209 protein-coding genes, 1 tRNA gene and 4 pseudogenes (2 of these 214 only partly in view) are annotated in these 230,686 nt (G+C 68.1%); 88 read left to right on the top strand and 126 right to left on the bottom strand.

All coding sequences use genetic code 11. The features are described from left to right. The 3 genes in view from FHU38_RS14305 to FHU38_RS14315 are tightly spaced (each overlapping or abutting the next) and all read right to left on the bottom strand, a layout consistent with a single transcriptional unit that may run on beyond the window. On the bottom strand, window positions 1-99 hold the 5' portion of the coding sequence (locus FHU38_RS14305) for an amidohydrolase family protein (RefSeq protein WP_167171440.1). It extends 972 nt beyond the left edge of the window; 99 of the gene's 1,071 nt are visible here — the first part of the coding sequence; the start codon lies at window positions 97-99; its stop codon lies beyond the left edge, outside the window. Then, window positions 96-1,211 (bottom strand): amidohydrolase family protein, encoded by a 1,116-nt coding sequence (locus FHU38_RS14310; protein WP_167171443.1) that lies wholly within the window; start codon window positions 1,209-1,211, stop codon window positions 96-98. Before FHU38_RS14310 ends, FHU38_RS14305 begins: the two co-directional genes overlap by 4 nt. After that, a complete protein-coding gene (locus FHU38_RS14315; protein ID WP_167171447.1) occupies window positions 1,208-1,699 on the bottom strand; it encodes a Rieske (2Fe-2S) protein in 492 nt (163 codons plus the stop codon). The genes FHU38_RS14310 and FHU38_RS14315 overlap by 4 nt, the downstream gene beginning before the upstream one ends. A 451-nt stretch (window positions 1,700-2,150) precedes the next feature. On the opposite strand from FHU38_RS14315, the gene FHU38_RS14320 reads away from it, so the two are divergent. The 8 genes from FHU38_RS14320 (at window position 2,151) to FHU38_RS14355 (ending at window position 10,676) form a co-directional block, all read left to right on the top strand. Next, complete coding sequence (locus FHU38_RS14320; RefSeq protein ID WP_167171450.1) at window positions 2,151-3,224, top strand: ABC transporter substrate-binding protein; 1,074 nt, start codon at window positions 2,151-2,153, stop codon at window positions 3,222-3,224. A gap of 14 nt (window positions 3,225-3,238) precedes the next feature. Further along, entirely contained in the window at window positions 3,239-4,090 is an 852-nt protein-coding gene (locus tag FHU38_RS14325) for an ABC transporter ATP-binding protein (protein ID WP_167171024.1), read from the top strand. After that, window positions 4,087-4,881 carry an ABC transporter permease gene (locus FHU38_RS14330; protein ID WP_167171027.1) on the top strand — a complete coding sequence of 265 codons (795 nt, stop codon included), beginning with the start codon at window positions 4,087-4,089 and terminating at the stop codon, window positions 4,879-4,881. The genes FHU38_RS14325 and FHU38_RS14330 overlap by 4 nt, the downstream gene beginning before the upstream one ends. A gap of 90 nt (window positions 4,882-4,971) precedes the next feature. After that, complete coding sequence (locus FHU38_RS14335) at window positions 4,972-6,558, top strand: ABC transporter substrate-binding protein (RefSeq protein ID WP_208415674.1); 1,587 nt, start codon at window positions 4,972-4,974, stop codon at window positions 6,556-6,558. Window positions 6,559-6,690: 132 nt separating this feature from the next. Further along, window positions 6,691-7,752 carry an ABC transporter ATP-binding protein gene (locus tag FHU38_RS14340; RefSeq protein ID WP_167171455.1) on the top strand — a complete coding sequence of 354 codons (1,062 nt, stop codon included), beginning with the start codon at window positions 6,691-6,693 and terminating at the stop codon, window positions 7,750-7,752. Next, window positions 7,742-8,782 (top strand): ABC transporter ATP-binding protein, encoded by a 1,041-nt coding sequence (locus FHU38_RS14345; protein ID WP_167171457.1) that lies wholly within the window; start codon window positions 7,742-7,744, stop codon window positions 8,780-8,782. Before FHU38_RS14340 ends, FHU38_RS14345 begins: the two co-directional genes overlap by 11 nt. Beyond that, the gene (locus FHU38_RS14350) at window positions 8,779-9,741 is read left to right on the top strand and encodes an ABC transporter permease (RefSeq protein ID WP_167171460.1); all 963 of its coding nucleotides are present in this window, start codon (window positions 8,779-8,781) and stop codon (window positions 9,739-9,741) included. Before FHU38_RS14345 ends, FHU38_RS14350 begins: the two co-directional genes overlap by 4 nt. Further along, complete coding sequence (locus FHU38_RS14355) at window positions 9,738-10,676, top strand: ABC transporter permease (protein WP_167171462.1); 939 nt, start codon at window positions 9,738-9,740, stop codon at window positions 10,674-10,676. Before FHU38_RS14350 ends, FHU38_RS14355 begins: the two co-directional genes overlap by 4 nt. Window positions 10,677-10,739: 63 nt before the next feature. On the opposite strand, the gene FHU38_RS14360 is transcribed toward FHU38_RS14355, so the two are convergent. From FHU38_RS14360 to FHU38_RS14395, 8 genes are all read right to left on the bottom strand, one after another. Next, the gene (locus FHU38_RS14360; RefSeq protein WP_167171465.1) at window positions 10,740-11,351 is read right to left on the bottom strand and encodes a GNAT family N-acetyltransferase; all 612 of its coding nucleotides are present in this window, start codon (window positions 11,349-11,351) and stop codon (window positions 10,740-10,742) included. A 60-nt stretch (window positions 11,352-11,411) separates the two neighbouring features. After that, on the bottom strand, window positions 11,412-11,681 hold the full coding sequence (locus FHU38_RS14365) for a GlsB/YeaQ/YmgE family stress response membrane protein (protein WP_167171468.1): 270 nt from the start codon (window positions 11,679-11,681) through the stop codon (window positions 11,412-11,414). 90 nt (window positions 11,682-11,771) lie between these two features. After that, a complete protein-coding gene (locus FHU38_RS14370) occupies window positions 11,772-12,713 on the bottom strand; it encodes an alpha/beta hydrolase (protein ID WP_167171469.1) in 942 nt (313 codons plus the stop codon). A gap of 126 nt (window positions 12,714-12,839) precedes the next feature. Further along, window positions 12,840-13,832, bottom strand: a complete 993-nt coding sequence (locus tag FHU38_RS14375; RefSeq protein ID WP_167171471.1) for a sporulation protein — start codon at window positions 13,830-13,832, stop codon at window positions 12,840-12,842. Window positions 13,833-14,095: 263 nt separating this feature from the next. Next, window positions 14,096-15,874, bottom strand: coding sequence for a sigma-54-dependent Fis family transcriptional regulator (locus FHU38_RS14380; protein ID WP_167171474.1), 1,779 nt, complete (start codon window positions 15,872-15,874; stop codon window positions 14,096-14,098). Between the two features lie 26 nt (window positions 15,875-15,900). Further along, window positions 15,901-16,989: an LLM class flavin-dependent oxidoreductase gene (locus FHU38_RS14385; RefSeq protein WP_167171476.1), complete on the bottom strand. Its 1,089-nt coding sequence runs from the start codon at window positions 16,987-16,989 to the stop codon at window positions 15,901-15,903. A 14-nt stretch (window positions 16,990-17,003) separates the two neighbouring features. Further along, the gene (locus FHU38_RS14390; protein ID WP_167171479.1) at window positions 17,004-18,707 is read right to left on the bottom strand and encodes a CocE/NonD family hydrolase; all 1,704 of its coding nucleotides are present in this window, start codon (window positions 18,705-18,707) and stop codon (window positions 17,004-17,006) included. A gap of 236 nt (window positions 18,708-18,943) precedes the next feature. Further along, window positions 18,944-19,588 (bottom strand): class I SAM-dependent methyltransferase, encoded by a 645-nt coding sequence (locus FHU38_RS14395; protein ID WP_208415675.1) that lies wholly within the window; start codon window positions 19,586-19,588, stop codon window positions 18,944-18,946. 230 nt (window positions 19,589-19,818) lie between these two features. Between FHU38_RS14395 and FHU38_RS14400 the strand changes: the two genes are divergently transcribed. The 3 genes from FHU38_RS14400 to pepN (FHU38_RS14410) all read left to right on the top strand — a co-directional run bounded on the left by FHU38_RS14400 (window position 19,819) and on the right by pepN (FHU38_RS14410) (window position 24,866). After that, on the top strand, window positions 19,819-21,246 hold the full coding sequence (locus FHU38_RS14400; protein ID WP_167171482.1) for a DNA-binding protein: 1,428 nt from the start codon (window positions 19,819-19,821) through the stop codon (window positions 21,244-21,246). Window positions 21,247-21,365: 119 nt separating this feature from the next. After that, a complete protein-coding gene (gene pqqB / locus FHU38_RS14405; RefSeq protein WP_167171484.1) occupies window positions 21,366-22,259 on the top strand; it encodes a pyrroloquinoline quinone biosynthesis protein PqqB in 894 nt (297 codons plus the stop codon). A gap of 54 nt (window positions 22,260-22,313) precedes the next feature. After that, complete coding sequence (pepN, locus tag FHU38_RS14410; protein ID WP_167171486.1) at window positions 22,314-24,866, top strand: aminopeptidase N; 2,553 nt, start codon at window positions 22,314-22,316, stop codon at window positions 24,864-24,866. A 606-nt stretch (window positions 24,867-25,472) separates the two neighbouring features. Here the strand turns inward: pepN (FHU38_RS14410) and FHU38_RS14415 are convergent. The 9 genes from FHU38_RS14415 to FHU38_RS14455 all read right to left on the bottom strand — a co-directional run bounded on the left by FHU38_RS14415 (window position 25,473) and on the right by FHU38_RS14455 (window position 34,867). Beyond that, complete coding sequence (locus FHU38_RS14415) at window positions 25,473-25,883, bottom strand: hypothetical protein (RefSeq protein ID WP_167171489.1); 411 nt, start codon at window positions 25,881-25,883, stop codon at window positions 25,473-25,475. A 46-nt stretch (window positions 25,884-25,929) separates the two neighbouring features. Continuing rightward, window positions 25,930-27,375, bottom strand: coding sequence for a serine/threonine-protein kinase (locus tag FHU38_RS14420; protein WP_167171492.1), 1,446 nt, complete (start codon window positions 27,373-27,375; stop codon window positions 25,930-25,932). A gap of 89 nt (window positions 27,376-27,464) precedes the next feature. Then, window positions 27,465-29,048: a fatty-acid--CoA ligase FadD8 gene (gene fadD8 / locus FHU38_RS14425; protein WP_167171495.1), complete on the bottom strand. Its 1,584-nt coding sequence runs from the start codon at window positions 29,046-29,048 to the stop codon at window positions 27,465-27,467. Beyond that, window positions 29,045-30,244: a thiolase C-terminal domain-containing protein gene (locus tag FHU38_RS14430; protein ID WP_167171498.1), complete on the bottom strand. Its 1,200-nt coding sequence runs from the start codon at window positions 30,242-30,244 to the stop codon at window positions 29,045-29,047. Before FHU38_RS14430 ends, fadD8 begins: the two co-directional genes overlap by 4 nt. Further along, window positions 30,241-31,422 (bottom strand): thiolase domain-containing protein, encoded by a 1,182-nt coding sequence (locus tag FHU38_RS14435; RefSeq protein WP_167171501.1) that lies wholly within the window; start codon window positions 31,420-31,422, stop codon window positions 30,241-30,243. The genes FHU38_RS14430 and FHU38_RS14435 overlap by 4 nt, the downstream gene beginning before the upstream one ends. Next, complete coding sequence (locus FHU38_RS14440) at window positions 31,419-32,495, bottom strand: lipid-transfer protein (protein WP_167171503.1); 1,077 nt, start codon at window positions 32,493-32,495, stop codon at window positions 31,419-31,421. The genes FHU38_RS14435 and FHU38_RS14440 overlap by 4 nt, the downstream gene beginning before the upstream one ends. Continuing rightward, window positions 32,488-32,973, bottom strand: a complete 486-nt coding sequence (locus FHU38_RS14445) for a Zn-ribbon domain-containing OB-fold protein (RefSeq protein WP_313886777.1) — start codon at window positions 32,971-32,973, stop codon at window positions 32,488-32,490. Before FHU38_RS14445 ends, FHU38_RS14440 begins: the two co-directional genes overlap by 8 nt. After that, the gene (locus FHU38_RS14450) at window positions 32,970-33,425 is read right to left on the bottom strand and encodes an OB-fold domain-containing protein (protein WP_167171509.1); all 456 of its coding nucleotides are present in this window, start codon (window positions 33,423-33,425) and stop codon (window positions 32,970-32,972) included. The genes FHU38_RS14445 and FHU38_RS14450 overlap by 4 nt, the downstream gene beginning before the upstream one ends. Beyond that, on the bottom strand, window positions 33,422-34,867 hold the full coding sequence (locus FHU38_RS14455) for an aldehyde dehydrogenase (RefSeq protein WP_167171512.1): 1,446 nt from the start codon (window positions 34,865-34,867) through the stop codon (window positions 33,422-33,424). The genes FHU38_RS14450 and FHU38_RS14455 overlap by 4 nt, the downstream gene beginning before the upstream one ends. A 398-nt stretch (window positions 34,868-35,265) precedes the next feature. Between FHU38_RS14455 and FHU38_RS14460 the strand changes: the two genes are divergently transcribed. Next, entirely contained in the window at window positions 35,266-36,018 is a 753-nt protein-coding gene (locus FHU38_RS14460; protein WP_167171515.1) for an NPP1 family protein, read from the top strand. A 34-nt stretch (window positions 36,019-36,052) separates the two neighbouring features. Here the strand turns inward: FHU38_RS14460 and FHU38_RS14465 are convergent, their stop codons facing one another. Beyond that, window positions 36,053-36,607, bottom strand: coding sequence for an MBL fold metallo-hydrolase (locus FHU38_RS14465; protein WP_313886778.1), 555 nt, complete (start codon window positions 36,605-36,607; stop codon window positions 36,053-36,055). A gap of 293 nt (window positions 36,608-36,900) precedes the next feature. Here FHU38_RS14465 and FHU38_RS14470 point away from each other — a divergent pair, with 293 nt between their 5' ends. Continuing rightward, window positions 36,901-37,464: a hypothetical protein gene (locus FHU38_RS14470; RefSeq protein ID WP_167171520.1), complete on the top strand. Its 564-nt coding sequence runs from the start codon at window positions 36,901-36,903 to the stop codon at window positions 37,462-37,464. Window positions 37,465-37,518: 54 nt separating this feature from the next. Here FHU38_RS14470 and FHU38_RS14475 read toward each other — a convergent pair whose 3' ends face one another. The 4 genes from FHU38_RS14475 to FHU38_RS14490 form a co-directional block, all read right to left on the bottom strand. Then, window positions 37,519-38,841, bottom strand: a complete 1,323-nt coding sequence (locus FHU38_RS14475) for a PucR family transcriptional regulator (protein ID WP_313886779.1) — start codon at window positions 38,839-38,841, stop codon at window positions 37,519-37,521. Then, the gene (locus FHU38_RS14480; RefSeq protein WP_167171526.1) at window positions 38,838-40,271 is read right to left on the bottom strand and encodes a phytoene desaturase family protein; all 1,434 of its coding nucleotides are present in this window, start codon (window positions 40,269-40,271) and stop codon (window positions 38,838-38,840) included. Before FHU38_RS14480 ends, FHU38_RS14475 begins: the two co-directional genes overlap by 4 nt. Further along, entirely contained in the window at window positions 40,268-42,106 is a 1,839-nt protein-coding gene (locus FHU38_RS14485) for a DUF3556 domain-containing protein (RefSeq protein ID WP_167171529.1), read from the bottom strand. The genes FHU38_RS14480 and FHU38_RS14485 overlap by 4 nt, the downstream gene beginning before the upstream one ends. A 76-nt stretch (window positions 42,107-42,182) precedes the next feature. Then, window positions 42,183-43,694, bottom strand: a complete 1,512-nt coding sequence (locus FHU38_RS14490) for a class I adenylate-forming enzyme family protein (protein ID WP_449314278.1) — start codon at window positions 43,692-43,694, stop codon at window positions 42,183-42,185. A gap of 192 nt (window positions 43,695-43,886) precedes the next feature. Here FHU38_RS14490 and FHU38_RS14495 point away from each other — a divergent pair, with 192 nt between their 5' ends. From FHU38_RS14495 to FHU38_RS14505, 3 genes are read left to right on the top strand one after another with little or no spacing between them, the layout of a single operon-like run. Further along, window positions 43,887-44,636, top strand: coding sequence for an NUDIX hydrolase (locus tag FHU38_RS14495; RefSeq protein ID WP_167171532.1), 750 nt, complete (start codon window positions 43,887-43,889; stop codon window positions 44,634-44,636). Further along, window positions 44,609-45,754, top strand: coding sequence for a 5'-methylthioadenosine/S-adenosylhomocysteine nucleosidase family protein (locus FHU38_RS14500; protein WP_167171535.1), 1,146 nt, complete (start codon window positions 44,609-44,611; stop codon window positions 45,752-45,754). Before FHU38_RS14495 ends, FHU38_RS14500 begins: the two co-directional genes overlap by 28 nt. Next, window positions 45,751-47,721, top strand: coding sequence for a hypothetical protein (locus FHU38_RS14505; protein WP_167171537.1), 1,971 nt, complete (start codon window positions 45,751-45,753; stop codon window positions 47,719-47,721). Before FHU38_RS14500 ends, FHU38_RS14505 begins: the two co-directional genes overlap by 4 nt. A gap of 69 nt (window positions 47,722-47,790) precedes the next feature. On the opposite strand, the gene atzF is transcribed toward FHU38_RS14505, so the two are convergent. The 8 genes from atzF to urtA are packed head-to-tail and all read right to left on the bottom strand — an operon-like array spanning window position 47,791 to window position 58,688. After that, on the bottom strand, window positions 47,791-49,515 hold the full coding sequence (gene atzF / locus FHU38_RS14510) for an allophanate hydrolase (protein ID WP_449314279.1): 1,725 nt from the start codon (window positions 49,513-49,515) through the stop codon (window positions 47,791-47,793). Next, the gene (gene uca, locus FHU38_RS14515) at window positions 49,512-53,120 is read right to left on the bottom strand and encodes an urea carboxylase (protein WP_167171540.1); all 3,609 of its coding nucleotides are present in this window, start codon (window positions 53,118-53,120) and stop codon (window positions 49,512-49,514) included. The genes atzF and uca overlap by 4 nt, the downstream gene beginning before the upstream one ends. A gap of 26 nt (window positions 53,121-53,146) precedes the next feature. Next, window positions 53,147-53,854 (bottom strand): GntR family transcriptional regulator, encoded by a 708-nt coding sequence (locus tag FHU38_RS14520; protein ID WP_167171543.1) that lies wholly within the window; start codon window positions 53,852-53,854, stop codon window positions 53,147-53,149. Window positions 53,855-53,860: 6 nt separating this feature from the next. After that, complete coding sequence (gene urtE, locus FHU38_RS14525; protein ID WP_167171546.1) at window positions 53,861-54,553, bottom strand: urea ABC transporter ATP-binding subunit UrtE; 693 nt, start codon at window positions 54,551-54,553, stop codon at window positions 53,861-53,863. After that, window positions 54,546-55,385: an urea ABC transporter ATP-binding protein UrtD gene (gene urtD / locus FHU38_RS14530; RefSeq protein WP_167171550.1), complete on the bottom strand. Its 840-nt coding sequence runs from the start codon at window positions 55,383-55,385 to the stop codon at window positions 54,546-54,548. The genes urtE and urtD overlap by 8 nt, the downstream gene beginning before the upstream one ends. Then, window positions 55,382-56,518: an urea ABC transporter permease subunit UrtC gene (urtC, locus tag FHU38_RS14535; protein ID WP_313886780.1), complete on the bottom strand. Its 1,137-nt coding sequence runs from the start codon at window positions 56,516-56,518 to the stop codon at window positions 55,382-55,384. Before urtC ends, urtD begins: the two co-directional genes overlap by 4 nt. Beyond that, window positions 56,515-57,399 carry an urea ABC transporter permease subunit UrtB gene (gene urtB / locus FHU38_RS14540; RefSeq protein ID WP_167171553.1) on the bottom strand — a complete coding sequence of 295 codons (885 nt, stop codon included), beginning with the start codon at window positions 57,397-57,399 and terminating at the stop codon, window positions 56,515-56,517. Before urtB ends, urtC begins: the two co-directional genes overlap by 4 nt. A gap of 44 nt (window positions 57,400-57,443) precedes the next feature. Continuing rightward, on the bottom strand, window positions 57,444-58,688 hold the full coding sequence (gene urtA, locus FHU38_RS14545; protein ID WP_208415676.1) for an urea ABC transporter substrate-binding protein: 1,245 nt from the start codon (window positions 58,686-58,688) through the stop codon (window positions 57,444-57,446). Window positions 58,689-59,040: 352 nt separating this feature from the next. Here urtA and FHU38_RS14550 point away from each other — a divergent pair, with 352 nt between their 5' ends. The 6 genes from FHU38_RS14550 to FHU38_RS14575 all read left to right on the top strand — a co-directional run bounded on the left by FHU38_RS14550 (window position 59,041) and on the right by FHU38_RS14575 (window position 66,596). Next, window positions 59,041-60,285: a helix-turn-helix domain-containing protein gene (locus FHU38_RS14550; protein ID WP_167171558.1), complete on the top strand. Its 1,245-nt coding sequence runs from the start codon at window positions 59,041-59,043 to the stop codon at window positions 60,283-60,285. 101 nt (window positions 60,286-60,386) lie between these two features. Further along, entirely contained in the window at window positions 60,387-61,904 is a 1,518-nt protein-coding gene (adh, locus tag FHU38_RS14555) for an aldehyde dehydrogenase (RefSeq protein ID WP_167171561.1), read from the top strand. Between the two features lie 34 nt (window positions 61,905-61,938). After that, window positions 61,939-62,313, top strand: a complete 375-nt coding sequence (locus FHU38_RS14560; protein WP_243852255.1) for a DUF779 domain-containing protein — start codon at window positions 61,939-61,941, stop codon at window positions 62,311-62,313. A gap of 221 nt (window positions 62,314-62,534) precedes the next feature. Further along, window positions 62,535-63,827, top strand: a complete 1,293-nt coding sequence (mdo, locus tag FHU38_RS14565; protein ID WP_167171567.1) for an NDMA-dependent methanol dehydrogenase — start codon at window positions 62,535-62,537, stop codon at window positions 63,825-63,827. 85 nt (window positions 63,828-63,912) lie between these two features. After that, window positions 63,913-65,058: an AAA family ATPase gene (locus tag FHU38_RS14570; RefSeq protein ID WP_167171570.1), complete on the top strand. Its 1,146-nt coding sequence runs from the start codon at window positions 63,913-63,915 to the stop codon at window positions 65,056-65,058. A gap of 11 nt (window positions 65,059-65,069) precedes the next feature. Then, a complete protein-coding gene (locus tag FHU38_RS14575) occupies window positions 65,070-66,596 on the top strand; it encodes a VWA domain-containing protein (protein ID WP_167171573.1) in 1,527 nt (508 codons plus the stop codon). A gap of 33 nt (window positions 66,597-66,629) precedes the next feature. On the opposite strand, the gene FHU38_RS14580 is transcribed toward FHU38_RS14575, so the two are convergent. From FHU38_RS14580 to FHU38_RS14595, 4 genes are all read right to left on the bottom strand, one after another. Then, window positions 66,630-67,304, bottom strand: a complete 675-nt coding sequence (locus FHU38_RS14580) for a MadR family response regulator transcription factor (RefSeq protein WP_167171576.1) — start codon at window positions 67,302-67,304, stop codon at window positions 66,630-66,632. After that, the gene (locus tag FHU38_RS14585; RefSeq protein WP_167171579.1) at window positions 67,301-68,674 is read right to left on the bottom strand and encodes a MadS family sensor histidine kinase; all 1,374 of its coding nucleotides are present in this window, start codon (window positions 68,672-68,674) and stop codon (window positions 67,301-67,303) included. The genes FHU38_RS14580 and FHU38_RS14585 overlap by 4 nt, the downstream gene beginning before the upstream one ends. A gap of 11 nt (window positions 68,675-68,685) precedes the next feature. Next, window positions 68,686-70,008 carry an iron-containing alcohol dehydrogenase gene (locus FHU38_RS14590; protein WP_167171582.1) on the bottom strand — a complete coding sequence of 441 codons (1,323 nt, stop codon included), beginning with the start codon at window positions 70,006-70,008 and terminating at the stop codon, window positions 68,686-68,688. A gap of 156 nt (window positions 70,009-70,164) precedes the next feature. Then, a complete protein-coding gene (locus tag FHU38_RS14595) occupies window positions 70,165-70,344 on the bottom strand; it encodes a type II toxin-antitoxin system VapC family toxin (protein WP_167165479.1) in 180 nt (59 codons plus the stop codon). Between FHU38_RS14595 and FHU38_RS27410 the strand changes: the two are divergent. From FHU38_RS27410 to FHU38_RS14620, 5 genes and pseudogenes are all read left to right on the top strand, one after another. Next, a pseudogene (locus tag FHU38_RS27410) lies at window positions 70,341-70,635 on the top strand (glyoxalase); the annotation flags it as partial. The gene FHU38_RS14595 and the pseudogene FHU38_RS27410 overlap by 4 nt on opposite strands. A 435-nt stretch (window positions 70,636-71,070) precedes the next feature. Next, the gene (locus FHU38_RS14605) at window positions 71,071-72,120 is read left to right on the top strand and encodes a C40 family peptidase (RefSeq protein ID WP_313886781.1); all 1,050 of its coding nucleotides are present in this window, start codon (window positions 71,071-71,073) and stop codon (window positions 72,118-72,120) included. A gap of 391 nt (window positions 72,121-72,511) precedes the next feature. Continuing rightward, window positions 72,512-72,787, top strand: coding sequence for a hypothetical protein (locus tag FHU38_RS27415; RefSeq protein WP_243852256.1), 276 nt, complete (start codon window positions 72,512-72,514; stop codon window positions 72,785-72,787). Between the two features lie 84 nt (window positions 72,788-72,871). Next, window positions 72,872-73,270, top strand: a complete 399-nt coding sequence (locus tag FHU38_RS14615; protein WP_208415678.1) for a hypothetical protein — start codon at window positions 72,872-72,874, stop codon at window positions 73,268-73,270. An 81-nt stretch (window positions 73,271-73,351) separates the two neighbouring features. Then, window positions 73,352-73,942, top strand: coding sequence for a DUF305 domain-containing protein (locus FHU38_RS14620; RefSeq protein WP_167171589.1), 591 nt, complete (start codon window positions 73,352-73,354; stop codon window positions 73,940-73,942). Window positions 73,943-74,189: 247 nt separating this feature from the next. Here FHU38_RS14620 and FHU38_RS14625 read toward each other — a convergent pair whose 3' ends face one another. Beyond that, on the bottom strand, window positions 74,190-74,924 hold the full coding sequence (locus tag FHU38_RS14625; protein WP_313886782.1) for a FadR/GntR family transcriptional regulator: 735 nt from the start codon (window positions 74,922-74,924) through the stop codon (window positions 74,190-74,192). Between the two features lie 114 nt (window positions 74,925-75,038). Between FHU38_RS14625 and FHU38_RS14630 the strand changes: the two genes are divergently transcribed. Further along, window positions 75,039-76,217 (top strand): CaiB/BaiF CoA transferase family protein, encoded by a 1,179-nt coding sequence (locus tag FHU38_RS14630; protein WP_167171591.1) that lies wholly within the window; start codon window positions 75,039-75,041, stop codon window positions 76,215-76,217. Beyond that, a complete protein-coding gene (locus tag FHU38_RS14635) occupies window positions 76,214-77,704 on the top strand; it encodes a carboxyl transferase domain-containing protein (RefSeq protein WP_167171594.1) in 1,491 nt (496 codons plus the stop codon). Before FHU38_RS14630 ends, FHU38_RS14635 begins: the two co-directional genes overlap by 4 nt. Before the next feature lie 49 nt (window positions 77,705-77,753). Here the strand turns inward: FHU38_RS14635 and FHU38_RS14640 are convergent, their stop codons facing one another. The 6 genes from FHU38_RS14640 to FHU38_RS14665 form a co-directional block, all read right to left on the bottom strand. Further along, window positions 77,754-78,437: an HAD family hydrolase gene (locus FHU38_RS14640; RefSeq protein ID WP_313886783.1), complete on the bottom strand. Its 684-nt coding sequence runs from the start codon at window positions 78,435-78,437 to the stop codon at window positions 77,754-77,756. Between the two features lie 23 nt (window positions 78,438-78,460). Then, on the bottom strand, window positions 78,461-79,837 hold the full coding sequence (locus FHU38_RS14645) for a TRAP transporter large permease (protein ID WP_167171599.1): 1,377 nt from the start codon (window positions 79,835-79,837) through the stop codon (window positions 78,461-78,463). Further along, complete coding sequence (locus FHU38_RS14650) at window positions 79,834-80,505, bottom strand: TRAP transporter small permease (RefSeq protein WP_167171602.1); 672 nt, start codon at window positions 80,503-80,505, stop codon at window positions 79,834-79,836. Before FHU38_RS14650 ends, FHU38_RS14645 begins: the two co-directional genes overlap by 4 nt. Window positions 80,506-80,581: 76 nt before the next feature. Then, on the bottom strand, window positions 80,582-81,652 hold the full coding sequence (gene dctP / locus FHU38_RS14655; RefSeq protein ID WP_167171605.1) for a TRAP transporter substrate-binding protein DctP: 1,071 nt from the start codon (window positions 81,650-81,652) through the stop codon (window positions 80,582-80,584). Window positions 81,653-81,920: 268 nt separating this feature from the next. Next, entirely contained in the window at window positions 81,921-82,115 is a 195-nt protein-coding gene (locus tag FHU38_RS14660; protein WP_167171608.1) for a hypothetical protein, read from the bottom strand. Between the two features lie 148 nt (window positions 82,116-82,263). Continuing rightward, window positions 82,264-82,842: a helix-turn-helix domain-containing protein gene (locus tag FHU38_RS14665; protein WP_167171611.1), complete on the bottom strand. Its 579-nt coding sequence runs from the start codon at window positions 82,840-82,842 to the stop codon at window positions 82,264-82,266. Window positions 82,843-82,907: 65 nt separating this feature from the next. On the opposite strand from FHU38_RS14665, the gene FHU38_RS14670 reads away from it, so the two are divergent. Both FHU38_RS14670 and FHU38_RS14675 read left to right on the top strand, forming a co-directional pair. Further along, entirely contained in the window at window positions 82,908-83,546 is a 639-nt protein-coding gene (locus FHU38_RS14670; RefSeq protein WP_167171613.1) for an SAM-dependent methyltransferase, read from the top strand. 41 nt (window positions 83,547-83,587) lie between these two features. Beyond that, the gene (locus FHU38_RS14675) at window positions 83,588-84,082 is read left to right on the top strand and encodes a DinB family protein (RefSeq protein WP_167171616.1); all 495 of its coding nucleotides are present in this window, start codon (window positions 83,588-83,590) and stop codon (window positions 84,080-84,082) included. 77 nt (window positions 84,083-84,159) lie between these two features. Here the strand turns inward: FHU38_RS14675 and FHU38_RS14680 are convergent, their stop codons facing one another. From FHU38_RS14680 to hxlA (FHU38_RS14715), 8 genes are all read right to left on the bottom strand, one after another. Continuing rightward, window positions 84,160-85,695, bottom strand: a complete 1,536-nt coding sequence (locus tag FHU38_RS14680) for a sodium:solute symporter family protein (protein ID WP_167171619.1) — start codon at window positions 85,693-85,695, stop codon at window positions 84,160-84,162. A gap of 3 nt (window positions 85,696-85,698) precedes the next feature. Then, window positions 85,699-86,001 carry a hypothetical protein gene (locus FHU38_RS14685; protein ID WP_167171623.1) on the bottom strand — a complete coding sequence of 101 codons (303 nt, stop codon included), beginning with the start codon at window positions 85,999-86,001 and terminating at the stop codon, window positions 85,699-85,701. Between the two features lie 337 nt (window positions 86,002-86,338). Next, window positions 86,339-86,827, bottom strand: coding sequence for an SRPBCC family protein (locus FHU38_RS14690; protein ID WP_167171626.1), 489 nt, complete (start codon window positions 86,825-86,827; stop codon window positions 86,339-86,341). A 353-nt stretch (window positions 86,828-87,180) separates the two neighbouring features. Then, the gene (locus FHU38_RS14695) at window positions 87,181-88,569 is read right to left on the bottom strand and encodes an ATP-dependent 6-phosphofructokinase (protein ID WP_167171629.1); all 1,389 of its coding nucleotides are present in this window, start codon (window positions 88,567-88,569) and stop codon (window positions 87,181-87,183) included. A gap of 92 nt (window positions 88,570-88,661) precedes the next feature. Then, a complete protein-coding gene (gene glpX / locus FHU38_RS14700) occupies window positions 88,662-89,630 on the bottom strand; it encodes a class II fructose-bisphosphatase (protein ID WP_167171632.1) in 969 nt (322 codons plus the stop codon). A gap of 85 nt (window positions 89,631-89,715) precedes the next feature. Then, window positions 89,716-90,303 carry a 6-phospho-3-hexuloisomerase gene (gene hxlB / locus FHU38_RS14705; RefSeq protein ID WP_208415679.1) on the bottom strand — a complete coding sequence of 196 codons (588 nt, stop codon included), beginning with the start codon at window positions 90,301-90,303 and terminating at the stop codon, window positions 89,716-89,718. Window positions 90,304-90,713: 410 nt separating this feature from the next. Beyond that, window positions 90,714-92,819 carry a transketolase gene (tkt, locus tag FHU38_RS14710; RefSeq protein WP_208415680.1) on the bottom strand — a complete coding sequence of 702 codons (2,106 nt, stop codon included), beginning with the start codon at window positions 92,817-92,819 and terminating at the stop codon, window positions 90,714-90,716. Window positions 92,820-92,874: 55 nt separating this feature from the next. Then, the gene (gene hxlA / locus FHU38_RS14715) at window positions 92,875-93,501 is read right to left on the bottom strand and encodes a 3-hexulose-6-phosphate synthase (protein WP_167171639.1); all 627 of its coding nucleotides are present in this window, start codon (window positions 93,499-93,501) and stop codon (window positions 92,875-92,877) included. 204 nt (window positions 93,502-93,705) lie between these two features. Here hxlA (FHU38_RS14715) and rpe point away from each other — a divergent pair, with 204 nt between their 5' ends. Beyond that, window positions 93,706-94,386 (top strand): ribulose-phosphate 3-epimerase, encoded by a 681-nt coding sequence (rpe, locus tag FHU38_RS14720; RefSeq protein ID WP_167176084.1) that lies wholly within the window; start codon window positions 93,706-93,708, stop codon window positions 94,384-94,386. A 100-nt stretch (window positions 94,387-94,486) separates the two neighbouring features. Here the strand turns inward: rpe and FHU38_RS14725 are convergent, their stop codons facing one another. After that, entirely contained in the window at window positions 94,487-95,935 is a 1,449-nt protein-coding gene (locus tag FHU38_RS14725) for a DNA-binding protein (protein ID WP_167171641.1), read from the bottom strand. Between the two features lie 392 nt (window positions 95,936-96,327). Here FHU38_RS14725 and FHU38_RS14730 point away from each other — a divergent pair, with 392 nt between their 5' ends. Continuing rightward, on the top strand, window positions 96,328-97,722 hold the full coding sequence (locus FHU38_RS14730; protein WP_167171644.1) for a DNA-binding protein: 1,395 nt from the start codon (window positions 96,328-96,330) through the stop codon (window positions 97,720-97,722). A gap of 488 nt (window positions 97,723-98,210) precedes the next feature. On the opposite strand, the gene FHU38_RS14735 is transcribed toward FHU38_RS14730, so the two are convergent. From FHU38_RS14735 to FHU38_RS14750, 4 genes are all read right to left on the bottom strand, one after another. Further along, the gene (locus tag FHU38_RS14735) at window positions 98,211-99,893 is read right to left on the bottom strand and encodes a PQQ-dependent dehydrogenase, methanol/ethanol family (RefSeq protein WP_167171647.1); all 1,683 of its coding nucleotides are present in this window, start codon (window positions 99,891-99,893) and stop codon (window positions 98,211-98,213) included. 16 nt (window positions 99,894-99,909) lie between these two features. Then, window positions 99,910-100,365 (bottom strand): MSMEG_3727 family PQQ-associated protein, encoded by a 456-nt coding sequence (locus tag FHU38_RS14740; protein WP_167171650.1) that lies wholly within the window; start codon window positions 100,363-100,365, stop codon window positions 99,910-99,912. 736 nt (window positions 100,366-101,101) lie between these two features. Then, complete coding sequence (katG, locus tag FHU38_RS14745) at window positions 101,102-103,339, bottom strand: catalase/peroxidase HPI (RefSeq protein ID WP_167171653.1); 2,238 nt, start codon at window positions 103,337-103,339, stop codon at window positions 101,102-101,104. A 175-nt stretch (window positions 103,340-103,514) separates the two neighbouring features. Next, window positions 103,515-104,069, bottom strand: a complete 555-nt coding sequence (locus tag FHU38_RS14750; RefSeq protein WP_313886784.1) for a manganese efflux pump MntP — start codon at window positions 104,067-104,069, stop codon at window positions 103,515-103,517. Between the two features lie 1,231 nt (window positions 104,070-105,300). Here FHU38_RS14750 and FHU38_RS14755 point away from each other — a divergent pair. Beyond that, window positions 105,301-105,771 (top strand): ribose-5-phosphate isomerase, encoded by a 471-nt coding sequence (locus FHU38_RS14755; RefSeq protein ID WP_167176088.1) that lies wholly within the window; start codon window positions 105,301-105,303, stop codon window positions 105,769-105,771. A 63-nt stretch (window positions 105,772-105,834) separates the two neighbouring features. Here the strand turns inward: FHU38_RS14755 and FHU38_RS14760 are convergent, their stop codons facing one another. The 8 genes from FHU38_RS14760 to pqqC form a co-directional block, all read right to left on the bottom strand. Beyond that, the gene (locus FHU38_RS14760) at window positions 105,835-106,890 is read right to left on the bottom strand and encodes an HAD-IIA family hydrolase (RefSeq protein ID WP_167171657.1); all 1,056 of its coding nucleotides are present in this window, start codon (window positions 106,888-106,890) and stop codon (window positions 105,835-105,837) included. Beyond that, on the bottom strand, window positions 106,887-107,852 hold the full coding sequence (locus FHU38_RS14765) for a fructose-bisphosphatase class II (RefSeq protein WP_243852257.1): 966 nt from the start codon (window positions 107,850-107,852) through the stop codon (window positions 106,887-106,889). Before FHU38_RS14765 ends, FHU38_RS14760 begins: the two co-directional genes overlap by 4 nt. A 164-nt stretch (window positions 107,853-108,016) precedes the next feature. Further along, window positions 108,017-108,994, bottom strand: a complete 978-nt coding sequence (locus FHU38_RS14770) for a class I fructose-bisphosphate aldolase (protein ID WP_167171667.1) — start codon at window positions 108,992-108,994, stop codon at window positions 108,017-108,019. Window positions 108,995-109,089: 95 nt separating this feature from the next. Then, the gene (locus FHU38_RS14775; protein ID WP_167171671.1) at window positions 109,090-110,079 is read right to left on the bottom strand and encodes a LysR substrate-binding domain-containing protein; all 990 of its coding nucleotides are present in this window, start codon (window positions 110,077-110,079) and stop codon (window positions 109,090-109,092) included. Window positions 110,080-110,699: 620 nt separating this feature from the next. Then, complete coding sequence (pepN, locus tag FHU38_RS14780; RefSeq protein ID WP_167171674.1) at window positions 110,700-113,246, bottom strand: aminopeptidase N; 2,547 nt, start codon at window positions 113,244-113,246, stop codon at window positions 110,700-110,702. A gap of 3 nt (window positions 113,247-113,249) precedes the next feature. Next, window positions 113,250-114,371: a pyrroloquinoline quinone biosynthesis protein PqqE gene (gene pqqE / locus FHU38_RS14785; RefSeq protein ID WP_167171677.1), complete on the bottom strand. Its 1,122-nt coding sequence runs from the start codon at window positions 114,369-114,371 to the stop codon at window positions 113,250-113,252. Next, window positions 114,368-114,643, bottom strand: coding sequence for a pyrroloquinoline quinone biosynthesis peptide chaperone PqqD (gene pqqD, locus FHU38_RS14790; protein WP_167171680.1), 276 nt, complete (start codon window positions 114,641-114,643; stop codon window positions 114,368-114,370). The genes pqqE and pqqD overlap by 4 nt, the downstream gene beginning before the upstream one ends. Further along, window positions 114,643-115,338 carry a pyrroloquinoline-quinone synthase PqqC gene (pqqC, locus tag FHU38_RS14795; RefSeq protein ID WP_167171683.1) on the bottom strand — a complete coding sequence of 232 codons (696 nt, stop codon included), beginning with the start codon at window positions 115,336-115,338 and terminating at the stop codon, window positions 114,643-114,645. The genes pqqD and pqqC overlap by 1 nt, the downstream gene beginning before the upstream one ends. 1,118 nt (window positions 115,339-116,456) lie before the next feature. Between pqqC and hxlA (FHU38_RS14800) the strand changes: the two genes are divergently transcribed. The 6 genes and pseudogenes from hxlA (FHU38_RS14800) to FHU38_RS28185 all read left to right on the top strand — a co-directional run. Next, the gene (hxlA, locus tag FHU38_RS14800) at window positions 116,457-117,083 is read left to right on the top strand and encodes a 3-hexulose-6-phosphate synthase (protein ID WP_167171639.1); all 627 of its coding nucleotides are present in this window, start codon (window positions 116,457-116,459) and stop codon (window positions 117,081-117,083) included. A gap of 220 nt (window positions 117,084-117,303) precedes the next feature. Continuing rightward, complete coding sequence (locus FHU38_RS14805) at window positions 117,304-117,597, top strand: hypothetical protein (protein ID WP_167171686.1); 294 nt, start codon at window positions 117,304-117,306, stop codon at window positions 117,595-117,597. Window positions 117,598-117,857: 260 nt separating this feature from the next. After that, entirely contained in the window at window positions 117,858-118,472 is a 615-nt protein-coding gene (locus tag FHU38_RS14810; protein WP_167171690.1) for a GPR1/FUN34/YaaH family transporter, read from the top strand. A gap of 696 nt (window positions 118,473-119,168) precedes the next feature. Beyond that, window positions 119,169-119,600, top strand: a complete 432-nt coding sequence (locus FHU38_RS14815) for a DUF3592 domain-containing protein (protein WP_167171692.1) — start codon at window positions 119,169-119,171, stop codon at window positions 119,598-119,600. 26 nt (window positions 119,601-119,626) lie between these two features. Further along, complete coding sequence (locus tag FHU38_RS14820) at window positions 119,627-120,424, top strand: hypothetical protein (protein ID WP_167171696.1); 798 nt, start codon at window positions 119,627-119,629, stop codon at window positions 120,422-120,424. A gap of 60 nt (window positions 120,425-120,484) precedes the next feature. Next, window positions 120,485-120,647 (top strand): annotated as a pseudogene (locus FHU38_RS28185) (IS5/IS1182 family transposase); the annotation flags it as partial. Window positions 120,648-121,169: 522 nt separating this feature from the next. Here the strand turns inward: FHU38_RS28185 and FHU38_RS28190 are convergent. The 5 genes and pseudogenes from FHU38_RS28190 to FHU38_RS14840 form a co-directional block, all read right to left on the bottom strand. Next, window positions 121,170-121,286 (bottom strand): signal peptidase II, encoded by a 117-nt coding sequence (locus FHU38_RS28190; RefSeq protein ID WP_208416488.1) that lies wholly within the window; start codon window positions 121,284-121,286, stop codon window positions 121,170-121,172. A 5-nt stretch (window positions 121,287-121,291) separates the two neighbouring features. Then, window positions 121,292-121,429 (bottom strand): annotated as a pseudogene (locus FHU38_RS28195) (hypothetical protein); the annotation flags it as partial. A 268-nt stretch (window positions 121,430-121,697) separates the two neighbouring features. After that, on the bottom strand, window positions 121,698-122,342 hold the full coding sequence (locus FHU38_RS14830) for a methyltransferase family protein (RefSeq protein ID WP_243852258.1): 645 nt from the start codon (window positions 122,340-122,342) through the stop codon (window positions 121,698-121,700). Window positions 122,343-122,411: 69 nt separating this feature from the next. Beyond that, a complete protein-coding gene (locus FHU38_RS14835) occupies window positions 122,412-122,669 on the bottom strand; it encodes a hypothetical protein (RefSeq protein WP_208415681.1) in 258 nt (85 codons plus the stop codon). A gap of 135 nt (window positions 122,670-122,804) precedes the next feature. Next, a tRNA-Pro gene (locus FHU38_RS14840) sits at window positions 122,805-122,878 on the bottom strand. Window positions 122,879-123,083: 205 nt separating this feature from the next. Between FHU38_RS14840 and FHU38_RS14845 the strand changes: the two genes are divergently transcribed. Genes FHU38_RS14845 through FHU38_RS14860 form a run of 4 tightly spaced genes read left to right on the top strand, consistent with a single transcriptional unit; the run spans window position 123,084 to window position 124,613 of the window. After that, window positions 123,084-123,503 carry a fluoride efflux transporter FluC gene (locus tag FHU38_RS14845; RefSeq protein ID WP_167171699.1) on the top strand — a complete coding sequence of 140 codons (420 nt, stop codon included), beginning with the start codon at window positions 123,084-123,086 and terminating at the stop codon, window positions 123,501-123,503. Further along, the gene (locus FHU38_RS14850; protein WP_167171702.1) at window positions 123,503-123,844 is read left to right on the top strand and encodes a DUF190 domain-containing protein; all 342 of its coding nucleotides are present in this window, start codon (window positions 123,503-123,505) and stop codon (window positions 123,842-123,844) included. Before FHU38_RS14845 ends, FHU38_RS14850 begins: the two co-directional genes overlap by 1 nt. Next, on the top strand, window positions 123,841-124,218 hold the full coding sequence (gene crcB, locus FHU38_RS14855; protein WP_167171705.1) for a fluoride efflux transporter CrcB: 378 nt from the start codon (window positions 123,841-123,843) through the stop codon (window positions 124,216-124,218). Before FHU38_RS14850 ends, crcB begins: the two co-directional genes overlap by 4 nt. 17 nt (window positions 124,219-124,235) lie before the next feature. Further along, window positions 124,236-124,613: a nitroreductase family deazaflavin-dependent oxidoreductase gene (locus tag FHU38_RS14860; protein ID WP_167171708.1), complete on the top strand. Its 378-nt coding sequence runs from the start codon at window positions 124,236-124,238 to the stop codon at window positions 124,611-124,613. Here the strand turns inward: FHU38_RS14860 and FHU38_RS14865 are convergent. From FHU38_RS14865 to FHU38_RS14875, 3 genes are read right to left on the bottom strand one after another with little or no spacing between them, the layout of a single operon-like run. Beyond that, window positions 124,610-125,257, bottom strand: a complete 648-nt coding sequence (locus FHU38_RS14865; protein WP_167171711.1) for a DUF6226 family protein — start codon at window positions 125,255-125,257, stop codon at window positions 124,610-124,612. The two genes, FHU38_RS14860 and FHU38_RS14865, sit on opposite strands and share 4 nt — an antisense overlap. Before the next feature lie 9 nt (window positions 125,258-125,266). Next, on the bottom strand, window positions 125,267-126,220 hold the full coding sequence (locus tag FHU38_RS14870) for an LLM class F420-dependent oxidoreductase (protein WP_167171713.1): 954 nt from the start codon (window positions 126,218-126,220) through the stop codon (window positions 125,267-125,269). Continuing rightward, window positions 126,217-128,364, bottom strand: a complete 2,148-nt coding sequence (locus tag FHU38_RS14875) for a S9 family peptidase (protein WP_167171716.1) — start codon at window positions 128,362-128,364, stop codon at window positions 126,217-126,219. The genes FHU38_RS14870 and FHU38_RS14875 overlap by 4 nt, the downstream gene beginning before the upstream one ends. A gap of 116 nt (window positions 128,365-128,480) precedes the next feature. Between FHU38_RS14875 and rocD the strand changes: the two genes are divergently transcribed. Both rocD and FHU38_RS14885 read left to right on the top strand, forming a co-directional pair. Next, on the top strand, window positions 128,481-129,713 hold the full coding sequence (gene rocD / locus FHU38_RS14880) for an ornithine--oxo-acid transaminase (protein WP_167171720.1): 1,233 nt from the start codon (window positions 128,481-128,483) through the stop codon (window positions 129,711-129,713). Between the two features lie 51 nt (window positions 129,714-129,764). Then, window positions 129,765-130,403 (top strand): phosphatase PAP2 family protein, encoded by a 639-nt coding sequence (locus FHU38_RS14885; RefSeq protein WP_167171723.1) that lies wholly within the window; start codon window positions 129,765-129,767, stop codon window positions 130,401-130,403. Here FHU38_RS14885 and zapE read toward each other — a convergent pair. After that, window positions 130,338-131,375, bottom strand: a complete 1,038-nt coding sequence (gene zapE / locus FHU38_RS14890) for a cell division protein ZapE (RefSeq protein ID WP_167171726.1) — start codon at window positions 131,373-131,375, stop codon at window positions 130,338-130,340. The genes FHU38_RS14885 and zapE overlap by 66 nt on opposite strands. Window positions 131,376-131,430: 55 nt before the next feature. Between zapE and FHU38_RS14895 the strand changes: the two genes are divergently transcribed. Next, complete coding sequence (locus tag FHU38_RS14895; RefSeq protein ID WP_167176092.1) at window positions 131,431-132,201, top strand: pyrimidine reductase family protein; 771 nt, start codon at window positions 131,431-131,433, stop codon at window positions 132,199-132,201. A 97-nt stretch (window positions 132,202-132,298) separates the two neighbouring features. Then, window positions 132,299-133,858, top strand: a complete 1,560-nt coding sequence (locus tag FHU38_RS14900; protein ID WP_208415682.1) for an alpha/beta fold hydrolase — start codon at window positions 132,299-132,301, stop codon at window positions 133,856-133,858. A gap of 8 nt (window positions 133,859-133,866) precedes the next feature. Here FHU38_RS14900 and FHU38_RS14905 read toward each other — a convergent pair whose 3' ends face one another. Beyond that, the gene (locus tag FHU38_RS14905) at window positions 133,867-134,718 is read right to left on the bottom strand and encodes an endonuclease/exonuclease/phosphatase family protein (RefSeq protein ID WP_167171729.1); all 852 of its coding nucleotides are present in this window, start codon (window positions 134,716-134,718) and stop codon (window positions 133,867-133,869) included. Here FHU38_RS14905 and FHU38_RS14910 point away from each other — a divergent pair. From FHU38_RS14910 to msrB, 5 genes are all read left to right on the top strand, one after another. Further along, window positions 134,696-136,054, top strand: coding sequence for an AMP-binding protein (locus FHU38_RS14910; RefSeq protein WP_313886786.1), 1,359 nt, complete (start codon window positions 134,696-134,698; stop codon window positions 136,052-136,054). The genes FHU38_RS14905 and FHU38_RS14910 overlap by 23 nt on opposite strands. A 72-nt stretch (window positions 136,055-136,126) precedes the next feature. Continuing rightward, window positions 136,127-136,789, top strand: a complete 663-nt coding sequence (locus FHU38_RS14915) for a TVP38/TMEM64 family protein (protein ID WP_167171732.1) — start codon at window positions 136,127-136,129, stop codon at window positions 136,787-136,789. 192 nt (window positions 136,790-136,981) lie between these two features. Beyond that, window positions 136,982-138,478, top strand: coding sequence for a serine/threonine-protein kinase (locus FHU38_RS14920; RefSeq protein WP_243852604.1), 1,497 nt, complete (start codon window positions 136,982-136,984; stop codon window positions 138,476-138,478). 35 nt (window positions 138,479-138,513) lie between these two features. After that, the gene (locus tag FHU38_RS14925) at window positions 138,514-138,807 is read left to right on the top strand and encodes a hypothetical protein (RefSeq protein ID WP_167171734.1); all 294 of its coding nucleotides are present in this window, start codon (window positions 138,514-138,516) and stop codon (window positions 138,805-138,807) included. Between the two features lie 10 nt (window positions 138,808-138,817). Next, window positions 138,818-139,243: a peptide-methionine (R)-S-oxide reductase MsrB gene (gene msrB / locus FHU38_RS14930; protein WP_167171737.1), complete on the top strand. Its 426-nt coding sequence runs from the start codon at window positions 138,818-138,820 to the stop codon at window positions 139,241-139,243. 30 nt (window positions 139,244-139,273) lie between these two features. Here msrB and hemQ read toward each other — a convergent pair whose 3' ends face one another. The 3 genes from hemQ to hemE are packed head-to-tail and all read right to left on the bottom strand — an operon-like array spanning window position 139,274 to window position 142,449. After that, a complete protein-coding gene (hemQ, locus tag FHU38_RS14935; protein WP_167171740.1) occupies window positions 139,274-139,966 on the bottom strand; it encodes a hydrogen peroxide-dependent heme synthase in 693 nt (230 codons plus the stop codon). A 4-nt stretch (window positions 139,967-139,970) separates the two neighbouring features. After that, window positions 139,971-141,380 carry a protoporphyrinogen oxidase gene (gene hemG, locus FHU38_RS14940; protein ID WP_167171743.1) on the bottom strand — a complete coding sequence of 470 codons (1,410 nt, stop codon included), beginning with the start codon at window positions 141,378-141,380 and terminating at the stop codon, window positions 139,971-139,973. A 7-nt stretch (window positions 141,381-141,387) separates the two neighbouring features. Next, window positions 141,388-142,449, bottom strand: coding sequence for a uroporphyrinogen decarboxylase (gene hemE / locus FHU38_RS14945; RefSeq protein ID WP_390623323.1), 1,062 nt, complete (start codon window positions 142,447-142,449; stop codon window positions 141,388-141,390). A 96-nt stretch (window positions 142,450-142,545) separates the two neighbouring features. On the opposite strand from hemE, the gene FHU38_RS14950 reads away from it, so the two are divergent. From FHU38_RS14950 to FHU38_RS14960, 3 genes are all read left to right on the top strand, one after another. Continuing rightward, complete coding sequence (locus FHU38_RS14950; protein ID WP_208416501.1) at window positions 142,546-143,109, top strand: DUF3000 domain-containing protein; 564 nt, start codon at window positions 142,546-142,548, stop codon at window positions 143,107-143,109. 446 nt (window positions 143,110-143,555) lie between these two features. Continuing rightward, window positions 143,556-144,272, top strand: coding sequence for a response regulator (locus FHU38_RS14955; RefSeq protein ID WP_009153932.1), 717 nt, complete (start codon window positions 143,556-143,558; stop codon window positions 144,270-144,272). 113 nt (window positions 144,273-144,385) lie between these two features. Beyond that, entirely contained in the window at window positions 144,386-145,594 is a 1,209-nt protein-coding gene (locus tag FHU38_RS14960; RefSeq protein ID WP_208416505.1) for a ribonuclease D, read from the top strand. Window positions 145,595-145,601: 7 nt separating this feature from the next. Here the strand turns inward: FHU38_RS14960 and FHU38_RS14965 are convergent, their stop codons facing one another. From FHU38_RS14965 to dxs, 4 genes are all read right to left on the bottom strand, one after another. Next, window positions 145,602-146,423, bottom strand: a complete 822-nt coding sequence (locus FHU38_RS14965; protein ID WP_167171755.1) for an aldo/keto reductase — start codon at window positions 146,421-146,423, stop codon at window positions 145,602-145,604. A 17-nt stretch (window positions 146,424-146,440) separates the two neighbouring features. After that, window positions 146,441-147,574, bottom strand: coding sequence for a sensor histidine kinase (locus tag FHU38_RS14970; protein ID WP_167176101.1), 1,134 nt, complete (start codon window positions 147,572-147,574; stop codon window positions 146,441-146,443). Beyond that, the gene (locus FHU38_RS14975; protein WP_167171758.1) at window positions 147,574-148,269 is read right to left on the bottom strand and encodes a response regulator transcription factor; all 696 of its coding nucleotides are present in this window, start codon (window positions 148,267-148,269) and stop codon (window positions 147,574-147,576) included. Before FHU38_RS14975 ends, FHU38_RS14970 begins: the two co-directional genes overlap by 1 nt. Before the next feature lie 82 nt (window positions 148,270-148,351). Beyond that, complete coding sequence (gene dxs, locus FHU38_RS14980; RefSeq protein ID WP_167171761.1) at window positions 148,352-150,268, bottom strand: 1-deoxy-D-xylulose-5-phosphate synthase; 1,917 nt, start codon at window positions 150,266-150,268, stop codon at window positions 148,352-148,354. Window positions 150,269-150,529: 261 nt separating this feature from the next. Between dxs and FHU38_RS14985 the strand changes: the two genes are divergently transcribed. Continuing rightward, window positions 150,530-151,066: a gluconokinase gene (locus FHU38_RS14985; protein ID WP_167176103.1), complete on the top strand. Its 537-nt coding sequence runs from the start codon at window positions 150,530-150,532 to the stop codon at window positions 151,064-151,066. A gap of 51 nt (window positions 151,067-151,117) precedes the next feature. Here FHU38_RS14985 and FHU38_RS14990 read toward each other — a convergent pair whose 3' ends face one another. Further along, entirely contained in the window at window positions 151,118-152,311 is a 1,194-nt protein-coding gene (locus FHU38_RS14990) for a class I SAM-dependent RNA methyltransferase (RefSeq protein ID WP_167171763.1), read from the bottom strand. Beyond that, window positions 152,308-154,341 carry an APC family permease gene (locus tag FHU38_RS14995; protein WP_167176105.1) on the bottom strand — a complete coding sequence of 678 codons (2,034 nt, stop codon included), beginning with the start codon at window positions 154,339-154,341 and terminating at the stop codon, window positions 152,308-152,310. Before FHU38_RS14995 ends, FHU38_RS14990 begins: the two co-directional genes overlap by 4 nt. A gap of 351 nt (window positions 154,342-154,692) precedes the next feature. Here FHU38_RS14995 and FHU38_RS15000 point away from each other — a divergent pair, with 351 nt between their 5' ends. Both FHU38_RS15000 and FHU38_RS15005 read left to right on the top strand, forming a co-directional pair. After that, window positions 154,693-155,358, top strand: a complete 666-nt coding sequence (locus FHU38_RS15000; protein ID WP_167171766.1) for a potassium channel family protein — start codon at window positions 154,693-154,695, stop codon at window positions 155,356-155,358. Next, window positions 155,358-156,014 carry a potassium channel family protein gene (locus FHU38_RS15005; RefSeq protein ID WP_167171769.1) on the top strand — a complete coding sequence of 219 codons (657 nt, stop codon included), beginning with the start codon at window positions 155,358-155,360 and terminating at the stop codon, window positions 156,012-156,014. The genes FHU38_RS15000 and FHU38_RS15005 overlap by 1 nt, the downstream gene beginning before the upstream one ends. Window positions 156,015-156,036: 22 nt before the next feature. Here FHU38_RS15005 and FHU38_RS15010 read toward each other — a convergent pair whose 3' ends face one another. Together FHU38_RS15010 and FHU38_RS15015 are read right to left on the bottom strand one after the other, a co-directional pair. Beyond that, window positions 156,037-156,810: a DUF3159 domain-containing protein gene (locus tag FHU38_RS15010; RefSeq protein WP_167171772.1), complete on the bottom strand. Its 774-nt coding sequence runs from the start codon at window positions 156,808-156,810 to the stop codon at window positions 156,037-156,039. A gap of 16 nt (window positions 156,811-156,826) precedes the next feature. Then, window positions 156,827-157,204 (bottom strand): OB-fold nucleic acid binding domain-containing protein, encoded by a 378-nt coding sequence (locus FHU38_RS15015; protein ID WP_167171775.1) that lies wholly within the window; start codon window positions 157,202-157,204, stop codon window positions 156,827-156,829. A 104-nt stretch (window positions 157,205-157,308) separates the two neighbouring features. Between FHU38_RS15015 and FHU38_RS15020 the strand changes: the two genes are divergently transcribed. After that, complete coding sequence (locus FHU38_RS15020) at window positions 157,309-158,025, top strand: alpha/beta fold hydrolase (protein ID WP_313886787.1); 717 nt, start codon at window positions 157,309-157,311, stop codon at window positions 158,023-158,025. A gap of 38 nt (window positions 158,026-158,063) precedes the next feature. Here FHU38_RS15020 and FHU38_RS15025 read toward each other — a convergent pair whose 3' ends face one another. Continuing rightward, window positions 158,064-158,744, bottom strand: a complete 681-nt coding sequence (locus tag FHU38_RS15025) for a DUF3710 domain-containing protein (protein WP_167171778.1) — start codon at window positions 158,742-158,744, stop codon at window positions 158,064-158,066. Next, window positions 158,745-159,209, bottom strand: coding sequence for a dUTP diphosphatase (gene dut, locus FHU38_RS15030; RefSeq protein WP_167171781.1), 465 nt, complete (start codon window positions 159,207-159,209; stop codon window positions 158,745-158,747). A gap of 24 nt (window positions 159,210-159,233) precedes the next feature. Between dut and FHU38_RS15035 the strand changes: the two genes are divergently transcribed. Then, a complete protein-coding gene (locus FHU38_RS15035; RefSeq protein ID WP_167171785.1) occupies window positions 159,234-159,728 on the top strand; it encodes a DUF3093 domain-containing protein in 495 nt (164 codons plus the stop codon). Between the two features lie 127 nt (window positions 159,729-159,855). Here the strand turns inward: FHU38_RS15035 and FHU38_RS15040 are convergent, their stop codons facing one another. Next, on the bottom strand, window positions 159,856-160,164 hold the full coding sequence (locus tag FHU38_RS15040; protein WP_009153915.1) for a DUF4193 domain-containing protein: 309 nt from the start codon (window positions 160,162-160,164) through the stop codon (window positions 159,856-159,858). 524 nt (window positions 160,165-160,688) lie between these two features. On the opposite strand from FHU38_RS15040, the gene cei reads away from it, so the two are divergent. After that, a complete protein-coding gene (gene cei / locus FHU38_RS15045) occupies window positions 160,689-161,375 on the top strand; it encodes an envelope integrity protein Cei (protein ID WP_208415685.1) in 687 nt (228 codons plus the stop codon). Window positions 161,376-161,469: 94 nt separating this feature from the next. Here the strand turns inward: cei and FHU38_RS15050 are convergent, their stop codons facing one another. After that, window positions 161,470-162,306 carry an inositol monophosphatase family protein gene (locus FHU38_RS15050; protein ID WP_167171791.1) on the bottom strand — a complete coding sequence of 279 codons (837 nt, stop codon included), beginning with the start codon at window positions 162,304-162,306 and terminating at the stop codon, window positions 161,470-161,472. Window positions 162,307-162,360: 54 nt separating this feature from the next. Here FHU38_RS15050 and ppgK point away from each other — a divergent pair, with 54 nt between their 5' ends. Together ppgK and FHU38_RS15060 are read left to right on the top strand one after the other, a co-directional pair. Further along, window positions 162,361-163,122, top strand: a complete 762-nt coding sequence (ppgK, locus tag FHU38_RS15055) for a polyphosphate--glucose phosphotransferase (RefSeq protein WP_167171793.1) — start codon at window positions 162,361-162,363, stop codon at window positions 163,120-163,122. A gap of 163 nt (window positions 163,123-163,285) precedes the next feature. Then, window positions 163,286-164,686, top strand: coding sequence for an RNA polymerase sigma factor (locus tag FHU38_RS15060; RefSeq protein ID WP_167171796.1), 1,401 nt, complete (start codon window positions 163,286-163,288; stop codon window positions 164,684-164,686). Between the two features lie 62 nt (window positions 164,687-164,748). Here the strand turns inward: FHU38_RS15060 and FHU38_RS15065 are convergent, their stop codons facing one another. From FHU38_RS15065 to FHU38_RS15075, 3 genes are read right to left on the bottom strand one after another with little or no spacing between them, the layout of a single operon-like run. Further along, window positions 164,749-165,564: a DUF6885 family protein gene (locus tag FHU38_RS15065; protein WP_167171799.1), complete on the bottom strand. Its 816-nt coding sequence runs from the start codon at window positions 165,562-165,564 to the stop codon at window positions 164,749-164,751. 3 nt (window positions 165,565-165,567) lie between these two features. Further along, the gene (locus tag FHU38_RS15070; RefSeq protein ID WP_167171801.1) at window positions 165,568-166,920 is read right to left on the bottom strand and encodes a glutamine synthetase; all 1,353 of its coding nucleotides are present in this window, start codon (window positions 166,918-166,920) and stop codon (window positions 165,568-165,570) included. A gap of 31 nt (window positions 166,921-166,951) precedes the next feature. Further along, window positions 166,952-167,725 (bottom strand): EamA family transporter, encoded by a 774-nt coding sequence (locus FHU38_RS15075; RefSeq protein WP_243852608.1) that lies wholly within the window; start codon window positions 167,723-167,725, stop codon window positions 166,952-166,954. Between the two features lie 323 nt (window positions 167,726-168,048). Between FHU38_RS15075 and FHU38_RS15080 the strand changes: the two genes are divergently transcribed. After that, window positions 168,049-168,228 carry a DUF7455 domain-containing protein gene (locus tag FHU38_RS15080; protein ID WP_167171807.1) on the top strand — a complete coding sequence of 60 codons (180 nt, stop codon included), beginning with the start codon at window positions 168,049-168,051 and terminating at the stop codon, window positions 168,226-168,228. 118 nt (window positions 168,229-168,346) lie between these two features. Here FHU38_RS15080 and FHU38_RS15085 read toward each other — a convergent pair whose 3' ends face one another. From FHU38_RS15085 to FHU38_RS15105, 5 genes are all read right to left on the bottom strand, one after another. Then, complete coding sequence (locus FHU38_RS15085; RefSeq protein ID WP_167171810.1) at window positions 168,347-169,516, bottom strand: ROK family transcriptional regulator; 1,170 nt, start codon at window positions 169,514-169,516, stop codon at window positions 168,347-168,349. Window positions 169,517-169,550: 34 nt separating this feature from the next. Continuing rightward, complete coding sequence (locus FHU38_RS15090; RefSeq protein ID WP_167171813.1) at window positions 169,551-170,969, bottom strand: sugar ABC transporter permease; 1,419 nt, start codon at window positions 170,967-170,969, stop codon at window positions 169,551-169,553. Between the two features lie 28 nt (window positions 170,970-170,997). After that, complete coding sequence (locus FHU38_RS15095) at window positions 170,998-171,771, bottom strand: ATP-binding cassette domain-containing protein (RefSeq protein WP_167171817.1); 774 nt, start codon at window positions 171,769-171,771, stop codon at window positions 170,998-171,000. Between the two features lie 74 nt (window positions 171,772-171,845). Beyond that, on the bottom strand, window positions 171,846-172,976 hold the full coding sequence (locus FHU38_RS15100) for a sugar ABC transporter substrate-binding protein (RefSeq protein ID WP_167171819.1): 1,131 nt from the start codon (window positions 172,974-172,976) through the stop codon (window positions 171,846-171,848). Window positions 172,977-173,569: 593 nt separating this feature from the next. Further along, the gene (locus tag FHU38_RS15105) at window positions 173,570-175,342 is read right to left on the bottom strand and encodes a DEAD/DEAH box helicase (RefSeq protein ID WP_167171822.1); all 1,773 of its coding nucleotides are present in this window, start codon (window positions 175,340-175,342) and stop codon (window positions 173,570-173,572) included. 211 nt (window positions 175,343-175,553) lie between these two features. Between FHU38_RS15105 and FHU38_RS15110 the strand changes: the two genes are divergently transcribed. Continuing rightward, window positions 175,554-176,846: a YihY/virulence factor BrkB family protein gene (locus tag FHU38_RS15110; RefSeq protein WP_167176109.1), complete on the top strand. Its 1,293-nt coding sequence runs from the start codon at window positions 175,554-175,556 to the stop codon at window positions 176,844-176,846. On the opposite strand, the gene FHU38_RS15115 is transcribed toward FHU38_RS15110, so the two are convergent. Then, window positions 176,816-177,061, bottom strand: a complete 246-nt coding sequence (locus tag FHU38_RS15115; protein WP_167171825.1) for a DUF3039 domain-containing protein — start codon at window positions 177,059-177,061, stop codon at window positions 176,816-176,818. The two genes, FHU38_RS15110 and FHU38_RS15115, sit on opposite strands and share 31 nt — an antisense overlap. An 84-nt stretch (window positions 177,062-177,145) precedes the next feature. On the opposite strand from FHU38_RS15115, the gene FHU38_RS15120 reads away from it, so the two are divergent. Beyond that, complete coding sequence (locus FHU38_RS15120; protein ID WP_167176111.1) at window positions 177,146-178,039, top strand: pseudouridine-5'-phosphate glycosidase; 894 nt, start codon at window positions 177,146-177,148, stop codon at window positions 178,037-178,039. Between the two features lie 54 nt (window positions 178,040-178,093). On the opposite strand, the gene FHU38_RS15125 is transcribed toward FHU38_RS15120, so the two are convergent. Together FHU38_RS15125 and FHU38_RS15130 are read right to left on the bottom strand one after the other, a co-directional pair. Beyond that, on the bottom strand, window positions 178,094-178,444 hold the full coding sequence (locus FHU38_RS15125) for a DUF3099 domain-containing protein (protein ID WP_167171828.1): 351 nt from the start codon (window positions 178,442-178,444) through the stop codon (window positions 178,094-178,096). Between the two features lie 6 nt (window positions 178,445-178,450). After that, a pseudogene (locus FHU38_RS15130) lies at window positions 178,451-179,166 on the bottom strand (M20/M25/M40 family metallo-hydrolase); the annotation flags it as partial. A gap of 185 nt (window positions 179,167-179,351) precedes the next feature. Between FHU38_RS15130 and FHU38_RS15135 the strand changes: the two are divergent. The 6 genes from FHU38_RS15135 to FHU38_RS15160 all read left to right on the top strand — a co-directional run bounded on the left by FHU38_RS15135 (window position 179,352) and on the right by FHU38_RS15160 (window position 189,189). Beyond that, complete coding sequence (locus tag FHU38_RS15135; RefSeq protein WP_167171831.1) at window positions 179,352-179,741, top strand: hypothetical protein; 390 nt, start codon at window positions 179,352-179,354, stop codon at window positions 179,739-179,741. Beyond that, entirely contained in the window at window positions 179,713-184,035 is a 4,323-nt protein-coding gene (eccCb, locus tag FHU38_RS15140; protein WP_167171833.1) for a type VII secretion protein EccCb, read from the top strand. Before FHU38_RS15135 ends, eccCb begins: the two co-directional genes overlap by 29 nt. Before the next feature lie 31 nt (window positions 184,036-184,066). After that, window positions 184,067-185,560 (top strand): DUF7782 domain-containing protein, encoded by a 1,494-nt coding sequence (locus tag FHU38_RS15145; protein WP_167171836.1) that lies wholly within the window; start codon window positions 184,067-184,069, stop codon window positions 185,558-185,560. Continuing rightward, the gene (gene dtd, locus FHU38_RS15150; protein ID WP_167171839.1) at window positions 185,557-185,982 is read left to right on the top strand and encodes a D-aminoacyl-tRNA deacylase; all 426 of its coding nucleotides are present in this window, start codon (window positions 185,557-185,559) and stop codon (window positions 185,980-185,982) included. Before FHU38_RS15145 ends, dtd begins: the two co-directional genes overlap by 4 nt. Before the next feature lie 264 nt (window positions 185,983-186,246). Next, entirely contained in the window at window positions 186,247-187,287 is a 1,041-nt protein-coding gene (locus FHU38_RS15155; protein WP_167171842.1) for a sigma-70 family RNA polymerase sigma factor, read from the top strand. A 237-nt stretch (window positions 187,288-187,524) separates the two neighbouring features. Continuing rightward, window positions 187,525-189,189 (top strand): fumarate hydratase, encoded by a 1,665-nt coding sequence (locus FHU38_RS15160; protein WP_167171845.1) that lies wholly within the window; start codon window positions 187,525-187,527, stop codon window positions 189,187-189,189. Window positions 189,190-189,210: 21 nt separating this feature from the next. Here the strand turns inward: FHU38_RS15160 and FHU38_RS15165 are convergent, their stop codons facing one another. Next, window positions 189,211-189,615: a TIGR03667 family PPOX class F420-dependent oxidoreductase gene (locus FHU38_RS15165; protein WP_167171848.1), complete on the bottom strand. Its 405-nt coding sequence runs from the start codon at window positions 189,613-189,615 to the stop codon at window positions 189,211-189,213. 131 nt (window positions 189,616-189,746) lie between these two features. Continuing rightward, window positions 189,747-190,256, bottom strand: a complete 510-nt coding sequence (locus FHU38_RS15170) for a hypothetical protein (RefSeq protein ID WP_167171851.1) — start codon at window positions 190,254-190,256, stop codon at window positions 189,747-189,749. A 41-nt stretch (window positions 190,257-190,297) separates the two neighbouring features. On the opposite strand from FHU38_RS15170, the gene FHU38_RS15175 reads away from it, so the two are divergent. Then, window positions 190,298-191,539, top strand: a complete 1,242-nt coding sequence (locus FHU38_RS15175; RefSeq protein ID WP_167171854.1) for an APC family permease — start codon at window positions 190,298-190,300, stop codon at window positions 191,537-191,539. Here the strand turns inward: FHU38_RS15175 and FHU38_RS15180 are convergent. Together FHU38_RS15180 and FHU38_RS15185 are read right to left on the bottom strand one after the other, a co-directional pair. Continuing rightward, window positions 191,520-192,632, bottom strand: a complete 1,113-nt coding sequence (locus tag FHU38_RS15180) for an NAD(P)H-dependent flavin oxidoreductase (protein ID WP_167171858.1) — start codon at window positions 192,630-192,632, stop codon at window positions 191,520-191,522. The two genes, FHU38_RS15175 and FHU38_RS15180, sit on opposite strands and share 20 nt — an antisense overlap. A gap of 14 nt (window positions 192,633-192,646) precedes the next feature. Continuing rightward, complete coding sequence (locus tag FHU38_RS15185; RefSeq protein ID WP_167171861.1) at window positions 192,647-194,263, bottom strand: acyl-CoA synthetase; 1,617 nt, start codon at window positions 194,261-194,263, stop codon at window positions 192,647-192,649. Between the two features lie 73 nt (window positions 194,264-194,336). On the opposite strand from FHU38_RS15185, the gene FHU38_RS15190 reads away from it, so the two are divergent. From FHU38_RS15190 to FHU38_RS15205, 4 genes are all read left to right on the top strand, one after another. Continuing rightward, window positions 194,337-195,128, top strand: a complete 792-nt coding sequence (locus FHU38_RS15190) for a crotonase/enoyl-CoA hydratase family protein (RefSeq protein ID WP_167171864.1) — start codon at window positions 194,337-194,339, stop codon at window positions 195,126-195,128. Window positions 195,129-195,264: 136 nt separating this feature from the next. Continuing rightward, a complete protein-coding gene (locus tag FHU38_RS15195) occupies window positions 195,265-196,308 on the top strand; it encodes a Zn-ribbon domain-containing OB-fold protein (protein ID WP_243852261.1) in 1,044 nt (347 codons plus the stop codon). Window positions 196,309-196,318: 10 nt separating this feature from the next. Continuing rightward, the gene (locus FHU38_RS15200; RefSeq protein WP_167171869.1) at window positions 196,319-197,371 is read left to right on the top strand and encodes a thiolase domain-containing protein; all 1,053 of its coding nucleotides are present in this window, start codon (window positions 196,319-196,321) and stop codon (window positions 197,369-197,371) included. A gap of 3 nt (window positions 197,372-197,374) precedes the next feature. After that, the gene (locus FHU38_RS15205) at window positions 197,375-198,535 is read left to right on the top strand and encodes a thiolase domain-containing protein (protein WP_167171872.1); all 1,161 of its coding nucleotides are present in this window, start codon (window positions 197,375-197,377) and stop codon (window positions 198,533-198,535) included. A 70-nt stretch (window positions 198,536-198,605) separates the two neighbouring features. Here the strand turns inward: FHU38_RS15205 and FHU38_RS15210 are convergent, their stop codons facing one another. From FHU38_RS15210 to hsaA, 8 genes are all read right to left on the bottom strand, one after another. Next, window positions 198,606-199,832, bottom strand: coding sequence for a cytochrome P450 (locus FHU38_RS15210; RefSeq protein ID WP_167171874.1), 1,227 nt, complete (start codon window positions 199,830-199,832; stop codon window positions 198,606-198,608). 243 nt (window positions 199,833-200,075) lie between these two features. Then, the gene (locus tag FHU38_RS15215) at window positions 200,076-200,525 is read right to left on the bottom strand and encodes a WGxxGxxG family protein (protein ID WP_167171877.1); all 450 of its coding nucleotides are present in this window, start codon (window positions 200,523-200,525) and stop codon (window positions 200,076-200,078) included. 75 nt (window positions 200,526-200,600) lie between these two features. Continuing rightward, complete coding sequence (locus FHU38_RS15220; RefSeq protein WP_167171880.1) at window positions 200,601-200,771, bottom strand: hypothetical protein; 171 nt, start codon at window positions 200,769-200,771, stop codon at window positions 200,601-200,603. A 77-nt stretch (window positions 200,772-200,848) separates the two neighbouring features. Further along, window positions 200,849-201,592 carry an SDR family oxidoreductase gene (locus FHU38_RS15225; RefSeq protein WP_167171883.1) on the bottom strand — a complete coding sequence of 248 codons (744 nt, stop codon included), beginning with the start codon at window positions 201,590-201,592 and terminating at the stop codon, window positions 200,849-200,851. Window positions 201,593-201,750: 158 nt separating this feature from the next. Continuing rightward, on the bottom strand, window positions 201,751-202,299 hold the full coding sequence (hsaB, locus tag FHU38_RS15230; protein ID WP_167171886.1) for a 3-hydroxy-9,10-secoandrosta-1,3,5(10)-triene-9,17-dione monooxygenase reductase subunit: 549 nt from the start codon (window positions 202,297-202,299) through the stop codon (window positions 201,751-201,753). Then, complete coding sequence (hsaC, locus tag FHU38_RS15235; protein ID WP_167171890.1) at window positions 202,296-203,201, bottom strand: iron-dependent extradiol dioxygenase HsaC; 906 nt, start codon at window positions 203,199-203,201, stop codon at window positions 202,296-202,298. The genes hsaB and hsaC overlap by 4 nt, the downstream gene beginning before the upstream one ends. A gap of 5 nt (window positions 203,202-203,206) precedes the next feature. After that, entirely contained in the window at window positions 203,207-204,049 is an 843-nt protein-coding gene (gene hsaD, locus FHU38_RS15240; protein ID WP_167176113.1) for a 4,5:9,10-diseco-3-hydroxy-5,9,17-trioxoandrosta-1(10),2-diene-4-oate hydrolase, read from the bottom strand. A gap of 13 nt (window positions 204,050-204,062) precedes the next feature. Beyond that, window positions 204,063-205,241, bottom strand: a complete 1,179-nt coding sequence (gene hsaA / locus FHU38_RS15245) for a 3-hydroxy-9,10-secoandrosta-1,3,5(10)-triene-9,17-dione monooxygenase oxygenase subunit (RefSeq protein ID WP_167171892.1) — start codon at window positions 205,239-205,241, stop codon at window positions 204,063-204,065. A gap of 346 nt (window positions 205,242-205,587) precedes the next feature. Between hsaA and kstD the strand changes: the two genes are divergently transcribed. Genes kstD through FHU38_RS15270 form a run of 5 tightly spaced genes read left to right on the top strand, consistent with a single transcriptional unit; the run spans window position 205,588 to window position 210,604 of the window. Beyond that, the gene (gene kstD / locus FHU38_RS15250) at window positions 205,588-207,288 is read left to right on the top strand and encodes a 3-oxosteroid 1-dehydrogenase (RefSeq protein ID WP_167171895.1); all 1,701 of its coding nucleotides are present in this window, start codon (window positions 205,588-205,590) and stop codon (window positions 207,286-207,288) included. After that, the gene (locus FHU38_RS15255) at window positions 207,285-208,439 is read left to right on the top strand and encodes a Rieske 2Fe-2S domain-containing protein (protein WP_167171898.1); all 1,155 of its coding nucleotides are present in this window, start codon (window positions 207,285-207,287) and stop codon (window positions 208,437-208,439) included. Before kstD ends, FHU38_RS15255 begins: the two co-directional genes overlap by 4 nt. Window positions 208,440-208,475: 36 nt before the next feature. Next, window positions 208,476-208,697, top strand: coding sequence for a hypothetical protein (locus FHU38_RS15260; protein WP_167176115.1), 222 nt, complete (start codon window positions 208,476-208,478; stop codon window positions 208,695-208,697). Next, window positions 208,690-209,724: a ferredoxin--NADP reductase gene (locus FHU38_RS15265; RefSeq protein ID WP_167171901.1), complete on the top strand. Its 1,035-nt coding sequence runs from the start codon at window positions 208,690-208,692 to the stop codon at window positions 209,722-209,724. Before FHU38_RS15260 ends, FHU38_RS15265 begins: the two co-directional genes overlap by 8 nt. Before the next feature lie 10 nt (window positions 209,725-209,734). Next, window positions 209,735-210,604, top strand: a complete 870-nt coding sequence (locus FHU38_RS15270; RefSeq protein WP_167171904.1) for a MaoC/PaaZ C-terminal domain-containing protein — start codon at window positions 209,735-209,737, stop codon at window positions 210,602-210,604. 53 nt (window positions 210,605-210,657) lie between these two features. Here the strand turns inward: FHU38_RS15270 and FHU38_RS15275 are convergent, their stop codons facing one another. Together FHU38_RS15275 and FHU38_RS15280 are read right to left on the bottom strand one after the other, a co-directional pair. Then, window positions 210,658-211,263 (bottom strand): DUF5134 domain-containing protein, encoded by a 606-nt coding sequence (locus FHU38_RS15275; RefSeq protein ID WP_167171908.1) that lies wholly within the window; start codon window positions 211,261-211,263, stop codon window positions 210,658-210,660. 70 nt (window positions 211,264-211,333) lie between these two features. Next, window positions 211,334-212,740, bottom strand: coding sequence for a WS/DGAT/MGAT family O-acyltransferase (locus tag FHU38_RS15280; protein ID WP_167171911.1), 1,407 nt, complete (start codon window positions 212,738-212,740; stop codon window positions 211,334-211,336). Window positions 212,741-212,789: 49 nt separating this feature from the next. Here FHU38_RS15280 and FHU38_RS15285 point away from each other — a divergent pair, with 49 nt between their 5' ends. Continuing rightward, complete coding sequence (locus FHU38_RS15285; protein WP_167171914.1) at window positions 212,790-214,019, top strand: alpha/beta hydrolase; 1,230 nt, start codon at window positions 212,790-212,792, stop codon at window positions 214,017-214,019. Window positions 214,020-214,501: 482 nt separating this feature from the next. Here the strand turns inward: FHU38_RS15285 and FHU38_RS15290 are convergent, their stop codons facing one another. After that, on the bottom strand, window positions 214,502-214,909 hold the full coding sequence (locus FHU38_RS15290) for a hypothetical protein (protein WP_243852263.1): 408 nt from the start codon (window positions 214,907-214,909) through the stop codon (window positions 214,502-214,504). Between the two features lie 312 nt (window positions 214,910-215,221). On the opposite strand from FHU38_RS15290, the gene FHU38_RS15295 reads away from it, so the two are divergent. The 3 genes from FHU38_RS15295 (at window position 215,222) to FHU38_RS15305 (ending at window position 216,549) form a co-directional block, all read left to right on the top strand. Further along, window positions 215,222-215,362 carry a hypothetical protein gene (locus FHU38_RS15295; protein WP_167171920.1) on the top strand — a complete coding sequence of 47 codons (141 nt, stop codon included), beginning with the start codon at window positions 215,222-215,224 and terminating at the stop codon, window positions 215,360-215,362. Between the two features lie 265 nt (window positions 215,363-215,627). After that, entirely contained in the window at window positions 215,628-216,158 is a 531-nt protein-coding gene (locus FHU38_RS15300; protein WP_243852264.1) for a hypothetical protein, read from the top strand. A gap of 1 nt (window position 216,159) precedes the next feature. After that, window positions 216,160-216,549, top strand: coding sequence for a hypothetical protein (locus tag FHU38_RS15305; protein WP_167171922.1), 390 nt, complete (start codon window positions 216,160-216,162; stop codon window positions 216,547-216,549). Between the two features lie 96 nt (window positions 216,550-216,645). On the opposite strand, the gene FHU38_RS15310 is transcribed toward FHU38_RS15305, so the two are convergent. Then, window positions 216,646-218,751, bottom strand: a complete 2,106-nt coding sequence (locus tag FHU38_RS15310; RefSeq protein WP_313886789.1) for an acyl-CoA dehydrogenase — start codon at window positions 218,749-218,751, stop codon at window positions 216,646-216,648. 134 nt (window positions 218,752-218,885) lie between these two features. On the opposite strand from FHU38_RS15310, the gene kstR reads away from it, so the two are divergent. Then, window positions 218,886-219,545: a cholesterol catabolism transcriptional regulator KstR gene (gene kstR / locus FHU38_RS15315; RefSeq protein ID WP_167171928.1), complete on the top strand. Its 660-nt coding sequence runs from the start codon at window positions 218,886-218,888 to the stop codon at window positions 219,543-219,545. A 100-nt stretch (window positions 219,546-219,645) separates the two neighbouring features. On the opposite strand, the gene FHU38_RS15320 is transcribed toward kstR, so the two are convergent. The 9 genes from FHU38_RS15320 to FHU38_RS15360 form a co-directional block, all read right to left on the bottom strand. Continuing rightward, window positions 219,646-219,924 carry a hypothetical protein gene (locus tag FHU38_RS15320; RefSeq protein ID WP_167171931.1) on the bottom strand — a complete coding sequence of 93 codons (279 nt, stop codon included), beginning with the start codon at window positions 219,922-219,924 and terminating at the stop codon, window positions 219,646-219,648. A gap of 83 nt (window positions 219,925-220,007) precedes the next feature. Further along, window positions 220,008-220,997 (bottom strand): TIGR03557 family F420-dependent LLM class oxidoreductase, encoded by a 990-nt coding sequence (locus FHU38_RS15325; RefSeq protein ID WP_167171933.1) that lies wholly within the window; start codon window positions 220,995-220,997, stop codon window positions 220,008-220,010. A gap of 55 nt (window positions 220,998-221,052) precedes the next feature. Next, window positions 221,053-221,886: an LLM class F420-dependent oxidoreductase gene (locus FHU38_RS15330; RefSeq protein WP_167171936.1), complete on the bottom strand. Its 834-nt coding sequence runs from the start codon at window positions 221,884-221,886 to the stop codon at window positions 221,053-221,055. A gap of 64 nt (window positions 221,887-221,950) precedes the next feature. After that, window positions 221,951-225,205 (bottom strand): fused isobutyryl-CoA mutase/GTPase IcmF, encoded by a 3,255-nt coding sequence (icmF, locus tag FHU38_RS15335; RefSeq protein WP_167171939.1) that lies wholly within the window; start codon window positions 225,203-225,205, stop codon window positions 221,951-221,953. 105 nt (window positions 225,206-225,310) lie between these two features. Beyond that, on the bottom strand, window positions 225,311-225,655 hold the full coding sequence (locus tag FHU38_RS15340; protein WP_167171942.1) for a VOC family protein: 345 nt from the start codon (window positions 225,653-225,655) through the stop codon (window positions 225,311-225,313). Window positions 225,656-225,770: 115 nt separating this feature from the next. After that, window positions 225,771-226,385 carry a GTP-binding protein gene (locus tag FHU38_RS15345; RefSeq protein WP_167171944.1) on the bottom strand — a complete coding sequence of 205 codons (615 nt, stop codon included), beginning with the start codon at window positions 226,383-226,385 and terminating at the stop codon, window positions 225,771-225,773. After that, the gene (locus tag FHU38_RS27420; protein WP_243852265.1) at window positions 226,366-226,932 is read right to left on the bottom strand and encodes a DUF742 domain-containing protein; all 567 of its coding nucleotides are present in this window, start codon (window positions 226,930-226,932) and stop codon (window positions 226,366-226,368) included. Before FHU38_RS27420 ends, FHU38_RS15345 begins: the two co-directional genes overlap by 20 nt. 8 nt (window positions 226,933-226,940) lie before the next feature. After that, window positions 226,941-227,390 carry a roadblock/LC7 domain-containing protein gene (locus tag FHU38_RS15355; protein WP_167171947.1) on the bottom strand — a complete coding sequence of 150 codons (450 nt, stop codon included), beginning with the start codon at window positions 227,388-227,390 and terminating at the stop codon, window positions 226,941-226,943. Then, window positions 227,387-230,686: the 3' portion of a sensor histidine kinase gene (locus FHU38_RS15360; RefSeq protein ID WP_167171950.1), read on the bottom strand. Its footprint extends 192 nt past the window's final position; the window shows 3,300 of its 3,492 coding nt (coding positions 193-3,492); the start codon falls outside the window, past its right edge; the stop codon is at window positions 227,387-227,389. Before FHU38_RS15360 ends, FHU38_RS15355 begins: the two co-directional genes overlap by 4 nt.

The raw sequence follows: 230,686 nt of genomic DNA on the forward strand, positions 1-230,686 counted from the left end.
CCAGTAGGAATCGAGGTACGGTTCCAGATCGGTGAAGCTGTCTGGTGCACAGTGGACTTCGGTGTCCACCGCGGCGGTCGTCACGGCGGCGGATGTCAACGCGTTTCCTCCCTCGGCCTTTCCGGAAGGCGGTAGAGCTTGCACGCGTTGGAGCCCATGATGCCCTGCCGCAGCGGCTCGGGAAACTGTTTGGGCGCGTGCCGTGGCGAGTCGAAATCCCAGTGCGGGTAGTCCGAGGCGAACATGATGCGCTCGTCCATGCCGACGTGCCGCAGCGTGGTACCGAGGTCAGCGGGGTTGTCCGGTTCCTCGATGGGTTGTGTCGTGAACCAGAAGTTCTCGCGGATGTAGGCGGAAGGCGGCTTGCGCAGGTGTGGCACATCGGTGCGCAGTTGCTCCCACGCGTCGTCCAGGGCCCACATCAGCGGAGCGGACCAGGCGATCCCTCCCTCCACACACACCACCCGCAGGTCCGGGTAGCGGTCGAACACGCCCTCGCAGACCATGCTCAGCACGAGCGAGGCCATCATGTTGCCGTTCCACACGTGCTCTTCGAGGTAGAACGACGGCCACCCGGCGCCGCGATGCTGCTCCAGTCCTCCGGTGTGAGCGGCGATCGGCAGTCCCGCCTCGGCGGCCGCGGCGTAGATCGGCCAGTACCGCCTGCGGCCGAACCCGAGTTCGCCGCCGGTGGACAGCAGTACCTGCACGAACCGTGGATCGTCGGCGCGGCGCCGGATCTCCTCAGCCGCCAGGTCAGGAGACTCGATCGGGATGGCGATGGAACCGCGCAACCTCGGCTCGGCGTCGAGCAGGTTCTCCTGCTGCCAGTCGTTCAGCGCGCGGCACAGCGCGGCCGCGTACTCCGGTTCCTCGACACCCCAGCTGTGGGATTGCAGCGGAATCAGGATGCCGTGGTCGATGTCGAACTCGTCGAGCAACTGCTGCCGGATCAGGCCGAGGTCACTGCCGGGCATCCCGTTCTCCGGCCACGAGTCGAGCCGGAACCCGGAGTTGCGGACCCTCGGGTACATCTCGGGCGGGCCAGGCACCCGGCTGCCGAACATGTCCCACCGGTCGCGATGCTGGGCCGAAAGCCGAGCTCGGATTTCTGCTGCCGGCGCGGACGGATGGATGTCAGCGTCCACAATGGTGTAGCTTGTCCGATCCTGAGCCCTGCCGGGCGCATCGGCTACCGCGGTGATGCTCATTCCCCACCTCCCTGGTTCGCGCGGCGCTTCGCGCCGCTGGTTGTCTCGACCACGACGTAGGGACCTTCTACATGCACCGGAAAGGTCTCCGCGACATACGGCCCCGGGATGCGGCCGCCTTTCGGTTTCACACCAGCTGGTTTGCGCTCGCCTTCCGGCAGGACCTCGACGGAGACGTCGTAGGTACGCGCGGGCGTCTCTTCCGGACCGAGGAACGACTGCCCGGTCGCGAGGTCGTACTCCCAGCCGTGCCACGGGCAGGCGAGCAGTGCCTCGCCGTCCTCCAGCTCGTACTCTCCGGGGGTGCTGGACCGAATCCACGACTGCGTCGCGCCGAGGCACAGCGGGCCTCCCTGGTGCGGGCAGTAGTTGTTCAGCGCGTAGAACTTGTCGCCAACCCGGAAGACACCGATCGAGCGCCTGCCCGCCTGCACGATCCGGCGCTCACCCGGTGGGAAGTCTTCGAGCCGGCAAACCACGATCCTCATGACAGACGACAGTAGAGATGCGGCACATCGGTCCGGAAAGTGAAAGTTTCGATGGTGGCCATAGACGTCGTCGATAGTCCTCCACCGGCGTGCTGGCCGATCCGGCCACCGCGGACGGTCGGGAACGAAGCCGCTACCGGGAGCCGTTGCGGCCGAGGTCGCAAGGGTCCTTGGACCTCGATCGGGATTGAAATTCCCTAGTCAGCCACCGAAAAGCGGCTGGTGTGGGCGATGCGATCGACGCCACTCACGCGGGCTTCTCGCGGCCGGTGTGGCCGCCCGCGCGCCACCATCCACGGGTCTTCCGCGGTGGGCCGGTCGTGCTCCGACGTATGTCGCGCCGGGCCAGGTGGCCGACAGCCGAGCCTTGACGTGAGGTGGCCGATAGAGCCAACCTCCTCCGGAGCCGGCCACAGGGTGGTGGCCGACCGAAGGGAAACTGGAGGCGACCGTGCCTACCCATTCGCTGCCCCCACGAGCACTGTCCAGAAGGGCCTTTCTGAGGAGATCCGCATTGGCAGGCGGGGCCGCAGCCACGGGAAGTCTGCTCGCCGCATGTGGTTCGAGCTCGCAGGAGGGAAGTGGTGAGGGCGCCGAAGCGATGACCTACCTCAGCATCCTGCCGCTGGAGACCCTCGCGATGGCGCCCGAGTTGCTCGGTGTGGCGGGCGGTTACTTCGCCAAGCACGGGCTGGATGTGGAGTTGCAGCCGGTGAAGGGAACCGCGCAGGGCATCCAGACGCTGATCTCTGGTATCGGCCCGGTCTGCCGGGCGGGGCAGATCGATCTGATGACGACCATGTCGGAGGAGAACCGACCGTTGGTGGCCATCGGCACACTGTATCGCGGCTCGGGCCTGCGCATCCTCTACAGCAAGAGTGATCCGTTGACCAAGCCGGAGGACTTCGTCGGCAAGACCATCGGTGTTCCTTCGGAGGGCGGCACGAGTTCCAAAGTGGTCTCCCTGGTACTGGCCGCCGGCGGTTTCGACCCTGCGCGGACCCCACGCCAGGTCACCGGTCTGACGCCGGGAACGTTCAACCTGGTGCAGCAGGGCCGGATCGGCGGTTATGTCACGAGCATCGACACGGCGAACATCGTGCTGTCGCAGCACGAGGACGCGGGCGTGTTCGACCCTGGAACCGTGGTGAAGTCCGACTCACAGGTTTATCTCACGACCAGGGACGTCATGCAGCAGAACCCGGACATGCTGAAGGCGTTCCTGGCGGGCATCCACGACACGCTCACGGCATTCGTCGCCGACAAGAACTTCGACAAGACGATCGCCAAGATGCGGGAACAGTACTCGTTCGCCACCCTCGACGACGACGTGATCGCCAGGAAGAGCCTGGGTATCAGTCGCGAACTGTGGACCGGTGGTGACCCGAACCAACCGTTGTTGGTCACACACGAGGACGCCTGGCTTGCCGGCTATCGGGAACTGGTCGATGCCGGAGTGGCAAAGCCCGGCGGCGACGCGTCGTCGTGGTTCGACAACAGCCTGTTGCCCGAAGCCAAGGCCTGAGAATAGGGAGTCGTATGTCCGCTCAGGACATGGATATCGTGCCCGCCGCCTGCGACCCGACTGACTCGGCACCGAAAGCCGTGCCGAAGTTGGAGTTGGTGGGTGTTGATAAGGAGTTTCGGAGTCGGCGTGCGTTCACGCATGCGTTGGCGGATATCAATCTGACGATCTCGGACGGGGAGTTCGTGTCGGTGATCGGCCGGTCGGGGTGTGGTAAGACCACGCTGCTGCGGATGCTGGCCGGGTTGCTGGCCCCGACCACCGGGCAGATCCTGGTAGAGGGCCGCTCCCTGTGGAACGGCACCCGCGTGGACACCTCCGTGGTGTCCCAACTGGGCGTGGTGTTCCAGGACGCCAACCTCTTCCCCTGGTACAGCGTGGCCGACAACATCGCCCTGCCGTTGAAACTCCGCGGCGACTCAAAGACCACCCGCCGCGACCGCGCCCACGAACTCGCCGACCTGGTCGGCCTGACCGGATACGAAAAAGCCTACCCCCGCGAACTCTCCGGCGGCATGCGCCAACGCGTCGCCATCGCCCGCGCCCTGTCCACCCACCCCACCCTGCTCCTCATGGACGAACCCTTCGGCGCCCTAGACGCCCTCACCCGCGAACGCATGAACCTCGAACTCCAACACATCACCCACACCACCGGCGCCACCGTCGTGTTCATCACCCACGACATCACCGAAGCCGTCTTCCTCGGCGACCGCGTCATCCAACTCACCCCCCGACCCGGCCGCATCGCCGACACCCAACCCATCCCCTTCCCCCGACCCCGCCACATCGACCTCCAAACCGAACCCCACTTCGGCACCATCGCCCGCCACCTCCGCCACGCCCTCGACGGCCAGGACCAACCATGACCAACCCACGCCTCACCAAACTCCTCCCCTGGATCACCACCCCCCTCATCCTCCTGACCTTCCTCACCACCTGGGACCTCTTCGCCCGCATCAACAACCTCTCCGAACTCGTCCTCCCCCGACCCCTCACCGTCCTAGCCACCCTCACCAACCTCGCCACCGACCCCCAAACCTGGTACCACGCCCACATCACCACCACCGAAACCCTCACCGGCTTCACCATCGCCCTCGCCACCGGCATCACCACCGGCACCATCCTCGGCAAAATCCCCTGGATCGAACGCAGCCTCCGCCCCATCATCATCGCCTCCCAAGTCATCCCCAAAATCGCCCTCATCCCCCTCTTCGTCATCTGGTTCGGCTTCGGCATGACCTCCAAAATCATCATGGCCGCCATGCTCGCCTTCTTCCCCATCATGCTCAACGTCCAACTCGGCGTCCGCTCCGTCCAACCCGGCCAACACGACGTCATGAAAACCCTCAACGCCACCCGCTGGCAAACCTTCACCCACCTCGAACTCAAAAGCACCCTCCCCCACATCTTCACCGGCATGGAAGTCGGCATCGTCTTCGCCATCATCGGCACCATCGTCGGCGAATACCTCGGCGGCAACGAAGGACTCGGCTACCTCATCGTCCGCACCCTCAACGAACTCAACGCCCCCGCCCTCTTCGCCGTCATCACCCTCCTCTCCACCCTCGGCCTCACCCTCTACCTCCTCATCAACACCCTCAAACGCCTCACCATCCCCTGGCACGAATCCATCTACCAACACGACCACAACACCTAACAACCACAACAAACGTCCAACTGCCTACGAGAGCCTCGCACCAATAGCACCCCTCACCATTCCTCACATCGACAGGAGTGTGACCTTTCCATGCCACAATGGAGTGTGCGACGTGCTACGGCGCTGTTGTGCGCCGCCGCGCTGCTCGCGAGCTGCGGAAGCGGTGGCAGCGATTCGCGTAACGCTGATCCCGGCCAGCCGCAGCGCGGCGGAAGCATCACGGTACAGCAGCCGTTCGAGCCTTCCAACGGGCTGAACTTCCTCGTCAGTGACGACCCGTCGCTGATGCAGCTGCTTTCCGGCACGGTCTACAGCAAGTTGGTTGAGGTCAAGGTCGGCGAAGGTGTAGACCGTTTGGAGATAGTTCCCGACCTTGCTACTGACTGGGAAGCGTCCGAAGACGGCCTGACGTACACGTTCAACCTGCGCGACGACGTCAAGTGGCAGAACATCGAGCCGGTCAACGGCAGGCCGTTCACGGCCGACGACGTGGTGGCCACCTTCGAGGGACTCAAGCAGAGCGAGTCGACGCACAAGTGGATGGCCGAGCCGATCCAAAGCATCACCGCCGAAGGCGACTATCGCGTCGTCTTCAAACTCAAGCACGCCTACGCCCCGTTCCTTGAGTACATGGCGCACCACTTCAACGTGATCCTTCCTCGCGAAGGTGTCGAGGGAAAGTTCGACATGAGCCAGAAGGCGATCGGCACCGGACCGTTTATTGTGGACAGTCACAAGCCCGACGTCGAATGGGTGCTCAAGCGCAACCCCGACTACTTCGAGGAGGGAAAGCCATACCTCGACGAGATTCGCCTTCCGATCATCAGTGACACCTCCGCGGTGACGGCCGCGCTGCGCAGCGGAAGGCTCGACGTCGGAACACAACCGTACGACGTCATCGAGAACACCTTCGCAGGCAACGACGACTTCTCCGTCGTCGAGGTGCCGTCGAACTTCGTGAGCTTCGACATCAACACCACGAAGAAGCCGTTCGACGATTTCCGGGTACGCAGGGCCATCATGCTGGCCATCGACTGGGAGAACATGGGTAAGAACACCCGTGGGAAGCTGAACTACACCTCGCTGTTCCGGCCCGAGATCACCGGCGCCGCACTCACCGGCGACGAGGTGCGCGAGCTTCGGCCCTACGACCCCGAGCGCGCCCGCCAGTTGCTGGCCGAGGCCGGCTATCCGAACGGTTTCAAGACCACGATCATGGTGCAGAAGCTCAGCGACTCCGATGTTCGTGAGGGTGAGTGGATCGTCGCCGACCTCAAGAAGGTGGGAATCGACGCCGAGATCCAGATTCTTGACCCTGGTACCGCCATCGGGCGGCGGCGCGATCAGCAATACGACCTCAGCAAGGCCGCCCGTGCCGTGATCTTCCCCGACCAGACGGTGCAGGACTTCCGCACCGGCGCGCCGGAGAACTACGCGTCGATCTCCGATCCTCAGCTCGACAAGATGATCGAGGAGTCGCGCAAGACACTGGATGAGAGCGAGCGCAACCAGATCTACCGCGACTTCCAGCAGCGCATGGAGACCGAGATCGCCGCGTCCGTCCTGCCCATCCAGTACTACCAGTACTGGGCGGTCAACTCGCGGGTGCGGGACTACTACCAGGCACCCATCTACCACGGTCGCCGCTACGCGGACATGTGGGTAACCGGTGACTGATCTCGCGGGTGAGGCGTCCGTGGCGGCCACCGGACGCGGCGGAGCAAGCGCGGTGTCCGGGACGGTCCGCCCGGGCACCGCGCCCCGCGCGGTCGGGATCGATCGGGACAGCCACGGGGAAGGAGTGCCACGATGGTAGGCGATCCCTTGCTGGAGGTCAGCAACCTGCGCGTGCGGTTCCCGACGCGGCACGGGGAGGTCGAGGCCGTCAGCGACATGTCGTTCACCGTCGCCGAGGGCGAAACGGTGGCGATCGTCGGCGAGTCAGGATCGGGCAAGAGCGTCACGGCGCTGTCAGTGATGGGACTGCTCGACGCTGGCAGGATCGAGGGCGGCTCGATCCGGTTCCAGGGCGAGAAGATCACGCGAGCCTCCCCGTCGCGGATGCGCCAGCTTCGCGGCGAGCAGGTCGCGATGGTCTTCCAGAACCCGATGGCCGCGCTGGACCCGCTCTACACGGTGGGCAACCAGGTGGCCGAGGCGATCCGCATCCACCGCGACATCAGGCCCGCCGAGGCCAAGGCACGCGCCGTCGAGCTGCTCAGGGAGGTCGGCCTACCCGACCCCGAGCGCAGGGCGCGGTCCTACCCGCACGAGTTGTCCGGTGGGCAGCAACAGCGGGTGATGATCGCGATCGCGTTGTCGTGCAGCCCATCGCTGCTGATCGCCGACGAGCCGACGACCGCGCTGGATGTGACGGTGGAGGCGCAGATTCTGCGACTGATGCGTGAGTTGCAGCGCGACCACGGCACGGCACTGCTGTTCATCACCCACGACATGGGGGTCGTCGCCGAGATGGCTGACCGGGTGGTGGTGATGTACGCGGGCAAGGTGGTGGAGCAGGGAACCGTCGAGCAGGTGCTGAACGATCCGCAGAACCCGTACACGCTCGCGCTGCTGCGGTCGATCCCGAGCCCCACCATCAGTCGCGACACTCTCATGCCCGCCATCAAGGGGTCGGTGCCGAGCCTGCTGGAGATGCCGTCGGGGTGCCGCTTCCACCCACGCTGCCCGCGGGCGTTCGAGCGCTGCTCGGTGCACGAGCCGCCGTTGTTGGGTCTGCCGAGGCGGCGGGAGAGCCGGTGCTGGCTGCACGAGCGACCCGAAAGCGGGCTGCTTGGAGCGCAGAGCCGGACGGAGAGCACCGCGGGCGGCGTGAACTCGATCGAGTCAGGAGCCACAGGTGTCAGCTGAAGCAACTACGGCCGGCCGGTCCGAAGCTGCCGGGCCGCCGCCCATCCTCGATGTTCGCGACCTGGTCAAACACTACCCGATTCGCAGCGGCCCGCTCGGGCGCGGCGGTGTCGTGCGTGCGGTCGACGGGGTCTCCTTCCACATCCCTCGCGGCCACACGGTGGGGCTGGTCGGCGAGTCGGGATCGGGGAAGTCGACCACGGCGCGGTTGGCCAACCGCCTCGTCGAGCCGACGTCGGGGCAGGTGCTCTTCGACGGCGAGGACCTGCTCGCGAAGCGGGGCAGGCAGTTGAAGGCGCTGCGCGCGCGGATGCAGATGATCTTTCAGGACCCCTACGGTTCGCTGAATCCCAGGATGACAGTGCTCGACATCGTCGGTGAGCCGCTGGAGGTGCACGGCGTCGCCAAGGGCAGGTCGCGGGTTGCCAGGGTGATCGAGCTGCTGGAGACGGTCGGGCTCTCCGGCAGGGACCTGTACCGGTTCCCGCACCAGTTCTCCGGCGGCCAGGCTCAGCGCATCGGCATCGCGAGGGCGCTGGCCACCAACCCCGACGTCATCTTCTGTGACGAGTCGGTGTCCGCACTGGACGTGTCCGTGCAGGCGCAGATCCTGAACCTGCTCAAGCGACTACAGGGTGAGCTCGGGCTTTCCTACCTGTTCATCGCGCACGACCTGAACGTCGTGCGGTACATGGCCGACGAGCTGTGCGTGATGTACATGGGCGAGATCGTGGAGCGAGGCGACAGCGACGCCGTCTTCGCCGAGCCCAAGCATCCGTACACCCAGCTGCTGCTGGCGGCGATTCCGGGACACGACCCCGCAACGGCGCGTGGCAAGGAGCGCGCGGTCGCCCGCGGCGAGGTTCCCAGCCCGAGCGATCCGCCCAGCGGTTGCCGGTTCCACACCCGCTGCCCGTTCGCGTTCGACCGCTGCCGCACGCAGGCGCCGGTGTTGCGTTCGGAACCTGGCGGCGAACGGGCCGCGGCCTGTCACCTGCTCGACGCCGACGGCGAGGAGGGCACGCGGTGATCCGGTACTTCTTCCGCAGGCTCGGTTACGGGCTGGTCGTGCTGGTCCTGGTCACCGTGTTCGTGTTCGTCGCCATGACGTTCATCCCCAGCGACGCGGTCGACCTGATGCTGGCCGACACGGGCGCCACGCAGGAGCAGGCCGACCGGATGCGTGCCGAACTCGGGCTGGACCAACCGGTGCACGAACAGTTGGCCGGGTTCTTCGGCGGCGTGTTGCAGGGTGACTTCGGCCGCTCGTTCTACACCGATGAGCCGGTGATGGATCTCTTCCTCGCCCGGATACCGGTGACGCTACAACTCGGTGGTCTGGCACTGGCGATCGGCACGATCATCGGCGTCGGGCTGGGCATCCTCGCCGCCACGCGGCGTGGCACGAAGACCGACAACGCCATCCGCGGTATCGCGGTGGCCGGGCTGTCGGTGCCGAACTACGTGGTGGGCCTGCTGTTGCTGAGCGCGCTGGGGGTGTGGTTCGCGTGGTCGCCGCCGTTCGTCTACGCCGGCCCTACCGAGGACTTCGCGTCGTGGCTACAGCAGATGGCGTTGCCCGCCATCGCACTGGGCACCTCGGCCGTGGCGGGGACGACCCGGATGGCGCGGTCTTCGCTGCTGGAGAACCTCGGTTCGCAGTTCATCCGCACCGTGCGGGCGAAGGGGGCGTCGGAGCGGCTGGTGCTGTTCAAGCACGCGCTGCGTAACTCGGTGATCGCCGTGCTCACGCTGCTGGGCGTGAACCTGGGCACGATCCTGGGCGGAACCGTGATCCTGGAGCAGATGTTCTCGCTGCCGGGGACCGGTCAGCTGATTTACGAGTCCGTGCTCGACCGCGACTACCCCGTGGTGATCGCGTGCACGATCTTCTACGCGGGGCTTTTCGTGTTCACCATGATCATCATCGACCTGCTGTACGCCCTCATCGATCCTCGGATCCGAGCCGCAAGGGAGAGCGGTCAATGAGTAGCGACCTCAACACGAACACCTCCCCGGACTCAGGCTCCGGGCAGTTCGATGTCGGCCGTGCTGCACCTCCCCCGCCACGGCGGCGCAACCTCGCTGACACGTGGGCCGGTTTCAAACGGTTCCTGCGAACCGAGCCGCTCGGCGCGGTGAGCCTCGTGCTGATCACACTGATCGTGCTGGTGGCTGTGCTGGCGCCGCTGGTGGCCCCGCACGACCCGCTGCTGCAGAACCGCACGAGAATCACCGAGGGTCCGTCTTCGGACTTCTGGCTCGGTACCGACGACCTGGGCCGGGACGTGCTCAGCAGGCTGATCTACGGTGCACGGTCGTCGATGATCATCGGGGTGGTGACGACGGGGGTCAGCCTGATCCTCGGCACCATCTTCGGGGTGGTGTCGGGTTTCCTCGGCAAGAGGAAGGATCTGGTGATTCAGCGCGTCATGGATTCCATCCAGTCGGTGCCACCGCTGGTGCTGCTGCTGTTCATGGCGGTCGTGCTCACCCCGTCCATTCAGGGAACCATCATCGCGCTGGTCATCGTCATCACGCCGTCGTTCAACCGCGTTGCGAGGGCGGAGACACTGCGGATCAGGGAGGAGCCCTACATCGAAGCGGCCAGGGCCACCGGGGCAGGGGCACTGCGGATCATGGGGCGCCATGTGCTGCCCAACATGGTTGCCGCGCTGCTGACGATGTCGTCGCTGCTGTTCGCGGGTGTGATCATCGCGGAGTCGGCGCTGAGCTTCCTCGGAATCGGCACACCTCCCCCGACCCCTTCCTGGGGGCTCATGCTGTCGGAGGGCGTGCGGTACGTGGAGATGGCGCCGTGGATGGTGATCGCGCCCGGAATCGTGCTGTCGCTGGCGGTGTTCGCGTTCAACTTGCTGGGCGATGCGCTTCGCGACTTCCTCGACCCACGCCTGCATCGTTGACCGGCCGCCACGCCGCGCCTCCGGTGGACCCTGCAGGCGCGGCCGAGCACGTGAAGGCAGCGGTCACCGGCTGGGACCGCCCGCGAGGTTGTCCCACTCGTCGCGCAGGATCGCGTAACCGCTGGTGTCCTCCCAACCGTTCTTGATCCACAGGTTGGCGTGGTGAAGTGCCTCGTGCCGCATGCCCAACCGGTCGCACAGCCGAGCCGAAGCCGTGTTGTCGGGATGTAGCTGTGCGATGGCCCGATGGGCGCCGAGGGTTTCGAACGCGTAGTCGAGCAGCGCCCGCGCGGACTCGGTGGCATAGCCTCTGCCCGCGACATCCGGGGAGAAGACCCAGCCGAGCTCGACGGTTGCCGCCTCGACCGACACGATGTTCAGGATGACGTCGCCCACCACGACGCCGTCCTCGTCGCGAACCGCGGCCAGGCGGGCGAAGTCACCGTTGCCGGCCATCGCCGACCGCTGCTCGGCGGCGGCGAGTTTGGCCGCTACCTCTTCCAGGGACAGCGGCTCGTGCAGCAGGTAGCGGCAGACGTCCTCGCGCGAGAGGTAGGCGTGCACGGGGTCGAGGTCCATGGCGCTGATCGGCCGCAGGGTCAGCCGTTCGGTCCGCAGGGTCGGCAGCGATCGCTGCGGACGCAGTTGGGGCGCCGGGTAGGTCGGGGGCCGCATGACGCGATCATCCCGGATCAGCGAAGCCCACCGGTAGTGGTTTTCGCCGCCGCGGCGGGTTCAGCGGCGGACGCGTTTGCGGCCGGTGACCTTGTTGTAGATCACCAGGACGATGACGGCACCTATGATCGAGCCGATCCATCCGGCAGGCTGGAAGCCGCGCAGGCCGACGGTGAGCAGTCCGAAGAGGAAACCGCCGACGACAGAGCCTGCGACGCCGATGACGATCGTCATCAGCAAGCCGATGTCGTCCTTACCAGGCACCAGCGCGCGGGCGATGTACCCGGCGATCAATCCGAAAACCACCCAGCCGATGATCGTCCACAGCATGGTTGCCTTCCCGTCGCTCGGCTCGTCTTGCGGGACCGGTGCCAGGCTACCCCAGCGGCGCGGCGAAAAGGGCCGCGCCCGGCAGCACGGTCAGCGGACTGGATGGTCTACCCGCTGGTCAAAGAGCCGGCTCGAAAGCCAACACTCGATATCGTGCAGCGCGGCTCTGGCCATGCCCGTCGAGCGGGAGGTGAAGCCGTGTGGCGCTTCCGGGTAGATCCGAAGATCGACCTCGCCGCCTGCTGCTGAGACTCGGGCCGCCATCGCCATGTTGTCCTCCAGCAGGATGTCCGCGCTGCCGACGACCAGCAGCACCGGGGGTAGACCACGCAGGTCACCGTAGACCGGGGAGATGTCCGGGTCGGTGCGGTCGGTCGCATGGCCGACGTAGGCCTGAATGAAGTACTCGTCGGCGATCAGCCTGCCCGCGGGTGTCAGCCCGCTCAGGTCGTAGGTGCCGAACTGCAGTGCGGCACCGGCGAACGAACCGGCGGCACCGCGATCGCGCAGCCGCAGCAGTGTCGTCACGACGAGCGTGGCTCCGGCCGAGAAACCGCCTATCGCCAGCCGGGTCGTGCCGAAGCGAGCCGCGGCGTGCTCGATGAGCCAGAGTGCGACGGTCTCGCAGTCGTCGGGCGCGGCCGGCCAGGGATACTCGGGAGCGAGTCGGTAATCCACGCTCACGACGGCGATTCCGAGAGCGTCCGCGAGCTGCTGGTTGCGCGCGTCGCCCCGCGCCGCCGACCCCAGGTAGAAGCCACCACCATGGATATCCAGGTAGACACCGCGCGGCGCGGCGCCACCGGGCGCCAGAATTCTCACCGGCACTCGCCGACCAGCCGCTTCGACTACCTGCTCAACAGCCGACGAGTCGGCATCCGACGGGATCGCCTGCCGGTTGGCTCGTGCCTGCCGCAGCTCGTCCAGGCTGCTCGGACCCTTTACGGTCGCCGAAACGGCATTGGCCGCTCGGAGCTCTTCGACGTGTGCCTCGAGCTCCGTGTTGACGAGACTTCGCAACCCCAACCGCATGCGTCCCCCAGTGTCGTGTGACGGCCCCGTTTCGACTCGGCCGAGGGTACCGGTACCCGAGAACGGGTCTGGGTGGATGCCGGCGGCTTGCCTGCCGACATCCACCGCTGATTCGCGCGGACGCGGTCAGCCTTCCTCTTCGCCTTCGAAGAAGTCGCCTACTTCGTCGATCACCTCGGCCGCCACCATGCCGCCAAGGATTCCGGCACCGACTCCAAGCGCGGCGCCGGCGACCATGCCGCCCATTCCGGGGCCACGGCCGTGGTGTTCCCGCTCGTAGCGGTCGTAATGATGGTCGTAATGGTGGCCGTACGGCTGCCCGTAGCCGTGGTCGCCCATCGTGCCGCGCTGCTCGACGACCTGCTCCAGCCAGCCGTGCACGTGCCCGGCCCAGTCGGTGTCCAGCGCTTCCTCATGGGTGACATGGAACCGGCCGAAGGTGTCCTGGCTGGGCGTGAGAAACCCGCTGCGGTTGTCGGCTTCCAGCACCACGTCCATGCCGTCCTGGCCGGCGACGAAGGTCAGCTCGACCTCGTTGATCCGACCGGCGAACTGTGCGGGCGGGAAGAACTCGATCTCCTGGAAGAACGGCAACTCCTGGTGGACACCGTGCAGCCGGCCGTGCTCCAGATCGGCACCCTTGAACTGGAAACCGAGCTGGGAGAATGCTTCCAACACCCGCTGCTGGCCGGGTAGCGGCTCCACCGAAACCGGGTCCAGGTCCCCCTTGTCCGCGACCTTGGCCACCGCAAGCTCGGTGCGCACCCCCAGCGCCATGCCGTGCAGGTGCTCGCCGTGGACGCTGGTGATCGGTGTCTGCCACGGCACCGGCAGTTCGAACGGGATCGTCTTGTGCTCGCCCTCGCCGAGTTGGAACCGGCCGCCGACCACGACGCGGTGGAACTCCACCTCGGCATGGCCTTCGTGGTCGCCGTGCTCGGTCTCGATACGGGTCACCAGCCCGATCGTGACGTGCTCGATGAGCACTTCCTGCGAACCACCGGTGATGTGGACCTCACCGGCGAGGTTCCCGCCCGGACGCACGTGCGGGTGCTGGAGCACGGTGTCGACCGACGGGCCGCCGATTCCCAGCGCTGTGAGCAGCTTCTTGAAGACCATGCCTGGTTCTTGCCCTTCCGTTGTTCTCTCACGATCCCTGTCTGCCGCGGTGCCGGGTGGTTCAGCGGGGATGGAGCCCACCCGGCCGCTGCCGGGGACCGTTGTCCACACCAATGACAAACGCGGGCCTGGCTCACCCGGTTCCTGATGAAGCTTCCAATACGAGTGATCAACGCGACAGCTTCGCCGCAGGCGGGCCCGAACACAGCAGCCAGCTGCCGTGGTAGCGGCACCGGGATTTTCGTCACGAGTGGCCGGGGCCGTCAGTGCGACTCGTATCGCTTGAGCTTGCGGTAGACGGTGGCACGCGAGATGCCCAGTTTGCGGGCAGCGGCGGCACGGTCTCCCCCTGCCTCCCTGAGTGCGGCGAGCAGCACGCGTCGCTCGGCGTTTCGCACCTCGTCCAGCGGGTGTGCCTGCTGGTGGCGGTGATAGTGCGAGGGAAGGTCGGCCAGATCGATCACCGGGCCGGCGACCCTGACACGCGCGCTGCTGAGCACCTGCGACAGTTGGCGAAGGTTTCCCGGCCAGTCGCTCGCCAGCAGCGCCGCCAGGGCGCGCCGGGTGAGCGTCGGCGGTTCCTCCCCCGGCTCGCTGACCTGCGCCAGCAGGCTCGCGCACAGCGTGGCGAACTCCTCGCGCCGGTCCCGCAGCGGCGGCACGGTCAGCAACACCGGGAAGCTCTCCCGCACCAACAGCGCGGCCCGGTCCTGCGCTTCGTCGTCGTCAGCCGTCGCGATCAGCGGAACCCGGCTGTCACGCACCAGCGAGACCACCGGACTCGCGAGTTCGGTCGGCAGGTCCGTGACGTGAGCCAGCAGCACGGAAGCATCGCCAGCTCGCATTGCGGCGGTGAGTCGGCGCAGCCATCCGTTCGGGTCAAGCCGCGCGTGGGCACCGTCGAGTTCCACGACGTCGTCGGGATGCGCGCCTGGATGCGCGGTCGCCCGTAGCAGGGCTTGCGCCTCGTGCCGCTTGCCGCATCCACGCTCCCCGGTCAGCAACGTGGGACGTCGCTGTCCTATGGCACGGCGCATCGCGGCACGGAAGTCGGCGAGTGGCTCCTCGCTGGCGCGGCTGCCGCCACGGCGCCCTCCGGTGCGCTCCCCCACCGGCTGCAACACCAGGATCGCGGCGAACTCCCCGTTGGGCTGCGGCACCGGGTGCACCCGGATCGTCACCGTCACCCCTGAACTGAGATTCCTGCGCACGGTGCCGCTCCGTGAGCCCGCTTCCTTCGCCAGCAGGCGCAGCATCTCCTCGTCGGCCTCGTGTACCAGCGCACGCGCCCTGGTACTCACCACACACAGTTGCCTGCTCACCCCGACCACCGGCGCCCGGTTGCGCCGCCGCGCGGCAGTGAACGCGTCGAAGAACTCCCGCTCACCGTCGGAACGGCTTTCCAGCAGTTGCGCCTCGATCGAACGGCCGATCTCCACCACGAGCGGCAGCAACGCGGTGGTGCCGTACTCGCGAAGACAGTGCGCGCCCAGCGTGCCGACGTACCGCTTGGTCAGCGGGTCTCTGATGATCACGCCGGTGGTGGTGAGGATCTCGGCGTCGCTTCGGAAGTGCTCGGCTCCTGAGATGAGGAATGCCCGCTGCGTCTCGTGTGCGCAGCCCATCCCGTTGGTGCCCATCACCTCCTCGGCGAAGCACATGCCTGGCCGCAGGTTCTGCCGGTGCACCCGCGCGGCCTGCGGGAAGTCGCCGACCACGACGGTGAGCAGCCTGCAGGCCCGATCGGCAAGGAACCCCCAGCAGCTGAGGTCGGAGATCTCGCCCTGGAGCCGGTTCATGATCGGTTGTGCGACCGCGCCGAGCCGGGTGCCGGGTTGGAAGCTCTCGTCGATCTCGTAGTGCCTGGCCTCGGGGTCCACCCCGGCGAGCATCGAGCGCCGCCACGAGGCCACGATCTGCGGGCGGACGTCGGGATGGTCGGCCGGGTCCACGGAGAACGGGTCACTCGTCAGCACGCGCCGCTTCGCCTCACGCACCCGGTCCCACTCCGCCGTGGTGCGCGGCGGCGGGTGCGCTGTCATCGTTCACCTTCCGTCGAGGTCGGCACTCAGACCGCGACACTCACAGGTTTGCCCCGCAGGCCCCGCGCCTTGGGCAGTACCTCGCGGGCGAACAGCTCGAGGCTGGCTCTGGCCTGGTCGTACGGCATCCCGCCGAACGAGGGAGCCAGGGTGAGCTCGAAATCCCCCAGCACGTCCCGAATTGCCTCGATCTGGCCGAGGATGCGCTCCGGGTTTCCCCACAGCGCGGTGGCGGCGTAGTTGTTGGCGGCCTTCTCCAGGCCGATCTCACGGAAGTAGGCAGCGTTCGCGGCGTAGCGCTCGTGGCCCTTGATCCTCGCGAAGTGCTCGCCCGCCATCTCGTAGTGCTCGACGTTGGACATGAAGAATCGGTTCACGTGCTCGAAGTGCCGCTCCCGGGCCAGCTCGTCGTCGGAGTGGCAGTACATGTTGACGTTGAGGGCGATGGGCGGGGCGAGTTCGCCATGCTCGGTCTCGTAAAGCTCGCGGTAGTGGTTGAACGTCGGCATGAGGTCCGGCACCGGCTTGACGATGAACGACATCATCTTGGCGCGCAGCTTGGCCGCCATCACCACCGAGTCCGGCGAACCGGCCACGCAGTAGCGCCGCCCGTGGAAGCTGCCGCGTGGCCGCGGCCGCAGCTGCGCACCCGGCTGCGGGTAGAACGGTCCCGCGCCTTCGATGATGCCGCTCTCCAAGGCTTCGAAGATCATCGGTGCGGCCTCGTCGAACCGGTCCCGGGTCTGCTCCAGCGGGATGCGGAAGGGTTCGTACTCCTTGCGCGACAGGCCGCGACCGATGCCGAGCAGCAGCCTCCCCCTGGAGACCGTGTCCACCATCAGTGCCTTTTCGGCCACGCGCAGCGGGTTGTTCCACGGCAGGATGACCGCGGCCGTGCCCAGCTTGATGCGGGAGGTACGGCCCGCCAGGTGCGCCAGCAGCAACAGGTTGTCCGGGCACAGCGAGTAGTCGGTGAAATGGTGCTCAACCAGCCAGACACTGTCGTAGCCGAGCGTCTCGGCGTGCACCGCCAGATCGAGTTCGCTGTGGTACATGTCCTCGTCGGTGAGTTCGGGGTGAGCGGCGAAGCCGAGGTTGATACCGATGTGCAGCACTGGTCGGCCTTTCGTCAGTGGTCGGTGGGGATGACCGGAAGCTGGATGGCGCTGGGATGTTCGGGACCGAAGCAGATCCGCTGCCGTGCCGTCACGAAGTCGGCCTCGGTGACCTGCCCGGCCGGCTTCCCGGTGCCGCAGTTGCGGTCGAAACACGGAAAGTTCGAGCTGGCGATATCGACGCGGATGCGGTGCCCGGCTTTGAACAGCTGGCTGGTGGCAGCGAGATCGATGGTGTACTCGTTGATCTCGCCAGGCACAACCGGCAGCGGCGAGTCCATCCCGGCGCGGTAGCGAGCGCGCACGATGCCGTCGGCGATACCCATGGCACGGCCGTCGGGGTGGACATCGACGAGCTTGGCGGTGAAGTCGGTGTCGTTCGCGGAGGTGGCGGCGAACAGCCGTACCCGCAGTGGTCCGGTGACCTCCAAGTCTTCGGCGAGCACTGCACTGCTGAACCGCAGGATGTCGGCCCGGCCGTCGAGTCCGCGCTGGTCGCGGGAGCCCGGCTGGTAGCCGAGCCCGCCGTCCGGGCTGCCTGCCATGAGGATGGCGCCACCGACGGTGGGAACCGGGTCGTGCGGGTCGTGCCGGTACCGCGCCACCCCAGCCGTGGGCAGTTCGCGACTCAACGAGCCGTTGGCCGCCAGATACCAGGTCTGCCAGTCGGTTCTGGCCAGCGGCCACTCGTGCTCCGTGCGCCACCGGTCGGCACCCATGACGTAGATCCGCACCGGCGGCAGCGAGGTGGCAGAGCCGGCCGCGCTTTCACGCAGGAACCGCAGCTGCTGTTCCTCCAGGCCCGCAGCCTGTGCACCACCACCGTGGTAGTACACCTCACCAGCGATGCCCGACTGGTCGGCGTGCGACCACGGACCCACGACCAGATGCTGGTTCGCGGTGCCCGAGGCGGCCAGTGTCGTGTAGTTGTCCAGCGTTCCCCGCAGGAAGAGATCGAACCAGCCGCCGACGTGCAGGCCGGCAACGTTGACTGCCGTGCGGCGGTGGGCGTAGCTGAGGTCGTGCCAGTATCGCGAGTCGTTCTCCCGTTCCAGCCAGGTCCGCCAACTCGGCAGGACATTGGCGATGGCTGGCCGGTCGGACAGCGGAAGGCGCCGGTAGGCGGCCTCGGTGTCGGCCGCCAGCTCGCCAAGCCGTGCCAGTCCCGCACGCACGTCCTCACCGCGAGCCGCCGCGTCACCCAGCGACTGTGCCGCCTTCAGCAAGTGCCAGCCAAGGGCCTGCCCGAGTTGGAAGGCGCCCTGCCGGTACACGAGGCCGTCGCGGTAGTCGTCGGGTGTGACCGCGGGCGCGATGGCGACCAGGCCATCAGGTCGATGCCCCGCGATCGCGAGCTGTGTCATGCCGAGATAGGACATTCCGAACATGGCGATTCTGCCGTCACACCATGGCTGGCGCGCCAGCCATTCGACGGTGTCCAGCCCGTCGGTTTCCTCGTGCTCGAACGTGCGCGGCTCTCCTCCGGACCGGCCGGTACCTCGGCAGCTTTGCACCAGCACGGCGAAACCGGAGTCGAGCGCGGGTAGGACCGGCAGCGACCGCGACATCGGCTCGCTGTAGGGTGTTCGCACCAACAGCACGGGGCGCGGCTCACCGCTCGAGCGGTACAGCGTCCCGTCCAGCTTGACGCCGTCTCCCATGGGAGTTTCGACCCGCTCCAGCATTCGCGCGGGCGGTGCTTGCTGCGTCGCGGTCATCGCCGGCTGCGTCGCCTTTCCTCGTGCGTGCCTTTCAACGCACGCTACGACCGCGGCCGCACCACTCTCGTCTCATTTCTGAGACAGCGAAGGAATTCCGGGGAATTCGCGACAAATGACTCGCCGAGCCTACGCCGCGAGTCCCCCATTCCCGCCCGCGAGTCCCCCCTTCCCGCCCGCGAGTTCCCCCTTCCCGTCCGCGAGTCCCCCCTTCCCGTTCAGTTCGCGCGCATACCTCAGTTCGGGCGTCGCGCGACGAACACGTACTCACCTGTCGGCGGTGAACGGTTCGGGCTCGAACCCGCCGTACAGCGCCTCCAGTTCCAGGCCCGCGGTGTCGAGGAGTCCGACCCACTCGTTACGGGTCGCCCACCACAGAGACTGACCGCCCCGTCGTCGCGAGCGATGTCCACCCGGTTGTCCGCCTTCGAACAGCGCAAGGTGTGCGGCACCGGCTCGTCGCGCCGCTCGCCGTCGGCTCGGGCGGCGAAGTGGTGATCGAACACGAAGGCATTCCAGGCAAATCGGCCATTCGGTGCGAGGCAGACGGCGACACGCTCGAACGTACGGCGCCGGTCGCGCCAGGTCGGCAGATGCTGCAACGCCCGGTAGGGGCAGCAGAGCAACGCCGCGGGCCGCTCCAGTCGCAAGTCACGCATATCGCTCGATCGAAGTTCCAGCCGCACGCCGACTTTCGCCGCTGCGACGCGGGCTCGTCGCAACATCGCCGGGGACGAGTCGATCCCGATCACGGCCCTGCCGGTGGCGCGGGCGAGCGGTATCGCTACGCGCCCACTGCCTACCGCTCGACCAGCAGTCCGTCGACGGCCAGCGCGAGGTCGACATATTACGCCACGTCGGCCGTCATGTGCACGGACCACTCCGGGTAGTGCTCCGCGAACGCATCATTCCAGCTCACCACCCAAGCCTGACATCGGTGGCAAACCAATTTCCCTATCAATCCATTTTGGATATTCGACATTACCCGCCAGTAGGTCTAGGTTTCCCGTTTCGGCCGATTGAGTAGAACCCTTGTCAGGGTTAACGTGTCACCGCGGTCGCCGGGCGGGATTTTGGCGCGGTCGACGGCGTCCCACGACAAGGAGGTCGGATGACGGACTCTCCCGTGGCTACTGGCAAAGCTCCGAGTCGCCGCACCCGCAGAGCGACCGGCACGCTCGACGGTAACCACCGCGCCGTCGCGCGTGCGTGGGAACGGTTCGCCTCGGGCGAGACCACGGTTGCCGACGTCCGGCCGGAGATCCTGGCCTCGTGGCACCGGTGCCGCGACACCTACGACGTCGATCCCGGCCTGCGATCGGCTCCGGCGGCTGCCGACCACACCGACCACCGGCTTGATCACGACGTGTTACTCACCAAACTCGGCGGCATCGCCGCAGTGGCGGGCGAGCGGTTGGACCGCGAGCAGGGTCTGATAGCCGTGACCGACGGCGCGGGGCGCGTGCTCGCCTCCTGGGGCGACCAGGCAGTGCGCGGCCACGCCGAGGAGAGCAACCTGGCCCCGTGGTCGGTGTGGGACGAGCGAACCACGGGCACCAACGGGATGGGCACGGCGCTTGAGGTCACTGGCCCGGTCACGGTCACCGGTCCGGAGCACTGGTGCGAGGGTTTCCACCAGTGGGCATGCGCGGGCATCGCCATCCGCGACCTGGTCACCGGCCTGCCGGTCGCGATGCTGAACGTGTCGCGCTGGTCCGCCGAGATCCCCGGACAGCTCATCAACTGGCTGAAGGACACGGCCGCGGGTGTGGAATCGGAAATCGAGCGGCGGGCGCTGTGGGAAGGCGAGGTCATTCTCCGCGAATTCACCGAGATCAGCTCCCGTAGAAGCGGGGTGTTCGCGGCTCTGGACCTCGGTGGCCGCGTCGTCGTGGCCGACGACACCGCGCAGGCGATCCTCGGCGTACCACACGGTGCGCCCATGGTCGATGTCATGACTCGATGGACACCGGACATTCCTGACCTGCCCGAGGTGGTTCGCTGGGCCGCGAAGCGGTCAGCGGCCGCTCCGCAGTGGACGGGGTGTGCTCGGCTGGTGGAGAACGCAGCCGACGCGGTGGTGCCGGTGAGCTTCAAGCCGGTCTGCGCCGGGAACCGTCTCGTGGGCCTTCTCTGCGAGTTCGGTTCGCAGGACGGCGACGAGTACGACGAGCAACCACCCACCGCCCGCGCCGCCCCTACACCCCAACGTGTCGTCGGTGTCCGGAACGAGCGAATCATCGTACTCGCCCCTTCGGAGATCAGATACGCCGAAGCCGATCGCAACACGGTCTGGCTGAGCACCGACCGCGGCAAGGTTCAGGCCGCCACGCGGGGACTCGACAACATCGAACGGGAGCTGACCCCGTTCGGCTTCCATCGGGTGCATCGGCGTTTCCTGGTGAACCTTCGCCGCGTGACCGAACTCGAACGCGGGATCAAGGGCGAACTGCTGCTTATCACCGACCCGCGCGCACCGGAGTTCATCCCGGTATCGCGAAGGCACACCCAGGAAATCCGGCGCATACTCGGCGTCTGAGAGCGCCTTTCGTTCGCGTCGGCCTTCCGTTCGTGACGAAAAGCGGCCCACTAGTCGTTGATCAGTTGCCCGAGGGCGTGCCGACCAGCCATGGTTTCAGCGGTCACGAGGAGGGTGCCATGTTGCTTCGTTTCCTGGGCGTCGCTGCCGGTGGCGGCTATCCCCAGTGGAACTGCGCGTGCACCGGCTGCCGCAAGGCGCGGGAGCAGCCCGGCGCCGGATCGTTTCACGCGGGCCTCGCCGTATCCGGCACGGGGCAGCGCTGGTTCCTGCTCAACGCCACCCCTGACGTGCACCACCAGATCGCGGCCACCCCATGCCTGCACCCGGGGCCGGGAGTGCGCGACACCCCGGTGGCGGGCGTGCTGCTCAGTGACGCCGAGTTCGACCACACCATCGGCCTGCTCGTGCTGCGGGAAGGATCGCCGCTGTCGGTGTACGCGACAGCACCGGTGCTGGACGCACTCGGCAACGACTTTCCGGTCCGCGAACTTCTCGCCGACTACGCTCAGCTGTCGTGGCGCGAGCTCCGCACCGGCGACAGCGTGGAACTCGACGAGCGGCTACAGGTCACCGCGCTCACCACAGGCAGCAAACCACCACGCTACGTCCGCCACCCCAAGCCGTTCGCCGACTGGGAGGTCGGCTTTCACCTGCGGGACACCGTCACGGGCGGCACCGCCGTGTACGCCCCGACGGTGCCGCGCTGGGACGCCGACTTCGCGGCGCGACTCGACGGCGTGGACTGTGTGATGATCGACGGTACCTTCTTCACCGACGACGAGATGACGCGCGGCAACACCGGAACCCGCCGCGGCCGCGACATGGGGCACCTGGCCATCGGCGGCGCGGACGGTTCGCTTCGCATGCTCGCCCGGCTGCCCGCGCAACGGAAGGTGTACACCCACGTCAACAACACGAACCCGATCCTCGACCCGGACTCCGCCGAACACCAACTGCTCACGAAAATGGGCGTGGAGGTCGGCAGGGCGGGCCTCGAGGTGGAGCTGTGAACTCGTGAGCGGGCGGGTGAGGGCCAAAAGGACCGCACCGGCGGTGGCCACACGATGACGCAGCCGACCGGTTCGGGGGACAGTTTTCCGAGCCTCGTCGACAAGGGCAATCTGACAAGGCGCGAAGCGGCCGCCCGAGCCGAGTTGGTGTCGCACGTGCGCTACCGGGTGGCTCTTGACCTGACCGCCGCGGACGACCAGTTCCGTTGCGACGCCACGATCCGATTCCGCGCGCACAGTGGGAACACGCTGACCTTCCTCGACTACGCGGGCAACCCCCGGCTTCTCGAGTGCAACGGAACACCCCTTGACACGGGGGCATACCACGCCGAACGCATCTACCTGCCGACCGTGGCGGGCGAGAACGTTGTGCGGGTGGTTGGCACCGCTGGGTACGGGCGGTCGGGCGTGGGTCTGCACCGCTATCGCGACCCCGAGGACGGGCAGTCATACCTGCACACGAGGTTCCGACCGTTCGAAACCCACCGCGTGTACCCCTGCTTCGACCAGCCGGATCTGCGGGCGACGCTGGAACCGGCGATCACCGTGGACGAGCGGTGGCGGGTGTTGGCGAACACCGAACCGGTCGGTGAACCCGAACCGCTGCCCGGCGGCCGTGCGCTGTGGGCCTTCGCTCCCACGCCGCCGCTGCCTCCATACCTCACCGCACTGGTGGCAGGGCCGTTTCACCGGGTCAGCGGCAGCCACGGTGATCTTCCGCTCATGCTGTGGGCCCGGCCGGGATTGTCCGACGAGTTGGAGTCGGCCGCCGAGGAACTGTTCGAGTTGATCGGCCACGGCCTGGACCACTACGAACGGCTGCTGAAACGGCCCTACCCGTTCGCGAGATACGACCACGTCTTCGTCCCCGAGTGCGCCGTTACCGCGGCCGAACACCCGGGGTGTGTCACAGTCGACGAGAACCTGCTCTTTTCCACCGCCACCACCACCAGGCGGCGACGGCGAGCCGAGGTGCTGCTGCGGGCCATGGCGAACATGTGGTTCGGAGGTCTCGTCGGTATTCGCTGGTGGAACGGCCTGTGGCTGCGGGAGGGCATGGCGACGATGCTGGCTGCGCAGGCGCAATACCCGGTGACCCCGTTCGGTACGGGCTGGCCGCACTTCGAACAGCGCGTCCGTGCGCGGGCGCGACACGCGGACCGGCTGCCCACCAGCCGGCCGGTCGCCGAGGCCGTTCCCGATACCGGCACGGCAAGGGCGAGCTTCGACGCGATCGCACGCGACAAGGGTGCCTCGGTGCTGCTTCAGCTCGCCGACCATGTCGGCTGGGAGGACTTCGTCGGCGGCCTGCGCCGCTTCGTCGACCACCACGCGTGGAGCACGGCAGACCCCGGCGATCTGCTCGCGTCGCTGCGGTCAGCCGCAACCACCGACCTCACCGAGTGGGCCGAGGAGTGGTTGACGCAATCCGGGGTGGATGTCGTCGAGGTGTTCAGGCCGGGTTCCGGCGCGACCGCCGTGCAATTGAGTGACCCGCCGCCGCATCCAAGGCGGCTGCGACCACGGATCGGCTGCTACACCAGTGACGGCCCCGGGCTGCGACTGCGGCACAACACCGTGCTGCACCTCGACCCGCGCGGCTCCGTGCGAGCGCCGTGTCGGACGGCTGCTGTGGTGCTGCCCAACGACGACGGGCGCACCCACATCAAGGTGCGGCTCGACCCGGCTTCCCGACGCACGCTGCTGAACGCGATAGCCACACTCGCCGATCCGACCGCGCGTGCCGTCGCGTGGGGTGCGCTGTGGGACGACGTGCTGGACGCGCGGCTGGCCGCGCGCGTGTTCGTGGCGACGGTGCTGAGGCACGCACCGCTCGAGAAGGACACCGAGTCACTGCGGCTGCTCTGTGGCCGCGCGGTGGTCGCGGCACGTGACTACGGCGAACGCTCCAACACCGCACCGCTGCTGCACGCGATGCACACCCACCTGCGCGGCGAGTTGGACCTGGCACTGGGATTCGACCGGCAGCTCGCCCTGGCCAGTGCGCTGCTCCGCTCCGCGGTAGCCGAGCACGACAGTCTGCTGTACGACGTGGCTCTGCGCCGCCCGCCGTGGCATGAACTGGCGACGGACAGGAACCTTCGCTGGCGAGCGCTGCTGCGGCTGGCCGCTCACGGCCGCCCGGTGGAGGATCTCGTCGCCGCCGAGTTGGCCGCCGAACCGGATTCGGACGGTCGAAGGCGCGCGCTGTTGGTCGAGGCCGCACGGCCGCGGGCCGCGGCGAAGGAGCAGTCGTGGCACCGTGTTTTCAGTGGTGCTCACTCGTTGGCCGAGCGGCAGGCGATCATGGCGGGGTTTCGCCAGCCTGGCCAGGAAGACGTCCTGACGCCCTACGCGGAGCGCTACTTCACCGTTCTCGAGTCCGTGTGGCAGGTGGAGGGACCCGAGTGCGCTCGCAGCGTGGCGCGCGGCCTCTACCCGCGGGTCACCGATGTCGAGCAGGAGGTGCTCGCCCGAACCGACGACGTCCTACAGCGGGGCAGGTTGCCCCAGGAACTGTTGCGTGTCCTGCTAGAACAGCGTGGAGAACTGGCACTCGCACGGGCAGCCAGAGCGCGGGACGCGGTGCGCACCCGTGCCGGGTGAGCACCGCGTCCCGCGCCCCTGATCGCACGGTCGGACACGCGCCACGGCGAAGGCCGGTACCGTCTCGGAGTGGAACCCGTGCCTCCATCGGCGTCGAGCTCGGCCTTCGGTGCCTCACCCCCCGATCGCTCGACGTGGCCCGAAGGTCCGCATCGGACAGCAACGACGTGAACATCGACTTTCCTCCAGTACCGAAGAACACCTGGGCTTGTCTCCACACTAGCGCAGTTATCGAACACTCGTTCGAACCCGATGTGGTGAAAGTGTTCGCGCTGCCTGTCGGCTGCCGAACGTCGTGGCGGTTCGAAACGGAGTTCGGTCGCCAGTTCGGCGGCGGTCTGGTGTGGACATACCTGACCGGATCATTCGGTGATCCCACGGCACCGGTCGTGGGCAACGGTACCGAATGTAGCGATCTTCCCGAAACCGGAACTCCGGTGCGTGGACATCCGCCAGCCGACCCTGCCGCAGCTGCGCCACTACTCCGGACCAGGATCGTCCGGCCAACGCCGACGGCGGTGCCCAGACCTTCCTACTCCATCGCGATGGCGGAGAGCAGGGAGGCACTGAAACGGCGATCGTGATCACTGTCGCCGGTTTCGCGAACTACTCGCTGCCGATCTCCTTGCGCAGCGCGGCATTGAAGGCGCGCAGTGCCGCGACAGTCACGTCTTCGTGCTCGCCGTCGCCACCCTTGGCACGCCAGCACGCCCTCGCGAAGGAGTCCGCGTGCTCGCGGGTTTCCCGCGAGCACAACAGGTGGATCACCGAGCGACCCTGCTGCAATCGCGACTGCCACTCGCGCAGTTCGCTTGGTTCGAACGATTCCAGCCAGTACTCGCCACCGCTGCGGTACTCGTAGATGTTGGTGCCCGCGCCGACCATCTCCGCCGCGCCGGCCAGCTTCTGATCGCGTAGCCACCGCCGGTGCTCACCGCTGCTCTTGATCCACGCCCCGAGCAGTGCGCCGGAGAAGCCCAGCATCGCGCCCATGAGACCGGCCAAGATATTGATCACGCGGGGCACTCTAGCGCGAACCGGATCACTGGTTACGGGTCGCTGGCTACGCGTATGCCTGCGAGTCGATCGCCAGCGTGCCGCCTCGCTCCACGAGGGTGTAGACGTGCCGTTCCGTCGTCGAACCGCCGCCCACGAAGAAGTAGGTGATCGTCGCGGTCACCGCGTTACGGCCGCTGGCCTTCACGTCGCTCACCCGGACCGACCTCATCCGGCTCCAGAATGCCTCGTAGTCGGCGAAACTCGGGGTGCGGGTGCGCTTGAAGCGGTCGGTGAGTCTGGCGTAGCCCGCACGCAGATCACCGGGTATCAGCGCGTAGTAGTCGCGAAGCGCCACCTCGAGCCTGCGTGCCGGGTCCATGGCGGGCTTGTCGGACTCGGAGGAGCTCGGCGGTCCCGAGGTGGCTTCCCCGGTGGGGGACACCGGGGAAGAAGGCCCGGTCGCGCTCGCCGCGCTGGAACTGGGCGAGGCCTCGTCCGCTTCCCGCGACGCGGCGGTGCCGGACGCCCCGGTGTGGGACTGTTCCTCTCGGCTGAGCAGCCACCAGCCCGCCGCACCCGCCGCCAGCACGATGACCAGTGCCAGCGCCGCCACCAGGGTGGATCGCTTCCGCGCGGCGGCGGCATTCTTGCCTGGTTCGGCCGACGGCGTACTGACCTCCGCCCGCGGCGTGGGCGGTGCGGACAACCTGGCGAGTTCGGCCGCCGCCTCCGCCATGTCGGGCCGGGCATCCGGATCGGGATCGAGCAACTTCAGCAGCACCGGGCGCAGTGGGCCCGCGTGGCTGGGTGGCTCGATGTCACCCTGGGAAACCTTGTGCAGCAGCGCTATCGCATTGTCGTGCGCCCCGAACGGCGGCGCACCCTCGACGGCGTGGTACAAGGTCGAGCCCAGCGAGAAGACGTCGGAGCGGAAGTCGGCGTCGTTGCCCCTGGCTACCTCCGGCGCGAAGTAAGCCGGTGTCCCGGCGACGAATCCACTCGCGGTCAGCGTGACATCACCAGCCGCGCGGGAGATGCCGAAGTCAGAGATCTTGGCGGTGCCGTCCTCGGCGAGCAGCACGTTGGCGGGCTTGACGTCTCGGTGCACGATCCCCGACCGGTGCGCGGCCGCGAGTGCCGCCGCGACCTGCCTGCCGATGGCGGCGACCTCGGCAGGTTCGAGCCTGCCTCGCTCGGCGATGACCTGTGCCAGGCTGGTGGAGGGCAGGTACTCCATCACCAGCCACGGATCGCCCGCATCCTCGATCACGTCGAAGACGGCGATGGCGTTGGGATGAAGCAGGCGCGCGGCGATGCGTCCCTCCCGCATCGCGCGGGCCCGCACGTCCGCGGTCGGCGACCCCGGCTGCGGTTGCAGGTGCAGTCGCTTGAGTGCCACCGTGCGGTGCAGGCGTTCGTCGTCGCCCTTCCACACAACGCCCATCGCGCCGGTGCCGAGCCACTCCCGCAACCGGTAGCGGCCCCCGACCAACTGACTTTCGTCTGTCAAGAGGCAACTCCAGCCGGGCCGCGGTGCTACGAAGTGAAACTCGACGTGATCTTACCTGCCCGTTTCGCGCACCCGGTCGCGGCGGACGCCTACCGGATCTTCACGGTTTCCCTGAGCGCCTTCTTGTCCGGTTTGCCCAGAGCTGTCAGCGGCAGCGAGTCCGCGACGATCACATGCTTGGGAGCTTGGACGGAGCCCTTTCGCTCCTTGACGGACGCGACGATCTCCTCGGTGAGTTTCGCGATCGACTCCTCGTCGGCCGGGTGACCCTCACGAAGCACGATCACCGCGGTGACGGCCTCACCCCACTTCTCGTCGGGGGTGCCGATCACGCCGACCTGCGCTACGGCGGGGTGAGCGGCGACGACGTCCTCGACCTCACGGGGGAAGACGTTGAACCCGCCGGTGACGATCATGTCCTTGACGCGGTCGACGATGAACAGGAAGCCGTCCTCGTCCTGCCTGGCGACGTCACCGGTGTGCAGCCACCCGTCCCGGAAGGCCTCCGCCGTGGCCTCCGGCTTGTTCCAGTAGCCGCCCGCCAGCAGCGGCCCGGCCACGCAGATCTCGCCGGGCTCGCCCGGCGGCACGTCGTTGCCGTTCTCGTCGAGCAGCGCGGTTCGCACGAACGCCGAAGGGCGCCCGCACGAGGACAGCCGCGCTTCGTCGTGCTCGTCCTTGCCGAGGTAGCTGATCGCCATCGGCGCCTCCGACTGCCCGTAGTACTGCGCGAAGATCGGCCCGAAACGCTCGATCGCCTCCCGCAGCCGGACAGGGTTGATGGCGGCCGCGCCGTAGTACACGGTTTCCAGCGACGACAGGTCCCTGGTTCGCGAGTCGGGGTGGTCCAGCAGCGCGTACAGCATCGTGGGCACCAGCATGGTCGCCGTGATGCGTTCCTCCTCGATCGTGCGCAGCACCTCGGCGGGGTCGAACCGGGGCAGCACCACCAGCGAGCCGCCCTTGATCAGCGTCGGCGCGAAGAACGCCGCACCCGCGTGCGACAGCGGCGTGCATACCAGGAACTTCGGCGCCCTCGGCCATTCCCATTCGGCGAGCTGGATCTGCGTCATCGTGGTCATGGCCTGCGCGGTGCCGATGACGCCCTTGGGCTTGCCGGTCGTGCCGCCGGTGTAGGTGATGGAGACGATGTGGTCGGGCGGGAGGTCAGCCGCCTTCAACGGCTGTGGCTCGAAGGTCCGCGCCACCTCGGCCAGGTCCCGCGCACCGGTATCGGCCAGCGACTCGGGCACCGGCCCGATGGTGAGCACCTGCCGCAGTCCGGGCACCTTCTCCAGCAATCCCCGCGCGCGTTCGACGAACGACGGCACCGGGTCGATGATGAGTGTGGAGATGCCCGCATCGTCGAGCACGTAGGCGTGGTCGTCAAGTGACCCGAGCGGATGCAACGCGGTGCGCCGTGAACCGAGCACCTGGCCCGCGCCGATGATGAGCAACACCTCCGGACGGTTCGTGGACAACAGGGCCGACGAGGCACCGGTGCCCGCGCCGAGTGCCTCGAACGCCTGCGCGTACTGGCTGACCCGCTGCGCGGTCTGCTGACCGGTCAAAGTGGTCTCCCCCAGAACCAGCACGGGCTTGTCCCGATGGCGGTGCAGGGCCGAGATGATCAGGTGGCCAAGGTGGTTCGGCTGCCTCATGTCCATGGTCATGCGAGTTCCCTCCCGTCCTGCGGGGCGTGGTACAGCGTGACGACACAGGCGCCGCCCAGCCCCAGGTTGTGCGCGAGTCCGAGCCGGGCCCCGGCCACCTGACGCTCGCCCGCGGTGCCACGCAGTTGCCAGGTGAGTTCGGCGCACTGGGCGAGGCCGGTGGCGCCGAGCGGGTGTCCCTTGGAGATCAGGCCGCCCGACGGGTTGACCACCCAGCGGCCTCCGTAGGTCGTGGCACCGCTGCGGACGAGGGAGCCGCCCTCGCCCTGCGCGCACATGCCCATCGCCTCGTAGGTCACGATCTCGTTGATGGAGAAGCAGTCGTGCACCTCGAGCACGGTCACGTCCTCGATCGCCACCTCGGCGGCGTCGAGGACGTCTCGGGTGGCTCGCCGGGTCATCGGCGCGCCGACCACGTCGATCATCGAGCCGGAACGCAGCGACTGCTCGGTGTCGGTGACGAGGCTCTGCGCGACGATCTCCACCGCCCGGTCCGCGAGGCCGTGCTCTTCGACGAACCGCTCGCTGACCACCACCGCGGCGGCGGCTCCGTCGGACATCGGGGAGCACTGCGAACGCGTCAGCGGCCCGTGCACGGGTTTGTCGGCGAGCACCTCGTCGACGGTGTAGGGCCGTTGGAACTGCGCCAGCCGGTTACGCGTGGAGTGCTCGTGGTTCTTCACGGCCACACTCGCCAGGTCCCGCACCGTGGTGCCGTAGCGATCCATGTGCTCGCGAGCGGCGTTGCCGAAGAACTGGGCCGTCATCGGGGCGTCCTGCGCCAAGCCGTGGGCGGACACCATCACGCCGAGATGCGCGTCCACCGTGGTGACCTTCGCCGAGCCGCCGGACATCGCTTCCTTGGTCATCTGTTCGAAACCGACAGCAAGCGCGACATCGCAAAGTCCACTCTGTACCCATTCGCGGGCGAGCACGAGAGCCGTCGACCCGGTGGCGCAGTTGTTGTTCACGTTCACGATCGGGATGCCGGTGAGCCCGACGTCGTAGAGCGCCCGTTGACCGGCCGCGGACGGCTGGAACACGTAGCCGACCGCCGCGCGCTGAACCGCCGGGTACTCGACGCCCGCGTCGGCGAGAGCTGCGCGCACCGCGTCACCGACGAGGTCCGGATAGGTGACCTCGGAGCCGATCTTGGTGAACGGGGTCATGCCGACCCCGGCAACGAACGCCCTCATGCAGCTCTGCCTTCCTGGCATGCCTGCGGCCGCTGGCTGCCGACCACCCACAACGCGTGGAACTGCGAGGCACCGCCCATGGCGTGGCCCACCGCGCGGCGGGCGCCGTCGACCTGGTGCTGTCCCGCCATGCCGCGCATCTGCAGAGCGGCCTCGGCGAACCGGAGCAGCCCCGTGGCGCCGGTGGGGTTGCCGGAGAGGACACCGCCGGAGGGGTTGACGGGCAGGTCGCCGTCGAAGGCGGTGCGGTCGTCGTCTACGAGCCGCCAGCCCCGGTGTTCCTCGGCGAGACCGAGGTTTTCCAGCCACATCGGTTCGTACCAGCTGTAGGGGATGTACAGCTCGGCGACGTCGACTTCGGCTGCCGGGTTCGTGATGCCCGCCTGCCGGTAGGCGTCGCGGGCGCAGTCCTGCCCGGCCCGGGGATTGACCTCGTCGCGCCCGGCGAAGTGGCCGGTTTCGGTGCGCCAGGACATGCCGTGTATCCACGCGGGTCGGCGGCCGGTGCCCGGCACGTCGTCCTCGCCCGTGATGACCACGGCACAGGACCCGTCGGAGGAGGGGCAGGATTCGAGGAAGCGGATCGGATCCCACAGCATCGGTGAGTCCCGCACCTGCTCGATCGTGATGTCGGGGCGCTGGACGTGCGCGTAGGGATTGCGAGTCGCGTTGAGCCGGTGGTTGACCGCGACCTTCCAGCCGATGTGCTCGGGCGCCTTCGACCGCCGGATGTACTCGCGGACCACCGGGGCGAAATGGCCACCCGCGCCCGCGCCCAACTGTGCGCTGAACGGCAACGGGCGCGACAGCGCCCAGGTGAAGTCCCCCTCGGATTCCTTGGAGTACGCGACCACGAGTACCCGGCGCGCCAGCCCGGCCGCGACCAGGTGGGCACCGTAGATGGCGGCATGGCCGCCGACGCTGCCGCCGGTGAACACTCGCGTCACAGGCAGCCCGACCGCGCCCATCGCGTCGGCCAGGTACAGCTCCGGGTTCATCACGCCGTCGAAGAGGTCTGGAGTCTTGCTGAGCACGACGGCGTCGATGTCGGTGAAAGTGAGTTCGGCGTCCTCCAGCGCGCCTCGCACCGCCTCTCGCACCATCGCGCCGATGGTTACCTCTCGGCGCTTGGCCTGCTTGCTCTGGCCGACTCCGACCACCGCGAGTGCCTTGGTCATGACCTTGCCTCCCCCGAAAGCAGGCAGACGAGGTTGTGTTGCAACGCCTGCCCGTTGGTGGCGTGGGCCAGCGCCCGCTCCGCCGTACCCCCGATGATGTGTCGCGCCGCTTCACCGATGCGCACCAGTCCGGTGGCGGTGACGGGGCGTCCGGCGAGCGGGCCGCCGGAGGGGTTGACCGTACTTCGTTTTAGGCCGAGGGCCGAAACCAGCAGCGGCTCCGCGTAGCTGTACTCCGTGTGCAGTTCGGCGATGTCCACTTCGGATACCCCGAACCCGGCTTGTTCGGCAGCCCGCTCGGCGGCCACACGGGCCGACTCCGAGCGGGTCAGGTCCCGCACTCCCGGGTAGTGCGTGTCCATCCGGTGATCGAGACCACGCACCCACGCGGGCTGGTCGCTGAGCCCGCGCGCGGCGTCGCCCGCCGCGAGCACCACCACCGCGGCCGCGTCGCCGACGGGGGCGACGTCGTGCTCGCGCAACGGTGCGCTGACGTACGGCGCGCGGAGCACATCTTCGACACGGAGCTGCCCCGATTTCTGGGCGTACGGGTTGTCCACCGCGGCGGCCAGGCTGCGCACCACGATCTCGGCGAGGTGGCGTTCGCTGGTGAGCCCCGCATCGACCAGCGCGGCCGCCTGCAGGCCGGCCAGCGCGTCGCGGTGCGGACGCAGCGGCGCGAGCAGGTACGGGTCCAGCTGTGTGGGCAGCACCTGGTCCAGGTCGGTGGCGAGCGAGCCCCGGCCGATGCCGTACACCAGTGCGATGTCGCCCTCGCCGAGCTGGAGCCAGGACCACGCCTCGGCGAACGCCCACGCGGCGTCCATCTCGACGTGTGACTCCGAGATCGGCGGCCATGCGCCCACCGCGTCCAACGACTCGATGTAGGAGAAGGTGCGGCCCTCGAAGAAGTCGTGGCTTCCCGAGACGAAGAAGTCGATGTCGTCGCGGTCGAGTCCCACCGCACCCAGCGCCTGCCGGATCACGGGAAGCAGGATGTCGGCCATGTCGTCGCGCCGGTTGGCCACCTCGCACGGCGACTGGGCGAACGACACCACGGCTACGTCACGCATGGGCGCCTCCGGCGGGACGGTAGTGGCGGATGCTGGTCAACGAGTTCTCCCGTTCGCCTTCGCCGACCCATACCGGCTCCACCTCCATGCCGATCCGCACGTCCGAGGGCTCGATCTCGCGAACCAGGTGCATCAGCCGCGTCCCGGTGCCGTGCACCTGGATGTGCGCGACCACGTACGGCGGCTGGTGAACCTGCCCGGGGAACGGGAAGCTCACCACGCAGAAGGTGGAGATCAGGCCACGGCCGTCGAGTTCGAACGGCTCCCCCAGCGGGCTCAGGCAGCGAGAGCAGAACTCCGGCGGTGGCAGGTAGACCTGCGCGCAGGTGGGGCAGCGTCGCGCGAGCATCCGGCCTTGGGCGAGCCCGCGCAGGAACACCGACCGGCCGGTGCCAGCGACGTAGGTGTAGTCCATGCGAAACGGGCTCGCCATGGTGGTCAGCGGTTCGGGGAGGGCCTGCGCCGACGGTTCACTCACCGTTCCACCTCGAAACATTCGATGTCTCGCAGGTCGCCGACACGTTCGTCGCGCCAGCGCACCCGCACCCGCATCCCCCTCGTCATGCGGGTGGGGTCACCGCCGACGTCGACCGCGTGGAACAGCGAACCAGCGGTGCCGTCGATCTCGACGAGCGCCCAGGCGAAGTCGTGCGACACCGGGTCATCCGGCCGCGACCGGACCCAGGTCCAGGTAGTCACCGTGCCGGTTGTCGGCAGCTCCACCAGCTCGCCGGTCTCGGCGCCGGAGTCCGGGTCGAACTCCAGCGGCGGGCACAGGACGCCGCGCCGGGCCCGGACGCCGAACAACCGCTTCTCCTTCAGACCCGCGAAGAACGTGCCGATCTTGGGACCCACGGTCCGCTCGAAGGGGAACTCCAGCTTGTACGGCGCGCAGAGGCTGTCGTGGCCACCGGACGCGGGGGTGCTCATCCGATCGGCAGGGCGACGGATTTGAGCTCGACGTAACCGTCGATGCCCTCGGGACCGAACTCGCGCCCGATACCGCTCGCCTTGAAGCCGCCGAACGGGGCGTTGAACTCCAGCAGGTACTGGTTGATGCCGAGGGTCCCGGTACGGATGCGCCTTGCCACGTCGAGGCCGTGTTCCACGTCCGAGGTCCACACCGATCCGGCGAGGCCGTACTCGGAGTCGTTGGCGATACGGATGGCGTCCTCGGTGTCCTCGTACGGAATCACAGCCAGCACCGGCCCGAAGATCTCCTCCTGGGCGATGCGCGCGGAGTTGTCGACGCCCGCGAACACGGTCGGCCTGACGTACCAGCCGGTGTCCAGCCCTTCGGGCCTTCCCGGCCCGCCGACCGCGACCTTCGCACCCTCCTCCGTGCCGATGCGGATGTAGTTCTCGACCCGCTCCTGCTGGCGGCGCGCGACCAGCGGGCCGATGTAGTTGCCGTGGTCGAGTGGGTCACCGATGGTCAGCCCGCCGACCATCTCCGCCAGCGCGTCCACCACCTCGTCGTGTCGCTTTCGTGAGGCGAGGATGCGGGTCTGCGCTATGCAGGCCTGCCCGCTGTTCATCAGGGAGGCAAGCTGGAGGCGTTCAACGGTCTGGGCGAGGTCGGCGTCGTCGAGAATGATCGCCGCGGACTTACCGCCCAACTCCAGCGTGACGCGGCGTAGGTCCTGACCGCACAGCGAGGCGATGCGCCTGCCCGCCGCCGTGGAGCCGGTGAAGGAGATCTTGTCGACTCCGCCGTGGCTGACGAGGCGTTCACCTACCTCGCGGCCCGCGGGGAGCACGCTGACGACCCCTTCCGGCAGGCCTGCCTCGTCGAGGATCTCGGCGAGCGCCAGGCCGGACAGCGGCGACTCCGGCGGCGGCTTGAGCACGACGGTGCACCCTGCCAGCAGCGCGGGCGCCAGCTTGGCCATCGTGACGAAGTGCGGGACGTTCCACGGTGTGATGATCCCGGCGACGCCCGCGGGTTCGCGGCGGACGACGACCTCCCCGCCGAACGCGCCGGTGCGGCGCTCTTCCCACTTGGTGTCGCACGCGGCGGCGAGGTAGGAGTCGAGTGCCATCATGGTGGCGCCGACCTGGCCGACCTGGGAGAACCAGATCGGTGCGCCCATCTCGGTGCTGATCAGCTCGGCGAGTTCGTCCTGCCGGGCACGGTAGGCGTCGGCGAAGCGCTGCACGGCGGCGATCCGGTCCTGCGGGCTCAGCCGCGGCCACGGCCCCTTGTCGAAGGCCTCGCGAGCCGCGGCGACCGCGGCGTCGAGGTCTTCGGTGGTGCCTTCCGGCGTGCGGCCCACGACCTGCTCGGAGTGAGGCGATACGACTTCGATGGCGCTGTCCGTGGCAGGGGTGGTCCACCGGCCACCGATGTAGAGCTCCTTGTACACCCGCATGCGTGCTCCTCGCTGTCGACCTCGCTGTCCAACCCGCCGCGGCAGGCCCCGACGCAAAACTAGAACACGTTATCATTAGAGCGCAACGGTCAGGACCGAAACCGAGCGAGAAGCACACCCTGTAGCGATGGAACACGTATCAGCGGGGCCGCTCAACTTCCCACCACAGCGGTGGGAAGCTCCTGACGCCACGGCAGAAGACGGAGAACCTCAGGCAGGACCCCGGGCAACGTTGGTCATCCTCGATCCGGCCACACCGTTTCGCACCCTCGAGATCCCGACCCGGGCCGGCCGCGTGATCAATTCTTTACCGTTACGATCATCGGTCTGCAACCGGAGGAGACCGGTTTTCGATACTTTCCCACACGTTGTCGCCCGAAGTGAGGGAAGGCCGAGCGATGCGCGTGGGAAGAGCCGTGGCTGTCGTTGTCACCGCGACCCTGCTCGCCGTTGTTCTCCCCGCCACCGCGTGGGCGCAACCACCGCTCGCGCTGCCCGCGAGCTACGCCGCCGCCGACGGCAGGTGGCAACCCGCGTTCGACTACGACGGTGACGGCTGCTATCCCACACCTGCCATCGGGCCCGACGGAACGCTCAACGGCGGCCTGAAGAACTCCGGAGCACTCAACGGGGACTGCCGCGATCAGTCCGACTTGGACAACACCAATTCCTACTCTCGCTCCAAGTGCGACAATGGCTGGTGTGCCTACGTTTACGACCTGTACTTCGAAAAGGATCAGGCCGTTCCCGGCATCGACTGCTGCGGTCACCGGCACGACATCGAGCACGTCGTGGTATGGGTGCACGGCGACAGCGCCGAGTACGTCTCCGTGTCGCGGCACGGCGACTTCGTTGTCCACCCGCGCTCCGACGTGGCATGGGAGGGCAGCCACCCGAAGGTCGTGTACCACAAGGACGGGGCTGGAACCCACTGCTTCCGCATCGCCGGTGGCGACGAGGTGCCGGAGAACCACTACGGCACCTGGCAGTACCCGGACCTGGTGAGCTGGGACAACTATCCCGCGGGCATCCGCGATCGCCTCATGGGCGCGGACTTCGGCGCCGCGAGCTTCGCCATCACCGACAGCGCCTTCGCGGGCAACCTGGCCAAAGCCAAGCCTGCGGGTATCCCGTTCGACCCTTACGCGTAAGGGGCTCAGCGACTTTGTGCCGACCGTTCGCACCTCACCCCGCGTTTGCCTGACCTCCTGGCAACGAACGCAGCGCCTCATCCACACAGTCGGCCCAGGCTCGCTCACCGAGTTCGGTCACGCCCGAATCGCCGACGAACCCGCTTGAGATCACGATGTCCGGCGCTAGTCTCGCCAGCTCGGACAGGCTGGTCGCAAGCGCGTCGCGGTCGCTGTAGCCGGGAATGTAGCCCGCGAACCACTTGCCCTCGGCATCGCGCAGGATGGTGTCTCCGGTGAACAGGTAGGTCAGGCCGTCACGCGAAGAGGCCAGAAAGCAGGTACTACCCGGCGTGTGGCCCGGCGTCGGGAGCACCTCCAACCCATCCAACTCCACGCGACGCTCGTCGAAGGCACCGTCGACGGGACAGGTCTTCGCCACCAGATCAGCCTCGGCGGCGCCGCAGTGCAGGGTAGAGCCGTACCGCTGCCTGATGACACGAAGCGATGGTGCGATCTCGTCCTGATGGCTCAGGTACTGGCGGGTGACACCGCCCAGTTCGGCCATACCGTCGATCTCGTGCTCCAGCGTCGTGTTGTAGAACAGCACGTTGCCACTGGGCGCGGCCCAAAGATAGGCGTGGGTGCTAAGTCCAGGGGCGGGGTATTCCGCCCCGGTTTCCCAAAGATCAGACTGAATTCGCCGCATGGCGATCATCCTCCAAACTGCACTGACACCGACCACGCTAAGATCTCAAGCGAAGTAGAAGTCAAGGAGCGCGGGCCATGGGGGCCGCGCCGCGAGGACTGCCGGTTCGGCAACGGCTCGCGATCTCTCACGCCGTTGCCGCCTTCCGCGATAGGGTCGCGTTCCGATTTCCCCACCGTCAGAACCGGAACGCAGTGGACGACAAGCCGGCCGCCAGCTCCGCCGAATCCGCCCGTGGTGTGGCGCTCGCCCGCCTGGTGTCACGCCTGCTGGCGGCGGCGGCGTCCGGCACCGGTCTCGTGCTGGGCTGGTGGGGCTTCTTCCTCGGCTTTCCCGACCTGCCGTTCTCCCTGGTGAGCCCCAGGCAAGTGGGAAGCGACTGCGAGGCGGCACGGGTGCTGTGCGAGGCCGCGAGCGCTGTCGGCGGGGCGTTGATCAGTTTCCTGCTCACTACCGCTTTGGTGCTGGGCCTGAGCCTGCCGATCGGCTGGGGCCTGCTGTGGCTGCTTCGCGTCCGGCCTGCCTACCCGACGGCGCTGCTCGGACCGGTGCTGGCATGGGCGATCGGGTCGATGGCTGACCGCCTCACCAGCATCGCGGGCGGTGAGCCGCCGGTGGCGCTCGCGGGCTGTGCCGGGATCGGGTATGCCACGGCCGCGTTCGTCACGACCACCACCCTGCCGCGGTACTGGCGGTTCGCCGTCCTTTCCGCGTTGGTCGTGGCATGGCTGCTGCTCATGTCGTTGGTCAAGGCTTGACCGTCACCTCACCGGATGACCGTCGGGTTCGCCGGTCGTGCGCGGTTCGGCCGCTCAGCCCGCGAAGCCGTTCTCTACTGGATTGCGCGACTGCAGCACCGCCTGTCCGAGCACATGACACACGTGCAACGCGAGTTCGAGGTCCAGTTGCCCCTCGGCCAGCGGGCGACCCCGCTCCTGTTCGGCCTTGGACAGCCGGTACTTCACCGTGTTGCGGTGCAACATCAGCGTCTTGGACGTCTCGACATAACTGCCGGTACGCAGGAAGGTCCGCAACGTCTCCCGCAGCCGGTCGGCAGGTTCGGTATCGAGCGACAGCAGCCCCAGAGTGTCGACGACCCATCTGCGGGTGGCCGCGAGATCTCGGGCCAGCATGGCCACAACCGCCATGCCGTCGTCGCCATAGCAGACCACCCGGGTGTGCGGTGCACTGCTGGCGTTGGCGACGAGACGCACGGCGTTGGCCTGTTCAAGGGTCCGGCGGAAGCCTTCCACACCGGCGACCGGGGTGCCGATCGCGGCCCGCACGGACGGCGCCACGGAGAGCACGTCGTGCACGCGCGCAGCGCCCACCGGTGAGGCCGCGTTCGGTGGATGGCACCACACCCAGGCCGTGCTGCGGTCGATGGGCATGAACAGCGGCTCCTCCTTGCTGCCCAGTGCGCAGGCGAGTCGCTTCGCCAGCGACCGCAGGGTCTCGATCTGGTCGGCGGCCTGTCGCGCTCCCTCGTCCCAGAGCACGGTGGCGACGTGCGGCCGTTCGAGGCGGTAGCCGGTCGTGGTCGCGAACTGGTCGGGCTCGACCGGCTCTCCGTCGAGCAGCCGATGCACCAGCCGCGACACGTCGGTGGCGTTCTGTTCCAGCAGCGCCAACCGCTCCGCCTCGTGCGCGTCCAGCACGACCCTGGTGATCCAGTCGATGTAGCGGTGCAACCAACCGGCAAGGTGGTGCAGCAGCCGCAACTTCAGTTCCGAAGAGCAGTCCAGGAGTTCGATTTCGTGGAACACCTCGGCCAGCAGATCATCGGAGCCGATGTGGTACGCGCGGCGCAGCGGTCCAGCGGGTACGCTCGCCCGAGCCAGCCGGACGGCGTACTCGGTCGCGGCGGTGGCGGGCTGCACATGCTCGATCGGGATGTCGTTGCGCAACATGTGCAGGATCGTGGTGACGTTGCCCTCGACGCTGGCATGCAGCATCTCGGCCAGTTCCGGGGTGTCCAGATCCGCGACGGCGTGCTCGATCGCGGAGTTCACGCTGTCGCTGAGCTCGGTGTGGCGCGCCTGCAGGCGCTCGGCGACACACACCACGAGAGCGCGGATCTGCCCGGCCTCCGGAGCGTCGTCGGAAACCAGGCGTCGTTTCAAGGGTTCGGTCACGAGCACCCCGCACCCTTCCCACGAAGCTCCCGCAGCGCCGACCGCGCCGCGTTGTAGCCACACATGCCGTGCGCTCCCGCACCGGGTGGGGTGGCCGCCGAACAAAGATAGACGCCGGGCACGCCAAGGCGGTAGGGGTCGAGCGCCACCCTCGGTCGAAACACCAGCTGGAGGGCGTCGTTGGCGCCGGTGACCACGTCGCCACCGAGATAGTTCGGGTTGTACTCCTCCAGTTGCCGCGCCGACCGGACGTGGCGGGCGAGAACGCGGTCCCGAAACCCTGGGGCGAACCGCTCGATCTGCCGCTCGATCGCCGCGGTGGCATCCCCTGTCCAGCCCTGGGGCACGTGGGCGTAGGCATACACCGGCGCCACGCCTCCCGCTGCCCGCGACGGGTCGGCGAGGTACTGCTGGCCGACAAGAACGAACGGCCTCGGCGGCATCCGGCCACGGTGCACCTCGCGCTCGGCCGCCGCGATCTCGGCGAGCGACCCGCCCACGTGCACCGTGCCCGCACGGCGGGACTCCTCGTGCTGCCAGGGCACGCCTTCCCGCACCGCGAACTCGACCTTGCACACCCCTGGTCCGTGGCGGTACCGGGTGAGGGCACGGCGAACGCGCGACGGCATCCGGTCGCCGACGATGCGCGCGGCCGAGGAAGGGGCCACGTCCAGCATGACCACGTCCGCGGAGCTGAGCTCGTCCAGCGATGTCACGGTGATTCCGGTCCGCACCTTGCCGCCGTGTTCGGCGAGCAGCCCCGCCAGCGCCCGCGCGATCGCGGCCGACCCGCCCTCGGCCACGGGCCAGCCGTAGCGGTGAGCCGCTGTCCCTAGCGCGACGCCGATCGCCGACGACATCGGTGAGGCGAACGGGCGCAGCGCGTGAGCGGCCACGCCCGCGAACAGCGCCCGGCCCTGCGGAGTCGACCACCTCCTGGCCAGCGCAGCGGCGGGCAGCGTGGCCAGCGCGCCGAACCGAGCCAGCTTCACCGGATGGGCCGGTACGTGCAGCATCGGTCGAAGGAAGTCCTCGGCGATATCGTCGAACCGGCTGGTCAACCAGCCGAACACCTGCCGCCATGCGCGCCCGTCCGCACCAAGAGCCGCCGCGGTGGCATCCGCCGACCGCCACGCCGCCGCGCCACCGCCACCGTCGAGCGGGTGGCTGTACTGCACCTCGGGCCACCGCCAGCGCAACCCGTGCCGTGACAGGTCGAATCGTCGGGCGAACGGCGTGTCGACGGCGAGCGGGTGAAAACCGGAGCATTCGTCGTGCAGCAAACCTGGCAGGGTGAGTTCGCTGGTGCGGGTGCCTCCCCCGATGGTGGGTGCGGCCTCCAGAACCTCGACCTCCACACCCTCCGCCGCCAGGGTGAGGGCGGCAGCGAGCCCGTTGGGCCCGCTGCCGACCACCACAGCTTTGGTCATGAACCGACTGTTCCACTCGCCGGGTCGCGGTGCCGCGCGGAATCGGCGGGTCGCGGCGCGGGGTGGACGAAATCACCAGCGGGTTCGTAACCGGGAAGGCGCCACGTCACCTGATGCGGAACCGGACCATTGGGAATCCACGGCTGCTCGGCCACCGCGTCGCGCACGTCGTAGTAGCCCCGCTCGACGACACCGAGTGCGGCATCGACGACCAGGTAGCGCACGGTCTTCTTGTGGATCGGCTGCGATTCGGTCCATGCCATCACGAACTCGCCGGGCTCGAAGCCACACCGCTGCTGCACCGACGCGATCGTGCGCTCGTCGAAGAGGTGCCCGTCGCCGAACTGCCAGCCGACGAGCACGGTGCAGACGACCTCGCCCTCCCGCAGCCGGTAGTTCTCGAGTTTGTCGAGGTGTCGCTGCAACAGTGACAGGTGCATCCGGCCGTGGCTGTGCATGCTGCGGAAGGCCACACACTTCTGCAGGAAGATCTCCGCCACGTCGGAGCCGTAGAGGCTGAGCAACTGCTGCCGCTGGGTTTTCATCGACTTGACCAGCCCGGTGTCGAGCTTGTCCTCGGCGTCGTTCATCCGAAACGCCATCGTCCCCGATGCCCAGTTGCCCGCGTACTGCCGCATGGAGATCAAGAACGACACCCACTCCGGCATGAGGTTGCCCAGGATCGGGCCGGTCAGGCAGAGCACCAGCGCAGCCGCGAGAATCCAGGCACTGCTGAAGTCGGCGACGCTGTACCCGTTGCCCGCGAAGAACCCGCCGAACAGGAACGGCACCACGAAGATGAAGAGGATGTTCCATTCCAGCGGTACCGCGAGCGGGAAGGTCGAGTAGATGAAGAGGTGGAACAGCACCATGCCCGCGATAGCCAGCCAGGTGACGGTCGCGTTCGTCGAGAACAGCAGCACCAGCGGCAGGCACAACTCCACCACGGTGCCCCCCAGATGTGCCCAGCCCAGCGCCATCTTCGAGGGACGCAGATCGGTCGGCACATCCCGGTAGAGCGCACGCTTGAACCGCTTCGACCGCAGCCATGGCGTGTTGCTCATCATCGCCTGCACCACCAGGCTGAAGTGATGCCCGAACTTGGACACGCCCGCGCCGAGCCAGATGACGACCATGGCGATCTTGGCGACGAGCACCATGTCGACGTGGCTGGCCAGCACGCCGAAGGCGAGCAGACACACGGCGTACTGTTCCGGACGTGAGGCCAAGAACACCACCCTGTCGCGCAGCCCCATGACCAGTAGGAGCGCTACGTAGCTCACCAGTGCCCAGCCCGGCAGCAGGCCGATGTCGGTGTAGGCCGCCGCGTTCCGCACGCCAGGAGACAGCAGCAGGAACAGCAGGTTGGCCACGATCAGCAGGTACAGCCCGACGTCGAACGCGCTGCGCCGGTCACCTGCCGTGCCGGGGACCTTGCCAGGGTACGGAGGTAACCGCAGCGTGCCTGGCCTGGCCCAGTAGCGCCAGCCACCGATCATCGGGCCGAACTTGAAGGCCAGCGGCCCCCAGGACGCGGCATGCCCGGTGATTTCCCACAGCACCGTCCACACCATGAGCTTCTGGTAGACGATCAGCTCGCCCCACCACGCACCGAGATCGGTGAGGCTGAGTCCGGGTGTGGTCAGGCCGACGACGAGCCAACCGCCGACGACGAAAAGGACGGTCTTGATGAGGTAGAGCATGTGCATCTGCTTCGGACCGCCGAAACCGTACTCCGTCCAGTGCACGGCAAGCATCCGCATCCGCTCCATGACCGGCATGGATTCGAACTTCGCCGGGTCCACCGGCGGCATATCTGGGGTCTTGAATCCCACGGTGCTCTCCTTCGTTCGCGGGCAGGGGGTACTGCTGCGCGAGAGAGCTCGCGCAGGACGTGAGGGATTCAGCGGTTCAGGCCGCCTGGGTACTGAGGTTTCGGCGGAGGGCGGGCTTGTCGATCTTGCCGACCGGGTTCTTCGGCAGGGCGTCGACGATGTAGACGCGCTCGGGCAGCTTGGCCCTGGTCAGGTGCCGTCGACAGTGGTCAAGAAGCTGGTCCTCGGTGATCGTCGAACCGGGGTACACGCTGACGTAGGCGACCGGGATCTCGCCGTAGATGTCGTCGGGGCGTCCGACGACCGCTGACTCGAGCACGTCCTCCACGGTCGCGAGAACGGCCTCGATCTCCTTGGGGTAGATGTTCTCGCCACCCCGAATGATCATGTCCTTCAGCCGGTCGACGATGGTCAGGTAGCCGTCGTCGTCGAGCCTGCCGATGTCGCCCGTGTGCAACCAGCCGTCCACAATGGTCTCGGCGGTGGCTTCGGGCCGGTTCAGGTAGCCGCGCATCACGGTGGGTCCGGCTATGACAACCTCGCCGTCCTCGCCGGGGGGCAGGAACGAGCCGTCGGGACCCATGATGCGAATCTCCTGGCCCGGTAACGCCGGACCGACAGTGCCGATCTTGCGAACGCCGTCGACCGGGTTGCACGCCGAGGCACAGGTGCCCTCGGTCAGTCCGTAGCCCTCGACGACCTCGAAGCCGTACCGCTCCCGCAGCCGGACGAGCAACTCACGCGAGACCGGCGCGGCCCCGCAGATGACGAACCGCAGTGAGGACACGTCGGGCCGCACGCTCTCGGGAAGGGCGGCGAGCACGGCGTAGATGGTTGGCACCGCGGAGAAGTACGTCGGGCGCAACCGCTCCACCTGATCGAAGAACTTGCCCGCGGAGAACTGCCCGACGATGCTGACCTCGCCACCACAACGCAGTGGAGCCAGCACACTCACCATGATCGCGTTGACGTGGAACAGCGGCAGGATCAGCAGGCAGTGGTCATTCTCGGTCAGCCGCAGGTGCCGCGCCATCGTCGCGGACATGACCTCGGCGTGCCGGTGGTCGAGCAGCACCCCCTTCGGCTTGCCGGTGGAACCGCTGGTGTAGATCAGCAGGGCGAGGTCGTCACCGGAGACCGCCGCGGGCGGCTGCGCTTCTCGTAGGCGGTTGGTTCGCATGTCGTCGACGTGGATGGCCGGCCTGCCCGCGACGGAGACGCCCGGCCCGAGCGTGACGACGAGTGAGGCTCCGGAATCGGCGATCTGGTAGTTCGCCTCGGTCTCGGTGAACGCGGGATTGACCGGCGTCACCGCCCCGCCCAGCCGCCAGGCGGCGAACATCGCGACCAGCAATTCGACCCGGTTGGGCAACACGATCGCCAGCACCTGCCCACGGCCGAAGCCGTTCTCCGCGAGCTGTTCGGCGAACGCCTCCACCCAGGCATCGAACTGCCGGTAGGTCAGTTCCACCCTGTCGTCGCGAAGGCCCACGTTCGTCCAGCGCTGACGCACCGGGCTCGTTGGGTTCCACGGCAGGTATCGCAGCTCCATTGCCACCTCCAGCGCCACGCTGCCTGTGTTCTGCATCACAAACAACGTGGCACCAGACATTACGCAGCCCGCCGAGGACCTTCCTACGTCCCGGCGCGACGAACTTGCCGCGACCAGTTGTGCATCATGCACAACTCTCAGCACCGAGTGAGGACGTGACAACACGGGCGAACGAACCACTCGGAAAGCCTATTTTTGTCATGGTGACAAGAAGATAGGGTTGAGGCCATGCCTGGAGAGTCGTGGTCACCGCCAGCCGTCTTAGTCGCGGTCGACCTCGTGATCCTGACGCTTCGGCAGACGAAACTGCAGGTTTTGCTCGTCGAGCGGGGCATTGAGCCGTACCGGGGAATGTGGGCTCTGCCTGGCGGATTCCTCAACAATCCAGAGGAGGACCTTCTCGGCGCGGCCCACCGTGAACTCCGGGAAGAAGCGAATCTCGACGGCACCCGACTGCACCTGGAGCAGCTCGGCGCCTACGGACAACCCGGCCGCGATCCCCGCGGACGAATAATCTCGGTCGCCTACCTCGCCATCGCTCCCCGGCTGCCCGAGCCGGTGGCGGGCACTGACGCGGCGGCCGCCGAGTGGATGCCCGTACACGACGCACTCTCCAGCCGCCCAGCACTCGCATTTGATCACTGTCAGATCGTTTTGGACGGCGTCGAACGCGCAAGGACGAAATTGGAGAACTCGGCACTCGCGACCGCGTTCTGCGCCGAAACCTTCACAATTTCAGAGCTACAGCGGGTATACGAGGCCGTGTGGGATGTGCAGCTCGATCCTCGGAACTTCTATCGGAAGGTCCGAAGCGTTCCCGGGTTCATCGAGCCCGCCGATTCCTTCCGCAGAACCACGAAAGGTCGACCTGCCCGGCTGTTCCGCTCCGGGCCACGAACCGTGCTGCATCCACCAATCATTAGGCCTGGACGGGAAAGTGAGGGGGAAAGATGGCACGCGACCTCGTCGTCATACTAACCGCACTCAACCTGGAGTACGACGCCGTCAGGCGGCGGCTACACAATCCGAATGTCTACCGGCACAGACACGGCACGCGCTACGAGATCGGCGAGCTACCTGGTGTGGCGGGCCGCCTGGCGCTCGCCCTTACCGGCAAGGGCAATCCAGCAGCCGGTGTCCTCGCGGAGCGGGCGGTACAGGAGTTCTCACCGGCGGCCCTACTCTTCGTCGGCGTAGCAGGCGCGCTGTGGGACACACCACCGCTTGGTGACGTCGTGATGGCCACACACGTCTACGCCTACCACGGCGGCACCAGCGAAAACGACGGGCTGAAGGCACGTCCGCGAGTGTGGGAGACGGATCACGGCCTCATCCAACTCGCCGCCCATCTTGCCCGCAAGAGTGAATGGTCCGACCACAAACCACGGCAACGCACTTCAGCGAAGGTCCATTTCGGCTCAATCGCCGCTGGGGAGATCGTTCAGAACTCACGGGTGTCACGCGAGGCCGTGTGGATTCGCAATCACTACAACGACGCGCTGGCGATCGAGATGGAAGGTGCGGGCGTCGCACAGGCAGGACATCTTAGCGGATCAGCCGTCGCCATTGTGCGAGGGATCAGTGATCGTGCCGACGGCACCAAGAACACCGATGACGACCGGAACTGGCAGCCACGAGCAGCGGACAACGCCGCCGCGTTCGCGATTGGCCTCGTCACCGAACTACTCAACGACCAGGGGAAGGCCAACATGAAGCAGTCCGACGAATCTGATTACGGCGTCAGAGTATCCGCAGCGGGTACGGTGGGCATTCAGGCCGGTGGGAACGTCAGTGGCAGCAATGTCTGGATCACTGGCCACCAGCACGACTCACCGTCCATCGACCTGGTTGCCGATTTGGCGGCGCTGCGCGACCGGTTGGATCTCGAACGGTCGACCGGCAAGCTGGACGAGGACACCTACGCGGCCGCACGAACAGAGCTCGACACCGCGCGTGAGGCGATTGCCGCGGAAACGCCGGACAACAAGAGCACGTTTGTCCTGGCACTCAAGCGCCTGCGCGGACTGCTCGCAGATGCAGCCGAACTGACAACGAAAATCGCGACGATACTAGCCGCGGTTAAGGGACTGCAATGAACGAGGAGTCCAGCAACAGGATCAATGTCGCCGACGGCATCACCGGCATTCAGGCCAACGGAGACGTATACGATTCGACTGTCTACATCGTACAGGAAGGCGACTCACCACGGAAGCGATACGAGGTCGCGGTCCAGCACCTGGAGGACGGAATCCCCGCTCAGGCCCGCGAACTCATCACCGATGCGATCACCGACGGACATGACGGCGGTGACGTACGCTTTCACCTGGTACTGGCCTTGCTGAGTAAACGTGCGTACCGAGACCTCTCCCCCACCGACCGTCAACAGCTCGCACGCACCGAGGAAATCCTGGATACGCTGGACAACGACGAGTGGAAGCGATCGTTAGACGTGGTCTACGAGCTGCTGGCCTGTCAACGTGAGCGATCACGCAACCCCAAGTCCGCGCTCCGACGGTTGCGAATGCTGGGGGACACCCAACGCCAGCGGATCATTCGCCATCTCGAACACGTCCTCACCGGCAGCGCGAAGGACAACTTGTGGGAAGAAACTCGACAGGCTGCTGAAGAAGACAGGGAAAGCAATGATCGACTTGGCAGTGTCTGGGCCTACTTCGAGCCGAAACCGATCCCCCCGCGCGCACGCGAACCCGCTGCGGACCGCACCACGTTCCGCGACAGGGCCTTGGCCACCGGATACGCCCTGCTCGCGACGGTCAGCATCGGGTACCTCGACTGGATCGCATTATCCCCCGCCACGCTGCTGCTCGGGTTTGCTGTTCCGCTCGCACTGGCGGCCGGATGCGCAGCGGCCATAACCGGACTCGAATGGTATTACCACAGCCAGCGGCTGCGGACCAAAGACCAGCAGTACCTCGGGCGGTACGGCACAAATCAGGCCCCCGAAGGCGGGTTCGCGAACGGGGTCGACAGGAGTTTTGATTACTACTTCAGCAAATATGTTCCCCACGGTACATCCCGTGAGGATTGGCTCCAACAGACGGTCGGGATCAGACGGAATCTCCGTGACGAGATCGCGGAATTGTACCGTGAGCAGCGGATAGCCGTGGGTCGGGTGAACTGGTTGATCCGGCACCTCGTCGGCAAAGTCAGAAAACGCTGGGAGAACGGCGTACTGTGGCAGTATCGCGAGGATCATCGAATCGCAGGGACCACAAAGCTTTGGTGCTCAGCATCGGGTGCGATCTTCGCCGCTTCGACTCTTCTCGTAATCGCCACGGCGGTGCGAACCGCGCCACTACCGTCGGCCTTCGCCACGGTGATCTTCGGCTTTGCCGCCGTCAAGTCCGCAACACGCTGGCTTGACATCGTCGGTGAACGACGACGCCTGCGCGAAGAAGAGCAGGAATACGAGCAAGAGCGGCATGAACGGAGGTTGGCCTTCGAACGGTGGAGGGAGAAGCTGCGTTCCACCCGCCCGTCGGAGTACAAAATGGAAACCTGGTTGAGCTGCGACGTGACATTGTTGCTCAACCAAGCTTTGGAACACTACCGCCTGGCATGGCGCGATGTTCTCGCCCATGCCGTTCTACTCACCCCATCGCGGGGTTGCCAGAGGGCACGTGCCACGCATGGGCTCTGGCGATACACCAAGTATGACGTCCGACTGTTCCTGATCACCCAGGAAGGAGTTCGGGAGCTCATTGCCAAACTAGATTTCAGCAGAGCCGAATTCGAAATTCAGGCTCGAAATAACTATCGTTTCGACGCTGTCTCGTCGGTCTACGTGGCGAAGACCGACGATTACAGCTACGAACTGAGACTTACCTTGATGAATGGGCCAAGCCACGAGATCGAGGTCACCGGCCTGGACGTACCATATGCCGAGTCCGAAGCAGACCCTCATATGTTCGCCGCGATCAACCTCGACGCCGCAGGATTCGATCACACACTGCACATCCTGGAAGGCATCGCGGCGGAAGGCAAAGGCTGGATCTCCCGTGACCAATCGGACAATCGTGCCCCCGGGTCAGACGCCGCCTGACGTCGCTGCGCACAGCCGATGTGCCAGTCACGTGGAACGGTCGTCACGCCCGGCCCGCGATTACCGAACTCAGCCACGTCCATGAGCAAGGTAGGAACGCCACCCGCCGTGGTGGGAGATGTCCTCGCCTGCGATGTCCGCGCAGCCGAAGCCGACCACCCAGCTACCGTCGCCCAGTTGCACCTTTCCCAGCGTCATCGGTGCGGGCAGCTCGGCGAGGAAGGTCCCCAGCCCAGCGGGCGGCAGCAGCCACAACTCGCCGGTGAGCGCGACACCTTCGCCCTCACCGACCCGTACCACGCCGGGTTTGGGTGGCGACGTCGGCAGCGCGTACATGCGGTAGCGCGGCGCCGTCGCACACGGCCCGACGTATCGGGCGCCGAGGCCGACGAGCTGCGGGTTCAACGGCTCGCCGGACATGTGCGCGCCGAACACCGCCAGCTCGACACCCGGCGTGGGCAGTACGGGAACGTCGCCCACGAGCTCCGGTTCGACCAGTCGCGACGCGATGTCGAGCGCCACCTGGTCGTCGAAGTCTCGCACGATCACGCTGACTCCGAACAGCCCACCGTCTGCCGATCCGGCGGGCACCGCAACCGCCGCCATGTCGAGCAGGTTCACGAAGTTGGTGTAGGTACCCAGGAACGAGTTCAGCCCGAGCGGATCGGCTCGCACCGCGTCGATGCTCGGGTGGGTTGGCGCGGTCGGGAGCAGCAACGCGTCGAAGTCGGTGAGCGTCGTCCTGGTCTGGCCCCGGACCCGCCGCAGCCGCTGCTGGTCGTGCACCAGCGCGGCGCCGTCGACGCCCTTCGCGCCGAGGGCGATCGTGGCTACGGACGGATCGACGGCCGTGGGGTGCTGCTCGACGAACTCGCCGAACGCGGCGTACCGCTCGGCGACGAGCGCACCGTCGTAGAGCAGCTTCGCCACATCCAGCAACGGCCGGACATCCAGCTCCGCGATTTCGGCGCCACGCTCACGCAACCGCGCCACCGTGGCGAGGAAGCGGGCTCTCGCCTGTTCGGACAGCGGCGCGAGTTCCGCTTCCCGCGGGACGGCGATGCGGGACACCGGGGGCGCGGAAAGCCGCACCGTGCTCGGCCATGCCCGCGACGCCGGGTCCGCCGCCGAAACGCCTGCCATGGTCCGGACCACCGTCGCCGCTGCCGCGATCGTCGGGGCGAAGGCGGTGACACAGTCGTACGAGGGGCACGCGGGAACCACCCCGTCGACCGGGACCACACCCAGCGTCGCCTTGACACCGACGATGCCGTTCAACGCGGCGGGCACCCGCCCTGACCCCGCGGTGTCGGTGCCGAGTGCGAAGTCGGCGATGTCCAGCGCCACCACGACCGCCGACCCGGAACTCGACCCGCCGGAGATCAGTTCCTCGTGCCACGCGTTGCGCACCGCACCGTGGGGGCTACGAGTGCCGACCAACCCGGTGGCGAACTGGTCGAGGTTGGTCTTGCCGAGCAGCACGGCACCGGCGTCCAGCAGCCGCCGCACGGCCGTCGCGGTGCGCTCGGCGCGGTAACCGTAGGCGGGACAGGCCGCCGTGGTCGGCATACCGGCGACGTCGATATTGTCCTTGATCGCGAACACGGTTCCCGCGAGCGGCAGCGTCTCCCCCGCCTCGAGCCGCGCCTCGACCTTCGCGGCGTCGGCGAGCGCGTCGTCGAGTGGCCGCAGCAGGATCCACGCCTCAGGACGGTCCACCTCCTCGATCCGGGCGTACGCGCGCCTGACCCGCTCCCGCGGCCCGCCGGACATCTCGGTGTTCACCACTGTCACGCCACCCGTTCCTCGTCAGCCTCCGCTACCACCAGCAGCGGCGCACCACCCGCGACCTGGTCTCCCGGAGCAACCAGTACCTGGCGAACGGTGCCGCTCACCGGAGCCGTCACCGGCATCTCCAGTTTCATTGCCTCAAGAGTTACCAGCGGTTCCCCGGAGGTGACCCGGCTTCCGGCCACGACGTCCGTCCGCCACACGCTCGCCGCCATCGGCGCCGTCACGACGACCTCGCCGTCGGCGATGTCGAGGCCGCCGGGCGCGTCGAAACCGACGGTCTCGCCCGCCCGATCGAACTCACCTGCCGCCGCCCACCTCCTTCGTTCGGCCTCGAATGCCTCGGCCTGTTCGCGGGTGAACACGGCGATCGATTCGGCGTTGCCGACCAGCAACTTGCGGTATTCCGCGTAGTCGAAGGTGCCCTCCCTGATGTCCAGGGTGGTGCGGCCGGTGCGCAGGTCGGCACGGATATCGGCCAGTTCTTCCGGACTGACCGGCTCCCAGACGATGCGATCGAAGAACCGGAGCAGCCACGGCACTCCTTCCTGGAACGAGCCGTACTGCCGCACGCCCGACCAGATCGGCACGGTGCGGCCGATGAGCTGGTAGCCGCCGGGGCTTTCCATCCCGTAGACGCACAGGTACGAACCACCGATGCCGACGGTGCCCTCCGCGGTCCAGGTCCGCGCCGGGTTGTACTTGGTGGTGACCAGCCGGTGCCTGGGGTCGATCGGCACCGCGGCGGGCGCACCCAGGTAAACGTCGCCGAGCCCGAGTACAAGGTAGGAGGCCTCGAAGACGACCCGGCGCACGTCCTCGATCGTGGCAAGCCCGTTGATTCGCCGGATGAACTCGATGTTGGACGGGTTGTAGAGCGCGTCGTCGCGCACGTTCGTCGTGTAGCGCTCGATCGCCTCCGCCACCGACGGGTCGTCCCAGGAAAGCGGCAGGCGCAGTTCGCGACTGGGCACGACCATGTCGTCCACCGAGGGCAGGGTGCCCTCGATCTCGGCGAGCAGTCCCGTGAGCGCTCGCACGCCCAGCACGTCCGGGTCGGTGTGGATGTGCAGCGAACGCACGCCTGGTGTGACGTCGATGATTCCCCGCTCGTCGCGGGCGTGCAGCGCGGTCGCGAGCGCGTGGATACGCATCCGCAGGCCGAGGTCGAGCGTCATCGGGCCGTACTCGACGAGCACCGCGTCGTCGCCCGCCCGCCGGTAAACCACCGCGGGCCTGCCGTCGTCCTGGTCGATGCTCAGCACTACCCCGGTGTCGGCGGCCGCGTCGGTGCGCGCGGCAGGGAGGTTCACCGCGCGCGGGACGCGTACGGCATCGGCGGCTTCCTCCGTCACGGGGTGGAATCGCAGCCGATCGTCAGGACGCAGCTGACCGAGCTTCCACCTGTCTCCGCTCACCACGGTCATCGGGCAGGCGAAGCCGCCGAGGCTGGGACCGTCCGGCCCCAGCAGCGCCGGGGTGTCGCCGGTGAAGTTCACCGTGCCGACCGAGTAGGCATTGTCGTGCAGGTTCGAGGGGTGCAGCCCCGCCTCACCGCCGTTGTCGCGTGCCCACCTCGGGCGCGGCCCGGACAGCCGCACACCTGGACGACCCGCGTGCACCTGCACCGTCCAGGTGGCCGCGTAGATCGCAGCCATGTCGTCGACAGTGAAGTAGTCCGGCGCGGGTTGTGGCCCCGGCAGCACCGCCAGCGTCCAGTCGTGCGTCAGCCGGGGCCGGTCCCGCGCCGGCACCGGCCTCGGGTCCGCTGCGTCGTCGCGCACCACACCCGGCAGTATCGTGTCGCCGGCGCGTAGTTCGCGGCCGGTGTAGCCGCCGATGCCGCCCTGCGGGAAGGTGGCCGCGCTGCCGAGGTACCGGGGTACGTCCAGTCCACCACGGAACAGCACGTAGGCGCGCACCCCGGCCCCGGTCACCGTGCCCACCGTGAGCAGGCCACCTGCGGGAACCTCGACCGGCTCCCACTGCGCCACCTGCTTGCCGTCCACGGTGACCGGTGCTTCGGCACCCGTCACGCACACGGTTGTCGCCCCGGCGAACCGCAGCGTCGGGCCGGTCAGGGTGCACTCCAACCCGGGGGCGCCCTCCGGGTTGCCGAGCGCCAGGTTGCCCAGCCGAAACGACAGGTCGTCCATCGGGCCGGACGGCGGCACGCCAACCTCCCAGAACCCGAGCCGACCCGGCCAGTCCTGCACCGTGGTCAGCGTTCCGGGCTCGATCACGTCGATGCGCGGGGAAGTATCCGCGACCCCTGGCAGGGTCGCCGTGGTGTGGGTGGCCGACCGCAACGCCGGGTCGTCACATGCCGCCAGCAACTGTCCGAGGTTGGTGTGTACGCCGGTGATGCGGGTTCGGGCGAGCGCGCCTGCCAGGCGGCTGATCGCCTCCTCGCGGTCGGCACCGTGCGCCATCACCTTGGCCAGCAACGGATCGTAGTGCGGGGGGACGTCCTGCCCCTCGGCGATCCAGGTGTCGACCCGCACACCGGGAACGTCGGGCAGCCGAACATGGCTGAGCGTGCCCGCGCTGGGTAGGTGGTCGCGCACCGGGTCCTCGGCGTATACCCGTGCCTGGATGGCATGACCGGTTAAGGCGGGTCCCTCGGGTGGCACGCCGTCCAGCACCGCGGTGTCACCCGCCGCGATACGGATCATCCACTCGACGAGGTCCACGTCTGTGACGAGTTCGGTGACGCCGTGCTCCACCTGCAACCGGGTGTTCATCTCCAGGAACGAGGCCCGCTCCCGGCGCGCGTCGTAGACGAACTCGACGGTCCCCACCGAGGCGTAGTTCATGGACTCGGCCAGCGCCCGCGCGCTGCGATGCAACCGATCGCGGACCGTGGCCGGGAGTGCGGGGGCGGGTGCCTCCTCCACGACTTTCTGGTTGCGCCGTTGCAGCGAGCAGTCGCGGTCACCGAGGCTGACGACGCGGCCCTCGCCGTCGCCAACCACCTGCACCTCGATGTGGCGGGCCTGATCTACGTAGCGTTCGCAGAACACGGCCGGGTTGCCGAAGTGCTCAGCTGCCAGTCGCCGCACGGAGTCGAACGCCGCACGCAACTCGACGGGACCGCGAACGACCCGCATGCCGATCCCGCCGCCGCCACCGGAGGCCTTCATGATCACGGGGAAGCCGATCCGCTCCGCCTCGGCCAGTGCGTGGTCCACATCAGACAGTAACCCTGATCCCGGCAACATGGGCACACCCGCACGCGCGGCGGCCTCCCTGGCCTTCGCCTTGTCGCCGAAGGTCTCCAGCTGACGCGGTGTAGGCCCGATGAACGTCAGACCCGCATCGGCGGTGGCTCGCGCGAAGGCGGAATCCTCGGAGAGAAAGCCGTAACCAGGATGGATCGCCTGCGCACCACTCGAAACGGCCGCCCGCAACACGGCATCGGAGTCGAGGTAGCTTCGCGCCACTTCGGCCTCTCCGATCAGCACGGCGTCGTCGGCCATCCTGACGTGCGCCGACGTGCGATCCGCCGTGGAGTACACCGCCACGGTCTCGATGCCCATCCGCCTGGCGGTGGCGATGACCCGGCAGGCGATCTCGCCCCGGTTGGCGACAAGGATTCGATCGAACATCTGCCCCTCCTCTGGTTCGCGGTTCGTCACGGCTGAAGAGCCGACGCCATGCGTGCCATGGAGATCGCCTGCTCGGCTCTGGCGACGACGACGGCGCGCGATGCGTCGATATGGCCGCGCAGCGCGGCCTGCGCCTCCTCGAGCCGCCGGTCGAGCGCGAGTTCGAGGATGGTGATGTGTTCGGTGATGGTGGCGGCCATGCGGTCCGGCGTGAGGTAGTCGTACATGCGAACCGGCCGGATGCGCGCGTTCACCGCGTGCAGCGCCTCGACGAAGGCCATGTTGCCGGACGCCGCCAGCAGGGTGACGTGGAACTGCTCGTCCCTGTCGACGAATCCGGCGTCCGGTAGCGGCGGGTTCCGCTGTAGTGCGTGCCAGTGGTCGAGTTCGGGTCCGAGCAGGTCCGGGTCGTGGCGTGCCTGCGCCGGGGCCAACCGTTCGAAGCCGCGTAGTTCGAGGGTGAACCTGAGTTCGTACAGGTCGTTGAGGTCACTGAACTTCGGCCGGTACGGGTAGAGCCCGCTCTCGCCGCGCTCCACCAAGCCGTCGGCGACCAGCCGGGCGAGCGCCTCACGGATCGGGGTGCGAGACGCCTCGTAGCGGGCCGCGAGCTTGCCCTCGCCGAGCCGATCCGACGGCGGGAACGCACCGCTCATCAGGTCGGCTCGCAGGGCTCGGTAAACGCGCTCACCCACCGGCCGCGCGCGGTCGGGGTGCGGTTGCTTCACTGCCATACTTCCTCAGATCGCCATCGCCTCGCGCGCCGCGCGTTCCGCACCGAGGCCGCCTTCTCCGGTATCCGCGATCCGGCCGGACTCGAGCACGTAGTAGCGGGAGGCGGCGCGTAGCGCGAACCCGATGTGCTGCTCGACCATGAGCACGCCAAGGCCGCCTCGCCGGGTGAGATCGGTGACGGTCTGCTCGATCTCGGACACCACCGTTGGCTGGATGCCTTCGGTGGGCTCGTCCAGGATCAGCATCCTGGGCTCGGTCAGCAGCGCGCGAGCGATCGCCAGCTGCTGCCGCTGCCCGCCCGAAAGCAGACCTGCCCTGCGGTCGAGCAGCCCGGTCAGCGCTGGAAACAGGTCGAGTGACTCCGCGATCAGCTCCCTGCCGCGGCGGCGCCCGTCCGCGACGACACGCAGGTTCTCCATGGTGGTGAGCTGGCCGAAACACTGCTGGCCCTGCGGCACGTAGCCCAGTCCCCGCGCTACCCGGGCGGCCGGGCGCATCCGGGTGAGATCCTCGCCGTCGAACACCACCCGGCCCCTTGTGACGTTCAGCAGACCGACCGCCGCGCGCAGCAGCGTGGTCTTGCCAGCCCCGTTGTGGCCCATCACTGCGACCACTGCATCGGCGGGGACCGCGATGCTGACGTCACGAACCACTTCGGTGCGCCCGTATCCGGTGTGGACGTTGATCAGTTCAAGCATCGGCCGCTCCTGCCATTCCGGGGGTACCGAGGTAGACCTCCTGCACGCGGGGGTCGGCCTGCACCTGCGCGACGGTGCCCTCGGCCAGCACCTTGCCCCCGTGCAGCACGGTCACCGACGTGGCGAAGTCGCGCATGAAGTCCATGTCGTGCTCGACAACGACCACGGTGCGATCGGCACCGATCCGCCGCAACAGCTCGCCCGTGGTAGCGCGTTCGTCGTGGCTCATGCCCGCGACCGGTTCGTCAAGCAGCAGCACGTCGGCGTTTTGCACCAGCAGCATGCCGATCTCCAGCCACTGCTTCTGGCCGTGCGCCAGAGTCCCCGCCTGCCGGTGGGCCAGTTCGGCGAGCCCGACGGTCTCCAGTGCCTGCGCCACTGGCGGTTCCACCGTGCGGCGGCGCCGCAGCAGCTTCAGCGGTGACCGGTGGGCGCCCGCGGCGATGTCAAGGTTCTGCAGCACACTGAGCCGTTCGAACACCGTCGCCGTCTGGAAGGTGCGGCCGACGCCGAGCCTGGCGATCTGCTGCGCCTTCTTGCCGATCAGTTCGGTACCGGACTTCCGCACCGAGCCGGTGGCTGGTACCAGCCCGGTCACCGCGTCGACAAGAGTGGTTTTCCCGGCGCCGTTGGGTCCGATCAGGAATCGCAGATCACCCTGTAGCAGGGTCAGGTTGACCCTGTCGACGGCGGTGAACCCGTCGAAGGTCACCGTCAGGTCGGTGATTTCGAGGTATTCGGTGCCCATTCCCCGGTTGCCGCCGAAAACGGGTTGGTCTGTCCTGCGGGCACTTCCCGCCACCGGTGGTTCGTGACCGTCAGTGGTTGTCATGCCGTTGCCTCCTCCGGTGCCGTCGCATGCCGCACCCCCGGTTTCGTCACCGTCCCGCTTCGTCGCTTCAGCACGGCGACGATCGAAGCCAGCCCGCCGGGAAGGAACCCGACAACCGCGATGAACAGCAGGCCCTGGGCGTAGGTCCACATCGAAGGGAACTGCTCGGAAAGGGTCGTCTGTGCCCACGCCACCGCGATCGCACCGATCACCGGTCCCAGCAACGTCTCCCTGCCGCCGATCGCGACGCCGATCAGGAACGCGATGGAGGGAAGGACGCCGACGTCGGCGGGTGAGACGATCCCGACGACGGGCACGAACAGCGCACCCGCGATCCCCGCGAACGCGGCGGCGACCGCGTAGGCGGCCACCTTGATGTTGGCCGGGTCGTAGCCGAGGAACCGCACACGCTCCTCCTGGTCGCGCACCGCCACAAGCAGTTCCCCGTAACGGCTTCGCGTCAACTGCCACGCGAAGAGCACCACGGCCAGCAGCGTGCCTGCGGCGATGAAGAACAACATCCGCATGTTGACCGGGTCGTTGAGCGCGAACCCGAAGAAGGAATGGAAGCTGCTCAGGCCGTTGCTGCCGCCGACGCTCTGCTGCCCGACGAGCAGGATCGCGAACGCGGCGGCGAGCGCCTGGCTCAGGATCGCGAAGTACGCTCCCTTGACGCGACGCTTGAAGATGACGAGCCCGAGCAACACCGCGACCAACGCGGGCAACACCAGGATGGCGAGCAGTGTCACCACGGGTGACGCCAGCGGCGCCCACCAACCGGGAACCTCAGTGAACCCGGCGATCTGTAGGAACACCGGAACGCTGCCGGGCCCGTCGCGCAGTTCGGCATCGGCGAGCTTCAGGTGCATCGCCATCAGGTAGGCGCCGAGTCCGAAGAAGACGCCCTGGCCCAGGGTCAGCATCCCGCCGCGACCCCAGGCCAGCCCGATGCCGACCGCCACGATGGCGTAGCAGAGGAACTTGGCGAGCAGGTTCAACCGAAACTCGCTGAGCACCGCGGGTGCCAGCCCGAACAGCATCGCGGCGGCCAGCGCGAATCCCGCCAGTGCACGCCATCGCGACGGGCTACCCCAAGCGTGGGCGGTGGTGACCGCCGAGCGGAAGGTGGTCACGCAAGGCTCCTTGTCTTGAGGCTGAACAGTCCTTGCGGTCGAAGCTGTAGGAAGATGACGATCACCAGGAACACACCGACCTTGGCCAGGCTCGCCGTTGTCGAGTACTCGAAGAAGGACTGCAGGCTGCCGAGCGCGAACGCCGCGATAACGGCGCCCTTTAGCTGTCCGAGCCCGCCCGCGACCACCACGAGGAACGCATCGATCACGTAGCTTTGGCCGGTGGTCGGGCTGGTGGAGCCGATGAGAGTCAGCGCGACACCGGCCACCCCCGCCAGCCCGGAGCCGATGAAGAACGTGGTGAGGTCGGTGCGCCTGCTCGAGATGCCCGCGGTCTCGGCCAGGTCGCGGTTGCCCACGACGGCGCGGATCCGTCGCCCCATGGCTGTGTAGCGCAGCACGGCGGTGAGGGCCAGCACGCACAACGTGGCGAGCACCAGGATGAACACCCTGGTCTTCGGCACCACGGTCCCGAACAGCTCGACGCCACCGACGAGCCACTGTGGTGCCGTCACGTTCACCGCGGGCGCACCGAAGACGTCACGGGCGAGTTGCTGCAGCACCATTCCGACACCGAAGGTCACCAGCAGGGTGTCCAGCGGCCGGTGGTAAAGCCGCCTGATGAGGGTGGCCTCCAGAGCCACCCCCAGCAGGCCGCCGACGGCGAATCCGGTCACGAGCGCGACCGGGAGTGACACGCCCGCGGTGCCCAGCACCTGCTGCGTGACGAACGCCGTGTAGGAGCCCGCCATGATGAACTCGCCGTGAGCCATGTTGATCACGCCCATCTGGCCGAACACCAGCGACAGTCCCAGCGCGGCGAGCAGCAGGATCGAGCCGGTGCTCATACCGGTGAGCAACTGTCCGATGACGACGTCCATGAGAGGCTCTCCCTCTGTTCCGGTTCCGGCGAACTCCCCATCGACTACCGGGCCAAGCCCTCGGCCCAGTCGTAGGACTTCAGGTACGGGTCGGGCTTGATGGGGCCGTCGGACTCCCACACCGTGTAGATGAGGCCGTCGGAGCGGATCTCACCGATCCGTGCCGTCTTGCTGATGTGGTTGTTCTCGCCGTCGATCGTCACGGTTCCCTCGGGCGCGTCGAAGCTCACGCCCGCCGCCGCCTTCCTGACATCGTCCACATCGAATGACTTCGCCTTCTCCGCACTGGCCTTCCACAGGTACACGGAGGTGTAGGCGGCCTCCATGGCGTCGGAGGTGACTCGCTTGGCGCCGTACTCCTCCTTGAACGCCGCCACGAATGCCGAGTTGTCGGCGGAATCGAGTGTCTGGTAGTAGTTCCACGACACCAGCTGGCCCTCGATGTTCTTGACGCCGATGCCGCCGATCTCCTCCTCTGCGATGGACACCGACATCACCGGCATGTCCTTCGCGGACAGGCCGACGTTGCTGTACTCGCGGAAGAACGCCACATTGGAGTCGCCGTTGAGGGTGTTGAACACCGCGTCCGCGTCGGCCTTGCGGATCTTGTTGCCGATCGTCGAGAAGTCGGTGGAGCCCAGCGGGGTGTACTCCTCGCCCTTGATCTCGATACCGTTCGCCTTCGCGTAGGCCTTGATGACCTCGTTCGCGGTGCGCGGGAACACGTAGTCGCTGCCGAGGAGGAACAACGACTTGACGCCCCGCTCTCGCAGGTAGTCGAGCGCGGGAACGATCTGCTGGTTGGTGGTGGCGCCGGAGTAGAAGATGTTCTCCGACGACTCGAGCCCTTCGTACTGCACGGGGTAGTACAGCAGCGCGTTGTTGTCCTCGAACACCGGAAGCATCGCCTTCCTGCTGGCCGAGGTCCAGCCGCCGAAGACGGCCGCGACGCAGTCGTCGCGGATCAGCTTCCCGGCCTTCTCCGCGAACACGGTCGGCTCGGAGGCCCCGTCCTCCGCGACGATCCTGAGCCGCATGCCGAGCACACCGCCGTCGGCGTTGATCTCCTTGACCGCTAGTTTGATCGAGTCCCGGACGGTCACCTCGCTGATCGCCATCGTGCCGGAGAGCGAGTTCAGCGAGCCGACCTTGATCTCGTCGCCCGAAGTGTCCACGCAACTGGTGGCACCCGCCGCCGACGGATCGCCCGCGCGGCTACCGCACGATGCGAGGACGAGGCTGAGCGCTATCGCCGCCGCGGCCGTTCGTACTGCTGAGGACAACTTCATGGGCAGGCCTTTCATGCTGGGTCGGCGCACCGACAGGCGGGCGCGGATGCCGGACAGCGCACGAACGAGAACCGCGTATACAGCTCGGTATCCGCCGTCGTATTCGATAGCGGGCAACCTACGGAGGCCCTGTTTCCGCGCTATGACCTCAGGTAACCGGCCGGTGAGATCACGTTGCCGGATGGTGAAGAAACCCTCACATCCAAGCGGGCGACGCTGTGAGAACACCCGATCGGCGCGCCGCGGCCGCGAAGACTGTCCAACCAGGCAGTGGCACCGATACGCGATCGTGGGTCATCATCGTCGGCTGACCACGGACCCGAGAACACCCCAGAACAGCGAGGTTCGCTCGATGGCAGGGCGTCACGTCGCCGCGCACGGCACCCTCCGCGGCACCAGGACAGCACTGGAACGCGAATGGACACGGTGGGTACCACGCGGTTCGACCCGCGAGGAGATCGCGGGCACCGCGCCCGCGCTCCGCGACGAGGTGCTCCAGTCGTGGCGTCGATCGCTGGTGACCGTGGACCCCGGTCGCGAGAGCGCACCTACCACGGACAGCGGGGACGTCGGTCCGCGCTGGGCGGACTCGCCGCTGCGCGCGCCCGTCACGGACCTGGCCGACGAGCTTCGGTCCATCGCCGACGACGCGGGCTTCGTCGCCGCGGTCACCGACACCGACGGCACCATCCTGTGGTCCTACGGCGGGCGGGTGATGCGGCGGCGCGCGGAGCGGGTCAACTTCGCCCCCGGTGGGCGCTGGGACGAACCGAACATGGGTACCAACGCGCTGTCACTCGCGCTGCGTACCGGACGCCCGAGCACGGTGTTCTCCGCCGAACACCTCGTCGCGGCGTTGCACGGTTGGGTGTGCTACTGCGCGCCGATCCGCGACCCCCAGGGCAGGAGGCTGGGCGTGCTCGACCTGTCCACGACGTGGGACCGGGCACACCCGCTGGCGTTGTCGACGGTGCGCACGCTCGTGACGACGATCGAGACCCGGCTGCGTGGCACACTCACCTCGGCGGGCACCGCGGGCGTGCGGCTGACCTGCCTCGGCGGCGGGGAGCTGTCGCGGGCGGGTGTCCCGGCGAGGCTGCGGCCGAGGCAACTGGAGATCCTCACACTGCTCGCGCTCGAGCCCGACGGCTTCACGCCGCAGCGGCTGCGCGAGGTGCTGTACGGCGACCGCTGCCTCGGGGCCACCACGCTGAAGGCCGAGGTTTCCCACCTGCGCCGGGCCGTCGGCGGCGAGATCGCCAGTAGGCGTTACGCGCTCACCGTGCCGCTTTCCTGCGACGCCGTCGAGCTGCTCGAAGCACTGCGAGCGGGTGACACGGCCAAGGCCGTCGGCTTGTACCGGGGTCCGCTGCTGCCCGAGTCGGAGGCTCCCGGCATCGTGCGGTGGCGGGAGTACCTGGAGGTGAGTACGCGTACCGCGGTGCTCGCCGACCGGTGTGCCGAGCACGCGCTGCGCTACGGCGAGGTCGCGCCGTACGACGTGGAGGTTCACGAGCACGCCCTCGCGCTGCTGCAACCCGACGACCCCCGCCGAGCCGTCGCGGCCGCCCGCCTGCACACCGCGCTGCTCGACTGAGCTCGCCGAGCCAACCTTTCGCCAACCTCGCTGCGCCACCGTGAGCACCGCCACGGCCGCGAGGCGGCCGCACGCACTCACGACTCGACGAGGAGCGACGCATGATCTACGCGAAACCAGGCACCCCCGGTAGCTCCGTGAGCTTCGCCGACCGCTACGACAACTTCATCGCGGGCGACTGGGTGGCGCCTGTGCAACAGCGCTACTTCGACAACCCCTCCCCCGTGGACGGCCAGGTCTTCACCCAGGTGGCACGTTCCTCCGCCGCGGACATCGATCTCGCTCTCGACGCGGCGCACCGCGCGGCGGGAAAGTGGGCCGCCACCTCCGTGGCGGAGCGCGCGAACATCCTCGGCAAGATCGCCGACCGCATCGAGGACAACCTCGAATCGCTCGCCGTCGCCGAAACCTGGGAGAACGGCAAACCCGTCCGCGAGACACTCGCCGCCGACCTCCCGCTGGCCATGGACCACTTCCGCTACTTCGCGGGCGCCGTGCGGGCGCAGGAAGGCGGCATCGCCGAGATCGACGCCGACACGGTCGCCTACCACTTCCACGAGCCGCTCGGCGTCGTCGGGCAGATCATCCCCTGGAACTTCCCCATCCTGATGGCGGCGTGGAAGCTCGCGCCCGCACTCGCGGCGGGCAACGCTGTGGTGCTCAAACCCGCCGAGCAGACCCCGGTGTCGATCCTGAAGGTCGTCGAACTCATCGCCGACCTGTTGCCACCCGGGGTTCTCAACGTTGTCAACGGGTTCGGCGTCGAGGCGGGCAAGCCGCTCGCGTCCAGTCCGAGGGTGGCGAAGGTGGCGTTCACCGGTGAGACCACTACCGGACGCCTCATCATGCAGTACGCCAGCGAGAACATCATCCCGGTCACGCTGGAGCTGGGTGGCAAGAGCCCCAACATCTTCCTGCCCGACGTGCTCGCCGCCGACGACGAGTTCCTTGACAAGGCCGTCGAGGGTTTCGTGATGTTCGCACTGAACCAGGGCGAGGTGTGCACCTGCCCTTCGCGTGCGCTGATCCACTCCTCGATCTACGACGACTTCCTGGCACGCTGTGTCGAGCGGACGGAGGCCATCCGGGGCGGGAACCCGCTGGACGACGCCACCATGCTCGGCGCGCAGGCCAGCAACGACCAGTACGAGAAGATCCTGTCCTACATCGACATCGGCAAGCGGGAGGGCGCAGGGGTGCTCACCGGTGGCGGGCCTCGGAAGGTCGACGGCCTGCCCGGTGGCTACTACATCGAGCCGACCATCTTCGAAGGCAGCAACGACATGCGGGTCTTCCAGGAGGAGATCTTCGGGCCGGTGGTGTCGGTCACCAGCTTCGACTCGGTCGACGAGGCTCTCAAGATCGCCAATGACACGCTGTACGGCCTGGGCGCCGGTGTGTGGACCCGGGACATGAACACCGCCTACCGGCTCGGCAGGGGTATCCAGGCCGGTCGGGTATGGACGAACTGTTACCACGCCTACCCCGCTCATGCGGCTTTCGGTGGCTACAAGAAGTCCGGCATCGGGCGCGAGAACCACAAGATGATGCTGGAGCACTACCAGCAGACGAAGAACCTGCTGGTCAGCTACTCGCCGAGCAAGCTGGGGTTCTTCTGACATGGCAGGCCCGGAACCGATCGGGAGAGTCGCCATGACCGGCGCGGCACTTGCCGTGCTCCGGCGGTTGGTCGAGGCGCACGGCCCGGTGCTGTTCCACCAGTCCGGCGGGTGCTGCGACGGCAGTGCTCCCATGTGCTACCCGCGCGGCGACTTCAAGGTGGGTGCCGCCGATGTGCTGCTCGGCCACGTCGGCGGCGACACGCCGTTCTGGATGAGCCTCGACCAGTACGAGTACTGGAAACACACGCACCTGACCGTGGACGTCGTCACGGGAAGGGGAAGTGGGTTCTCACTGGAGGCCCCAGAGGGCGTGCGCTTCCTGATCCGCTCACGGTTGCTCACCGGCGAGGAGATGGCCGTGCTGTCGCAAGCCCCACCGACCAGGGGCTGCGACCCAGGTGGATGATCGACAACGCGCCCGCCCGTGGCGGGGCCGGACCAGGTGTCCGGCCCCGCCTTTTTTGTGTCCACGACGGCAGCCCTCCGTTCGGACAGGTGACGGGCTGACCTGCCGTGCGGACCTGGTGTCCCGGTCGGACGGAATGCGGGCGAAGGCGTTCCGGGCCGTGGTTTCACCCCGTTAGCGTCGCGGCAACCAGCTCAGCGCGGAGAGAGGATCACACTGCCATGCAGGTCGACGAGCTACTCAAACCGTTTCCGATCAAGGAGTTCCACCCGTTCCCCCGCGCCCTGCTCGGCCCCGGCGCGCACGAGCTGATCGGGCCGGAGGCACTCAAGCTCGGGTTCAAGCGGACGCTGGTGATGACAAGCGGGCTGCGCGGGTCGGACATCGTGCACAAGATCACCGAGTCGATGAAGTACCACGGGCTCGAGGTGGTGCTCTACGACAAGGTGGAGTCCAACCCCAAGGACTACAACGTCATGGACGCGGTGGCGCTGTACCAGGAGAACAAGTGCGACAGCTTCGTCTCCATCGGCGGCGGCTCCTCGCACGACGCGTGCAAGGGCGCGCGGATCTCCGTGGCGCACGACGGCAGGAACGTCAACGAGTTCGAGGGCTTCAACAAGTCGGAGAATCCCAAGAACCCGCCGCACATCGCGGTGTCCACAACGGCCGGTACCGGCTCGGAGACCTCGTGGGCCTATGTCATCACCGACACCACCACCGATCCGGACAACCCGCACAAGTACGTGGCCTTCGACGACACCTCGGTCACGACGCTGGCCGTCGACGATCCCGTGCTGTACTACGACTGCCCGATCGACTACACCGCGCAGTGCGGCTTCGACGTGCTCGCGCACGCCTCCGAACCCTACGTGTCCCGGCTGAACTTCGAGCCGTCGCTGGGCAACGCGCTGCACGCCATCAAGCTCACCGCCGAACACCTGCGTCAGGCGACGTGGAACCCGCTCGACCTGTCCGGCAGGGAGGGCATGATGTACGCGCAGTACATCGCCGCGCAGGCGTTCAACTCCGGCGGGCTGGGAATCATCCACTCGATCTCTCACGCCGTGAGTGCCTTCTACGACACCCACCACGGGCTGAACAACGCGATCGCGCTGCCGAGGGTGTGGGCCTTCAACATGCCCGTCGCGTACCGGCGGTTCGCGGAGATCGCGCGGGCGATGGGTGTGGACACCCACGGCATGACCGATGTGCGAGCCGCCGACGCGGCGCTGGCCGCGGCGATCCGGCTGCTGCGTGATGTCGGCATTCCCGAGCGGTTCGTCGACGTCAGGCAGGACACCTACTCCAAGAACCGGCTCGGCACCGGCCCGACCAAGTTCTACGAGAAGACCAAGGAGATCAAGGGCGGCGCCGAGGACACCGACCGGATCACCAGGCACGTGCTCGGTGACGCCTGCACGCCGGGCAACGCGAAGGAGTGCACGTTCGAGACCGTCCGCCCGGTGGTGGAGCACTGCCTCACCGGCGACCTGGACGACCTGCTCAGCTAGCCGACGCACCACCACTCCCCGCAGGGTGGCGGCGCCGTCCAGGGGGCCGCGCCGCCACCCCGCACCGCGGTAGGAAAGGAGCACGATGTCCGCCGGTACTCCCCCGTTCGACTCGGTGGATCAGGTGGTGACCGCGCTGGCCGAGCAGGGCTATCTCACCGACACCCGGTTGGCGACCACCGTCTTTCTGCTGACCAGGCTGGAGAAACCACTGCTGTTGGAGGGTCCCGCCGGTGTCGGAAAGACCGAGCTGGCGAAGGTGCTCGCCGCCGCGACGGGGCGCAGGTTGCTGCGGTTGCAGTGCTACGAGGGGCAGGACGAGACCAAGGCGTTGTACGAGTGGGACTACGGCAAGCAGTTGCTCTACACCCAGCTGTTGCGTGACAAGATCGGCCAGATCGTCGAGGACACGGCCGATCTGTCCGAAGCCGTCGACCGGATCGCGGCGCAGGAGAGCGCGTTCTTCTCCGAGCGCTTTCTGGCTCGCAGACCGCTGCTGGAAGCGGTGTGCTCGCCGGAGCCGGTGGTACTGCTCGTGGACGAGATCGACAGAGCCGACGAGGCGCTGGAAGCCGTGCTGCTGGAGATGCTCGGCGAGTATCAGGTGTCGATTCCCGAGATCGGCACGTTCAGTTCGGCGCGGCGACCGTACGTGGTGCTGACGTCGAACAACACCCGTGACCTCGCTGCCGCGCTCAAACGCCGCTGTCTACATCTGTTCCTGGACTATCCGCTGGCCGACCGGGAACTGGAGATCGTGCGTAGCAAGGAAACCGGACTGGCCGAGGCGGCGGCCCGGCAGCTCGTCGAGGTGGTTCGCGGTCTGCGTCACCTCGATCTACGCAAGGCGCCGAGCATCTCCGAGACCATCGACTGGGCCCGCACGCTCGCCGTCCTCGGCGTGGCTGAGCTGTCCGCTCCGGTGCTGGCCGACACGGTATCGGTGGTCGTCAAGTACGAGAAGGACTTGGCCAAGGCGCTGGACGCGCTGCCCCGGCTGGTCGATCCCAACGCCGAGATTCCGGATTCGCTCTCCAACGGCCACGGGCACGGCCACGGGCACGGCCATGAACTCGAGGGTCACGAGGTACGTGCCGCCAAGGATGAACCCGGCCGGTTCGACGACGGCTACTACGGCAGCCCGAGCGCGGGCAGGAGCGGCGGGTTCACGCCGAAGCCGGTCGGCTCAGACCAGGGCAGCCGGTCCTTCGCCCGGCGACGAGCGTTCTAGGTAGGTCGCAGATGGACTCGTCCATCCACCGGTTCACCCGCCTGCTGCGGCTGCGGGGGATTCGAATCTCGGTTCCGGAGATCCTGGACGCCATCCACGCCGCGGCGCAGCCGGGGGTGTTGGCCGAACGGGAACTGCTGCGGGCGGCGCTGCGGGTGGCGCTGGTGAAGGACCACCGCGACGAGCCCGCCTTCGACGAGGTCTTCGACGCGTTCTTCGGCCTGGTACGCGTCGGGACTGAACGGCACGGGCACGGCCACGGTCATGGGCATGACGACCTCGCCGATACCGGGGAGCTGGAGCGGTTCACGCTGTCCGAGGAGCCCGGCCGCACCCCCGAACAGGGTCACGAACACGGCAAGCCGTCGGATATCCGCGACTACTTCGACTCCGACGACCTGGCGCAGCGGTACAACCTGCACCAGGAGGCCAACAAGATCGACATGTCCGCGTTGACCGAGGAGATCGTCTTTTCCCAGGAGGAGGCGGGCGCCGCTGACGCCGACTACCGGGTGCGGCTGGAGACCTCCCGCCTGCACGGTGCGGGCGCGCCGGGGCGGCTGGCCGGAAGCAGCCAGACCCACATCGACGCCGAGCTGACTCTCGCTGAACAGGACAGGCTGTTGCGCTGGCTCGACTCCTCGGCAGCGGAGGACGGATTCGGTGACGAAGACGATGCCGCCGGGTTGCGCGGGCGGCTGGCGGGGGTGCTGGAGAACCTGCCTGCGGCACTCAAGCGGCACGTCGAGAAGCTGCTGGAGCTGGAGACCACACTGGTGGAACAGCGCGAGCGCGAGCAGTCCGACATCGACGGCTCGGCCGAGCGGGATCGTGCCGAGCTCGAGGAATCGTTGCGGCGGCTGGCCCGCACGTTCCGCGGCGCGCTCAACCCGAGGCGAAAGGCGGGTGCGCGAGGCCGGATCGACGCCGGCCGCACCATGCGCACGAACATGGGCTACGACGCCGTGCCGTTCCGCCCGGTCACGATGCGTCGGATCGAGGACCGGCCACGACTGGTCGTGCTGGCCGACGTGAGCCTGTCGGTGCGAGCCACGGCGTGGTTCACGCTGCATGTCGTGCACGGTCTGCAGAACCTGTTCGCTCAGGTGCGTTCGTTCGCCTTCGTCGCGCAGGTTGCCGAGGTGACTGAGCTGTTCGCCGAGGCCCCTCCCGAGCAAGCCCTGCGGACGATCCTCGCGGGCTCGTTGCTCGACGTCGACGCCAACTCCGACTACGGCGCCGTCATCGGCGAGTTTCTGGCCGAGCACGCCTCCGCGGTCACCCGCCGCACCACGATACTGGTACTCGGCGACGGCAGGGGCAACGGCAACGACCCCAACCTGTCCGGGTTCGCCGAGCTCACCAGGCGGGCGAGGGAAACGGTCTGGCTGACGCCGGAGCCGCGCTACTCGTGGCAGCTCGGCCGGTGTGACCTGCCACTGTATGCCGAGCACTGTGACCGGATCCGGGTGGTTCGGGACCTGTCCGGCCTGTCGAGGATGGCTGACGAAACGGGCGCCCAGGCCGTGCGGCGATGAGGCGAGCGGCGGCGCTGGCGGGCCGGCCCGTACTCAGATCAGTCCCAGCTTGCTCGCTTCGAAGACGGCCTCCGTCCGGCTGGACGCATCCAGCTTGCGCATGATGTTGCGGACGTGGAACTTCGCCGTCGTCTCGGAGATGAACAACCTGCCCCCGATGTCCTTGTTGGACAGCCCGTGCGCGAGCAGCTCCAGCACGCCGCGTTCCCGTTCGGTGAGTGGTGGGTCGGCCGGAACCGTCCTGATCGAGCGCACCATGGCCGAGGCCGAGCGGGAATCGAAGGCGCTCTCGTCGCGTGCCACGGCACGGATCGAGGAAAGCAGCCCGCTGGTGTCCACATCCTTGATGACGTAGCCGCGAGCACCGCGGTGGATGGCTTCGACGACAAGGGCGTCGTCGAGGAACGTCGTCAGCACCAGCACGCCCAGTTCCGGAAACCGGGTTGTCAGCTCGGTACACACGTCGAGTCCCTCGGTCTCCGAGCCGGTGGACAGTTTCAGGTCCAGCAGCACGATGTCGGGACGACTGCGCTCCACCACCGCGCGCGCCTCGGCCGCACTGCTGGCCTCCCCGACCACACTCATGTCGTGCTCTCGATCCAGGATGAACCGCAGACCCTGCCGGACCACGGGGTGGTCGTCCACCAGAACGATCCTCAGTTCTCCTCGCTGCTGCGGCTGCACCGCGGCATCCGTCGCACCCTTCATCGACCACTCTCTCCCTCTGCCGCCACGGGAAGCGGCATCTCCACCACTAGCATGATCCCGCCGATCCGGGACTTGCGGATGGCAAGGCTGCCACCGAGTTGCTCCGCGCGTGCGCGCATGTTCGCGAGGCCGCGGTGGCAGCCCGCGAGGTCGGTGGCCGAAGTCAGCCGCAGGCTACGGCGAAGCTGGGCCGGATCGCCGTCGCCGTCGTCCGAAACGGACAGAACGAGCCGGTCGCCGCGGTAGCGCAACCGGACGAGCGCCCTGCTCGCGTTGGTGTGCATCGCCGTGTTGAACAGGGCCTCGCCGGTGATCCGGATGACCGCATGCTCGGCCTCACCCGGTAGCGGCACGGGATCCCCGGAAACGCGCACGGTCACGGTCAGGTCCGTCGGAAGGTGGACAGTGGACAGCCGCTTCAGCAGCGTGGGCAGCGAACCCGGGGATTCCTCAGCGGTGTTGTGCAGCGCGTAGATCGCGGCGCGGAGCCGCTCCACGGCATGCCGGGTGAGGTCCTTGGCATCGCAGAGCCGCCCGGCGATCCCGGCGAACGCGGGGCCCGCTTCGGCCAGCTCAGCGCGGCAGATCTCGATCGTCATCCCCGCCGACAGCACCTCCTGGGTGACGCTGTCGTGCAGTTCCCGCGCGATCCGGTGCCGCTCGTCGTCAAGTGCCTGCCGCTGCATCGCACCGATCAGCCGTTGCTGCGTGCTCTGCAACTCCGCGCTGCGCGCGGCGAGGTCCCGTGCCTGTTGCGCGGCTTCCTCGGAAAGCCGCTCGGTGCGGCCACGCAGCCGCATGGTCGCGTGCAGCAGGAACGAGTTGTGCAGCGCGACGGCGGCCTGGTTTGCGAGTACCCGAAGCACGGCCAGGTCGGTCTCGGCAGGCTCGATGTCGGGCCCCGGACGGCCGGCGATCCCACCGACGGGCTCCCCGTCCAGGGTCATCGCCACCCGCACCTCGTCGGCCACGGGACGCTCGGCCTCCCACGGCCGGGACCGCAGCACCTCCAGCGCGGCACGAGCGTGCGCCGGGATGGCATCCTCGTTGTCGAGTAACCGTCCTCGGGCCAGCAGCAGGAACCTCGGTCTTGCGGCGGGCAGCACGCCGTCGGCGATGGCGAACAGCAGCCAGTCTGCGTGCAGGTGGTCCGCGGCCGCCCGCACCACCGCCTCGACGAGCGCGCTCGGCCCCTCGGCGGTGCGAACGAGCGCGCGGGATATCCGGTCGAGCGCGCCGATGGCGCGTTCCAACCGTTGCGAGGAACGGACGTACTCGGGGTAGAACGACCGCTTGCCGGAGCGCACCCCGGTCAAAGCGCCGATGTATGCCGCACCTCGCCCGTTTCCCGCGCTCTGCGCCGATGTCACGACACCAGCCCCTACATCGCCCGCCGCAACAACGCCTCGATCTCGACGACGTCGGCCTCCCGCGGGTTGGTCGCCAGACACGCGTCCTTGAGCGTGTTACGCGCCAGTGTTGGAATGTCGGTCTCGCTCACGCCGAGCTTCGACAGCCCACGCGGTACCCCGACGGTGTCGGCGAGTTGCCGGACGTGAGCGGCCAACTCGTCGGCGACCTCGGCGCCGGGCCTGCCGTTGGCGGTGTCGATCCCGATCGCCGCGGCGAGTGGCACGTACCGCTGCGGCTCCACCGCCGCGTTGAACCGGATGGCGTGCGGCAACAGGACCCCGTTGAGTACGCCGTGCGGGATGTCGAGCAGCCCGCCGACCTGGTGGCTCATGGCGGGGTGGGTGATGCCGAGGATCGCGTTGGTGAAGGCCATCCCGGCCTGCAGCGCCGCCTGCGCCATCGCCGTGCGTGGCGCGGCCGCTCTCGGCCGTAGCATGGTCTCCAGCAGGTGTCCCGTGATGAGGCGGGCCGAGTGCAGCGCGTGCTGGTCGGTCAGCGGGTTGTGTGCCCGCGAGGTGAAGGACTCGATCGCGTGGGTCAGCGCGTCCAGCCCGGTCGCGGCGTTCAGCTCGTCCGGCATCGTGATCAGCAGTCGCGGGTCGATGATCGAGATGTCGGGCACCAGCGCCCTGCTGATGATCGTGATCTTGGTGTGTTCGGTGGTATCGGTGATCACGGCGAACTGCGACACGTCCGCGCCCGTTCCCGATGTCGACGGCGCCATGACCAGCGGAGGGATCGGCTGCACGACCCTGTCGACGCCCGCGTAGCCGAGGATCGTGCCGCCGTTGCCCGCCAGGATGGCCACCCCCTTCGCGGCGTCGATGCACGACCCTCCACCGACCGCGACGATCACGTCCGCGCCGCTGTCGATGTAGTGCTGGTAGGCGTCGGTGACCTCGTGGTCCTTGGGGTTGGGGGTGACGCCGTGCCAGGTCACCGGTGCCAGCCCGGCCAGGCGCAGGTGGCCCTGTGCCTCCGCCACCCAGCCTGCCTCGATGATGCCGGGGTCGGTGACCAGGAACGGCCGTCGCGCACCGACCCGCCGCGCCGCGTGCCCGAGTTCGGCCAGCGCGCCCGCGCCGAACACCACCTCGGGGATGTGGAACTTGGCGAGGTCGCAGGCCCGTGCTCCGCTGGTGGGGGTCGGCTCCTGCGGCCCGAGCAGTTCGTCGTCGGGTGCGACCAGTTCCCGCCTCGGCCCCTGCGTTCGGGCAGGCGCCGGTCTCGCGGCGAGCGCTAATCCGGTCGCGGCTCCCGGTGACCGTGGAAGGTCGGTCAGTCGTACCACAGGTGGCCCACCCCGCTTCCTCGCGTCGGCGCGCTCCAAGGTACCTCTCCCCTGCCCGGTCGGACACCGTTCGGCCCGGCGGCGGCCACCTACCCGATCGGGCAGGTCAAATGTCAAGAATTCTCGGCGGTACGGTGCCGGGCTGCCACGGATTGATCAATCGCACTCGGTGCCCGTGAAGTCCTCCACGTTACGCGTGGCCGGTGCCGTGGCGTGGCGGCGGCAGATCGCGGCGAGCTGCGCGTCAGCCGTGCTCATGGGCCGGCCCTCTCGCTGCCGACGCAGCACGATCTCGGCGTAGTGCTCAGCGGCGGCGTCGTCGAAGGGCAGCGGCAACCAGGCGGTTCGACAGCATCGTGCTGCTGCTGGGAGTGGCGGCGAGCAAGCAGTTCTACGTCGAAAGGGGGCTCACCGCGGCGAAGAGCTTCGGCCGCGTGTACGCCGAGTTCGCCACCGGTTCCAGCTCCGTCAAGCTCGCCCTGTACCGACGCCGTGCCCTGGCCAGGGACGCCGCGATGCCCACCGAGGGCACCGGATTCGCACCGCATCACCATCGGAGTGGCCACCGAGCCGTTCACCGACCCGGACCGGTTCGCGTGGGAACTCACCGGGGCAGGGGTGTCCTGATGTGCCGGACCGCATGCCCGGCACGGTCGCCGCGATCGCCCGCGACGAAGCGCAGCCACCAGCCAACGACCGAGGCCACACTCGCGCTCACCGAAACGCACCCCGCCGACATCACGACCATGGAGAGGACACCGCGATTAGCCGACGCAAGAACACCGCCTCCGAAGCATTTCACAGCCGAAGAACGTGCCGCCACGGATCCCGTTCGGACAGGACCGTCGAGCGGCTCGGGTACCGACCGGACCAGCGAGGTAGCTCAGCGGCGGCCAAGGCGTCCCGGTCGCGTCCTTGGCGATTCAGTTCATCACGTTTCTCCGATCTAGATTAGTACTAGGTTTCATAGTGGACAAGATCGGCGACGTTACTCTACCGTGACCGCGGACCGGCGGGGCGGTCCTGCGAGAGACGCCGACACCACAAGGAGATTCAGCACTCGTGACTGCGTACCCACGCCGCAGCGCCGCCACCAGGACCGCTGTAACCGCGATGGCGCTGACGATCGCCCTGGCCCCGTTTCAAGCCAGTGCTCAACCACAGGACGGCACGTCGGATGCCATGGAGCGCTACCAGGAACTCGGGGCGCAGGCAGCCGATGCCGAGGAAGACCTGTCCGAAGCCGAGGATGGGCTGGCACGCCGGCAGCAGGCACTGGACGAGGCCAATGCCGCGCTGGCCAAGGCAAATCGGGCACTGCGGCAGGCGCAGGACGCGGAGGCGGCGTTTCGGGACGAAGCCGACAACCTCGCCGCCGCCAGCCTTCGCAACGGCCGCATCGCGCGGTGGTCGGCGATACTGACCAACGAGTCCAGCCAGGAGTTCCTGGACAAGATGTCAGCGCTGGGCGTACTCGCCAACAACAACGCCGAGACCCTCAGCCGGCTCAGCGGCATCAGGGATCGGGCCGATGCCGCCCGAGCCGAAGCGGCGCAAGCAAGGCAACGAGCCCGAGCGGCCACAGCCGAGGCCGAACGTGCTGTGCGTGCCATCGAGGAACGTAAGGCCAAGTTGGACGCGCAGATCGAGCAGGTTCGGTCGGCGCTGGACGACCTCAGCTCCACCGAACGGGCCACGCTGGGGACGGTCCAGGACACCGGCAGTTACCTCGGCCCTCCCGGCGCGGCCAACGACGCACTACAGGCCGCGCTGTCCCGCCGTGGTTCCGAGTACGAGTGGGGCGCCACCGGACCGAACGAGTTCGACTGCTCAGGGCTCACCTCGTGGTCCTACGCGCAGGCGGGCATCACGATCCCCCGCACCAGCCGACAACAGTGGGGTGCGGGCAAACCTGTTTCGCTCGACGCGCTGCTGCCCGGCGACCTGCTGTTCTACGACGACGGGACTGGCGACCCCAGCGCCATCCACCACGTCGGGATGTATGTCGGTGAAGGCAAGATGGTCGACGCGCCGACGGAGGGGCAACTCGTCGATGTGCGGTCGATGGAGGGTGACGGGCACCTGAGCGGCGCCCGACGCATCGTCGGCTGACCACGATCGTCGCCGGCAGCCGGCGGTTCCTGCTCTTCGCACTGGCGATGATCGGGTCGTATGTGCTGTCGTTCCAGATCTACCTGGCGCTGCCGCTACAGGCACGAGCGATCATGGGCTCCGATTCGGGTAGCACCGCGCTGGTCACGTCGCTGTTCGTCGTGTCCGGTGCGGTCGCGATCGCAGGCCAGCTCAGGGTGACCGCGTGGCTCAGCAAGCGCTGGGGCACCGGGCGCAGCATCGTCGTCGGGATGACGCTGCTGTCCGTAGGGTTCGTGCCGCTGCTGCTGGTACCGGACGAGACCCCGTTCGGCTGGGTGGCGGCGGGCGCGGCAGTTCTGCTGTCTGCCGCCGTGCTCGCGCTCGGCACGGTCGCCGTGCCCCGTTCGAGATGGACACCGTCGTGCGGCTGGCTGACAACCACCTTGTCGCTACGCACTACGGCTTCTACAACACCGTGGTCGGCATCGGCATCATGTTGGGCGACCTCTTCACCGGCACCCTGTTCGACCTCGCACGTCAGGCCGGTCTGCCGCAGCTCCTGTGGGCCGGGTTGACCCTCATCGGAGCGGGCTGCGTGCTCGCGCTGCACCTGCTGCACCTGCTGCACCTGCTGCACCTGCTGCACCGTAGCCACAGGCTGGCCGCCGAGCCCGCCGTCGCGTAGGCGCGGATCCCCAGAGTTGTTGCCTCACAGCAGGCGGTTGAGGCACCAGCGGTACGGTCCCGGCATCTCGCTATCCTGATCGACGTGATGACCACGCGCAGCGAAGTGCCACAGTGGCTGCTGCTGTGCGTGCTCATTCTCGCGGTGCTCGGCATGCACAGCGTCATGTCGAACTCTCACGAAACCGCGACCAGCCAGACCCACGTGAGCGCGGGGATGGAAGGCGCAGCTCCGGCGAGTGTCATGGAGCCCCTTTCTGATCCGCTACCAGAGCAGGACAGTCACGCCCTGCTTAACCTCTGCCTTGCCGTACTCGCCGCCGGTGCGGTCTTCGTACTGGCCCGGTTGCTCGGCGGCAGGCTCGGCGCCTGGGGTGGCTCGGACGTAGTCTCACGCGCTCGCGACGCGCTCGACGTTCGAAGCCGTTTCCCCGGACCCGCCGGGCGAGGACTGCTCGCGGCCGTCTGCATTCTGCGCATCTAGACGATCACTCTTCGCATTGCTTCGGCTACGAAGAGTTCCCCAGATTCATTCGTCAGACGCAGAGCAGAAAGACACACACCGATGAAGAAGATCCTCATCGGGGCGGGCACGGCTGCCGTTCTCGCCCTCACCACAGCCTGCGGCGGCAACGGTGACACGCCCTCCGCCGACACGAACCCGGCCACCACGTCCGCCGCAACCGAGCAAAGTAGTCACAACGACAGCGACATCATGTTCGCCCAGCAGATGATCCCGCACCACGAGCAAGCGGTGGACATGGCCGAACTGGCCCTTCGCCACGCCACCGACCCGGTGGTGAAGGACCTCGCCAAGCGGATCAAGGGCGCCCAGGATCCCGAGATTCAACAGCTGGCGGGCATGCTGCGGAAGTGGGGCGCTCCAGGGGAGTCCGACATGCCGGGGATGGACCACGGCTCGATGTCCGAGCCCGGGACGATGTCCGACCAGGAAATGGAGCAGCTGGAGCAGGCCAGCGGCTCCGAGTTCGACGTCATGTGGACGCGGATGATGATTCGGCATCACCAGGGCGCGGTCGAGATGGCCAAGACGGAGCTGCGCGAGGGCAGTGACGCCGAGGCCAAGGCGCTCGCCCGGCGCATCGTCGACGCTCAGGAGGCGGAGATCCGCGAGATGACGGGCCTCCTACCGTAGTGACCGGTCCTCGGGCGGGGGCGAGTCTCCCGCTTCGCCCCCGCCCGAGCGCGCGATTCCTTACGGTGCTGCCTGGTTTCGGGCGCACCCGGTTGGGAATCGACGACGCCCCATATCAGTCCGGTGACCACCGCGAATGGCGGTCAAGAAGGCCGATCGAATCGCGCCACTCACACAGTGGACGGCCGCCCGTGATCGCGGGAAAGGGCATGCTGCCTGCGGATCCCGCACCAACCGGCAGGGTCGATCAGTCCCCGTCTCGCAGGATCGCGACGTCGCTTACCAGGCGGATGTGCTCACCCATCGCCTCGGCGGCACCGGCGGCGTCGCCGGCACGGATCGCCTCGGCGATCCTGCGGTGGCTGGCCAGCGACTGCCGCGGCCGGTCCGGCTGCGACAACGACTCGATCCGGCTCTCCTTGATGGCCGAAGAGATCTCCGTCATCAGGTCGGCCAGCAGAGCCGACCTGGCCGCCGCTGTCACCGCCCTGTGGAACCGCTCGTCACCCTCCAAGCCACGGTCCCCGCGCTCCACATCGGCCTCCATCCGCTCCAGGGCTTTGTCGATGGCGACCAGATCGTCCTCGGTGCGACGCTGCGCGGCCAGCGCGGCCAGTTTGACCTCGAGCGCCTCGCGAGCCTCGATCACCTCTTGCAGGCGACGGGTGTGGGCCTTGGCCGCGGACAGCACCGTCGAGGTGGAACGGTTCTCCAGCAGCACGGCACCCTCGCCCTGCCGAACCTCGACCAGGCCCTGTACCTCGAGCACGACCAGCGCCTGCCGAACCGACGCTCGGCTGACGCCGAGGCTGGAGGCGAGTTCCCGCTCCGGCGGCAGCCGCTGTCCTGGCTGAAGGTCGAGCTCGTCCACGAGCGCGAGCAGGCGCTCCACGAGCTGCTCGTACAACCGGGACCGCTGCACGGGACGCAGTGCTCGCGCTCTCGGCTCCGGCGCTGCTTCGTCCCTGTCCTCCTTTACCACCGGGCTCCCTTCGGACAGGCGGCCCGCGAGAGGGCGCTCACCACGTTCTTGACAGCCATCCTATAGGAGGCTCATTGTGCAAGTGGCTAAGCCACTAGACCAAAGGCGGGCATCATGATGCTGTCGGATGTCACCGTTCTCGACCTCACCCGCGCCCTCGCGGGCCCCCATGCCGCGATGATGTTCGGAGACCTCGGTGCACGGGTAATCAAGGTGGAGACGCCGGTGACCGGGGACGACACGAGGTGGTGGGGGCCGCCGTTCGTCGGCGAGGGATCGAGGCGCGAATCGACGTACTTCCTGTCCTGCAACCGGAACAAAGAGTCGGTGACCGCCGAGCTCAAGAGCAAGGAAGGCAAGGACTTCTTGCGACGTCTCGTGGCCCGCTCCGACGTCCTGATGGAGAACTTCCGTCCGGGGGTCCTCGACCGGCTTGGCTTCCCGGTCGAGAAGCTGCATGAGCTCAATCCCGGTCTCGTCATCATGTCGATCACCGGTTTCGGCCATGACGGACCCGAAGGAGGCCGGGCGGGGTACGACCAGATCGCCCAGGGCGAGGCCGGGCTGATGAGTATGACGGGACCGGACCCGTCGGTGCCGACCAAGGTCGGCGCTCCCATCGGTGACGTGCTGGCGGGGATGTACGGCGCGTTCGGCGTTCTCGCGGCGTTGCACGAACGTCGTCGAACCGGCCGAGGGCGGGTCGTCCGCACCAGCCTGCTCGCCGCCCTCGTGGGCGTGCACGCGTTCCAGGGAACCCGCTACACGGTGGCTGGTGAGGTTGCTCGAGGTATGGGCAACCACCACACCTCGATCGCGCCCTACGGCCTGTTCCGCACCGCCGACGCCCCGGTGCAGGTGGCGGTGGGCAGCGAGGCGTTGTGGCACGCCTTCGCACCGCTGGTGGGCCTGGACGTCGACGACGAGCGGTTCGCGGCCAACGAGCAGCGAGTGGCCAACCGGGCCGAGTTGACCGTCGAGATCGAACGCGTCTTCGCCGCGCACGGTGCCGAGTTCTGGCTAGCCCGGCTCGCCGAAGCTGGGGTTCCCGCCGGCAAGGTCCGCACGCTCGACGAAGTGTTCAGCTGGGAACAGACCCTCTCCCAAGGACTGCTGATCGACGTGGAACACCCCACCGCGGGGCCGATCCGGCTTCCCGGCCCGCCGTTGCGCTTCGACGACAACACGCATGCCGGTGACCGCGAGAAACACCTGCCGCCACCGCTGCTCGGCGAGCATGACCGCAGCGTCAGGCAGTGGCTGGACGAACTCGAAGCCGGGGAGCGATCGTGAGTAGGGGGCCAGGCGCGCGGGAGTTGCTCGATCTCGTGCTCGACGCGGGAACCTTCTTCTCCTGGGACGAGCCGCCGGTGGACCCGCCCATGGCGGCCTCCTATGCGGAGGAACTCGCGGCGGCCCGGCATCGGACAGGCCTCGACGAGGCGGTGCTTACCGGCGAGGGCGAGATCGGCGGACGTCGCGTGGCGGTGATGGTGAGTGAGTTCTCCTTTCTGGCCGGTTCCATCGGCGTAGCGGCCGCTGACCGGCTGGTTCGAGCCACCGAACGCGCGACAGCGGAGGGTCTGCCCCTGTTGGCCGCCCCGGTGTCCGGCGGGACACGGATGCAGGAGGGAACGGCCGCCTTCGTGCAGATGGCGCGGATCACGGCCGCGGTCGCCGCCCACAAGGCGGCAGGTCATCCTTACCTCGTGTACCTGCGGCACCCTACGACGGGTGGCGTCTTCGCGTCCTGGGGGTCGCTCGGTCACGTCACCGTCGCGCAGCCGGGCGCGCTCGTGGGTTTCCTCGGACCGCGGGTGTACGAGAGCCTCTACGGCCGGGAGTTCCCCGAGGGCGTGCAGACCGCGGAGAACCTCTACGCGCACGGCCTCGTGGACGGGATCGTCGAGCCGGAACGGATCGCCGAGCTGCTGGGACGAGCCCTCGACGTGCTGTGCGCGGATCGTCGCTTCGAGGCAGAGCCCGCCGCGCCAGAGCGGCTGCCGCTGCCGGATGTGGACGCCTGGGAGTCCATCACGCGGTCGCGGCGGCCGGACCGCCCTGGCGTGCGGCGCCTCCTGCACTACGCGGCGGACGACGTCTTGCCGCTCAACGGGACAGGTGAGGGTGAGCGCGATCCTGGGCTGTTGCTGGCGTTCGCGCGATTCGGCGAGGCTCGCTGCGTCTTCCTTGGACAGGACCGGCGCGGCCAGACCGAGGACACACCCCTGGGCCCCGGTGCCCTCCGCGAAGCGCGGCGCGGGATGCGGCTGGCCGCCGAACTCGACCTGCCTCTGGTCACGGTCATCGACACAGCGGGTGCCGCGCTATCCGTCGACGCCGAGCAGGGCGGTATCGCAGGGGAGATAGCTCGTTCACTCGCTGACCTGACGATGCTCGAAGCGCCGACGGTGACTCTCCTACTCGGCCAGGGCACCGGAGGCGGGGCCCTCGCGCTACTACCCGGCGACCGCGTGATCGCGGCACAGCACAGCTGGTTGGCACCACTGCCACCGGAAGGTGCCAGCGCGATCGTTCACCGCGACACCGATCACGCGCCACAGCTGGCGCGGGCGCAGGGCGTGCGATCGGTGGACCTGCTCGCGGCCGGGATCGTGGACCGTGTCGTACCCGAATATCCCGACGCGGCCGACGAGCCCGAGGAGTTCTGCCTGCGGGTTGGCCGCGTACTCCGCGAAGAACTCGGCGCACTCGCGCACGAGGACCCCGCCTCGCGGCTGCGTAGCAGGCTGCTGCGCTACCGCGGGCTCGGTCGGTGAAGGACATCGCCAGGCAACCGGGCCGCGACCCACGGCACCTCTGCCCGGCTCACCCACCGCACCGCGAACGCTCGACGAGCGCGGGGACATCCGCCAGCCCGTCCGCCACAAGGCGGGGCGTCGGTCCCCCGGGATCCAGGTGATGGCCCGGTCGGCGCAGCCGCACCACCGGGACTCCCGCTTCGAGAGCGCCGCGGACGTCTCGTGCCGAGGTCGCCACGTGGACCATCGGCCCAAGGGCAGCTCGTGCTCGCAGGTAGATCCGCGGATCGGGTTTGTAGGCACGGAGTCTCTCCGAGGTCAGCACCAGGCCTGGCTCGATGTACCGGGCTGCCACGGTTCGGCGGAACAGGTGGTCGTCTACGTTGGACAGCAGACCGATTCGGTGCCGCTCACCCAGCACCGGCATCGTCTCGGCCACGTCCTCCCACAGCGGCCACTCGGGTAGTGAGGTGAGCACCCGCTCCAGGTCATCGCGGGCATCACCCTCCAGCCCCAGCGCCGCGTAGGTGCGGGCGAGCGCCTCCCTGGCAAGGGTGGCGTAGGGGACCCACCGGGTGCAGGCCCGCTGTGCGGCCTTGTTGCGCCGGTCCCACTCGTCGTACACCTCATGCCCGGTTCTCGGCCAGCCGCGGGCCGCACCGATGCCGCCGAGCGCCGTGGCTCCCCCTGACCTGGCGTCGATCAGCGCACTGAACAGGTCGAAGGTCACGACCGGCAGTTGGCCCTGCACCCGCATCCTTTGGTCGCGGCGAATCAGAACAGCAGTCCCGGTAGCCACGTCACGAGGCTCGGGAAGACCGAAAGCAACACGATGCCCACCGCGAGCACCACGACGTAGGGCAGGGCGCCGACCAGGATCTCCTTGATCGGCACATCGGGAGCGATCCCCTTCAAGACATAGAGGTTCAACCCCACCGGAGGCGTGATGAGACCCATCTCCATGTTCAGCGTCATGATGATGCCGAACCAGATCGGGTCGAACCCGAGACCGACGATCAGCGGCAACAGCACTGGCGTCACCATCACGATGATCGACACCGGTGGCAGGAACAGGCCCATGACCAGGAGCAGGATGTTGATCACCAGCATGACCAACCACCGATTGACCTCCAGCTCGGTGACCAGCATCGCCAGCTCCTGAGGCACACTCAGGAAGCTCAGGACGGTGGCGATCACCGCGGAGAAGGCCGTGATGAGCAGGATCATCGTGCTCTGATTGGTCGTCTCGAGCAGCACCCGCAGGAACTGCCGACCTTTCAGTTGCCGGTACACCAACGCGATGAGGACGAAGACGAGGACGACGCCTACCGCCGCTGCCTCGCTCGGCGTCGCGATTCCCGCGTACAGCACGCCGAGGATCGCGACGATGAGCGCGAGGAACGGGAAGGTGCGCAGCAACGCGCGGAACCGCTCACCCCAGGTGTACTCGGGCGTCACGTAACCGCCCTGGACGCCGGTGTCCGAGGGACCGGCCGACGCCTGCCCTGCCGCGACCGGTGCTCTCGCTTCCCGCTGCGAGGAACGCGCCTCGGCACTGACCGCGATGAAGATCCAGACGACGAAGAGGATCGTCACCAGAATGCCGGGGACGATCCCGGCCGCGAACAACTGGCCGATGGAGACCTCGGCCGCGATGCCGTAGAGGATCAGCGTCACGCTCGGGGGGATCAGAATCCCGAGGGTTCCTCCGGCCGCGATGGCGCCCGCCGCCACCCGTGCCGAGTATCCGCGAGCCTGCATCTCCGGAACCGCGACGCGGCCGATCGCCGCCGCCGTCGCGGGGCTCGACCCGGTGAGCGCGGCGAACACGGCGCAAGCCAGCACGCTGCTCATGCCGAGGCCCCCCCTGATCCGGTTCAGCCACGCCTCCCCCGCCGCGAACAGTTGCCTACTGGCCGCCGACCCGCCGAAGAGGTTGCCCATGAGCACGAAGAGCGGGATCGCCAGCAGCCCGAAGTCGTTCGTGGAATCGAAGAGCAGCTTCCCGAACAACTCGAACTCGTCCGGGTCCAGGAAGAGCAGGATGGAGATGATGGCCGTAAGCCCAAGGGCGAAGGCGATCGGCATACCCGTCAGGAAGAGAACGAGACCGATCGCGCCGATGATCGCACCGGTCGTCAATGAGTTCACGAGCGGCCGTGCCTTTCGTCCGCGGGAAGTGGTTCGGCAGGTGGGGTGGCGGCGGTTCCTGCCGCGTCCACAGCAGTGTCCATATCGGAGGATGCGACCTCGATCGCCGATGCCAGTTCGGCGTTTCCCTGTCCGAGGAGGGCGGCGTGTTCGGTTTCGGACCGGCTGGAGAGCAGGGTTCGCAGTCCGTCGACGATGAACGCCATGAGCTGGAAGGCGACAAGCAGCATGCCGAGCGGCAAGATCGCATAGACAACCGAGAGCGGAGCGCGCAGGGCCGTCGGTGACCGGTAGTCGCCCTCCACCGCCTCCCACCACGTGTCGAACGAAGTCCAGATCACCGCCACGACGACCAGGAGCACGAGCAGCGACGTCACGATGCGCACGACGAGCCGGTTACGGACCCGCAGTCGCCCGACGAGCAGGTCCACTCCCACGTGAGCGTGGTGCTTGAGTCCGTACGCCGCGCCGACGAAAGTCACGAAGATGAGCAGGTAGATGCTGACTTCGGTCTGCCACACCGTCGGCTGCCCGAACAGGTAGCGCGACAGCACTCCGTGCACCATGGCGACCGTCGCCATGACCAGTGCCAGGCCGCTCAGGTAGCCCGCGACCTCCGACAACGCGTTGGCCCACCGGAAGCTCAGCAGATATTTGAGCAGGCGCATGACGCTCTCCGAATTCGATGTCGTTACCGCGACAGCACGGTGGGCCCTCCCGCGCGGGGAGGGCCCACCGGGGAAATCACTTCCCGGATGCCTGCTTCGCGAGATCCAGGAGTTCCTTACCGTTCGGCGCGGAACTCGCGAAGGCGTTCCACTGCTTGCGCGCCAGCTGGCGCCACTCGTCGAACGCGGCGTCATCCATGGTCACGACCTCGACGCCGGCATCGGAGAACACCTTCGCGACCCGTTGGTCATCTTCCTCCGATGCGGAGTAGGCGAAGTCCTGCAACTCCTGGCCGACCGATGTCAGCGTGTCCTGCTGCTGCTTGCACAGCCCGTCGAAAGCCTCGGTGCTGATGATGAGCGGCTCGAACATGAACCAGAAGGTGTTCTCCGTCGGCGAGGTGAACGACTTGACCTGCTCCTGCAGGTTGTAGGAGGCGAATGAGCCGGTCGAGGTGACCGCGGCGTCCAGCACCCCCGTCTGCATCGCGGTGTAGATCTCGTTCGACGGAAGGCTCGAGATGCCCGCACCCGCGTCCTCGAGCATCCGTTCCACGTAGCTGCCCGCGGCACGCATGGTCATGCCTGGCTTGACGTCGCCCGGCGAGACGACAGGTTGCCCCTTGGTACCGACCGCCCCCGCGTTCCACACCCAGGTGAGCACCTTCGAGCCGTTCTCCTCCATCACCTTCTCGAGACGCTTGCCGATCTCGGCGTCCTGCCAGGCCTGTGCCTCTTCGTGGTTACGGACCATCGCCGGCATGAGCGTGATGCTGAAGTCGGGGTGGCGACCCGAGGCGTAGTCCAACGGAAACACCGACAGGTCGACGGAACCCTGCTGCATGGCGTCGTACTGCTCGGTCGACTTCACCAGGGAGCTGTTGGGGAAGATCTTGACTTCGACCTGGTCGTCGGTCTGCTCGGCCACCTTGTCGGCGAACCGCTGAGCGAGCTCGGCACGGAAGTCACTGCCTTCCTCGCCGGTCGCGGCGGGCCACTGGTGTGACAGGCGAAGCGTGGTGCTTTCGCAGTCGCCGGAGGCGGCGGCGTCACCACCGCCGTCTCCGCCGCCGCAGCCAGCGAGCACCAGGACAGGCACGAGTGCCATGGCGACGACACCGGCGGGGCGGCTTCGCAGCTTCTTCATGCTTCATCTCCTTTGCCGAGACGGACCGGCTCCCCGTCCCGTGAGTGGCATAGTGGCTCAGCCAGTGGACGCTGAGTGTTACCCAGCTCTCATCTCGTGGTCAAGCAGCTTTGTCGCGGCTGCGGGAACGGCGGGCGCTCCGTTACCACAATGTGATCTCGCGCAGGTCCGGCCAGACACCGTCGTCCTTGATGGGCTTGACCTTGTCAGTGGCGCACGAGCACCCCGATCACGAACTCCGGACTGGAGCACTCATCCTGCGCGATGATCACGAGCGGCCGCTGCCCCGAAGGAAGTCGATGTCCTCGAAGGACTCGTCCTGCTCCGCAGCGCGGCGGCTGCCTGTCACGGGCACCGCCGCCGGAGCGTCGGCGGGTGACTGGTCCCCGAACAGCCGCTGGTAGACCTCTGCCTGGCTGCGATTTTCCGCCGCCGCGTTGTCGATGACCTCGATACGGCGCAACGACTGTGCCGCTCACTCCCTCATCAGGCGCCCCCTCGGGCCGGATGGTGGGCAGGAGCTTCTGGAAGTCCGCGAGCACTCGGTCAAGCTGCTCCGGCAGCGGTCCGGTGAAGCGCTCACCGCTGGTCGCGACGCACGCCCGCCGAGCTCACCGCCGGTCGGCGTGGATGTGTGTGCGGACTCCCTGCGGGTCGAACAGGATGAGTAGCTCGACCACGCCACCGTCCGCGCTGCCCAACCAGTGCGGGGAGGACGTGTCGAATTCGGCCGCCTCACCCGGTGGCAATATCAGGTCGCGCTCGCCGAGGACCAGCCGCAGGTTTCCGTTGAGCACGTACAGCCATTCGAAGCCGTCGTGGGTCTGCCGGGTCGGTTCGAGCGGTCCGGTTCGAGCGGGAATGATCATTTTGAACGCCTGCACCCCGCCGGGCCGCCGGGACAGCGGCACGAACGTCATCCCGAACCTGCGGATCGGTGTGAGGTGGATACGGGGGTCGCCGGTGCGCGGGGCACCCACGAGGTCGTCCAGTGGAACGTCGTAGGTGCGAGCCAGCGGCAGCAGAAGTTCCAGGGTCGCGCGGCGCTGCCCGCTCTCCAGCCGGGACAGGGTGCTTTCCGACACGCCGGTTCTCGTCGCGAGGTCGGCGAGGGTGATACCGCGGTGACGACGAAGCGCGCGCAGTCGCGGCCCCACTCCGTCGAGCACCTCGTCCGTGTCGCGGTCCATGCAGACACCTTGCCAGAACCGCAAGATTGCGTGCCAGATTGGTGTGCGCCGGAGAAGCTGATCCCATGAGAGCACAACCGAACTCCTCCGACGCGGTCATGTTCTGGGACGGCGTTTACGCGTCCCGACCAGCGACCACCGGTCCTCGGCCGAACGTCCGACTCACCGAGATCGTCACCGGGATGTCGCCTGGCGACGCCTTGGACCTCGGCTGCGGCGACGGCGGCGACGCCCTGTGGCTAGCCCACCAGGGGTGGCACGTCACCGCAATCGACATCTCGGCCGTGGCGGTCGAGCGGCTCGCCGGCCTCGCGGACACACACGGGTTCGCCGACCGGATCGCCGCCGTGCGGCACGATCTGACCGATGCCTTGCCGCGCGGCGGGTTCGACCTGATCTGCGCCCACTACCTGCACACCCCCTTCGACCTGAACCGGGCGGCCGTGCTGCGCTCGGCCGCGCACGCGTTGCGCCCGGGCGGGCGGCTGCTGGTCGTCGACCACGGCTCGACAGCGCCGTGGTCGTGGAACCAGGACCCAGCTGTCCGGTACCCGAGCCCGAGGGAAGTCGCCGAGGACATCGGCCTGGACGCGGCGGCATGGGAGATCGAGCGGGCCGACACGCCCCGCAGGATCGCGACCGGACCAGGCGGGCGAACCGCCGAGGTCACCGACCACGTCCTGCTCATCCGCCGCACCGCCTGAACCAGCGGGCATGCCCGCCACAGCCGTAGGAAGGAGCCACCGTGCCCACCACAACACACCGCGATCGCCGCCGTGACACCCCACCGCCCAGCACCCGCAGCAGCGAAACCGAGGTCCTACGCGGATTCCTGGACTACCTTCGGGCCTCGATCGCCGCGAAGGTCCACGGCGCACCCGAACCGCGGGTCCGCACGGCCGCGGTGCCGTCCGGCACGAACCTACTCGGCCTGCTCAACCATCTGACCTTCGTCGAGCGCTCGATCTTCCTCGGCGAGGACGTCATCGACTGGCAGGCGACCTTCCATGTCGCACCAACGGACAGCGTCGCCGACGTCCTCTCTCGCTACCGGGAGGCCGTCCAGCGCGCCAACGAGGTACTCGACGGCCGCACCGACCTCGCCGCACCGGTCACTCGGCCACCGCGTCGCGCTCCGAGCGTCCGCTGGGCACTCACCCACATGATCGAGGAGACCGGCAGGCACGCGGGACACGCCGACATCCTGCGCGAGCTCATCGACGGCGCGACCGGGCGCTGACTCCACCGATTCCGCCCAGCAACAGCCGCAACCGCCTGGTGTCTCGGCACTGGATCGATGTCGATCAGGGCCCGGTCCTAGTCCGCTCCGGCCGCGTCGAGCGGAGGCCGCGTCGTTGCCGTCGTGGTCTCGGAGGGCTCCTCGCCGGAGCGCTCCGGCCGTGGCGGCACGAGCAGCGAGCCGACGACGCAGATCGCGAGGTTCAGTACGAGCCCGACGATGCCGCCGTGCACGCCGAACACCGACTCCTCGCCGAGTACCGTCATGCCGCCCGCCAGTGCGGCGCCCGCCAGCATGCCCCAGAAGGCGGGCCCGGCCGCCATGCGCCGCCAGTACATGCCGAGCACGAAGACAGGTGCCAGCTGGATGAGCAGTTCCATCTTCAGCACGAACACCTCCACCAGCGTGGCGGGCGGGTTCCACGCCAGCAGCAGCAGGCCGGCAACCGCGACCACGCCAGCGACCTTGCCGACGGCGACCTGGCGCTGTTCGCTCGCCCTCGGCCGCAGGTACCGGCCGTAGAGATCGCGCGAGATGATCGAGGAAAAGCTGAGCAACGCGGAGTCCGCCGTGGACACGATCGCGGCGACGACCCCGCCGAAAAGCAGGATCATGGCCACGTAGAACACGATGTTCAGCGAGCCGACCTCGTTGGCGATCATGCCGACGAGCCGCTCGGAGTCCGCTTCGGACAGATTCGGGAAGAGCCGGATGCCCAGCATGCCGATGCAGAACACGACACCGGCGGTGATGAACGGCATCCACACCATTCGCTTGAGCGAGCGTTTGAGCGTGCGTTCGCTGCGCGCCGAGTAGATCCGCTGGATGGCGTGCGGGTACAGGGCGATGCCGATGCCAACGAGCAGGATCATCGAGAACCAGTTCACCGACGTTTCCAGCGGTGGAACGGCGATGGCGTCGGGCTCGTTCTCCGCGAGGTACCGGGTCAGGTCGCCCACCGAGCCGCCAGCGAGGTAGAGCGCGCCCACGAGCAGCACAAGGATGCCGATCAGCAGTGCGATGCCCTGCATCACGTCGGTCAGCGCCACCGCGCGCATGCCGCCCAGCCAGGAGTAGGCGAGCATGACGACGACGAACACCGCCACGCCGAGCTGGTACGGCACCGTGTCGCCGGTCAGTCCCGCGATCGCGTGGCCCATGGCGATGAGCTGTTCCAGCACGTAGTTCGCCAACGCCCACAGCATGAGAAACGTGGCCATCAACGTGACCGGTGTCGACCGGAAGCGGAACCGGACCCAGTCGGTCGGCGTGATGAAGGAGTGCTTCTTCGCCAGCACGTACAGCCGGGGCGCGAAGAGCATGTACCCGGCGATGATGGCCGTGAAGAACGTGACCGACTGCCACCACACGAAGCCCTCGCGGTAGGCCTGCGGCGCGTAGCCGACCACCGTGTTGCCGCTGTACTGCGTGGCATACAGGGTGAAGAACAGCACCAGCATGCCGAGGTTGCCCCCGGCGAGGTAATAGCTCTTCATGCTCTCCTGGGTGCCGGGCCGCTTGCGGCCCACAACGAACCCGATGCCCAGCATGATCACGGCGTAACCGAGCAGCACGGTGATGCCCGCCGCGCCGCCGAAGGCCAGTCCGTCCACGGCTCAGTGCCCCCGTTCCTCGTCGACCGGACCCGTGTCGGCGGCCGCCGCCTCCTCCTCGTCCTCGACCATGTTCCAGTGGGCGGAGATCACCCAGGTCAGGTAGCCGCACAGCAGTATCGACGAGCCGATCGCGACGATCGTCCACAGCGGCAGCCCGAGCACCACGGGCTCGATCACGCCCGCAGGCAGATACCAAGGGATGCCCAGCAGCAAAATCACGATCAGCCCGGCCCATATCCACGGCTTTCTGATCGGCTCGCGAAGTGGTCGCGACGGTGGCGAAGGCTGCTGACCTGCGGGCATGGCGACCTCCGAACGGCTGGGTTCCGCGGTCGCGGGGAGTCTAAGGAGGAGGTCGCCGTACCGAAAGCCCTTTCCCGGCTCACGGCATAACCGGTGGGCGATTCACCCCGGTGGCCGAGCGGCCTGACTCCACAAAGCTGATCCGTTTGAGGTCGTGCACACGGTGAGTAACCGTCGTGTCATGCGGTGTCGCTCCACGCAGGAGTTGCCGGCCCGGTCGGCCGAATCGTCGGGAACGCGAACGGCCTCGGTCCGGAAATCCCCTCTCCCGGTTCTCGGCTGTGCACGCGCGTCGTGGTCGACCGCCTCCGACTCCGCGCTCTGGCGCTGTCGAGCGTCAGCGCGCCGTGGTGTCCCGCGCCTCCTGCTCGGCGTACTCCTTGAGCGCGGCGAGCGTGGCCTCGATGTTGCGCTGGTTGTGCGCGTCGCGGTCGCGGATGCCGAGCAGGAGGCTGTTGACCGCGAGCACGAGGATCCGCGGTGTCAGCCTCCGGGTACTCTCTGTGACACGGCAGCCGGAGCCGGTCGGCTCGATCTCGTATCGCCACAGTGCCGATGGCATGCCCATGATCTGAACGCGGAAGGCGAATCGCCTGCCGGGCTCGGCCTCCGTCACGACGCAGGTGGTGGCCCAGCGCCGCGAACGGTGCTGGTTGACGCCGCGGAACTTCGCGCCCACGGCCGGTCCGGGGGCCCCGCCGAGCCAACGACAGCGGTCGATCTCGGCGGCCCAGCGGCCCTGGCCAGGCACATCGGACACCAGGCGGTAAACCAGCTCAGGTGGCGCGGCGATCTCCACGGAACTTTGCGCGGTCGGCTGGGGCATCGGGTGTCCTTCCTCGGCGAATGGCTACTCGCGGGTACCACCGTGCCAGCGACCGGCACGCCGCGGAAGAGATGCGCGTCACCGGCCGGCCCGGTCGAAGGTGGTAGCGGGCCTGCCGCCGGCCGGTGTCGACGCGTCGATCAAACGGGGCTTCGGTCCCGCCAGCAGCGGTAGGGAGCTCGGTCGTTCGGCGGCGCGGCAGGCCGACCAGATGGTATCCGACGAGCCGCCCGCGTCCGCGTTGAGCCGGCCGGAGTCACCACCCGTGGCGAGTCGGCAGCACCGGTCGTTGCCTCGACAACTGACCTGCCGTGGCCGATACCCCGAAGCGCAACCTGGTCTCGGCAGGCGAATCAGGCCGAGAACGCAGCGGGCCGGACAGCTTCACGGCCCGCTGCGGTACCGAACTGGGCCGGCTGGCAGGTGGTTTCGAGTACGGACATCCACAGGTCGCCGTCCGGGTCAACCTGGTTGCGACGGCTGGTCATCAGTGACAACGGGACGTGCACGAAACGTCGCCGCCAGCGTGCGACGGCGACTTCGGTGCGACCCGCCATGGCGGCGTGCACCGCGGCATGGGCTAGCCGTAGGCAGTACACGGCATCGTAGGCGTTGGCGGCGATGCTCCGGATCGCGTAGCTCGGGTCGAGGTAGCGCATCGTGGGTGCAAGGCCGACCGCGGTCAGGTGGGCGTTGATGGCCTCCTTGAGAAACTCCCCGATATTGCCGAGCTTGACGTTGCCCGAGGCGTCGGTACCGCGACCGTTGTGTTGAGGCAGGCCGTGCTTCTCGATGAGGTCTTGACCGGCGCCCTCTGCGACGACGATGACCACGAAGCCCTTGGCCCGCACGTGCTTCTCGACGTGCGCAAGCAGGCCGTCCGGTCCCCCCAGGGCGAACGGAATCTCCGGGACCAGCACGATGTCGGCGCCATTGGCCGCCAACGCGGCATAGCTGGCTATGAACCCGGAGTGCCGACCCATCAACTTCACGATCCCGACGCCGTTCGGGCTGGCCGCGGCCTCAACGGAAACCGAGGAGATGAAATCGGTGGCCCGCGCGAACGCGCTTTGAAACCCGAACGACTGATCGGTGAACGGCAGGTCGTTGTCGATCGTCTTCGGCACCCCGACGACCGCGATGTCGAGCCCGCGCGCCTTGATAGCGTCGCTGAGGAAGGTAGCGGCGCGCATTCCCCCGTCGCCACCGATGACGAACATGATGTCGACACCGCGCATAACGAGGCTGTCGACCATTTCGTCGGCGTCCTGGCCGCCGCGCGAGCTGCCCAAGATGGTGCCGCCGACGTTGTGGATATCGCGAACACGATCAAACGTCAGTTCGACGGTGTCATTACGGTGTTCGGCGGTCAGTCCCTTGAGACCATTCCGGAACCCCAGAATCCGCTTCACCCGGTAATGCACGGTGAGTTCTTGGACGAGACCGCGAATGACGTTATTGAGGCCAGGGCACAACCCCCCGCAGGTGACGATGCCGGCGGTGACGCGATCGGGGTCGAAATAGATCTTCCTGCGGGGCCCTGCGGCTTCGAAGCTCGGCACCCGACCGGGCGGAAGGTCGTGCTCGGCAAGCATGGAAACGGTGTCCTCGAGCAGGACACGGTCGCCTTCCGAAACGTAATGGGGGGAGGTCTGCTTGGTGGAGAGCATCTCGGAGAACGGCGAATCGTAACGGCACTCACCGAGGCGGCGAACGCGGAGGTCGTCCAGGTACAGCGTCACCGAATCTCCTTGATCGTGATCAGTGCTGATGTCCCTCGGGGATGGGTCCCGTGGAGAACCGGTCCTCGCACGGAAGAACGAAGTCCGGGAAGCTATCCGAAGGTTGTGTGTGTTATGTACCGAATCTCGCCCCTGGAGATCAGCAGCGATTCGGCAGTTGTCATGCCTGCGCACTCGCGTGGACGTCCGAGAAGGGATCCGCCGCTGATGCCGGTGGCAACGAAGAAGGCATCGCCGGAGACGAGCTCGGCACAGTTGTAGACGCGGCCGAGGGACATGCCCGCCGCGCGGATGGCGTCCGCCTCCGCGGCACGTTGCGGGGCCAGCCGCCCAAGCATGCCGCCGCCCAACGCACCGACCGCCGCGGCGGTCATCACGCCTTCGGGCGTGCCACCGACTCCGAGGAGCAGGTCGACGTCGAGTGTCGGCAGTAGCACCGCGAGACTCCCCCCGACATCGCCTCCGGCCGGAGTTTGCACGGCCGCACCAGCCTGCAGCACGCGTGTGATCAGCTCCTTGTGCCGCGGCTTGTCCATGATGACGACGCGGAGCTCGCTGACCTTCTTACCGAGAGCCTTGGCGACGTTGACCAAGGTGCGCTCAGGAGGGTCGTCGAGGTCGATGACGTCCCTGGCTTGCGGAGGTACCACTATCTTGTCCATGTAGAACCCGGGCCCAGGCGACCACAAGGTTCCTGGCTCGCCGAAGGCGATCGTGGCCAGGGCACCGGGCAGATCCTTCGCGCAGAACGAGGTCCCCTCGAGGGGGTCGACGGCTATGTCGAAGTCCGGCCCGTTCCCGTTGCCCACGATTTCACCGTTGAACAGCATCGGGGCGTCATCCTTTTCCCCCTCCCCGATGACGACTGTTCCTCGACCGGGCGCCTCGGCCAATGCCTCGCGCATCGCCTTGGTGGCCGCCGCGTCGGCGGCTTCTTGATCGTATCGCCCCACCCAGGCATAGCTGGCCACCGCGGCGCTGCGGGTAGCGGCCAGCGCAACTGCCTCCAAGGTGTGGATATCGACGCAAGTCCGCGGTGCGACCTCACTGTGAAACTGCATCTCGGGCTCCTCTTCGTGTCCGTCGCATCAGGACAGAACTAACGACACCTGCACGATCGTTGCCGCCGCGGAGAATTCACAGTGGCTACTCGAGGTTCGCGTGAAGGCGCCACAGCTCGCGGGCCTGGGTCCCGCTTGTCTTCCACAGCGTGTGGAACAGCGCGTCGGTCGTCACGAGGACGGACTGCTCGAACAGGCTGCCGGCATACTGCACGGAGGTGTTCCCGTCGAAGTCCTGCTTGTCCGCGGCCGGGATGATGAGTACCTCGGTCGCGGCTTTGGCCAGCGCCGAGTCCGCCGCGGTGGTCAGCGCGACCACATCGGCGCCCTGGTCACGTGCGGTCTGCGCCGCCCGCACCACCCGGGTCGTCGACCCCGAACCCGAAGCCGCCACCAGGACGTCGCGCGGTCCGATGGCCGGAGCTGTCGTCTCGCCGACGACGTGAGTGGGGAGTCCAAGGTGCATGAACCGCATCGCGGCCATCTGCAGCGCAAGCCCGCTGCGCCCGGTGCCGATGGTGAACACTGCCTGTGCCTTGAGCAACAGCTCGCCAGCACGAATCCAGGCTGGAGAGTGCACCCCCGCACTCACCCTGTCCACCTCTCCGACAACGGCGCGCGTCGCGTCGGAGAAATAACTGACATCAAGCTTCTTCGAAATCGACTGAGTCAACGAGATCTTCCTCCATTCGCGAGCGGATGGCATTCGTTGTCCGATGTGGCCAGGAAAGCCATCCGCGTGGATCTTCGTAGCCCGCTCCGTGCATCGTGCCCGTTGACAGAGCGCCTGCATCAGCAGGTGTCCCCATAGACCAGGAGCGCGGACGGCTACTTGTTCCAAATGATCGTCCGCCAGCGTGGTGGCCAGCAAGGCTTACGACATTGCCAAACGCTATCCCGTAATTGGGATGGCGAATATTGACCGAGGAATTGGAGCTTGAGCTCACCAGCCGGAAAGAAGGAAGCGGCCCCGGCATGTCGCCGGGGCCGCTTCGTGCAGGCGCTCGATTCACATATCCGCCAGCCCTCGGTGTCGATGTTGGGGCTGGTCGGATACACCTCCTGCCGCCTGCGAGGCGGGCATCAACTCGGCCGTACGGAGTGCACGCTCCTTCGTGCCGCTTCGACCACGGCCTCGGTGGTGATGCCGAATTGGCTGAACAAGGTCCTGAAGTCCGCCGAGGCGCCGAAATGCTCCAACGAAACGATCTCGCCGCCGTCGCCGGCGAACCGGTGCCACGGCTGCGCCGTACCCGCCTCGACTATCACCCGGGCCCGCACCGAAGGGGGAATTACCCGTTCCCGGTAGGACTGGTCCTGGCGGTCGAACCACTCCACGCACGGCATCGACACGACCCGAGTGGCAACGCCTTCGGACTCGAGGACCTTCCTGGCCTCCACCGCAAGCTGGACCTCGGAACCGGTCCCGACCAGTATCACCTCGGGGCTGCCCGAGGACGCCTCGGCGAGTACGTAGCCGCCGCGAGCCACCCCGTCCGCCGAGGTGCCCTCCAGGATCGGCACGTCCTGCCGGGTAAGCGCAAGCCCTGCGGGCCCGCCGGTGTCCTCCAGTACAGCTTTCCAAGCGTGCGCGGTCTCGTTCGCGTCGGCCGGGCGTACCACTGACATTCCTGGAATGGCGCGCAGCGAGGCCAGGTGTTCGACGGGCTGGTGGGTCGGGCCGTCCTCGCCGAGGCCGATCGAGTCATGTGTCCACACGTAGATGACCGGCAACCGCATCAGCGCGGCCAGGCGTACCGCCGGGCGCATGTAGTCGCTGAAGACGAGGAAGGTGCCACCGTACGGGCGGGTTCCGCCGTGCAGTGCGATGCCGTTGAGGATCGAACCCATCGCGTGCTCGCGGATGCCGAAGTGCAGCGTGCGCCCGTAAGGATTGGCCCGCCAGGCGTTGGTGGAGATCTCGGCCGGGCCGAAGGAGTCCGCACCCTTGATGGTGGTGTTGTTACTTTCGGCCAGGTCCGCGGACCCGCCCCACAGCTCGGGCAGCACCTCGCCGAGCTTGGCCAGCACCGCGGCCGACGCCTTGCGGGTGGCGACTCCCTTGACATCGGGCTCCCAGGCGGGCAGGTCGCCGACCCAGCCTGCCGGCAGCGCGCGCGTGCTGATCCGGTCCAGCAGCGCCTTGCGCTCCGGGTTGCTCCTCGCCCAGGCGTCGAACTCGAGTTGCCACTTCTCGCGGTCGGCCCTCCCGCGTTCGGCCACCTCGCGAGCATGGCGCAGGACCTCGTCGTCGACCTGGAAACTCTGCTCCGGGTCCAAGCCCACGGCGCGCTTGACCGCCTCGAGTTCGTCGGTGCCCAGCGCGGCCCCGTGCACCTTGCCGGTGTTCATCTTCGTCGGCGCCGGATAGCCGATCACGGTGCGCAGCACGATCAGGCTCGGGTGGGCGGTCTCGGCCTTGGCCTGCTCGATCGCGTCAAGGAAGCCGGCCACGTCCTCACCACCGTGGACCGTGACGACATGCCAGCCATACGACTCGTAGCGCTTGGCGGTGTCCTCGGACAGCGCGATCCGCGTGTCGTCCTCGATGGAGATCTCGTTGCTGTCATAGATCACCGTGAGGTTGCCGAGCTGCTGGGTTCCTGCCAGCGACGAAGCCTCGGACGTGACTCCTTCCTCGATGTCTCCGTCCGAGGCGATCACGTAGATCTGGTGGTCGAACACGCTCCTGCCCGGCTCGGCGTCCGGGTCGAGCAGGCCACGCTCGCGCCGGGCCGCCATGGCCATGCCAACCGCGTTGGCCAGGCCCTGGCCCAGCGGGCCGGTGGTGGTCTCCACGCCCTTGGTGTGCCCGTACTCCGGGTGACCAGGGGTCAGCGAACCCCACTTGCGCAGCGCCTTAAGGTCGTCGAGTTCCAGGCCGTAGCCGGACAGGAACAGCTGGATGTACAGGGTGAGGCTGGAATGCCCGGCGGAGAGCACGAACCGGTCCCGGCCGATCCACTCCGCATCGCCGGGGTCGTGCCGCATGACGCGCTGGAACAGCGCGTAGGCGGCAGGCGCGAGGCTCATGGCCGTGCCGGGGTGTCCGCTCCCGCAGTGCTCGACCGCGTCCGCGGCCAGCACGCGGGCAGTGTCCACCGCGCGCTGGTCCAGCTCGGTCCAGTCTTCGGGGACTCGCTTGGTGGTCAAGCGAACCACCTCGTCAGTTGATTCTTTTGCTGCCATGGGCGCGCACTCCTGATGGTTTCCTTTTTCGCGAGTTTCGCCGGGTGTGGATTCCTCAGGTGGCGCGTTGTTTGAGTTGTTTGGCGGCGGTGGTGGGGTCGGTGGCGTTGTAGATGGCTCCGCCCGCGACGGCGACGGTGGCGCCCGCGTCGCGGACCGCGGCGATGGTGTCGATCTTGATGCCGCCCGCGATGGAGAACGGCACCCCGGCGTGGCGCCCGTCCTCCAGCAGGGTGTCGATGGTGTAGCCAGGGCGGGCCTGCTCGTCCAGGCCCGCGTGGATCTCCACGAACGACACCCCCAGCTTAGCGACCTCCCGGATCCGCGACACCCGCCCGTCGACCACGGTGATCATGTCCGCGACCACCTCCTTGCCGTACCTGCGGCCCGCCGCGACCGCGCCACGCACGGTGTCGTCGTCGGCCGCGCCCATCACCGTGACCAGATCCGCCCCGGCCTCGAACGCCAACGCGGCCTCCAACTCACCGGCATCAGCGGTCTTGAGATCGGCGAACACCAGCTTGTCCGGATGCGCCGCCTTGATCGCGCTCACCGCGCCGATCCCCACCGACTTCACCAACGGTGTGCCCAACTCCAGAATGTCCACGTGCTCGGCCACCTGATTCGCCAACGTCAACGCCGACGGCAGATCCACCACATCCAACGCAACCTGCAACTTCACAGCAATCCTCCTCTAGACACTGCACGACGGAAGCCGTCCGCACCCGCCACCGACACCAGCCAATAACCCCCACGACACTTCCCCACCCACCCAAAACCCAGCAACACCCCACCACATGCGAAAACACAATCCCCCAATCCACACAACAAATAACCACCCACCAAACCCCACCCCCATACACTCGGTTTCGTGTCTAATCAGCCAATGATCGCGCCGTCCATCCTTTCTGCCGACTTCGCCCGGCTCGCCGACGAAGTGGCCGCCGTGACGGGAGAACCAGGCCGTGGAGCGGATTGGCTGCATGTAGATGTCATGGACGCGCACTTCGTGCCGAACCTGACCCTCGGGCTGCCGGTCGTGCGGTCGCTGCTGGCGACAACCGGCCTGCCGCTGGATTGTCACCTGATGATCGAGAACCCGGATCGCTGGGCGATCGGCTACGCGGAAGCGGGTTCGCACAACGTCACGGTGCACGTCGAGGCCGCCAACGATCCGGTCATGCTCGCGAAGGATTTGCGGGCAGCGGGCGCGAAGGCGGGGCTTGCGATCAAGCCGAACACCCCGCTGCAACCCTACGTCGACGTGCTCAAGCACTACGACACCCTGCTGGTGATGTCCGTGGAGCCCGGTTTCGGCGGCCAGAAGTTCATCGCCGCGGTCCTCGACAAGGTGCGCCAGGCGCGAAGGATGGTCGACAGCGGGCACCTGAACCTGATCGTGGAGATCGACGGCGGTATCAACACCGACACGATCGAACAGGCAGCCGAGGCCGGAGTCGACTGCTTCGTGGCCGGCTCAGCCGTCTACGCGGCTGACGATCCGGCGAAGGCCGTGGAGGGGTTGCGCGGCCAGGTGGAGGCGCTTCCCTCGCGCGGCCGGTGCTGATTCGCGTTCCTTGATCTCTCGCCGATGCGGCCGACCTTTTAGGTCAAGTTCGATCCTGCCCAAACTCATCATTCGGCAGCATCGGGTCGGACCGAAGCGCTTACACACCAAGCATTCGCCGGAGCTCCGGAGCGTGGCGCCGCGAAACCGGAACGAACTCATGGGAACGAGAGTCCATGATCAGGAAGAGCTCACCCTTGATGCCCCGTTCCAGTTCCGCGACCCGGCGAAGGTTGACCAGGAACCGTCGGTGCACCCGGCGGAACCCGTAGGGCGTCAGTGACCGCTCGACATTCTCCAGGCCGCGGGTGGCGGCTTGGATCTTGCCGCGTTCGGTCATCAGCCACACGACGTTACGGTCGGCCTCGGCGTAGCGGATCTCCGACGGAGCGAGCAGAACCAGCCGGTCGTTGCGCATTCCGATCACGCGCCGGGGCAACGGATTGACCACCGCTTCCGAGGCGCTCTCGTACGACTCGCCCTCTTGCACCCCGAAGACACACAGCATGCCCACCACATGGCTCGAGTCGACGACGGGTCGCATGGTCAGCGGAGTGGCTGACTCCCCCCGGTTCACGGTCACGGTCGCGTAGCCGCTCCACTGTGCGGTTCCCCGCGCCCGCTCCTTGGCCCACCGCACCACGTCAGCAAGCCCTGAAATGTCCGGGGTCCAGCGTTGCGCCGGTTCGATCGCGCCCGCCGCGAGGGGCGTTTCGCCGGTCAACCCGAGCAGCGCGACAGCCGCTTCGTTCGCGGCTATCACGTTTCCGCCGCGGTCCATCGCCATAAACGGTCGGCTGACCTGGCCGGAATTCTTGTTGAACTCAGCGATTACCTTGTCCGCCTCGTAGACCGCGCGTCGGTAGATCTCCTGTTCGACGCACACGACGGCTTTCGTCAGCCACAACGGCACCAGCTCGGACAGCGGCGCGTTCCATCGCGAGATGTTGATCGACGCGACCGGTGCGCCGGTCACCACGTCGCGGATGGAAATGCCCGCACAGGCCCACTTGTGGAAGGCTTCGCACCAGTGCTCCGGGCCCGTCACGGTCACCGCTCCGGACACCTCCAACGAGGTTCCCATCCCGTTCGTGCCGGTGCACTCCTCCGACCACGACGACCACGGGGCGAGGTTGTGCAGCTCCGCCCGTCGCTGCGCGGAGGGATCGCCCCAGACCCCGAGGACCCGCCCGCCCCCGTCCGTAACGGTGACAACGGCGCCGTCCCGTTCCACTTCCTGACCGGCCAACGCACCGAGACTGCCAAGCGCGGTGAAGATCACGTCGTTGTCGATTCGCTGGACATCGCCGCCCGCTCCCGGTGCGGCGTCCAGCGATCGGTCCACTTCGTACCGATCACGACACCGGTACCACGAAGCCAGGATCTCAGGCCGCACGCCCGTTTCCACGTCTTCGCCCGCGGCGAAGCTTTCCCAGGCCCTGGCCACCTCTCTCGCCGATGACGTCGTCATCAGCGAGCCGCTCGCCACGTGGTCGCGTCCGCTGGGCCTACTCGGTGCGATCGCCAGCGGTGGTACTCTCCCGGTCATCGCAACCTCCTTACGGCCTGACGCGCCGGGGTTTCCTGGAACCCGGACCGTGACAGAACTACAGAAAATTACTTGATATGACACGACATTTCAAGACATGTCCGCGTCGGTCGACCACACGCTTGTAGACAGACAACGCCGGCCCGCCGAGCCAGGTTGGCCGCAGGTCGACAACGACCGCCCATGAGCGGTTGGCCACCGCTCATCACGGGTTCACGTCCGTTCGTACGTCGTTCGCCCTCGGTCATCCCACGCTGCTTGCCCTCAAAACAAGGGGGAGCTTAGCCTGCGTCGGCAGCCACACAACGCGGCCCGACACGTCAAACGGCACGCGAGCGGCCAACGGCACTCGCGTACCGGCCGGGTTGGCAATAGACCAAAGGCGGTCTTACATGGCACAGGTACGCCGGCTCGACGCAACCTCTCGCAGCGATGGCGAGGCAACGGTGTACGGGGCATGGGAGCGGTTCGTGCGGGGCGAGGACGACCTCCGTGGTGTGCGACCCGAGATAGCGATTTCCTGGCAGCGGTGCCGGGACCAGTACCGGGTCGACCCCAATCTCATCGAAGCCCCGGTCGCCGTGGCGAAAGTCGACCACGCACTGGAGCACGACGTCGTGATCGCCGAACTCGGATTCCGCGCCGCCTCGCTGGAGCACGAAGTCAGCAATCTGGGCGGCATCTTAACCATCACCGACGCCTCCGGACGCATCTTGGCGCAATGGGGGGATCAGGCCACGCGCGCCGTCGCCGCCAAAGCCAACCTGGCACCGTGGTTCTGCTGGGCCGAGGGCGCCACCGGGACGAACGGCATGGGTACAGCGCTGATGTCCTACACCCCCGTGTTGATCCGCCGTACCGAGCACTGGTGCCAGGCCTTCCACGACTGGACCTGCGCCGGGGTGGCAGTACGGGACGTGGTGACCAGGGAACCGGTCGCGGTGCTCAACATCTCGTGCTGGCGAGGCGAGCTTCCCGCCGCCGTGGGTGCTTGGCTCGGCAACGCCGCCAAGATGACACAGCGGACCCTGCGACTGCGCGCCAAGGACGACGGCGCCGAACTGATGGCCGCCTTCAACCACGCCAGGTCGCGCTCGAGCGCGGCACTCGCGGCCGTGGATCCCGCTGGCCGGGTGGTGCTCGCCGACGACACGGCGGGCGTGCTGCTCGGCATCCCGGGCTCCACACCGGCGCCCGATCCCGCGGTGCGGTGGAAACCGGAACTGCCGGAGTTCATCCGGGCCTCCCAATATGCCGCCAAGCAAGCGGCGCGCAATCCGGATTGGGTGGGCTCGACGCAGATCTTCACCCGGCTCGCCAACGAACCGACGTCGATCAGCTTCAAGCCGGTGTTCCTGTCCGGGCACCTGGTTGGCAACGTCGTCTCCTTCGGCGTGTCCGAAGGGGACCCGTTGCCTCGGCCGAGCGGGGACGGTCCACTTCGCATGCAGCCGCGTCGTATGGTCGCCACGCGTGAGAATCGCATGGTGCTGCTACGGCTGCCTGAGGTCTCCTTCGCTCAGTCGGACGGCAACGACGTGTGGCTGTCCACCGACCAGGGACGGCTACGATCCGCATCGCCAGGCCTCGACAGGCTCGAAGCCGAGCTGAGCGATTCCGGCTTCCTGCGGGTGCACCGCCAGTACGTGGTAAACCTCAGCCGTATCCAGGAGGTCGAGCGTCGGTTCAAGGGCGAGTTGTTCCTGGTGATGGATGACCAGGCAAAGACGATGGTGCCGGTTTCCCGGCGAAACGCCGCGGCCGTGCGCCGAGCACTGGAGATCTGACCTCGACAACCCACCACGGCCGAGGCTCATTCCGCTTACTGCCCGCGGCCGGGTAGCCGCGGTTGGTAGGGTTTCAGCCCCGATACCGGTGTACGTCGCAGACGCAGTACATGAGACGGCAGCTGAAGCATGCGGGCTTGTCGACGCACGTGATACATGGCCCACAGTGCACCGGTTCGGTGTGACGCGCGACATCGGCAGGCTCGTAGTCCTCCCCGCAGTACAGGCAAGACAGACGCTCAAGTCCGTTGTCCTGCTTGGGCACCGACGACTGGTTCATCACATCACCTTCTGTGGTTCCAGGGTGGGGCTGCGACTCCCGCCACTGGCCGGAGTACGGGGATTCCGCCGTGGACTGGCACCGGACCGGTGGTCGAGGCGTCGGCAAGACACCTCGACCACCAGTCCCGTGAAAAGGAAACCGCCAGGAAGTTACCTCGGGTCTCGCGTCAGTACCACGTCAGTGCCATGTCAGTGGTACTTCCCGCTCACAGGGAGAACGTGATCAGCGAGGCACCGTGACCCTGACCTGACAGGCCGGGGACAATACCTTCGAGCCAGCCGCCCCAGCCGACCGGCACCGAGATGTACTGCTTGCCATCGATGCTGTAGGTACTGGGGCTGCTGTGGTGACCGCTGCCGCACTGGAAACTCCAGAGCTTCTCTCCGGTCTCGGCGTGCAGCGCCATGAACTCACCCGCGGGCGTGCCCGCGAACACCAGGTTCCCCGCGGTGCTGAGAGTCGACGCGGCCATCGGCATGTTGTTGAGCCGGTGCCGCCACTTCTCCTCGCCATGGGAGTCGAACGCACTCACCGACCCGGCCATGTTGTCGATGTCGACCTCGACCGCGGCACCCCAGTAGGGCATGCCTTCCTTGAACTCGCGGCGACGCCGGGTGGCAGTGGCACCCACATCGGCCACCGGAACGTAGAACAGATCGTGTTCCGGGTTGTACGACGCGTGCGTCCACTCCTTCGCACCGGCGGGGCCGGGGAAGAAGTGGCAGGGCTCGCCTTCCTTGTCCGGGTACTTCCGCGGGGTCACCTTGCCGTCGCGGGTGATGACGCCCCAGTCGATCCGGTCGACGAACGGCGTGACGTGCTGCAGCTCGCCGTTGGTGCGGTCAAGCACGAACATGTACCCGTTCTTGTCGAAGTGGGCCAGCAGCTTCTTGCCGTCCCGCTCGAACAGGGTCATCTCCATGGTGGAGTCGTAGTCCCACAGATCGTGGGGGGTGAACTGGTAGTGCCACTTGATCTCGCCGGTGTCGACGTCCAGCGCGACCACGCTGTCGGTGTAGAGGTTGTCCCCCTCACGGACCTCGCCGTCGAAGTCGGGAGCCGGGTTCCCGGTGCCGGCGTAGTAAAGGTTCAACTCCGGGTCGTAGGTTCCGGTGACCCAGTGGTTCGCGCCACCGCGCTGCCAGGCCTCACCATCGGCGGGCCAGGTCTCCGAGCCGGGCTCACCTGGCTTCGGCACGGTGTAGGTGCGCCATCGCTGCTCGCCGGTCTCCAGATCCCAGCAGTCGATGTGACCGCGGACGCCGTACTCTCCACCGGCGGAACCTGTGATGATGGTGTCCTTGATGACCAGCGGAGCGAGCGAAGCGCTCTCGCCCGCCCGCACGTCACCGATGGTCTTCTGCCAGACCTTCTCGCCGTTGGTGGCATCGAGCGCCACCAGCTGGGCGTTCTGGGTCACCATGTAGACCTTGCCGTTGGCCACCGCACAGCCGCGGTTGACGTTGGCGCAACACAGCGTCACGTCGAACGGGATCGCGTGCTTGTACCGCCACAGCTGCTCGCCGGTCTTCGCATCGAGCGCCCAGAGCCAGCCGTCCCAGCCGGTGACGAACATGACGCCGTCGACGACCAGTGGGCAGGCCTCGAACGCGTAGGTCGAGGTGGAGGCGATCATACCGGTGGCGCTCGCCTGGTGAATCCAGGCGACCTTCAGGTTCTTGACGTTGTCGACGTTGACCTGGTCGAGCAAGCTGTGCCGCTTGCCGTCGTAGTCGCCGTAGTACGTGATCCAGTTGTGCGATTCGCTTCGTGCCTGGAGGATGCGCTCGTAGTTGATACCGCGCGTCACGTCCGGAGCACGGTGCGGCAGGTTGGAAAGCTTGCTGTGGTTGAACGCCTCGCCGGCGTCGACGTATTCGACGGTCATGGTGGGTTTCCCCTTTCTACGGCCGCGGCTGCGCGGGTCGGTCGAGTTTGGCCTCCGGCGGCACTTCGCCACCCACGACGATGGCACCGGTAAGTCCCCTGCCCTCGTCGTTGCCTGCCGGCGACCCGTACCAGTAGCAGCCGGGACCGTCCAGCTCGAGAGTCGCGCGGCCCTTCGAGTGGTTCAACAGACCGATGAACTGCCTTTCACCGTTACTGGGCAGCAGGCAGGCGTGGGTGTTCTTGTCGTCATTGATGATCGTCAGCTCGACCTTCCCGCCGTGTGGCAGGATCAGGATCGCCGGGTCCCACGCCATCGCGTCCTCCGGGATGCGGATGGTCGCTTCCATCGTCCCGTCAGCCCGCTCGGTTGCCTTGCCGATTGAGCCGGTACCGAGCACGGCACCGATGGTTGCCCTGTTCTGTCCGGCGAGCTCGGCCAGGAGCTCCTCTCGTTCCTGGGCAGCCGTCATCGGACTTCACCTCCTCGTCAGCAATAGCTGAACATTCTGAAAGATTTCGCGGAACACATCACCCAAAACGAAATCGTCGTCGTAACGACAACGAAATCGGATACCCTCCAAAACGCTACGCACAACCGAACTTTTCCGTAGCGCACCAATTACAGGTGCCAATCAGTCTCAGATTTTCACTGCTGATCCTGTAACGAGTTCTTACCCTACACCGGGGCAAGCCATTCCGATATCGGTCGCCACCGACCGGCCCGACTCCACCGTTCCCCCGGCAAGAGCTACCGTTCGTGCGATCCTGCGGAGGACGCGATGCCGAGACGGCCGCACGTCAGCGAGGCTCACCCCACCTTCCGCACGCGGTGGTGGAGGCTGGGTGATGCCGTTGCCGCGGCGAGGTGCTGGCTGAAACCCGCGGTGTGGTCAGGGTTTTCTGGTTTCTGGGCCATCGCGCCGCCGACCGGGGTTTGCGAGATTCTTCGGCGCAGGCGCAGGTCGTGCCGGTCGGTCCTGGCAGGTGCGGTGCGAGCCGAGCGAAGGTGTCGGCCGCCTCCAGTGAGGCATAACCCTTGCGCCCCAGGTGATTCGGGGACGGCAGCACCCGAACGGTTCCCCCTGTCGTCGACGCTTTGCCTGGCCTCGAAGACCAGCACGAGCCCGGTCTTCGAGGCGGCTTGCACGACACGGTCAAAACCGCCGGACGATCACGTCCTGCTCTCTGTACGCACCAGCCGGCGTATCAGCGCGGATCGAAGCGGTCGAGTTCCATGACCTTCACCCACGCGGCGACGAAATCCCGGACGAACTTGGCGCGCGCGTCCTCGCTCGCGTAGACCTCAGCGAGCGCCCTCAGTTCGGAGTGCGAACCCAAGATGAGGTCGACCCGGCTCGCGGTCCACTTCACCTCTCCGGTGTCCCGGTCGCGGCCTTCGTAGATCGCCGTCCAGGCGTCCCCATCCCGCCTCGGCACCCACTCTGTCCCCATGTCCAGCAGGTTCACGAAGAAGTCGTTCGTCAATGATCCAGGTGCCGAGGTGAACACACCCATGGTGGAACGTCTGTGATTGGCGCCGAGCACCCGCAGTCCGCCGATCAGCACGGTCATCTCAGGCGCGCTCAAGGTCAGCAGGTTCGCCCGATCGACAAGCAGATGCTCCGGCGGCATCCGGAAACCGTTGCCGAGATAGTTGCGGAAGCCGTCCGCCGTGGGCTGCAACGCGTCGATCCACTCGACGTCGGTCCATTCCTGGGTCGCGTCCGTGCGCCCGGGGCGGAACGCAACGTCGATCGGATGGCCACCGGCCGCGGCCGCCTGTTCCACCGCAGCACACCCGCCGAGCACGATCAGGTCGGCCATCGAGACGCGCTTGGCCCCCTGTTGGGAGGCGTTGAACTGCTGCTGGATCGCTTCCAGCTTCGGCAGGACGACACCCAACTGCTCGGGCTCGTTGACCGGCCAACTGCGCTGCGGTTCCAGCCTGATCCGCGCTCCGTTCGCTCCGCCACGCTTGTCGCTGTCGCGGTAGGTGGAAGCCGACGCCCACGCCGTCGAGACGAGCTGCGCGACCGTCAGGCCCGATCCGAGGATCTCGCGTTTGAGGGCGGCGATGTCGTCGGCGCCCACCAGTTCGTGGTCCACCTCCGGCACCGGGTCCTGCCAGATGAAGCGTTCGGCCGGGACGAGCGGCCCCAGATAACGCTGGATCGGGCCCATATCGAGGTGCGTCAGCTTGAACCAGGCCCGCGCGAACGCGTGCTCGAACTCGTCCGGGTGCTCCAGGAATCGCCGCGAGATCGACTCGTAGACCGGGTCCTGCTGCAACGAAAGGTCCGTGGTAAGCATGACCGGGTGGTGCTTCTTGTCCGGGTCGAAGGGGTCCGGCACGGTGCCCTCGCCCTGGCCGTCGCTCGGAATCCACTGCCACAGGCCGGCCGGGCTGAGCTCGACGTCCCACTTGTACTCGAACAGGGTCTCGAAGAACGTGTGATCCCACGTGACGGGTGTGCGCGTCCACATCCCTTCCAGCCCGCTGGTCGTGGTGTCCGCGCCCTTGCCGGTACCGTGCGCGTTCGCCCAGCCAAGGCCTTGCGCGGTGAGCGGCGCGGCCTCGGGTTCAGGCCCAAGGTTGAAGGCCGGGTCCAGCAGCCCGTGGGTCTTCCCGAACGTGTGGCCGCCGCCGATCAACGCGACCGTCTCCTCGTCGCTCATGCCCATCCGCCGGAACGTCTGGCGGATGTCGCGGGCCGCGAGGACCGGATCGGGATTGGTGGCCGGGCCCTGCGGATCGACGTAGATCAGCCCCATCTCGGTGGCCGCCAGCGGTTCGTCCAGCTCGCGCAGACCGCTGTATCGTTCTTCGGCCAACCACTTGCGTTCCGGACCCCAGTACGTCTCGTCGGGCTCCCACACCTCGGCACGACCGCCGCCGAACCCTATGGTCTTGAAGCCCATCGACTCCAGCGCCCGGTTGCCCGCGAAGACCATCAGGTCCGCCCAGGAAATCCTGCGCCCGTACTTCTTCTTCACCGGCCATAGCAGCCGGCGCGCCTTGTCCAGGTTGCGGTTGTCCGGCCAGCTGTTCACCGGCGCGAAGCGTTGCATCCCGGCAGCAGCGCCACCTCTGCCGTCGCCGACACGGTAGGTACCCGCGGCATGCCAGGCCATGCGCAGCACCAGCGGACCGTAGTGACCGAAGTCGGCGGGCCACCAGTCCTGCGAGGTCGTCAGCACCTCGTCGACATCCCGCGCCAGCTCGTCGAGATCCAGAGTCTTGAATTGCTCGGCGTAGTCGAAGTCCGCGTCCAGCGGGGCGGCTACGCCAAGGTGCCGACGCAATGCCTTCAAGTCGACCCGGTGCGGCCACCAATCGTTGGGATCACCGCTCGCTACCGGATGATTCCGCCGCCGCGCAGGCCCCGTCTCACCCAGGACCTTGTCGTAGGTGCGGTAGACGTGGGTATCGGGATTCTCGGGCATTGGTGTCCTCCCAGGTGTTGCCGAGCCTGAGATATCGAGCACCTGGGCGCATTGCGCCGGGAGACCGGCACCAGCACGTCTTTCCGGTCGCCCGTGACCCGTACGATTCGCCCTTGTCGCGGGAGCTCGACCTCACGGATCCGGCTCAGGTCAAGCATACAACTGCGCCCGCCGATCACTCGAAAACCAGTGGTAGCAGGATTGCCGCACCGAAGAGCGAGACACCGCAGAGCAAGTCGGCGCGGATTCGGATGACCTTGGCCGCCATCTGCCCGACGAAGAGTCCGACAAACGACATGACCATCGTCATGATGCCGAAAGCCAGCATCGGGATGATGATAGAAAATCCGGCGATTCCCAGCCCCGCGCCCGCAACGAAGTTGTCGATGCTCAGCGAGAGTGGCATGCCGAAGAGTGTCACCCACGGGTGATCCAGGTCTTCCTCTTCCGGTTTCGGGTTCCGGATGGCTCCGACTATGAAGTAAACACCGTACAGTCCCAGCGCGACTGCCCCGATGTATTCCGCCCAGTCCCCGAGAACGTCTCCCAGGAAGTGACCGATCAACCCGCCCAACAGCGGACTCAGTGCATCCCATACTCCGAAGACGACAGCGACCTGCACGGCACGACGCCAACCAAAGGGAATGGTTCCGATAGCGATCGAGGAGCGGAAGTTGTCAAGACTGAGCCCGAAAGCGAGCGCTATCAGCGGAATGAATTCAAGAGACACCTGAACCACCTCAACATATCGCGTGGGGAGGGGACTGAGAATGGGTCGATTCTCGGCGGTCAGGGCTCACTGCTCGTGCGCATTCGCGTTCCGCAGCCAGAAAACTCGCCGCCGGGCACACCGCTTGTTTGAGTCCTGCGCTTTCGCAGGCGGTGATCGCGGGTACCGGCTCGGTACCGCGATCCCATGCGTGAGGTACCGCTTGACGTGGCTCATCGGAACCCGTTTTCGGCGTGTGCGCAAGGCCCCGCTGTGCGATCGATTGATTGATCCGGGGCCTTGCGCCAACGCAGCCGCAGTCTTGTTGCGGCTTTCAGCCATCTGCCGCGACTACGAGAAATCGAGCCACAGGCCGTGGAGCCCGGCTGTCAGCCCCGGTAGAAGTAGCCAGTGGCCTCAGCGCACACCTCGACGACCGTGTACTCCGGAGTTTCCCACTTCATATTTTCCTCCTCAGCTGTTCGGCTGCGCCCGGCGACTGGGCGAAAACCGGACTTTCGTGATCCGCGCAATTTCACGGACTGCACCCCGAAATTCCGCGGTCACGCAAGAGCATCTTAGATTTAACGGAGTCGTTGCAACTGAGCTTGAACCAGTGGTCGGGAACCGGTGCCGAACGGCATCCTGGAGCCTACGAGTGGTGGAGGCGCGCTCACCGACGGCACGAGCACAAGCACCCGGCCCCCGCCCCAACACTACCGGCGACCTGCGGAAACGTAGATCCGAGAGGTTCGACGACGAGCTAAGGGCAGCCGCGCCACCCAACCGCGAAGATCGCTTCACTCCCACCGAACGCGTCGGCGGCGGACGCTGCGGTGTTGAGGTCCGTTCCCGGGCATTCTCGTACCGCAGAGTACGAGCGCGCGGGTGACGACGTCAATGGCGAGGCCGGTTCATCCGGCTGCTACCAGCGGTTTTGCTGGTCGCCGCGCTCGTAGGCATCACGTGATCTTGCGGCTCCGCGGGTTCCCCGTTGGGCGCCGTGGCCGTCGAGTTGCTGCTCGGCACCCCACCAGCCGCAGGAGCGGCCGATCGCATCGTCGGGCAGCTCGGCCAGCAGATCCGGACCGTCGGTGCGGCACCCGCTTCCCGGCCTCTCCGGAACCCGGGGGACCACGCCCGCAACAACCAGGATCAGGCCTTCGATTTGTCGAAGCGCTATAAAACATCTAAATGTCCACCAGCTGAATGCGGAGGCATCAATCCAGCAATCGCGGATTACACTGCTTCAGTGCGAATCTACCTTGGTTGCGACCACGCCGGACTCGAACTCAAGAACCATTTTGTCAAGAGGCTCACCGACCTCGGCCACGATGTGATCGACGTCGGCCCCGCCGCTTACGACGCGAACGACGACTATCCACCGTTCTGCGTCGAGGCAGCGCGGCGCGTTGTCGCCGACGACGGCAGTCTCGGTCTTGTCATCGGCGGTTCCGGGAACGGCGAACAGATCGCCGCGAACAAGGTACCCGGGGCCCGCGCCGCGCTGACCTGGAACGTGGCCACGGCGAGGCTTGCCCGCCAGCACAACAACGCACAGCTGGCCGGCATCGGCGCTCGGATGCATACCGTCGAGGAGGCCGAGCGCATTGTGGACGCGTTCCTGACCACCGAGTTCGACGGCGGCCGCCACCAGCGCCGGATCGACCTGCTGGCCGGCTACGAGCGCACCGGTGAACCGCCGGCTCTGCCAGCAGAATGACGTGAGGGGCCACGCCGACGCAGACCCGCGTAGCCGCTCACGTGCGATCTCCAGGCAGCCCTGCTACCTGGCTTGATCCAGCTGGACCAGCCCGAGCCGGCGCTCGATCTTCTCCCAGATGCCGACATCGTCGGAGACCGCACGGCCGTCGTCGCGAGCGGCCCAGGCCGCGGTGACGACGGCCTGCAGCAACTTCCCGTTGTCGCCGCGATGCGGGACGCGGGGCACGGCGTCGGTGAGTTCGACGAGTAGCTCACGCGAGGAAGTGGGCACCGGCAGTCCGGGCGCGAGCAACCCGCTCAGGTCGGTGGCGACATACGTCGGACGCGAGGCCCTCTCTGCGAACGCCAAGTCCCGCAGCCGGCAAGCACCGCTCAGTACGAGAAGCGAGTCGAGGCCGGCCGAGTTGGCACCCTCGATGTCGGTCTCCAGCCGATCCCCGCACACCAGGGTGTCCGGCTGATCGGTTCCGAGCCGGAAGCGGGACAGGTCGAACAAGGCGGGCTGTGGTTTGCCCACGACATGCGGTGCCGCGTTGACCGCCGTCTGTACCAAGGCGACCAACGCACCGTTGCCGGGCGCTTCTCCGTACTGCGTGGGTAGCGTGAGGTCGACGTTCGTGGCCACCCAGCTGACTCCAGCTCCTACGAGGTAGCCAACCGCTGCGAGCTCACTCCAGGTGACATCGATGCCCAGTCCCTGAACGACCGCCTCGACCGGTGTGTCATCGAGATCCGCGACACGGATCGGCGTCAACCCGGCTTCGGTGAGCGCCTGCGCGACACCCGGCCCGCCGACCGCGCACACGCGTGCGCGTCGACCCAGCCGTTTCGCCAGGTATGCCGCTGCCGCCTGCGAACTGTTGACAACCGACCAACCATGCGGTGCGACACCCAGCGTGCGGAGGTGGCTTTCCACGTCCTCGGGAGGGCGGGATGCGTTGTTGGTCGCGAACACGACCGAGATACCGTCCGCCGTCACCCGGTTCAACGTCTCCACCGCATGGGGTACGGCGTTCGCGCCGCGGTAGACCACGCCGTCGAGGTCACAGATCAGGCCGCGGTATCCCGTGATGAGCGGCTCCGCGCGGACGGATATCGTGGTGATCTCGCCCGTCATGCCAATCGACTCTCCTCGCGCCGGTGTTGGGATTTGACTACCCGCACCGTTCTTGGCGAGCGACAGAGCACAATGGACTGTGTCGTGATACGACCGGAGTGTTGCTGCACACCACTCAGCACCTCGCTGCCGGTCACCCCGGTGGCGCAGAACAGAATCCGCTCGCCGCCGACCAGGTCCTCCGTGTGGAGGACTTCCTGAGCCGCCCCGCCAGGCCCGGAGTCCTCCGGCCGCGGTCGCGCCTGCAACGTCCCACCCAGGCACGACAGGGCAGCAGCGGCGACGACTCCCTCGGCTGCTCCCCCGATGCCCATCAGCAGGTCCACCGGGCTCTCCGGACGCGCGGCGGCGATCGCCGCCGCTATATCACCGCCCTCGATCAAATGGACTCGCGCACCGGCCTCGCGGATCTGGTGAACGAGCTCCCTATGCCAGGGCCGGTTGAGAACCGCGACAACGACATCCGCCACTCGGACGCCCTTGGCCGCGGCAACAGCTCGCAGGTTCTTCGCCACAGGGCGGTTGATGTCAACGACGTGGGCGCAGTCGGGTCCGGCGGCCAGCTTCTCCATGGAGCGAACCGGCGACGGATCGTACAGCGCGCCGCGCTCGGCCACCGCGATCGCCACGAGCGCGTTCGGCACGTCCCTGGCCGCGGAAAGTGCGCCGTCACCCGCGCTGATCCCGACGTCGCAGGCCGGGCCGTCCCCGTCGCCGACCTCCTCTCCGCCGGACAGTCGCTTGCCGTCCTCACCGATCACCACGACGCCGCGCATCGAAACCGACGTGATCAGCTGATGCATCGCATCGACGGCGGCGACCTTGCCGCTGTTCTCGTCGCCGCGTCCGACCCACCTGCCGGCCGCCAGCGCGGCGGCCTCGGTGACCGGCACGAGTCCAAGGGCAAGAGTGTGATCGGGTCCGTCGATACCGGCGGGCGAGCCAGCGTTGCGTTCCTCCAAGTGTGCACCTGCGGAAACCCTAGGGGTGCGCCAATTCTTGGTCCTCATCAACCTCAGTCCAGTTGAACTAGCAATGGCAGGAAACCGGGCGGAAGGCCGGGAGGCAGCGGGCGCGAACGCCGAGCCGAGGACGACCTGACCGCGGCCCGCCGCCGCTCGAGCACTCAGCGGGCGGCCGCGTTCGCGACAGCTCGTTCGGAAAGCGCCTCCTGGGCAGCGGCCCACTTGCCCTCGTCGCCCTGCCACGCCTCCAAGGCCGGTCCGACAAGTGCCCTGCCGAAGGAGTACGTGAGCTCCCAGGGGAGCGGATCGAGTTGCTGCATGGCCCCGAGGTGCTGCGTCGCCAGTTCCGGGCTCTGCCCACCAGACAGGAAGGCGATACCCGGTACCGACGACGGCACAGTAGCGCGCAGCGTGTCCACCGTGGCTTTCGCGACGTCCTCCACCGTGGGTCGCTCCGAACTGTCGGTCCCGGCAACCACCATGTTGGGCTTGAGGACGATGCCGTCGAGCTGCACCCGCATCAGGTCGAGTTCCTCGAACAACGACTCCAGCACCGAGGTCGTCACCTGTTGGCACTGCGCCAGCGAGTGGTCACCGTCCATCAGCACCTCGGGTTCCACGATGGGCACCAAGCCGCCTTCCTGGCAAAGGCCCGCATACCGCGCCAGCGCGTGCACGTTCGCGCGTACCGCACGAGCGGACGGGAGATCGTCACCAATCGTGATTACCGCGCGCCATTTGGCGAACGTCGCTCCGCCCTTCACGTAACCCGCTACTCGTTCGCGCAGCCCGTCGAGACCCTCGGTGATCTTCTCGCCCGGTGCTCCCGCCAGCGACTTCGCACCGGTGTCGACCTTGATTCCGGGAAGGATTCCCAGATCTTCGAGAAACCGTGGAAACGTGCGACCGTTGGTCAGCTTCTGATGGAACGTCTCGTCCGCGAGAATGACGCCACTGATCGACTCCTCCAGCCGAGGGGTGGTGACAATCAACTCACGGTAGGCTCGGCGGCTTTCCTCGGTCGGCTCGACCCCCACCTTCTCAAGCCGGGACGACATCGTCCCGATGCTCTCATCAGCAGCGAGGATTCCGCGCCTGTTGGAGACAAGGGTACGCGCGATCTTGTTCAGAGCTGACATCGTTAGTCCTCCTGCGTTCAACACCGCAACGGTGTGGCACGTTCGCGAATGGTTCCCGAATAAGGTCATCGACTCACTGGACGCAGACCGTTTTACTAGGCTCTCGCGGCGGGTTTTGCCTCCGCGAGAAGGCTGATCTTCATTCTCTGGTCAGGCAGTAGAACCGGCATCGGGCTGCCCTTCGACGCGGCGATCTCCACCAGTTCCCGCGCGTACTCCGCAAGCCCGCGGCCCTCGCTCCAAGCCGCGTAGATGGGCTTCGCCGGCAATTCCTGGTCGGCAGCCACCAGTTTCAGCCTGCCTTCGACGAGTTCGGACCGCACGGTGGAGATGTTCAGCACCGTGACCCGCTGGCTTGTCGCGACCGCTTGTTTGATCGCGGCACTGGAGGGTAGCTCGACGTAGCTTCCGGAGGCGCGCGCTGTCCTCAGCAGTTCATCCGTGAACTCCCGAAGTCCTGAGCCGCGCTCGCGTAGCACGAGTGCGGCGGAGGCCAGCTCCTCCACTGTCACGAGACTCTGCCTCCTGGCCCATGGATGCTTCGAGCCGACGACCACGGCCAGCCTGTCGTCGCAGATGTAGCGGGTAGCCATGTCGTCGCCAAATCGCTGCTGCACCTGGCTCCCAGGCTGGCACCAGCCGTCAATGAAGGCGAGATCGACATGGCGCGACCGGATCAGCCTGCGGAGCTCGTCGATGCTGCCTGCCTGCACCTCGACACGGGCCTCGCCGAACGAGAACCCGGACCGGTTCAGCCATTCCGGGATCAAGTGCTCGGAGATAGCCGGGCTGCACGCGATCCGCAGCCGTTTCGCTTCCGAGGACTGGGACGCCGATCCGAACTCAAGCAACTCTCGTGCTGCCTGCATCACGTTACGGGCGTACTTCGCCAGCATTTCTCCTTCCTCGGTGAGCTTCGAACCGGTAGGAGAGCGCTCCAGCAGCCTCAGGCCCAGGCGACGTTCCATCGCGCTGATTCGGATACTGGCTGCCGGCTGTGAAAGGCTGTGCGCCTGGGCGGCCTTTCCTACGCTGCCGTACCTCTCCACGGAAAGCAGCAGATCGAGGTCAGCGAGCTGAGGCATCTTTGACGGTAGAACCACGATTCACCTCTCACTCCAGACTTCGTCGTACGGTTGCCTGTGGTCGGGATGCTCGGCCCGCGAAGGATGCCGGGAGGCAGTGGCCGGCTACACCGTCGACTCGCGGTGTGCGATGAGCTTGCCCGGGCCCGGCACGCAGGGTCAATCTGTTGGACACAAACGCGCGCTGTCCGGGTATGAACGGTGCGCACCGCGCTACGTGCGGGCCTTACGGGAATCAAACGGCGGCGAAACCGCCGGTCGCCGCCTCAAACGCACGCACATTGACCCGCACCCGCCCGCGATCCCAACGAAAGAACGGCACCCGGTCAACGGATCCGTCCTCTGTTCGTGGCGACATCGGCACCGCTTGTCATCGATTCACCGCCACTCGTTCGACCCAGGTTGCCGAAATCCGGATACCTCGGCCAAAGTTGAGCGAAGCAATTGTGATCTCAGCGGTACGGCTATTTCCAGTCGAGCTGGCGGCAACGACCGGAACACCGTTGCGTTCCATTTCCCTGGGCGCGGGAGTTGACCGGTACCCGTAACGGGAGTCCTGCTGGCGGGCGGCTTCGGCAGCCGTGTGCACCGCAGCCTCGCGCCGGCCACCGAACTCCCGGTCAGCGTGTCCTGCCCGCCTTGTCGCACGCTCGTGCGGCCCGCATGATGACGAGCTCGGTTCGTTCCTCGCTGACCACCTTGTGCACGTTCTCGGGGAGCAGCTTGTTCTCGAGCAGGGCATCAGTAGCCGCAAGCACGCTTTGCTCAGCGGTGGTGAAACGGGGATAGAGCGCGCCGGCGAACGCCGACCAGAACTCGGGCTCGGCGGCTTGCGCCGAGCTCTCCAACGCTCGCAAGTAGCGGTCCGCGTACGGGGTGAGCAGCGCCTCCTGGCCGGGTTGGCGCAGCCCCGCCATGATGGCTTTGCGTTCCGCGAGCGAGAAGCTGCCACTGAACAACCGCGTCCACGCTTCTTCCTTGGCGGCGGGGACCGGACGTGCTGCTTGTGCCGTCAAAGCGTTCCGGAGTCCGCTGTCTCCCGGATCGGCTTCCATCGCGATGTCCAGAAGTCCTTCGAGGTCGCAACCGGTCGACGCGAGCCGGAGCAACGCTCGCCATCGCAGATCGCGATCTACTTCCAGTCCCGGCCATGGGGACCGCCCGCACACCATCTCGCTCAGCAGATCGTGACCGTCGGCCTGGACGAGATCCACCAGGGTACGGGCAAGTACCAGCTGGCGATCGCTGCCCGCGGCGGCACCGGCCAACTGGTCGCGGACTTGACGTGCAACGCCTGCGAGCGCTCGGCAGCTGCTGGATGGGTCACCATAGACCCGCACCGCTGCCACAGCGCGCTCCAGGAGCACCTCCATTACCCCGACATCGCTCTCCTTCACTCCATGCGTGAGAACGGCCGATGCGTAGCTCCGTGCCGGCAGTCGCGCGTCGAGCACGTCGTCCCACAACGCTCCCCAGACGACTGCTCGCGCTCGCGGATCATCCAGTGTGGACAGACCTCGCAACGCCGTCAGTCGCGATCGTGGATCGAGCCTCACCTTGACGGGGCTCACCGCATCGTCGTTGGGCAGCAGCAGGTCCGGACTCCGCCCGCCGAACACCGTGAGGTCACGTTCGCACTCATCAGGACTGAGTGTCACCTGCGCGCGTTGCCGCAGCACCAGCGTGCCCTCGCAGTCGTCGAACGCGGCGACCCTCAGATTCAGATGCCGCGGCGGAACGGCCGGATCGGGAAGCTGCACGGCCCTGGCGCAGGCCGCGAGTCGAGACACCTCGACGGTGTTGACGCCACGACGCAGCAGCCATTCGTCCACCCAGCTGTCCACATCTTCGGTCGATACCCGCCGCAGCGCGGCAACGAAGTCGTCAAGGCCGGCGTTTCCCCACGCGTGTGTCCGCAGATATGTCCGTACACCCGCGACGAAGGACTCCCAGCCCAAGCCGGCAGCGAGGGCGCGGAGCACCGCTGCGCCCTTTCTGTACACGATCGGGCCGAAGTTCGACCGCGCAGCATCTGTGTCGGCGGTTTCGACCCGGATCGCGTGACTGGTAGGAAGCCGGTCGCCATGTCGAGCTACCGGCAGCGCGTGGTGCGCGAAGCCGGTCCAGCCTTCGCCGTACCGGGTCGCTTCGGGCTGCGCGACGACCGACATCATCGTCGCGAAGGCCTCGTTAAGCCAGAGATCGTCCCACCAGCGCATCGTGACGTAGTCGCCGAACCACATGTGGGCCATCTCGTGCATCAAGAGCTCGGCTCGTCGCCGCCTCTTGTCCCCAGTGACCCGGTGCCGGAACAGGAATCGCTCGTTGAGCGTCACGCAGCCAGGGTGTTCCATCCCTCCGAATGTGTACTCGGGCGCGAACACGTGATCGTACTTGGCGAACGGGTACGGCAGGTCGAACAACTCACTGTAGAAATCGAGGCCACGGCTGATCACCTCGAACAGCTCGGGCGCTTGGCCGGTGAGCTCGTCGAGTAGAGACTCCCGTGCGTACAGCGCCAACGGCACCCCGCCGTGTCTCGACCGCATCCTGCGAAACGGACCGGCGGCCAAGGCCACCAAATACGGCGGCAGTGGTGGCGTGCGTCCGAAGCGCCATGTCGAACGCCCGCCGCCGGCGAGCGCGAGCCGCTCGATTGGGTCGGTGTTGGCGACCACCGCCCAGTGATCGTCGGCGGCGACGGTCAGGTCGAACCTGGCCTTCAGGTCAGGCTGGTCGAAGCAGGCGAACACCGTGTGCGCCGCGAACGGCTCGAACTTGGTGTGCACGTACACCTGCCCGTCGAGCGGGTCGTGGAAACGATGTAGTCCCTCGCCCGTTCGCGAGTACGACGCGGTACCGGCCACCCGAACCGTGTTCGCGCCAGGTCGCACGTCCAGCCGGATGCGCGTCCCGTCGTGCGCTTGCGGCCCCAGCTCACGGCCGTTGCACTCGACCGACTCGACCTCCCCCACGAAGTCGAGGAATACGCGCGCATCACCGGCCCGCGCCCGGAAGCGGACGACCGTGCTCGTCGCGAACGTCCGCTCGCCTGCGGTCAGATCGAGCTCCACCGCGTAGTGAACATCGGTAACCTCGGCCGAACGCGCTGCCGCCTCATCCTGCGTGAGGTTGCTCCTGACGGCAGCGCGGCTTTCGAGCGGCATCGTTCACCTCCGTGCCGACGTTGGCGGGCGGCGGTAGACAAGCTTCTCGTGGCTCGCTTCGCCGCCTTCTGTGACGTCCTGCTGGTTGGCACGAACAACAGCGTCCTGCACCAGGTGATGGTCGGGCGAATGCACGCAAACGGGATCGGTACGTGCCGGATCACCGGTCAGCACGAAGGCCTGGCAACGACATCCGCCGAAGTCCGTCTCCTTGCGCGGGCAGCTGCGGCACGGGTCGGACATCCACCCGGTTCCCCGGAATGCCTCGAACGCTTCGGACTTGAACCAGATCCACTCGAGATCGCGGTCGCGAACCGAGGGGAACTTCATCGTCGTGATTTCGGCGGCCACCGGACACGGGTAGACCGCTCCGTCCGGGGCGACGGTCAGCGCGGTCTGCGCCCAGCCACCCATGCACGGCTTCGGATACGGCTCGTAGTAGTCCGGCAGTATCCACAGGAGTTCCATGTGCTCCCCCAGCTCAGCCTTGCGGCGTTCGTATACGCCGACCGCTTCGTCCAGCTGGGCTCTGCTTGGCATCAGTAGCTCTCGGTTGCGAAGCGCCCAGCCGTAGTACTGGGTGTTCGCGAGTTCCAGGCGTTCGGCCCCCCACGCCACGCAGACGTCTATGATCTCGTCCAGTCGAGACAGGTTCAACCGGTGTAGGACCACGTTCATGTTCAGCGGCAGTCCGGCTTCGCGGATGATGCGCGCGGCTTCCTCCTTCTTGTCGAATCGCTTGCTTGCCGCGACCAAGTTCGTCGACTCGGCGGTGTCGCCCTGAATGCTCAGCTGCGCGCTGTTGAGCCCCGCCGAAACCAGCGACGTCGCACGACTCTCCGTGAGTCCGAGGCCGCTGGTGATGAGGTTGGTGTAAAGGCCGAGGTGATGGCACTCGGCGATCAGCGTCTCAAGATCGCCGCGAACAAGGGGTTCACCACCTGAGAAATGGACCTGTACGACACCGAGCGCGGCAGCCTCGCCGATCACCCGTAACCAATCGTCGGTGCCCAACTCGTCACGCCGATCGAGCAGTGTCAACGGGTTCGAGCAATAGACGCAGTGCAACGGGCATTGGTGTGTCACTTCGGCCAGCAGGCCGAACGGCTGCGGGATGCCGTTCATGTGACCACCACCCAGCCCCGTCCGCGCGCGTCCTTGAGGAACGTCACCACGTCGTTCGCCAGATCGGTAGCCTCGAAATCGTGCTCAAGCTGGGCGACCAGCTCCCGCACGGTCCGGCTGCCGTCGCACAGTCGCAAGATCGCTGCCCCGGACTTGTTCAAGAGCACCACCCTCTCAGGGAGCAGGAGCAGCTCCACATCCCGGACACCGTCGTGCCTGAGCATCGCCTTCGTTGCCAGCTTCGGGACGGCTGTCAAGTCGGATTCGTCCATCACGAACTCTTGCTGTACGCCAGTTCCACGGCATCCAGCAGACTCCAGAGGACATCACACTTGAACTCCAGCGCCCGTACGCACGCGTCCTGCTGTTCCCTGGACTTCGCGTTGTCGAGCACCAGTTCGAGCAGATGAGCGATGTCCTTGGGCTGCTGGGTGAGCCGCGCTCGGAAGTACTCCAGCCCTTCCGAGGCTATCCACGGGTAGTGGTGCTGGACGTCGGTGATCCGGCGGCTGAGCAGGTCCGGCGCGAACAGTTCGGTCAGTGCCGAGGCCACGGCCTCCAGCCATGGCTTCTGCCGGCAGAAGTCCACATAGGCGTCCACGGCGAACCGCACCCCGGGCAGCACCGTGTCGACGTCGAACAGCTCTTCGCGGGTCAAGCCGACAGCTTCACCGAGACGAACCCACTTCTCGATACCACCCTCGTCACCCGTCCGGCCGTCGTGATCGATGATGCGCTGAATCCACCGGCGCCGGTCTTCCCTGCCGGGGAGCTTGGTGAGGATGAACGCGTCCTTCTTTGGCAGATTCATCTGGTAATAGAAGCGATTGCGCACCCAGCCTCGGAACTCCTCCTCGGACAGCAGGCCCGTATGCATCCGCTCGTTGAACGGATGCAGATGGTGGTACCGCTCTTCTCCGATAGACCGCAGGCGCGCCTCGAACTCCGAGGCAGACCAAGCGTTCATGTTTCCACCTCCAAGCCGGCTCGACCGATTTCGATGTCCAAGTCCGTCACCCAACGCCGTGCTTTGGACACTTCGCCGAATATCGGGTTCGCATTGTTGATGTGCGTGTAGGTCTTCCGCTTCGCCAGTGGTGCGGCCGGAACGCGAGCAGAGCTGCCAAGGGGCCCCCGCCACGCGTGAAGCCGCGATGACACACGCGGGGATCGCCGTTTCCGCCCGACGGTGAGCAATGGCTGCTGTTGAACACGGTTCCGGACGTCCGTCGTCAGTTGGCGGCTGATCCCTGCCCGCAGCCAGGTCCCGGATCCGGAACGCTCGGCGCGAGCACAGTTCCACCGCGGATTACCTCCGCCTGCCGCCGCTTCCGGGAAATGAATAGACACAGCGCGAGAGCAATCGACTAGCGGCGGCGGCAGTAACGGCCGGCTGCGACGAGCGCGTGCGCTGCAGGCAGGTCGGGTGTTTCCCGCCTCATGGCGTCCTCCCTCATGTTCGACCACTCGCGATGGCCGTGCGACAACAGGCTCCGTTGCCCGCCGAGGGTTGGTTCAGGGTGATTGTCGGTCTGCTTCGCCCCGAACTCGGCTTGCATTTCGCACAGCTTGTTCGTTGTCGCCACGCGTGGCAACTGATCACGAACGACCGGGGCCAAATCACGGACGAACGGCAGCCACGCTGCCACGAGCGGACTGGTGTGGCCGCAACGGCCGCGCTGACTGCCGGAATCCGGGGAACGCTTTCGCTCGACGAGCTCCTGGCCAGCAGTTATACAGCCGACGCTTGTCGCCGTCGACTTCCGCAGGCCGCGCCCTTCCGTGACCGGCGATGCGGCCCGCACTACGCGGGAGACACCTGTTCCGCGAGACACCGCGAACCGCCGCGAATCCGGCGGCATCGCAGCCAAGCCCCTCCAGCTCGACCCATAACTCAATACCGAGTGTATGGGGGTGGGGTTTGGTGGGTGGTTATTTGTTGTGTGGATTGGGGGATTGTGTTTTCGCATGTGGTGGGGTGTTGCTGGGTTTTGGGTGGGTGGGGAAGTGTCGTGGGGGTTATTGGCTGGTGTCGGTGGCGGGTGCGGACGGCTTCCGTCGTGCAGTGTCTAGAGGAGGATTGCTGTGAAGTTGCAGGTTGCGTTGGATGTGGTGGATCTGCCGTCGGCGTTGACGTTGGCGAATCAGGTGGCCGAGCACGTGGACATTCTGGAGTTGGGCACACCGTTGGTGAAGTCGGTGGGGATCGGCGCGGTGAGCGCGATCAAGGCGGCGCATCCGGACAAGCTGGTGTTCGCCGATCTCAAGACCGCTGATGCCGGTGAGTTGGAGGCCGCGTTGGCGTTCGAGGCCGGGGCGGATCTGGTCACGGTGATGGGCGCGGCCGACGACGACACCGTGCGTGGCGCGGTCGCGGCGGGCCGCAGGTACGGCAAGGAGGTGGTCGCGGACATGATCACCGTGGTCGACGGGCGGGTGTCGCGGATCCGGGAGGTCGCTAAGCTGGGGGTGTCGTTCGTGGAGATCCACGCGGGCCTGGACGAGCAGGCCCGCCCTGGCTACACCATCGACACCCTGCTGGAGGACGGGCGCCACGCCGGGGTGCCGTTCTCCATCGCGGGCGGCATCAAGATCGACACCATCGCCGCGGTCCGCGACGCGGGCGCCACCGTCGCCGTCGCGGGCGGAGCCATCTACAACGCCACCGACCCCACCACCGCCGCCAAACAACTCAAACAACGCGCCACCTGAGGAATCCACACCCGGCTTCGTTGTGTGCCAAGCAGAAGCTTGGCGCACAGCGAAGGCGGCAAACCCTGACGCCCCGGGGCTTCACTGTGCAAGACGGGCTGGCTACCACACCGCCGCGAATGGACAGTCCAATGGCGAGCACCGCCTGGCTGGCAATCGAGCAGGAGCGGCCCTACCAGCGGTCCGCAGCGACAGTTCGAAAAGAGAGAAGGGAGCCGGCGTGGAAGGCCAAGAGTCGGGTGAGCGGCCTGAAAGGGCAACAGCCACTCACGATACTTACTGCTCCCTGCTGTTGCAGGCCGCGGGCGTGCTGCGGTTGCGCTACGTGCAATCCCGCCGCGATACCAGTCTGTCCCCGGCAGCGGCGAAGGAACTGGCAGAGATTCTGGAGGGCGTCGCCAAGGGGTATCCCGCCTTTGACCAGATCGATCCGAACGAGGCGATCGCCCTGGCGCATCGACTGATCGACGACGATCACCCTGAGCTGTCACGAATATGGCCAAGGACTGAATGAGCAGCGGAGGTCTCACAGCGCAAGCGATCGAGCGCCGTGCATACCTGCCCCAACGCGACCCACTCGATCGCAACTGGTCGTCAAGTCGCGGTGGGAGGCCGTGCTCGACGCCGGCTGCGGCCTGTCGCCACTGACCGAGCGCGGCACCGAAAGCGGGTAATGCCGCCGCGTCTCCGGCTTCCACCGCGGCCGGCCAACCGCCGGCCGCCACCCAGCTGACCGCATCCGAGGATCATTCGCAACTCAACGAGGAGTAAACGATGACCACTGCCGCTGCCACCGAGGCCCCACCCCGCTCCGTGCCCGAAGGTGACCCCGCCCTGATCGGCGTACCCACCTTCATCGTCGGCGCGACCGCGCTCGGCCTGGTGCTGACCGGGTACGTCCCGAGCGGCGCTGTCGGCGCGTCGATCGCGATCATCCTGCCTGCAACCGGCCTGGGCCAGCTTGTCGCCGCGGTGTGGGCCGCGGCGCTGGGCCAGAGCGCGGTCGCCGCCGTGTTCGGGGTGTTCACCGGGTTCTGGCTCAGCTACGCGGCACTGGTGCTCGGCCTTATCCATGGCTGGTTCGGCGTCTCCGGCGACGCGGCTGTCGCCACGCAGGGCCTGTTCCTGATCGCCTGGCTGGTCATGATCGTCCTGCTGACGCTGACCACCCTGCGGCTGCCCGCCGCGTTCACAGTGCTGTTCACGCTGATCGACCTCGCGCTCGCGCTCGTGCTGTACGGAACGGTGAGCGACTCCCCCGGCGCTACCACCGCGGGCGGGTACGTCGTGTTCGCCTTCACCGCGGTAGGGGTGTACCTGTTCGCCGGCGCACTTTCCACCGCGACAGGCGGCAGGCCACTGCCCCTGGGCCGCCCGGTACTGGGCTGAGAGGCTGGCCTTTACCGGTCATTGTTGGCTGCCACGGGGTCGCCACACGCTGCGCCGCTGGCGAGTGATCCAGGCCAGGGGCCGCTCGACCTTCCACGGCCATGTTGACCACCCCGATGTCCTTGCGAGATCCGGGCGGGATGCGCGGCGACAGTGCGGGCGTGTCGGGATGCTAACACCCCGACACGCCCGTACCTACTCACAAGTAGTGCCGCTGTGGAACTCTCAGGCCGCGCGCAGTGCAGCCCGCGATGCCGTCGATGCAGCCTGCGGCAGATGGCCGCGGACGAAATGACCGCCCGGCTCCCCGTACGACTCAGACCGGCTCTCGTATCCACCCTGGAGTTCCCGCCACAACGGTACGCAGCGGGACGCGCCGCACTCACGTACTCCTTTCCGCCACGCGCCAGCCGGATCACGCTGCCCTCAGCTACACCATCCCGCTACGACAGGACAGCGGCGAAGGTCTCCCATCTCCACTCGAATCGCAGCGCCTCACGGCGCAAACCGATCTTGAAACAGCACCAGCACCGAATCCGGCTTGCGCCGATGGCCGGTACCGCCGCTGCGTGTCCTCACCTCATGGCAGGCATCGGGATGCCGTCCTGGGTGTGCACCGGCGTCGGCCGGTCGTGGCGTTGAGGTGAATTTCGTCGAAGCACGCCGCTGAAGGTGGCGGCTCGATATTCTCTCCTCGTGACACCCGTTGATGCGCTGATGGCCGTCTCCGGCTGCATCGGGTTAGCCACACTGGTAGACGTCGCGGGCAAAGCCGTGCACCGACGGCGGCTCAGGCTGCGGGGTGTCCGCACGACCGCAACGGTGATCGACCACGTCGTTACGGAAACGCGCCGGGTCGGCGCCACAGTGGAGTCTCAACCTGTCAAGGACAAGCACTGGTACATCGTTGCCGAGTTCGAGTACGGCCCGGGACGCCTCATGCGCATCGCCGAACCGTGCAAGCGGCTCACCCCGGTCGGCGAGCAACTGGAGGTCGACTACCTACCGGACAAGCCCGACAACGCCCGGCTGCATGTCACAGCGGCGACGTTCGCCAGAGCGGTAGTGGTCCAGACCCTGGTGGGTCTGGTGTTTCTGATGCCGGTAGCCGGGATTGTCGGCTCCTGACGGACGCTGGCGGAACAGGGGAACTCGTGGGACCGGCAAGCATCGGTCGAATCATGGTCGTATGCGGGATCATCGTCCTGGGATTGCTGATGGGCGCGCCGTACCGGGTGTGGCGTCTGCGGCGGCACGGTGTGCGTACCACCGGCACGGTGTTGAAGCGCGTCATCGAACCGGACCAGGTTTCGCGCATGCGCGTGGACTTCGTGGACCAGCGCGGCCGACCGCAGAAGGTCATGCTCGCGCCGGTGGACACCGGCCGTGGCGTGATAGCGGTCCGTGAGACCTTCGACATCCTGTACCTCCCCGGAAAGCCACAGCACGCCCGGCCCGCCGACGTGACGGGCAAGCTGCTGGGAATGACGGCGACCTCGTTCCCAAGGGCCGGGTTTCTCATCATGTTGTATCTCTTCAAAGGGGAAGCCCTCCGGCGATGGCGGTTGCGCAAGCACGGTGTTCGGGCTGAGGCCACAGTGATCTGGCACCGCTACGACAGAGACCGGCAGACTCCGCGCAGGTGCGCGTTGATCTGGTACGTCGATCAAGATGGTCACACCCGCACGTTCCTGTCCCCCGCGCACGGAGGCGAACGTCTTCCGCCGAGGGGAAGGGAACTGCCGGTGATCTACCTTCCGCGCCATGTGAGGTCACGTCCTCCGGGCACTCCCGCCGAGGCGGTCTCGTTCGCGACCTTCGGCCGTTCGCAGGCACGCCTCGCCTACCAGGCCACTCCCGCGGACATTCCCTCTTACGCGACGCTGCTGTCCCACTTTCTACTGGGGTCCATCGTTCTGCTGCTGGGGTTCGCCATGTCCAGTGGGGACTAGCGCCGGAACCTCGTCCGGCGTTGGGACCGGCTGGGTTGTCCGAGGTGGACGGCCAAACTCCCACCACGTCACCGGTGGTTCTGCGGTGGACCGAGGACGGCCTCTGGGCACGGGTTCACCGCGCGGTTCTCGACGAGCCGGGTAGTCGGGGGTTGATCGACTGTTCCCGGGCCGGGGTGGATGCCGCCGCGGTGCGTGCGAAAAGGGTGGCGCCATGACCGGACTGTGAGTGGGCTGCGTCTGCAGCAGGAGTCCAGGAGCGATCACGGCCCGCCTGTACCGGTGCTGCTTCCACGACCGTTGAGGTTGGCGGCAACGAGATCGAACGAGGTTCGCGCGGCGTGGGAGGTGTCTTTGCCAGGAACTGGAGCGCTGCGCTTCCGGCCCCTGCGGCGACGCCGACGATGACGGCGACCGCGCGCAGATTCGGGCTGGGCCCGCGGCGCGTCGACGCGGCGCGGCTGCTTGGGGGACGGGGATGGAGCTGTGCCCAGGGCCAATCAGCCTGGGCATGCGGTATCCGGGCACGCGTTGCCTCTCCGGGTCGGGTGTGCTTGGCGGGCCTGCTTCGTTGCGCGAGCGTTATCACTACCCTGGATATACGCTCGCGAGGTCCTGCCCGCGCCACCGTATTCCGCCGACCTGCTACCAGCCTCGCTCGTACGCTGCGGAGAGTTTGCCGAACGCAGAGCTGGCTGGCGTCAGTCCGCACTGCCGCGGTCACGGGGACATTCCGCTCGCCGAGTCAAGTCCGTTCCCGACGGTCGCTTGGCTGCAAGAGACTGGCAAGCACGAGAAGGACCACGCCAACAGTGATGAGAGTGTCGGCGGCGTTGAAGGTGGGAAACCGGCCGGCGTGCAGTAGTCGGTGACGTAGCCGTCACCGCCGCGATCGATGAGGTTGCCGAGCACGCCGGAGAGCACCAGGGCGAAGCCCGCACGCCCGGCAAGCGGCGTGGAACAGCGACACGGTCGGCGCCAAGTCGTCCCGGTGGATCGCCGCAGGCAACTCGTCTGTCATCGCCATCGCCGGGTGATAGTACCTTCAGCAAATCAATCGGAAGACATCGGTGACAACGGTCATTCTCGATCGTCCATGGAGGAGCTGTCGGATGTCGACGAGCAAGGTCGAGCGGGGCTGCTGGATCAATCTCCTCGCCACGCCACGGGTGGCTGCCGTTCAACCGCCCGACGAGGACAGGTCAAGACCCACCGAAAAATCGGTGGAAAACAACGAGAATCCGTTGTCCACAAGCGCCCGATAGCCACACCCTCACACCCGTGCACCTGTTCGCGTGCCGGGCGTCAGCCTTCCGACGCCCGGCACGAACCGGCCGACGCGACCGGCGTAGCCGGCGAAGGCGTGGCCGTGGACGCGGCGAAGGTAGGGCTCCTCAACCACGCGCACCTGCAACTGCACGCCGACGATCAGCGCGACGACCCCTCCCAGCGCCAGCACGTTCGGCGCCAGCAACGCCAGCCCCACTGCCGCAGTGATCATTCCCGTGAAGATCGGATTACGAGCCAACGCGAAGATCCCGCCCGTGACCAACTCCGTTGCCTCCTCCGGGTCCACCCCCACCCGCCACGAGCTCCCCATTGCTTGCTGGGCGACCACGGTGACGGCGAACCCTGCGGCGGCGAGCAGTCCCCCAGCCGCGTAGCCGACACCGTGCGCCAGCCCGCCGACCGGTTCCAGCACGCCGCTGACCTGCAGCACCGGAGCCAGCAGTCCCACCAGAATCGCGAGGACGAAAAGTACACCGGCCATCCATTCGGCGGAGCCGACCCGGCCGCCCACCCCGTGAAAGCCCATCGATCCGGTCCGCCGCCACAGCAAGAACGATCGAAACCCGAACGCCACACCCAGGAACAACGCGTACAGACCGACCGCCACCCAGGCCATCGCCTCGGACATGATCACTCCTAAACAAGCATTGTCATATTGCCATGTCTGCATGAATAGTAGCGGTGCAGGCGCTGCAGTTCAAAATGGCACGTCAGACAGTGACGAGCGGGCCGGTACTCCCCTGATCGTGGCGTGGTCCAGGTAGCGCCTCGCATGGTCGCGTAGTGCTGGAGCGATCTGGACGACGACCTGCACGATGGCGCCAACTCCGATGCCGAGCAGGAACGCTGACAGCTCGGCGTTGTCGATCACGGCGCCGACGATGGTCGCCGCCCCGGCGAGTACGCCCAACCCAAGCGGGCGGGGGTCATAACGCGACCCCACTTGCCGCCACACACATGATCCACTCCAGAAACGCTCCTGCACACCGCTGTCGACCTTGAAAACACGGCACGCAACAAACGTGAACAAAACCCGAAAAAGCCCGCTGACCTGGGCTTCCACCCAGAGCCAGCGGGCTCATCCAGACCGTCGGGCTGACAGGATTTGAACCTGCGACCCCTTGACCCCCAGTCAAGTGCGCTACCAAACTGCGCCACAGCCCGGCCGCCACCTCGCTTCAAGATGACGGCCAAAGCCTACCTTGTCGTCGTAGCGGCTTCACACGCAGGTTCCCCGTCACGCTTCGTGGCTGGTCAGGCGGTGAAGCTCGCGGTGCTAGGCCGACCCCTCCTCAGTACGTGGTCACGCAGCGTGGCGCACCGGTGGGCCCGGGCGACCCGAGCGGGCGGCGTAGGCAATCATTGGGGCATGCGGCGAGCGGGTCAGTGGGACGTGCTGCTCGTGATCGCGGCGGGCGGCGCGCTGGGCAGCCTCGCCAGGTACGGGCTCACCGTGGCGTTGCCCCATCCTCGCGGCGGGCTGGCGCTATCCACCCTGCTGGCGAACGTCCTCGGCTGCCTGCTCATCGGCGTGTTGATGGTCGTGATCTCGCAGTTGGCGCAGCCGCACCGGCTGCTGCGACCGTTCCTCGGCATCGGCCTGCTCGGCGGGTTCACCACGTTCTCCACCTATGTCGTTGACGCGATGCGGTCGGTACTCGAGGGCCGCCCGGGGCTGGCCATCGGCTATGCCGTGGGCTCGGTGCTCGCTTCGCTGGTCGCGGTAGCCGCTGGGATGCTGGTGACCAGAGCCGTCATCCGGCGAGCCAGGCAAGCGGGAGGTGCGTGATGCGAGAGTCCGGCCGTGGACTGCGCCTGACGATCTATGTCGGTGAGGACGACGTCTGGCACCACCAGCCGCTCTACCACGAGGTGGTGCGCAGAGCCCGCGAAGCGGGGCTGGCAGGGGCGTCCGTGCTGCGAGGCATCGAGGGCTACGGCGCCAACTCGCTGATCCACACAAGCAGGCTGCTGTCGCTCTCGGAGGACCTACCGGTCGCGGTGGTCATCGTGGACAGGCCCGAGCGGGTTCGCGCGTTCCTGCCCGAACTGGACGAACTGATCGGGGAAGGGCTGGTGACGCTCGACGAGGTCGAGATGATCCAGTACATGAACCGGCGGGAACCGTGACGGCGGCACTGGTGCTGCTCGGCGGGGCGGCCGGTGCCGTGCTGCGCTACCTCGTCGACCGGCGGGTGCAGCGCGCCCACGCCTCGGCGTTTCCGTGGGGCACCCTGCTGGCCAACGTGACGGGCTCGGCACTGCTGGGCGTACTGGCAGGCTGGTCGCTGCTGGGCGGCGAACCGGACAGTGTGCGGGCACTTCTCGGCGTGGGACTGTGCGGCTCGCTGACCACGTTCTCCACCTTCGGCTACGAGACGATCCGCCTGCTCACCGAACGGGCCCGGCTCTACGCCGTCGCCAACGTCGTGGTCACCGTGCTCGCCGGGTTCGGGGCGGCGGCAACCGGCCTGGTGCTCGCCATGGCCATCTGGTCACGCTAGGTGTCACACTGGGTGCCGTGGTGCTTCCGAAGCGACTGGCCCGGTTCAACAAGGTCGCCACCAACCGCGTCACCCGGCTGGTGGCGCCGCGACTGCCGGGGTTCGCGATGCTCACCCATACCGGCCGCAGGTCGGGCCGTCGATACCGCATCCCGCTCAACGTCTTCCGCGCGGGCGGCGACTACGTGATCGCACTGACGTACGGGCCCGACGCCGACTGGGTGAGGAACGTGCTCGCGGCCGGTGGCTGCGAACTGCGCACCCGAGGCGAAGACGTGCGGCTCACCAACCCCAGGCTCGTGCACGACGAGACCCGCTCTGCCATGCCCTTCCCGGTACGCCAGGTGCTGGCGCTCGTCGGTGTCACCGACTTCCTCCACCTGACGCCTTCCTAGTACCAGGCAGCCCCGTGCACTGTGGGGTAGCGGGATCTTCCACGACGCGCGTCGGCGAGAATGGTCTCGACATGCCTGACATCGCCCCGGTGCTCGGCTGACCAACCCGACCGCATCCCGATGACCCTGCCGCGCTTGGTGGTGACGTGCACGAAGTCGCCTTCCACCACGGAGAGCACCTGTTCGTCGAACTGCGACAGCAGGTCGTCCGACCCGCTGTCGCAGGCGTCGCAGCCGCAGTCGGGCACGGTCGCCAGGTAGACGGCGGGTTCCGCGGCGCCGATGATCGCTACGGCGTCAGGCACGCCGCTCAGGCTCGCGAATCCGAGTAGCAGACAAAGCGCGCCGTCCCGGGTCGGACGCACCCGGATCGCGGTCTCGGGGGTAACGCTCGGGACCTCCCGCCAGGCATCGCCGGGATCGGCGACTTCCTCCAGGGTCGCCAGGCCCGCATCAATCAGCGCGCGTGTCCACGCCCGCGCGCGGGCGTGCAGGATGCGGTACTTGCCCGGCTCGGTGCAGCGGGAGTACTCCTCCTCCACCGGTTCGGCGCCATCGGGATGCGGATCTGGCCACCCCGGTGTCGTCGCCGCGGTGCGGCCGAACTCCGCCGTCACCGCTTCCAGCAGCAGCCGCGTCTCCACCGCAGCACCCTAGCGCGGCGCCAGTGCCTCCACCTGCTCCACCGGATCACCCCCGGTGGGCAGCAGCGCGATCACCGGAGTTGTCAGGCCGTTGTCGACGTAGGAGTGCAGCCGCTCGCGGCAGGCCTGCGGGCTGCCGTGCGCGATCAACTCGTCGACCACCTCGTCAGGGATCGCCGCGTTGGCCTGCTTGCGGTCCCCCGCCGCCCAGGCGCGCTGCATCGGCTCAAGCGCATCTCCCCTGCCCAGCCACTCATGGAACGCGCGGTACACGGGCACGGTCAGGTAGCTGCTGATGAGCAACCGGCCTAGACCGCGAGCCGCATCGGCGTCCTCTGTGGGACACACGAAGATCCTCGCGGCGAGTTCGGTTCCGGCACTCACCTCGGCACGCACCGTCCGCACGTCTTCCGGCGACAGCCAGTTCGTGATCGCGCCGTCGGCCTCTGTGGCCGCCAGCCGCAGCATCCCGGGCCGCAACGCGGCCAGCATGATCGGCGGCGGCGGGTTCGGTGGGCGCTCCAGGCGGAACTTGCTCACCGAGAACGTGGGATACTCCGCGCTGACCTTCTCCCCCGCCAGCGCGGAGCGCAGGAACCGCAGCGTGTCGCGCACGCGGGCGTAGGGCTGGGTGAACTCCGCGGCGTTCCAGTTGCCCACGACCACAGGGGAGGATGCGTCGATGCCGAGCACGAACCTGCCAGGCGCGCACTCGGCGAGGGTCGCCGCGCTCATCGCGAGCAGTCCAGGACCGCGGGTGTAAACCGGCACGACGGCGGTGCCGAGGCGAAGTGTCGGCGCCCACTGGGATGCCAGCACCAGCGGGGTGAACGCGTCGGTGCCCGCCGTTTCGGCCGACCACACGTCGGTGTAACCGAGGTCGGGCAGCCGTTCGATGATCTCCCGGTGCGCGGGCAGCGGCACACCGGTGAGCGGCACCGTCAGTCCCCAGCGGGTGGTCACCTCGCGTCCTCCCCGGTGTGTTCCGACACGGCTGCGAGTTCTCGCTTCAGCCACGCGACCTGGGTGAGCATCAGGTTCTCCGCGACCTCCTCGGCCTGCGGCGACATGTGTGTGGCGCCCGCCAGCGGCAGGAAGGTGTGCTGCCTGCCCGCGGCCAGCAGCGCCGCCGACAGCCGCAGCGAGTGGGCGACGAACACGTTGTCGTCGGCCAGTCCGTGCACGATCAGCAGCGCGCGCCGCAGGTTCGCCGCGTCGGCGATGAGCGAGTTGCGCTCGTAGCGGGCCGGGTCCTGGTCCGGGTGGCCGAGGTAGCGCTCGGTGTAGTGCGTGTCGTACAACGACCAGTCCGTCACCGGTGCGCCCGCGACGGCGGCATGGAAGACGTCCGGCCTGCGCAGCACAGCGAGAGCGGAAAGGTAGCCGCCGTAGGACCAGCCCCTGATGCTCACCCGGCCGAGGTCGAGCAGCCCCGGGTGTTCCAGCGCGACCGCGTGCAGCGCGTCGACCTGGTCGGCGAGGGTGACCTCCGCCAGCCTGCCCGCGATCTCCTTCTCCCACGCCGGGCCCCGGCCAGGCGTGCCCCTTCCGTCGGCCACCAGTACCGCGAAGCCCTGGTCGGCCAGCCACTGTGGAGTGAGGAAGGCGTTGCGGCTGCGCAGCACCCGCTGGGCGTGTGGTCCGCCGTAGGGATCGAGCAGCACCGGCAGCGGGCCGTCCTCCGGCCGGTGCCCGGTGGGCAGCACCAGCGCGGCCCGCAACTCGCGCTCGCCCACGGTGAGCAGCATCGGGTCCGGCGCGATTCCCGGGTCCACTGTGTACGAATCGATCCTCGCCGCGGGCTTTCCGTTGACGAGCACGTTGACTTCGGGGCCGCTGCGATTCAGACTCCACGACGACAGCACGGTGACCGCCGCGGTGCCCGAACCGACATGCACACCCTCCTTTTCGGACAGCCGTTCGACGCCGGAACCGTTGGTGCGGTAGACATGAAGCTGTGTCGGGTCACCTTCGGAGGCGCTGAACAGCACCTCGTCGCCCACGTGTAGCACTGCGCGTACCTGCAACGAGGGTTGCGTCACCGGCGTACCGTCGACGAACAGCCGGTAGCTGTCGCCAACCACGCTCACGTGCACCAGCCTGCCGTCGCTGGTCCACGCCGGAACGCCGCGCACGATCTCCACCCAGTCCGGATCGGTGTCGGTGTGCAGCAGCCGCGTGGATCCGTCGGAGGGGTCGACGGCGTGGATCTCGAGCCGGCGCTGGTCACGCGGTTGCACGGCGATCAGCGGCGGCCCGCCTGCTGACCAGTGCACGGCCGCGAGGTACTCCCAGCCTCCCGGCTCGACGTCGACGCGGTTGCCTTCTAGGTCCACAATGGACAGTGAAACGTCGACGTTGGTCGTTCCAGCGGCCGGATAGGCCACGGTCGTGGCCTGCGTGTCCGGGTTGACGGGGTCGGCGATGGTCCAGCGGGGCACGGCGGAGCGGTCGCTGCGCTCCACCAGCACGCTCCTGCCGTCCGGGGCCCACCAGTAGCCGCGCACCCTGCCGAGTTCCTCGGCGGCGATGAACTCCGCGAGGCCCCACGCGATGTCGTCGCCCTCCTCGTCCACCAGCGTCCGGTCGGAGCCGGTGGCCAGCTCCAGAACCCGCAGCCTGCGCTCGCTGACGTAGGCCACGTGGCTGCCGGTGGGATCGGGCCTCGGGTCCACCACGGCGCCCTCGACAAGCAGTCGGACCTGCCCCGTGGCCAACTCGACGGCGTAGAGCTTGCCGGAAAGCGAGAAGGTCGCGACGGTGAACTCGTTGTCCACGGCGTAGCCGACCACCCCGCCGGAGGTCTCCCTGGCCCGCTCCCGCCGCGCGCGCTCCTCCGGCGGCAGCTCCTCCTCACCCGGCAGCAGCGCGACCGCGTCCACCACCTTCGACTCCTCACCGGAGGCGACGTCGAGCGACCACAGGCTGTTGCGCCTGTCGGTGCCCGACTCCGCACGCAGGAACAGCACGCGGGAACCGTCGGGTGAGACCAGGAACTCCTTGGGAGCGCCGAGGGTGAATCGTTGGGTACGGGCCTGCCTGCGCAGGAAGGAAAGATCGTCCGTCACGAGAGCCCACTCTCGCACGTGCCACCGGGGCCGCGCCATCACCCGCCCCGTGCGCAACAATTCCGCACCGAACCGTCATAGATACGCAACGAACAGCGATATGCAGCAAGGTATAGCGGATGAACAGTTCAGCGAGTTCGCCCTACGCTGAACGCATGACGACCTTCGCCGACGACACCACGGACCTGACCTCCTCAGCGCTGATCGCACTCGACGAGCGCTGGAGCACGCACAACTACCACCCGCTTCCGGTGGTGATCGCGCAGGCGGAGGGCGCGTGGGTGACCGATGTGGAGGGCGAACGCTACCTGGACTTCCTTGCCGGCTACTCGGCACTGAACTTCGGGCACCGGCACCCCGCGCTCGTCGCCGCCGCGACCGAGCAACTCGGCAGAGTTACCTTGACCTCTCGGGCGTTTCACCACGACCAGCTCGGCCTGTTCTGCCGCGAACTCGCCGAACTGACCGGCACCGAGCTGGTGCTGCCGATGAACTCCGGTGCCGAAGCGGTGGAGTCGGCGATCAAGGTGGCACGCAAGTGGGCCTACCGGGTGAAGGGCATCCCCGACGGCACGGCGCAGATCGTGGTCGCGGCGGGGAACTTCCACGGCCGCACCACCACGATCGTGTCCTTCTCCACCGACGAGGTCGCCAGAGCCGACTACGGGCCCTTCACGCCAGGTTTCGTGGTGGTCCCCTACGGCGACACCGAGGCGCTCGCCGCGGCGATCACCGACCGCACCGCCGCCGTTCTCATCGAGCCCGTACAGGGCGAGGCGGGCGTCATCGTCCCCCCGGACGGCTACCTCACCGAAGTCCGCGGGCTGTGCGACGAGGCGGGCGCGCTGCTCATCGCCGACGAGATCCAGTCCGGCCTCGCCAGGACCGGCACCGTACTTGCGCTGGATCACGAGCGGGTGCGGGCGGACCTGTACACGCTGGGTAAGGCGCTCGGCGGCGGGATCGTGCCGGTTTCCGCAGTGGTGGGCCGCGCCGACGTGCTCGGGGTGCTGCGGCCCGGCGAGCACGGCTCCACCTTCGGTGGCAACCCGCTGGCGTGCGCGGTGGGCAGGGCGGTGGTGCGGCTGCTCGCCACCGGGGAGTTCCAGCAACGCGCCACCGCGCTGGGGGCACGCCTGCACGCGCGGTTGTCCGAACTCATCGGCGACGGGCTGACCGAGGTACGGGGGCGTGGCCTGTGGGCGGGGATCGACATTGATCCCGACGGCCTCACCGGCAGGCAGGCGGCCGAGAAGCTGCTGCGCCACGGCGTGCTGTGCAAGGAGACCCACGGACACACCCTGCGGCTGGCCCCGCCCCTGATGATCAGCGAGCAGGACCTTGAACGTGGCCTGGACGCCATCGCGACGGTGGTGACTTCGCGGTAGTCGCCACGGCGAGGCCCGTTCGGTCGAGCCCGGCTGCGGCACCATGGGTCTGTGCAGACTCGCGCCTTGGCCGGGCTCGCGGCCGCCGGCGGTGCCTTCACGCTCGTGTTCGGGCTACCGCTGGCCGGTGACAGCACCGCCAACCGGGTGGACCGCGCCGTCGCCACGATCGTGCAAGCTGGGCTCGGTGGCCGCGAGTTGCTGCTCCACCTGCTCCTGCTGCCCATGGAACTGCCGCTGGTGCTGCTGGCCGTCGCGGGCATCGCGGGTACCTGCCTGCGGCGGCACCGCCCGGCGGCTGCCGTGCTCGCGGTCACCGCACCCGCCACGGCTGTGGCGTTGAACACATGGCTGCTGAAGCCGGCTTTCGGCCGCCGCTACGGCGAGAACCTCGTCTACCCCAGCGGGCACACCGTGCTGTTCGTGTCGGTACTCACGGTGCTCGTGATCCTCGCGCGCACCGGAAGGCAGCGCGGCCTCGTGCTGGCGGCGGGGGCGGTGCTGCTGGCCCTGGCAGGCATAGCGATGGTGGGGTTGGGCTACCACTACGCCACCGATGTCGTGGGCGGGGTCGGGTTCGGGGTGACCGTCACCGCCGCAATCGCCGTGTTGGTGGAACGGCTGTTACCCGGCGGGCTGCGAGGCGACCGCGTCCCTGGCCAGCGCGGTGAGCCTGCTGAGGGCCCGTAGGTACTTCTTGCGGTATCCGCCTGCCAGCATCTCCTCGGTGAACAGGGTGTCCAGCGGCGCACCCGAGGTCAGCACGGGTATGGCACGGTCGTAGAGCCGGTCGGCGAAGGCGACCAGCCGAAGCGCGATCGCCTGGTCGGCAGCCGGTCGCACGCCACGCAGGTGCACGGCGGAGACCCCGTCCACCAGTCGCCCGTAGCTCGATGGATGCAACCGTGCCAGGTGGTCGCACAGCGCGTCGAAGTGGTCCAGCGTCGCACCGGACCGGGCCCGTGCCGACGCCGCGAGTTCGTCGTCGCTGACCGGCTCCGGCGGCTCGGGAAGCCCACGGTGCCGATAGTCGGGTCCGTCCACGCGCACTACGTCGAATCTGGCGGAAAGCGACTGGATCTCCCGCAGGAAGTCCTCTGCCGCGAAGCGCCCCTCACCGAGCTTGTCCGGCAGCGTGTTGGACGTCGCCGCCACGAACACCCCCGCGTCGGTCAGTTCCCGCAGCAGCCGGTTGACCAGCATCGTGTCGCCGGGGTCGTCCAGCTCGAACTCGTCGATGGCCAGCAGGCGGTGTCCGCTCAGCCTGCGCACCGCCTCGGCGAACCCCAGCGCGCCGACCACGTGCGTGAGCTCGACGAACGTGCCGTACGACTTGGGGCCGGGCACCTCGTGCCAGATCGAGGCCAGCAGGTGCGTCTTGCCCACCCCGAATCCGCCGTCGAGGTAGAGGCCCTGCCGTCCCTGCCCGGTGTCGCGCCTGCGCAGCAACGACCGCCAACCCTTGGCACGCGCCGACGAGTCGGCGAGGCGCGTCGCGAACTCCGAGCACGACCGAACCGCCTCGCTCTGGCTGGGCTCGGCCGGGTTGGGCACGTACGTGGAGAAGCGGACGCGGTCGAACCTCGGCGGCGGGACCAGTGTGGAGACGAGTTCGTCGGCGCCGATCTCCGGCCGTCTGGCGGTCAGCTGCTCGGTGGGCATGGCGGTCAGGGTATGTGCTGCCCCCGGTCAGCCGGTCCGCACGGCACGTGTTGGGATTGACACCGTGCATCGTCTGTGGCCCATCCCACCGGACGCGGCGTCGGCCGCTCCGCTCACCGACGCCGACCTGGAAGAGCTCTACGGCTATCCCGCTCAACTGAGCAGGCCATGGGTGCAGGCCAACTTCGTCTCCTCGGCCGACGGCGCGGTTGCCGTCGGCGAACGCTCGGAAGGGCTTTCGCACCCGGCGGACAAGCGGATCTTCGCGCTCGGCCGGGACCTGGCGGACGTGATCCTGGTCGGTGCGGGGACGGTGAAGGCGGAACGGTATCGGGGGGCCAAGCCGGGCGAGGTGCGGGTGGAGCGCAGGCGCAGGCACGGGCTCGCGGACGTGCCGCCGATCGCGGTGGTCAGCGGTCGCTGCACCGTCGCGCCCGACGATCCCGTGGTGTCCGACACGATCGTGCCGCCGATCATCGTCACCACGGCGGGTGCGCCGAGACAGCGCAGGGACGCGCTGGCCGAGGCAGGGGCCGAGGTGGTGGTCGCGGGTGAGCACGCGGTGGGGCTGCCTGCGATGCTCGCGGTGTTCGCGCGACGCGGCCTGCTGCGGGTCAACTGCGAGGGTGGACCGCACCTGTTCGCCTCACTGGTCGCCGACGACCTGGTGGACCAGCTCTGCCTGACGCTGGCACCACTGCTGGCCGGGGCGGGCGCCGACCGGATCGTCGCGGGCAGGTCCGCCGCCGTGCCGCGCCGCATGCGGCTGGCGTCACTGTTGCACGAGGACGGTTTCACCATGCTGCGATACCGCCGCGACCAGTGAGGTCGTCGAGGTCGGGCGCGGATGCGTCGCTCACGTCGTCCTCACCGCGGCCGTGCCAGGCTGGAAGCGCAGGGACCCACGAGCACGGGAAGTGAGGATGCGATCAGTGCCGCGTCGTGGTCGTGCCCGCAGGCACCTCGCCCTCGCCGCGCTGGCTTCGGTGTTGCTCACCGCGTGCACGGCGGGCCCGTCGGCCCGCCCGCCGGTGGTGGAGAACGACGGACCAACGCCGCAGCAGCCACCCAGCTCGTCGCGGCAGGTCCCGTTGCCTGGACTGGAGGAGCCGGGTGAGTCGCGGATCGACTGGTCGCGATGCGGCACTGAGGTTCTCGACCGGCTCGGTGAGCGCCCGGGTGACTCGCCAAGCGTTTCGTGTGCTCGCATGACGTCCACCTTGGACGCGCCCGACCTGCCCGGCAGGGGGATCACGCGGATCGGGTTGCTCAAGGCGGGCGAAGGGCCGGTGCCGCTTGTGGTGGTCAACGACGTGGACGGCGAGCCGGGAACGCTATACGCCGCGCGCCTCGCCGCGTCGATGCCGAGCGAGTTGCTTCGGCGGTTCTCGCTGATCGGCGTGGACCGCAGGGGCACGGGCACCTCGGACCCGGTGCGGTGCGTTCCCGGCGACGTACGAGCGACGCTGCTGGACACCGATCCCACGCGCTCCTTCGACACGCTGCTGGACGCCGCCCGGGTGGCCGGGCAGCAGTGCGCGATCAACCTTGAGGACCAGCAGCCCGCGCTGGACAGCTGGCGCACCGCGGGCGACCTGGACGAGTTGCGTGAGCAGCTGGGTCTGCGCCACCTCAACGCACTCGGCCACGGTGAGGGCTCCAGGGTGGTCGCGCTCTACGCCGCGCGCTACCCCGGCAGGGTCGGCCGGACGGTCCTCGACGGTGTGCCCGACCCTTCCACCGACATGGTGACCGTGCTCGACGGTGTCGCGGCGGGAGCCGAGGCCACGTTGGACGCGTTCTCCTCCGACTGCGCGAGCCGGGAATGCGCGCTCGGCGGGGACGCCCGCGCCAAGGTCGCCGAACTGGCCGAACAACTGCGCGCGCGCCCGCTGAGCACCGCCGACGGCATCACCATGGGCGCGCCACTGGCGCTGCGGGCTGTGCTGCAGGGGCTCGCCGATCGGCAGCGCTGGCCGCAACTCGCCGATGCGGTCACGGCGGCACGGTCAGGTGACGCCGGCCCGCTGGCGGAGTTCGTCAGGCCGCTGCTGCTGGAGTCGCAGGACTCCGCGGCGCGGTTGGACGGCAGCCTCGCGACCCGGTGCAACGACTCCGTCACCCGGTTGCCCGCCGACCGGCTTCGCCGGGTGGCGCGCGAACTCGGTGACAGGCACGCGGTATTCGGCTCGGTGGTGGCACAGGAACTGGCCTGGTGCAGCCCGTGGCCCAGCCGCGCCGAGCCCGCACCCGAGATCGGCGTCGAAGGGGCGCCTCCGATGCTGGTGGTGAGCACCGCGGTGGACCCGGTGACTCCGGAGCGAGGCACGATCCGCGCCGCGGAGCGGATGCCCAGTGCCGTGCGGATCGCCTGGCAGGGCAGCGGCCACGGCGCGCTGACCTCGGCGTGCGTCATGCGGGCGGTGCGGGGTTTCCTCGTCGACGGCGACGTGCCGCGTGACGGCACGTTGTGTCCGGCCTGAGCCGCCTCTCAACCGAGGTCGAGTCGCAACAGGGCCAGCACCGGCAGGTGGTCGGACGCCGACGACCGCGGTACCCGCGCTCCCTCTACCCGCATCGGCCCGGCGAAGGTGATGTAGTCGATGCGCTTCACCGGCCGAGGCGCGGGGTAGGTGAGCCCGCCCCGCCTCGTTCCCCACGCGTCGCGTACCCGCTGGAACAGTGGACCCAGCTCCGGTGCCGCCGGTTCGGCGTTGAGGTCGCCGAGCAGCACCTGACGGGCCTGCGGCGGGTCGCCGTCGAGGACGCGCACCGTCTCGGCCACCTGGGTGCGCCGCACGGCCGGGTCGGCGCGGTAGTCCAGGTGCGTGCTGTAGACATGCACGTGCCTGCCGCGCACCGACACCACCGCCTCGGCGAACCCCGGCATCGGTGTGGGCGAACGCGGTGGGCCCACCGTCGACTTCCGCGTCAGCTCGTGGTTGGTCGTGGCGACGATCGGATGGCGGCTGAGAATGGCGACGCCGAAGCGGCGCCGTTGCGAGTGCCCCGGCTCGGGGTCCAGGTCGTAGATCGGCGCGAAGAACACCCGCATCCCCGTCAGCTCGGCCAGTCGCGTGGCCTGGTCGACGTAGTCGCTGCGGGCGGAGAAGTGCACGTCCACCTCCTGCAGGCCGACCACGTCGGCTCGGCTGTGCCGGATGACCTCGGCGACGCGTTCGAGGTCGAGTTCGCCGTCGGCACCGATTCCGGCGTGCATGTTGAAGCTGACCGCCCGCAGCACGTCCGGCGGGCCGCCGGGTGCCGCTGTTCCAGAGAGCGCCGTTAGCACCGTGAACGCCAATACCGTCAGCACGCTGGTGAACACCCTCAGCGACCGCATGCCGCCCAACCTAGCCGGTCTTGACGGCGGCGTGGGCCAGGTGCTTCGCTGGCCCCCGGTGAATCTTCTGTCGTTGCTCTCGGACCTGACCAAGCGCGACCCCCACGCCATCATCGCGATCGACGTCGATCCCGACCGACCCGCACACGTGAGCCGTGCCGAGCTGTGGCGCAGGACGCTGCAGCTGCGGGCGGATCTGGCCACGGCGGGTGTCGCGCGTGGCGATGCCGTTGCGGTGTGCCTGCCCAACTGGTCCACCTGGCTCGACTGGCACGTCGCGGCCGCCTCGCTGGGCGCGCACGTGGTCGGTCTGCGACCACACTGCGGGGCAGAAGAGGTGACACCGGTGCTCCAGCGAGCCAGGCCCCGGGTGGTCGCGCTGCCGCACGCGCTACCCGGGTCACAGCTGCCGGACCTGCTGCGCGAAGCCACCGCGGGCGGCCAGCTCGCCCCGCCGGCTGTGGCCGTGGTCGCGGGCCCGCACGGCGAACCGCCGGTGGACCCGTCAGGCTACGACGTCGGAGGCGGCGCCTGGTTGCCCAGTGCGACGACCGCGGGCATGCCGATGCCGGTGACCAGCGGCGACGAACTCGCCGTGGCCTTCGCTCCCTCGCTCGCGGCTCACCTGGAGTCCTCGCTCGTGCGCTTCGCCGTCGACACCGCGCTGGCCATCGGATTGCGGCACGACGATGTGCTGGTGTGCGCCGAACCGCTGAGTTCACCACTGGGCCTCGGCTCGGCGCTGGCCGCCGTGGCGGGCGGGGCGACCTGCCTGCTCGAACCGACGCTGAAGCCGGGGAACCTGCTCGCCGCGCTGTCCCGCTTCGCGGCCACACACCTTGCCGCCGCAGGCGAGGTGATCTCGAAGCTGGCGAGGCAGTGGCACGACACGGCGGGGCCGAAAGTACCGAACTCGTGGCGCTGGCTCGGCGTCGCGCTAGCCGAGCGGGACATGGCCGAGCTCGCTCACCGGGCGGAGAAGGAACTGGGCGTCACGGTGTCGGGGCTGTACGGCTCCGCGGAGGTGCTGAGCCCGGCCGCGTTGTGGCCGCCGGACTCGGCGGCGCCTCGGCGGTGGTCGGCGGGCGGGCTGCCGGTGTCGAAGGACATCGAGGTCCGCGTCGTCGACCCGGACTCCGGCAGGCCGCTGCCCCCCGGTGAGACGGGAGAGCTGCAGTTTCGCGGCTACTGCCTCGTCGACCACTACCTCGGCGAGCCTGCCGCCCCGGCGCGGGTCACCGAGGATGGTTGGCTGTCGACGGGCGACCGCGGTGCGCTGCTCGGGAACGGTGAGTTCCGGCACGAAGGCCGGATCGCGGCGGTCGCGCGCGACTGAGCCCAACCATGAGTCCGTTGTGGACAGGTGTCGGCGCGAGGCGTGGTCAGCTTGTGCTCTACCGTTGAGCGCGTGGCGGGTGCGAGGAGATTGCTGGGCGGGCTCGCGGCCGTCGGTGTACTGACCGCCGCGGCGCTGTTGCTGCCGATCCCCGGCCCCGCCGAACTGCGGGCGTGGGCGAGCGGGGCGGGAGCGGCGGGGGCGCTGGTGTTACTGCTGGCCTACGCACTGCTGACGGTGGCTCCGATTCCACGGACGGTGTTCAATCTCGCCGCGGGCCTGCTACTCGGCGAGGCGCTCGGTATCGCCGTGGCGGTTGTGGCGACGGCGATCTCGGGGTGCCTGGCGTTCCTGCTGGCCAGGGCGGCGGGCGGGGACCTGCTTTCCCGCCTTTCTCGCGGGAGGCGGCTGCGTGCCGTGGCCGAGCGGCTCGCCGACGGCGGTGCGCTCGCGGTCGCCTCGCTGCGGCTCATCCCGGTGCTGCCGTTCGCGCCACTGAGCTACTGCTGCGGGCTTTCGCCGCTGCGGCTTCGCCCCTACCTGACCGGGACCGTGCTCGGCAGCCTGCCGGGAACGGTGGCCGTTGTGGTGCTCGGTGACGCGCTCACCGGCACGACCCCACCCGCACTCGTCGGCTGCTATCTCGCCTTCGCCGCACTCGGCGCGCTGGGTCTTTCGCGTGTGCTCTCTTCGGCGCAACGCCCTGCTCCACTGCCCGCGCGGGCGGGCGAGTAGGTCCTTGCCGCACGGCGGTTCACGAGGAGCCCAGGATGCGGAGCGCTACACTCAACCGGGCGCGGATCAGCACGGTTCGTGCCCGAAGTCCATTCCCCGATCGCGGAACACAGCCGAGGAGCAGGCGCCATCGACACCGGTCAGTTGATCGCAGGCCACTACCGCCTCGTCGAGCACGTCGGCAGCGGTGCCATGGGCATCGTCTGGCGAGCGATCGATGAGCGCCTCGAACGGTCAGTCGCCGTGAAGCAGATCGTGACCCAGCCCGGGCTCTCCGATGACGAGCGCGCGACCATGCGGCAACGCGCGATGCGTGAGGCACGCAACGCGGCGCGGTTCCAGCATCCCAACGCGATCGTGGTCTTCGACATCGCCGAGCACGCGGGCGAACCGTGCCTGGTGATGGAGTACCTGCCGTCCCGCAGCCTTTCGGCGATCCTCGCCGAGCGGGGAACCCTTCCGGTGCCGGAGGTCGCGCGCATCGGCGAGCAGGTGGCCGCGGCACTGGTCGCCGCGCACCGCGCCGGGATCGTGCACCGCGACATCAAGCCGGGCAACATCCTCATCGACGACAACGGCACCTGCAAGATCACCGACTTCGGCATCTCCAGGGCCAGCGGCGATCTCACCCTGACCCAGACCGGCCTGATCGGCGGCACGCCCGCCTACCTCGCGCCGGAACTGGCCAGAGGCGCCGACCCCACGCCGAGCTCCGACGTGTTCGCCCTCGGCGCGACGCTTTACCACGCCATCGAGGGGCTTCCGCCCTACGGTGACAGCACCAACCAGCTCGCCCTGCTGTACGCGGCCGCCAACGGCAAGGTCAACCCGCCCACCCGGGCAGGTGCGGCGACCGCGTTGCTGATGAGCCTGCTGCGCACCGAGCCGCAAGAGCGCCCGAGCATGAACGAGGCAAGGGACCGCCTCGCGACACTGGCCACCAGCGAGGCCAACGGCAACTCCTCCCCCGCCACCCGGGTGTCTCCCCCGCTGCCGGTCGCCGGGGCAGGCGCCAAACCCGCCACGGCCGAGCCGCCTCGGGCACCGGCGCCGCCACCGCCGTGGCAACGCAACGCGGCGGAGGCTCCCAGGCACAACCCCACCTCGACCTACCCGCCGGTTCCTCCCCGAAACGGCGCGAACAACGGCGCCGGTGCCGGTAACGGCAGACGCAAGCCGCTCGTTTTCGGCGCGATCGGGCTCGCGGCGGCGCTGGTCGTCACCGTGCTCATCGTCGCACTGAACACGGGCGGCACGGACGATCCGAACACCGCGAACCAGGGCGGCAGCACCGCATCGAGCGCACCACCGAGTTCCGGCCCCCCGTCCACCAGCGAAAGCAACCAGGTCCAGAACTCCGATTCCGCTGTCGACTGGGGTGTAGCAGGGCAGCGCGTCATCGACTTCTACGACGACCCGGAGAAGAACTGGGACATGCTGACCCCTGCCAGTCAGGCACTGTTCGGCGATAAGAAGGCGTACAAGGACTACTGGGACGACCACGAGATCCGGAATCTGCAGAGCGCGGTGGCGTACAAGCGCGCGAACAACCCCGACGGCTCCGTCGACATCAGTGTCAACGTCGACTTCGGCAGCGGGCTGCGGCCGATGTACCTCACGGTGCTCGACTCCGGTGGCAAACTGCTGCTGGACGGTGACCCGCGCCCTGAGCACAACGTCCAACGCTGATGCACAGCGCCCGCGGCCTGGCTTACCGTTGACTCATGACCGAGACACCGGGACGCCACCCGCGCTTCGACGACGACCTCGTCGGGCTCGACCCGGACGACCCGGAGGCGCGGGCCTTCGCCGAGCATCTGGACCGGATGCAGCGCTGCGATCCCGCGTTCACCGTCGAGGCGTCGATCAAGGGCGTTGCGGAGTTCGCCGACGGTAGCAACCGCGCGGGCGGGCTGCGCTGGTGGATCGCCGCGCTGGTGGTGCTCCTGATCATGACCGGTGTGGTGGTGACCGCTTGGGACACGCTCGGCGACCTGCTGAGTTGGCTGTCCAGGTAGCCTGGGGCGCATGGAACCTGTCACCGGTGCCGAGCCCAGCGTGGCGAAATCCGAGCAGGAATGGCGTCAGGAACTCACTGCCGAGGAGTACGCCGTGCTGCGGCAGGGCGCGACCGAGCCGCCGTTCACCGGCGAGTACACCGACACCTCCACCACCGGCGTGTACGAGTGCAGGGCATGCGGAGCCGAATTGTTCCGCAGCGACACCAAGTTCGAAAGCCACTGCGGCTGGCCGTCGTTCTTCGATCCGGCCGATTCCGACGCCGTGCTGCTGCGAGAGGACCGCTCGCTGGGAATGGTCCGCACCGAGGTGTTGTGCGCCTCCTGCCACAGCCACCTTGGCCACGTCTTCGAAGGCGAGGGCTACCCCACCCCAACCGACCAGCGGTACTGCATCAACTCGATCGCGCTGCGACTGGTGCCTGCCGGGTCGTGAGCACGGCGGGCACCCCGACCCGGCGCGAGCTCACGGCAGGTTGAGCACCAGTTCCCCCGGCTGCACGCGCGTGCCGGTGTAGAAGGGGATTTCTTCCCGCACATGCCTGCGGGCCTCGGTGCCGCGCAGGTGCCGCATCAGGTCGACGATCCGGTGCAGTTCGTCGGCCTCGAACGCGAGCATCCACTCGTAGTCGCCGAGGGCGAACGAGGCGACCGTGTTCGCCCGCACGTCGGGGTAGTCGCGGGCCTGCATCCCGTGGTCGGCGAGCATCTGGCGCCGCTCGTCGTCCGGAAGCAGGTACCACTCGTAGGACCGGACGAACGGGTACACGCACACGTACTTGCGGGGTTCCTCGCCCGCGAGGAAAGCGGGCACGTGGCTCTTGTTGAACTCGGCGGGACGGTGCAGCGCGAACTGGCTCCACACCGGGGTGGACACCCGGCCAAGCGGCGTGCGCCGGAACCCGGTGTAGGCAGCCTGGACCTGCTCGGGTTCCTCGGCGTGCCACCAGATCATGTAGTCGGCGTCAGCCCGCAGCCCGGCGACGTCGTAAACGCCACGGACGACAACGCCCTTGCCTTCGAGCGCGTCGAGGTACTCGACGGTCTCGGCGGCCGCCTGCCCCCTGTCGTCGGGCAGCCGCCCCGGTTCGACGCGAAACACCGACCAGGCGGTGTAGCGGATGGTGTCGTTGAGTTCTTGGTAGTTCAGGCGCGCCATGCCCCTATCGTCCCACCAGTCGGGCCACGGCCGCGTCCGCGGTGGCGATACAGGCAGGGATGCCGACGCCGTGCAGTGTCGCGCCGGCTACCTCCAGCCCGTCGATCTCGGCGACGGCGCGTTCGATACGCCGTACCCGCCGCAGGTGGCCGACGCCGTACTGCGGCAGGCCCCCACCCCACCGCTGCACCAGCGTGTCCACCGGCTCGGCGGTGCATCCGGTGAGTTCGGCGAGGTCGGAGCGCACCAGGCGCACCAGTTCCTCGTCGCGAGCGCGCAGCGCCGCGGTGTCACCGAAGCGACCGACCGAGCCGCGGATCAGCACCGGAGCGCCCTGCCCGGCGTGGTGGCCCCACTTGCGTGCGGAGAAGGTGAACGCCTTTGCCGTGAACGGTGTGCCGTCCGCGCGCAGCTCACCTTCGCCTATCAGCACTCCCGATGCCCGCGGCAGCTCGGTTCGCGGCGGCAGCGCGAGTCCGACGACCGCCATGGAGGCCAGCTCCACCTCCGCGAAGGCGGCGGAGGCCTCCTGCGCGACCTCGGCCAGCAACCTGCTCGCTGCGGGCGCGGGCACGGCCAGCACCACGGCGTCCGCGTCGAGTTCCGCGTCGGCGGTGGCGTGCGCCGCGGCGACGGCACCCAACACCAGCCGCCAGCCGTCACCGCGCCTGTGCAGTGCCCGCACCGGTGCGCCGAAGCGCACCTCGGCACGGGACGCGGCGGCGAGCCTGTTCACCAGCGTGCCGAGCCCACCGGTGAGGGTCGCGAACACCGGCGAGCCACCCGGCTCGCTCGGCAGCAGGTTGGCGGCCGCCTCGGTCAGCGATCGTGCGCCCGCGTCAACCGCGGCCGCGAGTGCGGGCATGGTGGCACGCATGCCCAGCCCATCGGAGCCACCCGCGTACACGCCCGCGAGCAGCGGGTCGACCAGGCGGTCCACGAGTTCGTCGCCGAACCGCTGCCGCAGCAGCTCGCCCAGCGACACATCGCCCTCGGCCTCCCGAGGCAGCGACAGTCCTGGCAGGCTCGCCTCGGCCGCGACGGCGGCGGCACCGGCGGCCGACAGCACGTCACGCACGGCGTCCGGCGCGGCGGGCACGCCCATGACGGTGTGGCGCGGCAGCGGCAGCGTCCGGCCACCCGCGCGGACCGTCGCGGACACCGGTGCGGGGTGCGTCAGCTCCGCCCGCAGCCCGAGTTCCCGCGCCAGCTCGACCGCCTCCGGCCTGCGCGCCAGGAACGCCTCGGCCCCGACGTCGAAGGCACGCCCCGCGAGCTTGCCGGTGCGCAGCTTGCCACCGAGTTCGCCGGTCGCCTCGCAGATGGTGATGGTGGCGGCGGCGTCGAGCGCCGTCCGCAACCGGTACGCGGCCACCAGCCCCGAGATGCCCCCGCCGACTACCGCTACCCGCATGCTGACCTCACAAGCTGTGAACGAGCTCCACGACCCTGCTCAGCACGCCGGGATCGGTCTGTGGCAGCACGCCGTGGCCCAGGTTGAAGATGTGGCCCGCCGCCGTCCTGCCCTCCTCGACGATGCGCCGCACCTCGGTTTCCACCACCGGCCACGGCGCCATGAGCAACGCCGGGTCGAGGTTGCCCTGCACGACGGGCGCGGGCCCACCCGGCAGCGCGAGCCTTCGGACGGCTTCGTCGAGCGGCACCCGCCAGTCGACCCCCACCACGTCGGCGCCCGCTTCCCGCATGGCGGTGAGCAGCTCGCCGGTACCGACACCGAAGTGGATGCGCGGCACCCCGTAGCCGCCCGCACCGGCCAGCACCTTGGCCGAGTGCGGTAGCACGAACTCGCGGTAGTCGCGCTCGGAGAGGGCGCCGGCCCAGGAGTCGAACAGCTGGATGGCGTCGACGCCGGCCTCGAGCTGGACTCGGAGGAAGGTCAGGGTCACTTCGGCCAGCGTGTCGGCGAGTTCGTGCCACAGCCGGGGATCGCTGTGCATGAGGGCCTTGGTGTGCTCGTGGTTGCGGCTCGGCCCACCCTCGATCAGGTAGGAGGCGAGGGTGAACGGCGCTCCCGCGAAACCGATGAGCGGCGTGTTGCCGAGCCGGGACAACAGCAGCTCGACCCCGTCGGCGACCGCGCGCAGCCGGTCGGGTTCCAGCCTCGGCAGCTCCCTGACGGCATCGCGTGAGCGCACGGGTGTAGCCACCACCGGGCCCGTGCCAGGCACGATGTCGATCTCAACGCCTGCCGCGTACAGCGGCACGACGATGTCGCTGAACAGGATCGCCGCGTCCACCCCGTGCCGCCGTACCGGTTGCAGGGTGATCTCGGCCAGCAGTTCGGGATCGAGACAGGCCGTGAGCATCGGCACGCCTTCCCGAACCTCCCGGTACTCGGGCAGCGAGCGACCCGCCTGGCGCATGAACCACACGGGGACCCGCGACGGCCTGCCGCCTCTCGCGGCGACCAACAGCGGCGCGTCGGCGAGCTCGCGGCGGGCCGAGACCTGAGATGTTGTCATCATCGCTATCGTGCCACGCGGTGTCGGAGTGGGTTCTCTCGGCGCGTCCTCGCCCGACTCGCGGCGGGCGCGGCTTACAGTCGGGCGGTGACCGCCATGACCCAGGCGCCCGAGGAGTTCCGTGCCGCCGTCGCCACGCTGGAGTCCGTGCGTCCGCGACCGGAGGTTCGCCTGGAGGAGATCCGGGCACCGCAGCGGCTGGCGCCGTGGGCGCACGCGCTCAGCGGTGAGACCAGCGGACCCGGTGACGTGCTGGCTTCCGGCAGACTAGTCCTGCTCCACGATCCCGAAGGCCAGGAAAGCTGGGACGGCGTGTTCCGACTCGTGCTCTACGTACGCGCCGAACTCGACCGTGAACTCGCCACCGACCCCTTCCTGCCGACGGTGGGCTGGTCGTGGCTCACCGAGGCGCTGGAGTCCTCCGGCGCGGCATGGAAGGCGCTGGGCGGCACGGTGACCGAGACCTCATCGGCGCGGTTCGGCGACATCGCCGCCCAGGGCCGCACCGACGACATCGAGTTGCGGGCCTCGTGGACCCCAGCCAGCGCCGATCTACGATGCCACTGTGATGCGTTCTGCCGGGTCCTGTCGAGCTACGCGGGGCTACCACCAGTGGGTGTCACGATGTTCGATCAGCGGCAGTCGTCTGACCCGTCCTGACCCCTGAGGCCGCCACGAACGGGCGGCGCGGCTGCGTTCACGGCACCGCCCGGCCGGGCCACCCCCGCCTTCCTTCCGAGATCGGCGCGGGTGATACTGGAGCCTCTCGCGAGACGCTCCCTCCCCCACCCCGCCCTCGGGCAAACCACCCGCATTCGCCCTGCACAGAGCATCTGCACGCGCGCCTGAATATCCGGATTCCTGTTATATCGCCGACGCTTCGCTATGTGTTAACCACTCGCTGTGTATTAACTCGATCGTGCTATGGGGGGAGACGCGAGTAACTACCCGATTGGGATAGATACGTGTTCGATCCCCCCACTGACCCACTCGGGCGGCTAGAGTGCATGCGACGACACCACTTTCGGTCTAAAGCTGGCGCGGCTGATTGGCCGAAAGTCCCGGTGCCGGTCGGGGGGCACGACCGACTCCAGGGAGGTAGTGACGTGGCTGCCGTCGGCTTTACCCAGGCCGTCCGATCCACGCCAGCCGGCGCGTTGCCGGCGAGCATGGTCCCGCACCCGCGGGAGGAACTGTTTTCGGTGCTGGTGGTAGACGACCACCCGCTGTTGAGGGAGGCGATTGCCGCACGACTGGCGCAAATGGGCGCGGGCACGGTCCACGAGGCCGCGACCGTAGCCGAGGCGCGGGCGAGGGCTACGGCCACCGGGCCGTGTGACCTCGCGATCCTCGACCTCGGCCTGCCTGATGGCAGTGGAATCGAACTCGTCACCGAGCTTCGAACCAACGGTTGGCCCCGCGTCGTCGTGCTGGCGTCGTCCGACGATCCGTACGCCGTCCGCTCGGCATTCCAGGCGGGCGCCCAGGCCTACCTGCTGAAATCCGCGTCGCCGGTGGTAGTCACCGACGGCGTGCGCAGGGTGCTCGAAGGCGGCGTGTACGCCGACCCGAGCGTGGCGCCCGTGCTGGCCACCGGTACCCGCGTGCCGGGCACCGACAACACCCCGCGCGAGCTGTCCGCTCGGGAGGTCGAGGTGCTGCAACTCGTCGCGGACGGGCAGTCGAACAAGGAGATCGGTGAGGAGCTGAGCCTCTCCGCGCTCACGGTGAAGTCCCACCTGTCGCGGATCGGGCGCAAGCTCGGAACCGGAGACCGCGCACAGATGGTCGCGTTGGCCATGCGGGCCGGTGTGATCCGCTAGTTACGAGGGTCCCTACGGGGCGGGCGAACCAGGCGCGGCTTTCCCGTCCCGTAGGGTTCACTCTTGTGGACAACGCAGATCACGGCGCGGGTGTGCCGCTGGAGTCTGCGCCCATGCCGCCGTCCATACCGTTGAGGGAACCGGCGGGCGGCACCCCACCGGTCGCCTCCGAACCCGAGCAACTGCGCCGGGCGTGCGACCGGCTGGCGGCGGGCAGCGGCTCGATCGCGGTCGACACCGAGCGCGCCTCCGGGTACCGGTACTGGCCAAGGGCCTACCTCGTACAGGTCCGGCGCGAGGGCTCCGGCACTGTGCTCATCGACCCCATACCGCTGCGCGATCACCTCGAACCACTCGGTGCCGTGCTCGCCGACACCGAGTGGGTGCTGCACGCCGCGTCGCAGGATCTGCCGTGCCTCGCCGATCTCGGACTGCGGCCGCCGTCACTGTTCGACACCGAGCTGGCGGGCAGGCTGGCGGGCTACGAGCGGGTGGCACTGGGCACGCTGGTGGAGAACCTACTGGGCTACAAGCTGGAGAAGGGCCACAGCGCGGCCGACTGGTCGAAACGGCCGCTGCCGACCGACTGGCTCAACTACGCCGCGCTCGACGTCGAGTTGCTGGTGCCGCTTCGGGAGAAGCTGGAAGCCGAGCTTTCAGCACAGGGCAAGCTGGAATGGGCGCGGCAGGAGTTCGAGTGGGTGCGGACCTCAGGCAGCCAGCCCGCGCCGCGCTCGGAGCCGTGGCGACGTACCTCCGGCATTCACAAGGTCCGCACCGCTCGCGGGCTCGCCGCCGTCCGTGCGCTGTGGCAGGCGCGCGACGAGCTCGCCCGCAAGCGTGATCGCGCACCGAGCCGCATTCTGCCCGACAGCGCCATCATCAACGCCGTGCTCGCCGATCCCCGCACCACGGCCGACCTGCAGGCCCTGCCGGTGTTCGGAGGCCGGGTGCAGCGCCGCTACACCGGCAACTGGCTGCGTCACCTACAGGCGGCGCGAACGCTGCCTGCGTCGGAACTGCCCAACCCTTCGCCACCCAATGACGGCCCGCCGCCGCCCAACCGGTGGGCGGACAAGGACCCCGATGCGGCCGCGCGGCTGGCCGCCGCGCGCACGGCACTGACCAAGCTGGCCGAGCATCACCGGCTGCCGGTGGAGAACCTGCTGCTTCCCGACCTGCTGCGGCGAACCTGCTGGCGCCCGCCGCCGGACGCTTCCCCCGAGGGGGTAGCCGAGGTACTACGCGCCGCGGGTGCGCGGCCGTGGCAGATCGAACTCACCGCCGACGAACTGAGCAAGGCGCTGCATACCCACGCCTGAGCACGGCTCAGCCCATGCTGTCGGGATGTGGGCCGGTACGGTACCCGTCGTCCAGCGTGGCCATCATCGACATGTCGTGCTCGTCTAGTTCGAAATCGAAGATGTCGATGTTCTCGGCGATCCGTTTCGGCGTCACCGACTTCGGGATCACCACGTGACCCAATTCGACATGCCAGCGCAGCACCACCTGCGCGGGTGTCTTGCCGTGCTTGCGGGCGAGCCTGTCCAGCACCTCGTCGCCCAGCCGTGCCCCGCCACGCGCGATCGGCGCCCACGCCTCGGTGACGATGCCGTGGGCGGAATGGAACGCCCGCAGCTGCGACTGCTGTAGCCACGGGTGCAGCTCGATCTGGTTGACGGCCGGTGCCACGCCGGTCTCATCCAGCAGCCTGCGCAGGTGCTCGACCTGGAAGTTGGACACCCCGATCGCGCGGGCTCGACCTTCTTCGGCGAGCTTGCGCAGCGCCTGCCACGTCGGCACGTACCTGTCCGCCGAGGCAACCGGCCAGTGGATGAGGTAGAGGTCGACGTAGTCGAGCCCGAGCAGGTTCAGGCTGGTGTCGAAGGCGCGCATGGCCTCGTCGTAGCCGTGGTCGGTGTTCCACAGCTTGGTGGTGACGAACACGTCCTCGCGGGCCAGGCCCGACTCCGCGACCGCGACACCGACTCCGCGCTCGTTGCGGTACAACGTCGCGGTGTCCACGCTGCGGTAGCCCGCGTCGAACGCGGTCCGCAGCGCACCGACCACCTCGTCGTCGGGGATCTTGTAGACACCGAAACCCACCTGGGGCATGTGGACACCGTTGTTCAGCTCGACCGTGGGAACCATGCCCCGACCGTAGCCGCCTACGCAGTCGAGGGCAGCTGCACGGTCACCGAGAGTCCGCCGCCTACCACCGGTTCGGCCGTCACCGATCCGCCGTGCGCCCGCACCGCCGCCCGCACGATCGACAGTCCCAGCCCGGCGCCGGACCGCGCCGTGCGGGCCACGCCTGCCCGCCGAAACGGTTCGAACAGCTCCGAAACCGTCACCGGGTCGATGAGCTGTCCCGACGAGCGCACGGTGAGTGTGGACCAGCGGTCGCCGGGACGCGTGCAGACCTCGATCCAGCCCCCGTCCAGGTTGTGCCGCACCGCGTTCTCCAGCAGGTTGCCTGCGACCCGTTCGAGCAACGCCAGATCGCCTGTCGTCGCAGCGGGCGCGGTGTTGAACTCCACGCGCAGCCCCCGTTTGTCGGCCTCGGACCGCACCGCGCGCCACGCGGTGTCCACCACCGCGGCCAGGTCCACCCGCTCAATGACGGCGACACCAGCGCCGTCGGTGCGTGCCAGCAGCAGCAACGAACCGACCAGCCGCTCGGCGCGCTCGGTGGCTTCGCGGACCACCTCGGCCATCCTGCGCAGCTCCACCTCGTCGGCGGCGGTGTCGGACAACGTGACGTCGAGTTCGGTGCGGATCACCGAAAGCGGGGTGCGCAGCTCGTGGCTGGCGTTGGCGACGAAGTGCCGCTGCGCGTCGAAAGCCGCCTGCAACCGGTCGAGCATCGCGTCGAAGGTGTGCGCCAGTTCGGCCAGCTCGTCGCGAGTACGCAGCGTCCCGATGCGCTCGCCCATGGATTCCACGGACAACCGGCGCGCGGTATCGGTGATCTCGCGAAGCGGGCGCAGTACCCGGGAGGTGAACGTCCACGCCAGGATCGCCGCCGCCACCACCACGAAGAAGAACGCGACGGCACCGGCCAGCAACATCCGCTGCCTCGCGTGCTCACGCAGGTACTCGGCCAGCACCGACGCTTCCACCTCGACACCGTCCACCCGCACCGTCGTGCCGGGTGGCAGCTCGGGAACGGCGGCGACCGAGTCGCCGACCAGGCGCCAGGCCAGCCACAACAACACCACGCTCACCACCGCCACCAGCACGGTCGCGAGCACGGTGATGCGAGCACGCAGACCGCGTGCGGGCAGGCCGGGCAGGCGCATCACCCCTCGAGGGAACCAGAACCCGTCTTCGAACCCGCACCGGGGACCCGGTAACCGGAACCAACCACGGTCTCGATGATGCCGGGCTCACCGAGCTTCTTTCGCAGGGTCATGACGGTGACCCGGACCGTGGTGGTGAACGGGTCGGCGTTTTCGTCCCACACCCGCTCCAGCAGATCCTCGCTGCTGACGACGGCCCCTCCCGCCGAAAGCAGCACCTCGAGCACCCCGAACTCCTTGCGGGTGAGGTCGACCAGCTGACCCCGCCGGTGCACCGTCCGCCTCGCCGGGTCGAGTTCGACGTCGTCGGCCGTCAGCACCGGTGGGGCGGGCGGTGTCGCCCGCCTTCCCAGTGCCCTGACCCGTGCCACCAGCTCGGGAAACGCGAACGGCTTCGCGAGGTAGTCGTCGGCGCCGAGAGACAGCCCCTCGACGCGGTCGGACACCGCACCGCTGGCGGTGAGCATCAGCACCCTGGTCAGCTCGCCGGAGGTAACGATCTCCTTGCACAGCTCGTCGCCGGACATGCCGGGCAGGTCACGGTCGAGCAGCACCACGTCGTAGCGTGTGATCGACACCTTCTCGTGGCCGTCGTCACCGTTGAGCGCTACGTCGACCGCCATGCCCTCCCTGCGCAACCCGCGCGCGATCGCCTCGGCAAGCGGCTCTTCGTCCTCGACTACCAGTACCCGCACGTCAACACCGTTCCACAGCTTCCTGAGAAGAACCTTACGCCGGGTTCGCTGTCGCGAAGCCGGGCGGCGGCACCGGCGAGTCTCAGTCGCGGGGTGACTCCACCGCCGCCTCGTCGGCCGCCTGCGCATCGCCGATCCGGTTGGCTGCCCATTCGGTGACCTTGCGCGCCACGTCCTGCGCGGTCAGCCCGACACCGGCCAGCACCTGCTCGCGGGAGCCGTGTTGCAGGAACCGCTGCGGCACACCGAGGTCGCGCAACGGGACGTCGCAGTCGGCGTCGCGCAGTGCGGCGGCGACCGCCGAACCGAAGCCGCCGTGCCTTCCGCAGTCCTCCACGGTAACCACCAACCGGTGCGAAGCGGCCAGCTCCACCAGCTCGGGCGCGACCGGAAGCACCCAGCGCGGGTCCACCACGGTCACGCCTATCCCCTGATCGGCGAGCCGATCTGCCGCCGAAAGCCCGAGCCCGGCGAACGCCCCCACGGCGACGAGCAGCACGTCCTCCGACCCGCCCCTGCGCAGCACGTCGACGGTACCGAGGCGTTCAACCGCGGGCACCGATTCCACGACCGAACCCTTGGAGAACCGCAGGGCGGTCGGGCCGTCCGAAACCGCGATCGCCTCACGCAGCTCCTCACGCAGCGTGCCGGCGTCGCGAGGCGCGGCCACCCGCATCCCGGGGACCATTCCCAGCAGGGAGAGGTCCCACATGCCGTGATGGCTCGGGCCGTCTGGCCCGGTGATACCGGCCCGGTCGAGCACCAGCGTGACGGGCAGCCGGTGCAGCGCCACGTCCATCAGCACCTGGTCGAACGCGCGGTTGAGGAACGTGGAGTACACCGCGACCACCGGGTGCTTGCCACCCATCGCCAGCCCGGCGGCCGAGGTCACCGCATGCTGCTCGGCGATGCCGACGTCGAACCACCTGTCGGGGAACTCCTCCGCGAAGGTATGCAGCCCGGTGGAACGCAGCATCGCCGCCGTGATCGCGACCACGTCCTCGCGCTCGGCGCCGATGGCGGCCAGTTCGTCACTGAAGACCGAGGTCCAGCTCGGCCCCTTCACCGGCGGCAGCCCGGTTCGAGGGTCGATGGGGTCGGTCTGGTGCATCTGGTCGGCCTGGTGGTTCACCGCGGGCGGGTAACCGTGACCCTTCTCGGTGACCGCGTGCACGATCACAGGGCCACCGAACGCCTTGGCACCGGCCAGCGCCTTCTCCAGCGCGGGGATGTCATGCCCGTCCACCGGGCCGAAGTACTTGAGGCCGAGATCGGAGAACATCACCTGCGGGCTCAACGCGTCCTTGATTCCCGCCTTGGCCGCATGCAGGGCCGTGTAGATGGGCTTGCCCACCACCGGGGTGTGCTGCAGCAGTTCCCGCCCGCCGTCGAGGAGCCGCTCGTAGCCCGGCCGTAGCCGCAGCGAAGCAAGGTGTTCGGCCAGCCCTCCGATAGTGGGTGAGTAGGACCTGCCGTTGTCGTTGACCACGATCACCACGGGCCGTTGCGGGTCGGCGGCGATGTTGTTCAGCGCCTCCCAGCACATCCCGCCGGTGAGGGCACCGTCTCCGACCACGGCGACGGCGTGCCGTCCGCCTCCTTCGAGTTGGAAGGCCTTCGCCAGCCCGTCGGCGTAGGAAAGCGCCGTCGAGGCGTGGCTGTTCTCGATGTGATCGTGCTCGCTCTCCGCGCGGGAGGGGTAGCCCGCGATGCCGCCGAGTTGCCGCAGGTTGTCGAAGCCGCTGTGGCGGCCGGTGACGATCTTGTGGACGTAGGCCTGGTGGCCGACGTCGAACAACAGCGCGTCACGCGGCGAGTCGAAGACCCGATGCAGCGCCAGCGTCAGTTCGACGACACCGAGGTTCGGTCCGAGGTGGCCGCCCGCCCTGCACACCTTGTCGACAAGGAAATCCCTGATCTCTCCAGCCAGTACCTCAAGCTCGTCGTGGTCCATTCGCTTGAGGTCGGCCGGTCCGTGCACGGACTCCAGCAACGTCACGCTCCACCTCGCTCGCCATCGGTCGCCATCAGTCGCAATCGCCTTCGCTGCCTCGCCCGCCCAGTCTAGGAGAGCGCGGACGGATGAACTCGACCTCAACCGAGTGGATCGCCTCCAGCGTGAAAATACCGTGTGCAGTCGCTGCCGGGCCTCACCCGGTCGGCGACGTCCGCGACAGGTCCGGCACCGAGGGTGTGCGGGGCCGCGCCGGGTTTCTCACCGCTCACCTCGTGCGACGATGTCGCTTTCGGTGAGGGAGTGATCATGTCCACCTGCCTGGTGGTGATGGGCGTGTCGGGCGCGGGCAAGAGCACGCTCGCCCGGCCGCTGGCGGCACGGCTGTGCTGGCCGGTGGCGGAGGCCGACGACTTCCATCCCGACGCCAACATCGCGAAGATGGCCTCGGGGGTGCCACTCACCGATGCCGACAGGGCGCCGTGGCTGGCAGCCATCCGCGACTGGATCAACGCGCAGGCCGAAACGGGGCCCGGCGCGGTGGTCACGTGTTCGGCGTTGAAGCGGCGCTACCGAGACTCGCTGCGAGCCGCCCGTGCCCGCGTTCGGTTCGTCCACCTCGAAGGCTCCCGTGACGTCATCGCGGGCAGGCTGGCCACCCGCACGGGTCACTTCATGCCGCCGTCCCTGCTGGAGTCGCAGTTCGGCGACCTCGAACCTCTCGCACCCGACGAGGACGGGGTCACCGTCGATGTCGGTGACAGTCCACAGCGGATCATCGAAGCGGCGCTGGCCCTGCTCCGGCCCCGCGACTACCCGGCCTCAGGCGAGACACATCACTGAGGCACATCACTGGGGAAGCTGACCACGACACCGGCGTCCACCACCACCGACTCACCCGCGCCGCAACAGCGCGATGCACTCGACGTGGTGGGTCATCGGGAACGCGTCGAAGGCACGCAGCCGGTCCAACCGGTAGCCCCGGGCGGCGAAGGTCGCGAGGTCTCTGGCCAGCGCGGCGGGATCGCACGCCACGTACACCACACGCTCTGGTCGCGCACCGGACACGGCTTCAACCACCGCCTTGCCCGCGCCTTTGCGCGGTGGGTCGAGCACGACGACCTCGGGCCTTTCGTGGCGGCGGTTCGATCTGCCGCGCGACTCGCGCAGCACCCGTTCCACGGCGCCGCGGCGCCAGCGCACCTGTGGCGCCCCGGCGGTGTTCGCCTCGCCGTCGGCGACCGCGCGGCGATCCGCCTCCACCGCCAGCACCCGGCCGCCCACCCCGACCTGCTGCGCCAGCACCCCGGCGAACAGCCCGGCTCCCGCGTACAGATCCCATGCCAATCCGTCTCGCGACGCCTCGGCCCACTGGTCCACCACGCTCGCGAACGTCTCGGCCGCTTCCGGGTGCACCTGCCAGAACCCGTGCGCGGACAGCCGCCAGCGCCGCCCTGCCGCACGCTGTACCGCCACACCGCCCACCCGCTGTTCGCCCGCCTCGCGCACGTGCACCTGGCCATCGGAGTCGGAGGTGACCTCGATCTCGTTCCCGGGACCCCACCTGCGCGGCAGCACCGCCCGCACCGCCGCCGTGGTGGTGATGGGGCAGTCGGTCAGCGGGACGATCCGGTGGCTGCGATGGGCGCGCAGCCCCGCCCTGCCATCCTGTGCGGCCACGAACCTCACCCGGGTGCGCCAGCGCAGCAGGCCACCTGGCAAGGCCTCCACCCGCACGGGCCGCTCGATTCCGGCCAGCCGCCGTAGCTGCTCGGACACCACCGCGGCCTTGAGGTCGAGTTGCGCGTCGGCCGCGGCATGCTGCCAGTCACAACCGCCGCACAGTCCCGGCCCTGCGACCGGACACGGTGGGGTGACCCGCTGCGGCGAAGCACTGAGTACCTTGACGGCGTCCGCACGGCAGAACGACTTGCCCGCGTCCTCGGTGACCTCGGCCAGCACGCGCTCACCCGGCAGCGCGTGCCGCATGAACACCACCCGTCCGTCCACCCGGGACACGCAATGCCCACCGTGTGCCACGGGACCGACCTCGATCTCGAAGGTACGGCCCTGCCAGCTCTCGCTCACGACTTCGGCTCCCTGGTCCGGTCACCGTTGCCCCGTCGCTCGAACAAGCCGCGCCGGACATCACCGGCGACCGGCCTGCTGCGGTCGGCGCGCCGTGACGCACGCTTGGACGACTCCAGTTGCCAGGGCACGCTCGTCACCATCACCCGTGACTGGAACAGCAGCCTGCTCTTCAGCCGCAGCGCGCTGTGGTTGTGCAGCAACTGCTCCCACCAGCGGCCCACCACGTACTCCGGGATGAAGATGGTGACCACGTTACGGGGCTGGTCGCCCTTGACCCGCTTGACGTAGTCCAGCACCGGCCTTGTGACCTCTCGGTAGGGCGACTCGACGACCTTCAGCGGGATCGAGAAGCCGTGCTCGTCCCAGGCACGCACGAGCTTTCTGGTCTCGGCGTCGTCCACGTTGACGGTGACCGCCTCCAGCACGTCGGGCCTGGTCGCCTTGGCGTAGGACAGCGCCCGCAGCGTGGGCCGGTGCAGCTGAGACACCAGCACGATCGCGTGGTTGCGTGCGGGGAGTGTGACCTGCTCGCCCTCAATCTCCTTTAGCTCCTCTGCGACCCGGTCGTAGTGCCTGCGGATGCCACCCATCACGAAGTAGATGACCGCCATGGCCACGATCGAGATCCACGCACCCGCCAGGAACTTGGTCACCAGGATCACCACGAGCACAGCCGAGGTCATCACAAGACCGAAGCCGTTGGTCAGCTGCGCCCTGCGCATCGCGCGCCGTGCCGCCGGGTCCCGCTCGTCGCGCAGCAGCCGGTTCCAGTGCCGGATCATGCCGCTCTGGCTGAGCACGAAGGACACGAAGACACCCACGATGTAGAGCTGGATGAGCTGGGTGACCTCCGCGTTGAAAGCGATCACCAGCACGATGGCGAACCCGGCGAGGAACAGGATCCCGTTGCTGAACGCCAGCCGGTCGCCCCTGGTGTGCAACTGCCGGGGCAGGAACCTGTCCTGCGCGAGGATCGATCCAAGCACCGGGAAGCCGTTGAACGCCGTATTGGCGGCCAGGACCAGGACCAACCCGGTGAAGAAGATGACGTACCAGACTCCCGGCTGGAAATCCGTGAACACCGCACCCGCCAGCTGGGCGACGAGTGTCTTCTGCTCGTAACCCGCAGGGGCATTGACCAGTTGCTCCGCCGGGTTCTCCGCGATAACCGCGCCGGTAAGTCTGGCGAGGAAGAGCAGGCCGAGGAACATCGCGATCGCCAGCACGCCCATCATCAGCAGCGTGGCAGCCGCGTTGCGCCCCCTGGGTTTGCGGAACGCGGGCACCCCGTTGGCGATCGCCTCCACACCGGTTAGCGCCGCGCTTCCGGAGGAGAACGCCCGCAGTATCAGGAACGCGAACCCCAACCCGGCCAGGTGCTGCTCCTCCGCGACGAGCTCCAGGTCCGCGCTTTCGGCCCGCAGCTCGTCACCGAACGCGAACGTGCGCACAAGGCCCCAGACGATCATGCCGAGGATGCCGACCACGAACGCGTAGGACGGGATCGCGAAAGCCGTGCCCGACTCGCGCACGCCACGCAGGTTCATCGCGGTCAGCAACAGGATCGCGACCACCGCGAACTGCACCTTGTGGGTGGCGACGAACGGAATCGCCGAGCCGATGTTCGCCGCGGCCGAGGCGATCGACACCGCCACCGTCAGGATGTAGTCGACCAGCAGCGCGCTACCCACGATCAGGCCCCATCGGGGACCGTGGTTGACGGTGGCCACCTCGTAGTCGCCGCCGCCCGAGGTGTAGGCGCGCACGTTCTGCCGGTAGGAGGCCACGACCGCTGCCATGACCAACGCCACCACGAGACCGATCCACGGGCTGTAGACGTAGGCCGAAGCCCCGGCGATCGACAGCATGAGCAGGATCTCTTCGGGGGCGTATGCCACGCTCGACATGGGGTCGGAAGCGAACACCGGCAGCGCGATCCGCTTCGGCAACAGGGTGTGCTGGAGCCTGTCGCTACGAAACGGGCGACCCAGCAACAACCGCTTGGTCACGGTGGCGAACTTGGACACCGCTGGAGCGTAATGGCAGGCGTCGCGATGCCGCCTACAGACACCACCCCGGTCGCGTTCCCACCCGTCGATCAACTCAGGCAGGCATCGCGGCAGTTGGGCGTGGCAGCCACGCATCTCGGCGAACAGCGGCGCGCACAGCACCCTCACCGGCCTGCGCCGCATCCCGTTCCTCGGCAGAACTGGCAGAACTTCTCCAGGCCGCGGCGGGGTTCACTAGGCTGGGAGGCAACGGCGACGGCGGCAGGGGCAAGGGTGTCCGCGGGCGTGCTGCGGGTAGGTTCTGCGCTGGCGCTCACGGTCGCCACGAGCCGACAGGATGCTGGTGCCCGTACCGACACAGGAGGCAACGTGTACGTGGTGATCATGGGATGCGGCCGGGTCGGCGCGTCCCTTGCCGCGGCACTCGAACGGCTCGGCCACGAGGTGGCGGTCATCGACAGGGACCGCGACGCCTTCCGCAGACTCGGTAGTGACTTCCACGGCAGGCAAGTCGTCGGCATGGGGTTCGACCGCCAGGTGCTCATCGAGGCGGGTATCGAGCGCGCCGGGGCTTTCGCCGCGGTGTCGAGCGGCGACAACTCCAACATCATCTCCGCGCGGGTGGCCAGGGAGAACTTCGGGGTCGAACACGTCGTCGCCCGTATCTACGACCACAAGCGCGCCGCCGTGTACGAGCGGCTGGGCATCCCGACCGTCGCCACCGTGCCGTGGACGACCGACCGGTTCCTGCGCACGCTGTTACCCGACGGGGTGGCCACTTCGTGGCGTGAACCCTCAGGAAGCATGGCACTGCTGCAGTTGCCGCTGCACGAGGACTGGATCGGCCGCAGCGTGCGTGACCTGCAGGGTGCGACCGGGGCGCGAGTCGCCTTCATCATGCGTTTCGGAACCGGTGTGCTCCCCGAGAGCAAGACCGTGCTGCAGGCTGACGACGTCGTCTACGTCGCGGCCCGCTCCGGCACCGTCAGCGACGTGACGAGCGTCGCGTCGCGGCCACCCCAGGAGGAGAGCTGATGCGGGTCGCGATCGCGGGCGCGGGTGCGGTGGGCCGCTCCATCGCCTCCGAACTCATCGAAGCGGGGCACACGGTGATGCTGATCGAGCGGCAGGCACGCCAGTTCGTGCCGGAGACGGTGGAGCAGGCCGACTGGGTGCTCGGTGACGCCTGCGAGGTGTCCACGCTGGAGGAGTCGGGCATCCAGCTGTGCGACGTGGTGATCGCGGCCACCGGTGACGACAAGGTGAACCTGGTCGTGTCGCTGCTGGCCAAGACCGAGTTCGCGGTGCGAAGGGTCGTCGCCCGCGTCAACAACCCGGCCAACGAGTGGCTGTTCAACGAAAGCTGGGGCGTGGACGTGTCGGTCTCAACGCCAAGGATGCTGGCCGCGATGGTCGAGGAGGCGGTGAGCGTCGGCGACCTGGTGCGGCTGATGACCTTCCGGCAGAGCCAGGCCAACCTCGTGGAGCTCACCCTGCCCGCAGAGACACCGCTGGCTGGCAAGCCGGTGCGCGACCTGGCATTGCCGAAGAACGCCGCGCTCGTGACGATCCTGCGCGGCGACCGGGTCATCGTCCCGCAACCGGACGATCCGGTGGAACCGGGCGACGAACTGCTGTTCGTATCCCCTACCGACGTCGAACCCGACCTTCGCAAGGCGCTCGGCTACTGAGTAGCCGAGCCGCCGGTCGCCCTCACGCGCCCTGCGGTGGCGCCTCGCCGTACTTCATCCGCAGCCGTGCCTCGATCTCGGCGTCGCTCTCCTGCCTCGGCTGCGACTCCAGCAGCTCCTTCAGCCGCTTGTCCGACCGGCGCACGGCCCACACCACCACGAGCAAGGCGAGGCCGTACAGCGGGTAGCCCATCGCGATCTTGGCGAAGGCCAGCCAACCCGTATAATCCTCGTCGTACAGCCACCGTTGCACCACGAACCGCGCGGCGAACACCGCGGCCAGCGCCAGGGTGGCGACGTCGTAGCCGAACCGGGACGGCTTGTCCTTGCGCCAGGCCATGCCGGTGCCGTTGAGGTAGTTCCACACGACGCCGGCCAGCGGCCACCGCACCAGCACCGACACCACCAACGCCGCGCAGTAGACGAGGCTCGCCCAGATGCCGAACAGGAAGAACCCCTTGGCCGATCCGGTGCGGTAAGCGATGAACGCAGCGATCGCGACCCCGAAGAACCCGGAGATGGCAGGCTGCACCGGCTCCTTGCGTACCACGCGTACCACCGTGATCAGCACGGCACTGCCAAGCGCGCCCCAGATCGCGGCCTGGAGCCCGATCAGAGCGTTCAGCAGAACGAACACGATCACCGGCAGCGACGAGTAGACCAGGCCCGAAACGCCGCCCATCTGCTCGAGTAACGTCTGGTCCCGCTCGCGCCCGGCCTGGTCCGGTTCCCGCGGCTGGTCCTGTCGAGGCTGGGCTTCGTCGGTGTTCTCGCCGGTCCGATCGGGTTCACTCACGCGGGACAACTCTCACTCAGGTCGGCTGCAACAGTTCGTAGTAGGGGTTGTAAAGCACCTTCCGGCCATTGCGATCGGCCATCCGGCCCCTCACCTTGATGGTACGGCCAGGTTCGATCCCTGGGATGCGGCGCCGACCCAACCACACGAGCGTGACCTCGTCCGTACCGTCGAACAGTTCGGCTTCCAGCGTGGCCGCCTCGCGGGCGGGGCACAGCTCCACGCTGCGCAGCCGGCCGAGCACGGTCACTTCCTCACCCGATCTGCAGTCGCACGCCCGCTGCGCTCCGCCTGCCTCCGACTTCTGGGACAGGTCGTCGGCGTCGAGTTCGGCGATGTCACTGGTCAGTTTGCGAACCAACCGGCTGAAATAGCCGCCTTCCTTGGCGGACATAGGCGCCTGCTCCTGTGCTCCGGGGCCCCCAACTAATGGCCCGTGCGATCCAAAGCGTAGCTCTGTCGCCGGACAGCGAATCCGAGTTGCGTCAGGATCGCAACGTGACGTCCGTTATGCCGCAACTTGCAGCCGTCGTCCTGCCGGGAACCGGCTCCGACGAGGTGTTCGTTCGCTCGGTTTTCGCCCGCCCGCTCGCCGCGCTCGGCATCGAGTTGATCGCGCCGCCACCACCGAGGGGCGCCGACGTGGTCGCCGGTTCGGGCCGGCTGCTCGACGAGATCGCGGGCACCGTCGAAGGCCCCCTCCTGGTCGGCGGCATCTCACTCGGTGCGCACCTGGCCACGGAATGGGCGTTGCGGCGGCAGGATCGCTGCGCGGGGGTGTTGGTGGCGCTACCAGCCTGGAACGGTGCCGCCGACGCCGCGCCCGCGGCCGTGGCGGCGAGCGTCTCGGCCGACCTCGTGGCCCGCGAGGGGGTGGCCGCCGCACTCGAGGTTGCCACGGCGGGCGTAGCACCGTGGCTGGCGGCGGAGCTGACTCGCGCATGGCGGCGGCACGGCAAGGAACTGGCGGCGAGCCTGCGCGCGGCCTCGGTGCACCGGGCTCCCGAACTCGCGCGGCTGCCGGAACTGAAGGTTCCCGTCGGGATCGCCGCGTGTACCGACGACCCCGTGCACCCGGTGGCCGTCGCGCACGCATGGGCGCAGGCACTGCCGAAAGCGGTGTTGCGGGAGACCACGCTGGCGGCGGTCGGCGCGGACCGCCAGGTACTCGGGCGCGCCGCCGTGCGGGCGTGGCTGCGCGCGCGGCGGGCCTGACGGACCCTGTACGCGGGTGGTGGAGCCGAGTGGAGGCGCTACGCCTGGGTTCGCCCCTGCGCCTGCGCCTGCTCGGCGACGTGAGCCGCGACGGCCTCGGGCAGGGTGATCGCCAGTGGTGTGCGCACGGGCATCGGCGCGTCACCGCGGTCGACGATGGTCGCGCGCACGATGTCACGAAGCACCATGGGGGCCTGCGCCGCCTGTGACTGCGGTCCCGCGATCACGCCGCGCAGCATCCACCTGGGGCCGTCGACGCCCACGAACCGCAGCGCCACCTCCCCGACGATCGCGGACAGCTCCATGCCCCACTCACCGCGACCCACGCTTACCTGGGCCCCGTCGGAGCGCAACTGCTCGGCCAGTTCGTTGCTGACCTCCCGCCACAACCCACCGGATCGCGGTGCGGCGTAGGCGGTGACGGTGACCTGCCCCTGGGGCGTGACGATGTGCACCGCGCGGACGTTCCCGCTGCCGGAGTCCATTTCCACCTGGACCTGGGAGCCGTCGGGCACGGGAACGCGCACCGAGCCCAGGTCCATCCGGGCGACGCCGTCGTCCGGGGCGTCGGCGAGGTCGAACGGCCCTTGCTCCGGCGTCGAATCCCCCGCCAAGTCCTCGTAGTTCTGGCCCTCGTACTCGTCGTACTCGGTCTCGGCGTAGTCGACCGGGTCGGCGTCCTCGGCTCGGTTTCTGCGCCTGCGTCCGAAAATGCCCACTTAGCTCTCCGTTCCCAGTGCGGAGTGCCCACCGGTCGAACCGTAGCCACCCGCGCCCCGTTCGGTGGCGTCCAGTTCAGCGACCTCGACGAACTCGGCGTGCTCCACCCGTTGCACCACCAACTGGGCGATCCGGTCCCCCCGCTCGATCACGATCGGCTCCTTCGGATCGAGGTTCACCAGGCACACGCGGATCTCCCCTCGATAGCCGGAGTCGATGGTGCCGGGCGCGTTCACAAGCGAAAGTCCCAGTCGCGCACCGAGACCCGACCTGGGATGCACGAAGCCCGCGTATCCCTCGGGCAACGCGATCGCCACTCCGGTGCCGACAACCGCGCGCTCTCCCGGGTTGAGCTCCACTGCCGATGTGGTCACCAAGTCGGCGCCCGCGTCGCCGCGGTGCGCGTAGCAGGGCACCCCCACGTCGGGGTCTAGGCGAGAAACAAGGACCTTCACGCTGGACACGACACGCGAGACTACCCTGGCCTCGTGAACGCGCGCGCACGCACACGACAGCAGCCGAGCACCCTGTACGTCGAGCGTCTCTACATCCCGTGGTGGGGTTGGCCGCTGCCGCTCATCGGCGCCGCACTGTTGGCCGCCGAGATCCACATGGGGTATCCGGGTGTACGGGCGTGGCTACCGTACGTGATCTTGCTGCCGCTCGTCGCGCTCATTCTGGTGGGATTGGGCCGCATCCGGGTGAGCGTCACCGGCGGCGCCGAACCCGAGTTCTGGGTAGGCGACGCGCATCTGCCAGTTCGCTACGTGGACCGGGTCGAGATCATCGGTAAGCAGCACAAGCGCAAGGCGCTGGGTCCAGAACTCGACCCCGCGGCGTTCCTCGTGCACCGAGGCTGGGTGCCGACGCTACTGCGGGTGTGGCTCGCCGATCCTGACGACCCCACGCCCTACTGGGTGGTCAGCACCCGGCATCCCGAGCGACTCGCCGCCGTGCTGCGCGAGCACGGCGGCGAACACTAGCTATGCCGGATACGAAACGCCGGATACGAAACGAGGTGGCCGAGCTTGCGCTCAACCACCCGTTCGCGAACTCGAACCCCTCCAGGCCCCGCCCAGCGTGAGGGACCCCTCCCGCGCGTGCCTTGGCTCAGGCGCAGTCACGACAGATCAGCCTGCCGCCCGACTCCTCGGCCAGCCTGCTGCGGTGGTGCACCAGGAAGCACACCGAGCAGGTGAACTCGTCGGCCTGCTTCGGCACCACCTTCACCGTCAGGTCCTCGCCCGACAGTCCGGAAAGATCCGCCCCCGGAAGCTCGAAATTCTCGGCGGTCGCGTCCTCGTCAACGTCCACGACGCCGGACTGCGTCTCGTTGCGCCTCGCCTTCAGTTCCTCCAACGAGTCCTCGGCCAGCTCGTCGGCTTCGCTGCGGCGCGGAGCGTCGTAGTCGGTCGCCATTGTCCTTCACCCCTGCGATCAGCTTCGATACCAATTCGCGAACCCTCGAGTCGGCGCCCAAGAGTCCTCGTGCCGCTGGTCAACGTTCCAGCGCCCGTGTTTGTGCCCGAAGGCGGCGTGAGGGAGGTCTCTTTCCGAACTCCTGATCACCCGCCCGGAGCCCGGAGAGGGTAGCCCACGACTTACCCCAGCTCGAAGCTGCTCACCCAGGCTCAAGGATACGTCACCCAAGAGAGCTAATTCCGGGACGAGCGACGGTTACGTCCTTCGCGTTGCGAATTGGTACCGGGAGGCTGGGAGAGCACCGGGTCGTCTTGCCCGAGCACCTGCGATCATGGTGCCATCCGGTGGCGGTTTCAGCAGCACATCGTGTAACGCCTAGGCTGATCAACAGCGACGATGTCGTATAGGCAGGCGCGGGGACGGGGCTTCGGAAGGGGCGAGGTGTGACGTCGGGGACCGGGGGCTTCGGTGGTCGGCAAGGTGGTCGGCAAGGTGGTCGGCAAGACGGTCGGCAGGGTGGTTTGCGTGGTGCACCCCGGACGGCGCCATCAGCTCGTAAGCGGGCCTACCGCAGGTACCGACCGCTGCCCGCGCTGGCCGTACTCGGCGTGCTCGGTCTCGCGGCCGTCTTCGTGTGGGTGAACGCCATCAGCTCGACCGAGGACCTCGAGGCGGCGATTCGCTGTGAGCCAGCCGCCACGCCGCCGGCAGGGGTGACCTACACCCCGTTGCCATCGGACGGACTCGCGGGCACACCTCCGATTCCGCCCGACCGGATCGCTGTGCGGGTGCTCAACGCCAGCGGGGCGAGGGGTGAGGCCGCGATGACCACCGAGGCGATGCGCAGGCTCGGCTTCACCCAGATCTCCGAGCCGGAGAACGACCACGCCTACCCTCAGAAGGTGGCCGACTGCCACGGTCAGGTCCGCTTCGGCGAGAACGGCGCGGGTGCCGCGCGCACGGTGGCGCTCGTCGACCCCTGCCTGCAACTGGTCCGCGACAACCGCAAGGACGCCACCGTCGACCTTGCCGTCGGTACCGCGTTCAACGACGTGCACCCCTCGCCCTCGGGTCTGGAGATCATCCAACGGCTCAACGCGTGGTCGGTACAGCACCAGGGAAACGGCAACAACGAGCAGTCGGCTCCAGGGGGCGGGCCGGTGATCGACGAGGACCTGTTCGAGCAGGCGGGCCCGCAACACTGCTGACACCCTGAGCGGCGCCGAGCGAGGGCTCAAGCCCCCCAGACACCGCAGACACCGCCAGACACCTCAGACGGCCTCCGACACCTCAGCGCGTCTCTCAGACGTCGCAGGCGCCACATTCGGCGAGCGCGGCACGCAGTGGCTCGGCCACCGACGGCGCCACCGCGAGAGTCGCATCCTCCCCGAGTCCGCGATCCTCGCCCGGCAGTGAGACGACCGCTCCCGCCTCCGAGGCGACCAGCGCGCCAGCCGCCCAGTCCCAGCGCTGCAACCCGTGCTCGAAGTAGGCGTCGGTCCAGCCGGCCGCGACCGCGCACAGGTCGAGTGCCGCCGAGCCTGGCCTTCGGATGTCACGCACGTGCCCGAGCAGTGCGGCGACCAGCCCGGCCTGCCGCTGCCTCCGATCGGACTTGTAGGCGAAACCGGTGGTCAGCAGCGTGACGTCGAGCCGAGCGGGCTCGGAAACCGCCAGCCGCCTGCCGTCGCACCAGGCCCCCTTGCCGCGGGTGGCCGTCCAGCGCCTGCCGCTGACCGGCTCCACGACGGCTCCGGCCACCGAAACGCCGTCGATCTGCGCCGCGACGGAGACGGCGAACCACGGGAACCCGTAAAGGAAGTTCACGGTGCCGTCGATGGGATCAACGACCCACGTGACACCGCCACCGCTCTTGCCGCCTTCCTCCTCCCCCAGCACCGGCTCGCCGGGCCGCAGCTGCGCCAGCCGGGCGCGGATCAGGCGCTCGGACTCGGTGTCGACGGCGGTGACGACATCGGTGTCGCTGGTCTTGGTGTCGACGGCCACGGAGCGCCCGGCGAGCATGGATTCACGGGCTCGGCGCACCATCTCGGCCGCCTCGGCGGCGACCGACTCGGCGGTGGAGGTCAGTGCGGCCGGTTCGAGTTCGTCAGCTCCCACGTCACCATGTGACCACATCCGGCTAAAGTCTCGCCCAATGGCTTCTGAATCGAACAGGAAGGGACGACGCCAATGACGGCGACCCGCGGCTTCGGCATCGACATCGGCGGCAGCGGCATCAAGGGCGCCCTTGTCGATCTGGAAGAGGGCCGCCTCATCGGCGACCGGTTGCGCATCGACACGCCGCAACCGGCGACGCCCGACGCGATCGCGGAAGTCGTCACCGAGATCGTCGACCACTTCGGTTGGGACGGCCCGGTCGGCATCACCCTGCCCGCCGTCATCAAGAAGGGCATCGCCCAGACCGCGGCCAACATCGATCCGGCGTGGATCGGCACGGACGCCGACGCCATGTTCGCCGAGCGGCTCGGCCGCACGGTGGCCGACGTCGCGATGCTCAACGACGCCGACGCCGCGGGCATGGCCGAGACGCGGTTCGGAAGTCCGAGGGCACGGCAGGGCGTCGTCGCGCTGCTGACATTCGGCACCGGCATCGGCAGCGCGCTGTTCCACGATGCGAAACTCATTCCGAACACCGAGTTCGGCCACCTCGAGATCGACGGGTACGACGCGGAGAAGCGCGCGGCTGCCTCCGTGAAGGACAACGAGGGACTTTCTTACCCGGAGTGGGCCAAACGAGTGGATCGTTACCTGACTGTGCTGGAGAACCTGATCTGGCCCGACCTGTTCATCGTGGGGGGCGGGGTCAGCAAGAAGTCCGAGAAGTGGGTGCCGCTACTGCGAGTCCGCACCCCCGTCGAAGTGGCGTCTTTGCAGAACAACGCCGGGATCGTGGGCGCCGCGGCCGCCGCGGCGGAGGGCATCGAGCACTGAGCCGCACGGCGGCGGCAGCGCGCCGGAAAGTTGATCGCTTCGCGACGCACACCCCGGTCGTCGTTACAATGGAACACGGCTCTCGGCTGCGGGGAAAAAACCGCAGGCCGGGGCGTGTTCCCCGAATCTGAGGCAGCCGGGATGCGAAGCGTCTCGGTTCGTCATGATCGACCGCTGCGAAAGGGCGTACGTGGCAGCCGCAAAGACCGCAACTCGAAGCGGGACGAAGACAACGAGCGCCGCCGAGGAACCGACTGCCGACGAGAGCACGGCGGCCGCGAACGGGACGGCCACGCCGGACGCTAAGTCGTCGAGCCGGAAGCCGGCCGCGAAGAAGGCTCCCGCGAAGTCCACGCGGGCACGCAAGGGCGCCAAGACCGAGAAGACCAAGGCAGAGTCGCCGGGGTCTTCGGAGTCTTCGGGGCTCGGCGAAGACATCGACACCGCCGAACTCGAGGACGTCGACCTGTCCGACCTTGACGTGGATGCCGTGGAGGTCGACGTCGTCGACGCCACGGTGACCGAGGACACCGAGGAGGCCGACGAGGAATCGGGCGGCAGATCGCGCACCGACCCCGACTTCGTCTGGGACGAGGAGGAGTCGGAGGCGCTGCGGCAGGCTCGCAAGGACGCCGAGCTCACCGCCTCAGCCGACTCCGTGCGTGCCTATCTCAAGCAGATCGGCAAGGTGGCCCTGCTCAACGCCGAGGAAGAGGTGGAGCTCGCCAAGCGGATCGAGGCGGGTCTGTACGCCGCCGAGCGCCTCCGCGTCGCCGAGGAAGAGGGCGAGAAGCTCACTACCCAGATGCGGCGCGACCTGAAGTGGATCGTCCGCGACGGGGAACGAGCCAAGAGTCACCTGCTCGAGGCCAACCTGCGGCTGGTGGTCTCGCTGGCCAAGCGCTACACCGGTCGCGGGATGGCGTTCCTGGACCTCATCCAGGAGGGCAACCTCGGCCTGATCCGCGCCGTGGAGAAGTTCGACTACACCAAGGGTTTCAAGTTCTCCACCTACGCCACCTGGTGGATCCGGCAGGCCATCACGCGCGCGATGGCGGACCAGGCCCGCACCATCCGCATCCCGGTGCACATGGTCGAGGTCATCAACAAGCTGGGCCGGATTCAGCGCGAGCTGTTGCAGGACCTCGGACGCGAGCCCACCCCCGAGGAACTCGCCAAGGAGATGGACATCTCACCGGAGAAGGTCCTGGAGATTCAGCAGTACGCTCGGGAGCCGATCTCGCTCGACCAGACGATCGGCGACGAGGGCGACTCGCAGCTCGGCGACTTCATCGAGGACAGCGAGGCAGTGGTGGCCGTCGACGCGGTCTCCTTCACGCTGCTGCAGGACCAGTTGCAGTCGGTGCTGCAGACACTGTCCGAGCGTGAGGCGGGCGTGGTGCGGCTGCGCTTCGGCCTGACCGACGGCCAGCCGAGGACCCTGGACGAGATCGGCCAGGTCTACGGCGTGACTCGCGAGCGGATCAGGCAGATCGAGTCCAAGACGATGTCCAAGCTGCGGCACCCGTCGCGCTCCCAGGTGCTTCGCGACTACCTGGACTGACGAACCTCGTTTCGAGGCCCCTCGTGGGTGGCGAATCCGTTCGCCACCCACGAGGGGCCTTCTCATGTGCGAGGCGGGTGTTCGGGTGCCGGGCTGCCGTTGTCCCACAGCCGCACCCGCAGTCCCGAGGCGACGACACCGCGGCGAGCGAGGTCGGCCTCCGCCTCGGGAACGACGAGCAGCACGCCACCTTCCTCGACCGCATCCTCGCGACGCAACGCCGCGACGACATTGCTGATCGGCTGTAGGTGAACTCCTTTGCCCCCCAACGAAGGATAAGTGTCCACAACAGACAGTATGGCGCCACAGGGGCCGGTAAGCCAACCCACGAGCAGCACGAAGTGACCGACCCGCCAGCGCGATGTCCACAATGGAGGAAATCCTGTGGCGAGGTAGTCACGCAGAGCCTGTTGCGGGGTGTCGTGCGCGGCGAAGCAGGCAGTGTCGACGTTCGCCAGCACGGCGACTCGGCTGTGCTGCCGCGCCGCGTCCAGCAGCCTGACCAACGCCGAAACCGTCCACTCACCGCAGGCTGGCACGGCCGCGAGCGCGCCGCCTGAGAGTCGCTCAACGGCGTGTGCCACTCCCGCCGCCGAGGTCCCCGCCCCTGCCGGGTCCGAGGTACGGGGCAACGTGATCCGGTAGTCCGCACGACCGGCCTCGCCAGGAGGGAAGGTGGGGACTCCGGCGTCGAGCAGCACGCTGCCCGCGGCGGAAGCCACCTCGTCCTGGTCGATCACGCGCACGCCGTGGGCCCGCAGGCACACCGTCGCGGTGAACGCGGCACACAGTTCGTTCTTCTGCGGCAGCTCGGCACGAGCCTCGGCGACGATCCTGGCGCCACCCGGCAGCCACCGAACCTCTCGTGACAGCGACACCCGTCAGTACCGCCACAGGTGTGCCAGCACGACCTGCTCGATCGGCTTGTGCTCGGCCCATTCCGCGTCGGAGGCACGGACCGCACGGAACGCACCGAACAACGCCTCCCCCAGCGCCGCCCTGATCCGTGGTGAGCCCTCCAGTAGCCGCGCCTGCTCCGACGGAGAGGACGGCAGCCGAACGATGCCGAGGGCCTGCCGCTCACTCTCCTGCCAGGTATCCGGGTCAGCATCGACAGCGGGCGGAAGCTCCAAACCCTCGGCGATCCCGCCGCGCCCGGCGGCGAGCAGCGCGGCCAACGCCAGGTAGGGGTTCGCCGAGGCGTCGCATGGTTTGAGCTCGACGTTGGCGTGGTCGGCGCCGACCATCGCGGTACCCGGCACGTACCGCAGCGGCGCTTCCCGGTTCTCCACGCCCCAGAAGGTGTAGGCGCTGGCGAAGTAGCCCGGTCGCAGCCGGTGGATCGAGGGCACGCTGGGCGCGGTCACAGCGGTCAACGCCCCGAGATCGCGCAGCAGGCCCGCGAGGTAGGCAGCGCCCTCGCCCGTGGGCCCGTCCTCGCCCGCGAGCAGGTTACGGCCGTCTCGCCAGACCGAGGTGTGCAGGTGCCAGCCGTTGCCCGGTGCTTGCGGGCTGACAAGCGGGGCGAAGCTGACACGCAGGCCGTGCGCGTGCGCCGCGGCGTGAATGGTCTGTCTGGCCAGCAACTGGTCGTCGGCCGCACGCACCGGATCGGCCGCTGGCAGACTCAGCTCCAGCTGGGCAGGCCCGTATTCGGCGTGTAGTTGGCCGATGCGCAGCCCGTTGGCCTCGAAATCGTGCAGCAGAGCGCGGACGAAGTCGTCGAGTGGTACCAGCGCGTGCGGGCTGTATGCCGGACCGGCATGCCCGGGTGCGGTAGCGACGTCGGAGCTGCCAGCTGGTGACACGGCGAATTCGATCTCGAAGCCGACCTTGAACGCGAGGCCCTCACGCTCGGCCTCAGCCGCCTGCCGTTCCAGTGCGCTGCGCTGGCAGTAGGGCCACGGCGAGCCGTCGCCCGCGACCTGCCTCGCGGGCGCCCAGGCCAGCGAAGGTTGGCCTGCCAGCCTGCGTAGCCGCTCGATCACCGGCACCAGCCGGATGTCGCCCGACGGCGTGCCCAGCTCGGGGTGGCTGTAGGTGATGCGGTCGTGACTGTCGAACACCGCGAACAGCGTGGTCGCCCCGACTCCGCATGCTGCCGCCCCGGCGAGTCCACTGATCGGCACGATTCGTGACCTGGGAATGCCGTTGTTGTCCGCCCAGGACAGGTGGACCCCCAGTACACCCGCGGCCGCGAGATCCTTGGCCGCCGCCGATGCCGCCTTGGTCATCGGCCCATCCTGCCAGTGCTTCGGCTCACAGTCACTGCTTCGAGGAACGCAACGCGACACCCGCCACCACGGCGAGGATGCCCACCGCCTCCACCACGCTGGGCACCTGCCCGAGCACCACCAACCCGGTCACCGTCGCCGTCACGGGCAGCAGGGCGAGCAGCACGGCGAACCGGGCACGACCCAACCTCCGCAGCACCACCTGGTCGAGCACGTAGGGCACGACGGTGGACAGCAGTCCTACCCCCGCGCCCATGATGAGCAGGTCTGCCCGGCCCCACACGGCGCCGGTACCCAACGCCAGCGGCGACAGCACAACCGTGGCCACGGCGAACCCGACCGCGAGGCCGTCGATGCCGTTGCCCGCGTGTGCCACCCGCTTTCCGAGCACGATGTAGCCTGCCCACGCCGCCGCGGCTCCCAGTGCGAACGCCACCCCGGCGGGGCTGCCCTCCCACCGCACGTCCGCGATCGCCACCACGCCGGCCGCGACGAGCAGCAGCACCGCTATGTCGCGCCTGCCCCGTGAGCCCAGCGCCGCCACCGTCACCGGCCCGGCGAACTCCAACGCGACCGCCGTTCCCAGCGGCAGCCTGGCGATCGCCTCGTAGAACAACACGTTCATCCCGGCGGTGACGACCCCGAACGTGCCCGCGAGAAGAAGCGGCCTGCCGCGCCACGCCGCTGCCTTCGGGCGTCGCCACGCGAGCAGTATCAGAGCAGCGCCGAGCGTGCGCAGCCAGGCGACCCCGGAAGGCGATGCGGTGCCGAACAGCCACACCGCCATCGCCGCGCCGACGTACATGGAAATTCCGCTGAGAACGAACAACAGTGGCGCGGGAATCCTGTCGACCCGCCGGTTCGGCACCGCAACATCCACGCACCAATGGTGCCTGACCACCGCAAACGGCTTCCCGGCACGCCCGATCGGCACGGTTGAATGGGCACTAGGACATCTGGGGTAATTCGACGTGACACGGCTCCCACGGGGGCCGGGAACACTTGCGGGCACGCAGACGTCTGCAAGAGTGGAGGCAGCGAGCACCGCGATCGGTTCCTTCACCGGCACGGTGCTTGCGGCTGAATTGATGGCATCGGCCTCCGATGCCGGGACGGAGGGAGACTCCAATGACATCCACGACGCTCACCCGCCCCGAACTGACCGCTGCGGACCGTTGCGACCGTTGCGGGGCAGCCGCACAGCTGCGCGCGGTGCTCCGTAACGGCGGAGAGCTGCTGTTCTGCGGGCACCACGGCCGCGAGTACGAAGCCAAGCTGAAGGAGCTGGAGGCCGACATCCAGCGCTGAGCCGTCACCACAGCCGCGCGGAAGGGCGGGGATTCCGGGAACGTCCCGGGCCCCGCCCTTCCGCGTTCCTGGTCGTCGAGTGAGCCACGACACCCGGCCTGCTCGAGCTCCGCTCGAACTACACGGTGTCGAGCACGCCTTCGAACGCCGCTTCGGCGGCACCGAGCAGCTTCACGTCCGCGCCCAGCGAGGACAGTTCCACCCGTACGCCGCCGATCGCCCTGCTGACCATGCTGCGCCTGCGGACCTCCTCGGCCACCGCGTCCAACACTGGCACGGGCAAAACGGTGAACAGGTCACCGAGCACCACGAGTTCGGGCCCGAACAGGTTCACGACGTTGACAAGGCCGAGCGTCAACCACTCCGAGAACTCGGCCAGCTGCCGCAGCGCCGCGTCGGAATCTCCCGCCAATCGCCGCAGCTCCACGACGATCGTGCCGCGCGGACTGTCCTCGGGCAGATCGAGCGCCCTACACAGCGCGGCCTCGCCCACCTCGGTCTCCCAGCAGCCTTCGTTGCCGCAGTAGCAGGGCCTGCCGTGCGGCCGGACCACCATGTGCCCGATCTCACCGACGTAGCCGGCGGCACCACGCAACGGCGACCCCTGCGCGATCACTCCCCCACCAACGCCGATGTCGGCCGACACGAACACCGCGTCCGAGGACTCTCGCGCAGCACCACGCACGTGCTCCGCCAGCGCGCCGAGTTCAGCGTCGTTGCCGACCACCACGGGCACAGCCAGTGCTTTCGCAAGCCGCTGCCCCAGCGCGACGCCACTCCAACGCAGGTTGGGCGCCTCGTGCACGTGCCCGTCGGAGCGCCGCACGACTCCCGGCACCGACACCCCACCGGCGACGGGCCGCACACCCAGGTCAGCGGCCAGCAGCTCGGTCGACTCGATCACGTGCGTGATGACCTCGCCGGGTTCTCGCATCCTGCCGTGCAGGTTCCAGCTGTTCCTGCCGAGGATCGCCCCGCCGAGCCCCACCAGTGCCATGGCGACGTGCTCCACCTGCACATCCACAGCCAGGACCACCGCAGCCTGCGGCTGTGGCAGCACCAGCAGCGAGGGCCTGCCCGCACTCCTGCCAGGCCGAGGCACTCGCTCCTCCACCACCCCGGCCTCGGCGAGCCCGTCCACGAGCGTCTTGATCGTGCTGCGGTTGAGCCCGAGTTCGGTGGCCAGCGCGGCTCGTGTGCACGGGCCCGCCACGTGCAGCAACCGCAACAGGCTCGAACGGTTGTACCGGCGCACCTCGTCGGGTCGGGCAACGGGTGTGCTGGTCACGGGCTCAATCGTCGCATCACCGAGGGCCGAGGCCTCAGCGCGCCCCGGCGGCGGCGCGGCGACGCGACAGCGCGTCGACGGTCGCTGCCAGTAGCAGCACCAGCCCGGTCACGATCGACACCACGGCGGCGGGCTGCCTGAGTAGGCCGAGCCCGTTGGCCACGACGGCGAGCACCGTGCCACCGATGACAGCGTCGGACACGCGGCCCCTGCCACCGAACAGCGAAGCCCCACCGATCACCGCCGCACCCACCGCGAACAGCAGCGTGTTCAGCCCACCCGCCTGCGGGTCCACCGAACCGACCTTCGAGGAGTACACGATCGCACCGAGCGCGGCCACCGAGGAACACACCACGAACACGCTCGCCCTCACCTGAGTGACGTTGATGCCCGCCCGGCGAGCCGCCTCCCGATTTCCTCCCACGGCGTAGATGTGCCTGCCGTAGCTGGTGCGGTTCAGCACGTACGTACCGACAACCAGCAGGAACAGCACGATCGGCACCACGTAGGGCACACCACGGATCTCCACGTTCGGGTTGTTGGACCGGTTCACCGTCAGCAGCGCGGTGGCCGCCAGACCCAGCGCCGTGATCCCGACGACCTTGAACAGCACGATCGTGGTGGGTTGCGTCACCAGCCCGCGCCGCAACCGCAGGAAGTGCCCACCGAGCGTCACAGCCGCGAAACCGCCCACGGCCACCGCGAACAGCAGCCAGCTTCCCAGCACGGACAGGTTTCCGTTGGCGACCTTGTTGAGCACCGGCGAGGTACTGATGCCCAGCACCCCGCCCTCACCGATGAACTGCAGGATCACACCCTGCCAGGTCAGGAACAGCGCCAGCGTCACCACGAAGGCGGGCATGCCGACCCGCGCGACGAGGAAGCCGGTGATGCAACCGATCGCCGTGCCCACACACAGCGCCAGCAGCATCTCGATCCACGGGTTGGCGGGGATTCCCGACACTGTCAGCCCGATGCCGAGCAGCGAGATCGCCACGCCCGGCCAGATCCGCAACAGCGCCGCCAGCAACGCCGCCAGCGCCAGTCCCGCGTTGAAGAGAACGAACACCGTGGAGCCCATGCCGCCGAGCAGGTTGCCGTTCTCGACGTAGTGCATGGCCAGCACCGCACCGGCCACGCCGGACGCGGTACCGGCCGAGAGGTCGATCTCGCCGACGAGCAGCACGAACACGATTCCCATCGCGATCATCGTTTGCCCCGCGCCCTGTGCGAGCAGGTTGGCCATGTTGTTCAGCGAAAGGAAGACGTCGGAAAGGGTGGAGAACATCACCACCAGCGCAACGAGGCCGAGCAGCGCGGGCAGCGATCCCAACTGCCCTGCCCGCAGCCTGGCCAGGTAGTCGCGTACGGCCTCGGAGGTCGACATCGCGGTGGTGTCGATGCCGAAGTCGGTGATCGCCGCGCCGGAGGACGCGGTGGGTGTCTGGGTCATGGCTGTTCCTCTTGCTCTGCTACCGGACCTACAGGACCGCGTTCTCGGGACGCGCGAGACCTAGCTCACCGGAGCGCCCCGCGGTGATCAGTTCGACAACCTGTCCGTGCGTGACCTCCTTGGTGTGCACCTCCGCGGCCAACCGGCCCAGGTACAGCACCGCGATGCGATCGGACACCTCGAACACGTCTGCCATGTTGTGGCTGATGAGAACCACACCGAGGCCCTGCTCGGCGAGCCTTCGCACCAGGTCGAGCACCTGCCGGGTCTGCGCCACGCCGAGGGCGGCGGTCGGCTCGTCCAGCAGCACGACCTTGCTCTCCCACAGCACCGACTTGGCGATCGCCACCGTCTGCCGCTGGCCACCTGACAGCGCCGAGACCGGCGTGCGAACCGACTTCACGGTGCGCACCGAGAGCGAGGCCAGCGTCTTTCGCGCGGCCTGCTCCATGCTCGCCTCGTCGAGTAGCCACGGCTTGCCCCGTTCGCGACCGAGGAACATGTTCTGCACGACGTCGAGATTGTCGGCAAGAGCCAGGTCCTGGTAGACGACCTCGATTCCCAGCTCGGCGGCGTCCTTCGGACCGCGGATGTGCACCTGCTTGCCCTGGAACAGCACGGTTCCGTTATCGGCCGCGTGGATACCCGCGATGCACTTGACCAGCGTGGACTTGCCAGCGCCGTTGTCGCCGACGAGAGCGGTGACCTCCCCGGCTCGCACCGAGAGGTCCACGTCGTGCAGCACGTGCACGGGGCCGAAGCTCTTGTTCAGGCCGCGCAGCTCGAGGATGGGCTCGCTCATGGTTGTCTCACCTCGTCAGTGCCCTGGTTGGCGCGTGCCCGGGCACGCGCCAACCAGGGCGGATCGGGTACCGGTCAGGAGATGCCCAGGTCGGCGCAGACCGACTTCAGGTCAGGCGTGCAGATCTCGCTCGCCTTGACGTAGCCCTCGTCGACCACCCGCTTCACCTCGTTCTTGGTGATCAGGTACGGCTCCAGCAGCACGGACTTGACCTCGCGGTTGGCCTCGGGGTCGTCGCTGACGTCCTTGGCGAGGGCGTCAGCGGCGGCCGTGTCGCCCTTGGCAAGCGCGGCCGCCAACTTGGCCGTGGCCTCGGCCTCCTCCATGACCGGCTTGAAGACGGTCATGTACTGGTCACCGCGAAGGATCGCCTTCAGCCCGTCCGGGGTGGCGTCCTGGCCGGTGACAGGCACCTCGCCGTTCATGCCGTTCTTGCGCAGCACCGTGATGACGGCACCCGCGAGGCCGTCGTTGGCCGCGACCACGCCGTCGACCTTGCCGCCGTTGCCCGTGAGGATCTGCTCGAAGACCCTGCCACCCGCCTGGTTGTTCCAGTCGTCGATGGGCTGGCTGCGCACCAGTTTGAGCTGGCCGGAGTCGTACAGCGGCTGCAGTACGTTGCGCTGGCCCTCGTGGAACAGCGTCGCGTTGTTGTCGGTGGGTGCCCCTTCGATCTCGACGACCTGGGCGCCCCGCTTGCCCTTCAGCGCGTCGGCGATCCCCTGTCCCTGCAGTTCGCCGACCTTGACGTTGTCGAAGGAGACGTAGTAGTCGGAGCCGCCGCCGAGGTTGAGGCGGTCGTAGTCGATGGTGGGGATGCCCGCGTTGTTGGCCTTGGCCGCGACCGCGCTGCCCACTTCGCTGTTGATCGACGCGATGACCAGGACCTTGACACCTTGGGCGATCATCCCGTCGGCCAGGGTGGTGAACTTCTGCACGTCACCCTGCGCGTTCTGCACGTCGGGGTCGAAGCCTTCGGCCCGCAGTGCCTGCTCCAGCATCGGCTTGTCGAATCCCTCCCAGCGGGAGGAGGACGCCGTCTCGGGCAGGATCACGCCGACAGTGCCCAGTGAGCCGCCGCCGTCCTGACCCGCCTCCGCGTCGCCGCCGTCGCCGCCGCCACCGGTGTTGGCCCCGCACGCGGCGAGGGTCAGCGTCACGCCGAGGACGGCCGCGAGGAAGGCGAGGAGTCTCTTCGTTCGCATCCGTAGAACCTTTCCGGGTCCGGCCGACGATGCCGCGACCCGGATGGGTCGGCGCACCGTCGCGCATATGTTGTGCGCGACAACATATGCGCCGAATACCGAGAACGGAAGTCCCCTGAATCGATACAGGCCCTTTTGGCCTCCCCCGCGAGTCCCCCGCTCTCGCCTGCGAGTCCCCCGCCCAGGACCACGAAAGCTGCGTCCAGGACCGCGAGTTCTGCGTTCGCAACCGCAAGATCCGCCTGGGAAGGACCGCCACCGTTCCCGTCAGTGGCCTGGCGAAGCCTCGCGAGTTCCCCGGGGATGTCGAGGAGGCCGTCGCCGGTTGTCCCCGAGCAGCAGCCCAAAGCTGTTGAGCGCGCGAGAACGCAGAACTCGCGGACGAGAGCGGGGAACTCGCGGACGAGAGCGGGGAACTCGCGGACGAGAGCGGGGAACTCGCGGACGAGAGCGGGGAACTCGCGGACGAGAGCGGGGAACTCGCGGACGAGAGCGGGGAACTCGCGGACGAGAGCGGGGAACTCGCGGACGAGAGCGGGGAACTCGCGGACGAGAGCGGGGAACTCGCGGACGAGAGCGGGGGACTCGCGCGGTTACCAGGAGCGGAGCGTGGCTATGCGCTCCTCGAGCTGCTCCACGGTCGCCATCGCGGTAGGCGGGCCACCGCACACCCGGCGCAGCTCGTTGTGGATGGCGCCATGAGGCTTGCTCGTGCGGTGGTGGTACAGGCCAACGAGCGTGTTGAGTTCCTTGCGCAGGGCCTTGATCCGCTCGTTCACCGACCGCGGGCGGAGCGCTGGCGCGGCGGCTGGGTCCTGCTCACCAGCCTTTGCGGCGGGCTTGCGCCGCCTGGCGTCGGCGAGCTGCTCCTCCTGCCGTTTCCGCAACAACGCACGCACCTGCTCGGGTTCCAGCAATCCCGGCAGTCCGAGGTACTCCTGCTCCTCCTCGCTGCCCGCGAACACGGCGGTGCCGAAGGAGTTGCCGTCGTAGATCACCTGATCCAGCTCGGCGGACGCGCCCAACGAGGTGAAGGCCTTCTCCTCCTCCCCTCGCTCGTCATCGGTGCGGTTGGCCGCGACCAGCAACTCGTCGTCCCAGCCGTCCTTCTCTCGATGCGGCTTGCCCAGCACGTGATCGCGCTCGGCCTCCAGCTCGCTGGCGAGTTCGAGCAGCACGGGCACACTCGGCAGGAACACGCTCGCCGTCTCCCCCGTCATGCGGGACCGGACGAAGCGGCCGATGGCCTGCGCGAAGAACAGCGGCGTCGATGCGCTCGTGGCGTAGACGCCCACCGCCAGCCTTGGCACGTCCACACCCTCGGAGACCATGCGCACGGCGACCAGCCAACGGCGGTCAACTGATTCGGCGAACTCGGCGATGCGCTTGGTGGCTCTTGGATCGTCGGAAAGCACGACCACCGGCGGCTCACCCGAGATCGTGGCGAGGAGCTTGGCGTAGGCGCGTGCCGAATCCTGGTCGGTGGCGATCACCAGGCCACCGGCATCCGGAATGCCACCGGCGCGCAACTGGGTCAACCGCGTGTCCGCGGCCTGCAACACCGACGGAATCCACTCCCCGCCCGGGTCGAGCGCGGTGCGCCACGCGCGCGCGGTTTGCTCGGCGGTCAGCGGTTCGCCAAGCCGTGCCGTGAACTCGTCCCCCGCACTGGTACGCCACGAAGCCTCACCCGAATAGGCCAGGAACACCACGGGACGCACAACGCCGTCGGCGAGCGCGTCGGCGTAGTTGTAGGCGTGATCGGCCTTGCTGCGCAGCGAGCCGTCCGCATCGGGCTCGTAGGTCACGAACGGGATCGGCGAGTCGTCGCTGCGAAACGGCGTGCCGGTGAGCGCGAGCCTTCGCACAGCGGGGGTGAACGCCTCGAACACCGCGTCTCCCCACGACTTGGCGTCGCCTGCGTGGTGGATCTCGTCGAGAATCACCAGAGTCTTGCGGTTCTCCGTGCGCACCCTGTGCATCGTCGGGTGAGCGGCCACCTGCGCGTACGTGAGCGCGACACCCTGGTAGTCGGAGGAGGTGACGCCCGTGGTGTTGCGGAAGTTCGAGTCGATCGCGATTCCCGCCGCCGCGGCAGCGCTCGCCCACTGGTGCTTGAGGTGCTCGGTCGGGGTGACGATGGTGACCGCCTCGACCGTGCGATCGGAAAGCAGCTCCGCGGCAATCCGCAGGCCGAACATGGTCTTGCCCGCGCCGGGAGTCGCGACGGCGAGAAAGTCCTTTGGCTTGCGCGTCAGGTACTTGGTGAGCGCCCGCCGCTGCCATGCTCGCAGCGGCCGGGACGTCGCGTCGTGTTGCGGCTCGGGTGCGGCGAACCCGTGCCGGGCCTGGGCCGTATCCGACACCGACGCTCCAACTCCTCACGAACCACACGGACACACGAAGGCCCCCACGACGGCGACCCGGCGCCCATGCCGGGTGCGCGGTGAGGGCGCGTCCGAAAGGGTACCCGTTGGGTCCGACGGCGCGCGGCGTTGGACACGCCAGGGGTCAGCAGCGGCGTGAACCCGCCCATGCACCATGCTTGAGGGCGAGATCGACACCCGAGGCGGCGGCATGACGGACGGTGAGGACGACCGCGCATCCGCGCGGCAGGCCAGGCGCAAGGTCCCCCTGCGCCTCGTGCGCCGCACGCTCAGCAAGGCATGGAGCGGCAACATCTTCTCCGAGGCCGCCGAGGCCGCGTTCTGGCAGACGCTTTCGCTGCCACCGCTGCTGCTCGGCCTGCTCGGCAGTGTCGGCTTCCTCGGCGACTGGTTCGGCGAGGCCGTCGTGACCGAGGTCCACGACCAGATCATCGGCTTCTCGGAGACGGTCTTCAGCGGCAGCGTGGTGAACCAGATCATCGAGCCGACCGTGGACGACATACTGACCACGGGTAAGGGCGAGATCGTCTCCGTCGGCTTCCTGATCTCGCTGTGGGCAGGCTCGTCGGCGATGTCGTCGTTCGTCGACGCGATCACGGTGGCCCACGACCAGTACGGCGTGCGCAACGAGGTCTGGCAGCGGATCTTCGCGCTGCTGCTTTACCTGGCGAGTCTGGTGCTGTTGGTGATCGGCCTGCCGATCATCGCGATCGGCCCCAACCTGCTGCCGGAGTTCTTCCCCTCCGACTGGCAGCCCGTGATCGCCTCGTGGGTGGGTGCGCTGTACTACCCGACGGTGGGAGTGCTGCTGGTGCTCGCGCTGGCGACGCTGTACAAGGTGGCGTTGCCACGCAAGCTGCCGTGGCATCGGGGGCTGCCCGGTGCGGGCCTCGCCATGGTCATCTTCCTGCTTTCCAGTGTCGGCCTGCGCTTCTACATCAGCTGGATCACCACGACCGGCTACACCTACGGCGCGCTGGCAACCCCCATAGCGTTCCTGCTGTTCACGTTCTTCATCGGGCTGGCGATCGTGGCGGGCGCGTACTTCAACAGCGCCATCCAGGAACTGTGGCCAGCGCGGATGACCCGCAGGCAGCGGCGCAAGTGGCGGCGGCTGGAGATGGTCAGGGCCAACGAGCGGCTGCGCGCCGGCGAGGGTGACAGCGCAAGCCTGTGGCAACGCACCACGATGCCACTACGTAGGCAACGCAGGCCCGACGAGGACAGCCAGGCCGAAGCCGGCACCGCGGCCACCAGCGACAGTGACCAAGCCGACCAGGCCGACCACAGTGACCAGGCCGACCACAGTGACCAGGCCGACCACAGTGACCAGGCCGACCACGGTAACCACGGCGAGGGCCGCCAACGCGAGCGGTCCGGTGAACCGGACCGCTCAGCGGGCGGGCGGCCGTCACCGCAGCGACGGCCGCCCGCACGGCAGGACCGGACGGGCTACTCGCCGCCGGGCGGCAGGTTCTCGTAGATCCGCTTGCAGTCCGGGCACACCGGAGAGCCCGGCTTCGGGGACTTGGTCACCGGGAAGACCTCGCCACACAGCGCCACCACGTGCGTGCCCATGACCGCGCTTTCGGCGATCTTGTTCTTACGCACGTAGTGGAACATCTGCGGCGCGTCGTCGTCGGTGGTGTCGGTACCCTCTGGACGGGTGTCGACTTCAGGCAACGTCTGCGTACTCACGTACCCAATGATGCCCCATCGCCCGCGAGCCGTCGCATAGGCGAAGATTCTGTCGTGACCAGCCTTCCCGCGGCCGACCTCGCGATGTCGGCCGAGGTCGCCGACGCGCTCGCCGACCGCCACCCCGTTGTCGCACTCGAGAGCACCCTGCTGGCGCACGGCCTGCCACCGGAGCACAACCTCAGGGTGGCCACCCGCATCGAGAGCACGGTTCGCGCGGCGGGCGCCGTTCCCGCCACGGTGGCTGTGCTGGACGGACAGGCGCTGGTGGGGTTGTCCGCGACCCAGCTGGAACGGGTGTGTACCGAGGACCTTGCCAAACTCTCGCTGCGTGACCTCGGGCCCGCGCTGGCCCTGCGCGGCTGCGGAGCCACCACCGTGGCGAGCACGGCGGTGCTCGCCGATGCCGCGGGCATCGGCGTTTTCGCCACCGGTGGCGTCGGCGGTGTGCACCATCCGCTGCCGGGCACGCCGGTCAGTTGGGACGTCTCGGCCGACCTCGGCGTGCTCGCGCGCACCCCGGTGCTGCTGGTGTGCTCGGGTATGAAGTCGATCCTCGACATCCCGGCGACCCTTGAGGTGCTGGAGAGCCATTCGGTGCCGGTGCTGGGCTACCGGACCGACGACTTCCCCGCCTTCTACCTGCGCTCGTCCGGCCTGCCGGTGCCGCACCGGGTGGACGAGCCCGCGCAGGTCGCTCGGGTGGTGGCCGCGCACGGCAGGTTCAGCGACTCCGGTGTGCTGCTGGCCAACCCGGTGCCAGCGGAGTTCGAACTTGACCGGGAACTGCACGACCGGCTGCTCACCGAAGGGTTGCGGCTGCTGGCCGGTGGCGAGGTACGCGGAGGCGACGTCACCCCCGCGATGCTGGAACACTTCCACACGGCCAGCGGCGGCGCGAGCCTGGCAGCCAATGAGGCGCTGGTGCTCGCCAACGCCGAACTCGGCGCGCGGGTGGCGGTTGAACTGGCGCGCTGACACCCGCGGGGTGGCCACCCGGCTCGGTGCGCCTGCCGTGAGCGGGAACGGTGGCTACTCGGACTCGATGACGCGGTGCGGTTTGCCCTCGATCGCCTTTCCGTGGCGCCGGTAGCGGCTCACGTCCTCGGAACGGCGCGGCGGACGGTCGTTGGCGATCAGCACCGCGACCCAGGGTAGCGGCACGGACAACACGATCAACGCCAGCGCGAGCCACCAGGTCTGGTAGAAGACGCCCGCCAGGATGAGGAAGGGGAACCGCATACCCATCATCAGCGCGTACTTTCGCTTGCGGGCAGCGAGCTGGTCGTCGTGGGAAGGCGCCGCCTCGGTGATCAGCACCGCAGCCGTGTGCTTGTCGTGCTCGTTCACCGGCCCACCTCCAAGGCTCCATGCTGCCACCATCGACGTTCAAGCGGTACCCGGACCGGGCAACCAGGCCAGGGCGGCCACCACGAGCGCTTCCACACCGGTACGCGATGTCGGGCGTGGCACGGGCGCGAACGCCGCGGAATGGTTGGAGGGTACGTCGGACTCGAACCGACCCGCCGCCATCGCGTCTAGCACCATGCGCTCGGCCAACCCGCCGACCAACCAGAACACCGAGGGTACGCCCGCGGCGGCGCCGAACTCGCCGAAGTCCTCGCTACCGGGGACCAGCGGCGCCTGGCCCGGCAGCCGCGGCGGGAAGTGAGGGCGGAAAGCCGTCTCCACCCGTTCGGTCGGTCGCGTCAGCACCCAGCCCGACGGTGCGGGGGCACGTGCTGACCGAGCACCACGTCCGGCTTCCCCGCCCGTTCGAAGAGCCCGTCCGCGATCATGCCGCGGGCTCCGCCTCCCGACTCCTCACCGGGCTGGAACGCCACCAGCACCGTTGCCGACCACAGCTGAGGTCGGCCCGCGAGCAGTGCCGCCGCGCCCAACAGCCATGCCGCGTGCATGTCGTGGCCGCAGGCGTGCATCACGGGCACTTCCCGCCCGTCCGTTTCGACCGCGCGAACGGTGCTGGCGTAGTCCAGCCCCGTGCGTTCCTCGACCGGTAGCGCGTCGATGTCGGCTCGCGGCAACACGTCGGGGCCGGGGCCATTGCTCAGCACGCCGAGCACCCCGGTACCGCGAATGCCGGTGCAGGGTCCACGCAGAGCTGTTCCAGATCCGGCAGCAGCCTTTCCAGACCGCAGAGGACGCCGGTGACGCGGTCGCGGCTCACACCCGCCAGCTGACCACCACCCACTCGCAACCGCCCGAATCGCCGTCGCCGCTGGTATACAGTCGCAAGACAATCCGTGAGCGTTGTCGCACTGGGGGTGTCGTGCCGGATCTGCTGTTGCGGCTGGCCTCTGCCGATGAGTCGCCATCCACCGTCGAGCAGCACACCGTGCGGCTCGGCCACGACCTGACCGTGTCGGGCGTGCTGAGTGTGCGGCGGCCGCGTGCGGCCGTCCCTGAGGGCGCGAAGTCGGGCGGTACGGCCGGCGTCGGCGAACTCGTTCTCACCGGCGTGCTCTCCGCGAGCACGGTCGCGGCCGTAACGCGCCTGATCGGTGAGTACCTCAAGCGGCACGCGGGCAGGTCGGTCACAGTACGGCGTGGCGACACCGACATCACCCTCACCGGGCAGTCCCAGCGCGACCAGTTGGAGCTGCTCACCACGCTTCTCGCCGAGGCCGACGATGACCAGCAGCACACGCGAGCAGAGTGACACCCGCACCGGCGAGCGGCACGCGCTGCTCATCGCCAACTCGCAGTACCTCGACGTCCGGTTGCGCCAACTGCGCGCGCCCGCCGAGGATGCCCGGCACCTGCGAGAGCTGCTGCTCGACCCGGCGATCGGCTACTTCGACACGGCCACCAAGATCATCGACGGGTCCAAGAGCGAGATCGAGGAACAGATCGAACTGCTGTTCGCCGAACGCAAGCCGGACGATTTCGTACTGCTCTACATCTCCGGCCACGGTATCCGCAACGACAACGGGCAGCTGTTCTTCGCCGCGTGCAACACCCGGCTGTCGCTGCCGCGCTCAACCGCGATCGCCGGTTCGTTCGTGCAGTCGCTGCTGGACGAATGCCAGGCGGGTGCGAAGCTGGTGCTGCTCGACTGCTGCTACAGCGGGGCGTTCACGCAGGGAATGGTGCCGAAGTCAGCCGGAACCGGCGATCCGCTCGCACAGCAGGTCGCCGGGCGCGGCACCTGCGTCATCACGGCCACCGATGAGCTGGAGTACGCCTTCGAGGGTGAGCACCGCTACTTCGAACGGCCCGTGCACCGTTCGGTGTTCACCACCTCGGTGATCAAGGGACTGGAGACGGGGCTGGCCGACCTCGACCGTGACGGCGTGATCACTGGTGACGAGCTGTACCGCTTCGTCTTCCAGGACGTCAGCGGCCAGGGCAAGCAGACACCGACCAGGCACAACCAGCTCAGGGGCGACTTCACGATCGCCAAGACCAGGTTGGCGGCGGTCGGGTTGCACCACGGCGGCAAGCCGGTCCCCGTGAAGCTCGACGACGTGCTGCCGCCAGCCGGTGGGCAGCCGACCCGGTCGGGCCGGACACCGTTGACGACGCCGGTGGGCCGCACGGCGGAACCGCTCGGTAACGCCGGCATCGTGCAACTGGACCTGACCGGCCAGGGCGGGCACATCGCGGTGGTCGGCCAGCTGCACTCCGGCAAGTCGACCTTCCTGCAAACCCTCGTGGTGGGGCTTTCACTGACCCACAGCCCGCAGGAGGCGCAGTTCTACTGCGTCGACCCCGGCGGGCAGCTCACCGGGCTTTCCGGGCTTCCGCACGTGCGCACCGTGCTCGACCCCGCGGAGTCCGCACCGCTGCGCGCGATGCTCGAACGGCTCAACACCGTGCTGGCGCAGCGCAAGCGACTGTTCCGGCAACACCGGTTGTCCTCCGCCGATGCGTTTCGCACCGCGCGCGGCGAGAGCACCCTGCCGCCCGGCGAGCACGCCGACGTGTTCCTGATCGTGGACGGCTGGGAACAGGCCACCCGCTGGGAGCCCGAGCTGGTCTCCACCGTGCACGACCTCGCAAGCGACGGGCTGCATTTCGGGCTGCACGTGCTGGTCACCGCCCGCAGCTGGCGCGAGATCCCCGAAGACCTGGAACGGCTGCTGCTGGGGAAGGTGGAACTGCGGCTCAGTGACCCCGCCGAGTCGCGGATCGACCCCGAAGTCGCCGCGACCCTGCCCAAGCACTCCGGGTACGGGTTGCACGAAGGTGGCCGGTTCATCGTGGCGAGGCCCGACGTGGACGGCGTGGGCAACGATCTCGACGCGGTGATCGACTCCGTCGGGTCCGACGACGACGCCGAGGCCGACGACGGCTGGCTGCCGGAACTGCGCACCGAAACGCTGGTGCGGCAGCACCCCGCGTTGGACAACCCGTCGCTGCTGGAACTGCTGGGGCTACCGCGCAACCTCATCGCGTTCGACGTGCAGCGCGCGTGGCGGAGCAAACCCGTCGAGCAGCGGTACCGGGTGCCGTTCGGGGTCGACGACTCGGGTCAGCCGGTTGAGCTCGACATCAAGGAGGCCGCGCGGGGTGGGATGGGGCCGCACGGGCTGTGTATCGGGGCGACCGGCTCCGGCAAGTCGGAGCTGCTGCGCACCCTCGTGGTGGGGTTGATGGCCACCAACTCCTCCGCGGCACTGAACTTCGTCCTGGTGGACTTCAAGGGCGGTGCGACGTTCGCGGGCCTGGAGCGCGCCCCGCACACCTCGGCGGTCATCACCAACCTCGCCGACGACCTCGCGCTCGTCGACCGCATGATGGACGCGCTGAACGGCGAGCTGACCCGGCGGCAGGAGCTGCTGCGCGACGCGGGCGGGTTCGCTGGCGTGTGGGAGTACGAGCAGGCCCGCGAGTCCGGCGCGCGGATCGATCCGCTTCCCGCGCTGTTCATCGTGGTGGACGAGTTCTCCGAGTTGCTCACGGCCAAGCCGGAGCTTGTCGACGCGTTCGTGGCCGTCGGCAGGCTCGGCCGATCGCTGCGGATGCACCTGCTGCTGGCCTCGCAGCGGCTTGAGGAAGGCAAGCTGCGGGGTCTGGATTCACATCTGTCCTACCGGATCGGGCTGCGGACCTTCTCCGCAGCGGAGTCGCGGGCAGTCCTCGGCACCGCCGAGGCCTACGAGCTGCCGAGAGAGCCCGGTTTCGGCTACCTGCGTTTTGACTCGGGCACGATGGTGCGGTTCAGGTCCGCCTGCGTGTCGAACCCGCACCCCACCGACCCGCGACGCAGTGAGCTCGACGTGATCGTTGACCGGTTGGCCGGCCAGGGCACGCCTGCGCATCGGGTGTGGTTGCCCCCGCTGTCGGAGTCGCCGACGCTCGACGGCTTGTTGCCGAACCTGAATCCTACGGAGGACAGGGGCCTTTCGCCGGTGGGGTTTTTCGGTAACGGGCGGTTGCAGGTGCCGTTGGGGATCGTGGACCGGCCCTACGAGCAGCGGCGTGACCCGTTGTGGGCGGATTTCTCGGGTGGTGCCGGGCATGGGGTGGTGATCGGTGGTCCGCAGTCGGGCAAGTCGACGATGTTGCGGACGCTGGTGATGTCGATGGCGTTGACCCACACGCCGCAGGAGGCGCAGTTTTACTGCATCGATCTCGGTGGTGGCACGCTGGCGGGACTGAACGGGCTGCCCCACGTCGGCATGGTGGCCACTCGCCGCGAGCAGGAGAAGGTGCGCCGCACGGTGGCGGAGCTTGTCACGCTGGTGAACGAGCGGGAGGCCCGCTTCGGTGCGCTGGGCGTGGACTCGATGAACGACTTCCGCAACCGCAAGCGCCGGGGTGAGATCACCGCCGAGCAGGACCCGTTCGGCGACGCGTTTCTCGTGGTCGACGGCTGGCGGGCGCTGCGTGACGACTTCGAGGACCTGGAAGCGCAGATCACCAGCCTGGCGGTGCGGGGACTGGCCTACGGCGTGCACGTGATCATCGCGTCCAACCGCTGGGCCGACTTCCGGCCGGCCATCAAGGACATGCTGGGCACGCGGTTCGAGCTGCGATTGGGTGACCCGATCGAGTCCGAGATCGACCGGCGCGCGGCCGCGGGGGTGCCGCACGGTCGCCCCGGTCGCGGACTGACCGCTGACAAGCTGCACTTCCTCGTGGCGCTGCCACGTATCGACGGCTCCGCCGAGCCTGCCACCGTCGGTGCCGGGCTCGCGGAGGCGGTGACCGAGGCGGCATCACACTGGGACGGCAGTGCGGCACCGAAAGTGCGCCTGCTACCACGGCAACTGCCACGGCAGGAGCTGCTGGCGCTCGACCGGTACCCGGACGGCAGGCTGGTGCCGATCGGGGTCAACGAGGACGAGTTGGCGCCGGTGTATCTGGACTTCGATGCCGAGCCGCACTTCTTGGCCTACGCCGACGGCGAGTCGGGCAAGACCAACCTGTTGCGGCAGATCGTGCGCGGCATCACCGAGCGCTACTCCAAGAAGGAAGCGGTGCTGATCCTCGTCGACTACCGGCGCACCATGCTCGGCTTCGTCGAGGGTGATCAGTTGCTGGGATACGCGGTGTCGGCCAACCAGCTGGAAGGCATGATCAAGGAGGTCGCGCAGTCGATGGCCAAGCGGCTGCCCGGCCCCGACGTCACCCCGCAGCAGTTGAAGGAACGGTCCTGGTGGACCGGGCCGGAGCTGTTCGTCGTGGTCGACGACTACGACCTGGTGGCCACCTCCACCAGCAACCCGCTGCGCCCGCTGTCGGAGTACCTGGCCCAGGCCAAGGATGTCGGCCTGCACGTGGTGGTTGCCCGCCGCACCGGAGGCGCCGCCCGCACCGGCATGGACCCGATCATCGGCAAGCTGAAGGAACTCGCCACACCCGGCATCGTGATGAACGGCTCCCGCGAAGAAGGGGCGCTGCTTGGCGGGGTCCGGCCGACCTCGCAGCCGCCGGGCAGGGGCATCCTGGTCGACCGCAGATCCGGCGGGCAACTGGTGCAGGTCGCGCTGTATCCCGAGGAGTAGCCCTGCCCTCGGCGTGCGACGATGACCTCTCGTGAACGGTGACCTTCCCGAGTTCTCCCCGGAGTTCTGCGCCCGGCTGCGCGAAGCGCTGACCAGGGAGCGCTACGACGCCGACGGCGTGGTGGAGGCGCTCGGTACGCGCGCGCACGCCGCGCTCGGCCGGGGTGAGCCGGTGCCCGCCGAGCGCGCCAGCAGGGACGCCGGGGCGCTAGGCACACTCATCCGGCTGTTCCTGCTCGGCACCGCCGAGCCGGAGGCCGAGGTGCGCGCCGCGTTGCGCCCGTTGCCCGTGGCGGACGCGGTGGGCCAGGGCCTGCTGCGCGCCGACGGCGACCTGCTGCGCGCGGGTCTCGACGTCCGGCCGCACGGCGACGAGCAGGGCTCCTGGTGGGTGGTCTCCGACCTCGACTCGGATGCGCTCGGGCATCCGGTGCCCGCCGACCATGTGCTCGGCGTGGGGCATGCCTCGCTGAGCCTGGTCAGGGCCACCAGCCGCCGCCCCGTGAACTCGCTGCTCGACGTGGGCACCGGCAACGGGGTGCAGGCGTTGCACGGCAGCAGGCACGCCCGGCACATCACCGCCACCGACGTCTCCGCTCGCGCCCTGGCGCTGGCGAGGGCGACGTTCCTGCTCAACGAGTTGGACGTCGAGCTGCGCAGCGGGGAGTGGTTCGCCCCGGTGGCGAGGCGGCGATTCGACGAGATCGTGTGCAACCCGCCGTTCGTGGTCGGTCCCCCACGGGTGGACTACGTGTACCGCGACTCCGGTCTCGCCGGTGACGACGCCAGCGCGCTCGTGGTCCGGCAGTTGCCCGGTTTCCTGACCGAGGGCGGGGTGGGCCATGTGCTCGCCTCGTGGTTGCACGTGGCGGGTGAGGACTGGGCCGACAGGGTGAGCGCCTGGCTACCCCCGGAGACCGACGCGTGGTTCGTGCAGCGGGACGTGGCCGATCCCGAACTCTATGTCGGGACCTGGCTGCGCGACGCCGGTATCGAGCCCCGTTCCGCCGAGGGCAGGGCGAAGGCGGGCGAGTGGCTGGACTGGTTCCGGCAGCGGCAGGTGGAAGGTGTCGGCTTCGGGTTCGTCACCCTGCGCCGCGTCGAGAGCGGAGAGCCAACCGTGGTGTGCGAGGACCTGCGCCAGGCCTACGACGACCCGCTCGGTGCGGAGGCCGCCCACTGGCTCGACCGCGTCCAGTGGTTGCGGGAAACCGGCACGCGGCTGCTGGACACCACGTTCCGAGTGCCTGACACGGTGGTGCTTGAACGCATAGCGTCACCGGGCGAGGACGGCTGGACCACCGACGTGCTGCGGCTGCACCGCACCGACGGTCCCGGCTGGCAGCACGAGCTCGACGAGCTGTCGGCCGCCCTGCTCGCCGGGTGCCGGGGTGCGCTGCCGTTGCGCGACCTGCTCCAGCTACTCGCGGCCGCGCACGGGGCCGACGCGGACACGCTCGCGGCTGACGCGCTGCCCGCCGTGACCCAACTGGTGCGGCACGGGATGTTGGAGGTCGTCCGGTGAGGGCTGTCGCCGCGCGTGTCACCGAGGCAACCGTCACGGTGGACGGCGAGGTCGTCGGCGCGATCGGCGAACCCGGCCTGCTCGTGCTGCTCGGCGTGCACGTCGAGGACACGCCTGCGCAGGCGGAGAAGATGGCGCGCAAACTGTACGAACTGCGCATCCTGCGCGACGAGCAGTCGTGTGCCACGGCCGGGGCCCCGCTGCTGGTTGTCAGCCAGTTCACGCTCTACGGCGACACCCGCAAGGGCCGCCGTCCATCGTGGACGGCGGCGGCTCGGCCGGAGCGGGCGCAGGAGCTGGTCTCGGCTGTGGTGGCCGAGCTGCGCGCGCGGGGCGCCCGCGTGGAGACCGGCCGGTTCGGCGCGATGATGTCGGTACACAGCGTCAACGACGGTCCCTTCACGGTGTTGATCGAGGTTTAGGCCCGCTTCGGCGCGTGCACTCCCTTTCCAGTGGTTCCGTCGGGCCGCACCGGGCTGGGCATCGACACGGCCGCGGAGTTGTGCTCGTTGGGAGCCCAAGGGCCCGGGTACACGTTCGCGGGAACGATTTCGAACCCGGTGACGTTGATCCGGGTGTCCAGCCAAGTTGCTGGGCTCGTGCGTGGGGTTCCACAGGCCCGGCGCACGACGCGCAACGCAGGCGTGAGAGGTAGCACACGTCAGCCCGTTGACCGGGGAGGCAAGATGTCCGTCCAGACTCTCGAACGTGAGGCCCGTGGGATCCGTGAGCGAGAGATCCCTGTGCCCACCGTCGAGTACGACACGGCACCCTTAGGTGCCACGGCACAGGAAGAGCCGGATCTGGACGCGCAGGGCCCTGCCGCCGACCTGGTCCGGGTGTACCTCAACGGGATCGGCAAGACAGCCCTGCTGACCGCCGAGGAAGAGGTCGATCTCGCCAAGCGGATCGAGGCCGGGGTCTTCGCGCAGCACGTTCTCGACACCTCCGAGGAGCTGCCCAGGCAGCGCAGGGTCGAGCTGACCGCGCTGGTGCGCGACGGCCAGCGCGCCAAGAACCACCTGCTACAGGCCAACCTTCGACTGGTGGTTTCGCTGGCCAAGCGCTACACTGGCCGCGGCATGCCGCTGCTCGACCTGATCCAGGAGGGCAACCTGGGGCTGATCCGTGCCGTCGAGAAGTTCGACTACTCCAAGGGTTTCAAGTTCTCCACCTACGCCACCTGGTGGATCCGCCAGGCCATCACCCGTGGCATGGCCGACCAGGGCCGCACGATCCGACTGCCGGTGCACCTGGTGGAGCAGGTCAACAAGCTGGCCCGGATCAAGCGGGACCTGCACCAGCAACTCGGCCGCGAGGCCACACACGGGGAACTGGCGGCCGAGGCGGGCATCGCGGAGGAGAAGGTGGCGAGCCTGCTGGACCACGCGCGGGACCCGGTGAGCCTCGACATGCCGGTCGGCTCCGAGGAGGACGCCCCGCTGGGCGACTTCATCGAGGACGCCGAGGCCACCGACGCCGAGAGCGCGGTCATCTCCGGACTGTTGCAGGATGACCTGCGGCGCGTGCTCGCCACCCTGGACGACCGGGAGCAGCACGTCATCAGGCTGCGCTACGGACTCGACGACGGTCAGCCCCGCACGCTCGACCAGATCGGCAAGCACTTCGGGCTGTCAAGGGAGCGCGTGCGGCAGATCGAGCGTGAAGTGATGTCCAAGCTGCGCCAGGGAGAGCGCGCCGACCGGCTGCGCGCCTACGCCAGCTGACGCCACCACACCGGACACAGGCGGTGCGACCCAGCAGACAGGGCCGCACCGCCTGCGGGTGCGGGTCTCGAGCCGGTCGGGGACGAGCCGTTCGCGGTAACTCCCCGGCCGTGCTGCTACCGTCCTGCCGCCCGCGCGGCGTGATCTGTGTCGCGCACGGTGCGGGCTTGCTCCACCACGGTCACCGCGGCGCGGTACGGTCTAGGCCCCCCTGACCACGCGCGACGGAGCCGAGCTGTGACTGCCTCTTCGTTCCAGCACACCGAAGTCCTGCCGCTCGGCAAGGACACCACCACCGAGTACCGCCTCGTCACCACAGAGGGCGTGCGGGTCGTCGAAGCCGCGGGCCGCCGCTTCCTCGAGGTGGACCCAGCCGCGCTGACGACGCTGGCGCGTGTCGCCATCAGCGACATCCAGCACCTGCTGCGGTCGTCACACCTCGCACAGTTGCGTGCGATCGTGGATGATCCCGAGGCCAGCGGCAACGACCGATTCGTCGCGATGGACCTGCTGCGCAACGCGGCCATCTCGGCGGGAGGTGTCTTGCCGATGTGCCAGGACACCGGCACCGCCATCGTGATCGGCAAACGCGGCGAGGGAGTGCTCACCGGTGGCGGCGACGAGGCGGCGCTGTCCCGCGGGATCTTCGAGGCCTACCAGGAGCTGAACCTGCGGTACTCGCAAATGGCACCGCTGAACTTCTGGGAGGAACGCAACACCGGCACGAACCTGCCCGCGCAGATCGAGCTGTACCACCACGACGGCTCCGGTGCCGACCCCGCCTACGAGTTCCTGTTCATGGCCAAGGGCGGCGGCAGCGCCAACAAGTCCTTTCTCTACCAGGAGACAAAGGCCGTGCTGAACCCCAAGCGCCTTGCCAGGTTTCTCGACGAGAAGCTGCGCAGCCTGGGTACGGCGGCCTGCCCGCCGTACCACCTCGCGATCGTCGTCGGTGGCATGTCGGCCGAGTACAACCTCAAGGTCGCCAAACTGGCATCGGCACGCTACCTCGACGAGCTGCCGAGGGAGGGTTCGGCGCTGGGGCACGGCTTCCGCGACATGGAGCTCGAGCAGCAGGTGCTGGAGATGACCAGGCAGTTCGGCATCGGTGCCCAGTTCGGCGGCAAGTACTTCTGCCACGACGTCCGGGTGATCCGGCTGCCCCGCCACGGCGCTTCCTGTCCGGTGGGGATCGCGGTGTCGTGTTCGGCCGACCGCCAGGCCAAGGCGAAAATCACCGCTGAGGGTGTGTTCATCGAGCAACTGGAGCGCGACCCGGCCCGGTTCCTGCCCGAGGTCACCGACGACGAGTTGTCCGAAGAGGTCGTGGCGGTGGACCTGAACCGGCCGATGGACGCCATTCGCGAACAACTGTCGCGACTGCCGGTGAAGACGCGGCTGAGCCTCACCGGACCGCTGGTGGTCGCGAGGGACATCGCGCACGCCAAGATCGCCGACCGGTTGGAGGCGGGCGAGCCGATGCCGCGGTACCTGCGCGACCATCCCGTCTACTACGCGGGGCCGGCGAAGACACCGGACGGCTACGCCTCGGGCTCGTTCGGCCCGACGACCGCGGGCCGGATGGACTCCTACGTGGAACAGTTCCAGGCCGCCGGTGGATCACTGGTGATGCTCGCGAAAGGCAACCGCTCCAGGAAAGTCACCGAGTCCTGCCGTGCTCACGGCGGGTTCTACCTCGGCTCGATCGGTGGCCCTGCCGCGCGGCTGGCTCAGGACTGCATCAAGCAGGTGGAAGTCCTCGAGTATCCGGAGCTGGGTATGGAGGCGGTCTGGAAGATCGAGGTGGAGGACTTCCCCGCCTTCATCGTCATCGACGACAAGGGCAACGACTTCTTCGCCGAGACCTCAGAGCCCGTGCTGCAGATTTCCTTCCGAAGCTGACAGTCTGACAGCCCAGCCCTGTCAGAAACCCCAGCTTCGGTTGGGGGTGATCCGGACAGGGACGGAGTAGGAGGCGTCGAAGCTGTCGGTGTCGTGCCCGATCGCCGGGTAGGCCTGCTCGTACTTGGCGAGGTAACCCGGTGTCTGCGAGGGTTTGCGCCCCTCGTCGTCGAGCCGCGCGGTACCGCTGATCACCAGCACGTCGCCGCCTTCGGCGTCGCTGTTGAAGTGCAGCGTCACGGCCGGGTTGCGCCTGATGTGTTCGAGCTTTCTCGTACCGGGTTGGCTGAACACGTGGAAGTGCTCGCCGTCGAAGACGAACCAGACCGGGCGCGGCGCGGGCCTGCCCGTGGGAGTCACCGTGGTCAGCCACGCGATCCGGTCGTCCGCGTGGCGCAACAACTGCGAGGTCGGTCGGAAGGTCATGCCGCGAGTGTGCCCGGTGCGGCACGAGCGAAGCGGCCGAACCCGACCCGGTCAGCCGGTCGAGGGTGCGCAGGCCCTGTCCTGCTGTCCGAGCCCGGCGCGGGGGTCCTGCCGTACCGTCGTCTCCGGCGTCACGTCTCGCGTGCCTCGTAGGTCAGCACCACCATCCGCTCCCCCAGTGGTTCGTCGAGCGTGATCGTGAGCGGCGGGTAGCGCATGTCCATCGTGCACGCGATGTCCTTGCTGGTCGGCTTGGTCTCGACCATGGTGACGGCGACCCGATCGCCCCGCTGCTCCCCCAGTTCGGCGCTGGCCTTGCTGCACCCACCTTCCTGGCCCACGATCCGCAGCGTGCGTCCGTCGCCGGTCACCGAGACCTCCACGGGATAGCCGCGCGGCAGCGCCGAGGCGTCCACCCGCTCCGGCGGCACGGGTGTGCCCTCGTCCGCAGCGGGCGGCTGCACGGGCTTTCGGCCCGCGCCTTGCCCAGACTCCCTCGGCAGCTCAACGGGAGCGCGGCCAGCATCGTTGTTACCGGCACCGCCCGAGCCTGGTTGGACATCGCCCTGCTGGGCGCACCCGGCCCCGACGGCGCCGAGTACCACGACACTCACACCGATGATCGCCTGTTTCCACCTCATGTTGGAAAGGACGTAACCAGCACACCGGTAGGTTGCAGCGCATGGCCGGGGAATCACTCGCACGCAGGCTCGGCACGTCGGACGCGGTCGTGGTTGGCCTCGGCGCGATGTTGGGTGCCGGGGTGTACGTGGCGTTCGCGCCCGCGGCGAGCGCCGCCGGGTCCGGCCTGTTGCTCGGGCTCGCCGTGGCCGCCGTGGTCGCCTACTGCAACGCGACCTCGTCGGCGAGGCTGGCCTCGCGCTACCCCGCATCGGGCGGCACCTACGTGTACGGCAGGCAACGGCTCGGGCCGTTCTGGGGTTACCTGGCTGGCTGGGGGTTCGTGACCGGAAAGGTCGCCAGCTGTGCGGCGATGGCGCTGACGGTCGTCACCTACACCGCGCCGGGGCTGGGTCAACCGTGGCGGGGCCTGCTCGCGGTCGCCGTCGTGACCGCGCTGACGGCACTGAACTACCGCGGCATCCAGCGCTCCGCGGCGGCGACGAGGGTGCTGGTTTCGCTGAGTCTGCTGGTGCTGGCGGCCGCCGTGGTGACGATCGTGGTCGCGGGCGACCCGAGGGCTTCCCGGCTGACGCCGTTTCCCGGCACCGACGCGCCAGGGGTGCTGGAGTCGGCAGGCCTGCTGTTCTTCGCCTTCGCCGGTTACGCCCGCATCGCCACGCTCGGTGAAGAGGTCAGCAGGCCACAGCACACGATCCCGAGGGCCATCCCGATCGCGCTCGGGATCGTGCTCGCCGTGTACGCGGCGGTGGCCGTGGCGACGCTGCTACAGCTCGGACCAGCCGCCCTCGCGGCGAGCGACGACCCGCTCGCTGAGGCGGTGTCGGGTACGGCCTGGTCAGCTCTCGCGCCGGTGGTCAGAGCCGGTGCCGCGGTGGCGGCGCTCGGCGCGCTGCTCGCCCTGGTGTTGGGGGTGTCGAGGACCGTGCTGGCGATGGCGCGCGACGGCAACCTGCCGCGTGCGCTGGCCGCGATCCATCCCCGGTTCCGGGTGCCGCACCGCGCGGAGCTGGCCGTCGGTGCTGTCGTGGCGCTGCTGGCCTCGTTCGCCGACCTGCGCGGCGCGATCGGGTTCTCCTCCTTCGCGGTGCTGGTCTACTACGCGATCGCCAACGCCAGTGCGTGGACGCTGCGTGCAGGCAGGCTGGTTCCGGCCGTCGGCCTGCTCGGCTGCCTGCTGCTGGCGTTCAGCCTGCCGTGGCCATCGGTGCTCGCGGGCGCGGCGGTACTGGCGGTGGGTGCGGCGGCCTACGCCGTGCGTGTCAGCTCTGCTTCACGCTGACCATCCTGGTCACCGCCTCGTCGAACTCGGCGACCATCTCCGAGAGCACGTCGGCGACCGGGCGGACGTCGTTCATCCTGCCGACGATCTGCCCGACGGGCATGGAGACCACGGACGGGTCGGCAGCGGCGTGGATGCGGTTGTGCGCGGGCGAGACGAGCAGGTTCTGCAGCGGCATCGGGAGCGGTTCCGGTGCGTCCGGCGCCGACCACGCCTCGGTCCAGCGGGTCTTGAGCAACCGGGCGGGCTTGCCGGTGTAGATCCGGGTGCGAACGGTGTCCGACGAAGTAGCCTGCACCAGCGCCTGCTGCACGGCCTGCGACTCCGGCATCGTCTCCAGGTACTCGCGGGTGGTCAGCCAGATCGACCCGGTCCACACGCCCGCGGCGCCGAGCGCGAGCGCGGCCGCGGCCTGCCTGCCGGAACCGATGCCGCCTGCCGCGAGAACGGGCACCTCGCGCCCCACCGCGTCGGCGATCTCGGGAAGCAGCACCATCGAAGCGATCTCGCCGGTGTGGCCACCAGCTTCGTAGCCCTGGGCCACGACGATGTCCACCCCGTTGTCGACGTGCCGCCGAGCGTGCTCCGCCTTGCCCGCCAGCGCCGCGACCGGCACACCGTGCTCGTGTGCCTGCTCGATGACGTCGACCGGCGGTGAGCCGAGCGCGTTGGCGATCAGCTTGATCGGGTGCTTGAGCGAGACCTCGACATGTGAGCGCGCCACCGAGTGCAGCCAGCCGAGCACGCCCGCGCGCTCCTCGGTGTCTTCCGGCAGCTCCGGAACACCGAGCTGGGCGAGCGTGCGCTCCACGAACGCCTTGTGCTCGTCGGGAATCAGCTTGCTCAGATCCATCGAGCTGCCCTCGGTGGGCACCTTCGACGGCATCACGATGTCCACACCATAGGGCTTGCCGTCGGTGTTCTCGTCCATCCAGCCGAGCACCTTGTCGAGCTCGTCGGCATCGTTAAACCGAACGCAGCCGAGGACACCGAGCCCTCCTGCCTTGCTGATGGCGGCTGCGACGTGCTGCGACGGTGTGAACCCGACGATCGGCAGATCGATCCCGAGCGTGTCGCACAACGCGGTGCGCATTCTTCGACGTCCTCCTACGCGTTGAGCTTGGCGGCCGGCTCGTGCTCGGCCGCGTGGCGTTGTGCCCACGGATAGTCGGGCTTGCCGCTAGGCAGCCGTCCGATCTGGTCGACGACCCACATGCTGCGGGGCACTTTGTAGCCTGCGATCTCGTTCCTGACATGCGCCTCGATGTCCGCGAGGTCGGGTTCGACACCCTCGCGCGGCTCGATGATCGCGCCCACCCGCTGCCCGAGTCGCTCGTCCGGCACACCGATGACCAGCGCGTCGAACACCTGCGGGTGCGACTTGAGCGCGCCCTCGACCTCCTCGGGGAACACCTTCTCGCCACCGGTGTTGACGCACTGCGACCCGCGTCCCAGCAGGGTCACCGTGCCGTCCTCCTCGTAGCGGGCGAAGTCGCCGGGCACCACGTAGCGGGTGCCGTCGATCTCCACGAAGATCGTCTCGGTCTTCGCCGGGTCCTTGTAGTAGCCCAGCGGCACGTGACCGCGCCTGGCGATCCTGCCCACGGCGCCGGGCGTCGGCTCGACGAGCCCGCCGTCGTCGTCGACGAGGATCGCGTCCTTGCCGAAGTTCACCCGTGGCCCGGCGGAGTGGTCCGCGTCACGGGAGGCCATCCCGATGCCGGTGAAGCCGCTCTCGGACGAACCGATGGCGTCGGTGAGCACGATGTTGGGGAACGTCTCCAGGTACTCCTGCTTCACCGAGTGCGAGAACAGCGCGGCGTGGCTGGAGAAGGCCACCAGCGAGGAGGCGTCGTAGCCGCCGCGGCGGTAGGCGTCCAGCAGTGGCCTCGCCATCGCGTCACCGACGACGGTGAGCACGTTGACCTTGTGCTCCTGTACCGCTCGCCAGATCTCGTGCGGGTCGAACTGCGGCACGAACACCACGGTTCCGCCGGCGAACAGCGCACCGAAGGCGGCCCACTGCGCGGCGCCGTGGATGAGCGGAGCGGCGGGTAGCCGGACCAGCGCGCCCTGCTTGCCCTGCTCGGCGAGCGTCCACTCGTCGGGCACGTACTCGCCGGTGACGAAGTCGATGCCGCCGCCGAGCGCACGCCAGACGTCCTCGTGGCGCCACATCACGCCCTTGGGATAGCCCGTGGTACCGCCGGTGTAGAGGATGTAGAGGTCGTCGGAGCTGCGCTCGTCGAAGTCGCGTTCCGGCGAGCTCTGCGCCATCGCGGCCTCGTACTCCACCCCGCCGTAGGTCGAGAAGTTCCCGTCGCTGCCGTCCTCCACGACTACAACGTGTTTCAGATCGGGCGCCTCGGGAAGCACTCCGGCTACCCGCTCGGAGTACTGCCGCTCGTGTACGAGAGCGACCAGGTCGGCGTTGGTGAACAGGTACCTCAGCTCACCGTGCACGTACCGGTAGTTGATGTTGATCGCGATGGCGCGGAGCTTGTACGCCGCGAACATCGTTTCGATCATCTCAATGGAGTTCCGCGAGTACACGCCGATGTGATCGCCCTTGCCCACCCCGTTACTCGCGAGGTGGTGGGCCAGCCGGTTGGCACGCTCGTCCAGCTGGGCATAGGTCAGCCGCCGGTCCCCGCAGATAACCGCGGTGCGGTCCGGCACGGCGTCCACGGCGTGCTCGAGGAGGTCCGCGATGTTGAAAGCCACGCAGATAAACTAGAACATGTTATCGTTTCAGGCAATGGGTCAACGGATTGAAGGATCGCGGATGGAGTCGCGGATGGAAGAGCAACCGCACGCGCTGGTGGAACAACGCGGGCACACGCTCGTGGTGACGATGAACCGGCCGCACGCACGCAACGCGCTCAGCGGGGAGATGCTGGCGATCATGACGCAGGCATGGGACCGCGTCGACGCCGATCCCGAGATCCGCAGTTGCGTGCTGACCGGCGCGGGGGGCGCGTTCTGCGCGGGCGCCGACCTGAAGTCGATGAGCCGCAACAGCCCCTCCAACGCGTTCGACAAGGGCTCGTTCGACCCCAGTCGCATGGACGGGCTGCTCAAGGGGCGAAGGCTCAGCAAGCCGTTGATCGCGGCGGTGGAGGGACCCGCCATCGCAGGCGGCACGGAGATCCTGCAAGGAACCGACATCCGCGTCGCGGGCGAGAGCGCGAAGTTCGGGGTCTCGGAAGCGCGCTGGGGGCTGTTCCCGCTCGGCGGGTCGGCCGTTCGACTGCCGAGGCAGATCCCGTACACCGTGGCCGCCGAGATCCTGCTGACCGGCAAGCACATCACCGCGGCGGAGGCGAAGGACATCGGGCTGATCGGGCACGTGGTGCCCGACGGCACGGCGCTGGACCGCGCGCTGGAGATCGCCGACCGGATCGCCGAGAACGGGCCGCTGGCCGTGCAGGCCATCCTGCGCACGATCCGCGACACCGAGGGCATGCACGAGGAGGAGGCCTTCAAGCTGGAGGCACAGTACGGAGTCGGCGTGTTCGCCAGCGACGACGCCAAGGAAGGCCCGCGCGCCTTCGCCGAGAAGCGCAAGCCCCGGTTCCAGGGCCGCTGACGCGGACGGTGGCCCGTCGCCGACCCAGGGCAGGCGCGACGGGCCACCGCAGTACCTCGGGCGGCCACTCCACACATCTCTCTACGAGAACCTGTTGCAGATATTGCGGCGGAAACCCAGTTGACAGGCCGCGCCGATGCTTGCCGATAAATCGAGAACGTGTTTCACTTCGGTCGTGACTTCAGCCGCAACCGAGACAGAGCAGACCCCACTGTCAGCTCCGCTGAACGTGGGCTTCGACTACACCCGCTCGGTCGGCCCCGTTCTCGGGCACTTCGTCAACGCACTTCGGCAGCGACGCATAGTCGGCATCCGGGGCAGCGACGGCCGGGTGCACGTGCCGCCGGTCGAGTACGACCCGCACACCGCCGAGGCGCTGACCGAGTTCGCCGACGTCGCCGACGAGGGCACCGTGGTGTCGTGGTCGTGGGCGCCCGAACCACTCGAGGGTCAACCGATCCAGCGCCCGTTCGCCTGGGCACTCATCCGGCTCGACGGTGCCGACACCGCACTGCTGCACGCGGTGGACGCGGGCTCGGCCGCCAAGATGCGCACCGGAATGCGGGTGCGGGTCCGCTGGGCCGACGAGCCGGTGGGGCACATCCGTGACATCGCCTACTTCCTGCCCGTCGACGCTCCACCCGACGACCCGGCCCCCACACCGCCACCGCCGCCGGTGGTGGAGCGCGAGGAGGGCAGCCCGGTCACCACGGTGGTGACACCCGTCCACCTCAGCTTCGAGCACTCGGTGTCTCCCGAGGAGAGCCGCTACCTGCGTGGACTCGCCGAGGGCAGGCTCATCGCCCAACGCTGCCCGGCCTGCGGCAAGGTCTACATCCCACCGCGCGGCGCGTGCCCCACCGACGGCGTGCCGACCGTGGAAGAAGTGGAGCTGCCCGACACCGGCATCGTCACCACGTTCTGCATCGTCAACGTGCCCTTCCTCGGGCAGCGCATCAAGCCGCCCTACGTGGCGGCCTACATCCTGCTCGACGGCGCCGACATCCCGTTCCTGCACCTCGTGCTCGGCTGCGAGGCCTCCGAGGTCCGGATGGGAATGCGGGTGCGGGCGGCCTGGAAGCCGCGGCAGGAGTGGTCCACGACGCTGGAGAACATCGCCCACTTCGAGCCGACCGGCGAACCGGACGCACCGTACGAGTCCTACGCCCACCACCTGTGAGGGGAACACGATGAACGATGTGGCGGTGGTCGGGTTCGCGCAGGCGCCCTGCGTGCGGCGCACCCACGGCACTACCAACGGCGTTGAGATGCTGGTTCCGATCTTCGCCGAGGTCTTCGAGCAAACCGGGTTGACCAAGGCCGACATCGGCTTCTGGTGCTCCGGCTCCTCGGACTACCTCGCGGGCAGGGCCTTCTCCTTCATCGCCGCGGTCGACGCGATCGGCGCGTTCCCGCCGATCCACGAGTCGCACGTGGAGATGGACGCGGCATGGGCGCTGTACGAGGCGTGGCTGAAGATCCGCATGGGCGAGGTGGACACCGCGTTGGTCTACGGCTTCGGCAAGGCCTCGGCAGGCGAGCTGCGCAGGGTGCTGTCGCTGCAGCTCGACCCGTACGTGATGGCGCCGCTGTGGCCGGACTCCATCGGCATCGCGGGGCTACAGGCCCGGCTGGGCATGGACGCCGGATTGTGGAGCGAGAAGGACCTCGCCGAGGTGGCGGCCCGCAGCAGACGCGACGCGACGAGCAACCCGTTCGCACAGCTGAGCGGGGATGTCGAGGCGGCACGGTTGCTTGAGGAGCCGCTCGTGGCCGACCCGCTGCGGGCACACGACATCGCACCGGTGACCGACGGCGCCGCCGTGATCGTGCTCGCCTCCGTGGAGCGGGCACGCGACATCGTCGAACGGCCCGCCGTGATCACCGGTATCGAGCACCGCATCGACTCCCCCGTGCTCGGCGCCAGGGATCTGACCCGCTCGCCGTCGACAGAGCGAGCCGGACTCGCCGTCGGCGCGCGGGACGTGGAGATCGCCGAACTGCATGCGCCCTTCACCCACCAGGAACTCATCCTGCGCGACGCACTCGGTTTCGGCGACGACGTCCGGATCAACCCCTCCGGCGGAGCGCTCACCGGGAACCCGATGTTCTCGGCCGGCCTGACCCGCATCGGTGAGGCCGCGAGACAGATCCTGGCGGGCAACGCGAGTCGCACATTGGGCCACGCCACGAGTGGTCCCGCCTTACAGCAGAACCTTGTGGCCGTACTGGAGAGGGGCTGATCCGTGGGCAAGCAACGCACCGCCGTCCTCGGCACCGGGCAGACGCACCACCGCGCCAAGCGCACCGACGTGTCGATGCCGGGGCTGCTGCGGGAGGCCGTCGACCGTGCGATGGCCGACGCGCGGGTGGACTGGTCCGAGATCGACGCCGTGGTCGTGGGCAAGGCGCCCGACCTGTTCGAGGGCGTGATGATGCCCGAGTTGTTCCTCGCCGACGCTCTCGGCGCCAACGGCAAACCGCTGCTGCGGGTGCACACCGCGGGCTCGGTCGGCGGCTCCACCGCGCTGGTGGCGGCGAGCCTGATCCAGTCGGGCGTGCACCGCAGGGTGCTCACCGTCGCGTTCGAGAAGCAGTCCGAATCCAACGCCATGTGGGCGCTTTCGATCGCGCCGCCGTTCCATATGCCGGTCGGCGCGGGCGCGGGGGGCTACTTCGCACCCCACGTGCGGTCCTACATCCGCCGATCGGGAGCACCCGAGCACGTCGGCGCGATAGTGGCGGCCAAGGACCGGCGCAACGGGGCGCTGAACCCGCACGCGCATCTGCGGCAGGCCGACATCACCGTCGAGTCGGTGCGGGCCTCGCAGATGCTGTGGGACCCGATCCGCTACGACGAGACCTGCCCCTCCTCCGACGGCGCCTGCGCGATGGTGCTCGGCGACGAGGCCGCGGGCGACGCTGTGGAGGGTGGCGCGGCGTGGCTCCACGCGACGGCGATGCGCACCGAACCGACCACCTTCGCGGGGCGCGACCAGGTGAACCCACAGGCGGGCAGGGACGCGGCCGCGGCGCTGTGGAAGGAGGCGGGGATCACCGACCCGTTGTCGCAAGTAGACACGGCCGAGATCTACGTGCCGTTCTCCTGGTTCGAGCCGATGTGGCTGGAGAATCTCGGCTTCATGCCGGAAGGCGAGGGTTGGAAGCTCACCGAGTCCGGTGAGACCGCACTCGGCGGGCGGCTACCGATCAACCCCTCGGGCGGCGTGTTGTCGTCCAACCCGATCGGCGCCTCCGGGATGCTGCGATTCTCCGAGGCCGCCAAGCAGGTGATGGGCCGTGCGGGCGACTACCAGGTGGACGGTGCCAGGATCGCGCTCGGCCACGCCTACGGCGGCGGGTCGCAGTACTTCTCCATGTGGGTCGTTGGAGCCGACAAGCCCTGAGGACAAGAAACCGCCCGGCCCCCTTCGACGGTGGGCCGGGCGGTTTTTTCACGCCGAGCGGGACTGCCGCCTATTCGTAGGCGACCTGGTAGTGCTTGATGCCGTTGAGCCAGCCGGAACGCAACCGCGCGGGCTCGCTGACCTGCCGGATGTTCGGCATCTCGTCGGCGATCGCGTTGAACATCAGGTCGATCTCCAGCCGGGCCAGGTTGGCGCCGATGCAGTAGTGCGCACCGGTACCACCGAAGCCGACATGCGGGTTGGGGTCACGCAGCACGTCGAACTGCTCGGCGTGGTCGAACACCTCGGGGTCGAAGTTCGCCGAACTGTAGAACATGCCGACCCGGTCGCCCTTGCGGATGTGTTGGCCACCCAGCTCGGTGTCGGCCGTCGCGGTGCGCTGGAAGGCCACCACCGGTGTCGCCCACCGCACGATCTCGTCGGCGGCGGTCTTGGGCCGCTGCTGCTTGTACAGCTCCCACTGGTCGGGGTGGTCCAGGAAGGCCTTCATCCCGTGCGTTATGGCGTTACGGGTCGTCTCGTTGCCCGCGACCGACAGCAGGATGACGAAGAAGCCGAACTCGTCGGAGGTCAGTGACTCACCGTCCACATCGGCATGAATGAGCTTGGTGACGATGTCGTCCATCGGGCACTGGCGCCGCTGCTCAGCCATGTTCCACGCGTACCCGACCAGCTCAGCCGACGCCGCGATCGGCTCGACGTCGTACTCGGGATCGTCGTAGCCGATCATCTGGTTGGACCAGTCGAATATCTTGAGCCGGTCCTCCTGCGGAATCCCGATCAGCTCGGCGATCGCCTGCAGCGGGAGTTCGCAGGCCACGTCGGAGACGAAGTCCCCTGAGCCCTTCTTCTTGGCCTCGTGCACGATCCTGGCCGCGCGCTCGCGCAGCGCGTCCTCCAGCTTGCCGATGGCCCTCGGAGTGAAGCCCTTGGAGACGATCCGCCGCAGCTTCGTGTGCTGCGGGGCATCCATGTTGAGCAGGACAAGCCGGTTGGCCTGCATCCCCTCCTCGTCCATGGTCTCGTCGAACCGGATGATCGCCGTCTTCTCCTGCGAGGAGAACAGCTCACTGTCCTTCGAGATGGTCTTGATGTCTTCCATCCGGGTGACGACCCAGTATCCCTCGTCGCGGAACCCGGCCTTGTTGTAGGGCTGAGCGTTCCACCACACCGGCGCGGTACGCCGGAGCAGTGCGAACTCCTCCAGCGGGAGCCGGGTCGCGTAAAGGTCAGGATCGGTGAAGTCGAATCCGGTGGGTAGTAACGACGAACTCATACGCCGTACCTCCGACAGCAGCGTCGTGGAACACGTTCTAGTTCGTCGATTGAAGCATACAGCGTTAACTATCGGAAGGAGTTTGGTGAACGATGTTAACTGAATCGATTCCGGACACCGCCCGCGAGTCCCCCGCTCTCGCCCGCGAGTCCCCCGCTCCGGACCGCGAGTTCTGCACTCTCGCCCACGAGTTCCACACTCCGGCCCGCGGACCGTGCAACCACCGAAGCCGGGTGCAGCCCGTCAGCGGTAGTGGTGTCGGGGCCAGCGCGGGCAATCCGGGTCCACGCTGCCGTACTCCTCCCCCGGAGGTAGCGGAGCGGCGGGAAGCTGCAGCCCACCCACCCCGCCGATGCTCACGGCCCCAGGGCCACCGGCTGCCCCGACCCGGCGGCCCGAGCCGTCGTCGAGGTCGGGATGCGGCATGATCGGCTGCTTCGCGGAGGGATAGCGCGCCAGCGGATCGCTCACCACGCGCCGGGGCGGCTTACGCGCGAGACCCAGCAACCCGAGCAGCCCGAGCAACCCGAACAGGCCCCAAGCACTGCTGCCGCCCTGAGCCTGGGTGTGCCGCGGCTCGCCTGCCACGGCTGCAGCGGCCTGGGATTGCACACCTGCCGCCGAAGCAGGACCCAGCGATAGCGCCATGCTCAGCATGGCCACGGCGAGCAGCCTGCCGGCCGTTGTGGACATGCGGTTCCCTCCCACCGTTGGCTTACTCCACGTGGTGTTACCGTCACGCGGGCGGCGGGTGTGGACGACACGCCCTCAGCGACGCTGAAATGCACCGGCCTCGGTGACAGCGGAGGGCGACCTGCCCGCGGCCAGCTGTCGTACCCCCAACTCGCTCACCGGCGACGAGGGCGCGATCACCTTCTCGGTGCAGCCGGTGAGCAGCAGCAGCGCCGCGACGGCGCTGAGCAGGCGTCGAGCGGCCATGACCTCAACGTAAGCCCGGCAGGGGCTGTGCACGCCACTGCTTCACTCGACCGGGCAACGCAGCCCGTTCGATGTCGCTACCCTCTGCCGATGAACGGCATCGCGGTGGCTGTGATCGTCAGGAACTGCACGTTCGCGCTCAGCGGAAGTCCGGCCATGTACAGCACCGCGTCCGCGACGTGGTCGGCGTCGAAGGTGGGCTCGGGGCGAACGGAGCCGTCAGCCTGCCGCGCTCCCCGTGCGATGCCCGCTGTCATCTCCGTGGCCGCGTTGCCGATGTCGAGTTGCCCGCACGCGATGTCGAACTCCCTGCCGTCCAGCGAGATCGACTTGGTCAACCCGGTCACCGCGTGTTTGGTGGCCGTATAGGCAACGCTGCGCGGTCTGGGCGCGTGCGCCGAGATGGAGCCGTTGTTGATGATCCGGCCACCCCTGGGCTGCTGCGTCTTCATCGACCGCACGGCATGCTGGGCGCACAGGAACATGCCGGTGAGGTTGACCTCGACCGTTCGGAGCCAATCGGCGGCGTCCACGGTGTCCACCGAGCCGGGCGGACCGAACGTGCCCGCGTTGTTGAACAGCAGGTCCACCCGACCCCACCGGTCGACCACACGCTCGAACAGCGAGGCGACAGCGGCCTCGTCGGTGACGTCGGTCGGCACGACCAGCGCGCCAGGACGGTCCCCGGCCGCCTCCCGCAGTGGCTCCTCGCGTCTGCCCGCGAACGCGACACCGTACCCCTCCCGGAGCAGCGCCCGTGCCACGCTCTTGCCGATGCCGGTACCCGCCCCCGTGACCACGGCGACCCGCTCAGTTGCCATACGGCACTAATACCCGACATGCCTGCCGCGGTCCACGATGCCGCGTTTCGGTGTCGGCCCCAACCGTCCCGGTGCACCAACGCAGGACTCGCGGGCAGGAGCGCAGGACTCGCGGGCAGGAGCGCAGGACTCGCGGGCAGGAGCGGGGGACTCGCGGGTCAGAACCAGTCGTCGGGGCGTGGCCAGGTGAACATCGCGTGCCCGGCCTCGCCGTTCGGTTCGGCCTCGGTGACGGTGTAGCGGCCGCGGTAGAACAGCAGCGGGCGCTCATCGCTGACCTCGCCGAGTTCGGTGACCCTGCCGATGGCGACATAGTGGTCGCCCGCCTCGTGTACGGCGTCGAGCACGCAGTCGATCCACGTCAGCGAGCCCGTCAGCAGCGGGGAGCCGGACGGGGCCCTGGTCCACTCCACCGAGGCGAACTTGTCGACACCCCTGGCCCCGAACGTGGCGCTGACGTCGCGCTGATCCCCCGCGAGCACGTTGACAGCGAACCTGCCGACACGCTCGATCACCGGCCACGTACGCGAACTCTTCGCGGGGCAGAACAACACCAGTGGCGGCTCCAGCGACAGTGCGGCGAACGACTGGCAGGCGAAGCCGACCGGCTCGTCGCCGTCGCACGCCGTCACCACCGCCACGCCGGTGCAGAAGTGGCCGAGCACCGAACGGAACCGGGTCGCGTCGACCACCGAAGCCGCGGTCATCGCTGCTGTGCCCCGACGGAGAAGTCGTGCCCCCACAGGCTGACCGCCGTGCTTTCCCTCGCGATCCAGGTGCCGTCGTCGACCTGCCTGCCCTCACAGCCGAACTCGACGTCGAACCCGCCCGGCGTCTTCATGTAGAACGACAACATCAGGTCGTTGACGTGCCTGCCCAGCGTCGCCGACATCGGTACCTTGCGCCGCAGCGCACGGTCGAGGCACAGCCCCACGTCGTCGGTGCTCGCGACCTCGACCATCAGGTGCACGATCCCGCTAGGGGTCGGCATCGGCAGGAACGCGAGGCTGTGGTGGCGCGGGTTGCAGCCGAGGAAGCGCAGCCACGCCGGTTTGCCGTCCGCGGGCCTGCCAACCGCCTGCGGCGGCAGCTTCATCGAGTCGCGCAGCCGGAACCCGAGCACGTCGGAGTAGAAGCGCAGCGAGGCCTCGTCGTCGTGGGTGGACAGTACGACGTGCCCGAGCCCCTGCTCGCCCGTGACGAAGGTGTGCCCGTAGGGGCTCACCACCCTGCGGTGCTCCAGCGCGATGCCGTGGAACACCTCCAGCGTGTTTCCGGAGGGGTCCTCGAAGGTGATCAGCTCGTCGACCCGGCGCTCGGCGCGCTGCTCGTCACTGCCCTCCTTGAACGCCACGCCATGCCGCTGCAGGCTCGCCCGCACCTCGTCCAGTTCGGCGGCGTTCGCCACCTCCCAGCCCGCCTGCGCGAGCCGGTCGGTCTCGCCCGGCACGATCACCAGCCGGGCGGGAAAGTCGTCCATCCGCAGGTACAGGGCGTCGGGATCGGCCCCCTTGCCTTCGACCATGCCGAGCACCTTGAGCCCGTACTCACGCCATGCCGCCATGTCGGTGGCCTCGATACGCAGGTAGCCCAGCGAACGAATGCCCATGCTCATCAGTCCTTCAGAAAGTCGATCGCGAGCCGGTTGAACTCGTCGAATTTCTCCAACTGTGCCCAGTGCCCGCACCGGCCGAATACGTGAAGCTGCGCCCTCGGAATGGTCTTCAGCGCCAGCAGCGCGCCGTCCAGCGGGTTCACCCGGTCCTCACGGCCCCAGATCAGCAACACCCGTTGCCGCAGCCGGTGCGCCTCGCGCCACAGCATGCCCTGCTCGTAGCTGTCCGGCCTGCTGAACGACGCGCCCATTGCGGCCATCGCCGCGAGCGACTCCGGCGTGCTCGCCGCGTCGAATCGCTCCTGGAGCAGTTCCTCGGTGATGAGTGACTGGTCGTACACCATCACCCGCAGGAACGCCTCCAGCTTCTCCTTGGTCGGGCCGGGTGGTGCCGCGAACCTGGCCAGATTCTTGACACCCTCGGTGGGGTCTGGCGCGAACACGTTGAGGCTCAGCCCACCCGGCCCCATCAGCACCAGCCTGCCCGCCCGGTCGGGGTAGTCCAGGGCCAGCCGCACGGCCGCTCCCCCGCCGAGCGAGTTGCCCACCAGGTGAGCCTTCTCGATGCCGAGCGTGTCCATCAGGCCCACCACGGCACTCGCGCTGTGTGTGAAGTACTGCGGGTGGTCGGTGGGCTTGTCCGAACGACCGAAGCCAGGCTGATCCACCGCGATAGTGCGAAACGACTTGCCGAACACTTCGAGGTTGCGGCCGAAGTTGCTCCATGCCGACGCGCCGGGACCGCCGCCGTGCAGCATGATGACCGTCTCGGTGTGTTCGGTGCCCGCCTCGTGGTAGTGCAGCCGAAGGTCGTCGCGTACCTGCGCGTACTTGCCCTCCATCTGCGAGTTCACCTCACACCATCGCGTTCTCGACGGGAAGCCCGAAGGCGCCGGTACCGAACATCGTGTAGGCGCGCTCGGCATCGTTGGCGGCGTGCACCCTGCCCGCGTGCGCGTCACGCCAGAATCGCTGGATCGGCGTGCCGGTACGCAATGCGCGGCCGCCGGAGTTCTCGAAGAGCCGGTCGATGGCGGCGATGGCCCGTTCGGTGCCGCGCACCTGGTCGCGCCGCACCCGCAGCCGGGTGGCGAACGGCAGTTTCTCGCCCTTGCACGCCAGCTGGTACAGCTCATCGATGTTGTGCGTCAGTTGCAGCCAGGCCGCGTCGATCTCGCTGCCTGCCTCGGCGATGCGCACCTTGGCGAACGGGTCCTCCTTGGCCTGCTCGCCGAGGTAGGCGGCGCGCACCCGGCTGCGCTGGTACTCCACGTGGGCGTCGTAGGCACCCTGCGCCATGCCGATGATCGGCGCGGTGATCGTGCTGGGGTGCACCGAGCCGTAGGGCAGCCGGTAAAGCGGTCCTGGGTTGAGTTCCTGGCCGGGCGTTTTGCACTTGGAGGTGGCCATGAAGCTCAGCGCCCGGTGCGCGGGCACGAAGACGTCGTCGACGACGATGTCGTTGCTTCCGGTGCCGCGCAAACCCACGGTGTCCCACACGTCCTCGATCGTGTAATCGGAGATGGGCAGCAGGTAGGTGCAGAAGTCAACCGGCTTGCCTTCGGCGTCGAACGCGGGTGCGCCGAGCAGCACCCAGGTCGCGTGATCGCAGCCGGAGGAGAAGCTCCACTTGCCGGAGAGCCGGTAGCCACCGTCGACGACCTGGGCCTTGCCCATCGGCGCGTACGAGGAGGAGATCCGCACGTCGATGTCGTCTCCCCACACGTCCTGCTGCGCCTGCGCGTCGAACAGCGCCAGGTGCCATGGGTGCACACCGAGAATGGACCCCACCCATCCGGTGGAGCCGCAGGCGCTGGCGAGGAGTTTGACCGCCGTGTAGAAGGTGACGGGGTCGGCCTCGTATCCGCCGAAGGTCTTTGGTTGCAGCAGTTTGAAGAACCCGGTCTCCCGCAGGGCCTTGATCGACTCATCCGGGATCTTTCGCGCGTCCTCCGTCTCCTGCGCCCGCTCGCGCAGGACGGGCAGCAGCTCCTGTATCCCGGCGATCACCTCGTGGGTGCCCCGCTCACTCATCTGTGCCTCGTTCCTACTTGTTACCTGGTACGACAGAACCAAGACTAGAACATGTTCTCGTTCTTGTCACGCGGACTCGACACTTGACGCCAATACCTGCCACCACCACACCGAAAATCGACCTGGAATCAGCTCCGGATACCCGCCAGACCCGACCTGGAACAGATTCTTATCCTCGCATTCGCGCCGCCACCGGCCGCGGGTAGCGCGAGCGCCGTCGATCACATCCACTACCTGCGTCGCAGTCACCGGGACTACCCTAGAACTGAAACACGTTCTCGTCTATGGTGGCAGCAACGGCGCGGAACAGCGATGCGTGGTCCTATAACGTGTTCCAGGAGGTTGCATGACCGGGGACGCACCCGAGTACGACGTCGTCGTGGTCGGCAGCGGCGCGGCAGGCATGACAGCGGCGCTCGCGGCCGCCCACGAGGGCATGGCCGTCCTCGTCATCGAGAAGGCAACCCACTTCGGTGGCTCCACCGCGCGCTCCGGCGGCGGTGTCTGGATCCCCAACAACGAGGCGCTACGCGCCGCGGGCGTCGAGGACACCCCCGAGGACGCCAAACGCTACCTCGAGGCGATCGTCGGTGAGGTGGTGCCCGCGCAACGACGCAACACCTACCTCGATCACGGCCCCGATGTGGTTTCCTTCCTGCATGAGCACACCCCGCTGCGGCTGACGTGGGTGCCCGGCTACTCCGACTACCACCCGGAAGCCCCCGGTGGCCGCGCGGGCGGGCGCTCTGTGGAGCCCAGGCCGCTGGACGGCAATCTCCTCGGCCCCGAGCTGGCGAACCTGGAACCGCCCTACAGCGCCCCGCCGCTCGGAGTACCGCTGATGCAGGCCGACTTCCGCTGGCTGAGCCTCATCGCCAGGCACCCGCGCGGGATACTGCGGGTGTTCCAGCTGGGAATGCGCTGGCTGGCCGCACGCATGACGGGCAAGCGCCCGCTGGCGATGGGCCAGGCGTTGGCGGCGGGGCTTCGCGCGGGACTGCTGGACAAGCGGGTCCCGGTGTGGCTTTCCACCCCGATGACCGGCCTTCACACCGAGCACGGCCGGGTCAGCGGTGTACTCGCCGAGCGCGACGGCGAGGAGATCCTGATCCGTGCCAGGCGCGGGGTCGTGCTCGGCAGCGGCGGATTCGAGCACAACGAGCAGCTGCGGCAGAAATACCAGCGCCCGCCGATCGGCACCGAATGGACCGTCGGGGCCAAGGCCAACACCGGGGACGGGATCACGGCGGGCCTCGCGCTCGGCGCCGCGGTCGACCTGATGGACGACGCCTGGTGGGGGCCGTCGATGCCGCTCACCGGAGGGCCGTGGTTCGCGCTCGCTGAGCGCTCCCGCCCGGGCTGCATCCTGGTCAACGCCCGAGGCGAGCGGTTCGTCAACGAATCCGCGCCCTACGTGGAGGCCGTGCACGCGATGTACGGGCCAGGCGACGGCCCTGCCCGAAACATCCCGACCTGGCTGGTGTTCGACCAGCGCTATCTCAACCGTTACATGTTCACCGGCCTCGGCCCGCGCCAGCCGCTGCCCGGCCGCTGGTACAAGGCGGGCATCGCCGCCAAGGCTGGCACGCTGGAGGCGCTGGCCGAGCGCATCGACGTGCCCGCGCAGGCGCTGCGCGACACGGTGGAACGGTTCAACACGTTCGCGCGCACCGGCAGCGACGAGGACTTCCACCGCGGCGCCAGCGCCTACGACCACTACTACGGCGACCCGAGGAACAAACCCAACCCGAGCCTGGGTCCGCTGGACATGGCGCCGTTCTACGCCGTCAAGATCGTGCCGGGTGACCTGGGCACCAAGGGCGGGCTGCTCACCGACGTGCACGCCAGGGTGCTGCGGGAGGACGGCTCGCCCATCGACGGACTCTACGCCGCGGGCAACGTCAGTGCGGCCGTGATGGGCCGCACCTACGCCGGTCCCGGCGCCACCATCGGCCCGGCGATGGTGTTCGGCTACCTTGCCGCCCGCCACATCGCCACCAAGAATCGCTCTCAGCACGAGGCACGACCCGCTGGAGGTACGCAATGACGCAGGGCCAAGCCGTTCGCTCGATCGACGCGGGACAGCCACCAACCCGCTTCGCCCGTGGCTGGCACTGCCTCGGGCTCGCCGACTCCTTCCGTGACGGCAAACCACACGCGGTCAACGCGTTCGGCACCAAACTCGTGGTGTTCGCGGGCGAGGACGGCAAGCTCAACGTGCTCGACGGGTACTGCAGGCACATGGGCGGTGACCTCACCCAGGGAACGGTGAAGGGCAACGAGGTCGCCTGCCCGTTCCACGACTGGCGCTGGGCAGGCAACGGCAAGTGCGTTTCAATCCCCTACGCCAAGCGGGTTCCGCTGCGGGCACGCACCCGCTCCTGGCTGACGCTGGAGCAGAACAAGCAACTGTTCGTGTGGAACGACCCGGAGGGCAACCCGCCTCCGGACGACGTCGTGATCCCGCGTATCGAGGGCGCCTACAGCGACGAGTGGAGTAACTGGACGTGGGACTCGGTGCTCATCGAGGGCGCCAACTGCCGCGAGATCGTGGACAACGTCGTGGACATGGCCCACTTCTTCTACATCCACTACGCGTTCCCGACCTACTTCAAGAACATCTTCGAAGGCCATATCGCCACGCAGTACCTCAACACCAAGGGCCGCCCCGACGTGGGAATGGCCTCCAACTACGGCGGCGAGGAGAACACGCTGCGGTCCGAGGCCTCCTACTACGGGCCCTCCTACATGATCAACTACCTGCTGAACAACTACCAGGGCGTCGAGATCGAGAACGTCCTCATCAACTGCCACTACCCGGTCTCCCCCACCTCGTTCGTGTTGCAGTGGGGCGTGATCGTGAAGAAGCTGCCCGGCGTCAGCGACGAGCACGCGGACAAGATCGCGGAGAAGTTCGCCAAGAGCATCGGCGTCGGATTCCTGCAGGACGTGGAGATCTGGAAGAACAAGACCCGCATCGACAACCCGCTGCTGTGCGAGGAGGACGGTCCGGTCTACCAGCTTCGCCGCTGGTACGAACAGTTCTATGTGGACGCCGCCGACGTGACCGACGACATGACGAGGCGGTTCGAGTTCGAGGTCGACACCACGAAGGCCAACGAGGCGTGGGAGAAGGAGGTGGCCGAGAACCTCGAGCGGCAGCGGCAGGAGGCAGGCCAGGAAGCCGGGGTCTCCTAAGTGACGGCCGAGCGCGACGAGTTCCTCACCGGCGGGATGATGCCGCTGACGTGCCGCTCGTGTGCCACAAAGGTGCTGGTGAAGAAGAACAGTCCGCAGCACACCAGCATCCAGTGGACCACCGACGCGGCCACCAGCTGCCCGGTGTTCGCCGAGCGGGTGGCGGGCGGTGTCCACCCGGCCCTGCTCGACACGTGCGAGCGACTGCACGACAGCATCGCCGAGGCAGCACGGGAAGGAATCTTCACCTATGGCTGAGAGCTCGCGTGTGCTGCGCGTGGCCGACGTCGTGGCGGAGACCGCGCAGGCGCACTCCATCGTGTTCGACACAGAGGAGCTGGACTACAAGCCGGGCCAGTTCCTCACGGTGCGGATCCCCAGCGACGAGTGCGGCTCCGTGGCGCGCTGCTACTCGCTGTCCAGCTCGCCTTACTCCGGGGAGCAGCCCAGGGTCACGGTGAAGCGGGACGGCTACGCCTCGAACTGGTTGTGCGACAACGTCCGGCCCGGCAGTGAGCTCGAGATCCTGCCTCCCAGCGGGGTGTTCACGCCCCGTTCGCTCGACGAGGACCTGTTGCTGTTCGCCGCGGGCAGCGGCATCACGCCGGTCATGTCGATCGTGCGGTCGGTACTCGGCGACGGCGAAGGACACCTCACCCTCGTCTACGCCAATCGCGACGAGAACTCGGTGATCTTCGCGGGCGCGCTGCGCGATCTCGCGGCGCGGCACCCGGACCGGCTCACCGTGATGCACTGGCTGGAGTCGGTGCAGGGCTTGCCCACCACCGAGCAACTGCGCGCCCTCGCCACGCCGTTCGCGCAGCGGGAAGCGTTCGTGTGCGGGCCGCGCCCGTTCATGTCGGCGGCGACGTCTGCGCTGAAGTCGCTTGGCCTGCCACGCTCGCGCATCCACACCGAGAAGTTCGTCTCGCTGGGTGGCAACCCGTTCGAGATCGCCGAGCGTGAGCAGCGACGGAGCAAATCGACGCAGGCAGCGCAGACAGCGCAGTCGCCGACCACCTTGACGGTTTCGCTGGACGGCACTCAGCGCACCCTCACCTGGCCGCGCGACCGCAAGCTGCTGGATCACCTGCTCGACGAGGGCATGGACGCCCCCTACTCCTGCAGGGAGGGCCAGTGCAGCGCGTGCGCGTGCCGGATCACCTCCGGTGAGGTCAAGATGCTCAACAACGAGGTGCTTGACTCAGAAGACATCGCCGACGGGATCGTGCTGGCATGCCAGTCGCTGCCGATCACCGACGAGGTGTCCATCAGCTACGAGTAAGGGAACCACCATGCCCATCGATCCCGATGCCGCGATCGGAGCGGATCTCGGCGAGACCACGTTCTCCTGGTCGTCCTCGGAGGTGCTGCTCTACCACCTCGCGTTGGGGGCGGGTGCCAGGCCGACCGACCCTCGGGAACTGCGCTACGCCTACGAGGCCGACCTGCGGGTACTGCCGACGTTCGCTACCGTGGCGGCCAACTTCCGCACCTTCGAGCCGCCCGCGGTGTCCTTCCCAGGCATCGACATCGACCTGGCCAAGGTGGTGCACGGCACGCAGGAGGTGGCGCTGCACCGTCCCATCCCCACCGACGGAAAGGCGGTGGCGCGCTCACGCATCGCCGACGTTCTCGACAAGGGCAAGGCCGCGGTCATCGTGCAGGAGACGCGGGTCGACGACGAGTCGGGCGAGCCACTGTGGACGGCGCGGTCGAGCATCTTCGCCAGGGGCGAAGGTGGTTTCGGGGGCAAGCGTGGTGCCTCGGAGCGGATCGAGCTTCCCGACCGCGAGCCGGACGCTGTGGTGGACACCCCGACACTGCCGCAGCAGGCGCTGCTGTACCGGCTGTGTGGTGACCGCAACCCGCTACACGCCGACCCCGCGTTCGCCAAGGCGGCCGGATTCGACGTGCCGATCCTGCACGGGCTGTGCACCTACGGCATCGTCGCCAAGGCCGTGACTGACACCATGCTCGACGCCGACGTCACGCGGGTCCGCTCGTGGGCGGCGAAGTTCGCGGGCATCGTGCTGCCGGGCGAGACGCTGCGCACGCGGATCTGGCGAGACGGTGAGCGGTTCCTCGTCACCGCCACGGTGCTCGACCGCGACGAGGCACCGGCGCTGTCCGACGCGGTGCTGCACACGACCGACGCGTCATGACACCGGGCTGAGTACGGGCGGCAACGGTGGCCCGCTGCCGTTACCGCCCGGCCTCACAGGCCCGCGACGAACATGATCGCCATACCCAGGCCCATCCCGGCGCGGCACACCGTGCGGGAAACGAAGCCGGGCGGCAGTGTTTCCCGCGCGGTGTCCCCGGTCCTGCTCGCCAGGCGCAGGCCGCGCATGCCCGCCTGCACACCGTCATAGGTGAAGTAGGCCGCGCCCAGCGCGGCCAGCACCGGCCACGCCATGCCACCGGACGAGGCGCCGGAGACCATGTTCGGCCACACGGTGTGCCCGCCGTCGCCGTGCGGCATCGCGAGGAGCATGTAGAACATCGCCACGGCGGCGATCCCGTAGTGCAGGTCGCAGCGTCGGCACACCCCTTGCGCCGAACGGTCCCGGACCGCGGCCGCGACGAACCAGCCCGCGGTCAACACGAACAGCGCCTCCCAACCCGCCACGGGTATCGGCGCGCCGACCGGCGACACCATCGCCAGCATCGCGACTGCCATCAGCAGGCCGGCGACGTCCTGCTGCCGCACGCCGGAGCCCAGCCGCACGTAGTCCAGCCGCGTCAGCCGCGAAACAGCCGGGAACGTCAGCAGCAGGAAGGCCGCGGTGAGCAACCATGCCAGAACCAGAGGAATGTTCACGGACGCCTCCGCTCGGGTGCGCGCTCCTTCACCCAATACGGTGACAAACCCCGCACCACGGCACCAGCGGTCAAGCAGGTGATGACCCGTGTGGCAGGTCGCGCAGTTCCCGCAACGCCTCCGGAATCCCGTCGGCCAGCGGCCACAGGTCGCCCACGAGTTCCCGCGCGCCGAGCAGACCGACGTGTACCCGGCCCGCGTTGGACAGCACGGTGATGTTCAGCCCAGCCCCGTGGAACACCGGGCCGAGCGGGTACAGCCCCGTGACGCGGGCACCCAGCAGGTAGAGCGGCATGGGCGGCCCGGGCACGTTCGACACCACGAGGTTGTGGACCACCGGGTGCTTCTCGGCGAGCCGCAGTGCCGAGTAGGCACGCACCGCCAGGCCCAGTGTGGTCGGCGCGGCGAACTGGGCCCAGTCCTGCAGCATGTCCGCGTCGATCGTGCGGTGGTGTTCCTTGGAGCGGCGGTTGCTCTCGGCGATGGCGAACACTCGCGCGGCGGGCTCCGCGAGGTGGGTGGGCAGTGAGGCGAACAGCGCGGACACCTTGTTGCTACCCCGCTCGCGTGCGCTGCGCTCGTGCACCGACACCGGCACGGTGGCAAGCAACGGGTCGTCGGGCAACTGCCCGCGCTCGGCGAGGAACCGCCGCAGCGCGCCCGCGACCATCGCCAGCACCACGTCGTTGACGGTGACGCCGAAAGCGTTCTTGACCGCTTTCACCTCGGCGAGGTCCACCTGGGTGTAGGCCACGGCCCGATGCCCGGTGATCGTGCCGTTGAACGGCGTACGGGGTGCCGTGAACGGCGTGGCCATGCCCTTGCCCTGCAGCGAGCGGCCGATCCAGCGAGGCACGAGGCCCAGCAGACCGGGCAGCAGTTTGACCAGTTGCACTGGCCGGTGGGCGGCGGCTGCCGCGCTGTCCAACACCAGCGCGAGGGTCGACGGCGGCTGCTGGTTGGTTCGCCCGCCCTTGCCGGGACGAGGCCGTGGGGAATCCGGCTCCACCCCCGCCAGGTAGGTCAGCAGGTTGGCGCCGCTGACCCCGTCGACGCTGGCGTGGTGCATCTTCAGCAGTACCGCGACACCGCCGTCCGCCAACCCCTCGATGACATACATCTCCCACAGCGGCCGGGACCTGTCGAGGGGCTGGCCCGCGAAGTGGGCGCACAGCTCGGCCAGATCCTCCCGCCCGCCGGGCGAGGGCACGGCGATGCGGTGCACGTGGTGTTCGAGGTCGAACTCGGTGTCCTCGACCCACATGGGGTGGTTGAGGTTCAGCGGCGAGTCGAACAGCTTGCGACGAAACACCGCGGCCAGCTCCACGCGCTCGCGCAACTCGGCGACGAGCCGGTCGAAGTCGTAGCCGCCGGGAACGGTCGAAGGGTCGAGCGTTAGCAGACCACAGATGTGCAGCAACTGCGCGGGTGTCTCCAGGTAGAGAAAGCTCGCGTCGAGGCCACTCAGTCGCTGCACACGCTCCAGGGTAGGCATGCGATCGGAGCAACACCGTTAACCTCTCCGCATGCATCCCTCGTTCAGGACCCGCAGAGCACTCGGGTTGGCGCTCACCGCGAACGCTGTCCGGCCCCTGCGCGGCATGCGCGCGGGCATCCCTTCGTTCTTCGCGGGCTGGCTGACCTCGGAACTCGCGCCGCACCTGCTCGCGCTGACGGCAACCGACACGGCCGCACATGTGGCGAGGCGGGGACTTCGCGGAGCCGACCGGGTGGGCCTTGTGCTCGGTGGGCTGTCGGCCGCGGGGCTGGCGGGGCTGATAGTCTCGGCGCAGCGAGCCCGCGGCGCGGTGGAGCAGGCGCTCGTCCAGGCGCTGGGACCTGGCTACCAGCAGGAACTGCCACGACCGCCGAGCCCAAGGGATCTCGCGACGCCGTGGGGGCAGCTCGTGCTGCCGTTTCGGATGCGCAACCCCGAGGTGCACTGCGACCGTGACATCGCCTACGCGCCGGGTGGCAGGCGGTTCCTGCTCGACGTGTACCGGCCTCTGAAACCGGTGTCCGGGCGGCCGGTGCTGCTTCAGGTTCATGGTGGAGCCTGGATGGTCGGTAACAAGGAGCAGCAGGGTGTACCGCTGATGCTGCACATGGCGCAGCGTGGATGGGTCTGTGTGGCGATCAACTACCCGCTGTCACCATCGGCGCGTTGGCCCGAACACATCGTCGCGGCAAAGCGGGCGCTGGTGTGGATACGCCGACACATCGCCGACTACGGTGGCGACCCGTCGTATGTGGTGGCCACCGGCGGCTCGGCGGGTGGGCATCTCGCCGCGCTGTTGGCGCTGACCCCGGGGGACGCCGCGTTGCAGCCGGGGTTCGAGGATGCCGACACCAGCGTGCAGGCGTGCGTGCCCGCCTACGGCGTCTACGACTTCGCCGCCACAAGCGGTGCCCCGACCGCGACGGCGAGGATGCACTCGATCCTCGCGCGCTACGTGGTGGGCAAGGACCCCCGCGAGCACCACGACGACTACGTCGCGGCCTCACCGCTGGACCGCATCACCGACAAGGCACCACCGTTCTTCGTCATCCACGGAGAGCACGACACGCTGATCCCCGTGGCCGAAGCGCGTGAGTTCGTGCGGCGGCTGCGGCAGGTGTCGCACAACCCTGTCGGCTTCGCCGAGATCCCCGGCGCCCAACACGCGTTCGACATCTTCCCCTCCATCCGCAGCGCGCACGTGGTGCGCGGGATCGAGCGGTTCCTGGAGTGGACCTACCTGTACCGGCAACGGTGATCGGCTCCGGGCCGTCGGGTGGCGTCGGTGGCGTGGTTCACAGCCACAGCAGGGTCATGCTGTAGGCCACGATCCAGCTGATTCAGCCGAGTCATCGAAGCCCGAGCGACAACTCGCGGCGATGGCCGCCTTCGACCGGCGGCTGTACGAACGTGCGGGCGACCTCATCAGACTGGTGCGTGAGGTGGGCCGCACCGAACCCGAACTCGCCGGCTTCTATCACCAAACCCGGCAACAAGCCGACCAGACCCGCCTTCAGGTGTTCTTCTCCTGGCCCGGTGACACCCTGCGCCCCAGGTTTGGACGTGACGACCGCCGTCGACAGCTACGCCGCTCTGTGCAACATCGACGTCTGCACCCCTCACCACCGAGCGTGCCTGGTCGCCCGATGGGTCAAGCGCTGGTGGAGCCAAGCCCTTGCCAGGGAATTGCTCCACGGGCTCCGGTAGCGGCACGTCGGACCCTCCGTCCAACGGGATCGATCAGCCCTGCCCGGCTTCGCGCGGCAATCCGGCCCGGAACTCGGCACTCGGGTTCACGACCAGGACCGACCCGCCCTCCGGCGCAGTGCGCGCACCGATGATCCGGGCCATGCCGCCCCGCGCGAACGGGAAGGCCGACAGGATCAGCACCACCAAGCCGGCCATCGCCACCCCAGCGAGGGCGGGGACGGTGCCCCGCTCGGCAAGAATCCCGGCGACGAGGGAACCGGCGAACGCCAGCAGTCCTGCCAAAAACATGGCACATGAGACAGTGAGCCATGCCGCCCTGGTGCGAGCGCACACGTCACATAGCGGCCAACCACTCACCCGGGTAACGCGCACCTTCCCGGCATGCTCTCCGAGGCGTTCGGCCATGCCAAGCATGCCGCGCAAACCCACCTGACGCACCCGGCTTCCTTCGATTCGCACCTTCGACTGCAGCGCGAAATCAGCTCGCCGTACCGCAGGGCGGCCGTGACGCGCACAGTGAGAGGGGAGGGTGTCCGGTTGGCCCACCAGTTCAGCAGGCAGCCTGACGATTTTCGACTGTCCCTCCACTCGGACTCCCGTTCCGCTGATCTACGTGAAAGTCGTCCGAGACGGAAGTGTACTTGATATGGTCGGCCCACGACTGGGGTTGATCATCACGGTGACAAAGATCCGGAGGCAAATTTGGGATTCAAAGCAAAACCCGAGAGCATCCAGAAGTTCGGGGAGCGTATGGATGAACTGGTTGTCGACGCGAACTCGGCAAAGACCTACGCCGAGGATCATCTCAGTATCGACGGTGGTGACGCACGAATCTTCGCCACGATTACCGCTGCGGCGGGAGATGCAAAGGCGGCGCTGGCCGAGAACTAAGGGCGCCTCGCCACAATCCAGCAAACCGCGGCGGTGGAACTGGACACGGCCGCGACGATGTATCGCGAAACCGACAAGGCGAAGGCAGAACAAATGGACAGCACCTACCCGGCGGGTAAATAGCCGTGACAGAATCCCCCGCAGCCAAACTCACGGACCCAAAGGCGTCCGACCCGGTTCCCAACCTACTCGAGAATGTCATTGGGATCAGCCATATATCAGCGTCTCGTACTGGGTCGGCGAGGCCATAGATCTCATTTTCGACGTGAACCCGTTCGAATGGGTCGCCCAGCAGTTCGCCGGCGATTGGGAAAAGGTGCAGCAGGCCGGTATCGCCATGGAGAAGCTGGGTGAGTTCAGCACGGCCTATTCCGGTGTCATCACTGGCGAACTGAAGACCGTATCGAGCGATTGGCAGGGTAATGCCGCCGACAGTGCGAACAATTACTTCAGTGGCCTCGCGAACACGATCGCAGCTCAGCAGAGCACCCTGACCTCGATGGGTGGCGAGTTCAAATCGGCCGCCATCGGTATGTACGAGACGGCCAACGCCATCAAAGGTGCCCTGGAAACTCTGATGGACCTACTGATCGCGATCGGCCTCGAACTGGCAGCCGCCGCGGCAGCGACGATCGGCAAGGCGCGGGGAGTCTGGGATGACGTCCTGAAGTACCACACCGCCGCCTGGAACGTGGCACAGGGCCTTGTCGGGCTGACGGCCGGTTACCTGAGCACGTTGGGTGACATGCAGAAGCACGCCCTACCAGAAGGCAACTACGACCACCCGGGGGTGTGAGATGAGCCAGCCCGAACCAGAACCGACACTCGACATCGCGCGCGGGGACGTGGCGCTGTCGAAACACCTCAAGAACTCACTGAACCTACTGCGAAGCAAGGTCGAAGACACGGAGTTCAGAAGCCTGGTCGATGACATCACCTCGGGACGAAGAAGTCTGCGGGACACCTTCAACTCCCCGGCGTTCTCGCGAGCCCTTGACCCACTTGTGGCCCAGGCGGCCGAGCGCTACCGGAACCTGTCCGAGGAAGAGCACGCGGAACTTGCCAGGACGGGTGAGGAGCAGTTCGAGGAGCTGCGCCGCAACGATGAGCAACAGTCCGCCTCACGCCGCCCCCGTCCGGACGACGATGACGACGAGGACTTCAGCGATCGGTCTTGGCTGCGGTAGCGCTCGACGGCGCTACGGCGGCAGAAGCCGAATTGAGCGAGTGGCGCAAACGCCCAGGTCGTTGCCGAGTCTTGGCCTTCGCGGGCCGATCCGTCGTCATTGGTCACGCGGCAGGCCGAGCAGCCGCTCGGCCACCACGTTGAGCAACACCTGCGTCGTACCGCCCGCGATGCTCAGGCAGCGGGTGAGCAGGAACTCGTGCTGCGCCGACGAGGTGCCCTCGTCCACGGCGACAGCGGCCTCGGCGTGGGCATCCAGCGCCGCTTCCGCGGCCTCCTGCCTGTGCCGCACCCCGATGAGCTTGCGCACGCTGGACTCCGCCCCCGGCTGGCCGCCGTCGAGCCTGCGCAACGTGTCGCGCAGGTCCAGCACCGACACCGCCGACCCGTCCACCACTAGGGTGCCGAGACGCTCCGGGTCCAGCGCCGGGTGCTGGGCGAGCAACTGTTCGACGGCTTCCCCCACCGACGAGCCGCCACCGATGGCTACCCGCTCGTTGGCCAGCGTGGTTCGCGCCAGCCGCCAGCCACCGTTCACCTCACCCACGACGAGGTCGTCCGGCACGAACACCTCGTCGAGGAAGACCTCGTTGAACCGTGCCTCCCCGGTGATCTCCCGCAGCGGCCGCACTTCGATGCCCGTGGAGCGCATGTCCACAAGGAAGTACGTGATGCCCTTGTGCTTGGGTGCCTCCGGGTCGGTGCGTGCGAGGCAGATCCCCCAATCGGCCTCGTGTGCCAGCGAGGTCCACACCTTTTGGCCGGAAAGCCGCCAGCCACCCTCGACACGGGTCGCCTTGGTGCGCAGCGAAGCCAGGTCGGAACCCGCCCCCGGCTCGCTGAACAGCTGGCACCAGGTCAGCTCACCGCGAAGTGTGGGTCCGACGAACCGTTCGCGCTGCTGGTCGCTGCCGTGGCGCAGGATCGTCGGCACCGCCCATGCCCCGATGACCAGGTCCGGCCTGACGACACCCGCGCGGTCCAGTTCCGCGTCGATAGTCAACTGCTGTGCCGGGGTGGCCGAAAGGCCGTACGGCTTGGGCCAGTGCGGCACGAGATAGCCGGTCTCGACCAGCCTGGCCCGCTGGTCACCGGGAGCCAGCCGCGCGATCTCCTCGGCGGTGCGGCGTGCCTGGCGAGCGAACTCCTCCTCGCCGTAGGCCGACAGGTCCACGTCGAGACTGCGCCGGGCGCCGGCTAGCACCAGTTCCCCTGCCCGGCGTCGCCAGCGCGCCGTGCCGCCGAGCAGTTGCCGCATCGCCACGGCTCGGCGCAGGTAGCGATGCGCTTCGTGTTCCCAGGTGAATCCGATGCCGCCCAGCACCTGGATGCAGTCCTTGGCGTTCTCGACGGCCGCGTCGAGTGCCCCCGCGCCTGCCACCGCGGCGGCGAGCGCGTGCTGCTCCGGGTCGGTGTCGGCAGCGCGAGCGGCGTCCCATGCGAGCGCGACCGCCAGCTCCGCACGGCACAGCAACCCCGCGCACAGGTGCTTGACCGCCTGGAAGGAGCCGATGGGCCTACCGAACTGTTCGCGCACCTTGGCGTAGTCGGCCGCGGTGCGCACGCACCAGCCTGCGACACCAGCGGCCTCGGCGGCGGCCAGCGTTACGGCGAGGTCGGTAACGGGTGCGCTGCCGAGCACGGCCGAGGGTGCGACCTCGGTCTCGGGCAGCTCCACCGAGGCGAGCGGACGGGTGGCGTCGAATTGCTCGACGCGGTTGACCTTGCCCTGCCCCGGGGCGAGCAGGAACCAGACGGGCTCGCCCTCGACGCTCGCGGCCAGCAGCAGGTGGGCGTGCTCGTCGGCGTCCAGCACCGGTCCGGTCGTGCCACGCACCACGAGCCCACCGTCGGGTGTGCGCCGTGCGGCCAAGCCACCGCTACGCAGTGCGACGGCGGCACGGGCGCTGCCGTCGGCCAGCGCGGGCACCACCTCTTTGGCCAGCTCCGCGCAGGCGTGCCTTGCCAGCACGAGGCCTGCCAGTGCGCTGCCGAACACCGGTCCAGGCAGCAGCGCGGCAGCGGCATGCTCCAGCCCGACGGCGAGATCGGCCACCTCGGCGCCCGCGCCGCCGAGCTCCTCCCGCACCGCGATGGCGAACAATCCGATCGAGGCGAGTTCGGTGCTCGCCCCGCCGCGGGCTGACAGGTCCGTTATGGAGTCGGCCAGTGCCCGTTGCTCCTCGGTAAGCGCGATCGACACGACGCAATTATAGAACATGTTTCAATATTTGGCTGGCTCGCCCGAGAGCCGGGGGTGACCTATCGTTAGGTAGGCTGAACACGGAAAGTGAAACAGGTTCTGCGACAGGCTTCGATCAAGCTTCGATCAGGAGAATGCCGATGGCAAGCAAGCCCAAGGCGCCGACCCAACCCAAGGGCCGCGGCGCCCTGAGCCCGCTCGGCGGTGAGGAACTGGGCTCGGCCGCGCAGCGCGACCGGCGCAAACGCATCCTCGACGCGACGCTGGCCCTCGCATCCAAGGGCGGCTACGACGCCGTGCAGATGCGCGCGGTCGCCGAGCGTGCTGACGTCGCCCTCGGCACCCTGTACCGGTACTTCCCCTCCAAGATCCACCTGCTGGTTTCCGGCCTCGCCCGCGAGTTCGAACGGGCACAGGAGAAGCTGGACCGGGGCACCATTCCCGGCGACACACCGACCGAACGGGTGCTCTACGTGCTCGGCAGGAACACCCGCCTGATGCAGCGCGACCCGCACCTCACCGAGGCGATGGTGCGGGCCTTCATGTTCGCCGACACCACCGCCGCGGCCGAGGTCGAACTGGTCGGCAGGCGGCTGGAGAACATGTTCGCCAAGGCGATGGGTATCGAGTCGCCGACCGAGCACGACCGCGACGTCTTCCACGTGATCGCCGACGTATGGATGGCCAATCTGGTCGCATGGGTGACCAGGCGTGCCTCGGCCGCCGACGTTGCCAACCGCTTGGAACTGTCGGTGCATCTGTTGCTGGACAAGGAGATCGCGCCGCGGCGCTGAACCCACGCTGTGGCTGTTGAGCCGACGCTCGTGGAGGCCGGCCCTCGTTTGCGAGGGCTCGCCCCGCGAGCGGCGACACCCGTCAACGCCCGCACGATCGCTATACCTCGCGTACCGCCAGCAGTTCGACCGCAGCCCCGGACGATTCCAGCAACGGCGCGGCTTCGAGCCGACGGGGATCAGCTCGGTAGGCAGCAAGGTCCTCGCTGTCGGGGAAGGTTATGAGGTGGGCCTCCACCCGATCGTCCAGAGTGCGCAGCCTGCGCTCAAGGCGCCCTCCGTACTCGGCGAGCAGCGGCAGGACGGCACGTTCATATGCGTCGAAGGCAGCCAAGCCCCCTTCCGGCAGCCGCGCGAGCAGCAGGTAGGTGACAGCCATCGCCCCTCACAGCGGTCCGTAACCGGTCATCTTCTCGAGCCACTGGGCGCAGGCCGCGAGACTCACGGCCAACGCCCGCGGTGTCAGGCGGTGAGCTTCGGCAGCACCTCCTTGCCGAACACCTCCAACCACCGCTGTTGGTTGCGTCCCACGTTGTGCAGGTAGATCCGGTTGAACCCGGCATCGACGAAGCGCTGGAGCGCGGCTCGGTGCACGTCCGGGTCGGCCGAGATCACCATGCGGCCCTCGAAGTCCTCCCTGCGCACCAGCTTGGCCATCTGCTCGAAGTCGAAGGGTGAACGCACGTCGGCCTTGGGGAACTTCATGCCACCGTTGGGCCACTGCCGCATCGCGTTGTCCCAGGCCTCCTCGTCGGTGTCGGCCCAGGAAAGGTGCACCTGCAACAGCTTCGGCATGCTGTCGGGGTCCTTGCCTGCCTTGCGTGCGCCCTTGCCGAAGTTATCGAGGATGCCGGCCAGCTTCTCCACCGAGGCACCTGGGGTGATCAGGCCGTCTGCGAGTTCGCCGGTCTTGCGCGAGGTGTATGGACCCGCCGAGGCGATGTAGATCGGCGGCGGCGCCTCCGGCATCGTCCACAGCCGGGTGGTGTGCAGCTTGAAGAACTCACCGCTGTGCTTGACGTCCTTACCGGTGAACAACTTGTTGATGATTTCGAGCGCCTCGAACATCCGCCGCACCCGCTCCGGGGCCTCCGGCCAGTAACCACCGATGACGTGCTCGTTCAGCGCCTCGCCGGAACCGATTCCCAGCCACGTCCTGCCAGGATAGGTGGCCTCCAGCGTCGCCGCGGCCTGCGCCACCATGGCCGGATGCTGGCGAAACGACGGGCACGTCACACCAGGGCCGAGGTCCCCTGTGGTGTTCTCGGCGAGTGAGGCCAGCACGCTCCAGACGAACGACGCCTGGCCCTGCGCGGGCACCCACGGCTGGAAATGATCGGCCGCCATCTGCCCGGAGAACCCGTGCTGCTCGGCCAGGGCCGCCAACTCGATGGACTCTCTAGGCGAGAACTGCTCCAACGCCGCCGCGATGCCGATCTGAACCTCACTCACAGACAACTCCAACCCATGTCGACGCGAGTGGTGCCGTACGGACCACCGGCCAAACCTACCCTTGGTACCGCTGCGCCAGCACGGCGCGTTCGTCGAGCAGGCGCAGGGTCTCCTCCCTCGGCCTGGTCGGCAGGAAGAACGTCACCCGCTCCACTCCGGCCTCGGCCCAACCCTCGATGAGACCGCTGCCGCCACCCGCCGCGAAGATCGTCACGGAGATGTCCGGCCTGCCCTGTTCTGCGAGCAGGCGCAACGCCGAACGGATCTCTTCCGGCGCGGTCTGCGCCCGCGGCAGCCAGCCGTCCCCGTGGCGGGCGAGCCTGGCGAGGGCCGCGGGGCTTTCGCCCCCGACGTAGATCGGTGGGTGAGGCTTGCGGGCCGGTTTGGGCCACTGGTAGATGGGGTCGAAGTCGATGTGCTGGCCGTGGAACCGCGCCTCCTCGCGTGTCCAGATCTCCTTCAGCGCCGACAGTTGTTCGTTCAGCAGGGCACCGCGCGAGGCTGGGTCGGTACCGTGGTTGCGCATCTCCTCGCGGTTCCAGCCGACACCGACGCCGAACAGGAAGCGACCGCCGGACAGCAGGTCCAGGCTGGCCACTTCCTTGGCGGTGTGGAAGAGATCCCGCTGCGGCAGCAGCGCCACCCCCGTGGCCAGCAGCAGCCTGCTGGTCGCGACGGCCGCCGCGGTCAGCGCCACGAACGGGTCGAAGGTGCGGTAGTAGCTTCTGGGCAGCTCACCGCCACCCGGGTAGGGAGTCTGCCTGCTGGTCGGAATGTGGGAGTGCTCGGCGAGGAAAAGCGAGTCGAAGCCGCGTTCCTCGACGGCCTCCCCAAGGGCATCCGGACGGATTCCCTCGTCGGTCACGAACGTGGCGATACCGAACTTCATGTGCTGATCAACCACCGGTGCCCGCCGGTCTGTTCCCGGCGGGCGGCATCCGGTGGCGACTTCGCTACACGTTACGCCGGTACTGGCCGCCTACCTCGAAGAACGCCTCGGTGATCTGGCCGAGCGAGCACACCCGCGCCGCGTCCATCAGCACCTCGAACACGTTCTCGCCCCGCGTGGCGGCCTCCCGCAACCGCTTCAGCGCCTGCTGCGCCTCGGCAGCGTGCCCGCGTTGGAAGTCGGCCAGCCGGTCCAGTTGCGAGCGCTTCTGCTCCTCGGTCGCCCTGGCCAACTCCACCCGCACCTCGTCCTCCTCCGGGTGCGGGTTGCGGAAGGTGTTCACCCCGACGATCGGAAGCGAGCCGTCGTGCTTGAGCCGCTCGTACCGCATCGACTCGTCCTGGATCTTGCCACGCTGATAGCCGGTCTCCATCGCACCGAGCACCCCGCCCCGCTCGGAGATCCGGTCGAACTCGGCCAGCACCGCCTCCTCCACCAGATCGGTGAGCTCGTCGATGATGAACGACCCCTGCAGCGGGTTCTCGTTCTTCGAAAGCCCCCACTCCTGGTTAATGATCATCTGGATGGCCAGTGCCCTTCGCACCGAAGCCTCGCTCGGCGTGGTGATGGCCTCGTCGTATGCGTTGGTGTGCAGCGAGTTGGCGTTGTCGTACAACGCGCACAGCGCCTGCAGCGTGGTGCGGATGTCGTTGAAGCTCATCTCCTGCGCGTGCAGCGAACGACCCGAGGTCTGGATGTGGTATTTGAGCTTCTGCGAGCGCTCCCCCGCACCGTAGCGCTCGCGCATCGCGATGGCCCAGATGCGACGAGCGACCCTGCCCAGCACCGAGTACTCGGCGTCCATACCGTTGGAGAAGAAGAACGAAAGGTTGGGCGCGAAGTCGTCCACGTCCATCCCCCGCGCCAGGTACGACTCGACGTAGGTGAACCCGTTGGCCAGCGTGAACGCCAACTGCGAGATCGGGTTGGCTCCCGCCTCGGCGATGTGGTAGCCGGAGATCGACACCGAGTAGAAGTTGCGCACGCCGTTGGCGATGAACCACTCCTGGATGTCGGACATCATCCGCAGCGAGAACTCGGTGGAGAAGATGCAGGTGTTCTGCCCCTGGTCCTCCTTGAGGATGTCGGCCTGCACCGTGCCCCGCACCTGGCGCAACGTCCATGCCCGGATCTCGGCCTGTTCCTGCGGCGTCGGTTCGCGACCCTGTTCGGCCCGGAAGGCATCGAGCCGTTGGTCGATGGCGGTGTTGAGGAAGAAGGCCAGTATCGCGGGCGCGGGCCCGTTGATCGTCATCGACACCGACGTGGTGGGCGCTGTGAGGTCGAAGCCGTCGTAGAGCGCCTTCATGTCGTCCAGCGTGGCGATGGACACGCCGGAGGTGCCGACCTTGCCGTAGATGTCCGGGCGGGTGTCGGGATCGAAGCCGTAAAGCGTCACCGAGTCGAACGCGGTGGACAACCGCTTGGCCTCTGACTCGGCGGAAAGGTACTTGAACCGCCGGTTGGTGCGGAAGGCATCGCCCTCGCCCGCGAACATCCGCGCCGGGTCCTCGCCGTCCCGCTTGAAGGGGAACACCCCCGCCGTGTAGGGGAAGTAGCCTGGCAGGTGCTCGCGGCGCAGGAACGAAACCAACTCAGCGGGGTCGCCGTAACGCGGCAGCGCGACCCTCGGCACCCGATTACCCGAAAGCGTCTCGCGCCACAGGGAGGTGCGGACCTCGCGATCGCGCACGGTGAAGCTCAGCTCCTCGCCCAGATAGGACTTCGCCAGCTCGGCCCAGTGCCGCAGCAGCGCCGCCGTGTCCTCGTCCACCTCGGACTCCGCGCGGGCGAGCAGTCGCTCCACAGCGGCGGTGTCGGCACCCTCGGCCGCGAGTTCGTCCCGTGCCGCTGCGAGGTGCTCGCGCCTGCGGACGGCGGCGACCTGCGCGCGGGTGCGTTCGTGGTAGCGACGCACCGTGTCGGCGATGTCGGCGAGATAGCGGGTGCGGTGTGCGGGAATCACCATGCTGGTGTCGCTGGACACCTTGCCCTCCACCGTCGCCAGCACCCCGGCCGACACCGACAGCCCCTCACCGGCAAGCAGGTCACGCAGGTGCTGGTAGAGCGCGGTCACGCCGTCGTCGTTGAACTTGGCCGCGCACGTGCCGAAGACGGGCATGTCATCCGGTGAACTGTTGAACGCCTCGCGGTTTCGCACCAGCTGGCGTGCCACGTCCCTTCGCGCGTCCTCCGCGCCCCTGCGCTCGAACTTGTTGATCGCCACAGCATCGGCGAAGTCGAGCATGTCGATCTTCTCAAGCTGCGAGGCCGCACCGAATTCCGGCGTCATCACATACAGCGAGTGATCGACGTGGTCGACGATCCCCGCGTCGCCCTGCCCGATGCCGGGGGTCTCGACGATCACCAGGTCATAGCCCGCCGCCTTGCACGCCAGGATGGCATCGTCCAGCCCCTCCGGGATCTCCGCCCCCGCCTTGCGAGTGGCCAGCGAGCGGAAGAACACGTGTCCGGCGTCGAGTCCGCCCAGCCCGGCGAGGCTGTTCATCCGGATCCGGTCGCCCAGCAGCGCGCCGCCGCCCTTGCGCCGGGTCGGGTCGATGGCCAGCACGGCTATGCGGAGCTTGTCGTCCTGGTCGAGGCGGAACCGGCGGATCAACTCATCGGAGAGCGAGGACTTGCCGGAACCACCGGTGCCGGTGATGCCGAGCACGGGAGCGGTCCGCCTCGCCGCGGCGTCGGCGATGGCCCGCTGCCACTCGGCGGGCAGTGCCCCCTGCTGCAGCCGAGTGATCACCCGCGCGAGCGTCGGCACCTCACCGGACAACAGCGTGTCGATGGAGCCGGTCTCCGTGGTGGTGAGGTCGATGTCGCAGGCCCGGATCATCGAGTTGATCATTCCGGGCAGGCCCATCTCCAGACCGTCGTCGGGAGAGAAGATCCGCGCGACACCGCGCGAGTGCAGCAGTTCGATCTCCTCGCGCACGATGACGCCGCCACCACCGCCGAAGACCCGCACGTGTCCGGCGCCGCGCTCCCGCAGTGACTCCACGAGATAGCTGAAGTACTCGACGTGCCCGCCCTGGTAGGCGCTGATCGCCACACCCTGCACGTCCTCCGACACCGCCGCCGTGACCACTTCGTCGACCGAGCGGTTGTGCCCGAGGTGAATCACCTCGGCACCCTGCGACTGCAGGATGCGGCGCATGATGTTGATCGAGGCGTCGTGACCGTCGAAAAGACTCGCGGCGGTCACGAACCGGACTGGATGCGCGGGCCGGTACAGATCGGAGGTCATACCCCCAAAATACTTTGACTTCCTACTGTTTTAAAACCAAGCTCACCCGTGATGGGCCTCTCATCAACCGTATCGATTCAGTCGTGCCGAGTTGGCGGTGTCGACTCATAGATCGGAGACGATGTTCACCCGGTTGCCTTCGGTGTCGACGAACGTCGCGTAGACCATCCCGATGGAGGGGATCTCGGTGCGGTCGACCAGCAACTTCCCGCCGGCTTCGGTAACCCTTCGCAGACTCGACTCGAGGTCGTCGACCCGAATCACAGGTCGAGGCTGTCGCAACTCGTCGCTGCGTTCCGCGATCTCGCCATGGATGGCGCCCAACCGCGGTTCTGCCGTGTTCGAACTCTCCGGGCTCCAGCCGAAGACCTCCTCATAGAACCCCCAAGCGCGGCGTGTGTCGTCCGCGGGCAGTTGAAACCAGGTCACCATGTTCGACGCAACGGTCACTGCGATCCTCCAGCTTCGCCTCGCACCCCTGACCGACACCGACGGCACGGGATGCATCTGATGCCGGAAAAGCTAGCCGCAGGGTCCGACAGAACCGGTTGGTGATCGCGGCCGCTCAGGAGGATGTGGTCGCCGAACGCTGCGCGATCCACTGCCGCATCGCGTACTCCACCAACGTGATGAGCGTCTGCTTGGTGGATTCGCGGTCTCGTGCGTCGCACCGGACGATCGGGATGCTCTGGTCGATCGACAACGCCTCGCGGACGTCGGCGAGGTCGTGGTGGAGCATGCCGTCGAAGGTGTTCACACCCACGATGTAGGGCAACCCCCTGTCCTCGAAGAAGTCGACCGGCGCGAAGGAGTCGGCGAGCCGCCTGGTGTCGGCGAGTACCACCGCACCGATGGCGCCGCGGACCAGGTCGTCCCACATGAACCAGAACCGCTGCTGGCCCGGTGTGCCGAACAGGTACAGGATCAGGTCCTCGTCCAGCGACACCCTGCCGAAGTCCATTGCCACGGTCGTGGAGACCTTGTTCGGTGTCGCTTCGAGGTCGTCGATGCCGGCACTCGCGTCCGTCATCATCGCCTCGGTTCTCAACGGCACGATCTCCGACACCGAGCCGACGAACGTCGTCTTGCCCGCGCCGAAGCCACCGGCCACGACGATCTTGGCCGACGTCATCGTTTTCGATGCGGTCTCGCGCGGTGCTTTATAGCCGACGGAGTCCACTCAACACCCTTTCCATCAACAGCAAATGCGCCTCGGCGCCTTCGTCCCCGGAGATGGTCCTGTGCACGTTGACCAACCCCGCGTCCGCCGCGTCGCTGACGAGCACCCTGGCCACCCCGAAGGGAACCCGGAGCATAGCGGCGATCTCGGCGACCGAATGTGGGGTGCGACATTCTTCCATGATCAGCTGATGCTCGATCTGGTCGGGCACCGCCAGCAGCGCCGCCTGCCGGGTGGAAACGAGTGTCTCGAGTTCGAGATCGTGATTCGACTTTGTCCTACCACCGGTGATGGCATACGGGCGGACGAACCCGGTCTGTTCGGCTGCGTGCAACGGAATGGCTTCGGCCGACACAAGCTGCTCCTCTACCTTGGTTTCGACCCCATGGCGGGGGTCACGGGATGCCGCGGCGCGGCGCGCGCCAGGGTGTTGCCTGCCACCTGCTCGTCCACTAACGTCGCGGCCCGCGCCCGGCCCGAAGCCACCGAGCAGCTCGCCGAGCTCGCTCAGGTGCTCCTCGCCGGGAAGCCGCGAACCCTCGCCCATCGCGCCGATCATCCAACCGGTGCGCCGACCTTCGAGCCGTCCTCACCCTGCAACTGCGCGCGCAACTCCGGCGTGAGGAGCTGTCCCACGCGGTCGACGAGCAAAGTCATCTCGTAGGCCACCTGGCCGATATCGCAGTTGGGTGCGGCGAGCACCGCGAGGCACGAACCGTCGCTGATCGACATCAGCACCATGACGCCGAGTTCCATCTCCACGACGGTCTCGTTGACCGCGCCTGCCTCGAAGCAGCGCGCGGCACCCTGGGTCAGGCTGACCAGACCTGACGCCACCGCCGCGAGCTGGTCGGCCCGGTCCAGCGGCAACCGTTTCGACGCGGTGAGCAACAAGCCGTCCGCCGATACGACGACCGCATGCGCGACACCCGGTACCCGCTCGGCGAAGTCGTTGACCAGCCATCCGAACTTCTGCTGCGGCTGGGTTCCATCCGGCGCGGTCATTCACCCTCCACTGTTTCGTGATCGCTTTCGCTCACCTGGGCCGTCCGGTGCCTGCCTCGGCGAACGCCCTGCTGGAAACTGCTGAGCCTGCCCCGCACGTCGGCGGGATCACGCTCCACACGCGGCCGGTCGACGGGCTCGCCCTCCGGGGCCACGCTCCCCGGAAGCAATTGCTCGCCGCGGCGCCGCCTCGGCAGCCCCGCGGCCGTGTAGCTCGACGGTGTCGACTCCGCCACCGCGCGCACGGTCTGCCACCGTTCATCGGCGGCCGGACCCCAACCTCCCGACGACGCCCACGCAGGGGACGCCGAGGTCGTCACGCTGCCGGATTCCAGCTCCGCGGGGGACTCGCCCACCTCCGCTGCCTCGCTGGGCCGCGCGGACCGCTTCGGCCGCCGTTGTGGCAGCCCGGAAGCGGTTTGTCCGATACCCTGCGCGGACCACGATGGCCGCTGCTGCGCCGAGGCGTCCTCGGGCTCGGCAGCGGCGTCCGGCTCCGCCCTGTGCCTTCGCCCTCTGCTGACGCCCTGCTGGAAACTGCTCAGCCTGCCCCGCACGTCCTGCGGGTCGCGCACGGGCGCCTGCGGTGCGGGAGCCGCCGCGGCAGGAGGTGCGGCAGCCGGTCGAGGTGCCGCACTGCCGGGCAGCAAGTGCTCACCTCGCCGCCTTCGCGGCAGACCCGCCTGCGTGTAATCTGCGGCCGAGGAACGCTGTGAGACCTCCTGCACAGCCCGCCAGCTCTCGTCGGCGGCGAACTCCCAGCTCTTGCGCGCCGGCCGCTCCGCCTCCGCCTCGGCGTCGGCATCTGTGACCTTGCGAAACCACGCCGAAAGCATCTCGTCGAAGATCGGTGTGGTCTCCGCGTTGTCGACCGCGGCCTTGCGTGCCCGTCGCTGAGCCTCGCTCAGCGAACCCTGCGCACCCGGTGCCGACCCCGCGTGCTTGGCGCCCTCGGGCTCGGCCGGGCTCTCCGCACTCGCCGTGGCGGCGGCGTTCCACCACTCGCTCACCGCCCGGCTGTGGGACTCGAACAGCCGCCTGCCGCTGAGTTCCCGCTCGCCGGAAGCGGGCACGGCCCTGCGTCGACCTGGCCGTGTGCCGTTGATCCGCGGTGCGCCGTCGTCGAGTTCGTGCGGGTCGGTGTCAGCGGCGACCGGCCACTCCGGCTGTGCCTGTTGTGCTTGTTGTGCCTGTTGGGATGCCCGCGCCGCTGCGGGCGACGGTGCCTGATGTCCGTGCCCGGAGTCGTCACGTTCGACCGGTGTGAACAACGCGGTGCCGGAAACCTCGTTGTCGGTGGGTGCGGGCACGTGCCCTGGCTCACCCGGCGACCGCCGCGATCCGCCCACACCCGCCGCTTCCTGCGCCATGCCCGGCTGGGCGACGCCGTTGCGGGTTCTGCGTGGCAACGGCCCTCCGTCGACCTGCGCCTGCTGCGGCACGTGCTCCGGCTCGGCGTACTGTGGCTCGGCGTACTGCGACTCGGCCGGCTGCGGCTCCTGAGTGTGGCCCTCACCGTCCAGCACGAGGTCTGCGGGCACGGTTACCGTGGCCCGGACGCCGACGATGTCCTTGCCGCCGTGCAGCATGACGTCGAAGCCGTGCCTCCCGGCGAGCCTGCCCACGACGAACAGGCCCATCCTGCGCGAGGTGGTCAGGTCCAGCGAACCCGACTCCGAAAGGCGGGCGTTCGCCTCGGCGACCTCGGCCTCGTTCATGCCGATACCGCGGTCCATGATGTCGATCGACAGGGTGCCGTCGTCCATGGCCCTGGTAGCTACTGTCACCTGGGTCTCCGGCGCGGAGAACGCCGTGGCGTTGTCCAGCAACTCGGCGACGAGCCGGATGAGGTCGCCCGCCGCGTGGCCGACAACGAGCACCGGCGGTGGGGTTCCCACGACGACACGCTTGTACTGCTCGATCTCCGACACCGCGGCCCGCAGCACGTCCGTGCCACTGACCGGTTGGCCGGAACGACGGCCCGGTTCCGCCCCGGACAGCACCATGAGGTTCTCGTTGTTGCGCCGCATCCGCGTGGCGAGATGGTCGAGCTGGAACAGCGTTGCGAGTTGGTCGGGGTCCTCCTCGTCGCTCTCCAGCCGCTCGATGAGCGCCAACTGGCGCTGCACCAGGCTCTGGCTACGCCGGGAAAGGTTGACGAACACGCTCGCGTAACCGGCACGCATACCGGCCTGCTCCGCGGCCAGATGCAACGCCTCGCTGTGAACCGCGTCGAAGGCCCTGGCGACCTCGCCGATCTCGTCCTGGGTGGTGACGGGTACCGGCCTGATCTCGGTCTCGCGGGAGCCACCCTCCTGGATGGAGCGCACCGCCTCGGGAAGCTCGTGCTCGGCGACCGCGAGAGCGCTGTTGCGCAACACCTTCAGTGAACGCAGCAACTGTCGAGTGATCACGAATACCACGAACGCCGCCAGCACGAGGGCAAGGATCAGCAGGACGAGCAGGACCGTGACGCCGGTCGCCGCGTCGTCTGCCAGCTCACCCGTCGCGCCGGTGACCTCCGTACCCATCCGGTCCGCGACCCGTCCCATGGCGGCGAACACCGCGGAGGCGTCGGCGGACCACTGCTGTGGCGAGACGGATTCGAAGGGGTCGCCGCCCGCGTCCTGCTGGGCGAGCACACCGGCCACCACCCGGCCGAACTGGTCGAAGGCCTCGCCACGCACGGTGTTGTCGAAGTCCTGCCGGTGGGCGTCCGTGGCGGCGACGCGGAAGTCATCGATGCGGTCACCGAGGCGCACGTCAGAGGTGCGAAGCTGGTTGACCTCGCTGGGCGCCAGGCCGCTGCGGCCGATGCCGTAGCTGACCAGCGCCTGCTGGACCGACACCTCCTCGCGTGCCACCAGCAGGTCGTGCAGCGCGTTGCTGGTCGCGCCGGTGCCGTCGTCACCGATTCCAGCCACGAGCGCCGAATCGAGTCCGAGCAGCGCGGTGGTGATGCCGGAGTACTCGGTCACCGCCTCGATCGGCCCCACCTGACCGGCACCGACACGCTCGCGCAGGTTCGCGAGCCGCCCCAACTGTTCGTCAACGGCCTTGCGCGGGCCAGCGACCGCTCCGCCTGCCTGTTCGATCTCGGCCGCGGCGGTGGTGACCGGGGAGACGGCCATGTCGACCTCGGCCCGAATGCCCTGCAGTTGCGGTGAGCCGGAGCCACGCCCTTCGGTGAGCAGTTCCGCGGTGAGCGTGCGTTCCCGCTGCAGCCCGTCCAGTAGCGTTCTGGTGGCGGCTGCGAGCCGTGCCATACCGTCGATTCGCTCGTAGCGGTCGGAGCG

The sequence above is a fragment of the Saccharomonospora amisosensis genome (genome assembly GCF_011761185.1).
Lineage (GTDB): Bacteria > Actinomycetota > Actinomycetes > Mycobacteriales > Pseudonocardiaceae > Saccharomonospora_A > Saccharomonospora_A amisosensis.

Coding starts and splice junctions, on each gene's coding strand:
- FHU38_RS14310 (WP_167171443.1), bottom strand. CDS start 1,211: ATGAGCATCACCGCGGTAGCCGATGCGCCCGGCAGGGCTCAGGATCGG.
- FHU38_RS14315 (WP_167171447.1), bottom strand. CDS start 1,699: ATGAGGATCGTGGTTTGCCGGCTCGAAGACTTCCCACCGGGTGAGCGC.
- FHU38_RS14325 (WP_167171024.1), top strand. CDS start 3,239: ATGTCCGCTCAGGACATGGATATCGTGCCCGCCGCCTGCGACCCGACT.
- FHU38_RS14330 (WP_167171027.1), top strand. CDS start 4,087: ATGACCAACCCACGCCTCACCAAACTCCTCCCCTGGATCACCACCCCC.
- FHU38_RS14335 (WP_208415674.1), top strand. CDS start 4,972: ATGCCACAATGGAGTGTGCGACGTGCTACGGCGCTGTTGTGCGCCGCC.
- FHU38_RS14340 (WP_167171455.1), top strand. CDS start 6,691: ATGGTAGGCGATCCCTTGCTGGAGGTCAGCAACCTGCGCGTGCGGTTC.
- FHU38_RS14355 (WP_167171462.1), top strand. CDS start 9,738: ATGAGTAGCGACCTCAACACGAACACCTCCCCGGACTCAGGCTCCGGG.
- FHU38_RS14360 (WP_167171465.1), bottom strand. CDS start 11,351: ATGCGGCCCCCGACCTACCCGGCGCCCCAACTGCGTCCGCAGCGATCG.
- FHU38_RS14365 (WP_167171468.1), bottom strand. CDS start 11,681: ATGCTGTGGACGATCATCGGCTGGGTGGTTTTCGGATTGATCGCCGGG.
- FHU38_RS14370 (WP_167171469.1), bottom strand. CDS start 12,713: ATGCGGTTGGGGTTGCGAAGTCTCGTCAACACGGAGCTCGAGGCACAC.
- FHU38_RS14375 (WP_167171471.1), bottom strand. CDS start 13,832: ATGGTCTTCAAGAAGCTGCTCACAGCGCTGGGAATCGGCGGCCCGTCG.
- FHU38_RS14380 (WP_167171474.1), bottom strand. CDS start 15,874: ATGACAGCGCACCCGCCGCCGCGCACCACGGCGGAGTGGGACCGGGTG.
- FHU38_RS14390 (WP_167171479.1), bottom strand. CDS start 18,707: ATGACCGCGACGCAGCAAGCACCGCCCGCGCGAATGCTGGAGCGGGTC.
- FHU38_RS14400 (WP_167171482.1), top strand. CDS start 19,819: ATGACGGACTCTCCCGTGGCTACTGGCAAAGCTCCGAGTCGCCGCACC.
- pqqB (WP_167171484.1), top strand. CDS start 21,366: ATGTTGCTTCGTTTCCTGGGCGTCGCTGCCGGTGGCGGCTATCCCCAG.
- pepN (WP_167171486.1), top strand. CDS start 22,314: ATGACGCAGCCGACCGGTTCGGGGGACAGTTTTCCGAGCCTCGTCGAC.
- fadD8 (WP_167171495.1), bottom strand. CDS start 29,048: ATGACCATGGACATGAGGCAGCCGAACCACCTTGGCCACCTGATCATC.
- FHU38_RS14430 (WP_167171498.1), bottom strand. CDS start 30,244: ATGAGGGCGTTCGTTGCCGGGGTCGGCATGACCCCGTTCACCAAGATC.
- FHU38_RS14435 (WP_167171501.1), bottom strand. CDS start 31,422: ATGACCAAGGCACTCGCGGTGGTCGGAGTCGGCCAGAGCAAGCAGGCC.
- FHU38_RS14440 (WP_167171503.1), bottom strand. CDS start 32,495: ATGCGTGACGTAGCCGTGGTGTCGTTCGCCCAGTCGCCGTGCGAGGTG.
- FHU38_RS14450 (WP_167171509.1), bottom strand. CDS start 33,425: ATGAGCACCCCCGCGTCCGGTGGCCACGACAGCCTCTGCGCGCCGTAC.
- FHU38_RS14455 (WP_167171512.1), bottom strand. CDS start 34,867: ATGCGGGTGTACAAGGAGCTCTACATCGGTGGCCGGTGGACCACCCCT.
- FHU38_RS14460 (WP_167171515.1), top strand. CDS start 35,266: ATGCGCGTGGGAAGAGCCGTGGCTGTCGTTGTCACCGCGACCCTGCTC.
- FHU38_RS14480 (WP_167171526.1), bottom strand. CDS start 40,271: ATGACCAAAGCTGTGGTGGTCGGCAGCGGGCCCAACGGGCTCGCTGCC.
- FHU38_RS14490 (WP_449314278.1), bottom strand. CDS start 43,694: ATGCAGAACACAGGCAGCGTGGCGCTGGAGGTGGCAATGGAGCTGCGA.
- FHU38_RS14495 (WP_167171532.1), top strand. CDS start 43,887: ATGCCTGGAGAGTCGTGGTCACCGCCAGCCGTCTTAGTCGCGGTCGAC.
- FHU38_RS14500 (WP_167171535.1), top strand. CDS start 44,609: ATGGCACGCGACCTCGTCGTCATACTAACCGCACTCAACCTGGAGTAC.
- FHU38_RS14505 (WP_167171537.1), top strand. CDS start 45,751: ATGAACGAGGAGTCCAGCAACAGGATCAATGTCGCCGACGGCATCACC.
- uca (WP_167171540.1), bottom strand. CDS start 53,120: ATGTTCGATCGAATCCTTGTCGCCAACCGGGGCGAGATCGCCTGCCGG.
- FHU38_RS14520 (WP_167171543.1), bottom strand. CDS start 53,854: ATGGCAGTGAAGCAACCGCACCCCGACCGCGCGCGGCCGGTGGGTGAG.
- urtE (WP_167171546.1), bottom strand. CDS start 54,553: ATGCTTGAACTGATCAACGTCCACACCGGATACGGGCGCACCGAAGTG.
- urtD (WP_167171550.1), bottom strand. CDS start 55,385: ATGACAACCACTGACGGTCACGAACCACCGGTGGCGGGAAGTGCCCGC.
- urtB (WP_167171553.1), bottom strand. CDS start 57,399: ATGGACGTCGTCATCGGACAGTTGCTCACCGGTATGAGCACCGGCTCG.
- urtA (WP_208415676.1), bottom strand. CDS start 58,688: ATGAAGTTGTCCTCAGCAGTACGAACGGCCGCGGCGGCGATAGCGCTC.
- FHU38_RS14550 (WP_167171558.1), top strand. CDS start 59,041: ATGGCAGGGCGTCACGTCGCCGCGCACGGCACCCTCCGCGGCACCAGG.
- adh (WP_167171561.1), top strand. CDS start 60,387: ATGATCTACGCGAAACCAGGCACCCCCGGTAGCTCCGTGAGCTTCGCC.
- FHU38_RS14560 (WP_243852255.1), top strand. CDS start 61,939: ATGACCGGCGCGGCACTTGCCGTGCTCCGGCGGTTGGTCGAGGCGCAC.
- mdo (WP_167171567.1), top strand. CDS start 62,535: ATGCAGGTCGACGAGCTACTCAAACCGTTTCCGATCAAGGAGTTCCAC.
- FHU38_RS14570 (WP_167171570.1), top strand. CDS start 63,913: ATGTCCGCCGGTACTCCCCCGTTCGACTCGGTGGATCAGGTGGTGACC.
- FHU38_RS14575 (WP_167171573.1), top strand. CDS start 65,070: ATGGACTCGTCCATCCACCGGTTCACCCGCCTGCTGCGGCTGCGGGGG.
- FHU38_RS14580 (WP_167171576.1), bottom strand. CDS start 67,304: ATGAAGGGTGCGACGGATGCCGCGGTGCAGCCGCAGCAGCGAGGAGAA.
- FHU38_RS27415 (WP_243852256.1), top strand. CDS start 72,512: ATGGACACCGTCGTGCGGCTGGCTGACAACCACCTTGTCGCTACGCAC.
- FHU38_RS14620 (WP_167171589.1), top strand. CDS start 73,352: ATGAAGAAGATCCTCATCGGGGCGGGCACGGCTGCCGTTCTCGCCCTC.
- FHU38_RS14630 (WP_167171591.1), top strand. CDS start 75,039: ATGATGCTGTCGGATGTCACCGTTCTCGACCTCACCCGCGCCCTCGCG.
- FHU38_RS14650 (WP_167171602.1), bottom strand. CDS start 80,505: ATGCGCCTGCTCAAATATCTGCTGAGCTTCCGGTGGGCCAACGCGTTG.
- dctP (WP_167171605.1), bottom strand. CDS start 81,652: ATGAAGAAGCTGCGAAGCCGCCCCGCCGGTGTCGTCGCCATGGCACTC.
- FHU38_RS14665 (WP_167171611.1), bottom strand. CDS start 82,842: ATGGACCGCGACACGGACGAGGTGCTCGACGGAGTGGGGCCGCGACTG.
- FHU38_RS14670 (WP_167171613.1), top strand. CDS start 82,908: ATGAGAGCACAACCGAACTCCTCCGACGCGGTCATGTTCTGGGACGGC.
- FHU38_RS14685 (WP_167171623.1), bottom strand. CDS start 86,001: ATGCCCGCAGGTCAGCAGCCTTCGCCACCGTCGCGACCACTTCGCGAG.
- FHU38_RS14690 (WP_167171626.1), bottom strand. CDS start 86,827: ATGCCCCAGCCGACCGCGCAAAGTTCCGTGGAGATCGCCGCGCCACCT.
- glpX (WP_167171632.1), bottom strand. CDS start 89,630: ATGCAGTTTCACAGTGAGGTCGCACCGCGGACTTGCGTCGATATCCAC.
- tkt (WP_208415680.1), bottom strand. CDS start 92,819: ATGGCAGCAAAAGAATCAACTGACGAGGTGGTTCGCTTGACCACCAAG.
- rpe (WP_167176084.1), top strand. CDS start 93,706: ATGATCGCGCCGTCCATCCTTTCTGCCGACTTCGCCCGGCTCGCCGAC.
- FHU38_RS14725 (WP_167171641.1), bottom strand. CDS start 95,935: ATGACCGGGAGAGTACCACCGCTGGCGATCGCACCGAGTAGGCCCAGC.
- FHU38_RS14730 (WP_167171644.1), top strand. CDS start 96,328: ATGGCACAGGTACGCCGGCTCGACGCAACCTCTCGCAGCGATGGCGAG.
- FHU38_RS14735 (WP_167171647.1), bottom strand. CDS start 99,893: ATGACCGTCGAATACGTCGACGCCGGCGAGGCGTTCAACCACAGCAAG.
- FHU38_RS14740 (WP_167171650.1), bottom strand. CDS start 100,365: ATGACGGCTGCCCAGGAACGAGAGGAGCTCCTGGCCGAGCTCGCCGGA.
- katG (WP_167171653.1), bottom strand. CDS start 103,339: ATGCCCGAGAATCCCGATACCCACGTCTACCGCACCTACGACAAGGTC.
- FHU38_RS14760 (WP_167171657.1), bottom strand. CDS start 106,890: ATGACGGGCGAGATCACCACGATATCCGTCCGCGCGGAGCCGCTCATC.
- FHU38_RS14770 (WP_167171667.1), bottom strand. CDS start 108,994: ATGTCAGCTCTGAACAAGATCGCGCGTACCCTTGTCTCCAACAGGCGC.
- FHU38_RS14775 (WP_167171671.1), bottom strand. CDS start 110,079: ATGCCTCAGCTCGCTGACCTCGATCTGCTGCTTTCCGTGGAGAGGTAC.
- pepN (WP_167171674.1), bottom strand. CDS start 113,246: ATGCCGCTCGAAAGCCGCGCTGCCGTCAGGAGCAACCTCACGCAGGAT.
- pqqE (WP_167171677.1), bottom strand. CDS start 114,371: ATGAACGGCATCCCGCAGCCGTTCGGCCTGCTGGCCGAAGTGACACAC.
- pqqD (WP_167171680.1), bottom strand. CDS start 114,643: ATGGACGAATCCGACTTGACAGCCGTCCCGAAGCTGGCAACGAAGGCG.
- pqqC (WP_167171683.1), bottom strand. CDS start 115,338: ATGAACGCTTGGTCTGCCTCGGAGTTCGAGGCGCGCCTGCGGTCTATC.
- FHU38_RS14810 (WP_167171690.1), top strand. CDS start 117,858: ATGACCACTGCCGCTGCCACCGAGGCCCCACCCCGCTCCGTGCCCGAA.
- FHU38_RS14830 (WP_243852258.1), bottom strand. CDS start 122,342: ATGTCCGAGGCGATGGCCTGGGTGGCGGTCGGTCTGTACGCGTTGTTC.
- FHU38_RS14845 (WP_167171699.1), top strand. CDS start 123,084: ATGCGGCGAGCGGGTCAGTGGGACGTGCTGCTCGTGATCGCGGCGGGC.
- FHU38_RS14850 (WP_167171702.1), top strand. CDS start 123,503: ATGCGAGAGTCCGGCCGTGGACTGCGCCTGACGATCTATGTCGGTGAG.
- FHU38_RS14875 (WP_167171716.1), bottom strand. CDS start 128,364: ATGGCGCGGCCCCGGTGGCACGTGCGAGAGTGGGCTCTCGTGACGGAC.
- rocD (WP_167171720.1), top strand. CDS start 128,481: ATGACGACCTTCGCCGACGACACCACGGACCTGACCTCCTCAGCGCTG.
- zapE (WP_167171726.1), bottom strand. CDS start 131,375: ATGCCCACCGAGCAGCTGACCGCCAGACGGCCGGAGATCGGCGCCGAC.
- FHU38_RS14900 (WP_208415682.1), top strand. CDS start 132,299: ATGCGATCAGTGCCGCGTCGTGGTCGTGCCCGCAGGCACCTCGCCCTC.
- FHU38_RS14905 (WP_167171729.1), bottom strand. CDS start 134,718: ATGCGGTCGCTGAGGGTGTTCACCAGCGTGCTGACGGTATTGGCGTTC.
- FHU38_RS14920 (WP_243852604.1), top strand. CDS start 136,982: ATGGGCATCGTCTGGCGAGCGATCGATGAGCGCCTCGAACGGTCAGTC.
- FHU38_RS14925 (WP_167171734.1), top strand. CDS start 138,514: ATGACCGAGACACCGGGACGCCACCCGCGCTTCGACGACGACCTCGTC.
- msrB (WP_167171737.1), top strand. CDS start 138,818: ATGGAACCTGTCACCGGTGCCGAGCCCAGCGTGGCGAAATCCGAGCAG.
- hemQ (WP_167171740.1), bottom strand. CDS start 139,966: ATGGCGCGCCTGAACTACCAAGAACTCAACGACACCATCCGCTACACC.
- hemG (WP_167171743.1), bottom strand. CDS start 141,380: ATGCGGGTAGCGGTAGTCGGCGGGGGCATCTCGGGGCTGGTGGCCGCG.
- hemE (WP_390623323.1), bottom strand. CDS start 142,449: ATGACAACATCTCAGGTCTCGGCCCGCCGCGAGCTCGCCGACGCGCCG.
- FHU38_RS14950 (WP_208416501.1), top strand. CDS start 142,546: ATGACCCAGGCGCCCGAGGAGTTCCGTGCCGCCGTCGCCACGCTGGAG.
- FHU38_RS14960 (WP_208416505.1), top strand. CDS start 144,386: ATGCCGCCGTCCATACCGTTGAGGGAACCGGCGGGCGGCACCCCACCG.
- FHU38_RS14965 (WP_167171755.1), bottom strand. CDS start 146,423: ATGGTTCCCACGGTCGAGCTGAACAACGGTGTCCACATGCCCCAGGTG.
- FHU38_RS14970 (WP_167176101.1), bottom strand. CDS start 147,574: ATGCGCCTGCCCGGCCTGCCCGCACGCGGTCTGCGTGCTCGCATCACC.
- FHU38_RS15005 (WP_167171769.1), top strand. CDS start 155,358: ATGCGGGTCGCGATCGCGGGCGCGGGTGCGGTGGGCCGCTCCATCGCC.
- FHU38_RS15015 (WP_167171775.1), bottom strand. CDS start 157,204: ATGTCCGCCAAGGAAGGCGGCTATTTCAGCCGGTTGGTTCGCAAACTG.
- FHU38_RS15040 (WP_009153915.1), bottom strand. CDS start 160,164: ATGGCGACCGACTACGACGCTCCGCGCCGCAGCGAAGCCGACGAGCTG.
- FHU38_RS15050 (WP_167171791.1), bottom strand. CDS start 162,306: ATGTGGTCACATGGTGACGTGGGAGCTGACGAACTCGAACCGGCCGCA.
- ppgK (WP_167171793.1), top strand. CDS start 162,361: ATGACGGCGACCCGCGGCTTCGGCATCGACATCGGCGGCAGCGGCATC.
- FHU38_RS15060 (WP_167171796.1), top strand. CDS start 163,286: ATGATCGACCGCTGCGAAAGGGCGTACGTGGCAGCCGCAAAGACCGCA.
- FHU38_RS15070 (WP_167171801.1), bottom strand. CDS start 166,920: ATGACCAAGGCGGCATCGGCGGCGGCCAAGGATCTCGCGGCCGCGGGT.
- FHU38_RS15075 (WP_243852608.1), bottom strand. CDS start 167,725: ATGTACGTCGGCGCGGCGATGGCGGTGTGGCTGTTCGGCACCGCATCG.
- FHU38_RS15080 (WP_167171807.1), top strand. CDS start 168,049: ATGACATCCACGACGCTCACCCGCCCCGAACTGACCGCTGCGGACCGT.
- FHU38_RS15090 (WP_167171813.1), bottom strand. CDS start 170,969: ATGACCCAGACACCCACCGCGTCCTCCGGCGCGGCGATCACCGACTTC.
- FHU38_RS15095 (WP_167171817.1), bottom strand. CDS start 171,771: ATGAGCGAGCCCATCCTCGAGCTGCGCGGCCTGAACAAGAGCTTCGGC.
- FHU38_RS15100 (WP_167171819.1), bottom strand. CDS start 172,976: ATGCGAACGAAGAGACTCCTCGCCTTCCTCGCGGCCGTCCTCGGCGTG.
- FHU38_RS15110 (WP_167176109.1), top strand. CDS start 175,554: ATGACGGACGGTGAGGACGACCGCGCATCCGCGCGGCAGGCCAGGCGC.
- FHU38_RS15120 (WP_167176111.1), top strand. CDS start 177,146: ATGTCGGCCGAGGTCGCCGACGCGCTCGCCGACCGCCACCCCGTTGTC.
- FHU38_RS15125 (WP_167171828.1), bottom strand. CDS start 178,444: ATGGTGGCAGCATGGAGCCTTGGAGGTGGGCCGGTGAACGAGCACGAC.
- eccCb (WP_167171833.1), top strand. CDS start 179,713: ATGACCAGCAGCACACGCGAGCAGAGTGACACCCGCACCGGCGAGCGG.
- FHU38_RS15155 (WP_167171842.1), top strand. CDS start 186,247: ATGTCCGTCCAGACTCTCGAACGTGAGGCCCGTGGGATCCGTGAGCGA.
- FHU38_RS15165 (WP_167171848.1), bottom strand. CDS start 189,615: ATGACCTTCCGACCGACCTCGCAGTTGTTGCGCCACGCGGACGACCGG.
- FHU38_RS15170 (WP_167171851.1), bottom strand. CDS start 190,256: ATGAGGTGGAAACAGGCGATCATCGGTGTGAGTGTCGTGGTACTCGGC.
- FHU38_RS15175 (WP_167171854.1), top strand. CDS start 190,298: ATGGCCGGGGAATCACTCGCACGCAGGCTCGGCACGTCGGACGCGGTC.
- FHU38_RS15180 (WP_167171858.1), bottom strand. CDS start 192,632: ATGCGCACCGCGTTGTGCGACACGCTCGGGATCGATCTGCCGATCGTC.
- FHU38_RS15190 (WP_167171864.1), top strand. CDS start 194,337: ATGGAAGAGCAACCGCACGCGCTGGTGGAACAACGCGGGCACACGCTC.
- FHU38_RS15195 (WP_243852261.1), top strand. CDS start 195,265: ATGCTTGCCGATAAATCGAGAACGTGTTTCACTTCGGTCGTGACTTCA.
- FHU38_RS15200 (WP_167171869.1), top strand. CDS start 196,319: ATGAACGATGTGGCGGTGGTCGGGTTCGCGCAGGCGCCCTGCGTGCGG.
- FHU38_RS15210 (WP_167171874.1), bottom strand. CDS start 199,832: ATGAGTTCGTCGTTACTACCCACCGGATTCGACTTCACCGATCCTGAC.
- FHU38_RS15215 (WP_167171877.1), bottom strand. CDS start 200,525: ATGTCCACAACGGCCGGCAGGCTGCTCGCCGTGGCCATGCTGAGCATG.
- FHU38_RS15220 (WP_167171880.1), bottom strand. CDS start 200,771: ATGGCCGCTCGACGCCTGCTCAGCGCCGTCGCGGCGCTGCTGCTGCTC.
- FHU38_RS15225 (WP_167171883.1), bottom strand. CDS start 201,592: ATGGCAACTGAGCGGGTCGCCGTGGTCACGGGGGCGGGTACCGGCATC.
- hsaB (WP_167171886.1), bottom strand. CDS start 202,299: ATGACCGCGGCTTCGGTGGTCGACGCGACCCGGTTCCGTTCGGTGCTC.
- hsaC (WP_167171890.1), bottom strand. CDS start 203,201: ATGGGCATTCGTTCGCTGGGCTACCTGCGTATCGAGGCCACCGACATG.
- hsaD (WP_167176113.1), bottom strand. CDS start 204,049: ATGGAGGGCAAGTACGCGCAGGTACGCGACGACCTTCGGCTGCACTAC.
- hsaA (WP_167171892.1), bottom strand. CDS start 205,241: ATGAGTGAGCGGGGCACCCACGAGGTGATCGCCGGGATACAGGAGCTG.
- kstD (WP_167171895.1), top strand. CDS start 205,588: ATGACCGGGGACGCACCCGAGTACGACGTCGTCGTGGTCGGCAGCGGC.
- FHU38_RS15255 (WP_167171898.1), top strand. CDS start 207,285: ATGACGCAGGGCCAAGCCGTTCGCTCGATCGACGCGGGACAGCCACCA.
- FHU38_RS15260 (WP_167176115.1), top strand. CDS start 208,476: ATGATGCCGCTGACGTGCCGCTCGTGTGCCACAAAGGTGCTGGTGAAG.
- FHU38_RS15265 (WP_167171901.1), top strand. CDS start 208,690: ATGGCTGAGAGCTCGCGTGTGCTGCGCGTGGCCGACGTCGTGGCGGAG.
- FHU38_RS15270 (WP_167171904.1), top strand. CDS start 209,735: ATGCCCATCGATCCCGATGCCGCGATCGGAGCGGATCTCGGCGAGACC.
- FHU38_RS15285 (WP_167171914.1), top strand. CDS start 212,790: ATGCATCCCTCGTTCAGGACCCGCAGAGCACTCGGGTTGGCGCTCACC.
- FHU38_RS15295 (WP_167171920.1), top strand. CDS start 215,222: ATGGATGAACTGGTTGTCGACGCGAACTCGGCAAAGACCTACGCCGAG.
- FHU38_RS15305 (WP_167171922.1), top strand. CDS start 216,160: ATGAGCCAGCCCGAACCAGAACCGACACTCGACATCGCGCGCGGGGAC.
- kstR (WP_167171928.1), top strand. CDS start 218,886: ATGCCGATGGCAAGCAAGCCCAAGGCGCCGACCCAACCCAAGGGCCGC.
- FHU38_RS15320 (WP_167171931.1), bottom strand. CDS start 219,924: ATGGCTGTCACCTACCTGCTGCTCGCGCGGCTGCCGGAAGGGGGCTTG.
- FHU38_RS15330 (WP_167171936.1), bottom strand. CDS start 221,886: ATGAAGTTCGGTATCGCCACGTTCGTGACCGACGAGGGAATCCGTCCG.
- icmF (WP_167171939.1), bottom strand. CDS start 225,205: ATGACCTCCGATCTGTACCGGCCCGCGCATCCAGTCCGGTTCGTGACC.
- FHU38_RS27420 (WP_243852265.1), bottom strand. CDS start 226,932: ATGGGCGAGGGTTCGCGGCTTCCCGGCGAGGAGCACCTGAGCGAGCTC.
- FHU38_RS15355 (WP_167171947.1), bottom strand. CDS start 227,390: ATGACCGCGCCGGATGGAACCCAGCCGCAGCAGAAGTTCGGATGGCTG.